We start from the raw sequence: 230686 nt of genomic DNA, 5'->3' as shown, positions 1-230686 counted from the left end.
GGCGGCTGCTTCAGCAGCATCTTCGTCAGTGATGGTAGTATCATCGCTGAGGGCAAGATCATCGGCATCAGGTGCGGTTTCCACCACCTTAATGCCCATGTCATTAATCATCTGAATAATATCTTCCACCTGCTCTGAATCAACGATTTCAGCAGGCAAGTGGTCATTTACTTCGGCGTAGGTCAGATAGCCCTGTTCCTTGCCGCGAAGGACAAGTTGTTTAAGCTGTGACTGCGGATTTTGATCCATAGACGGTATCCAACTTCGTATCTGGTGAAGGAATAAGTATGCGCAATGCAAACCACGTATACTAACAAATTTATTCTTTGCTGACTATCTCAACAGAGTTACGCTTTCAAGCCTTTTAAGATCAAGTCTTGTAGCTCTCTTTTCTCTTCGGTTGATAAACCGACACTTCGCTCTTTGGCCTGCAAATTTTCAATTTGTTTTTCTACGCACTGGGCAAGAATTTTGTCCAATGAGTCTAAAAATAGTTCTTCTTGATTGTCTTCGACAAGGGGGATTTCCCAACTTGCCAGACGAGACAGAAGTGTCTCATTTTTTGAGTCTCGCCAATGTTCGAGTAATTGACCCGTAGTGATATGGGGATATTGACGACATTTCTCAAGTACTTCACTGAAGGTATCGAGACCGGGCAGCATCAAATGACGCACACTCGTTAGGTCTGGTACCAATTCAGCATAGCTCGGATTTTGTATCAAGAGCGCGATAACATCACGCATGGGTGTCCGTTTTATTGCTTTATGCGGTGCGGGTCGATTTTCTGTCTTACGTGCTTTTTTACGGCGCAGTTGGTGATCAAAACCTGTCCGTTCATCGAGTAATTTCTCTAGGACCTCTTGTAAAAAAGGATCCGGAATTTTGTCGATAAGTGGTGTTGCAACGGCGCGCAGTGCTGATTTACCTTCATGGCTACCCAAGCTAATTTGGTGCAGTTCAATCAAGTTCTCAAATAAGTACTGCGACAGCGGTGTGGCATTGGCAACCTGTTGTTCAAAATCGGCTTTGCCGTATTTACGCACGTAGCTATCGGGGTCTTCACCGTCTGGCAGAAACAGAAACTTTAAGATATTGCCGCTTTTTAGGTAGCTGAGTGCATTTTCTAATGCGCGCCATGCGGCATCTCGTCCTGCTCGGTCACCGTCATAACAACAGATGACATGGTTAGTTTGGCGAAACAGCAGTTGTAAGTGATCGCCTGTGGTTGAGGTGCCCAGAGAGGCTACAGAGTAATCGACACCATATTGAGCGAGCGCCACAACATCCATATAGCCTTCCACGACTAAAATTTGTGGAGGCTCTCGATAGGTCTGCAGGACTTCATATAATCCGTACAGCTCTTTGCCTTTATGGAAAATCGGAGTTTCAGGCGAGTTTAGGTATTTCGGTGTGCCTTGCTCAGTAATGCGGCCACCAAAACCAATGACTCGACCACGACGATCGCGAATTGGAAACATGACTCGCCCGCGAAAGCGGTCATAACGGCGGCCGTTATCGTTTTCAATCAGCATACCTGCGGTGACAAGCATATCTTCACTGCTGCGCTGCTGACCAAAATTGCGCCGTACAAGATCCCATTCATCCGCTATGTATCCAATACCAAATTTCTGGACGATTTCTCCAGATAAACCACGATTTTTTAAGTATTCAATCGCATGCTTGTTGGCAGGAACTTTAAGCTGCTGACGATAAAACTGGGCGATGCTGCCCATCAAGTCATACAGGCTGCGCTTATCTTCACTTTTGACGGCTGGCGTATTTTTCGCAAAGGGGCTGGAAGGCGTTCTTTCTTCACGCTGAACTTCAAGACCTATGGTCGAAGCCAGCTCTTCAATGGCCTCAGGAAACTCCATGCGCTCATATTCCATGACAAAGTCGATGGCATTGCCATGAGCACCACAGCCGAAGCAGTGATAGAACTGTTTTTCCTGACTGACACTGAATGAAGGGGTTTTTTCGTTATGGAAAGGGCAGCAGGCGCTGTAGTTTTTGCCTTTCTTCTTCAGTTTTACGCGTGCGTCAATAACGTCGACAATATCGAGTCGAGCAAGGAGGTCATCAATAAAACTGCGGGGGATGTGTCCTGCCATAGATCTTTGCATGCACCGAAAGATAGGGTCAAATACAAACAAGCCGTGCGTTCCAAAGGATTGCACGGCTTGCTGTAATTGGGTTGGGATTAAGCCAGTTTAGCGCGGACCAAACCGCTCACTTTACCCATGTCTGCACGCCCTTGAATATGCGGTTTAAGTACAGCCATCACCTTACCCATGTCTTGCATGCCTTCGGCGGCTGATTCAGTGATTGCGCTGTCAATCAGGGCCTTCACTTCATCATCGCTCAGAGGTTGAGGCATAAACTCCTCAAGTACGGTGATCTCTGCTTTTTCCGCATCAGCCAAGTCTTGACGACCTGCTGCTTCGTATTGGCTTACAGAGTCGCGACGCTGTTTCACCATTTTGGTCAGCACTGCAACAATGTCGTCATCGCTCAGAGTGATCTGCTCATCGACTTCACGTTGTTTAATAGCGGCCAACACTAAACGGATAGCGCCAAGGCGTGGTTTATCCTTGGCTTTCATCGCTAGTTTTTGCTCTTCTTTGAGATTCTCAATCAGAGCCATAACAAATTCCTTAGTTTAGGAAGCTGTTATTAGTACAGACGAACGCGACGTGCGTTTTCGCGAGCTAGCTTCTTAGCGTGACGCTTTTGAGCAGCTGCTTTAGCGCGTTTGCGAACGGTAGTTGGCTTTTCGTAGTGCTCACGACGACGCACTTCAGAAAGGATACCTGCTTTTTCGCAAGAGCGTTTGAAACGACGCAGAGCTACGTCGAACGGTTCGTTTTCACGTACTTTAACTACTGGCATATGCCTTTCACCTCGGGGGTTAATTCGTTAATGCTGATATTTTGATGACCAGAGCAGCAAGAACCCTTGTGCGCCAAGTCGATAACCAGCCAGATCAAAATGGTGCGGAATTTTAATCCGATCGTCCTTCCTTTGTAAAGCACTTTGTCGCTTACATTCTGGGCAAGGTTTGTTTGTCGCGCCAAGGCGAGGTAACATGACGCCATATTTGATTTTAGATGGCAGCGTGCTGAGAAAACTATGCGCATTATTGGTATTGAAACCTCTTGTGACGAAACGGGTATCGCGATTTACGATGACGAAAAAGGACTGCTGTCTCATAAGCTTTACAGTCAGGTAAAACTGCATGCCGATTATGGTGGTGTGGTGCCTGAACTGGCTTCGCGTGATCATGTAAAAAAAACCATCCCACTCATCAAAGCGGCGATGGCAGAGGCAAATGTGACGCCGCAAGATTTAGACGGTGTGGCTTTTACTGCAGGCCCCGGTTTGGTGGGGGCGCTCTTGGTTGGCGCTACGATTGGGCGCAGTTTAGCGTACGCTTGGAATGTGCCAGCGGTGCCGGTTCATCACATGGAAGGTCATCTTCTCGCTCCGATGCTGGAAGAGAACCCGCCGCCGTTTCCGTTTGTCGCTTTGCTGGTATCGGGTGGTCACACCATGTTGGTGGAAGTGAAAAACATTGGAGAATACCGCATTTTAGGTGAGTCTATCGATGATGCGGCTGGTGAAGCCTTTGATAAAACGGCCAAATTGATGGGATTGGATTATCCAGGCGGCCCGTTATTGGCCAAACTGGCGGAAAAAGGGACTCCGGGACGCTTTAAATTTCCCCGTCCTATGACGGACAGACCGGGGCTCGATATGAGTTTTTCTGGTTTAAAAACCTTTACTGCCAATACCATTGCTGCAAATGGCGACGATGAACAGACCCGTGCGGATATTGCTTACGCCTTCCAAGAAGCCGTGTGCGACACTTTAGTCATTAAGTGTAAACGCGCATTGGAAGAGACGGGACTTAAGCGTGTGGTGATTGCGGGTGGTGTGAGTGCCAACAAGCAGTTGCGTGCTGATTTGGAAAAACTAGCGAAAAAAATCGGTGGCGAAGTGTATTACCCACGTACTGAATTTTGTACCGATAACGGAGCGATGATCGCTTATGCTGGCATGCAACGTTTGAAAAATGGTGATGTGTGTGAACTTGGCTTGCAAGCTCGCCCGCGTTGGCCGATTGATCAGTTAACGCCTATAAAAAAATAAGTACAACGCAATAGTATTGAAACGGTCGCGCTAGTGGCCGTTTTTTCTAAACAAAAGAATGAATTAGATAATGCTGAATTTCTGCTCAGAGTTCTCTGCTTTGCATCTCATGTTACAGTCAGCGTCTACTTTATTGATGGATAAATAACTAAAATGAATTCGATGCTGATTGATGGCCAAAAAATGGCTTATCTTGATGTCGGGGAAGGCGAAGTGTTGCTCTTTGGGCACAGCTATTTGTGGGATCACCAAATGTGGGCTCCGCAAGTGGCGGCGTTAAGTCAACGCTATCGTTGTATTGTTCCAGATTTTTGGGCGCATGGCGCTTCAGAGGCTGCCCCCGCTGCGATGAGCAATCTCAAAGATTACGCTCAACATATGTTGGCGCTGATGGATCATCTGCAGATTGAGCATTTCTCTGTGATTGGCTTGTCGGTGGGGGGAATGTGGGGCGCAGAGCTAGCCTTACTCGCGCCAAAGCGAGTTCAATCTCTGGTTATGATGGATACTTTCGTGGGTCTTGAACCGGAAGTGACCCACAAAAAATACTTCGCCATGTTAGATACCATTGCTCAGCTGCAAGCGGTGCCCGCTCCGATTGTGGAGGCGGTTGTTCCTATGTTTTTTGCATCTAACACGTTGAAAAACGAGTTGCCTGTTGTGGCGCAATTTCGCTCGGCTCTGCAAGGTTTGAGCGGCGAGCGTGCTGTTGAAGTGGCGCGTTTAGGGCGCATGATTTTCGGGCGTCGTGATTTGATGGATGAGATCGAACACTTAACTCTGCCTGTACTCATCATGGTCGGCAGTGAAGATACTCCTCGCCCAGCATTAGAGTCTTATCTGATGCAAGATACGATTCGAGGCAGTCAACTTGAAGTGATTGAAGGGGCGGGACATATCAGTAGTTTGGAGCAGGCAGAATCCGTGACACACCACCTGCAAACGTTCTTAGCAACCGTATATTGATTTTTCTGCCATTGATGAAATGGCGATCACTTATTGAGCCGCGCACGGTTACACTACGCGGCTCTCTTCATCATCGCTCGGCTTCTTATTATTCTTTTCACCGACCTTGGGCTCGGTACCCGCAAACAGGCGCTTCACGTTTTGATGATGGCGCAGCACAATCAAACAGCACAACATGGCAACTGGAAGCGTGTACTGTGGCTTAATCAGCCAAGTGTAGAGGGGCGCGAGCAACACAGTGACTAAGGCTGCAAGCGACGAGTAGCGAAACAGTACGACAACGACAAGCCATGTGGCCATCACCATAGCGGTTAAATCGAGCCCAATCGGTGCGATTGCACCTAACGCGGTTGCCACGCCTTTTCCACCTTTGAAATGGAAAAAAATCGGGTACATGTGACCAAGGCAGGCGGCGATTGCCACCAATCCCAACATAAAAGGTTCAATATTGAGGAAGTAGCCGCCCCAAACTGGGATGGTGCCTTTGAGCATGTCACACAATAAAACGGCCACTGCGGCTTTTTTGCCGCCGATGCGCAGTACATTGGTGGCTCCGGGGTTTTGTGAGCCCACGTCACGCGGATCGGGGAGACGCAGAACACGACAAATCAACACCGCACTGGAAATTGACCCCAGTAGATAGGCAAAAATGATCATGCTGAGCGCCAATGGAGTCATAACAGCCTCAAACTGCGTGTTTCGAAAAGTTATCTCGAATAAGTATTTGTATTCCCTGTTGAATAAGAAAAAATCTTTTAGGATTTAGCATCTTGAACAGGTTTGGGTATATCATATCGCGATTGAGCGGATAGTACGATTTTTTCATCGGTTTGGGTATCCGACCTGTGAACAGGAAGCGATTGAGCATGGATAAAGTGTTTATTGAACAGTTGGAAGTGATCACTACGATTGGGGTCTACGACTGGGAACAGCAGATTAAGCAGAAATTGGTGCTCGATCTGGAAATGGCGCACGACAACCGTGCAGCGGGAAAAAGTGATGATGTAGCGGATGCTCTGGACTATGCCCAAGTCAGCCAAGCTGTGCTGGAGCATATCGAACAAGGGCGTTTTTTTACTGGTAGAGCGTGTGGCTGAAGAAGTGGCTGAACTGATCATGACTCGCTTTGCTGTGCCTTGGATCCGCATCCGTTTGACCAAGCCGGGCGCAGTGCCGCAAGCCAAAGGAGTCGGCGTGATCATCGAGCGAGCGCGTGGATGATCACCGCTTATATTGGTATGGGCTCAAATCAGGATCGCCATCAGTCGATTGAAGCTGGCCTTCGTGCATTAGCCGAGCTGGCGAGCCAGTGGCGTCTGTCCACGATTTATGAGTGTCCATCCGTTGGGTTTGCCAGCCATCCTTTCTTCAATCTGATGGTTGAGATGGAGACAGAGCTCGCGCTGCCTGAATTGATGAAGCAGTTAAAAGCGATCGAGCTGCGTTGTGGCCGTTTGCCGAATGCACAAAAGTATCAGGATCGAACACTGGATCTTGATATTGTGCTGTATGGCGATTGCGTATCGGAGAATGATCCAGTGCTGCCTCGACCGGATATCTATCGCTATCCGTTTGTGATTCAACCTTTATATGAGCTCTGTCCGCAGCGAGTGATTGCTGGTGATGGTCGAACTGTTGAGCAGATTTGGCAACAAGCGCAGGATTTAGCATCACTCACCCCAGTACCGATCTGGTTTTCTATTAACGAGAAGAAACAATCATGAGTTATTTTGAGTCGTTCATTCTGGCTTTAATTCAAGGCTTTACCGAGTTTTTACCGATTTCTAGCTCCGCACACCTGATCTTGCCTTCGGCTATTTTAGGTTGGGAAGATCAAGGCTTGGCCTTTGATGTGGCGGTACACGTGGGAACGCTCGCCGCAGTCGTGCTCTATTTTCGAAAAGAAGTGGTTTCGTTATTAAGTGCTTTTTTTGCTTCGATTTTTAAAGGTGATCGCAGCAAAGAAGCCAAATTAGCGTGGTTGATCGTGCTGGCTACGATTCCGGCTTGTCTGTTCGGTTTTGTGATGAAAGATATTGTTGAGCTCTATTTGCGCAGCGCTTGGGTCATCGCGACAACGACCATAGTGTTTGGCCTTTTACTCTGGTATGTCGATAAACATGCAGAGCTCAAAGCCGACGAATATCAAGCGGATTGGAAAAAAGCGCTGTTTATTGGTTTGGCGCAGGCCGTGGCTATTATTCCTGGCACTTCACGCTCTGGCGCAACCATCACCGCTGCGCTCTATCTTGGCTTTACCCGTGAAGCGGCGGCGCGTTTTTCATTCTTAATGTCGATTCCAATTATCGTATTGGCGGGCAGTTATCTCGGATTGAAACTGGTGACCAGTGGTGAACCCGTACACAGCGGTTTCTTACTGACAGGCATCATCACTTCATTTATCAGTGCTTACATCTGTATTCACTTCTTCCTGAAGCTCATCTCTCGTATGGGCATGACCCCGTTTGTGATTTATCGCTTAGTGCTTGGTGTAGGCTTATTTGCGTTTTTATTAACTCAATAATCACCTGCCAGCGAGCGCCTTTTCTAGGCTTTATGGTATAAATAGGCAGCATTCGAGCAAGTGACCAACGCCACGATTTTGTGGCGTTGGTTTTGAAAGAAAGATGGATTGGTTATGCGAGTATTTGCTTTGACCCTAAGCCTGCTATTGGTCTGGCTGCTTTATACCCTGATGTGGGGCAAAAACGGTGTGATGGATTTTCGCGCTGTACAAGCGGAAATTGAGGTGCAGCAGCAGGTGAATGCCAACCTTCACCTACGCAACCAAGAGATGTTTGCCGAAATTGATGACCTGCGCCAAGGGCTAGATGCGATTGAAGAGCGTGCCCGTAACGAATTGGGTATGGTCAAAGATGGAGAAACCTTCTATCGCATCATCGGTGAGGAGTCGCGCTAATGAACAATATGACAGCGATTGTCCCCGCCGCGGGTGTGGGTAGCCGTATGCAAGCGGATCGCCCTAAGCAGTATTTAACCTTGCTCGGTAAAACGGTGCTCGAACACACCATTGAACATCTTTTAGAACATCCTAACATCGAACACGTGGTGGTGGCGGTGAGTGCTGATGACCCCTATTTTGCGAATTTGTCTCTGGCGCATCATCCGCGTGTGATTCGTGTCGATGGCGGCAAAGAGCGGGCGGATTCGGTATTGTCGGCACTGGAGTATGTCTGCCAGCATCGCCTCAGTGAATGGGTATTGGTGCATGATGCGGCGCGTCCGTGTGTGACTCACGCCGATATCACTCAGCTCATCACCACGGCTTTAGCTCATCCGATTGGTGCGATTTTGGCCTCGCCCGTGCGGGACACCATGAAACGTGGCGATCACTTACAGCAGATTGAGCATACCGTTGATCGCACTGCGCTCTGGCATGCGCTGACACCGCAAATGTTTCGTGCCCAATCACTGCGAGAGAGGTTATTCGTCGCTTTACAGCAGCAAGTCACGATTACCGATGAAGCCTCAGCCTTTGAATGGCGTGGTGAAAAGCCTGCTTTAGTGGCAGGACGTGCCGATAATCTCAAAATTACTCAACCTGAAGATCTCGCGTTGGCCGAGTTCTATTTAAGTCGTAATAAGGAAAAATCATGATCAGAATTGGCCACGGCTTTGATGTACACCGTTTTGGCGGCGAAGGTCCCATCATTATTGGTGGAGTGAAGATCCCTTATGAGCAAGGATTGATCGCCCATTCTGACGGTGATGTGGCACTGCACGCATTAAGTGATGCCTTGCTCGGCGCGATTGCTGCCGGAGACATTGGCCGCCACTTCCCGGACACCGATGATAAATGGAAAGGGGCAGACAGCCGCGAGCTCCTCAAAGACGTGTATCGCCGTGTCAAAGCGCAAGGTTATGTGCTTGGTAATGCGGACGTCACTATCATTGCCCAAGCGCCGAAAATGGCCCCTTATATTCAGGCGATGTGCGCGGCGATTGCCGAAGATCTGGAAACCGATCTGGGCAATATTAACGTCAAAGCCACCACGACAGAAAAACTCGGCTTTACCGGACGTAAAGAAGGTATTGCCTGCGAAGCGGTTGTACTTTTGCACAAAGCTTAACTCAGCTTATAAAAAATTTTGGAATTAAGATGACTGATATTCTCTCTCCTCTGGCTTATTTGTGCGGTAAACCGACTGCAAAAGCCAAACTCAAAGCCCTACCAGAGCACTTTCAAGTCAACGAAGTGTTGGGGTACTCCTTAACTGGCAGTGGTGAACACTTAATGGTACGTATTCGTAAGACAGGGGAGAATACCAGCTTTGTAGCCAATGAATTAGCCAAGGCTTGTGGCGTGCCTTCACGCGCGGTGAGTTGGGCTGGGTTGAAAGATAGACACGCCGTTACCGAGCAGTGGCTGAGCGTGCATCTGCCGAATGGCGAAACGCCGGACTTCTCTGCGTTTCTGGCACAATACCCTAGCATTGAAATTCTAGAGGTGACTCGCCACGACAAAAAGTTGCGTCCGGGCGATTTGCAAGGCAATGAATTTGTCGTCACTTTATCGAAAGTCAGCGATGTTCCAGCCGTATTAAGCCGTTTAGAAACGGTCGCTGAACTGGGCGTACCCAATTACTTTGGTAGCCAGCGTTTTGGACGTCATGGCAATAACCTCAGTGAAGCGCGCCGTTGGGGGCGTGATAATGTCCGTTCGCGCAATCAGAATCAGCGCAGCTTATATCTGTCTGCAGCTCGTTCGTGGATTTTCAACCAGATTGTCTCAAAGCGAATTGAACAGGGCTGTTTTGCTCGCTTTATCGAAGGTGACATTGCTTTAGCAGAACAGCAAATGTTCAACGTGGCAGGTGATCTATCCGCTTGGGATCAGCGTTTGCAAGCTGGAGAAGTTGCGATTTCAGCGGCTTTGGCGGGTGATAATGCCTTGCCGACTTCGGGTCAAGCCTTGCAACTGGAACAAGCTGAATTGGATGCAGAGCCCGATTTAATGGCGCTGATCCGGGGTAATCGTATGCGCCATGATCGCCGTGCGATCGCCTTAAAAGCGCAAAACTTAAGCTGGCAAGTGCAAGAGGATCAAATCACTCTGCGTTTCTCATTGGATGCGGGTAGCTTTGTGACTTCCTTAGTGCGTGAATTGATCGAAGAGATCCCAGTGGTGCGTCATTACGATCAAGGCCATGAACAAGAGAGCCGCGATTCAGAGAGCGAAGATTAAGATGAAGATTCTACTCAGTAACGATGATGGCGTTTACGCACAAGGCATTCATGCTTTGGCGGATGCATTGCGTGATTTAGCGGAGATTGTGATTGTCGCGCCGGATCGTAACCGCAGTGGTGCCTCGAATTCACTGACCTTAGAGCATCCATTACGAGTGTCGCAAATTGCCGAGAATACCTATTCCGTGCAAGGCACCCCGACTGATTGCGTGCACTTTGCGCTTAATGAACTGATGAAAGACGCGCTACCGGATCTGGTACTGAGCGGAATCAATCACGGAGCTAACTTGGGTGATGATGTGCTCTATTCCGGTACGGTGGCGGCGGCAATGGAAGGGCATTTTCTTGGCGTGCAGTCGATCGCCTTTTCTCTGGCGGGAACCACGCATTTTGCTAGTGCTGCTCACTTTGTGCGTCAATTGGTCGAGCAACATCTGGCTAACCCGATTCCGACCAATCGCTTACTTAACGTAAATATTCCGGATCGACCCTTAGAACTCATTCAAGGTATTGAAGTCACACGCTTAGGTGCGCGGCATCACGCCGAAAGCATGATAAAGCAGAAAGATCCGCGTGGGCATGATATTTATTGGCTTGGTCCTCCGGGTAAAGAGCAAGATGCCGGTCCGGGAACGGATTTTCATGCGATTGAACGTGGCTGGGTATCACTCACGCCGCTACAAGTTGACCTAACGGCACATGAGTCACTGCGTAGCATGGATCATTGGTTAAAGGAAAAGGTGAATGGCTAACCCAAAAGCCGACAGACTGATTCAATTTTTAACTGAGCAGGGGATTACCTCACCACAAGTGTTGGCGGCAATCCATGCACTGCCACGCGAGTTTTTCGTCGCACCGGCCATGATGCATCAAGCTTATGACAATAATGCCCTGCCCATAGGTCAAGGCCAGACCATCTCGCAACCCTATATCGTGGCGAAGATGACAGAGCTACTGGCGTTAACCCCAGAAACCAAAGTGCTAGAAATTGGTACGGGCTCTGGTTATCAAACCGCAGTTCTCGCCAAACTGGTTAATCATGTGTTTACTGTTGAGCGGATCAAAACCCTGCAATGGGATGCGAAACGACGCTTGAAGCAGTTGGATATCTATAACGTGTCGACGAAACATGGCGATGGCTGGCAAGGTTGGCCCGCTCGTGGACCTTTTGATGCGATCCTTGTGACGGCAGCAGCGGCAAAGGTGCCGCAAAGTCTATTGGATCAGCTTGCTGAGGGCGGTCGTATGGTGATCCCTGTGGGCGAAGACGAGCAATATCTGTACAGAATTGTGCGCCAAGGTGGGCAGTTTATCTCTGAGCGGGTTGAAGCTGTGCGTTTTGTGCCACTGGTCGCGGGAGATCTTGCCTGATGACGCTTTACTCTTTCCGACTGGGCTTGTTATTGTTTTGCAGCTTATTATTCGGCTGTACTGCGCCTACGCCAGCACCAGTCTCTGGATTGGGTAAAAATTACAACAGTGTTGAGCGTGGTAGCTATCGCGGAAGTTACTATGAAGTTAAAAAAGGCGACACGCTCTATTTTATTGCCTACCTCACAGATAAAGATGTAAATGATCTGATCAGTTACAACGATCTCGCTCCACCTTACACTATTCATCCTGGGCAAAAAATTAAGCTCTGGTTGCCCAACTACACGCCTCCTGCTTACGGTGGAACCGGTGGTGCAACAACAGTGGCTGTGGCTTCAAGCGCTAGTGCGACTGCGGTAAAAACGGCGACGACGGCAACGATTGCTCAATCTGCGAGCAAAAGCTCTAATGCCAAAATTGCACAAAAAGGATCAGCAAATAGTCAAAATTTGACTAAAAAAGATCCAGTTAAGGCGGTTGAACAAACAAAAACAAAGGAGTATGTTGAACCTGTCGGTAAACAAAATGTTAATGTGAATGTAGCAAAAGCTAAACCTTCAGATGAGAAGATAGCGAAGTGGCTATGGCCGACCAAAGGGCGAGTCATAAAGAATTTTTCTGCGGGCGATCAAGGCAACAAAGGGATAGACATCGCAGGCCAACGTGGTCAGGCTGTCGTTGCCACTGCAGAGGGAACCGTAGTGTATTCGGGCAATGCATTACGTGGTTATGGCAACCTGATAATCATAAAACATAATGAGCACTATCTAAGTGCCTATGCCCACAACGATCAGCTGCTAGCAAAGGAAGGACAAACAGTGCAAGCAGGCCAGAAGATCGCCACCATGGGAAGTTCTGGTACTAACAGCGTACGCTTGCATTTTGAGATCCGTTATCAAGGGAAGTCAGTGAATCCTAAACGCTACTTACCTTAACTCATATTGCTAAGGTCATACTGCAAAGGTTGTAAATCGCAATGACTCGCAAAGTTGCCAGGGGGAGGCCGCTATGAGTGTCAGCAATACCGTAACCAAAGTAGAAGAGTTCGATTTTGAAGATGAAGCACTGGAAGTGCTAGAAACTGATGCCGAGCTCGCCAATGATGAAGAATTAGTTGCTGTTGAAGGGGCAAGTGAAGACGTTCGTGAAGAGTTTGATGCTTCTGCGAAAAGTCTTGATGCGACCCAGATGTATCTCAGCGAAATTGGTTTTTCACCGCTCCTTACCGCCGAAGAAGAAGTGCTTTATGCTCGTCGTGCCTTACGTGGCGATGAAGCCGCACGTAAACGCATGATTGAAAGTAACTTGCGTTTGGTGGTAAAAATTTCACGCCGTTACAGTAACCGAGGATTAGCACTGCTCGATCTGATTGAAGAAGGTAATCTTGGTCTGATCCGTGCGGTTGAGAAATTCGATCCAGAACGCGGTTTCCGCTTCTCTACCTACGCAACATGGTGGATCCGTCAAACCATTGAACGTGCGCTGATGAACCAAACACGCACCATTCGTCTACCGATTCATGTCGTCAAAGAGCTGAACATTTATTTGCGTACTGCTCGCGAATTATCACAGCGCCTTGACCACGAACCTACGCCAGAAGAAATAGCTCTTGAGTTAGACCGACCTGTCGATGATGTCACTAAGATGCTGCGTCTTAACGAACGGATCAGCTCAGTGGATACACCAATTGGTGGTGATGGGGATAAGGCGCTGCTGGATATTTTGCCAGACTCTCACAATGCCGATCCTGAGTTTTCGACTCAAGATGATGACATTCGTGAATCGCTGCTCAACTGGTTGGATGAACTCAATCCAAAGCAAAAAGAAGTGCTTGCTCGTCGCTTTGGGCTGCTGGGTTATGAGCCGTCTACTTTGGAAGAAGTGGGTCGTGAGATCAATCTCACTCGTGAGCGAGTACGCCAAATCCAAGTGGAAGGCTTACGTCGTCTGCGTGAGATTCTGGTGAAACAAGGTTTGAATATGGAAGCTCTGTTTAACGTTGAATACGATGTCAACTAACCCATTTTCCTTCTGTATTTAAATATAAAGGCACTCTTTAAGAGTGCCTTTGGTTTTTCTGGGCTGAGAAATAGAGAGTCAAAGCATCTTTTTCAAGCGATACAGCGCATCAAGTGCCTGACGTGGTGTTAGCTCATCGGGATCCAACGCTGTTAATGCTTGTTCAACCGCGCTCGGTTCAGGAATTAAGCTCAGTTGGTTGGCAATATCGACGCGGCTTGGCTTACGAGTCTCGGCAGGTTGCGAGCTTAATAGCTCAAGCTGTTGCAACTTGGCGCGCGCATTTTTAATCACGGGCTTCGGTACGCCAGCCAGTCCTGCTACGGCTAAACCATACGATTTACTCGCGGCACCCTCTTGCACTGCGTGCATAAAGGCGATGCCATCACCATGTTCAACCGCGTCTAAATGGACATTCGCCAGATGAGGTAACACATTCGGCAGTTCGGTTAACTCAAAATAGTGAGTGGCAAACAGGGTCATGGCACCAATCTCTTTGGCGAGCCACTCGGCACTCGCCCAAGCGAGCGAGAGTCCGTCATAAGTACTGGTCCCGCGGCCAATCTCATCCATCAACACCAAACTGTTACGGGTCGCATTGTGCAAAATATTGGCGGTTTCCGTCATCTCCACCATAAAGGTTGAGCGGCCAGACGCAAGATCATCGGACGCGCCGATACGGGTAAAAATACGATCCAGTGGGCCGATTGACGCACTTTCAGCAGGCACATAACTGCCGATATGCGCCATCAGTGCAATCAAGGCGGTTTGACGCATGTAAGTCGATTTACCGCCCATATTCGGGCCAGTAATGATCAGCATGCGTCGCTGTGGATTAAGTTCGATCGGGTTGGCGATAAACGGCTCATTCATTACTCGCTCTACCACAGGGTGGCGACCACCTTGGATGTGAATGCCCGCCTCTTGAACCAGCGTTGGGCGACAATATTCCAAGTTTTCTGCACGCTCTGCGAGGTTTTGCAGCACATCCAATTGAGCAACGGAAGCCGCCAGTTGTTGCAGCTGCTCAAGATGCGGCAACAGCAAATCGAACAACTCTTCCCATAGCTGTTTTTCTAACGCTAAAGCACGAGACTTAGAATTGAGCACTTTGTCTTCATGCTGTTTAAGTTCTTCGATGATGTAACGCTCAGCGTTTTTTAAGGTTTGACGGCGTATATAGTGGGGAGGCACTAAATGGCTCTGACCCCGACTCACTTGAATGTAGAAACCGTGCACATTGTTATAACCCACTTTTAGGGTATCAATGCCGTGACGATCGCGCTCTTCGGCTTCCAAGCGTTCCAGAAATTCGGTTGCGCCATTGGCTAAATCGCGCCATTCATCCAGTTCGGCACTGTAACCATCGGCAATGACACCGCCATCACGAATCACCACGGGTGGGTTTTCTTTGATCGCACGTTCGAGTAAATCGCACAATTCATCCATCGGCTCGGCATGGGTGCGTAACTCGGCAAGGTGAGGCTGCGTAAGATCGCTCATGACCGAGTGCAATTCTGGTAATTGCTGCATGGCGTGGCGCAGGCGAGCTAAATCGCGCGGCCGCGCCGAGCGCAGCGCTAGACGGGCGAGGATCCGTTCAATGTCGCCAATCTGCTTGAGTACGGGATGCAGTTCCCCATACAAAGCGGTTTCTTTGAGCTCAGTGATCGCATCTAAACGCTGATTGAGGGTGGCGTTATCGCGCATCGGTTGGTGGATCCAACGTTTGAGCATACGACTGCCCATCGGGGTCGCACAATGGTCGAGTACTTCTGCAAGCGTGTTATCTGTTCCACCCGCCAAGTTATGAGTGAGCTCAAGGTTGCGCCGCGTCGCGGCATCCAAAATCACCGATTGATCTTGGCGATCCCAAGTCAGTGAACGGATGTGTGGCAAAGCAGTACGCTGAGTATCTTTCACGTATTGGATCAAGCAGCCGGCAGCGCACAAGCCAAGTTTTGCTTGCTCAACCCCAAAGCCAACCAGATCGCGCGTGCCAAATTGCTGGTTGAGCTGCTGTTTCGCAGTATCGAGCTCAAATTCCCAAATCGGGCGACGGCGATTGCCTTGGCGATTGGCCATTAGATGCACTGGCGAAAAATCTTCAGGAAACAAGAGTTCACGAGGCGAAGTGCGTTGCAGTTCTGCCGCCATCTCTTCTTCGGTTTGCGGTTCACTGAGCTGAAAACGGCCGGAGGTGATATCCATGGTCGCGTAGCCAAAGCGGCCGTTATGGTGATAAATCGCCGCGATCAGGTTATCGACTCGCTCTGAGAGCAGGGCCTCATCGGTCACCGTTCCCGGTGTCACAATCCGCACCACTTTGCGCTCAACGGGGCCTTTGCTGGTGGCTGGATCGCCAATCTGTTCGCAGATCGCGACCGATTCCCCCATCTGGACGAGTTTCGCCAAATAACCTTCCACGGCATGGAAAGGCACACCCGCCATAGGAATGGGTTCACCCGCCGATGCGCCGCGTTTGGTTAAGGAAATATCTAGCAGTTCAGAGGCGCGTTTCGCATCGTCATAAAACAGTTCGTAAAAATCACCCATGCGATAGAACAGCAGAATGTCTGGGTTTTCCGCCTTGAGCCTTAAATACTGTTGCATCATCGGGGTGTGGTGCGAAAGAGACTCGCTTGGTGAGGCGTTCGATTTCATCATAATCTTATGTCGCTGCTTATCATCATCTGCGTAGGCCTTGCGGCATTTCATCACAAGGCGGCATGGGTCACTTAAAAACGGTTACAGAGAATAGCAAACCTGACTAGGGCGGGGCAATTGAGCTCTTGCTTTGCATGGTGATGACCTTAAGGCTCATCAGGCCATCGCCGCAAGAGGTTTGCCGAAAAGCGCGTAGGGAGCGTGATATGGATACCAAGTCAAACCGGTTTCGACACTCAGCCTAAGCCGAGTGTCGGAAAGCTCAGTTAAGAAAATAATCCTGAAGATAGATAACGGTCGCCACGATCGCACACAATCGCTACCACTACGGATCCCGGATTTTGCTGGGCAATCTGCAAAGCGGCAAACACGGCTCCGCCAGAGCTGACGCCGGCGCAAATTCCTTCTTCACGCGCAAGGGCGCGTGCGGTCTGTTCGGCGTCAGTTTGAGTTACATCCAGCACCTGATCGACTCTTGCAGCATCAAAAATGCCGGGCAGGTAGGCTTGTGGCCAACGGCGAATACCGGGAATCGCACTGCCTTCCGAGGGTTGTAAGCCGATGATCTGGATCTGCGGATTTTGCTGTTTCAGGTAGCGAGAGACGCCCATGATGGTGCCTGTGGTGCCCATGCTCGAAACAAAATGGGTGATTTTACCTTGGCTCTGCTGCCAGATTTCCGGCCCGGTTGAGCGATAATGCGCGTCAGGGTTATCCAAGTTATTGAATTGATCCAATACCTTACCTTTACCTTCTTGCTGCATCTGTAAGGCTAAATCGCGTGCGCCTTCCATCCCTTGTTCTTTGCTAACCAAAATCAGCTCAGCGCCATACGCGCGCATCGAATCCTTGCGCTCTTGAGTGGCGTTATCGGGCATGATCAGAATCATCTTGTAGCCTTTGATGGCGGCGGCCATAGCCAACGCTATGCCAGTATTACCACTGGTGGCTTCGATGATGGTATCGCCGGGCTGCAAACTGCCGCGCGCCTCGGCTTGCACAATCATATTAAGCGCTGGTCTATCTTTCACGGAACCCGCTGGATTATTGCCTTCGAGCTTCACCAATACTGTAGAGCGGCCTGCATTGAGGCGCTGTAAACGCACCAAGGGCGTTTGACCTACATAATCTTCAAGAGTGGGGAAATCAGACACAGAGCGATCCTTCTATTCTAATAGTGACAACCGATAAAGCTTCTGTTGATTGACGGCACAAGCGTAAGACGACTCTTTGCCAGCGGCGTTATTTTCATGTCAGCAGTATAAGAACGACTTTATCTTCGGCATACAATTTATTGCTAGAAATTATTCCAAAACGTTCTATTAATGTTCTTTTTTATAAACGATTTTCCTCATAATCTAGCAGCATAAAGGAAGCCATCTTGGCACTTGTGATTCTGGAGTAGAACAACATGAACCGAATTAAATCGACATTAACAGCGTTACTGCTAGCAGGCTCGTTCCAAGCCTCTGCGGCTGATCAAACCATTCTCAACTCATCTTATGATATTGCTCGTGAGCTGTTTGTGGCTTACAACCCCGTGTTTGCTGAGCATTGGCAACAAAAAACAGGGAAGACGGTCGAAATTAAACAGTCGCACGCTGGATCATCGGCTCAAGCGCGTTCTATTCTGCAAGGCCTAGCGGCAGATGTGGTGACGTTTAACCAAGTGACCGATGTGCAAATTCTGCACGACAAAGGCAAGCTGATCCCAGCAAACTGGCAAACCCTGCTACCAAACGCGAGCTCGCCTTATTACTCCACCACCGCATTTTTGGTGCGCAAAGGCAACCCCAAGAACATTCAAGATTGGAGTGATTTGGTACGTGATGATGTGAAAAGTGTGTTCCCGAACCCGAAAACCTCAGGTAATGCGCGTTACACCTACTTGGCAGCGCTAGGCTTTGCACAAAAACAATTTGGTCAGGATAACCAAGCGCAGCAAGATGAGTTTTTGAAGAAGTTTCTGGCAAACGTCGCGGTATTTGATACTGGCGGTCGTGGTGCAACCACATCATTCGTTGAGCGTGGGATTGGCGATGTGCTGATCACCTTTGAATCGGAAGTGAATAACATTCGTCAGCAATACGGTGCGGATGATTACCAAGTGGTGGTGCCGAAAACCTCGATTTTGGCTGAATTCCCAGTCGCGGTAGTGGAGAAAGTGGCAAAACGTAATGGGACTTATGATGTGGCGACCGAATACGTTTCATACCTGTACAGTGAACCAGCACAACGCCTGTTAGCTCAGTTCAACTACCGAGTGCACGATGCCAAGGTACAAGCTGAATTTGCTGAACGTTTCCCTACTGTTGAGTTACTGACCGTAGACGAGATTGCTGGTGGTTGGGAACAAGCGATGAAAACCCAGTTCGCCAATGGGGCAAAGTTGGATCAACTGCTGCGCCGCTAATCTTGTCTGACATTTCTCTAGGTTGCCCAATGGATGGGCAACCATAATTCCACCCTGATGTATCGAAAGAGGTTTTATGGGTCAAACGCTTGCACACTCTCGCCCGCACCAGCAACGGGTTTTACCCGGTTTTGCGTTGAGCCTCGGTGTCTCTTTGCTGTTTGTCAGCTTGATCCTGCTGCTACCTGCCACTGGACTTATTATGCAGACCAGCAACATGACCTTTAGCGAGTATTGGCAAGTGATTGCCGACCCTCGTGTGGTGGCAAGTTATAAAGTGACGGTTGGCTCGGCCTTGATTGCTTCACTGTTTAATGGCTTGTTTGGTTTGCTGCTTGCCTGGGTGTTGGTGCGTTACACTTTTCCCGGCAAACGTATTCTTGATGCGCTGGTCGATCTTCCTTTTGCGCTGCCCACCGCGGTCGCTGGGATTACCTTGGCAACGCTGTATTCGGCCAATGGCTGGATTGGTAGTGTACTTGCCGAGTTAGGCATCAAGGTCGCTTATACGCCACTTGGTATTATTGTGGCGATGGCTTTTACCAGTATTCCCTTTGTGGTGCGCACTGTTCAGCCAGTGTTAGAAGAAATTTCCCGCGAGGAAGAAGAAGCGGGCATGACGTTGGGCGCATCCGACGGCGCTGTGTTTTGGAAAGTGATTCTCCCTTCACTCAAACCCGCTTTATTGGTCGGAACGGCGTTGTCTTTTACGCGCAGTTTAGGGGAGTTCGGAGCGGTGATCTTTATTGCAGGCAATATGCCTTACATCAGCGAAATTACCTCGTTAATGATCTTCGTACGTCTGCAAGAGTTTGATTTCCCAGCGGCGAGTGCAATTGCCTCAGTTGTACTGCTGACCTCACTTTTGTTACTGCTGATGATTAACCTCTGGCAAGGCGCTTATCTGCGTCGCATTCACGGACGATAGGAATCAGTTTATGGCACATTCTCAACCTTTACGTGTCGGTGAAAAGCCGTGGGTGAAATGGAGTTTGATCGCATTGGCTCTGCTATTGGTGGCCGTGCTGCTGCTGATCCCACTGCTGAGCATTTTCCAACAAGCGTTCGCCAACGGCATTGGCGCTTATTTTAGTTACTTTAATGACCCCGATACGCGCCACGCGATTGGGTTAACGCTGGTGGTGGCGCTACTGACAGTGCCAATCAATCTGGTGTTTGGTGTGCTGCTCTCTTGGCTAGTGACCCGCTTTGAATTTGTTGGTCGCAAGTTTTTGATCACCTTGATTGATATTCCGTTCGCTGTTTCTCCGGTGGTGGCGGGGCTACTTTACCTGCTGCTCTATGGCACCAGTGGTTGGTTGGGCGAATGGTTGTATGAGCGCGATCTACAAATCATGTTTGCTTGGCCGGGCATTGTGCTAGTGACCGTGTTTGTGACCTGTCCGTTTGTGGCGCGTGAGCTAATTCCTCTTATGCAGCAGCAAGGACGTTCGGATGAAGAAGCAGCGGTGATTTTAGGCGCATCATGGTGGCAACTGTTTCGCCGAGTCACTCTGCCTAACATTAAGTGGGCGCTGATTTATGGTGTGATCCTCACCAATGCTCGCGCGGTGGGAGAGTTTGGCGCGGTAGCGGTGGTTTCAGGCAACATTCGTGGTGAAACCAATACCTTGCCTTTGCATGTACAGCTTCTGTACGAGGATTATCAATCGCAAGCGGCTTTTGCTAGCGCTTCGCTACTGGCGTTTATCGCCCTATTAACACTATTACTGAAAGCTTTGGTCGAGTGGCGTCAAGAGCGCCTTCAGGCGGTCGAGCATAATGAGCAGGGAACCTTATGAGCATTCGTCTAGATAATATCTCTAAACATTTTGGCCAGTTTCAGGCGCTTGCCCCGCTTTCTCTCAAGATTGAAGATGGTGAAATGATTGGTTTGTTAGGGCCATCTGGCTCCGGCAAAACCACGTTACTGCGCATTATTGCCGGTTTGGAAGGGGCGGATTCCGGCACGATTCATTTTCGAGATCGTGACGTCACCAACGTGCATGTGCGCGATCGCCGAGTCGGCTTTGTGTTCCAAAACTATGCGCTGTTTCGTCATATGACGGTGGCCGATAACGTAGCGTTTGGCTTGCAGGTGATGGAGCGTGCTCGGCGTCCAAATCCGGCGGAAATTCAAAAGCGTGTGAAGCAACTGCTTAAAATCGTACAGCTTGGCCATTTGGCGCATCGTTATCCAGAGCAGCTTTCTGGTGGTCAAAAACAGCGTATTGCACTGGCTCGCGCACTGGCAACCCAACCTGAAGTGCTACTGTTGGATGAGCCGTTTGGCGCTTTGGATGCCAAAGTGCGTAAAGAGCTGCGCCGTTGGCTGCGTAGTCTGCATGACGAGTTAGGTTTTACCAGCGTGTTTGTGACCCACGATCAGGATGAAGCCTTAGAGCTTTCCGATCGCGTAGTGGTGATGAGCAATGGCCGCATTGAGCAGATTGATTCACCCGTTGAGCTTTACGCTCAGCCCAATAGCCGCTTTGTGTTTGATTTCTTTGGGAACGTTAATCAGTTTGCGGGTGAGTGGCAAAATGGCCAGTGGGTCAATGGCTCTGCCTTTATTCAGCCACCAGAGAGTGACGCGACGCGTCAAAGTGGTTTGCTCTATGTGCGCAGCCATGAGTTGGCGTTGTCGGATAAAGAGAACAGCCAAGCCTCATTGCCGTTTGAAGTGGTCTCGATTAATCCTGTTGGGGCAGAAGTGCGCGTTGAGTTAGCGCCTGTCGGTTGGCAAAGCCAAGAGCTGTGGGAAGCCAAACTTTCACATCGCTCTTTAAGCGAAAAACGCTTGAGTCGCGGCGATCAAGTCTTCGCCACACCGCAAGTGGGCTATTTCTTTGCCAGTGAAGGGCAAAGTAGCCCAAGCGTCCTACGCTGGCCATTCTTGGCTCCGGATAGCTTGATGTTTGAAATCTGATGCTTGAAATACGAGGGTTGAAATTAGACCGAGAAAGAGTGCCCTTCGGCACTCTTTCTATTTGGGACGATTGCAATTAGCGCCTAATTCGGTAGTTTAGCTTGCAGTTTTACCGAGCAAAATGAAACACAAGCGACACAATGAAACAGAAGCGAGAGGCAAGCGTATGAAAACACTGCATTCCTTGAGTGAGCAGTTAGGGGGGCTACTGGCTAACCAGCAGCAGATCCTCGCTAGCGCAGAATCTTGCACCGGCGGTGGCGTGGCTTATTGGGTGACTGAAGTGGCTGGAAGTTCGGCATGGTTTGATCGCAGCTTCGTGACTTACAGTAATGAAGCTAAACAAGAAATGCTCGGTGTTCGGCAAACAACATTACAACAATTTGGTGCGGTTTCTGAACAGACCGTTGAAGAGATGGCGCTTGGCGCGCTCTTGCATTCAAGGGCTACGCTAGCAGCTTCGATTAGCGGCATTGCTGGCCCCGGTGGCGGTAGCGTAGAAAAGCCAGTTGGCACCGTTTGCTTCGGCTTTGCCAGTGTTCAAGGTTGGCTCAAAGTGGAAACCTGTCATTTTGCAGGTGATCGCGAACAAGTGCGTCAGCAAGCCATAGCGCATGTGTTGCAAAGCTTGATTGAACATCTCGCAGCAGATCAGGTTCAAAACGTTAACTGAGCCAAACTTTTTTCTATACAGGGGTGGACACTGTACAAATCAACAGTATAATGAGCCCCAACATGACAAATCAGCGTCGACCCGATTTCGACACAATTACCTATCACCTGAGAGTGACTATCCGGAGAGAGTAATGGACGAGAATAAACAGAAGGCACTTGCTGCCGCCCTCGGTCAAATTGAAAAGCAATTTGGTAAAGGCTCCATCATGCGCTTAGGCGACAACCGCGCGATGGATGTAGAAACCATTTCGACCGGTTCTCTGTCTCTGGATATCGCGTTGGGTGCTGGTGGCCTACCAATGGGACGTATCGTTGAGATCTTCGGCCCTGAATCTTCGGGTAAAACAACGCTGACTCTGGAACTGATTGCTGCCGCGCAACGTGAAGGCAAAACCTGTGCGTTTATCGATGCCGAGCACGCGCTGGATCCGGTTTATGCCAAGAAACTAGGCGTGAATATCGATGAGCTACTGGTTTCTCAGCCCGATACCGGCGAGCAAGCACTGGAAATTTGTGATGCGCTGGCTCGCTCAGGTGCGGTGGATGTGATTGTCGTCGATTCGGTCGCGGCTTTGACACCAAAAGCAGAAATTGAAGGCGAAATGGGCGACAGCCACATGGGTCTGCAAGCGCGTATGCTGTCGCAAGCGATGCGTAAACTGACGGGTAACCTCAAGCAATCCAACTGTATGTGTATCTTCATCAACCAAATCCGTATGAAGATTGGTGTGATGTTTGGTAACCCAGAAACCACCACTGGTGGTAACGCACTGAAATTCTACGCTTCTGTTCGTTTGGATATTCGCCGTACTGGCGCAATCAAAGATGGCGAAGAAGTGGTAGGCAATGAAACGCGCATCAAGGTTGTGAAGAACAAGATTGCGGCACCGTTTAAAGAAGCCAACACGCAAATTATGTATGGCCAAGGTTTCAACCGCGAAGGCGAGCTTATCGATCTTGGTGTTAAACACAAAATGGTTGAAAAATCAGGTGCTTGGTACAGCTATAACGGCGATAAAATCGGCCAAGGTAAAGCGAATGCCTGCAAGTATCTGAAAGAAAACCCAGAAATTGCGAAAACTCTAGATAAAAAACTGCGTGAAATGCTGTTAAACCCAGAAAACATGCAGTTGATCAGTGAAACATCTTCTGCGGCGGATGACGTCGAATTTGGCGCGGTGCCAGAAGAGTTTTAATCGGCAGACTGAATACAAAGAGGTTCAGCCTCTCAATCTCGATGTGAATGAAGCCCTGCAATGCAGGGCTTCTTTTTGGCTGCCAATTGAGTGAGTGACTCAAAACTCACCGTTAGCCTAATAGGGAGTTCCATGAGTTTCGACTTAGCCACTTGCCGACAAAGTGCCTTACAACTTCTGAGTCGTCGCGATCATAGCGAATATGAACTACACCAAAAATTAGCCCTCAAAGGCCATCCTACTGAAGTGATTGATGAGGTTGTGAAGTACGTTTTAGAGCTAGGGTATTTGAGCGATGCCCGTTACGCAGCGAGTCAGGCGCGGCAAATGGTTCACAAAGGTTACGGTGAGCAGCGTTTGCGCCAGCAACTCAAAGAAAAGCGGGTCGCGGAAGAGGTGATTGAGCAAGCCCTCGCCGAGCAAACGATAGATTGGTTTGAACTAGCGAAAGAGGTCGCACACAAGAAATTCAAAAGCGGCATCAGCCACGAGCGCTCGCAATACGCCAAACAAGTTCGGTACTTACAGTACCGTGGTTTCAACTTTGAGCAAATCCGTTATGCGCTTCAAGCCAGTGAGAGTGATGAGTAATCGCTTTCACCCTCTACATTCCTCTTATTAATCCCGCTCTGGATTTTATGCATCTTGGCTGAGCTGCCGCTAGCCACACATTCTGTTTGCTGAAGAGAAGAAACTAGGCGAACTGTTATCCTTGCTTTACAATAACGCAAAATTCTAACTTGAGTATTTCAGGAAGAGCTGCATGTTTATGAGCACGGATGAGGTGCGCCGCGCGTTCCTCTCATTCTTTGAAAGCAAAGGTCACCAAATTGTAGAAAGTTCTTCTCTGGTGCCTGCTAACGATCCGACCCTGTTGTTTACCAACGCAGGGATGAACCAATTTAAAGACTGTTTCTTGGGCTTGGAAAAGCGCGCCTACACTCGCGCCACGACCGCTCAACGTTGTGTCCGCGCAGGCGGTAAGCACAACGACCTAGAAAACGTCGGTTTCACCGCACGTCACCACACTTTCTTCGAAATGCTGGGTAACTTCAGTTTCGGTGACTATTTCAAAGAAGATGCTATCCAGTATGCATGGGAGTTTCTGACTGACGTTCTGCAACTGCCGAAAGAGCGCTTGTTAGTCACGGTTTATGAAACCGATGACGAAGCCTTTGATATTTGGAATAAGAAAGTGGGTATTCCTGCTGATCGCATTATTCGCATCGGCGATAAAAAAGGCGGCAAGAAGTTCGATTCGGATAACTTCTGGCAGATGGGTGACACCGGTCCTTGCGGTCCATGTACTGAAATCTTCTACGACCACGGTGACCACATTTGGGGTGGACCTCCAGGCTCGCCTGAAGAAGATGGCGATCGTTTCATCGAGATTTGGAACAACGTTTTCATGCAGTTCAACCGTCATGCGGATGGCACGATGGAGCCATTACCTAAGCCGTCTGTAGATACGGGCATGGGTATTGAGCGTATCTCTGCGATCATGCAAGGCGTGCACTCAAACTACGAAATCGATGTATTCCAGACTCTGATCAAAGCGGCAGCGGAAGCGATTGGTTACCAAGACTTGACCAATCAATCACTGCGTGTTGTGGCTGACCACATTCGTTCTTGCGCATTTTTGATCGTTGATGGCGTGATGCCGTCGAATGAAGGTCGCGGTTATGTACTGCGTCGTATCATTCGTCGTGCAGTTCGTCATGGCAACAAGCTTGGTGCGCAAGGTGCGTTCTTCCACAAGCTGGTAGGACCGCTAGCGGAAGTGATGGGTACAGCGGGTGCTGAGCTGAAAAAGCAGCAGGCTCTGGTTGAAAAAGTCCTTCGTATCGAAGAAGAGAATTTTGGTCGTACTCTTGATCGCGGCATGAGCATTTTGAATGACGCGCTGGATCAACTATCAGGCCAAGTGCTGGATGGTGAAACCGTCTTCAAACTCTACGACACCTACGGATTCCCTGCGGATTTAACCAATGACGTGGCGCGTGAGCGTGGCTTTAGCATTGATGAAGCGGGCTTTGAACAAGCGATGGAAGAGCAGCGTCAACGCGCTCGTGAAGCCGGCCAATTTGGTACGGATTATAATTCGCTGATCAAATCCGCCACCAATACCGAATTCTGCGGTTACACGGCGAGTCGTGGCCAAAGTGTGGTACGCGAAATGTTCGTGGAGGGCGCGGAAGTTTCTGCGCTGTCAGCTGGTGATAAAGCCATCATCGTACTAGACAACACGCCATTCTACGCAGAATCAGGTGGTCAATGCGGCGATACTGGCGTTTTGAAAACCGACGCAGGTATTTTCCATGTTGAAGATACCCAAAAATTAGGTAACGCGATTGCTCATCACGGTGTGCTCGCCCAAGGCGTATTGGCGACAGGCGATCAGGTGGATGCCATCGTCGATGAAAAGCGCCGTGCGGCAATTTCTCTGAACCACTCGGCGACTCACTTGTTGCATGCTGCACTACGTAAAGTGCTGGGTGAACACGTGGCGCAGAAAGGCTCTCTAGTGCGTGCGGAAACCCTGCGTTTTGACTTCTCTCATCTTGAAGCGATGACGCCCGCTGAGATCAAAGAAGTGGAGCGTTTGGTGAACCAAGAGATCCGCCACAATCACAACATCGAAACCAACATCATGAATATTGATGAAGCGAAAGCGAAAGGTGCGATGGCGTTGTTTGGTGAGAAATATGATGACCAAGTGCGCGTATTGTCGATGGGCGACTTCTCTACTGAGCTGTGTGGTGGTATCCACGCAAGCAACACAGGCGATATTGGCCTGTTCAAAATCATCTCTGAAGGTGGTATTGCTGCGGGTATTCGCCGTATTGAAGCGGTGACTGGTGAAGGCGCATTAGATTACCTCGACGTACAGCAAGCACAGCATGATGCCAAAGTGTCTGAAATGGCGGCAAAAGCCAAACTGCTGGAGAAAGAGATCCAACAGTTGAAAGATAAGCTGGCGGCGAAAGAGAGCGCGGGTCTTATCAACCAAGTTAAGCAGATCGCTGGCGTTAACGTACTGGTTGCGCAGCTCAACGGTGCAGACAACAAAGCGCTACGTGGCATGGTAGATGATCTCAAAAACCAATTAAGCAGCGGCATCATCATGCTGGGTAATGTGGCTGAAGGCAAAGTTGGCCTAATTGCGGGCGTAACCAACGATTTGACCAATAAAGTCAAAGCGGGTGAGCTGGTCAATATGGTCGCACTACAAGTCGGTGGTAAGGGTGGTGGCCGCCCAGATATGGCTCAAGCTGGAGGGACAGATGCTCACGCTCTGCCATCGGCCTTAGAGTCTGTCGACGCTTGGATTGCCGAGCGTCTATAACAGTGATAAATAGATTACGCTCAATCAATATTTGTTGATTGAGCGTAATTTTATCTGGTTAACCAAGTGGTTTAATTGGCGCAAATATATCCCCTTCCTACTTGAAGCTGAAGCGGTGTTGGCTACGTTCGTTCACCCCAATCACATAGTTTATCTATGCTCATGGGGATGAACTCACTTGCCGCCTACCTGCAACTCCAAGTAGTTTGGGTATAGGCTAAGCCAATTAGCCGCTTGGTTTTATTTTGGTAACGATCAAACCTTGTTCGACATGTAAGTTAAACAAGTTTGATCCCGATGAGACTTTGGTCTTGGGAAGGTGAATACTGGTGAAAAAGCCCCTTATCGTGCAAAAGTTCGGCGGAACTTCGGTGGGTTCAATAGAAAGAATGCAAACCGTAGCCGAACACATCATTAAGGCGAAGAATGATGGCAATCAAGTTGTCGTAGTAGTCTCTGCCATGGCAGGGGAAACCAATCGACTGGTGGGTTTAGCTCAAGAAGTAGATAGCGTACCAAACGCTAGAGAACTTGATGTTTTGCTCTCTGCTGGTGAGCAGGTGTCAATGGCCTTAGTGGCAATGACACTGCACAAAATGGGCTATGCCGCCCGCTCACTAACCGGAGCTCAAGCGAATATTGTGACGGACAATCAACACAATGACGCGACGATTAAACATATTGATACTCGAACGATTACCGAGCTGCTAGAACAAGATTTTATTGTGATAGTCGCGGGTTTTCAGGGCATTAATGAAAATGGGGATATCACTACGTTAGGCCGTGGTGGCTCAGACACCAGTGCTGTAGCATTGGCTGGGGCACTGAATGCCGACGAATGCCAAATATTCACTGATGTCGATGGGATATACACTTGTGATCCACGTATTGTACCAAGTGCTCGTAAGCTGGATGTGATTGATTTTCCTTCCATGGAAGAGATGGCGCGCAAAGGCGCAAAAGTGTTGCACCTACCGTGCGTGCAGTATGCTTGGAAGCATGCCGTGCCACTCAGAGTGCTCTCTACCTTTGAAGTGAACCAAGGCAGTTTAATTAAAGGCAGTGCCGCAACTCACGCAGTATGTGGTATTGCTATTCAGCGCGATATGGCGCTGATAAGTGTGGAGAGTGAATTTTTTCCAAGCATCATCAAGCAGTGCCAAATGCTCGGAATTGAAGTCTGCACAACCATTGATGAGCCTACCAATAGTGCATTTGTGATTAAACGCGATGCTTATGCCAAGCTACAATTAGTCGGTGCAGATAAAATTCGTGGTTCAGAGCCCGTGAGTATCATTACTAAGGTCGGTTTACAGGCGGGTACATTAGTTGCCCATGCGCGTCAGACCTTAGCGCAACATTATATCGATGTGCGTTATGTCTCGGCCTCGGAACAATCATCTATGCTAATGTTAGACCCTGCGAATGTGGATCGTGCGGCAAATATTTTGCACGAGACCTATGTGACGTCGGAAATCCCTCAAGAGTTTGGTCTAAAACACACCTTTTTAGGTTAAACGGGCACCATTGAGAGTTTACGATGTCATAACTTTTGATGGATAATAGTGTGGTTGCAAGAAAATACAGAGATTACTCAAGGAGCTAAGAATGCTTATTTTGACTCGCCGCGTTGGCGAAACCCTGATGATCGGTGACGAAGTGACCGTGACAGTATTAGGTGTAAAAGGTAACCAAGTCCGTATCGGTGTGAACGCACCGAAAGAAGTGTCTGTGCACCGTGAAGAAATCTACATGCGCATTCAAGCTGAAAAAGGTAATGGTGGCGTTGCGTCTGGCAACTACTAATTATCGAAGAAAGGTCGGCCGTCAACGCCGACCTTTTTGTTTATCCCCGTGTTTTTATTTAGAAAGTGCAAATTCTCAGCGCTTTGGTTAATTTGCCAACGGTTGAGTTGTTTTGCCGAGTTTTCACCAAGAAAGTGTTTGACATATTTTTGGTAAATCGTAATATGTGCCTCCGCAAGACGGTGAGGTGGCCGAGAGGCTGAAGGCGCTCCCCTGCTAAGGGAGTATACGGTTTATAGCCGTATCGAGGGTTCGAATCCCTCCTTCACCGCCATTTCTTGCAATGCTTATTTCGATAAGCCACAGCGCGTCCGTAGCTCAGCTGGATAGAGTACCTGGCTACGAACCAGGCGGTCAGAGGTTCGAATCCTCTCGGACGCGCCATATTCTTCTGGAATATGAAAGTGGTGAGGTGGCCGAGAGGCTGAAGGCGCTCCCCTGCTAAGGGAGTATACGGTTTATAGCCGTATCGAGGGTTCGAATCCCTCCCTCACCGCCATTTATTGGCCTATGGTCAATTTTTTTGTTCTAGAAGAAAATATTTGTGATATAGTTCACAACCTGCGCGCTCGTAGCTCAGCTGGATAGAGTACCTGGCTACGAACCAGGCGGTCAGAGGTTCGAATCCTCTCGAGCGCGCCACCATTTAAAGCTCCTGAATTTTCGGGAGTCGATTGTGAAAACAATCAAAGCCTGCGCGTCCGTAGCTCAGCTGGATAGAGTACCTGGCTACGAACCAGGCGGTCAGAGGTTCGAATCCTCTCGGACGCGCCACTCTTATCTCGTAAGAGAGAAGGGTAATACCCTGATACTGAAATATCAGTATCGAATCATTAAATATTGCGCGCTCGTAGCTCAGCTGGATAGAGTACCTGGCTACGAACCAGGCGGTCAGAGGTTCGAATCCTCTCGAGCGCGCCACTATTTAAAGCTCCTGAATTTTCGGGAGTCGATTGTGAAAACAATCAAAGCCTGCGCGTCCGTAGCTCAGCTGGATAGAGTACCTGGCTACGAACCAGGCGGTCAGAGGTTCGAATCCTCTCGGACGCGCCACTTTTATCTCGTTAAGAGAGAAGGGTAATGCCCTGATACTGAGATATCGGTATCGAATCATTAAACATTGCGCGCTCGTAGCTCAGCTGGATAGAGTACCTGGCTACGAACCAGGCGGTCAGAGGTTCGAATCCTCTCGAGCGCGCCATATTAGAAGCCCTGCATGAAAATGCAGGGCTTTTTTTACATGTCGCAAACACCTCATTTACCCTTGCGCTACAACTTATTGTTTTGTGAAGGATATTCCCCGCTATATTAACTTCATCGCAGTATTTGCCCCTCTTTCGCGCTAAGTTAGCTTCAGTCGGTCAAAAAGCAGCCTCTTGGCCTTGCACTTGTGCTGGTTTTCAATCTCAGGTGATGATTTATTGTTCCAGTTTGTGCCAGAGCTAAAAGAGTGCTTGTAACCAAATTGACAATTATTGTTCAGTCGAGATAATCCCACTTCTTCTGCGTTAAGCGCAAAAAATGTGCACAAGCCGAAGAATGTCAGGATGACACGCAAAGGAAGCAACATGACACATATTGGAAGTCTCTTATTGGATGCCGCCACTCTGATGGTCACCGGAATGGCTGTGGTATTCCTATTTCTTACTCTTCTCGTTTATCTCGTTCAGTTTATGTCCCGTGTGATACCGCAAGAGGTACCCGAGGCTGCTGCAACGCCCAAGAAAAGTCAAAAAGTTCAACCAGTCACTGATTCCGTTAGCCCACAAGTCGTGGCGGCAATCGCTGCGGCTGTGCATCAGCACCGCAGTGCGACAGCGAAACAGTAGTCTGGATTACAAGGATTAAAAGGAGTTAATGAGCATGTCTAAACCATTAGCCATCACCGATGTCGTCCTACGTGACGCCCACCAATCACTCTTTGCTACGCGTATGCGTATTGAAGATATGCTGCCGATCGCGGCTGAGCTGGATAAAATCGGTTACTGGTCGTTGGAAACTTGGGGTGGAGCGACGTTTGATGCTTGCATCCGTTTCCTTGGCGAAGATCCATGGGAACGTCTACGCGCTTTGAAAAAAGCGATGCCGAATACCCCAATGCAGATGTTACTGCGCGGCCAAAACTTACTCGGTTATCGCCATTACGCGGATGATGTCGTCGAGAAATTTGTCGAGCGCGCCCATGCCAATGGCATGGATGTATTCCGTATTTTTGATGCGATGAACGATGTGCGCAATTTTGAAAAAGCGGTAAAAGCGACGATTGATGTGGGCGCTCACGCGCAAGGCACGCTCTCTTATACCACGAGCCCTGTGCACAATACGCAAACTTGGGTGGATTTAGCAAAGCGCCTTGAAGATCTCGGCTGCCACTCTTTATGTATCAAAGACATGTCGGGTCTGCTCAAACCTTATGAAGCCGAAGAGTTAATCTCACGTATTAAGTACTCTTGCGCGGTGCCTTTGGCGCTCCATTGTCACGCGACAACGGGTTTATCTACGGCTACGGCAGTCAAAGCGGTGGAAGCGGGGATTGATATTCTTGATACGGCGATTTCCTCAATGAGCCAGACTTATGGCCATACGCCGACGGAAACCGTGGTCGCTATGCTGCAGGATACGCCACGTGATACACAACTTAAATTGGAGCAACTTGAACCGATCGCCGCGTATTTCCGTGAGGTTCGTAAAAAATACGCCAAGTTTGAAGGTCAGTTAAAAGGTGTGGATTCGCGCATTCTGATTGCGCAGGTGCCCGGTGGCATGCTGACCAATATGGAAAGCCAGTTGAAAGAGCAAGGTGCGGCGCACCGTATCGATGAGGTATTGGAAGAGATCCCACGCGTTCGTCAGGATCTTGGGTATATACCATTGGTGACACCCACCTCGCAGATTGTTGGTTCTCAAGCGGTGATCAACGTATTAACGGGTGAGCGCTATAAGAGCATTACCAAAGAAACCGCAGGCGTCCTTAAAGGTGAATACGGTGCAACGCCTGCTAGCGTGAATGCTGAGCTGCAAGCGCGCGTATTAGAAGGTGGACAAGCGATTACTTGTCGTCCTGCTGATCTGCTGCAAGATGAGCTGGACCATCTCACTAAAGAGCTGCTTGAAAAAGCGCAAGTAGAAAAAATCACCTTAGCGGATGCGAAGGTAGACGATGTTCTGACTTATGCGCTGTTTCCACAAGTTGGCCTGAAATTCCTGAAAAATCGCCATAATCCAGAGGCGTTTGAACCTGCGCCCGGCAAAGAGCCCGCTCCGGTGGCTACCGCCCCTGCGAGCACCAAACCTGCAGCAGGTATCGAGAGCTACAGTGTGAAAGTGGACGGCGTGGTGTATGACGTTGAAGTGGGTCCACAAGGTCAATTGACCTCAGTGGTACCTGCTGGCCAAAAAGCAGCACCAAAACCGGTGGTTGCAACAGCCACTCAAGGCGCAGAAGCGGTTGCTGCACCGTTGGCGGGAACCATTTTCAAAATTCAAGTTGAACAAGGCGATGAAGTTGCAGAAGGTGATGTGCTTATCGTGTTAGAAGCGATGAAGATGGAAACCGAAATTCGTGCAGCGCGCAGTGGTGTGATTCAGGAACTGCATGTCAAAGAAGGCGATAGCGTTCGCGTTGGCGCATCACTGTTAAGCTTGGCATAAGGGAAAGTCATGGACGGATTAATCACCTTATGGCAAGAGACGGGGATTGCCAATTTTGAGCTAGGGCAGATCATCATGATCTTGGTCGGCTGTATGTTACTGTTTCTGGCCATTCGTAAAGGCTTTGAGCCGTTATTGCTGCTGCCGATTGGTTTTGGTGCGGTGTTAGCCAATATTCCTAATGCAGGATTTACCGAGCCCGGAGGCTTGCTGTACTACGTTTACCATATCGGTATTGAGTCAGGCGTTTTCCCATTGCTGATCTTTATGGGTGTGGGGGCGATGACGGACTTCGGTGCACTGATTGCCAACCCGAAAACCTTGTGGTTAGGCGCTGCGGCTCAGTTAGGCATTTTTGCTACCTTGTTCGGCGCCATTTTGCTCAACTTTGTACCGGGCATGGAATTCACCATGGCTGATGCCTCGTCGATTGCGATCATTGGCGGAGCGGATGGTCCAACGGCCATTTTCCTCGCCAGCCAGTTGTCGCCGGATCTGCTTGGGGCAATTGCGGTCGCTGCGTATAGCTATATGGCATTGGTTCCGATTATTCAGCCACCGATCATGAAGGCCTTGACGACGCCGGAAGAGCGCAAAATCAAGATGGCTCAGCTACGCCACGTGGGTAAAACCGAGAAGATCGTGTTCCCACTTGTGGTGCTGCTAATGACCATTCTGTTTTTGCCTGCGGCAACACCCTTGGTCGGCATGTTCTGTTTGGGGAATTTGATGCGTGAAGCGGGTGTGGTGGATCGTTTGTCCAAAACTGCGCAAAACGAGCTGATCAATATCGTCACAATCTTCTTAGGATTGGGAGTTGGCTCAAAACTGAAAGCTGATACTTTCCTCAATTTGGAAACCTTAGGCATTTTGGCACTCGGGGCGGCCGCTTTCAGTATTGGCACGGCGGGTGGAGTGATCATGGCGAAGATCCTCAATAAATTTTCCAAAGAGGATATCAACCCATTGATTGGTGCTGCAGGCGTTTCTGCGGTACCTATGGCGGCTCGAGTAGTGAATAAGGTGGGCTTAGAAGCTAACCCGCAAAACTTCTTGTTGATGCATGCCATGGGGCCAAATGTGGCTGGTGTTTTAGGCTCGGCGGTTGCGGCGGGTGTACTGCTGGCTCTAGTAGGTTAACCATAAGTTGGTTACACCTTGCTCAAAATAGCGATGCAAAGTTAACGGCTTAAAAGAAATTGGTATATATTCAAAGGGATGCTTCGGCATCCCTTTTTATTCGCGCGATAGGGATAGTGGAAATGGAAAACAAACGAATCGTCATTACCCAATTTGGTACACCGGATGTGTTGGCCATGCAAAGTACGCCAATTCCAACCCCCAAAGCGGGTGAAGTATTAGTGAAAGTTGCTTTCGCGAGTGTTAACCCTATCGATGTGAAAACCCGAGCGGGGTTAGGATGGGCGGCGGCACAAAATAAAGACAAACTGCCGTGGACACCCGGTTACGATATCTCAGGACGAGTCATGGCTGTGGGAGAGGGGGTAACTCGTCTTAAAGAGCGGGATAATGTGGCGGGATTTATTGGATTTCCACTGCGAGGTGGGGGTTATAGCCAATATCTCTGCGTGCCAGAACAAGAACTGAGTGTAGTGCCTGATGCGGTAACGCTCGAAGCGGCTGCCGCACTGCCTCTTGCTGGGCAAACCGCTGCGCAAGCCTTGAGCAAAGCGCAGGTCCAAGAAGGTGAACGTGTGTTAATTCTTGCGGGGGCGGGGGGCGTTGGGCATATCGCGGTGCAAATTGCACTCGCCGCTAAGGCAGAAGTATTTACCACTTGCAGTGAAGCGAATTTAGATTATCTGGCGACGCTTGGCGCTCATGCGATCAATTACCAATTTTCGCCCGTCTCTCAGCGTTTAGAAGAGGTGGATGTGTTGATCGATCTGGTGGGGGGAGAGGCAGCGTTGGATGCGCTTAAATGCCTAAAAGATAACGCTCGCGTCATTACTGTACCGACGTTAACCGCCGAGCTTATCTGCGAAAAAGCCAAGCTACTCGGTTTTGAAGCTACGGGCATGTTGGTAGATCCGAATCCAGAGCAGCTCGATACCATGCTGTATATGGTCAGTGTCGGGCTACTGAAAATCGAAATTCAGCACATCTATTCACTGTTAGACGCGGCGCAAGCGCATGAGCAGATTGAATCCGGACACACGCGAGGCAAGTTGCTTCTTGATATGAAATGCTAGAGTGGTGGAATGACTCTTCTGCGCTACTCACTTCTCTCTTTGCTGAATCGCCGCTGAGCTTACTGTTCTGGAGTGGTTTTCTCAGTGCAACATTATTACCGGGCGGCTCAGAAGCGGCGTTGTTGGCGAGTTTATCGCTCGCTCAACATCCGGTTTGGCTCATCGTTGCGGTGTCAACGGCCGGGAACACTTTAGGTGGCATGACCAACTATTGGTTAGGTTTATGGCTGCCGCATCGAACTGATTCGCAAAAACAAGGTCATAAAGCCAAGCTCTGGTTGCAGCGTTACGGTTATTGGGCGTTGCTTGGGAGTTGGTTGCCGATTATTGGTGACCCACTCTGTTTAGCGGCAGGTTGGCTACGTTTAAACGTACTCCCTGCATTTTTGATGATTTTGATTGGTAAGGCGCTGCGTTATTCATTGCTTGCTGCGTTGTATTACGGTTTGTTTTAAGGAGATGTGATGAGAAAAGTCGGGTTGTTTGGATTTTCTCTTTTGTTATTAGTGGGATGCAGTAGTTCTGACTCATCGCTGACGCTGTTTTCTTCTTTGCCGAAAGGCGTCACCTTGGTCGAAGAGGTGAAAGCCGAACCGGGTAAAGTCATGATCCCGTACTCGAAGTATCGTTTGGATAATGGACTGACCGTGATCCTTTCACCGGATGACTCCGATCCCTTGGTGCATGTTGATGTAACCTATCACGTGGGTTCCGCTCGTGAGGAGATTGGTAAATCTGGCTTTGCTCATTTCTTTGAGCACATGATGTTCCAAGGCTCTAAACATGTCGGTGATCAGCAGCATTTTCGTTTGATCACTGAAGCGGGCGGTTCGCTCAATGGCACCACCAACCGCGACCGTACCAACTATTTTGAAACGGTTCCTGCCAATCAATTAGAAAAAATGTTGTGGCTTGAGGCGGATCGAATGGGCTTTTTGCTCGATGCGGTTTCGCAGCGCAAGTTTGAGATCCAGCGTGATACCGTGAAAAATGAGCGCGCTCAGAATTATGACAACCGCCCTTATGGCTTGATGTGGGAAAAAATGGGTGAAGCGCTTTATCCCGAAGGGCATCCTTACTCTTGGCAAACGATTGGTTATGTCAGCGATTTAGACCGAGTTGATGTCAATGATTTAAAAGCCTTTTTCCTACGTTGGTATGGCCCAAATAATGCGGTGTTAACCATAGGTGGTGATCTGGATGTGAAACAGACCTTAGCTTGGGTACAACAATACTTTGGCTCGATTCCGAAAGGCCCAGAAGTAGTGGATGCACCGAAGCAGCCAGCACGTTTGAGTGAAGATCGTTTTATTACGTTGGAAGATCGTGTGCAGCAGCCGATGCTGCTGATTGGGTGGCCAACGCAATATTTGGGCGCAGAGGATCAAGTCGCACTGGATGCTCTAGCCACTGCCCTAGGCAGTGGCAACAACAGCCTGCTCTATCAAGAGCTGGTGAAAACTCAAAAGGCAGTTGATGCGGGCGCATTCCAAGACTGTGCTGAGCTCGCTTGTACCTTTTATGTGTATGCCATGGCTCCCTCGGGAGCCAAAGGTAAGCTTGCCCCACTGTATCAAGAAACTCTGCAAGTGCTGGAAAAGTTTAAGCAGCAGGGCGTCTCTGCTTCGCGTCTAGAACAGATCATCGGCTCAGAAGAGGCCAGTGCTGTATTTGCGCTAGAGAGTGTCGAAGGCAAAGTTAGCCAACTGGCCGCCAACCAAACTTTCTTTGACCAGCCAGATCGCATCGAAAGCCAGCTAGAGAAAATCCGCGCAGTGACACCAGAGTCGGTGCAGCAGGTGTTCACTCTCTATCTGGATGGCCAGCCGAAAGTGACACTCAGTGTAGTGGCAAAAGGCAAAACGGACTTTGCGGTACGTTCGGCAACCTTTATCACTCCGGAACGTCAACTGCCGGAATATCAAAGAATTGGTGATGAGCAGCTTTCCTATCGCGAAGCCAAAGACAGCTTTGATCGCTCGCAGATGCCGCAAGTGGCACAAGCGGTTCAGCCACGTTTACCTAAACTGTACGATGTCTATTTTGACAACGGCGTACAACTGCTCGGCACGCAAACTCGTGAAACACCGACAGTGCTGATTGAAATTGAATTGCCTGCAGGTGAGCGCCAAGTCGCGATGGGGAAAGAAGGTTTGGCGAACTTAACGGCCAGCTTGCTACAAGAAGGCAGCCAAAACCGCAGCGCCGAAGCCATTCAAGCGCAACTGGATAAACTCGGCTCAAGCATTCAAGTCGTGGCGGGAGCCTACTCAACCAGCATTGTGATATCGAGTTTGAAGAAGAACCTGCCGGAGACGTTGCAAATCACCCAAGAGATGCTGCTCAAACCTGCTTTCAAACAGAGTGATTTTGCACGTTTACAGCAGCAGATGTTGCAAGGCGTGGTTTACCAACACCAGCAACCGAGCTGGTTAGCATCGCAAGCCACCCGCCAAGTATTATGGGGAGAAAGTTTGTTTGCCCGCTCCGGTGATGGTACGCAAGCTTCTATCTCTGCCTTGACCTTGAAGGATGTGAAGCAATTCTACCGTCAACATTACACCCCGCATGGCGCACAAATTGCGGTAGTGGGGGATATCAGTGCGCGAGAAATTCGTCAGCAGTTGCAGTTTATTGCCGATTGGAAAGGCGAAGCGGCCCCGCTGATTAACCCACAAGTAGTGCCAACGTTAACTAAGCAGAAAATCTATTTAGTGGATAAGCCGGGAGCGCCGCAAAGTATCATCCGTATGGTGCGTAAAGGGCTTCCTTTTGATGCCACGGGTGAGCTGTACTTAACTCAATTGGCGAATTTTAACTTAGCGGGTAACTTCAATAGCCGGATAAACCAAAATCTGCGTGAAGACAAAGGATATACCTACGGTGCGGGAAGCTATTTTGCCAGTAACCGTGAAATTGGGGCCATCGTATTTAACGCTCCAGTCCGTGCGGATGTGACCATTGAAGCGATTCAAGAAATGATCAAAGAGATGCGTCATTTCAGCCAAACGGGTATGACTGATGAAGAGATGAAATTTTTACGCCTCGCCGTCGGTCAACAAGATGCGCTGATGTATGAAACACCCGCGCAGAAATCCCAACTTGTTTCAAGTATTCTGACTTACAGTTTAGATCGCGACTATTTGCAGCAACGCAATGAGATAGTGAAAAGCGTTGATCGCTCAACACTCAATGAGCTGGCAGCTAAATGGTTCAATCCTGATGATTACCAAATCATTGTGGTGGGCGATGCAGAGCGACTCAAACCGCAGTTGGAAAAGTTAGGCATTCCGCTAGAAGGGCTTGAAATCATCCGTTAGAGTACACATTTAATAGTGGGGCGGATTGCGCCCCAAACTCGCTATGCTGCTTAAGCGCTACGCTTAACAGGCGGCGTGCGACTGGAACCACTTACATAAGCGAAGCGTATTTTGAGTAAATTTGCCGAGCGACTACAAACAGTTGCAAACAGACCAGAAGTATTTCAAAAGTTTAGCCGTGGATTAGAGCGCGAATCGCTGCGTTACACGCCGGAAGGTGCTCTCACGCAAACGCCACACCCGAAAGCACTGGGAGCGGCATTAACTCACCGTTGGATCACCACAGATTTTGCGGAGTCCTTGCTGGAGTTCATCACCCCTGTCTCGCATGAAGTCGATACTTTGCTGGCGCAGATGTCGGATATTCACCATTTCGCGCAGACCAAGCTGGGAGAAGAAAAACTCTGGCCTCTCTCCATGCCTTGTTATGTCGGCAGTGAAGAGGGGATAGTGCTGGCACAATACGGTTCGTCGAACACTGGAAAAATGAAAACCTTGTACCGTGAAGGGCTCAAGCGCCGTTATGGCAGCTTGATGCAGATTATCTCCGGAGTACATTTCAATTTTTCATTCCCAGAAAGCTTCTGGGATGCCTTGTTTGGTGAGCAAGAGGAGTCTGCTCGTCAAGCGAGTAAATCCGCGGCCTATTTTGGCGTCATCCGTAATTACTACCGTTTTGGTTGGTTGATTCCGTATCTGTTTGGGGCTTCCCCCGCACTCTGCTCGTCTTTTTTACAAGGTCGCAAAACCAATCTGCCGTTCGAGTCGATAGGTAAAACCCTGTATCTGCCTTATGCCACCTCACTGCGTTTAAGCGATTTGGGATACACCAACAGCGCGCAAAGTGTGCTGCAAATTGGTTTCAATAGCATAGAGCAGTATCTGCAAGGATTGAATGAAGCGATCCGCACCCCTTCAGCCGAGTTTGCCAAACTGGGTGTGAAAGTGGAGGGGGAATATCGTCAGCTCAATAGCAACGTTCTGCAAATTGAAAATGAGCTGTATGCGCCGATTCGTCCGAAACGTGTGACACAAAGCGGCGAGCGGCCTTCGCAAGCCCTAGCCCGTGCAGGGGTGGAATATATTGAAGTGCGCTCGCTCGATGTAAACCCATTTAGCCCGATTGGGATTAATGAAGATCAGGTTCGTTTCCTCGACCTATTCTTAGCATGGACAGCGCTGTCAGATTCTGATCCTATGGATGGCTGTGAACTGGCTTGTTGGCGCGACAACTGGCGTAAAGTGGTACTGGAAGGTCGCAAACCGGGCTTAGAACTGCAAATTGGCTGCCATGGTGAAGTGTTGACCTTGCAAGCGTGGGCTAAACGTGTGTTTGCCGATCTGCGTGTGATTGCTGAAACTATGGATGCCGCTCTCGGTGGCGATGCCTACCAAGCGGTGTGTGCCAAACTAGAGACTTGGATCGAAAATCCTGAGCTGACGCTCTCGGCACAAATCCTAACAAAAATTAAACAGCACGGCGGCTTAGGTAAAACAGGCTGCGCGTTAGGTAATGAGTACCGAGCGGTTAATTTACAGCACCAATACCAGTTCTACTCACAAGATGAGATGGAGCAGGAAGTGCGCCGCTCAACTCAAGCCCAAGCCGACATTGAAGCGAAAGAGACGCTCAATTTTGATGCTTACCTAACGCAATATTTTGCCTACCTACAGGCGGCGAGTTAATTTAGTTTTAGTGGCGCGTAGTAAGCGAGCCAGAAAGGGAGAAAGGAAATGCCATTATTAGACAGTTTTACCGTCGATCATACCCGTATGAATGCACCGGCGGTGCGTGTTGCCAAAACCATGCAAACCCCAAAAGGGGATACGATTACCGTATTTGATTTGCGTTTTACTATGCCAAACAAAGATATCTTGTCTGAGCGCGGTATCCATACTCTAGAGCATCTCTACGCGGGCTTTATGCGCAATCACCTTAACGGCAGCCAAGTGGAGATCATCGATATTTCACCAATGGGTTGCCGTACAGGTTTCTACATGAGCTTGATTGGTGCGCCGACAGAACAGCAAGTGGCACAAGCATGGCTAGCCGCGATGCAAGATGTGTTGAAAGTCGAAAGCCAAGAGCACATTCCTGAGCTGAATGAATACCAATGTGGCACCGCGGCGATGCACTCGCTCGAAGAAGCCAAAGCGATTGCGAAAAACGTGATTGCGGCAGGTATTTCGGTTAACCGTAACGATGAGTTGGCGCTGCCCGAATCTATGCTCAATGAGCTGAAGGTTCACTAAGTCGGTTCTGTGCACGTTAAAAATACAAAAGCCCGAATTTGAGTTCGGGCTTTTGTTTGACTGCTTCACTTAAACCAAACTGACTTTGGTTTTTCTTGGGTAAACTTTGACCAACTTAATCCGATTCTCTTCCAACTCGAGGATTTCCATTTTGTGCTGTGCCACTTTCACACTCAGATGGCTCGCTGGGATCTCTTCAAGGTGCTCCAAAATCAAACCGTTTAAGGTTCGTGGTCCATCGGTAGGAAGCTTCCACTTAAGGCTTTTGTTAATGTCACGAATATTGGCGCTGCCTTCAATTAAGAAGCTACCATCACCTTGTGGAGTAATTTCATCCGCTAAGCTTGGAGACATGGATGTGGTAAATTCACCGACAATCTCTTCCAAAATATCTTCGAGTGTGATTAAACCAATGATTTCGCCATATTCATCGACGATAAGGCCAATTCGCTCTTTATTGCGTTGAAACTTGAGAAGCTGAACGTTAAGCGGTGTGCCTTCAGGGATAAAGTAAATCTCATCCGCTGCGCGCAGCAGCATCTCTTTATTAAAGTCGTTCTTCTCAAGCATAAAGCGTGAAGCTTCACGCAAACGCAAAATACCGACCACTTCGTCAATCTTGTCACGGTACAGCACGACTCGCCCATGTGGTGAGTGGACCAACTGCCGCACAATCGACTTCCAATCATCATTGATATTGATGCCCGTTATCTCATTACGCGGGATCATGATGTCATTGACGGTGACGTGTTCTAAATCGAGGATCGACAGCAGCATATCTTGGTGACGGCGAGGGATGAGTCCTCCCGCTTCATTCACCACAGTACGTAACTCTTCTGAGCTTAAATGATCGCCTTTGCCATGTTTTGGCGAGATGCCGAGAATGCGGATCAAACCATTGGTCATCAAGTTAACGAACAGCACCAAAGGTGAAAGCAGCTTCATCAAAATCGTCAGTAACACGCTGCTGGCGTAAGAGACTCGCTCTGGGTAAAGTGCGGCTAGAGTTTTAGGCGTGACTTCGGCAAACACCAGAATCACTAAAGTTAATGCCCCCGTGGCAATCGCGACACCTAAATCGCCATACAGGCGCATACCGATAATGGTGGCAATCGCAGAGGCGAGGATATTGACGAGGTTGTTACCAATCAGGATTAAGCCAATCAAACGATCTGGACGATCCAGTAGCTTTTCAACACGTTTAGCGCCTTTATGGCCGCTGTTGGCCAAATGCTTTAAACGGTAACGGTTGAGAGCCATCATGCCGGTTTCAGAACCGGAGAAATAGGCGGAAATAATGATGAGACACGCGAGTAGCGCAAATAAGATACCCGTTGATATGTCGTCCAAAACGCGAATTTTCCTTATGACAGAGTTTTAATTAAAGGCTGAATCTATTGCGAGTGTCAAATGACAGCTCGATGAATCTTGTTCAGCGCAGAATGATTTCACGTACAAAACGGCTACCGAAGTAAGCCAAGGTGAGTAACGTGGCGCCTGCGACCGCAAACCAAGTCACTTTTTTACCGCGCCAGCCTTTACGGTAATGACCCCAAAGCAAAATAGAATACACAATCCATGCGACAAACGAGAGGATGCCCTTATGGGCTTTGCCTTGGGCAAACATATCTTGCACAAAGATAAAACCAGTCAACAAGGTACCCGTGAGCAGCAAGTTACCAATCAAAATGATCTTAAATAACTGACGCTCAACAAGTAGCAGAGGCGGTAAATTAGGATTGATCGAGAAGACTTTTTTACTTTTCAGCTTATGGTCGAGCCAAGCAAGCTGCAGCGCATACAAGGCACCGATGCTCAACGTTGAGTAAGAAAATAGCGCTAAAGAGATGTGCAGCAGCAGTTTGGGATCACTTTCTAAATGGGTAATAAAAGTTCCCGGTAGGAAACTGGCTGCAGAAAGGTTAATGGCAGAAAAACTGTAGGCAACAGGCAGCAAAAACCAGAGGCGAGTTTTGAACATGGCTAAGCTCATCGCTAAAGAGATGATGAAGCTAATCAAGGAAGCCACATTAAGGATACTCAGGTTTTGCCCACTGCTGTGCAGGATCAAATCACTCAGTAACCAGCCATGAAACAGCAGTGCAATCGCTGCACTGATAAACACCGTTTTTGCTCGGATCCCGGTTTGATTGACCAGCCCGGGGATGATGGTCGCAATCGACAAGAGATATAACATCGCCGCGGCAATCGCGATTAAGTTGTCCATACCTGCCACATAGATAAGGGTTAAGTGGGCGAATTATACCTTGCTCTGTGCTAATGGGCTACTTGGTATCACCTTCGTTTTTGAGAGGTTAGAGCACAAAATATGGCTCAAAATGATATTCGTGAATGTGAGCATTGGGTAACGGGTATGCCTGTCCGTTTGTCTAAGGTATACTCACGCCAATTTATCGCCGCTTAGCGAAGAGAAAAAAGATGTTTGAGAATTTAACCGATCGATTGTCCAAAACGCTGAAAAATATCAGCGGCAAAGGTCGTCTTACTGAAGACAACATTAAAGATACCCTGCGCGAAGTGCGCATGGCGCTGTTAGAGGCGGACGTTGCGCTGCCTGTCGTTCGTGATTTCGTCAATCGCGTTAAAGAAGGCGCGGTGGGGGTCGAAGTTTCCAAATCTCTGACTCCGGGTCAAGAGTTCATCAAAATCGTCCGCCAGCAACTTGAAGCGGTGATGGGCGAATCCAACGAAGCCTTGAATCTTGCCGCTCAGCCTCCAGCGGTTATTTTGATGGCCGGTTTGCAAGGTGCGGGTAAAACCACATCCGTTGGTAAACTCTCTAAGCTCCTAAAAGAGCGTGATAAGAAGAAAGTGTTGGTGGTTTCCGCTGACGTGTATCGCCCTGCGGCGATCAAACAGCTCGAAACCCTAGCCAACGATTTAGGCGTTGATTTCTTCCCATCATCACCGGATCAAAAACCGATCGATATCGCGAATGCCGCAATTGATCACGCCAAGAAGAAATTTTACGACGTACTGATTGTCGATACCGCAGGTCGTTTGGCGATTGATGAGCAGATGATGGCGGAGATCCAAGCGCTGCATAAAGCGATCAATCCGGTTGAAACGCTGTTCGTGGTCGATGCCATGACGGGTCAAGATGCCGCCAATACCGCGAAAGCGTTTGGTGATGCATTACCTCTTACGGGTGTGATTCTGACCAAGGTCGATGGTGATGCCCGTGGTGGTGCGGCGTTGTCGGTACGCCATATTACCGGTAAACCGATTAAATTTATCGGTGTCGGCGAGAAAACCGATGCCTTAGAGCCTTTCCATCCGGATCGTATTGCTTCACGCATTCTTGGTATGGGCGATGTACTGTCGCTGATCGAAGATCTGCAGCGCAACGTTGACCAAGAGAAAGCCGAAAAACTCGCGAAAAAATTCAAAGAGAAGAAAGGCTTTGATTTAGAAGACTTTCGCGAGCAGTTAGGTCAGATGAAAAACATGGGCGGCATGATGGGGATGCTCGATAAACTGCCCGGAATGTCTCAACTGCCTGCGGATATGAAAGACAAAGTGGATGATCGCGTTTTCAAACAGATGGAAGCCATCATCAACTCAATGACCATGAAAGAGCGTCAAAACCCCGACCTCATCAAAGGCTCACGCAAAAAGCGGATTGCTGCGGGTTCCGGTACCCAAGTGCAAGACGTAAACCGCCTGCTCAAGCAATTTACCCAGATGCAGAAGATGATGAAGAAAATGCAACAAGGTGGCATGAAAGGCATGATGCGTAACATGCAAGGCCTGATGGGCGGCGGTGGCCGTGGTGGCTTCGGCGGCGGTTTCTTCGGTCGTTAATTCACTCGCACGCAACCGCTTGAGTGTTCAGTGAACTTTCCAATTTGTTAACTGAATCACGGTAATTTGTAGCGCTTTAAGCTGGCGAAAAAGTAGCTAAACCCCTTGCAAAGCCTCGGAATAAGAGTAAAATCCCGAGGCTTTATTTTGGCACGAGACCCTAAACTGATTTTGTGAATTTTTTGCAAAGTGGTTTTCGGGGTTAATTTTATTTTTGAAAAGCAAAGAGGACGACATGGTAACCATTCGTTTGGCACGTCACGGCGCGAAAAAGCGTCCATTCTATCAAATCGTTGTAGCTGACAGCCGCAACTCAGCAACTGGCCGTTTCATCGAGAAAGTAGGTTTCTTTAACCCTACTGCTACTGGTCAAGAAGAAGGCCTGCGTCTAGACCTAGATCGCGTGAACCACTGGGTTTCACAAGGCGCATCTCTGTCTGATCGCGTAGCACAGCTAGTTAAAACCGCTCAAAAAGCGGCTTAATTATTACTGTTAAGTAGTAACTAGTTTATGTCGATGAAAGGTAAAGAGACGATGAGCAAGCAAAACGAAAAATTGGTTGTGGGAAAATTAGGTTCTTCTTACGGCATTCGTGGCTGGCTTAAAGTTTTTTCCTACACAGACAATCCAGAAAGTATTTTTGATTACAGCCCTTGGTATATTGACCAAAAGGGCGAGTGGGTGGAATACAAAGTAGAAGGCTGGAAACGCCACAACAAAGGTTGGGTGGTAAAACTTCAAGGGCTTGATGTCCGCGAAGATGCACACCTGCTGACTAACTTTGAAATTGCCATTGACCCCGCATCACTACCAGAATTGTCAGAAGATGAGTTCTACTGGCGTGAATTGTTTGGAATGCAAGTAGTGACCACTAACGGCTACGACCTTGGCGTGGTAACCGATATGATGGAAACAGGCTCCAACGATGTTCTCGTGGTGAAAGCGAATCTGAAAGATGCTTTCGGCCAAAAGGAACGGTTAATTCCGTTTCTTGAAGAGCAAGTGATCAAAGTTGTTGATCGCCAAGCTCAACGGATCGAAGTTGACTGGGATCCTGCGTTTTAACTCTTAAAATCGAATAAGCGAGGAAACATGTGGGTTGGCATCGTTAGCCTATTTCCTGAAATGTTCCGCAGCGTTACCGATTTTGGAGTAACAGGTCAGGCGGTTAAAAAAGGGTTGTTGTCAGTTGAAGCTTGGAATCCTCGTGATTTCGCTCATGACAAACGTCGCACCGTCGATGATAAACCCTACGGTGGCGGTCCCGGCATGTTGATGATGGTGCAACCTTTGCGCGATGCCATCCATGCTGCGAAACAAGCGTCACCGGGTAAGACGAAAGTGATTTACCTCTCTCCGCAAGGTCGAAAACTCGACCAACAAGGTGTGGAAGAGCTGGCGCAAAACCAGAATCTGATTCTGATTTGCGGTCGCTATGAAGGGGTAGATGAACGCATTATTGAATCTGAAGTTGACGAAGAATGGTCAATTGGTGATTTTGTAATGACGGGTGGGGAACTCCCAGCCATGACGTTGATTGATTCTGTCTCGCGGTTCATTCCGGGAGTATTAGGGGATTTTGCGTCAGCAGAAGAAGACTCTTTTGCCAATGGTTTGCTGGATTGTCCTCACTACACGCGTCCCGAGGTATTGGACGGAAAAGAGGTGCCAGCGGTACTGAAATCCGGCAATCATGAGGACATTCGTCGTTGGCGACTCAAGCAGTCGCTTGGCCGTACCTGGCTTAGAAGACCGGAGCTCCTGGAAAACCTAGCTCTGACTGACGAACAGGAACAATTACTGACCGAGTACATTAAAGAGACTCGTCATCAGTAACCTATTAAATTTAGTATCAGTTTATTCTAGGAATTTAGACAATGAGTAACATCATCAAGGCTCTAGAACAAGAGCAAATGAAACAAGACCTGCCTCAATTTGCACCAGGCGACACTGTTGTGGTTCAAGTTAAGGTAAAAGAAGGTGACCGTGAGCGTCTACAGGCTTTTGAAGGCATCGTAATCGCAATCCGTAACCGTGGTCTGCACTCAGCATTCACCGTTCGTAAAATCTCTAACGGCGAAGGTGTTGAGCGTACGTTCCAAACTCACTCTCCAGTAGTTGATAGCATTGAAGTTAAACGTCGCGGTGCAGTACGTCGTGCCAAACTGTACTACCTGCGTGACCTATCTGGTAAAGCTGCTCGTATCAAAGAGAAGCTGGCTAAGAAGTAATGCTAGAACTCTCGTTCTCGTAGTAAAAAGCGGAGCCCAAGGGCTCCGCTTTTTTGTGCTCCATTTTAACGTCGAAGGTTTCATCGTCGATGAGTGGAACCTTTCAGAATCACTCACGTTTAATCTCGAGTGTCTTCACCAATCGTAACTGGGAGTACAATCTCTTCACCTTTACGCAGCAAGGTGAAATCCACCACAGTGCCGGGGCGAAGATCGGTGACGGTATCCGTGACATTCTGGCGACCATTAATTTTTTTTTCCGTCGATTTTCAGCAAAATATCTTGCTCTATAAAGCCTGCTCGGGCTGCGGGTCCATTGAGATCGACGCCTAAAATAATGATCCCGCCGACATGCTCATTACCGAGAAGACGTGACGTCATCGAGTTAATATCTTGACCGTCGACGCCGATATAACCACGGATCACGCGGCCATCAGCAATGATTTTGGTCATGATTTTACTGGCCAAAGAGTAGGGAATCGCAAACGAGATCCCGTAAGTTTCGAGATCGGTGGCTTGTTGAAAAGAGGCGGTATTGATGCCGACCAGTTCACCTTGGGTATTGACCAATGCGCCACCCGAGTTGCCGTCATTGATTGCGGCATCAGTTTGAATAAAGGCTTGGCGACCATCAGCGCTGATGGATGAACGTCCGGTGGCCGAGATAATTCCGAAAGTCGTGGTTTGCCCTAAGTTGTAAGGGTTACCAATCGCCAATACCACGTCCCCGACTTTGGGATGGTAATCTGGATTGAGTGGAATCACCGGTAAGCCCGTGCCTTCTACTCGTAATATGGCAATATCGGTACGGCGATCTTTCCCCACCAATTGTGCTGCTGCGGCTCGCCCATCTTGTAGAGCAACGACGATTTGATCGGCCTGCGCGACGACGTGGTAGTTGGTGATGATGTAGCCTTTTTCGCTGACAATGACACCGGATCCTAAACCTTGAATCGAGAGTTTACGGCGATCATTTTCGCTGTATTTACGGTTATAAATATTGACGACGGCAGGGGCGGCTTTGCGTACCGCTTCATTAAATGAGATTTGTAGAGCGCCGATGTTGCGTGGTTGTTCGACAACGGGCATTAATTTGGCGCGTAGTGAGGGTGTCACCATAATAATGGCAATCGCAGCCAACAACCCAAGGCTGATTGAGCGAACCCAAAATTTCAGCATAGTTTCCCCAACTCAATATTGACTAAATTCCTCACTGCGAGTGGGCAAGAATAACACTGGAAAGGCATTTCGCCAAAGTTGCATCTGTAGCTTATGAATAAGTTTTTGTGCAAGTTTGGGGGTTTTTGAAGGAAAGAAAGCGTTACCGCTCAATAAGCGGTAACGCTGAGTGATAATTAGCGAACAACTAAGTAAAGCGTTCTCTCTCCACGTTGGATGTTCAATGCCAAAATATTCGGTGATTTTTCCATAATCGCACGCAACTCGGCGATATTTTTCACCCGCTTACGGTTAACGCCAATGATAATGTCGTCTTTTTGTAGCTGGTAAGATTCAGCGGCAGAGCCTTTTTGAACCTCAGTAACCTTAACGCCCTGAATAGGATCGCTGTCAGTGGTGTTGCTTAACTCTGCGCCGCTCAAACCTTGATGCAGTGATTCTGCTTTGGTCTTGGCATTTTGCTGCTCCCCAAGCGTTACATCAATATTTTGATTCTTACCATCACGCAGCACTCCAAGAGTAATGGTTTTTCCTGCGCCTAAGGTCGCAACTTTCGCGCGTAGCTCAGAGAAGGTATCGATTTTTTTACCATTCAGCGACGTAATGATATCACCCGCTTTGATGCCAGCTTTATCCGCAGCACTGTCAGGAACCACTTGGCTGACAAAAGCACCTTTTGAGGATTCATAGCCGAGCGCGTCAGCCAGTTCGGAAGTGATTTCACCGCCTTGTACACCAAGCATGCCGCGTTTCACTTCACCAAACTCAAGAATTTGATCGGTCAGATTTTTCATCATATTCGATGGGATGGCAAAACCTATACCTACGTTGCCACCGTTTGGACCAAGGATCGCGGTGTTGATGCCGATGAGTTCACCATTAAGGTTAACCAGAGCACCCCCTGAGTTGCCGCTGTTGATGGCGGCATCGGTCTGGATGAAGTTTTCAAAGTTTTCGATATTCAAACCACTACGCCCTAACGCTGAGACAATGCCAGAGGTCACAGTTTGCCCTAAGCCAAATGGGTTACCGATGGCCACTGCAAAATCACCGACTCGCAGTTTATCGGAGTCCGCGATACGGATCTCGGTGAGGTTTTTCGCTTTGTTTAGCTTGAGCAAGGCGACATCAGACATCTCATCACCACCGACAAGTTCTGCATCAAACTCGCGACCGTCATACAGTTTGACGCGAATTTTTTCAGCCCCATTAATGACATGGTAGTTAGTAACGACATAACCTTTATCAGCGTTAATGATGACCCCAGAACCTAAGCCACGGAAAGGCCGCTCTTGGAGTTGCTCGGTCGGAAAATCCGGTCCGAAGAAAAAACGAAACTGATCCGGCAGACGCTGCCTTGATACTTGAGTGCCTTCCACATCGATGCTCACCACGGCGGGAGTGACCTTTTCAAGCATCGGGGCTAGGCTAGGAATCTGCTCTCCATTGACTGAGAGAGGAAGCGCTGCAGTTGCAGGCAAAGGCGAGAGAATCGCGCTCAAACTAAGAGACAGAGCAGTTAAAACAAGTAAAGGTTTTTTCATCATAAGCTCCTCAACAAATTAACGTCCGGTTGAAGTAGAAAATATGTCCATTTCAAGAAACTTCAACTGACAGTCTGCGAGTTATGTCTCAAAAACCTTTACAAAGTTCACCGTAAAGTAGCGGGAATCGATTAGCTGGCTTTGGCGTTAAGCAAATCGGCTGAGCGAATGATCGCTTTTTCTTCACCGCGCAAAAGGCCTGTGGCACCCAATGCGTAATCCTTAGGTGGTTGTTCGAGCTCTTCTGGCTGTTTGTTCTCTTCTTTTTGCTGAGCCAATTTACTGAATGGGTTATCTTGTTCAGGTAAATTGGGGATCAAATCGGTGGCGGTTTTCGCCATGTGTTGATACAGCTTAGTGTAATCTTTGCCTAGGGTGTCGAGCATTTCTGCTGCCTGCGCAAAGTGATCAGACAGTTCTTGGCGCTGCTGCTCTATGGTAAATTTTGCGCTCTCGAGTTCTTTTTGCAGGTTCTTCTGCGTCTTGTATTGAGGGGTAGTTAAACGAGCGATCAGCATCCCGACAACAATCCCCACTAGCAATCCAGCAATGGCATAGATCCAAGGCATAACAGCTCCTTATTGTTGTTATTTAACATGTTTTTTACCCATCGGTTACACATGTACGAGGGACATGTTACTATGAGACCCAAGTTGGATAAAGCAAAATGCACGTCAGCCATTTTGTGTTTGTGACTCTCCTTGTAACTGTAGTAGACCAATATGACTCCGAAGCAGCGATACGAAAAAGATTTACAACGCACTGATTTTTATAGTGATGAAGCACAGGCGCGTGCCGTGGATGCCTTAGATGATTTGTATCACCAATGGCTAAACTACCTCAATCAGCCAGTGGTACGACCTTCTATGTGGCAAAAGCTTATCGGTAAGAAGCCACCAGTGGCGCAACCGCCACAAGGTCTCTATATGTGGGGAGGTGTCGGACGCGGTAAAACCTATCTTATGGATACTTTTTTTGAAGCCTTGCCGACAGAAAAGAAGCTTAGGGTTCATTTTCATCGCTTTATGTATCGGGTGCACGATGAATTACGCACTTTATCAGACGTCAGTGATCCACTTGAAATTGTGGCTGATCGCTTTTGTGCTGAGGCAAACATTATCTGTTTTGATGAGTTTTTCGTCTCGGATATTACTGATGCGATGATCCTTGGAACTCTGTTCGAGGCCTTATTTAGACGCGGTATCGTATTGGTAGCCACTTCGAATATTGCCCCCAAGGATTTGTACCGCAATGGGTTACAGCGAGCCCGATTCCTACCTGCAATTGCGTTGGTGGAAACGCATTGTCAGATCCTAAATGTAGATAGTGGTGTCGATTATCGTTTGAGAACCTTACAACAAGCGGAAATTTATCATTACCCTTTAGACAGTAAAGCGACTGATAACCTACAGCGTTACTTCCAGCAGTTGATCAGCTCAGAGCAGGCTCCAGAGACGCAGATCGACGTGAATCACCGAATGATTACGGTTGAAGCGGCTGGCGATGGAGTATTGTATGCGACCTTTGCTCAGTTATGCCAAACGGCACGTAGCCAAAATGACTATATTGAGCTGTCGAAAATTTATCACACTGTGCTGCTGGCGGATGTCAAACAGATGAACAAAAGTAGCGATGATGCCGCGAGGCGCTTTATTGCGCTGGTAGATGAGTTTTATGAGCGACATGTAAAGTTAATTATTTCTGCTGAAGTGCCCCTTACCGATCTGTATACCGATGGTTTGTTAGAATTTGAATTTAAACGCTGCCAATCACGCTTAATTGAAATGCAAAGTCATGATTACTTAGCGAAGGAGCACTTGGGCTGAGCACAAAATGGCTTCCCCAGTAAGGCGTGGATTTTTTTTCTCTTTTCATGCAAAAAAAGGTGATTTTTTCTGCGCCCTTCTCTATAATCCTGCGACCCACCGTTACTGCAGGTCCTTTGTGGCCGAGAGTGCCACCCACTCGAAGGGGTGATGACTGGGCTCTTAGACAGTGGGAGCGAAAGCTCCTTGAAGTGTAAATTTAAATTAACGGGTTATTATTAGCATGAAAACTTTCGTTGCTAAACCAGAAACTGTAAAACGCGACTGGTACGTTGTAGACGCTGAAGGTAAAACTCTTGGCCGTCTAGCAAGTGAAATTGCATCTCGCCTACGTGGCAAACACAAAGCTGAATACACTCCACACGTTGACACTGGTGATTACATCATCGTTGTGAATGCGGAGAAAGTTACTGTTACAGGTAACAAGGCTAAGAACAAGATGTACCACCGTCACTCTGAGTTCCCAGGTGGCCTGAAGTCATTCAGCTTCGAGAAGCTGATTGAGCGTAAGCCAGAAATGGTACTTGAGTTAGCGGTTAAAGGTATGTTGCCAAAAGGTCCTCTAGGCCGTGCTATGTACCGTAAGCTGAAAGTTTACGCTGGCGCTGAGCACAACCATGCTGCTCAACAACCAAAAGTACTGGACATCTAATCGGGGATTTCGGAAATGGCAGAGAATCAATACTACGGCACTGGCCGTCGCAAAAGCTCAGCTGCTCGTGTTTTTATTAAACCAGGCAGCGGCAACATCGTAATCAACAAGCGTAGCCTTGAAGAGTACTTCGGTCGTCCAACTTCTTGCATGGTTGTTAAGCAACCTCTTGAACTGGTTGACATGGTAGAGAAACTGGATCTGTACATCACTGTTAAAGGTGGTGGTATTTCTGGTCAAGCAGGTGCTATCCGTCACGGTATCACTCGCGCTCTGATGGAATACGATGAGTCTCTACGTCCTGTTCTACGTGCTGCTGGCTACGTTACTCGTGACGCTCGTCGCGTTGAACGTAAGAAAGTGGGTCTACGTAAAGCACGTCGTCGTCCACAGTTCTCTAAGCGTTAATTTTTCCTTTTGGAAAAATACGCTCCAGTGTTACTGGATGTGGTTCAAAAACCCGGCTTTATGGCCGGGTTTTTTACATCTCAAGGTCTGCTTGGCAGATTCCTAATTCCCCTCTTCTCAATACTCGATAAATAAGTTGTTCCTTTTGTGATGCCGCGAGCGATTTGAATTGACAAATGTTACAGAAAGGTAGCTTTATCTTGTCAAAAAGTAGGGTTTTATTTATCATTTGCTATCAAATAAATACAAAATAAACTCGTGTTTGTTAGCCTTGCTCTTTAAACGGAATAAGCAGGATCCATAAGGAGCAAATGGGAGAATGTCTGGATGAGTAATGCGCCTCTAAATCAAGGCCGCAGACGATTTCTGACCGCTACAACGGCCGTTGTGGGTGGTTTAGGAGCCGTTGCGGTTGCCGTACCTTTTATAAAATCGTGGAACCCGAGCGCGAAAGCAAAAGCGGCCGGTGCCCCTGTCGAGGTTGAAATCAGTAAACTCGAAGAAGGGCAGATGGTTCGTGTTGAATGGCGTGGTAAGCCTGTTTGGGTGGTTCGTCGTTCACAAGCTGTCGTTGAAGGTTTGAAAAGTCACGAAAACCAACTTCGTGATCCGAATTCTGACGAGCTACAACAGCCTAATTATGCTCAGAATCCTTACCGTTCGATTAAGCCTGAGTACTTTATCGCAGTCGGTATTTGTACTCATTTGGGTTGCTCACCAACTTATCTTCCAGATTCTTTTTCTGAGCAAGTCCAAGGGGTTAAGTCTGGATTCTTCTGTCCATGTCATGGTTCAAAATTTGATATGGCAGGGCGAGTATTCCAAGCTGTTCCGGCACCACTAAATCTTGTTATCCCGCCGCACATGTATCTTAGTGATACGCGGATCGTGATTGGTCTTGATGAGACAGGGGAGGCATAATGCAAGCTCTACTTGATTGGGTAGAAAAACGCCTACCTGCCATGAATGCGTACAAGAAACACCTTTCAGAATACCCAATGCCAAAGAACTTTAACTTTTGGTATCTGTTTGGTTCACTTGCGATGTTGGTTTTGGTCAACCAACTTCTGACTGGTATTTGGTTAACCATGAACTATGTGCCATCGGGAGAGGGCGCTTTTGCTTCGATTGAATACATCATGCGTGATGTGGAGTACGGTTGGTTATTGCGTTACATGCATTCAACCGGGGCTTCTGCATTTTTCGTGGTGGTTTATCTGCACATGTTCCGTGGCTTGATTTATGGATCATACCAAAAGCCTCGTGAGCTATTGTGGATCTTCGGTATGCTGATTTTCCTTGTGTTGATGGCAGAAGCCTTTATGGGCTACTTGTTACCTTGGGGGCAGATGTCTTACTGGGGCGCACAGGTAATCATTTCGCTGTTTGGTGCAATTCCGGTTATTGGTGATGATCTCACTCTATGGATCCGTGGTGACTACGTCATTTCCGGTGCCACACTAAACCGTTTCTTCGCCTTGCATGTGATTGCGTTGCCAATCGTATTACTACTTTTGATCGTGCTGCATATTCTGGCTCTGCACGAAGTTGGCTCAAATAACCCTGATGGTATTGAGACCAAATTGCCAAAAGGTTCAATGGGTGAAGGCTACGAATCACAGTTTAAATTCCATGAGTACTACACTAAGAAGTACGACATTATCGATTCGATCCCATTCCATCCTTATGGCACGGTGAAAGATTTAATTGGTGTTGCGGGATTCTTATTCTTGTTCTGCTATGTGTTGTTTTTCAATCCTGAGATGGGGGGATACTTCCTTGAGCCGCCCAACTTTGAAGCAGCTAACCCACTGAAAACACCAGAACATATTGCGCCTGTTTGGTACTTTACGCCGTTTTACGCCATCTTGCGTGCGGTTCCAGATAAGCTGCTAGGGGTTATCGCGATGGGGGCATCGATTGTTGTATTGTTCCTGTTACCTTGGCTGGATCGTTGTAAGGTTCGTTCTTACCGTTACCGTAGCAAATTCCATTTATTCAATATTGCTCAGTTCACTGTTAGCTTTATTGCCTTAGGGATTTTAGGCGCGCTACCTGCAACTCCAACCTACACACTGTTGGCTCAGATATTTAGCTTGTGTTACTTCATGTTCTTTGTGTTGCTGTTCTTCTACAGCAAAAACGAAGCCACTAAGCCATTACCAACAAGGGTGACATACAAATGAAAAAATGGATTGTAGTTTTGTTTGCTATGCTGCCTTCACTGGCGATGGCGGCTGGAGCAAATGTGCATTTAGATAAAGCCAATAACGATTTGACGGATCAGGCTTCGCTACAAAATGGTGCCAAGCTGTTTATGAATTACTGCTTTGGTTGCCATTCTACTCAGTATCAACGTTATGAACGGGTTGCCAATGATCTTGGCATCCCAGCTGATTTAATGAAGGAAAACCTGATTTTTGATCCTGAGACCAAAATTGGTCAATTGATGGAAAATGCGATTCCCGATAAATCGGCAGCGAAATGGTTTGGTGCGCCACCACCAGATTTGACACTGGTTGCTCGTGTGCGTGGAACTGATTGGTTGTATACCTATTTGCGCTCATTTTACGCGGATCCTTCACGTCCTTTTGGCGTGAATAACATTGTGTTTCCAAGCGTAGGTATGCCCCATGTTCTTGAAGAGCTTCAAGGTACTCCTGAGCCTATTTTTGAAACCAAAGTTGTCGATGGCAATGAGGTTCAACATGTGGTTGGCGTGAAGTCGCGTGGAAACGGTGAATTAAGTGAAGGGGAATATAACCAAGCAGTACGTGACTTGGTGAATTTCTTGGAATATTCAGGTGAGCCGATGAAGCTTGAGCGCCAAAACTTAGGCTGGTGGACAATGGGTTTCTTAGTGATCTTGACCATTGTCGTTGTCGCACTCAAGAAAGAGTATTGGCGTGATGTGCACTAATTGTGCTATTATGCTGCGCTAATTCCCGATTGTTAACTCATCAGTGGAGGCTCTAGCCTCCATTGATTTTTTGTACCCGCATCTGTACTGGAGGGCTCCATGGCTGTAGCTGCCAACAAACGTTCTGTGATGACTCTATTTTCAAGTGCATCTGACATGTATAGCCATCAGGTTCGCATTGTGCTAGCTGAAAAAGGCGTCAGTTTTGAAGTTGAGTTGGTTGATGAGAATAACCTTCCAGCGGAACTGATTGAGCTAAATCCTTATAAAACAGTTCCAACACTGGTTGATCGCGAGCTTGCTCTGTATGACTCAAAGATCATCATGGAATACTTAGATGAGCGTTTCCCTCATCCGCCACTTATGCCTGTTTACCCAGTTGCACGTGGTAACAGCCGTCTGATGATTTATCGTATCGAAAGAAACTGGTATTCATTGGCAGAAAAAGTAGTGAATGGTTCTCCTGAAGTTGCTGAAAATGCGCGTAATAAGCTACGCAATGATCTGTTAACTTTAGGGCCTGTGTTTGCTGAGTTTGAATACTTCATGAGTGAAGAGTTCAGCCTGATCGATTGCTATCTTGCTCCACTGTTATGGCGTTTGCCTGTGCTGGGCATTGATTTAATTGGCCCTGGCTCAAAAGAGCTGAAAGTGTATATGAACCGTGTATTTGAACGTGATTCATTCTTGGCTTCACTGACTGAAGCTGAACGCGAGATGCGTCTGGCTCGCTAATGGATGCCGGAATGGATATTGGTCAAATGACACCACGCCGACCATATTTGCTACGTGCATTTTATGATTGGTTACTGGAAAATGAATTAACGCCACACCTCGTCGTTGATGCCACTTTACCGGGCGTTAAGGTGCCACTTGAATACGTTCAAGATGGTCAAATTATTCTGAATGTTGCTCCACGAGCAGTGGGAAACCTAGAGTTGGGCAATGATGAAGTCACCTTTAATGCCCGTTTCGGTGGTCGTCCTCATTTGGTTATCGTGCCTATTTATGCTGTGCAGGCCATTTATGCCCGTGAAAATGGCGCAGGCACTATGTTTGAGCCGGAGCCTGCCTATCTAGATATGATGGATTTTCCTGAAGAGATTGATTCAGATGACTCCTTCATTGAACTGGAAAGCGATGTTACGGTTGAGCACACTGAAGAGACTCCACGCCCTAAAGGCAAACCGAGTTTACGTGTCGTGAAGTAAATAAATCTCATGAAATCAAAAAGGCAGCGGTCATCGCTGCCTTTTTCATATCCCACTCTCAAAATCGTTACTGAGCGTAATCAAACGCCTTCACAACCTGTTTCACACCTATGATATTTCTTGCGACATCAATGGCCATCTCTGCGTGTTCAGGAGAAACGTATCCAAACAGATAAACGACGCGATCCTCTGTCACCACTTTAATTTTAATGCCGTTGAGCTCAGATTTCGTTAAAAGCGCCGATTTTACCTTGGTAGTTATCCAGCTATCGTTGCTGATTTCACCAACGGAGAGTGGCGCTTTAATTTGCACTTGGTTATGCAGCTCTTTGACGCCTTTGAGTTGACGAGCCTGAGCAATAAATTGCTCTAAGATCGCTTCATTGCGTGACTGTCCCAATAAAACGACGGTTCCACGGTAAGCGACGGCAGAAATGCGCGCATCTTTGCGATAAGGTTCTTTATTGGCAAGGCCTGCAACTTCAAGTTCAACATTGTTATCTTGCCAGATCTCTTGCGTGCTGCGCGGATCGGTCACGATATTGGCTGTGGTTGCGGCACCCGCGATAAACAGTCCGGCACACCCTGTTAGAGTGGCGAGCAAACCGGAAACGATAAGAAGTCTAATGCTTTTCATATTTACTCTTCATGGGCTGGGAATAACACTTGATCAATCAAATCACATAGGCAGTGTAGCGTTACCATATGAACTTCATGAATGCGAGCGGTACGGTGTGATGGGATCCGAATTTCTACGTCATTTTCACCAAGCAGTCCGGCCATTTCACCGCCATCTTTGCCAGTGAGTGCAATGATCGTCATGTCGCGAGTTACGGCCGCTTCCATTGCTTTGATGATATTTTTACTGTTACCGCTGGTTGATATTGCAAGCAAGATATCACCGGGTTGGCCAAAAGCTCGAACCTGTTTTGAGAAGATTTCTTGATAGTGGTAGTCGTTAGCGACGGCGGTGAGCGTCGTGTTATCTGCAGTCAGAGCCATTCCCGGTAAGCTTGGGCGTTCGGTTTCAAAGCGATTTAAAAGGCAAGAAACAAATTGTTGTGCATTGACCGACGAGCCACCGTTACCGCAGCAGAGAATTTTATGACCGTTAAGTAAACTCGCCACCATGGCTTGTGCGGCATGCATAATGGCATCGGGTAACGCCTCTGCTGCGGCGATTTGAATTTGAATGCTTTCGGTAAAACTGTCTTTAATGCTATCGAGCATTGTTTATCCTTCAGTAATAGCGTTTTTTAACCAATCAATATGTTGCCCTTGTTGATGAATGGCAATCACATCAAAACGAAAATCCGCACTGTGACTATTCATCTTGTTGGCGAGCATCCAACAATTTGCGGCTTTGATCAAGCGAGCACGCTTGGTTCTTGTGACGGTTTCCGCGGCGTGACCATGTTGAGTGTTGTTTCGATAGCGTACTTCGACAAACACTAATGTGTTTCCATCACGCATGATTAAATCTAATTCGCCAAAACGGTAGTTCACATTTTGTGTGACTAGAGTAAGGCCTTGGCGGCGAAGATAGTCCGCCGCCATTTGTTCATAATGATTTCCTTGATGCCTAGAATTAACGAACACCATGCTCTGCCCAACTGATTTCACGCTGAACCACACATTGTTCATCAATACTCAACACACCCGTTTGTCCATCAATCGTATAGCCTTCGACGATTTTCATCTGTGGAAGTTCCACCATCAAACGGTAGGCATCCATCCCAAGAGCTTGCAAACGGCGCTCTGCATTTGAGCTTTCGGGCCAGATTTGGGTTAGCTGCTCTTTGATACTTGGCGCTGGCTGTATCAGCAGTGGAATATCACTGTAAGTCACGCCTGACAAATCTTCGTATTGGCGACCACCTGTGTTGCTGTTCGAGTTCGAGAACAGTTTGGGTGGGCGGGTATCTGGGTTGATAGCCACTTCAATAAATGGCTTGATCAAGGTGAGTTCTGAGCTGTTTGCGACAATATACACAGCATCGATATCACGGCGGCTACGAGGTTGGCTTTCTAAGCCCATACCAAGCAGAGATTCCATCTGCGCGATATTTTGCTGGCTATCCTGTAAGCCAAAAATGGAGTTGATATTGCGTTGTAATTGACGCTTGTCACCAAAAAGATTGACTGCCACTTTGTTTTTGCTGTAACGACGCCACTCTTCATTAAAGGCTTCAACCACACGTTCACCATAAGCGTTTTGTGGCGCGAGGATCAATGGGTAACGGTAGCCTTGAGTGAACAGATGTTTCGCCGCTTGTGCGACTTCTTGTTCGGGTGATAGTGCAAGATAGCAAGCGCCCGCAGCCGTATCAATTTGATCAGGGATGTTCAGTGCCAGAGTTGGGATCATTTGGCCACGGCTTTGTTGGAATTGCTGCAGTTTTTCGATATTACCTTTGATCAGTGGACCCACAACAAAATCAATTTGTTTGCTGGTCAGAATCGCATCAACAGATTCGAGCGTTTCTGCATTGGTATCGATGATCGTCAACGTCGCGTTTGTTTGGCGATCGGCATCGTTCATCATGGCAAACACAAATCCATCACGAATGAACTGGGCTTGTTTAGCAAACTTACCCGTCAAGGGTAACAGTAAAGCCGTGTTAGTCGGTTTGACGATCTCTAAAGCCAAAATATCGGTAATGGCTCTAGGGGTATAGATCGCCGCTGGGTGTTGTGGATTTTCAGCCAGCCACTTTTCTAAGGTGTTTTTCAATTGTGGCAGATCGCTACCCAGCGTTTTCATATAGATCGCAAGCTGTAGCCAGCCATCCAGTTGGACTTCATCAGGTTCAGCAGAAAGCTTGATAATCTTGCTGGCGGAGTAGTGATTGAGGTTTGCCCAGATTTGATCCGCTAATGCTTCTTTGTCCTTGTTGGATGAAAGGCCGTACAGCGCCACTAGCTCGCGAGTGGAGTCAAAAGAGCGATCCAGAGCAGTGAATATGTCTGCACGAAGCTGATGATATTGTTGCCATTGAGCTTGGGGTAACGACCAATTGGCCTGGAAACTCAGTTGCTCTAGAGCTTCTTGATATTGTTCGCCATTGGCTAGCAACTGTGCACGTAGCAGTTGCCACTGCGCCTGCTGAGTTGGGGTCAAAGGTTGTTTAGCCAAACGCATGATCAGAAGCTGTGCTTGATCGGGATTGTTTTCTTCTATGGCGGCTTTGAGAGCCATGATCAGCCAATCATTTTGCTGATTACCTTGGCTGGCATCGGCTCGCATCAAATACGTCTGCGCCGTTAAGAGTGGTTGAGCGGTAATATCGACCACATCCGGTGACGAAGGTTGAGTCGAACAGGCCGATAAAACGATTGATAATGCAATCGGAGTGAGTAAGCGTGGTACACTGCGTCGCTGATGGTGGTTCATAGCCATGAGTTCTTTCGTTAGTCCGTGTAAAATTGTCTCTATATTAATCGTTGATGTGATGGTAAACAAATGACAGATAATAAAACCGTGCCAAATGGTGCTCCAACTCTTTATATTGTCCCAACCCCGATTGGCAATCTGGGTGACATCACACAACGCGCTCTGGATGTATTAGCCAGTGTCGATATGATTGCCGCTGAAGATACGCGTCATACCGGAAAATTATTAGCTCACTTCAACATCTCGACCAAAACTTTTGCTTTGCACGATCATAATGAGCAGCAGAAAGCCCAAGTCTTAGTGGATAAACTGCTCTCTGGCCTATCGATTGCCTTAGTGTCCGATGCTGGCACGCCTCTGATCAGTGATCCAGGTTATCATTTAGTCACTCAATGTCGTCAAGCAGGCGTTAAAGTTGTGCCACTTCCAGGGCCATGTGCGGTGATCACAGCGCTGAGTGCATCAGGCCTGCCGTCTGATAGTTTTAGCTTTGAAGGTTTTTTGCCGGCAAAAAGCAAAGCACGTAAGGATAAACTGTTAGAGATCGCGAAAGTGATCCGTACCTGTATTTTTTATGAATCGCCACACCGGATCTGCGAGTCACTGCAAGATATGTTAGATGTACTTGGTGGCGAGCGTGAAGTGGTACTTGCCCGTGAACTCACCAAAACCTTCGAAACAATTCAAGGTATGCCTTTGGCTGAGTTGATTGAGTGGATCGCTGAAGATGATAACCGTAAGAAAGGTGAGATGGTGCTGCTGGTTCATGGATATCGGGATGCGGGCGACCAGCAACTGCCGGATGAGGCTCTACGTACGTTAACGATTCTGACTAAAGAGCTGCCATTGAAAAAAGCCGCCGCCTTAGTGGCTGAAATTCACCAACTGAAAAAGAATGCATTGTATAAATGGGGCTTGGAGAATTTAGGCGAATAATTTTCTCTTCTATCCATTTCCTACTTGAAGCTGTAGCGGTGTTGGCAGAATTTGCTCACCCCAATCACAGAGTGTATCTATGCTCGTGGGGATTCACTCATTTGCCGCCTACCTGCAACACCAAGTCGTTTAGGTATATTACCGCTGGAAGTGACACCCATCTGAAAACAAAAAAGGGCGCGGATGCGCCCTTAGTACTTTTGCGTCTTGCAACTGCCAGCCAAACTAGTTCTTATAGATACACAGCATGTTGAGGTAGCTATCGACCAGCTTGTACACCGCTTCTTGCTCACCTAAACGGTTCACTTGTAAGAAGATGGAATAAAAGATGCCGTGGAATAGGCTTGCCATGTTGTCGACATCGTGTTTCTCACACAATTCGCCACGCTCCATCGCTTTCATAAACATGTTTCTGACCAGCAGTTGGTTCGTGCGGTTGGTGGAAACAAACAGTGGCCAAACTTCGTCACGGGTTGAAGCGCTCCACTCAAACCAGACTTTGAGCCAGTGACAATCGGTCATCGCTAATTTCACCATCTCCTTGCTCAGGGTTTGCAGGTTGCTTTTCACATCCAAATCAAGATCGATGTGATCGGTCAAGAAATTGGAGTACTGACGAACCACAAAATTCAGCACATCGTCGACCAAGTCTTCACGAGTAGGGAAGTAGTTGAACACGGTTGCGACAGAAACTTGCGCAATCTCTGCAATATCAGCATGACCACCTCGACCAATGCCACGTTTAGCAAACACTTCCAACGCGATTTCCATCAGTTGTAGTTTGCGTTTTTGAGGCGATAGCCGAGTTCGAGGGCGTTTTTCGATTGATGCGTCCATAGGGGTATATCCTTGCCAATTGAGTTGTTGATTGAGCATTTTGCTCTAATGATTATTTTGTTATTTGCTACTTAAAGCCCTATGAGTGTAATGGTGCATATATGCAAGGTCAATCTTTGTTGGGTGAAAAATGTGCAGCCATGTTAATTATTTGTCGTTTCAGTTTGTTTTATTGAGTAAGCGGATAACAAAGCGAGGATGAGTAGGGAAACGATTAACAGGATTTGAGCGAAGTGGTACTATACGTGCCACCAAAGTCAGCGATGCTGACATCGCCCAACACAACGAGAATGGTATGAAACACACAGTTGAAGTCATGATTTCTGAGCAAGAAGTCGCCCAGCGCATTCGCGAATTAGGTCAACAGATCACTGAGCATTATCAGGGGAGTAGTGATTTAGTTTTGGTTGGATTGCTGCGTGGTTCCTTTGTTTTTATGGCGGATCTTGCTCGTCAAATTCATCTGACTCATCAAGTCGATTTTATGACCGCTTCTAGCTATGGCAATAGTATGCAAAGCTCACGTGATGTGCGCATTCTGAAAGATCTTGATGACGACATTAAAGGTAAAGATGTATTGCTGGTAGAAGATATTATCGATACTGGTAATACCTTAAACAAAGTGAAAGAGATTTTGGCGCTGCGTGAGCCTAAGTCGATCCGTATTTGTACTTTGCTCGATAAACCGACTCGTCGTGAAGTGGACGTTGAAGTGAACTGGGTCGGGTTTGAGATCCCTGATGAATTCGTCGTGGGCGTGGGTATTGACTACGCACAGAAATACCGTCATTTACCTTATATTGGCAAAGTGGTTCCTCTGGCTGAGTAAGTGCAAAGCAATGATTTGCCAAAATAGCTCACTAAAACGCCCACAAATTTGTGGGCGTTTTGATTTTTAGTGCAGGTGCAAGGAAAAACTAGCGACACAACAAACGATGATCTGGATTGAGGATCATCTCTAACGCTTTGTGATAGTTATCTTCAACGGCACTGCGTGAAGCACAGCGCACTCCGAGATATTCCAATCTGCCATCTTCAATACCGTACACAAAACCGTGCACTTCTACGGCTTGTCCACGTTCCCAAGCGTTTTGTAACACGGTTGAGTTCGCTAAGTTGTAGACTTGCTCGGCGACATTGATTTCAGCCAGCTTATCGGAGCGGTCTTCGGTCGGCATTTTATCGAGATATTCACGATGTTTAAGGTAGTAATCGCGAATATGCAGTAACCAGTTATTGATTAAGCCAAGTTGCGGGTTGTCGATGGCTGCGGTCACGCCGCCACACCCATAGTGCCCACAAACAATGATGTGTTTGACTTGCAGCACATCGACCGCGTATTGAACGACAGAAAGACAGTTGAGATCGGTATGAATAACTTGATTGGCGACGTTACGGTGGACAAATAATTCACCGGAGTAGAGGCCGGTGAGCCGCTCGGCTGGCACTCGGCTATCTGCACATCCTATCCACAAAAAATCTGGGTTTTGCCCTTTAGCGAGTTTGGCAAAATATTCCGGAGTTTCTGCTTTGATCGATTCAGACCATTTTGCGTTGTTCTCAAAAAGTTGTTTAATTTCTGGCATCTTACTTCCCTTAAATAATCACCAACAATATACACAATGTTACAAATTCAAGCTCATCTAATTTACTTTCTGCTCAACTCATCTGACGTGTTTTTACAACATTGGTCTTAAACTAGGATCATTCGATGACACCTTAAGGAATAGTGCGTGTTTCAGGCTAGATTTGCGGATCTTAATTTACGTGGTGACCTGTTTGGCGGGGTAACCACCGCCATCATTTCACTGCCATTAGCGTTAGCGTTTGGGGTCGCTTCCGGGGCTGGAGCGGAAGCGGGTTTGTGGGGCGCGATTTTAGTCGGCCTTTTTGCCGCGTTATTTGGAGGCTCCTCCACTCTGATTTCAGAGCCGACAGGGCCGATGACGGTGATCATGACGGCGATTTTAACCGCTATGGTGGCGCGCTACCCTGAATCGGGCGCGGCGATTGCCTTTACCGTTGTCATGATGGCCGGTGCATTTCAGATTCTGCTCGGTACCCTCAAGCTCGGTAAATACATTACGCTGATGCCATACAGCGTGGTTTCGGGCTTTATGTCCGGTATTGGGGTGATCCTGATTATCCTGCAACTCTCACCACTGCTTGGGCACCCTTCTCCTGGTGGCGGTGTGCTTGGTACCTTATCGGCGCTGCCCGATTTGCTCGCCAATTTAAAATTTAGCGAGCTGTTTTTGGGCTTACTCACCCTAGGAATTTTGTTTTTTTTACCACAAAAATACCGCAAACAAGTTCCTGCGCAGTTGGTCGCCTTGGTCGTCGTGACCCTGTTTTCGGTGATTTTCTTTGATACTGATGATATTCGCCGGATTGGTGAAATCCCTGCAGGTTTACCAAGTATCGTCGTCCCTACTTTCACCAGCGAAATGGTAGTGACTATGGTGATTGATGCCCTCGTACTCGGTACTCTGGGCTGTATCGATACGCTGTTAACGGCAGTCATTGGCGATTCTCTCACGCGTAAAGAGCACGATTCGGACCGCGAGCTGCAAGGGCAGGGGATTGCCAATATGGTCGCGGGATTATTTGGTGCTTTACCCGGTGCGGGAGCCACCATGGGCACAGTGACCAACATTCAAGTGGGCGCTCGTTCGCCATTGTCTGGAGTGACTCGCGCTTTAATGTTGGCGCTGGTGGTGTTAGTCGCTGGTGGGTTGACTGAGCCAATCCCCATGGCGGTATTGGCCGGTATCGCGGTGTATGTTGGGGTGAATATCCTCGACTGGGCATTTATTCAACGTGCGCACAAAATCAGTCTGCAAGGTATGGCCATCATGTATGGCGTTATGTTGCTGACCGTTTTTGTCGATCTGATTGTGGCGGTTGGTCTTGGCGTGTTCATCTCCAACATTCTGGTTATTGAACGTTTAAGCCGTGAGCAGGCACGCCAAGTCAAGGCGATCAGTGACGCGGATGACGATGATGTGCCACTGACGGAGAGTGAACGTAAGCTGCTGGATAAAGCCAATGGTAAGGTGCTGTTTTTCTACCTATCAGGGCCGATGATTTTCAGTGTCTCGAAAGCCATTACGCGCCAGCACAGCAGTGTCGATCAATATCAAGCGATGATCCTCGATTTGACCGATGTCCCTATGATTGATGTCACCGTTGGCTTGGCGTTAGAAAACGCGATTCGTGATGCGCAGGAAGCGCATTGTGAAGTCTATTTACTCTGTCCAAATGAAAAAACGCGTGCCGAGTTAGAAAAGTTTAAGGTCATTGATCTGGTTCCAGATCAGAACATGTTTAGCTTCCGTTATGAAGCGCTTAATGCGGCAGTCAAACAGGTCAATGAGTAAGCCTTCACGGATAGCGCTAGCCGAAATGCCGCAGTAATGCGGCATTTTTGTCTCTGACCTTTGAATGCAGAGCAAGCCTATATTAGCGATTTCTGTATTAATCATTGCCCTTAGCCAATATCCCCTTCCTACTTGAAGTTGCAGCGGTGTTGGCTACTTTCGCTCACCCCAATCACATAGTTTATCTATGCTCATGGGGATTATGAGATCCATCCTTGGCTCTCACCAAAGGCCAGCCGATGGCTGTGCAAATTTGTTCCAGACAAATTTGTCATTTACTTGCCGCCTAGCTGCAATTCCAAGTAGTTTTGGTACAAAGGGTTGAAAAAGCGCCATAAAAGCGCAACATCCTTGTTGTTATTGATAACAAGGTTCCGACCATGTACGCACTGGAAATAGAACAACTTAGAAAAACGTATGCCGGTGGCTTTGAAGCCCTCAAAGGCATTAGTCTACAAGTCAAAAAAGGCGATTTTTACGCTCTGCTGGGACCCAATGGTGCGGGGAAGTCGACCACCATTGGCATCATCTCATCGCTGGTCAATAAAACCTCCGGCAAAGTCACAGTATTTGGTTACGATCTCGATTCACAGCTTGAGCTTGCCAAACAGCAGCTTGGTTTAGTGCCGCAAGAGTTTAACTTCAACCCCTTTGAAACGGTCGAGCAGATTGTTTTGCAGCAAGCCGGTTACTATGGCGTACCGAAAGCGTTAGCCAAAGAGCGCGCGAAAAAGTACCTGACTCAGCTCGATTTGTGGGAAAAGCGCAGCGAACGAGCAAGAAACCTCTCTGGCGGCATGAAGCGCCGTTTGATGATTGCGCGTGCATTAATGCATGAGCCGCAACTGCTGATTCTTGATGAGCCAACCGCTGGCGTTGACATCGAACTGCGCCGTTCCATGTGGGAGTTTCTCAAGCAAATCAACGCGCAAGGGGTGACGATCATTCTCACCACTCACTATCTCGAAGAAGCGGAAATGCTCTGTCGCCACATTGGCATCATTCAACGCGGCGAGCTGATTGAAAACACCACCATGAAATCTCTGCTTAGTAAGTTGCACGTTGAGACGTTTGTTCTCGATGTGGATGGCAACGCACCCATTGCACCGCTGCAAGGAGTGGTTAAACAGCAGATGGTGGAAGGCTCGCTGGAGATTGAATTAGAAAAAAGCCAAGGGATCAACCATGTGTTTACCCAACTTACCGAACAAGGGGTGAAAGTGCTGTCGATGCGCAACAAAGTGAACCGTTTGGAAGAGCTGTTTGTCAGCATAGTCAACAGTGGTAAGCGAGGTTAATCAGCATGTATCAAATTTATTGGACGGCATTTTGTAGTCTGCTCGGCAAAGAAATTAACCGTTTTACCCGTATTTGGGTACAAACTTTGGTTCCACCCGCCATCACGATGACGCTGTACTTCATCATCTTTGGTAATTTGATTGGCTCTCGAATCGGCCAGATGAATGGTTTCAGCTACATGGAGTACATCGTGCCCGGCCTCATTATGATGTCGGTGATCACCAACTCTTATTCCAATGTGGCGTCCTCTTTCTTTAGCTCTAAGTTTCAAAAGAACATTGAAGAGCTGTTAGTCGCTCCTGTGCCAAACTATGTGATTATCGCGGGTTACGTGATGGGCGGTGTCGCGCGTGGTTTGTTGGTGGGGGCTATGGTGACGGCGGTTTCACTATTGTTTGTCGATTTGCAGGTCGATCATTGGGGCATCATTATTGCGACGGTATTTTTAACCTCGGTGGTGTTTTCACTCGGTGGATTGATTAACGCGGTGTTTGCCAAAACGTTTGATGATATCTCAATTGTCCCGACCTTCGTGCTGACGCCACTGACTTACCTTGGTGGGGTATTTTATTCGATTAGCTTGCTGCCGGAGTTTTGGCAAGGTGTCTCGAAGATCAATCCGATTGTCTACATGGTCAATGCGTTCCGCTACGGTTTCCTTGGCGTGTCGGATGTGGATATCACGACTTCGTTTGCAGTGTTAATGGCATTTGTGGTGGCGCTGTACTGTGTGGCGCATTATTTAGTGACCAAAGGCAAAGGGCTGCGCAGCTAATCAGGCAATCGATATAGAAAAGGTCAACCGAGGTTGACCTTTTTTGATCCAGAGACAAGAGGATTATTCTTCTTCGCTGCTGGCTTTGGTGTCGGTTTGCAGATCGAGAACTTGGTTATCAATCAAACGCACTTTACCGAGGAAAGCGGACATCAGGATCACGGCTTGCTTACTCTCACTGCTGATAGGTAGCAGAGTACGTGCATCACGGATGAAGATTTCATCTGGCTCTAAATCGGCCGCACGCAACTGATCCACCGCATCTTCAATGATTGATGGATAATCATCACGACCACCACGAATGGCGCTACTGATCCAGCGCATAGTGCGCGCCAAAACGGGCGCACGTTGGCGCTCATCCAGCGTCAGCAAATTATTACGTGAACTCATGGCAAGGCCATCTAACTCACGTACGGTCGCTACGCCGACAATCTCGATATCCATGCACAAGTCTTCCACCATTTGACGGATCACCGCCAATTGTTGGAAATCTTTTTCGCCAAAGCAAGCGACATCTGGCTGCACAATGTTAAACAGTTTAGTGACAATGGTCGCGACGCCACGGAAATGTCCCGGACGCGATGCGCCTTCGAGCATGTAAGAGAGCCCCGGCACTTCAACAAAGGTCTGCTTATCCAACCCTTGTGGGTACATGGTTTCGGGTGTCGGCGTTAAAACCAGATCAACCCCTTCGCCGTTGAGTTTGCTCAGGTCTTCTTCAAGCGTACGTGGGTAATTTTTCAAATCTTCTGCGCGATCAAACTGCATCGGATTGACGAAAATACTCACCACGACGACGTCAGCGAGCTCACGAGCTTTACGAACCAGGGTTAAATGGCCTTCATGTAAATTACCCATGGTCGGTACAAAAGCGACGCGGCGACCTTCGCGCTTGATCTGTTTGATCTGCTCGCGAAGAACGGCGATGTCAGCAAAAACTTGCATGTATGACTCCTTAGGCAATGGTGTGGGCGAGATCGGGAAACGCGCCACTGGCAACATCTTCGATATATTTGGCAACGGCTTGGCGAATATCGCCAGTCTCAGCCAAGAAATTTTTCGAGAATTTTGGCATGTAGTTCGCCGAAATTCCAAACATATCGTGCATCACCAAAATTTGGCCGTCAGTACCATTACCCGCGCCAATACCGATCACAGGAACATCCAAAATTTGAGTAATTCGGTTGGCGAGTTCGGCTGGAACGCACTCTAGCAGGACAATTTGTGCGCCCGCTTCTTGCAGAGCCAACGCATCACGTACCATGCGATCTGCTTTATCTTGTTCGCGGCCTTGAACTTTGTAGCCGCCGAAAATGTTGACCGACTGAGGCGTTAAGCCTAAGTGAGCACACACAGGCACTGCACGTTCAGTCAACATTTTTACGGTGTCGACTAACCAATCGCCACCTTCAATTTTCACCATATTCGCACCGGCGCGAACCAGTTTGGCCGCGTTTTCACACGCTTGTTCTGGTGTGGCGTAGCTCATAAAAGGCATATCAGCCATCAGCAGACAATTGGGGCTGCCTTTACGCACACAGCGGGTGTGATACGCAATGTCATCCACCGTCACGGGTAAGGTGTCGGCTTCTCCTTGTAACACCATGCCAAGTGAATCACCGACCAATAAGACGGGCATTTCTTGGCTCTCAAATAACTGAGCAAAACTCGCATCATAAGCGGTTGATGTAGCAAATTTGCGACCTTCCTGCTTCCATTTCATCAGGTCGTTTATGGTAATTTTTTTCATGTTTAGTCCTTACTCGACGTTGGCGAGTGCCAAATGCTGAGCCCATTGAGCGGTACTTGTTGCAATAACGCTTGGATTTCAGTCCCGTCTGGGAGGGTTAAATTTGGTGCGATTTCCGCGAGCGGGTAAAGCACGAATTCACGTACTTTCATTCCATAGTGAGGAATGGTGAGGCGCTCGGTCTCTATCACCTCATTGCCGTAAAGCACAATATCGAGATCGAGGGTTCTCGGTCCCCATCGTTCGCTTTTACGGACACGCCCCTGTTCTAGCTCAATGCGTTGTGTGCAATCGAGCAATTCCAGTGGCGTTAATTCGGTTTCGATGGCGGCAACAGCGTTGATGTAATCAGGCTGATTTTGCGGCCCCATCGGAGTGCTGCTATAGAGCGATGAAGCCGCGATAAGGCGCGACTTCGGTATGAGAGTAAGCTGTTGTATGGCCAGTTGTGCTTGGGCGACGGGATCGCCCAAATTACTGCCAATCGCAATGTAGGCAAGCATCATTCGCTGGATTTACTCTTGGATTTGTTGCGGGATGGTTTACGGCGGCGAGCACCAGATTTGCTGCTGCCCGTTGCATTACCGATATCACCCACCATGGCTTGGCGCATATTGCGTCCCGCGCTTTGGAAGGTTGCCCACCATTCCGCCAATTGTTTGGTTTCACCGCCTTCAATTTCGCCACGCATTTCGAGGAAATCAAAGCCTGCACGGAACTTGTTCAGTTCAAGTAGACGGAAGGCTCGTTTACCACTGCGACGGGGTAAGCGCTGCTGCAACTGCCAGATATCACGAATGGTGGTGGTATGGCGACGCGGGATCGCGATGCGTTTGACCACTTCATCCAAAATGCGGTTGCTGGCTTCGGTCATTGCATCAAATTCATTTAGGTTGAGCGATTCCATTAAGCGATCCGCGAGATCAATCATCGGATACCACAGCATGGCGGCAAACATAAAGGCTGGATTGATGCGCAGATCTTCTTCAACTCGAATGTCGGTCGCATCCAGCACCAAATCCAACATCTGCTCGGTTTTTGAACTGTGATCGGCGGTAAAATGCTCGGCGATGGTTGGAAAAAGCTGCTGGAACAGATTGTATTGACGCATTAAGTGGTAGGTTTCTAAACCATGACCTGCTTGCAGCATTTTGAGCGACTCTTCGTAGAGACGAGCCGCAGGAATGTCACGCAGCAATGGCGCAAGTTGCTCAATCGGCGCCGCGGTATCTTCTTCGATATCAAAATCGAGTTTGACCGCAAAACGCACTGCACGCAGCATGCGTACCGGATCTTCACGATAACGCGTTTCCGGATCGCCAATCAGGCGCACCAAACGATCTTCCAGATCTTCCATGCCGCCGGCATAGTCGTGGATGCTGTAGTCTGCAATGTTGTAATACATGGCATTGATGGTGAAATCGCGGCGCTCGGCATCTTCATCAATCGTGCCGTACACGTTATCACGCAGCAGCATACCCGCTTCGGATTGTGCAGCGATATTTTGGCTCTGGCTCGACTCTTGATGATGGCCACGGAAAGTGGCGACTTCGACGATGTCGCGTCCAAACATAATGTGCGCGAGACGGAAACGGCGGCCAATCAGACGGCAGTTGCGAAACAGTTGGCGCAATTGCTCTGGGGTTGCGTTGGTGGCCACATCAAAGTCTTTCGGCTTGCCACCCAGAAGTAAATCACGCACACCGCCGCCGACCAGAAAGGCCTCAAACCCCGCACCATGCAGACGATAGAGCACTTTCAGCGCATTTTCGCTGATCTGCTGACGCGAGATAGGGTGTTCCTGACGCGGAATGATGGTCAAAGCTAAGTCTGGATATGTGCGAGTGTTGCTCGGTTCAAAATCGTTATTATTCATGTGCTTCTGACAATGATTGCTGTTGCCGCTGTAAGCGCTACGCTGCTTAATTTGACGCTCAAACGGACGGAATTTGGCGCTAATAATAGCTTAAGCAGGACCATTTGAGAATCTTGGTGTGATCTCGATCGCTTCCGGTAGCTGGCTCACCTGCCAATGTTGACAGCCCCAAGACAGCATTTGCTCTGCGCTGGCATCGGAAAAATCCGCGGGCAGCGTAAAGCCTAAAAACTGCATCGCATGGGAAATGGTCTGCCGAGGCGCGGTTGAGTCAATGGCCGGAGCGTGATTCTGTTTCGAGAGTTTATTCCCGTTCCCATCCATCGCCAAAGGCAAATGTAAGTAGCTGACCGGCTTTTGTTTTAAAGTGTGATACAAGCTGATTTGCCGCCCTGTTGGTTCTATCAAATCTGCGCCGCGTACCACCTGAGTCACGCCTTGATCAATATCATCCAGTACCACAGCAAGATTGTAAGCAAACAGGCCATCTCGGCGTTTAATAATGAAATCTTCTTCTGCTAATGCTTTGGGTATGGTGATGGTGCCGTGTTTCAAATCAATGAATTGTTGCACCGGATTATCCATTCGTAGCCGAATCGAGCAGTCTTGCTGCCGCGCTGGCGGATGGATTTTGCAGTGGCCGTTATAAAAGCCGCCCATGGCTTTGATGGCTTTTCGGGTGCACTGGCAGTAGTAAGCTTGACCTGTGCTTAGCCAAGCATCGATTTGATCTTGGTATAAGGCGTGACGCTGGCTTTGGTAAACCACAGTGCCATCCCAGTGCAGGCGGTAGGCTTCTAATGTACGCAAAATGTGCGCGGCTGCTCCCGGCATTTCCCGGGGCGGATCGAGATCTTCAATACGGACCAGCCAAGTTCCTTGTTGTGCTTTGGCTTGGAAATAGCTTCCCAACGCCGCAATCAAAGAACCAAAATGTAATGGACCAGAAGGAGAGGGGGCGAAGCGACCAATATAGTTCATAGGGCGATTTACCTTTCAAATGCAAAGAAACAAGAAAAGGGAGCTTGTGCTCCCTTTTCCTTACTGTTCCATCTTAGCCAAGCATTTGCTTTTCTTTGATTTCAGCCAGTGTTTTGCAATCGATACAAAGATCGGCCGTTGGGCGCGCTTCTAAACGGCGAATACCGATTTCCACACCGCACGATTCACAGTAACCGAAATCCTCTTCTTTGATCTTGTCGAGGGTCTTTTCGATTTTCTTGATCAAACGGCGCTCGCGGTCACGGTTACGCAGTTCTAAGCTGAACTCTTCTTCTTGAGAAGCTCGGTCAACAGGGTCTGGGAAGTTGGCTGCTTCATCCTGCATGTGGTGAACGGTACGGTCCACTTCTTCTCTCAGTTGGTTGCGCCACGCTTCCAAAATCTTTGTAAAATGTGTGATTTGCCCAGGTGACATATACTCTTCACCCGGCTTCTCCTGATATGGCTCAACACCAGCAATGGCTAGGATGCCTAGCGTTTTCTTTTTAGACTCTGTCATACAGATCTCCTACTAACCCTAGTCAACTGCGAGAGCAGTTAAATTTAAGGCGGGTATCTATAGCAAAAAGAAGTGGGGGAGGCAAACAATCGAAGGTAAAGTTATCGTCAATGTGAAGACACCATCAATTTTTTGTCACTTGATGGGCAAATTTGACCTCAGATACCATTCGGATCTCGTGTTTTGAAAGTGACGCTTTGTAGCACAACACTTCCACTCCGGCTTCTTGTGCCGCTTTTAGTAACTGTGAATAGTTCGCGTCTATATGGAGAGCGGGAGCGACTTTTTCAATCCCTGAATGCAAAACGGCAAATAAAAGTATCGACCTGCTTCCATCTTTAGCGACTTCCGCCAGCTCACGCAGATGCTTCTGACCACGGGTTGTCACCGCATCAGGAAAGTAACCTTGCCCTTTATCACCTTGAATCTCATCCAAAAGAGTGACGCTTTTTACTTCTATAAAGCAGTGTGGTTGAGAATCTGACTTTAGCAAGATATCGATACGGCTATTTTCATGGCCGTACTTCACCTCGGTGCTGAGTGCGTCATAACCCCGCAGTTGTGGGATCTCTCCTGCCAAAATCGCTTCGACCACCAATGCGTTGGCTCGCGCAGTATTCACGCAAATCCAGTGACCTGCTTGGGTCTGCGTCAGTTCCCAACTGTGGGCGTATTTGCGTTTGGGATTATCCGATGTAGAAAACCACACCGTACTACCCGGCTCGGCGCAGCCAGTCATGGCGCCCGTGTTGGCACAGTGCATGGTGATCACCGAACCATCTTCCAGCGCGACATCGGCCAAAAAGCGTTTGTAACGTTTGAGTAAGGTTCCTTTTTGCAGAGGTGGGGAAAAGTGCATGTTTCTCTTCTTATTCATAGCCAATGGCGAAGGCATTTAAACATACCCTAGTGGCTTTGTCACAATCGCAATCCCCTTCCTATTGGAAGCGGTAGCCATGGTGTTTCAAGCTGTTAAAGGCCGATGCCATCGAGAGGTTAGCGGCAGGTGAGAAAGTCCCTCATTCCGCCTCTGGTGAAGCATTGAAGTTGAACATATAATGGCCGCCCGCCCGAGTCTGGGTATCTGTTTTTGGTAAGATTTCTTGCGTAAGTTTTTGAAAAATATAGCCCTATTTAAGGTTGTATTGCTGGCTGTTCTCGCGTTGTCAATTTGGTCTACCCGTATTCCCGATATGCCCTATCATCAAGTCACGCCTGAGTTGAGTCGGTCTGATTTCCATGTCATTGAATTTAATGATGAGGGTGAAATGCACCTGCCTGGGCAATACGAGATGTTGAAGGCGAGGTTAGCCAAAAACCCTGGAGCAGAACTGCTGATTTTTATTCACGGTTGGCACCATAATGCGGCTCCCACTGACGATAATTTTGTCGCTTTTCAACGTTTTCATCGCCAGATGGCGAAGACCAATCCTGACCTCATCGGGCTGTATATCGGTTGGCGGGGGATCAATATGATCCCTTGTGGTTGGATGGTTCAGACGATCCTGAAAGTCGAGTGGAAGCATTGGATTTTCCGACCATATTAACCAGCAAGCAGGTGGCGCGAAGAGTTGGCGAGCATGGGGTGAGAAAGCTGCTGAGTTCGCTGGATGAACTGCATCGTCAAGGAACGCTAGGGCGCTATATTTTAGTTGGGCACAGCTTGGGTGGTGTGGTTGCGCTGCACGCCCGCAAACAGGCGATGTTGGATAATCTGGCGGCAGGTCGCGGTGAAACCCATTTAACGGTGCTTTTAAACCCCGCAGCCTCTGCCAAAGAGTATCAGCCGCTGGATAAGTGGTTGAGTCCAGAAGGTTTTGGTCCATCCATGCTGGTGTTGCAGTCCAAAACCGATTTTGCGGTACGTGAGGCCTTTAACTGGATCAAAGATGGCGAGCGCGCCGTGGGTAACTCTTGGGCAATCACTCATGATGTGGACCCGTGCTCGGGGCGTGATTGTAATAAAGTGGTCAAAATCCCTCAGTGGCTGCTTGAGCACGATGCGAAACCGGGCTGCATGCACGTATTGCAAGGGGCGGGTTGGAAAATTCGCGCCAGATTGCACGCCCGCAAAACCGTACAAAGTTGCGAAGATGCCAACCGTCAGGCGGTGTGGGTACTTGCTGTGGCCGATGGTGTGATTGCTGGTCATAACGGCATTTTAACGGATGATCAGGCATTAGCTTTGAATGCTTGGATGAAGTCTAAGCTCACGGCAGCAACCGAAGTTGCTCCTGCTGAAGCCGTGGCGGAGCCCAGTGTTATCTCTCCCCATCTTAGTGATGAGCCTGTGCTGCCGAGCATGGAAAACATACCCACAGAGGTTGCAACTGAGCCGCTTTCAAGTGCGGTAGAGCTTGAGCCACAAGAGAGTGAGAGTGCTGTGCCTGCGATTTCTGAACCCACGCTTGAGGCGCCTTTGATTGCCCAACCGGAAGAGAGAGCACCACAGTAAGTTTTTTGTCTGCTGCGCCTCTTGATAGGAATGCACTTTGGGCACGGACTCCGTTTTATGTACAATGGCGCGGCCATTTAACCTTGTAGGAAGCGCCCTTGTCACCACTGCCCATTATTGAGGTGATGCCGAAGCTGTTGTCCGGTATCACCAACTCTCCACAACTCATCCTCAAAGCCGCGCCCGGTGCCGGTAAGTCCACCTACTTTCCGTTGCAGTTACTGCAAGCGGGAGGGTTCCACGGCAAAATCATTATGCTAGAGCCACGGCGTTTGGCTGCGCGTAACATTGCCCGCTATTTGGCGCAGCAACTGGGGGAAGAGGTTGGGCAGCGTGTAGGGTATCGGGTGCGCGGTGAAAACCGAGTCAGCCGTGCTACTCAGTTGGAGATTGTGACGGAAGGCATCATGACGCGCATGCTACAAAACGATCCGGAACTGGATGGCGTAGATGTGCTGATTTTCGATGAGTTTCATGAGCGCAGCATTCACGCTGATACTGCCTTGGCGTTGGCGCTCGAAGTGCAGTCTGCGCTGCGGGAAGATTTAAAAATCGTGGTGATGTCGGCCACACTCGATCAGCAGGCTTTGCAAAACTTACTGCCGCAAGCGAGTTATGTCGAATCACAAGGACGTGGTTTCCCGATAGAGATTCGCTATCAACCTCTGCGCTCTGATGAGCCGTTGGTGGCGGCGATGCAGCGACAAATTCGTCATCTTCTGCAGCACGAAACGGGCTCATTGCTGGCCTTTTTGCCCGGTGCCGCCAGCATCAACCAGTTAACCGAACAGTTAAGCGATTTGGCTAGCGAGGTTGAAATCTGCCCTTTGTATGGACAGATGGAGTTCGCCGCGCAGCAGCGCGCAATTGCTCCCACGGCGGCGGGGCGGCGCAAAGTGGTCTTGGCGACCAATATTGCTGAAACTTCGCTGACCATCGAAGGCATTCGCATAGTGCTTGATAGTGGGCTTGAGCGCAGTGCGCGTTTTGATCTCAAAACCGGCATTACTCGCCTTGAACAAGTGCGGATTGCTCAATCCTCTGCCGAGCAGCGGGCAGGGCGTGCCGGACGTTTAGAGCCGGGGATTTGCGTGCGCTTATACAGCGAAGCGCAGCTTAAGCAGCAACCTTGGGTGCCGGAGCCCGAAATGCTACATACTGACTTAGCGCCACTGGCATTAGAACTCGCGCAATGGGGCGCGCAGCCGAGCGATTTGGCTTGGTTGAATTTGCCACCGAGCAGTGCGTTTGCACAGGCGCAGCAACTGTTGCAGCGTCTTGGGCTTTTGGATGCACGCACGCAACTCACAGCGGCCGGTAAAGAGGCACATTTGCTGGGTGTTGAGCCGCGGATTGCTGCGATGCTGCTGAGCGCCGATCGCTTAGGTGAGTCGGCCTTGCAAAGCGCTTTAGCGTTGGCGGTGTTACTTGAAGAGCCTGAACGGCAAGTGATTGATGTACAACATAGCTTGCACCGCTGGCAGCAAGGTCGTCATCCCAAACAAAAACTGCTGATCCAACGCGCCCAATCTTTGGCGCACAAACTCGATACGGCATTTTCACTCTCCTCGGTTGATTCAACATGGCTGCCTTTAGTGGCGTGTTTGGCCTTTCCAGATCGAATTGCCCAGCAGCGCGGCCAACAAACAGGGCAATTTTTACTCGCCAATGGCCATGGCGCTTGGCTGGCGGTGGAAGAGCGTTTGTCCGCCGCCGATTATCTGGTCGCCTTGGATTTGATGCGCGGCCAAACTCAAGCGAGTCAAATATTCAGTGCCCTTGAGCTGGATATCCACGCGCTTGAACGCGTATTACCAGCGCTGATTTCTCGGGTTGAACAAGTGGATTGGGATGAAAAAGCCGGACGCTTGAGCGCGGAAGCGCAGTGGCGAATCGATCAATTGGTGCTTCGTCGTGAAAAGCTGCCAGAACCCGATAAACAAAAAATGACACAAGCTTTGCTGAGCTATGTACGGCGCAAAGGCTTAACAGTGTTACAGTGGAGTGAAGACGCGAGCGAGTGGCTTGCCCGTGCACGCTGCGCCGCCGAATGGCTGCCAGAAGAAGCGTGGCCAGCCTTGGACGATGAAACGCTACTGGCGCACCTCGAACTGTGGTTAGAGCCGTATTTAGCCGGCGTAACCGCAGTGAAAGGTTTGCAGAGTGTCTCCGTGTTGCAAGCGCTGAAGCACTATCTTGGCTGGGAGCTCAGTCAGCAGCTTGACGATTGGTTGCCAACCCATCATTTGCTACCAACGGGGAATCATAAAAAAATCCGTTATCAGTTAGGGATGGAGCCTACGCTCTCGGTGCGTATGCAGGAAGTGTTTGGCGAGCAAAGTTCGCCACGCGTTGCCAAAGGGACGCGCGCCGTGGTGATGGAACTGCTTTCCCCCGCGCAGCGACCGTTGCAAGTTACCCGCGATCTCGCCAGTTTTTGGGCGGGCGCGTACAAAGAAGTGCAAAAAGAGATGAAAGGCCGCTACCCGAAACACGTGTGGCCGGATGATCCTGCCAATCATGTGGCAACCAGTAAAACCAAACGACAATTGAACGCATGACGAGAAAAAGTAGTAACAGATCGCGTGGCCGTAAAGCGCGCAGTGGTAAAAGTGCCTCTTCCTCCAAGCTGCAAATCTGGCTGGGAAGGATTTGGAGTATCGGCTGGAAATTAGCACTGACGCTGGCCGCAGTGCTGGTTTTTATTGGTATCTATCTCGATTCGATGATCAAACAGCGCTTTGAAGGTCAGCTGTTTGATCTGCCGACCGTGGTCTATGCCCGTATTTTAACGCTTGAGCCCGGCAACGGCCTCAGTTTGCAAGAACTGCGCAATGAGCTCGATGTCCTCAATTACCGCAAAGTAGCACAGCCCCGTTTCCCCGGTGAATACGCCTCTTCTTCAAGTCGAATTGAGCTGATCCGCCGTCCGTTTGAATTCGCGGATGGCCCAGAGCCGGATCGCCGAGTGATGCTCACCTTTGATGGCAGTGGTTTGAACAAAATCGAATCATTAGAGCAAAAACGCGAGCTAGGCTACCTGCGTTTAGAGCCAAAACTGATGGGCATGCTGGAAAAAGATTCGCCGGAGCAGCGACTCTTTTTACGTCGCGATCAATTCCCCGAAGTGTTGGTTGATGCACTCTTAGTCACCGAAGATCGTGATTTTTATCAGCACGATGGCGTATCACCACTTGCGATTGGTCGCGCTATGGTGGTCAACCTTAAAGCGGGGCGCACGGTGCAAGGGGGCAGTACCTTGACCCAGCAGCTGGCTAAAAACATCTTCCTTTCTAGCGATCGCACCTTGTGGCGTAAGCTGCGCGAAGCCTATATGGCGCTGATCATCGATTATCGTTACAGCAAAGATCGCATTCTTGAAGCCTATCTTAACGAAGTTTATTTAGGGCAAAGTGGCGCAGATGCGATCCACGGTTTTGGTCTGGCTTCACGGCTCTATTTTGGTCAGCCGCTGCAAGAGCTACGGATTGATCAATTGGCATTGTTGGTTGGCATGGTTAAAGGGCCTTCTTATTACAACCCGATGCGTTATCCTGAGCGCGCTCGCGAGCGGCGCGATCTGGTACTGAAGCTGATGATGGAACACGATATTCTGACCGCGCAAGAGTATCAGCAAGCGGTAACGCGTCCGTTGGATGTGCAGAAATCGGCGCAAATATCGGGGCGTCAGCCGGCCTACTTCCAGCAAGTATCGATAGAGCTAAAAGAAAAACTGGGCGACCAATTTAAAGCGGATTCGGGATTACGGGTGTTCACCTCGCTCGACCCAGTGTCGCAGTCCAAACTCGAGCAAGCGATCCACGATCAGATCCCGCAATTGGCGAAAACCGCTGGCAAAGATTTGGAAGCGGCGGCGATTGCTGTGGATCGTCACAGTGGTGAAATTCGTGCCATGGTCGGTGGTAAGCGTACCGGTTACGACGGTTTTAACCGCGTGCTCAATGCCAGTCGACAAATCGGCTCTCTGGTTAAGCCTGCGGTTTATCTCACGGCGCTAACTCATCCTGATCAATACAATTTGGCAACGACACTGGAAGATAAACCGATCACTTTAAAAGGCAGTGAAGGCAGTGCGTGGACACCGAGAAACTACGACCGAAAATATCGTGGCGAAGTACCACTCTACCTAGCGCTTGCTCAATCACTGAATGTTCCGACCGTGGCTTTGGGGATGAAGCTTGGGATTGATCAAGTCTCAGCCACCTTGGGTAAACTCGGTGTGAATCGTGACGAAATTCGCCCAGTACCTTCCATGTTGCTCGGTTCGTTCTCGCTTACGCCGTATCAAGTCGCGCAGATGTACCAAACGCTGACCAATTCCGGCAAAAAAGCCCCACTTTCGGCGCTGCGTTCCGTACTCGATTTGGATGGCAACGTGTTGTATGAGTCGCTACCTAAAGTGTCGCAAGCGGTCGATCAGCAAGCGGCATGGCTCACCACTTACGCGATGAAACAAGGGGTGCAAGAAGGCACTGGACGTTACTTGAATGCGCAATTCAGCAGTGCTGCCTTGGCGGGTAAAACCGGTACTACTAACGATAACCGTGACAGTTGGTTTGTTGGGGTCGATGGCCGTGAAGTGACCACCATTTGGCTTGGCCGCGATGATAACCAGCCAACTAAACTCACTGGGGCGAGTGGGGCATTGCGTGTTTATGCGCAATATTTGAAATATCGTATTCCAGAGAAATTACAGTTACCTTGGCCGGAAGGTATTACCACTTTCGGCTTTGCGAAACAGGCACAAGGCGGTTTAACGCTCGATTGTGATAACGCGTTTAAACTGCCTATTTGGGACAATAAACAGCAATTAAAACAGCAGTGTGAAAACCGCCCGACCGAATGGATCAAAAAGCTGTTCGATTGGTAAGACGTTGGCTGGCGTGAAGTTGTCGTTATCTTGGAGACAACTTCACCGTGCTTACGTGACAATAGGCGTCTCTCTCCTTCCTACTTGAGGCTGCAGCAGTGTTGGCTAGGCTCGTTCATCCCAAGCATAGAGTCTGTGTATGTTCATAAGGATGAACTCATTTGTCGCCCACCTGTAACTCCAAATAGTTTGGGTATATATTGGTTTGATTCTTAAGGATTTCGAGGATAACTCACGTGATGAAATGGGCGGTATCATTCAGCGTAGTCGTAGGGATATTGTTTGCCCCATTGGCGTTGGCACAAGAAGCCAAGGCTCAAGTCGCCAAACGACCTAAAATCGCGTTAGTTCTGGCGGGCGGTGGCGCCAAAGGTGCCGCGCATATGGGCGTGTTAAGAGCGCTGGAGGAGCTGCACGTTCCCGTCGATATCATCACAGGAACCAGTATGGGCGCTTATGTCGGTGGTTTATATGCCACTGGCATGAGCGCAGAAGAGATCGAAGCACTGATATACAGCGTGGATTGGAACCGTGGGTATCGCGATCGTGTTGATCGTAGCCAGCGCCGAGTCCGTGACAAAGAGTATGAAGATCGCTACCAAATCACCACAGATCTTGGCCTACATTGGGGTGAAGTGCGCGCACCGAAAGGTGTGGTGCAAGGACAAAACATGCTGCGCATGTTGCGTGAAACCACAGGTAATCTTCCCACTTTCGATTCTTTTGACCAATTGGTGATCCCGTATCGCGCGGTAGCGACCGACATCATTCATCTACAAGAAGTGGTGCTTGATAAAGGTTTTTTGGTGGATGCCATGATGGCCAGTATGTCGGTACCTGGGGTGTTACCGCCTTATGAAATTGACGGTTTATGGCTGGTGGATGGTGGAGTCACTAACAACATGCCGGTTGATGCCGCGCGTGCGATGGGAGCGGATATTATTATCGCAGTCGACATCAGTACCGACTATAAAAGCCAAGATGATTTCACCAATCTTTTTACGGTCGCTGACCAACTTTCCAATTATTTGGTTCGCCGCAGTACCGAAAAACAGATCGATCATTTGACCTCGCGCGATCTGCTGCTGCGCCCCCCTGTGGGCAAAATGGAAACCACTGAATTTGACAAAATGCCGGCGGCTTTTGCGATGGGTTATCAAGAAGTGATGGATAATCAGGCTTTTTTCAAGAAAATTGCTCTGAGTTCAGCACAATATCAAGCGTATGTGGATGAGAAAGAAGAGCGGCGTAAAACCTTGCGCTATGGTGACGATATTAAAGTCGACGAGATTGCTCTGCAAAACAACACTCACTACAGCGATCTGCTATTACTGAACCGGCTCGATTTGGAACCGGCGCAAAAGCTCAGCACAGAAGAGATTGAAGCGAGCATAGAAGATCTTTATGCGTTAGATCGGTTCGAGCTGGTGCGCTATCAATACGAGCAGCAACAAGATACAGAACAGCTAGTGATCGACGTTCGTGAAAAATCGTGGGGACCGAATTACGTCAACTTCCGCTTCTTCTTGGAAGATGATTTTGAAACTGAAAGCCAGTATGCCTTGGGGGTTTCTACCAATTTCACCGACATTAACTCGCATGGTGCTGAGTTAGTGCTCAATATGGAAATGGGTACGGATAAACTGATAGAGGCAGAACTCTATTCGCCTTTCCTCTCCGGAGAGAAAATATTTACTACTGCCTCGATGCTCTACAGCAACGAAACACGCAATGCCCCTTTGACGGGGTTTGATGATACTTCGCTGAGTGCAACCGATAATTACTTACCTGTCACCTATTCAGAATGGGTTGCGGAAGTGGCGTTGGGATATCAAATTGAATTGTGGCGAGAAATAAAGCTTGGAACTCGTTACAGCCAAGGTACTGGTGAAGCATCTTCATTACCTTCGATTGGGGATTTTTCCTTCCAGCGTAGCGGTGTGTTTTTCGATTATCGACATGACACCTTGGATGACTTCAGCTTGCCCCAGCAAGGGATTTATTTTGACTTGGAATATCTGCTATCTAAGGACAGTTTTGATGGCAGCAATCCACTCTCTGGGGATGCGCTCTCCTCTGATACGGTATCGGAGCTTTCTGGGCGATTGATCGCTGCACACACCTTTTCACGCCATACTTTAGTCGCAAATGTGGATATGGGGGTGGTGAAAAGTAAACATTCATCCACCCCGATTGATCCGAAAAGCATCGGTGGTTTTCTCAATTTGTCGGGCATACCACGCAATAGCTTGATTGGTCAAAACAAGCTGTACGGGAATCTCGTTTACCGTTACCGCTGGTTTGATAATGATTTTGGCATGTTCACTTCCCCCGTCTACTTAGGGGCATCGATTGAATACGGTGGTGTCTGGTCTGATCCTGATTTGCGTTTGCAAGATGCTCCTTTGTATGGCGCAGGTTCGATCTTCGCTGGGGTCAATTCGCCGATTGGACCGATTATGTTTGGCTATGGTCGCACTGAACAGAATTATGACTCGATCTATTTCATTATTGGTACCACATTTAAATAGCGAGAACGTGAGACGAGTTTGTGTTGAGTGCTTTTCACTCAGTGAGAAAGCTAAAACTTTAGTCTCAAGTTGCTATGTTGGTCAAAATGATGAGATTTTAATTTATCGTTAAACTTGCTATTCTGACGCCCACAGTTTGGCCTCTATGGCGCTGTTTCTCAGTCAATTTGAGTGAAAACAAGGGCTAGGGAGAGCCAAGTTTCCAAGGATGTTCGCTCGTATTTTTATAATCAACTGGGTGAACCGCAATGAGAGGAAAAAGTCGTGCTTGAAGCCTACCGTAAACACGTCGCAGAGCGTGCCGCTGAAGGAGTTGTACCTAAACCCCTAGACGCAGAGCAAGTCGCTGGACTTGTCGAACTTCTGAAAAATCCCCCACAAGGTGAAGAAGCTTTTATTCTTGACCTACTTGAAAATCGTATTCCTCCGGGCGTCGATGAAGCGGCTTACGTGAAAGCGGGTTTCTTGACTGCTGTTACGAGAGGCGAGGTCGCATCTCCGTTGGTGAGTCGTGAAAAAGCGGCCGAGCTACTCGGTACCATGCAAGGCGGCTACAACATCGAACCGCTGATTGAATTACTGGACGATAGCGCGCTGGCTCCGATTGCCGCGAAAGCGCTGTCTCATACACTATTGATGTTTGATAACTTCTACGATGTGGAAGAAAAAGCCAAAGCGGGCAACCCATTTGCCAAACAAGTACTGCAATCTTGGGCAGATGCGGAGTGGTTCCTATCTAAGCCTGCATTGCCTGAAAAAGTGACCTTAACCGTATTTAAAGTGACTGGTGAGACCAACACGGACGATCTCTCTCCAGCGCCTGATGCATGGTCACGTCCTGATATTCCTGTACACGCATTAGCCATGCTGAAAAACGCGCGTGATGGCATTGAGCCTGATGTAGCGGGCAAAGTTGGCCCAATCAAACAGATTGAAGTACTTAAAGCCAAAGGTCACCAACTGGTTTATGTGGGTGATGTTGTCGGTACCGGTTCATCACGTAAATCGGCAACCAACTCAGTGCTGTGGTTTATGGGGGACGATATTCCTAATGTGCCTAACAAGCGTACAGGTGGTTATGTCCTTGGTGGTAAAATCGCCCCGATCTTCTTTAATACCATGGAAGATGCTGGTGCGCTGCCGATTGAAGTGGATGTCTCTAAGCTCAATATGGGCGATGTGATCGACGTTTACCCATTTGAAGGCAAAGTGTGTAACCACGCGACGGGCGAAGTGCTTGCGACTTTCAAACTGAAGACCGATGTCCTGTACGATGAAGTGCGTGCGGGTGGCCGTATTCCGCTGATCGTTGGACGTGGCCTGACGGATAAAGCGCGTCACGCATTAGGTTTGGAAGCGTCAAAAGAGTTTCGTCGTCCTGTGGCGGTTGCGGATAGCGGTAAAGGCTACACGCTGGCTCAGAAAATGGTGGGTAAAGCGTGTGGTGTACAAGGTGTACGTCCTGACACTTACTGTGAACCTAAGATGACGACCGTCGGTTCGCAAGATACTACAGGCCCAATGACGCGTGATGAACTGAAAGATTTGGCGTGTTTGGGTTTCTCTGCTGATTTAGTCATGCAGTCTTTCTGTCACACCTCGGCTTATCCAAAGCCAGTCGATGTGCAGACCCACCACACGTTACCTGATTTCATCATGAACCGTGGGGGGGTTTCACTACGTCCGGGTGATGGTGTTATCCACTCATGGTTAAACCGCATGCTACTGCCAGATACAGTCGGTACTGGCGGTGATTCGCATACTCGCTTCCCTCTTGGGATCTCATTCCCAGCAGGCTCTGGTCTGGTCGCGTTTGCTGCGGCAACTGGCGTGATGCCTTTGGATATGCCTGAATCTATTCTGGTGCGCTTTAAGGGTAAGATGCAGCCGGGGATCACGTTGCGTGATCTGGTGCATGCCATCCCTTATTACGGCATCAAGCAAGGTCTGCTCACGGTAGAAAAAGCGGGTAAGATCAACGAATTCTCAGGTCGTATCCTAGAGATCGAAGGAGTTGAACACCTAACGGTTGAGCAGGCGTTCGAGTTGTCTGATGCATCGGCAGAACGTTCAGCAGCAGGCTGTACGGTTAAGCTTTCACAAGCATCGATTGAAGAGTACCTCAACTCGAACATCGTGATGCTGAAGTGGATGATTGCCGAAGGTTATGGCGATCGCCGTACCATTGAGCGTCGCATTCAAGCGATGGAAGCGTGGTTAGCCAACCCAACGCTGATGGAAGCGGACAAAGATGCCGAATACGCGCATGTGATTGAAATTGATCTTGCTGAGATCAAAGAACCTATCTTGTGTGCGCCGAACGATCCGGACGATGCACGCCTGCTCTCTGAGTGTGCAGGTGAGGCCATCAATGAAGTGTTCATCGGCTCTTGTATGACCAACATCGGACACTTCCGTGCGGCGGGTAAATTGCTTGAAAAATTCAATGGTCAATTGAATACTCGTTTGTGGGTCGCTCCGCCAACCAAGATGGATCGTGACCAACTGATTGAAGAGGGTTACTACGGTATTTTTGGTCGTGCTGGTGTGCGTATCGAAACGCCGGGATGTTCGTTGTGTATGGGTAACCAAGCACGCGTAGCGGACAAAGCAACCGTAATGTCGACTTCAACGCGTAACTTCCCGAACCGTTTGGGCACAGGGGCTAACGTTTATCTCTCTTCCGCTGAATTAGCGGCTGTAGGGGCAATTTTGGGTCGAATCCCAAGCGTGGCTGAGTACATGGAGTATGCGAAGCAGATTGATGCGGCAGCAGCGGATACCTACCGTTACCTCAATTTCCACCGCATGGGGCAATACACCAGTAAAGCTGATTCGGTCATTTTCCAAGAACCTGCATAAGATGAGTGATTGAATCCTCTTTTAAAGCCGCGCTTGTCGCGGCTTTATTGTGGGTATTTTTCCATTCGGTTTAATTCAGCGGCCATCACTTGTCTAAGTATCGCGAAGGGGTTTGCGATATACTCGCGCCATTGTGGAGCGGTGGAGTGTTCACCATGGAATTTGAATTTATTAAAAATACCCTGCTCGGTGAGTATGCGGTGCGATGCAATATGGAGCACCAAATCGTCGGGCGATGGCTACAAGAAGAGATTGGCCAAGACCTAGCCAAACTCAATCACGTATTAGTGCTGATCGATAAGGCAGAACAATCACCAGCCCAAGAGTTTTTATGGACGGGACGTGAAATCTCATTACTGGTGCAAGGCGATGAAATCACAGTGCAAGAGAATGCGCTGGCTTATGAGAGTGAGCATGAATTAGAAACCGATTTTGCTCTCTATGACAGCGAAAGCATTGCCGCCTGTGGGCGAGAAGACTTTTTGGCCTTACTGACGCAGTGGCAAAGCTTTATTCAAAACCAGGGTAGGTTCTAATCCATCCTGCTCATACGTTGTGCGTTATTGTTGGGAAAAGGCTGCACCGAATCGGTGCGGCCTTTTGTTTTTTTACTCAACAAATGTTTATATGTCCATAAAAATCATTAAGTTAAAAAGTTGGCACGCCCCTTGGATAATGAAGAGTAAATGGACGACTGCTTCAGAGAGGAAGAGATGAAACTGATTAACGCAATCATTAAACCATTCAAGTTGGATGATGTTCGCGAAGCGCTGGCGGATGTTGGGATTGAGGGGATGACGGTGTCTGAAGTGAAAGGCTTTGGACGTCAGAAAGGACACACTGAACTGTACCGCGGTGCTGAGTATCAGGTCGATTTTCTCCCTAAAGTCAAAATTGAAATTGCGACTCAAAGCGACAATGTCGATCGCGTAGTTGAAGCGATCATTAAGGCGGCACACACCGGAAAAATCGGTGATGGCAAAATTTTTGTGTATGACCTAAGCCAAGCGGTGCGTATCCGTACTGGTGAAATGGATTCAGAAGCCCTTTAAATTCAAGGATGAGATTTGATTATGGAACTATCAATCACGGTTACTGAGCTGCGTTACGCACTCGATACATTTTTCTTCCTGATCTCAGGAGCGCTCGTCATGTGGATGGCGGCAGGTTTCGCTATGTTGGAAGCGGGTTTGGTTCGCTCCAAGAACACCACCGAAATTTTGACGAAAAACTTTGTTCTGTATGCGATTGCTTGTACCACCTATTTGATCGTTGGCTACAACATCATGTATGTCGATAACACAGAAGGTGGCTGGTTACCTTCGTTTGGTGCGCTGATTGGCTCACAGGCCGATGGCGCTGACCACTCGCTCGAATCGGACTTCTTCTTCCAAGTGGTGTTTGTGGCGACCGCGATGTCTGTCGTCTCTGGTGCCGTCGCAGAACGGATGAAACTCTGGGCATTTTTGATTTTCTCCGCAGTATTGACCGCGTTCATCTACCCCGTTGAAGGTTACTGGACTTGGGGCGGTGGCTTCCTTTCAGCGGCAGGATTTAGTGATTTCGCAGGTTCCGGTATTGTGCATTTAGCGGGAGCTTCAGCGGCATTAGCAGGCGTTCTTCTGCTTGGGGCTCGTAAAGGCAAATACGGCAAAAACGGCGAAATTTATCCAATTCCCGGTTCCAACATGCCATTGGCCACACTCGGTACGTTTATTCTGTGGTTCGGCTGGTTTGGCTTTAACGGCGGCTCACAGTTGATGGTGTCGGATTTTGAAAATGCGACGTCCGTGGGCAAAATTTTCCTCAATACCAATGCGGCCGCGGCGGCAGGGGCTATCGCGGCACTCTTCGTGTGTAAAACCACATGGGGAAAAGCGGATCTGACCATGGTACTCAACGGCGCATTAGCGGGCTTAGTGGCGATTACGGCTGATCCTCTCTCTCCTTCACCGCTGTATTCGGTAGCGATTGGCGCAGTGTCTGGCTCTCTGGTGGTGTTTAGTATCATCGGCCTCGATAAGCTGAAAATTGATGATCCGGTTGGTGCGATTTCAGTTCATGGCGTGTGTGGTTTCTTCGGTCTGATGGTGGTGCCACTGAGCAATGCTGAAGCTACCTTTGGTGCACAATTGCTCGGTGCGGCGGTGATCTTCGCATGGGTGTTTGGTGTAAGTCTGGTGGTTTGGGGCGTGCTTAAAGCGACGATGGGGATCCGCGTCTCTGAAGAAGAAGAGATGGAAGGGATGGACATGCACGATTGTGGTGTCGGAGCTTATCCTGAATTCGTGACTGTTAAGTAATATTTAGTTACCAAGTTCACTTTAGAGAACCTGCCCTTTGGGCAGGTTTTTTTATCTCTTCTGATTGTTTTCTTAATAATCATTCTTATAATGTAGTGAAACTGATAAACGTTATCATTAGTAGTTATAAGGGATTTTAGGATGAAAAAGCTGCTCACGCTGTCTGCGATTGCTTGTGGTGTACTCGCTCCTTCTGCAATGGCCGCTGAAGAAGTGAATGTCTACTCTTACCGCCAGCCATTTTTGATTGAACCAATGTTCCAAGAGTTCACCAAAGAAACTGGCATCAAAGTTAACGTGAAATTTGCTAAGGAAGGCATTGCTGAAAAACTTGCCCAAGAAGGCGAATACAGCCCAGCCGATGTGATCTTAACCGCGGAATTCAGCCGTCTGTTTGAGTTGACCGAAAAAGGTTTGACTCAGCCGCTGGATAGCAAACTGATTGAAGAGAACATTCCTGCTCAATACCGCGACAGTGGTGATGAGTGGTTTGCTCTCACGCAGCGTACTCGCAGTGTGTATTCTTCACGTGACCGCCTAGGTAAGCTCGGTGATGGTTTTGACTATATGGATCTGGCAAAACCTGAATTCAAAGGCAAAATCTGTACTCGTAGTGGTAAGCACCCTTACAACGTTGCGTTAGTCGCTTCTATCATCGCAAACCACGGTGAGGCGGAAGCCAAAGCTTGGCTAGAAGGCGTTAAAGCGAACCTAGCACGCAAACCACAAGGTAACGATCGTGACCAAGTTCGTGCGATCAAAGAAGGCTTGTGTGATGTGTCGCTAGGTAACAGTTACTACCTAGGCGCAATGGTTAATGACGAGAAGCAAAAATCTTGGGCTGAAGCGGTATACATCAACTTCCCTGGTCAAAATGCACAAGGTACGCACGTTAACGTGAGCGGTATGGCGATGGCTAAATACTCACCAAACCGTGAAAACGCTCAGAAACTGATGGAGTTTTTGACTGGCGCGACTGCGCAACAGATGTATGCCGAAGTGAACTACGAATACCCAGTTAAACCGGGTGTACAACGTTCTGCATTGGTGGAGTCTTGGGGCGAGTTTAAAGCCGACAGTCTGCCACTGGAAAAAGTAGCAGATAACAATGCTGCGGCGATCAAATTGATCGATGAAGTCAAATTTGACCTGTAAGTAAAATCAGGGGTATAACGTACCCCTATTTTATTTGAGGGAAACAGTATCTGCTTGCTGTTCAAGCCTTATACTGATAGGCGATGAAAGAAAAATATTTTGCCTGGAAAGCCAGCAGCCTAGTGTTAACCACTCTGCTGGTTTTACCGATCTTAGCGATCTTCTATACCGCATTCGGCAACAGTGATGAGGTCTTTGCTCATCTTCTGGCGACTGTGATGCCCACCTATATTTTCAATACTGTGGTATTAACCTGTTCGGTATTGCTCTTGGCTTTGCTGTTTGGAGTACCTTCAGCTTGGCTGATTGCCATGTGCAAACTGCCCGGTGAGCGTTGGCTGCAATGGGCGCTGGTCCTGCCCTTGGCGATGCCTGCTTATATTATTGGTTATCTGTTTACCCATTGGTTTGATTTCGCAGGTCCCATCCAAATCGCTTTGCGCGATTGGACCGGTTGGCAAGCGGGCAGCTACTGGTTTCCCGATATTCGCAGCCTAGGCGGTGCGAGTGTGGTGCTGGCGCTGGTACTTTATCCTTATGTCTATCTTTTGTGTCGCGCAGCGTTTATGGAGCAAAACGTCACTTTGCTTCAGTCTGCGCGCTTACTGAAATGTTCACCATGGCAAAGTTTTCGACGCATTTCTCTGCCATTAGCACGACCTGCGATTGCGGTAGGTTTGTCTTTGGTGGCCATGGAAACCATTGGTGATTTCGGCACGGTAAGCCTGTTTGCGGTGAATACCTTAACCACAGCGGTTTACGATACTTGGCTCGGTTATTCCAATCTCAATGCAGCTGCAAAAATCTCGGCTATTATGCTGGTGATGGTGCTGCTGCTGCTCAGTAGCGAGCGCTACAGCCGTCGCCGACAAAAACTGTATCAAACCCAATTTAATAGCCATGAAGAGTATCGTTATACCTTAAAAGGGTGGCGCTTATGGGGGGCTTTAATCTGGTGCTGGGGTTTGGTGGCGGTGGCGTTTATTCTGCCACTACTGCAATTGGTGAGTTACGCGTGGACCTATTTTGCCCAGAGCTGGACCACCCAATTTAAAGAGTACGCGATCAACAGTTTCACCGTCTCGATCAGTGCTGCTGTCGTAGCGGTATTGGTGGCTTTAGTGGCTAACTTTTATGCTCGTTTACAAAATAATCGCGCCAGTGTTGCGCTGATGCGCCTCTCTTCGATGGGCTATGCGGTGCCGGGAACCGTTCTGGCGATTGGTATTTTAGTGCCTGTGCTCGCACTGGATCATCTGATCAACGATATCGCTAAAATGATGGAGTGGGGACGTCCTGGGCTTGTTTTCTCCGGCAGTTTATTTGCGATTGTGTTCGCGCTGGTGGTGCGTTTCTCGGCGGTAGCCATTGGCAGTATCGAAAGCAGCCTCAGTAAAGTGTCACCTTCGTTGGATATGGCGGCGCGCACGATGGGCTGTCATGCTAATCAAATGCTCAAGCGTGTACACTTGCCGCTGATCCGCCGCGGCGCATTAATCGCAGGCTTGTTGGTGTTTATCGAATCGATGAAGGAATTGAACGCGGCGATTTTGCTGCGTCCGTTTAACTTTGAAACTCTCGCTACTTACGTCTATAACTACGCTTCAGATGAGCGCTTAGAGTTGGCGGCGCTACCCGCCATTTTACTGGTGTTGGTCGGGCTTATTCCTCTTGTTATGGTTAACCGTTCTTTGGAGCAAAAGCACTAATGAGCTGCGCACTGCTGATTGAAAATCTCACTTGCCAATACGATGCACAAACCGTATTGAAATCTCTCTCTTTGCAAGTCAATCCGGGCGAAATTGTCTGTCTGCTTGGCGCAAGTGGTTGTGGTAAAACCACCTTGCTGAAAGCGATTGCCGGCTTGCTGCCTTTGGCTTCCGGTCAGCTTAGCCTTAACTGTGTCACCTTGGATGACGGTAAACGCTGGTTGCCCCCTGAGCAGCGCAATATCGGAATGATTTTCCAAGATTACGCATTGTTTCCCCATCTTACCGTAGCGCAAAACGTTGGTTTTGGGTTAGATGCGATGCCCGCGAAGCAAAAGCAGGCCAAAATTGCCGAGATGCTGGCTCTGGTTCATCTTGATGCTTTCGCAGAGCGTTATCCGCACCAACTTTCGGGTGGTCAGCAGCAGCGTGTCGCCATTGCTCGTGCCTTAGCGTATAAGCCAGATCTGTTACTGCTTGATGAGCCGTTTTCCAATATCGATACTCAAGTGCGCCATGAGCTGATCATTGAGATTCGCAAGATCTTTAAACAGCAGGGGGTGACGGCGATTTTCGTTACTCACTCGCGAGAAGAAGCGTTTGCCTTCGCCGATAAAATGGCGGTGATGAATCGAGGTGTGATTGAGCAGTACGGCACCGCCGCAGAGCTTTACTATCAACCCTCGAGTCAGTTCGTGGCTGATTTTCTCGGCGGGGGCAGCTACTTAAACGCCAAGCGGATCAGTGAAACTCAGTACCAAACTGCTCTTGGGGTTGTGGAAGCCATTGCGCGCCAACCCATCGCGGTAGATACGGAATGCAAGTTGCTGCTACGTCCACAACAGGTGCAAATTCGCGCGGAAGAGGAAAGCAGTGTGACGGTGACGGAGCAGCAGTTTATGGGCGATCATTGCCGTTATCTGATTGATGCGCACGGCACTCAGCTTATCGCGACCTCTTCGCAACCGCTGGAGTTAGGGCAGGCAGTCTCGGTCAATATTGATACCCAAGGCGTGCTCGCTTTCGCCTAATGCTCCCGCCAAGCGTCTTGGATTGCCAAACTATGTTACCTGCATAAAAAAGCCCGACGTCGAGCGTCGGGCAAGTGTTCTTCTCCGCTGAGGGGACTTAACCTCAGGGGATGATTTGACAAGGCGATGATTACAACGCCAAGAAATCTTTCATCTGTTGAAGAACACGCTCCGCAGTATCTTTGTCGGCCATTTCGGCGAAAATACGTAATAAAGGCTCAGTGCCGGAGAAGCGGGCAATCACCCAGCCACCGTTCTTGAAGTAGACTTTAGCGCCATCTTCATAGCTGACTTTGTCGATCTCAAACTCAAACGCAGGCAGTTTTTTCTCAATGTAGACTTTGTTGTAGATCTCATCACGCTGGGCAGGTTTAAATTTGCAATCGCCTTCCGCAGTGTAGGCATAGCCGTAACGATCGTAGATCTCGGTTAACAGCTCAGAGAGTTTCTTGCCCGTCACGCTGATCATTTCCACCAAGAGGCTTGAGGCGAACACGCCATCTTTGCCCTTGATGTGACCACGAATCGTGAGGCCGCCAGAGCTCTCCCCGCCAATCAGAGAGTCGTCCGCTTCCATTTGTGAAGAGATGTGTTTAAAGCCCACAGGCACTTCAAAGCACCGCTCACCATGATCGGCGGCAATCTTATCCAACAGATGTGTGGTTGCGATGTTACGTACCACAGAACCTTTCCAGCCTTTGTACTCCAGCAGGTAGTAGTAAAGCAGGATCAGCACTTCGTTCGGGTGAATAAAGTTGCCTTTTTCATCGATGATGCCAAGGCGGTCCGCATCGCCATCGGTGCCGATACCGATGTCATAACCTTCGTGTTTCACCAGATGCTTCAAGCGATACAAGGTGGCAGCGCTAGGCGAAGGCATCAAGCCACCGAAATCAGGGTTTTTGCCGTCGTTGATCACGTCCACGTCGCAGCGGCCATTGATCAGTACCGTTTGCAGCGCGTTTTTCGCCACCCCGAACATCGGGTCGATCAACACTCGCAGATTGGCTTTCTTGATCGCTTCAATATCGATGAAGTTGATGATGCTGTCGACGAACTCGTTCATCGGGTTGATGATGTCGATCAGTTTGTCGTTGACGGCTTGATCAAAGTCGATCGATTTCACGTCTTGTAAAGTCAGTGTGGCAATTTGCTGCTCGATCTTTTGAGTGATCACTTCATCTGCGTCACGGCCACCACGAATAAACACTTTGATGCCGTTGTAGTCGGCTGGGTTGTGCGATGCGGTAATACAGGCTGAGTAAGCACAATCCATCTCTTTGGCTTTAAACATCACCACAGGTGTCGGCACAAACTTGTCGATAAAGCTCACCACAACGCCATTCGCGGCTAACACTTCGGCAAACCAGCGTCCCGCTTTGTCTGACAGAAAACGGCGGTCGTAACCAATTACGAAGCCTTCGTTTGCGGCTTGCTCATGATGGATGATGTTGGCTAACGCTTGAGCCACCAAGCGCACATTATCTTTAGTGAATTCTTCACCAATAAACGCACGCCAGCCGCCAGTACCAAATTTAATCATTTTCTCCCCCTATCCCTTTTCTACTGACGCTGCAAGAGTCTTGGCTGCAACGACAAGTGGTCTGGGCATATAAAACGCTTAGGTATTAGCAAACGGGCACTCAGCGAGTGCCCGAAAATGGATTAACCTAGAACAACCACGACTTGGTTAACGCTGCCTGCGGCTTGCACAGGAACGGCACCTTCAATCGCTTGACCATTCAGGGTGATGGATTTCACGCCTTTTGAAACGCCTTGCGGGTTTTCCACTTTGATCTGATAAGTCGCATCACGCCATTCGCGAGTCACTTCAAAACCCGGCCATGACGTTGGGATACAAGGATCGATCTCCAGTGCATCGAAGCCCGCTTTGATACCCAAGATATAGTTGGTGGTCGCATGGTATGCCCAGCCAGAAGTACCGGTTAACCATGGGTGGTTAGCGCGGCCGTGATCTTGGTGGTCACGCCCCATGATGAACTGTACGTAAGAATAAGGTTCAGCAATACGGGTTTCGATGATGTCGTTTTGGTTGTATGGGTTGAGTGCGTCATACAGCTCCATCGCACGATCACCACGGCCCAGTTTCGCTTCGGCTACCCATGCCCATGGGTTTGGATGCGAGAAGATCGCGCCGTTCTCTTTCACGCCTTGGTAAACGCGAGTCACGAAACCGATGTCATCATTTGGCGTGGCAAATGATGGAGCGTTCAGGTGTAGACCGTATTTGGAGAACAGGTATTTGTAGACCGCATCCATCGCTTTGATACCGCGTTCATGGCTAACCGTGCCAGACAACACTGCAAGCGAGTTAGACTCTAAATGCACTTTGCCTTCCACTTGTTCGAAGGTTCCGATCTTGTCGCCATTTTTGGTCAGGCCACGGATGTACCATTCGCCTTGTTCATCCCACAAGTGAGTTTCACACGCTTCGCGTACACCATCGGCCATCGCTTGGTACTTGTCGGTTGCCGCTTCATCATTGCGATAGCGTGACAGTTCAAGGAAAGATTCCAACGCCCAGAAGTGTAGGAAAGAGACCATAGAGGACTCACCACCACCGAGGTTCAAACAGTCGTTCCAGTCGGCACGCAGGCCCTTACAGATACCGGTTTGACCCACATATTCTGCAGAGAAATCTAGCGCTGCCATCATGTGCTCATATACGGTTGCGTTGCCGCCATCCGCGTAAGGGATCACCTCGTCGATAAAGGCGAAGTCACCGGTCTCTTTCACATAGTTGAGGATGGTTGGCACAATCCACAGGTGATCGTCAGAACAGGTATCTTTAATGCCGTGGATCTTGTCTTCATCCGACGGTGTGGGGACAACTGTGGGTGATTTAGACGGTTTAACATCCGCTTTTTCTGGATCGAACCAGTCAGGATCAAACAGGTGCAGACCGTAACCGGCTTTCACTTGACCACGCAGTAGGTCAACGAGGCGCTTACGAGTCATCGCTGGGTTAGTGTGCGGTACGGAGATCGCATCTTGCGCAGTATCACGGTAGCCAAGACCTGTACGGCCGCCGACTTCAATGAAAGAGGCGAAACGGGACCACACCACACACGTTTCCGCTTGGTACAGAGTCCAAGCGTTGATCATGGTATCGAGACCTTGGTTGGGTGATTTCACTTGGAATTTCGCACAACGCTCATCCCAGTGTGCTTTGATACCTGCAAAGGCCGAATCCACTTTGCTCAGGTCTTGGTATTTTTCACGCAGTTTTGCGCCGTTGCCTTTGCCTACACCTAAGATCACCGCAAAGCGCACCTTCTCGCCCGGTTGCAGCACGAATTGCTTATGCAGTGCACCACAATGGTTGTAACAGGTTTGCGCACTGTTCGAGCACTTACCTTGCGCCACGGCGATTGGGTTGGCTTCATCACGATACATGCCAAGGAATTGGTCACGTTGGCCATCGTAGCTGTCGGCATCGAAAGTTGCAGTCAGGTAGTAGAAACCGAGGAAATCATCGGTGTTGTAGTACAGGTCATACTCAATCACGCCATCTTTGAACGCTGTTCCCGCTGAGTAGAGCGACATCTGATGGTTTTGGTTGTCTGACTTGATGTGGCTGAAAGAGAACTCAACATAGTTGAACGCACTGATGGTGCGCACTTCGTTGGAGGTATTTTCGATCACAACATCCCAAACTTCGGCATCTTCGCCTTTAGGAACAAACAGAGTTTTGGTGGCGTGAATGCCGTTGTACTCACACTTGAATTTTGAGTAGGACAAGCCGTGGCGAACTTCGTATTTCGCTTGTTCAAGGCTTTTCGCAACTGGTTGCCAAGAGATTGACCAGAAATCGCCTGTCGCATCATCGCGTAGGTAAACATAGTGCCCGGGACGATCTTGGGTAAAGTTTGGACGAAACTTGGTCACGCGGTTGTACTCAGGTGAGTGATAGAAGGAGTAACCCCCTGCGTTGTGTGAAATCACCGTACAGAATTTTTCAGTACCGAGATAGTTAGTCCAAGGTGCGGGTACGTCAGGGCGAGTGATGACGTATTCGCGATTATCATTATCGAAATAGCCGTATTTCATTGTGCTTTCCTTTTAAACCAGCTGCCCTATGGCAGCTAAAAATTTTGCTAGTGAAAACCAGCGTGAGTTCCGTCACGCCGTCGTTACGATTTCCGGAAGAATTACTTTCAAGGCAGAATTACTTCCAAGGCGCGCGATAAGGTATTTTCTGCTTATCCAGCAGTGGTAAATGGCCTTTCAAACGCGCTAGATAATCCAACCAGTCACGCTGGGATTTCTCTGTCCAACCGCCTTCTGCTAATGCCGTGAGACGTGGATAGAGCATGTATTCCATGCGTTCTGAGTTATTGATCAATTCACACCACAAGGCGCATTGAATACCTAAAATGCGTTTACGCAGTGGGTCATTGGCCGGAACGTCGGCTAACGGTTCATAACCGTAAGCGCGTTCTAGCGGAGTAACACCCGCCCAATCCACGCCCGGTTCTTCAGGAGCGTAGTCTTGAACGATATCGAGATAGGTAAATTGTCCCGGCTGCAAAATCACGTCAAAGCCTTGTTTGGCGCAATCCAAGGCGGCTTTTTCCGATAGCCAAGAGTAAATCACCGTATCTTTACTCACTTTGTCGCCGTGATGAGCTTCTTCCCAGCCGACCATACGCTTACCTAAGCTCTTGAGTTTTTTCTCGGCGTAACGCAGTAAGTGGCCTTGCAGCTCTTTCGGGTCGGTATAGCCTTGCTCTTGCATTAAGGCTTGGCATTTCGGGCTATCTACCCACACACCGTGTGGAACTTCATCTGCACCGATATGAATAAATTGGCTTGGAAACAGCGCAGCCACTTCTTCCAATACGATGTCGAGGAATTGATAAGTGCCCGGCAGTGCAGGGGAGAGCACGTTGTCGTTGTAGTACTGAATACTGCGATATTGCGAGCAATCTTCCTCATCGACCAGCCATTCCGGCAGCGCTTTAATCGCGGCGCGGCTGTGCCCTGGTACGTCAATTTCAGGGATGACAGTAATGCCACGATCGCTGGCGTACTCAATCACTGCACGGATCTCCTCTTGGGTATAGAAACCGCCATGACGCTCGGTGAGTAAGCTGTACTGAGGTTCCAGCACTTCATCCATGCCACGCCATGCACCAATGTCTGTCAGTTGCGGCAGGCGTTTAATCTCAATACGCCAACCTTCATCATCAGTCAGATGCCAGTGGAACACGTTAAATTTGTAGTGTGCCAGTTGATTGATCACTCGTTTGACCTGCTCAAGCGAGTGAAAATGGCGGGCGCAATCGAGCATCATGCCGCGATACTTAAAGCGCGGTGCATCGACAATTTTGATCAGAGGAAAACGCAATGAGCCTTGATGCGCTTGCGCCAGTTGCAGCAACGTCGCGCTGGCATGCATAAAGCCACTATGGCTGCCTGCTTCAATCTTGATCCCTTGCGCTTCGATATTGAGTTGATAATGGCCCTCATCGAGCGTGGGATTACTGCGGTAGACGATATCGCTATGGCCAACCGTATTCAGTTTGAACCCATGCAGTGCATGTAATTCTTGCTCTAACCAGCGTGCAGCACGCGCGGCCGAGTCCGATTGCAGCGAGATCTGGCTGGAGTGGTTGACCACAAACTCACCTTGGAAACGTTGCAGTGAGTTAGGTTTGGGGATGAGGCAGAGCTCAGCCGCGGTCACTTCAGGGATCTGGCTACGCTCGCGAAATGGTGACGCGAGAACGATAGGGTTAACCGCAACGTTAATTCGTTCGACAGGCTGTTTATCATTGAGTTGGACAAACGCGTGTTTTACCCCATCGGTGTAGAAATGGTAAGGCGCGGTTTTGATGATGAACTCACAATAAAAGTGGCCATTGGCTGGCAACACTTTTTCCGTTGGAACAATCGAACATAAGCTACCGACTTGGGTCAGTTGACCGTTGGTCACACTCATGGGTTGGATGTAACGATCAATCACAAAATACAGCGACCAATCATGCAGATCTTGATCGCTCAAATTGTGCAGGGTTAAACCAAAACGGCAATCCGGTTTTTGTTCCGAGAGCACCGCAAATTCAATTCGATAACTCATAAACCATCCTTATACAGGTTGTGCTCAGGCTTACCGGCAAACATTAATGCGCCTTCGATAGCATCCGATTGCGGTTTGACAATCCACTGCTGTACCGGTGGGGAGAGCCAATCTTGGATACGCTCAGCAATGCTGCCCATTAAACAGATGCGTTCTGCGCCTTTGTGGTGTAAGGCGATCAGGAACATTTCAATGTCTGCGGCGGTCTGTTTGAGTAATTCAATCGCGAGAGGATCGCCGCAATAGGCATGGCTGAAAATCTGAGGTGAAAATTGCCCATAATCGCGAGGCAGGGCGGTTTTAGACCAAGCAACAATGGCATCAATATCATGGTTAAAGTGGTTCATCACCACATCACACAGCGGGGTATGGGGACGGATGCCATCTTGTGCGAGCAGCACTTGTTGAATCAGGCGTAAGCCCATGACGGCGCCGCTGCCTTGATCGGATATTGGGAACTCACGACCGCCAACCACGTACTGTTTGCCACCTTTTAGCAAAATGCCGCACGATCCGGTTCCAGCGATCATGATCGCGCCCTCTTCACCAAGATGCGCGCCAAGACAAGCGCCATAAGCATCGGTGTTAAGCGTGATGGAAGCGAAAGGGTGCGCTTGCTGCATAAAAGCGTGCCACGCCTCTTTTTGCTCCGCACCAGCCAAAGCAAGACCTACATGCATACGAGGGAAGTCGTCTGGTGATAATCCGCCTTGCTCTGCCGCTTGGGTGATTGCATCGACTACAGAACGCAACGCCACCTCAACACCGAGCATGATGTTGGCGCTGCCACTTTTGGCTTCGCCAACCCATTCACCTTGCTGATTACGAATGCGAGCACGGCAGGATGTACCGCCGCCATCAATGCCTACGTAGTAGTTCATTGGTTCTCCTCCCCGTGAGCGGTAAAGTGAGCAAATTGGCTGATGATGGCAAGCAGATACCAAGCGCCATGCGGGATCCATTGTTCTCCCCAACGCCAGTTTTGCAGCATGTCATCTTTTTGCCCTGCAGGGTTAAACGCGATATCTCTTGGGTCATCAAAGCCCGCGGTTATGCCGTTACACACACCGCCTTTGGCATTGAAAAAGCCTAAATGAGGTAAGTAATCGGGATTATTGTGCCCATGTCCATCGAGCATGCACATGTTGTAAGGATTGAGCCCAATAATCCAGTTCAGGGCATTTTGTGACCACTGTTCAAGTGGCTTAGCGATGGCGGTACTCAAATGAGGCTGAGCAAGATAAGCCATGCTCGCCAGCGAGGCGAGACGGGCATTTTCACCTTGCCACCAGTAACCACTTTCGTTGTCTTGGGCGATAAAGAAACTGGTGCGTTTGGCGCTTTCCACCCCTTTGACATACTGACGCGGGTACCCAAACGGGTTGGAGACTTGTTGAGTTATCGCTAACTCGAATTGACAGGCTTGCTCGACCACTCTTTGGAGTTGAGCGTAGTTAGCCGTATCCGTTTCAATATTCAGATACTCGCAAAGTGCAATGACAGGCAGACCAGCATCACTGGCGTGGAAGTATGGGCGCTCACCGTTGCTGGTGGCAGACCAGTAGTGCGCAATTTGTTCATCGCTGCATTGACGCTTGGCTAAACGCTGTGCCCACTCACGAGCTTGAGCCAGATATTGGTCATTCTCTGTCGTGCGGTAAAGTTCGCAACACGCCAAGAGTGCGCAGTACTCATCAATGATGTTTTCAACCCCATCATTGAGGTAGGCGAGGTTATGCTCTTTGAGGTGCCAGTAGCCTTTTTCTGCCGCCTGTAAATAGTCAGTTTGTGTGAACTCGCCGTGCGTATCCAAACGCGCGGCTGCGGCAAGTGCAGCAATCGCCATGCCACCACCTTGGCGAAAACCCGCTTGATAATCATCGGATTTATGGCCTTGTTGGGTCGCGTAGGCACAAATCTCCCGTTGTTGGGTGTCTTTGCTCCATTTGTCAAAGACGGTCATATAAAAAAATCCCTCGGAGTTTTGCATACGGCGTAGAAAATCAGCACCAAACAACGCTTCATCCTTGAGGCGAGTGCGAGAAAACGATGCAAAACCCGAGTGATGTTGTAAAACCGCTAACCCTTTGAGCATGTTCCAGACCACCAAAGGTGTTTGTTGTGGGTTCAAATAGTTAGCGTAAGAAAGGTGACTGAGATACTTGCTAACGTCACCTGAAGCGTCGTACCAGCCACCGTGCACATCGGCAGTGGTTGATGTGCCCAGCAGCGGTACTTGCTTGTCTTGTTGATCAAACTGCCCAGAGCAGCGTTGCGATTTAAAGTAGTGCAGCACATCAGAAAATGTGCGTTGCATTAATACGCCTCGCGCAATAGTAAAAGTGGCAGAATGCGTGTGTTCCAGGCGCAGATAATAGTCGCCTGGCGTCGTGAAATCGGAAAAATCGATACGATGAAATTGTCCCTGATGCCAGTTGTCGATCTTGCCGTGCCACTCAATAGCGAGCTTGGCAACGGTTTGGTGACTACGAGCGCAAACCAAAAGCACACAATCGTCCATGAGTTGTGTTTGTCCACACAGTAACACCGCCTGTTTAGGGCCTTGGGTTTCATAGCCAATGTGGTTGGTCAGTAACAGCATTCATTTTCTCCGCAGTATGGATTGAGCAAGCTCCCTACGAGAGGGAGCTGCTGGTTTTATTTTTCAAACAGATAACAACGAACAAAGTGGTTGTCAGACAACTGAGTGACTTCTGGCAAGGCTTCGCGACATTTCGCGGAAGCGTGCAAACAGCGTCCTGCAAATGGGCAGCCGACAGAGTTAGGTGTCCACAGTGGGATCTCGCCTTTGTTGCCTTCCAATTTTTCGTGGATCGACTTTTTCGGATCGGGTACCGCAGAGACTAACAGCTTGGTGTAAGGGTGCTGAGGATCGTGAATGATCTCATCGGTATCACCCCATTCCACCATGTGTCCTACGTACATAACGGCTAAATCTTCAGCGATGTAGCGAGCGGTCGCGATGTCGTGCGTGATGTACAGCAGTGACATTTGACGCTCAAACTTCATCTCTTCCATCAGGTTGAGTACGCCTGCACGGATTGACACATCGAGCATTGAAGTGGGTTCATCAGCCAGAACAACCTCAGCACCAACAGCAATGTTACGTGCTAAGTTAACGCGCTGACGCTGACCACCAGAAAGTTGGTGCGGATATTTCGCGGCCGTAGCTTTCGGTGGGATGAGACCTACTTGCTCAAGCAGTTCGTAAACACGCTCTTCCAATTCTTTTTTGTTGCCCGGCGTAACCTTTTTGTGGATCAGCAGCGGGCGAGCAATGTGGTGGAAAATGGTATGGGTTGGGTTGAGTGAGCCAAATGGATCTTGCCATACCATCTGTACGCCTTCGCGGTAATGCATCAGGTCGTCACGAGAAACGATCTCCTGAATATCACGGCCTTTGTACTCGATAACCCCAGAGGTCGGCGCGTACATTTTGGCGATCATCTTGGCGGTGGTGGATTTGCCTGAGCCAGACTCACCCACCACAGATAAACCGCGGCTTTTGTACATTTTGAATGATACGTCGTTGATGGCACGCATCATGGGTTGTTTGAGTGCGTTACTGTTGATGGCAAAATCTTTAACCAGATTTTTTCCCTCAACCAGTAATTCGCCATGTGGTTTGCTCATAATTGTCTCCAGAAATTCTTTGCTACTGCTTTGCCGTGCGCCTTAGCGTTTTATAGTGGCGTTCGATTGCGTATAGAGATGGCAGTTAGAAAAGCGGCCATGCTCGATTTGGCGCAGTACGGTCGGTACCTTAGTGCAAGCTTCATGAACTCGGTCGCAGCGAGCTTGGAAACGGCAACCTTGAGGAATGTCCAACAGGTTGAGCGGGTTTCCAGGGATACCTGTGAGTTTTGTTTTTGGTCCAGTTAATGGTGGAAAAGAGCTTCCCAACCCTTTGGTATAAGGGTGGTAAGGGGTTTCCAGAATCTGTTTTGAAGGTGCCACTTCAATCAATTCACCGGAGTACATGATGCCGATACGGTCTGAGAACTCGACCATCAGTGACAAGTCATGAGTAATGAACAGAATAGAGAAACCAAACTCTTCTTTGAGTGCGTAGATCTTCTGCAGAATTTCACGCTGAACGACAACATCTAGTGCGGTCGTGGGTTCATCCATAATGATCATTTTTGGATTGAGCGCGAGCGCAATCGCAATCACCAAGCGTTGACGCATACCACCCGAGAACTGGTGCGGATAATCGTTAAGACGGCTTGGGTGAATATCCACAATTTCTAACAGCCCTTCCGCACGACGTTTAGCTTGTTCACGCGTCATATTGGTATGGCGCATGATCACATCGCAAAACTGCTCTTCCATAGTTAGAACTGGGTTCAGCGCGTTCATTGCACTTTGAAACACCATCGACATTTCTTTCCAACGGAACGCTTGCATGCGCTCATCACTGTATTGCAGGATGTCTTCACCGTTGAAAATCACCTCGCCACCGGTGATGAATGCGGGCGGCTTATGAAGACGCATCAGCGAGAAGGCAACGGTTGATTTACCACAACCGGATTCACCCGCAAGGCCAAACACCTCGCCGGGGGCTAAATCAAAGCTCACATTGTTACAGGCACGGACGTCACCAGCATCGGTAATGTAGTCCACGCATAAGTTGCGGATTGAGATTAATGGCGTAGTCATGATTATTTATCTCCGCTCCAAAGTGCATTTTGTGGTGGTACGTTCGGTTGGCGCGCTTTTTGGTCTTGCTTGGCCAGATTCTTCCAGCGTTTCATACCTTTGTGTGAACGCAGTTGTGGGTTAGCAATTTCGTCAACCGCAAAGTTCAGCAGAGCAAGGCCTGTAACCAGCAGAGTTAAAGATAAACAAGGTGCCAGCAGTTCCCACCAAGCGCCGATCAGCATCGAAGATGAGGTTTGTACGTTGTAGAGCATGATGCCCCAACTGATGGTGTTAGGATCGCCCAAGCCTAGGAAGGAGATCGTCGCTTCCATCATGATCGCGTACATCACCGAACCGATAAAACTTGCGCCGACAATTGAAATCAGGTTTGGCAGAATCTCAACAAAGATGATGCGCCATGAGGATTCACCCAGCACTTCTGCAGCTTTCACAAACTCTTTCTCACGCAGTGCCATGGTTTGCGAGCGAACCACCCGCGCACCCCAGGCCCAGGAGGTACAACCAATAATCAGTGCTATGGTGAGAGGTCCCGCTTCCCCAATAAAGGCGGCTAATACGAACAGCAGTGGGTATTGCGGAATGACCAGCATGATGTTCATTGCGGCGGTGAGGAAATCGTCGATTTTCCCGCCAAAATAACCCGCAGAGACACCGATGACGGTGGCTAAGAAACAGACCGTGATACCAGCGCCGAAGCCCACAGCTAAGGATACGCGAGCACCATAAGCCACTTGTGACCACACATCACGACCCATACGTGTGGTGCCTAGTATGTGGTCAGCTTTTTTCGACATCGCTAGAGTGCGGCGATCTGTCGCTAGGTTTTCGGCAATCCAGCCATCAGGATTCGCTTTAGCCGCTTTTACGACAAAAGCGGGGTATTCGTGCGGATTACCCGTACGTTTATCTGGCTCATGCGAGGTAAGAAGTGGTGCTGCGACCGCGAGCAGAAAGAATAGACTTAAGATGGTGACACCAATCATCGCCATACGGTTGCCGCGTAAGAGTTTCCAAAGTGCTTTCATGATTATTTACCTCCCTTGCGTAAGCGAGGGTCTAGAACAACGTATAACATGTCCGCCAGCAGGTTAAAGAACAGCATGAACAGCGTCATGATCAGAAGCTGGCCTTGCAGAACTTGGTAGTCACGTGCGGTAATCGCGTTGAACAATACAGTGCCTAAACCTGGGTAGTTGAAGATGATTTCGATAATCAGCTGACCACCAATCGCCATACCGAGCGACATAGAAAGTGCGGTCACACTTGGCAGTAGGGCGTTACGTGCTGCGTAGTTAAATACCACGCGGTTTTCGCTCAGGCCTTTGCCTTTTGCCATGGTGATGTAATCTTCAGCTAGCAGGTTAATCATGTTGTTACGCATGTTGACCAAGAAACCACCGATTTGCACGATAGAAGCACAAACCAGAGGAAGGAAGGCGTGATAGGCTACATCTTTGATGAATGCCCAACTCGTCCAATCTGGAGTGGTACCTGCTGTGTATGCGTAGCCAGTCGGGAACCAACTTAAACCGATGGCGAAGGTGAACATGGCGAGCATGGCAATAACCACTTGTGGTACAGCCTGAATCACCAGCATTCCCGGTGTAATAAAAGTGTCGTAACGGCTGCCCCGTTTCCATGCGGCAAAAATACCGAGCACAGAGCCTATGGAGAAAGAGATGATAACCGCCGTACCCGCCAGGAACAGTGACCAACCAAATGCACCACCAAGCAGCTCGTTCACACTTAAAGGGTAGAATTTGATTGAAGTACCCAACTCCCAAGTAAGAATGCTTTTGATGTACGTCAGATACTGCACATACCAAGGACCTTCTACAAAGCCAAGAAGCTGCTTCATGGCTTCGATACGCTCTGGAGTAACTTGTGCGGTTGCGTTGGCAAACATCATGGTGACGGGATCACCAGGCATGGCACGCGGAATAATAAAGTTTAATGTTGCTGCGACCAGCAACGCGGCAAAATAGAACGACAATCGTCTTAAAAAGTAACCCATAACTTACACCTTACTCACCCAGTTTTGTCCTGTCTCTGGTTTCAGGTCTCGCCCCTAGCGAATTTGAGAGCGAGAAATCCCCTGACAACGAGCGCCATATGTTTGCTTAACAACATGAGGGGATTTAGATAGGCGGCGCACAGCGTGCGCCGCAAGAAATGAACGTGTATTACTTAACTGGTTTCAGATCCAGTACGTGTAGTAGACGCTCTGGGATACCAGCCCAAACGCTTGGACGGCCCTTCGGATTTTCTTCGCTCCACCAGCCAGTGAAACGAGTGGTGTTGTACTGATACATCCATGCACCAGACATTACAGGGATAGTGACTTGGTTTTCAGCAATGATCTTCTGAATACCGTGAGCGATCGCTAACTGCTCGTTCTTGTCCGCTGTTTTGTAGAAGCTGTCTAGCAAACCATCTAACTTCTTGTCTGTGAAGTAGTGCATCGCGAAGCGTGGCATACCATCACCAGATTGTAGTGCTGAGTTGTAGCCGCTGTTCCAGTAAGTGAATGGGTCAGCGCCGTGGAAGTAGTTGGTGTACGCAACGTCGTAAGTACCTTCTAGCATCGCTTGGTTATAAACCGCGAATTCAGGAGTACGTGCTTTCGCTTTGATACCCACTTCTTGTAGCTGCTCAACCGCCAGTTGAACTGTGTTGTTGAAGTCAGTCCAGCCGTTTGGAGATTGGATCAGCAGTTCAAAAGATTTGCCTGATGGAGTTTCAACGAAACCGTCACCGTTCACATCTTTGAAGCCCGCTTTTGCCAGTAGCTTCTTAGAGCCTTCAACGTCATAGGTGTTGAAGCCTTTGTACTTTTTGTGGGTCGCTTCATCAGACCATGCTTCGAATGCGTAGCCTAGACCTGATGCGAAGTCGTTCACTGTACCGCTGCCGTAGAAGGCGATGTCAATGATGGTTTGACGATCCAGAGCCATAGAGAATGCACGACGGAACTCTACGTTATCCAATGCTTCTTTTTTCGCTGCATCTGGGTTTTTGAAGTTCACCATGAACGCCTGAGTACCTGCTGCTGGATACCAGTAGTGGTGGTTAGGATTCGCTGCGGCGTAAGTGCGGTCGATATCTGGAACAAATGAAGAAGTCCAGTCGAGCTCAGAGTTAACGATTTTGCCCAGTAGTTGGTCGTTGTTTGCGATTTGTGGAACACGCAGACAGTCAACTTCTAGGTTTGACGCATCCCAGTAATTCGGGTTACGACACTGGATGTACAGTTGTGGTGTGAAAGTGTCGATCACAGTGAAAGGACCAGTACCTACTGGGTTTTCGTTAGTGAAGGTCGTTGGATCTTTCACTTCTTTCCATACGTGCTCAGCAACGATAGGAATCAGAGAGATTTCATAAGGTACGTTTGAGTTTGCTTCAGACAAACGGAAACGCACTTTATATTCGTCAACTTTCTCAACGCTGGTAACCCACTTGTTGATACCACGTTGATCAAGTTCTGGTTTCGCTTTCAGCAGGCCGAAAGAGTAAACCACGTCGTCAGCTGTGAATGCTTCACCATCAGACCACTTAACACCTTTGCGGATATCGAAAGTCACGCTCATTAGGTCGTCAGCCATTTTGTAGCTTTCAGCTAGACGGAAAACAGGCGTATTACCTTTCATTTCATTGAATACAACCAGAGGTTCATAGATAAAATCGGTGGTTGTACGTAGGTTAGTCGCTAGGTACGGGTTGAAGTTACGTACCATTGTAGGGTAGAAATCTGGCACGATGGTGAGCTCACTACGTGCAAACGCTGGAGCTGAGACACTGGTTGCTGCTGCGATTACTGCGGCGGCTAGTGCTGTCTTTTTAATATTGGCAAGCATAGCTGTTCCTTACTAGTTGCTTTCATTTCACTAATGGATGGAATGTCATCAATTGATAAACACTCTCCAAGACCTACCTCATCACTTTACCCCGTCGGAGGAAAGGGAGTTATGAGTGGCCTGTAGGCCTTTGGCAGGAGTAAGAAGACACCTTGCCAAGAAATTTATCAATTCCAATTCCCGTTAAAAACGTCAAAACTTGGGTGGCCTACGTTATTAACGTCAAAATACCTTCTGGTGTGTGATTTTTATACAAAAAACGCTCAGTGATTCACCTCGCAAAACGTGTGATGTTAAGTTCACTTTGTTAGTGCTTACTTACTTTGTTTTCCTTTTTATATAATGATTTTTTTGCCTGTTTTCTATTAGCGAGATCTTGCTCACTAGCCTGATTTTACGTTAATTTAATCAATTAAATTAAATCTGGCGAATTGTTGTGACCCCCTTCGCAATCTCAAACAAAGGCTGACTGAATCAGGAATTTGCTGTCCTTTCTTACCGTTTTATCCCTACTTTTTGAATACAAGAAGAGGGGAGTAATATGCTTTTTTTATCTCTTGAATCAAGTCTGAGTGTGTCACTCTGGTGCTCAATATGAAGGGACGTATTCTTCTGCGATTGGAAGCTGCAGCGGTGTTGGCTTCGTTTTTTCACCCCAATCACATAGTTTGTCTATGCTCATGGGGATAAACTCACTTGTCACCTACCTGCAATTCCAAGTCGCTTGGGTATGCAACTTCAATACGTTGAATAACCGCGCTGGGAAAGCGTTTTGTTATGGTAATAAAAAACCACCATGCGGTGGTTTTTATGACTAGCTGGTGGATTGCTTTACTCACTGGTCAGGAGTTTTTGTAATTTATCGCGCTGCATTTCGATGTGAGTGCGTTCAGGACCTGCTTCTTTGCAATGCTCAAGAATGTAGTCGAGCGAGTTCAGTACGGTTCGCCAACGCGGTGTTTTAGGCAGTGTCTCAATTCGTAAGTATTTGTCTAGGGTACGAGTTTGTAGCGTGCTGCGGTCAAGATAAACGCGCCATAAGCCACTTTGCTCTGCAAAAGTAAACTTGCTCTGTCCTGAGACTCGCTCCCAATAGTTCAAGGCACTGGTCATGGCTTCGACTAACACGGCACGCATCAAATCTTGTTTCGATTGATACTCGCCAGAAGCTTTATCAGCAAGACGAGTAAACTCACCACCCAGTTCCTTGAGTTTTTGCAGTTTGTCTTTATCGCCTTCGAAAGCATAGCTAGACAGGGCTTCTACCGCGGTTTCTAGGTTATGAATCCGTGCGGCATTGACGCTGCCGCCGACATTAAAAATGTACATCGCTTGTAAGCCAGAACCTTGCGGCAAGCGCAGGACATCTGCAGAGAGATGCTGGCGAACATCATCGACGTAAACATCGATATTGCCGCAGTAATGCTCTTGTTCAATATTCAGGAATTTAGGTGCAATCAACTCTTCGGCGTTGGAGCGTTTGAGCTGCTCAGGGGTACGTCTAAATAAACGTGCTGCCGCTTCATTAGCAAAACGTACTTTATTGCCTTCTTTGACGCACAAAATCGCTTCTGGCGCAGATTCTAACTGTTCCAATAAGCGGCCTTGGGTTTCCAGTAGGCTCGCTTCTACCATAGCTCGATGCTTCAACTCTTTTTGTAGCTGGGCATTCTCAATTCGGCGCAGTTCCGCTTTGCTAGCCGTGAGGTGAGCGACAATGCGCGCGGCCAGCTCTTGCTTGTTGAATGGTTTGGATAAGTAGTCATTGGCTCCGGCTTCAAACCCTCGCACTCGGTCATCAGACTGGTTGAGTGCCGTCAGCATAATAATAGGGAGTTCAGCGTGGTCGTATGTTTGTCGAAGTTTTTCACACACTTGATAACCGCTCATTCCTGGCATCATGATGTCGAGTAACACCAATTCAGGTTTTTCACGTTTAATCGCTTCAAGCACTTGATGCCCATCTTGCGCGGTATGCACACGGTAACCTTCAAGACGTAAGAAGCTGTCCAACACACGCAGGTTGACAGGTTCATCATCGGCCACCAGCAGAAGTGGGCCATGTTCATTTTCGGGTAAGGTGCTTTGTTCTGGCAGCTCGGTATCTAACACCTCAGGTGCTTGAAAGTGAGGGAGTTCGGTCAAGCGAGCTTGAGCAATCTCTTCTTCACTAGCGAGAGGCAGCGTAAAGCTGAAGGTTGTACCAACCATCGGCTGGCTACTCACGTAGAGTGTTCCGTGCATCAACTCAATTAATTGACGGCTGATTGAAAGCCCGAGCCCTGCGCCTTGGCGATAACGACTGGTGTCATGACCTGCTTGAATCAATGGCTCAAAAATATGCTCTAGTTGCTCTGCCGGAATGCCTTGTCCTGTATCCACCACTTGCACCCGCACTTTATCGTCAATATAAGTCGCGGAAATAACAATTTTGCCTTCGGAAGTGTACTTAATGGCATTACCGATCAAGTTATATAGGACTTGCTCTAAGCGTTGAGGATCCGCTGAAACCCAGACAGGTTGCTCTGAGACCTGATTAATAATGCGCAGCGTTTTCTTGCCGAGTAAATGGTGAGAAAGCTCTAAGACCAAGCGCGTGGCGCTCGATAAATCGACGGCACACCTTTGAATATCCAGCGCGCCATAGCGCATTTTGTGGTAATCGAGTAAGTCATCAACCAGAGTTGCTAATCGCTGCCCACTGCTGATGATGATGTCGAGTTGATACTTGTGTGCCGCTGAAATATGACCATTCGCTCCAGAGATCAGCGCTTCGGCAATGCCAATCATGCCATGCAATGGAGTGCGTAATTCATGTGATGTAGTGGCGAGGAACTCATCTTTCAGCTTATTCGCTAGCTGCAACTCATCGTTTTGTTTACGAATGATCAGTAAGTTGTTCTCTAACTCTTTGTTTTGCGATTTGATCAGCGATATTTTTTCGCGAATGGAACGCTGCATGCGCTCAAAACTAACCGCCAATCGGCCAATTTCATCTTTGCGTTCGGTATTGATCATGGCTTCATCAAGATCGCCTGCCGAAACACGTTCGGCTGCCCATGTCAGCTTCAAAAGCGGTGAGGTAATGAAATTGGAAAGGTAATGTGAGGCAATGACTACTAAGACGATGGCCGTCAACATCGCAAAAACAAACAGTTTTTCTAACTGACGAACGCGAGCAAACGCTTCTTTCTCAGGCAGTTCAACCACCAGTGCCCAATGGATATTTTTCAAATTGATCGGTGCATAGGCCGCGATGATCTGTTCACCATCAGTATTGGTATAAGTGCCTACGGCGCGTTTGCCCGATAAGGCTAAATCGACCACTTCTTTACTCTTTTCAACCGCAATTTCGGCGGAAGTTAAAGTTCTTGAGCGGTGATCTTGTCCCACCAAAATGGTTTGCATGGAGGGGTTGCTACTGCCTTCTGCGATGAGTTTTGTGATCGCATTACTTGGCAAGCGGAACATAGCGTAGCTATGTAAATAGCCTTGTTGAATAATCGGTGCGCCAAGCCAAGCGTATTGTTTGCCATCTTCTTGCACAAAATCAGAAATCACGACAGGAGTAAAATCTTCGTTGGTTTTGCGCTGTTCATTGACCGTTTGTTCTAAACGCTTGAAGGTATGGCCTAGATTGGAGTCTTGGTATTTGCCCGTTAATAAGTTAGTGCCAAAATTGTCATATTTATAAATCGAATAAACGACGTTGCCATCAATATCGACCAATAAGATGTCATCAAAGTCCGAACGTTTAAGCAGTTCTAAATAAGCCCAGTGATAGCGTTTATGCAGCAGTCGGTAGCGTTCACTGCCCACGTAGCTGCTTGATTGGGGGAGTACCGAGGTTTTTATTTGATCACCAGAGCCGGTGATATAGCGCTGCTGAGCATGCTCACGAGCCGCTTCAATACTGACGTCTAAACGCTGGAAAGCATTCACCAGACCATAAAAACGCCCGCCACTGGCATAAGCCAGCTCGGAACGGACAAAGCCCATCACTTCCGACTCTTTGGCCATCATGTAGTCAATAACTTGTTGCTGTTTATTATCCCGAACAGAAACAAGATAAGAAGTACTCTGCTGTTCCAGATCTTTACTGTGTGAATGCAGGAAAAACAGTGCAGTAATGGTCAATGGAATAATGCTGAGAGCCAAAAATGCTGCCATCAGCGTATTTTGCAGGCGTTTGAATTTTTGTTTTCGATAGAACCTAAACATAATTAAGGTGTTACTTTCGGTGAAACTCTGCGGCGAGCGCCAAGCACGAGTGTGTGATAGACAAGGAAAACCTAAAGTAACGAAATTAACGAGTTTTTTTACTTTGACAAGTAAGTCCAAGCTAAAGCGTGTGCATAGACGCAAAAATGTGAGGAGTATGCCGCTTTTGGGATTGATTTACGTTAAAAGCGGCAAAATGTAACGAGTTATTTTTTTGCGTGATAGATGGCAAATTTATTGGTTTTGGCGGCGATATCACAATGACCAAACGCTTGCTCAAGAATTGGTGGATACTTCAAAAAGCTGTTCGCTACCACCCAGATCGATCCTCCAGAAGCAAGATGATCGATGGATTCGGCGAGAAGACGCTCTGTGGCGCTATAGCTGGTATCCAGCCCCGAATGGAATGGCGGGTTGGTCACAATATAATCGTAGTGATGCTCGGTATCGGAAAACATATCGGATGGATAAACTTTGCCGTGCAATTGGTTAGCCACTAGGGTTTCTTGGCTAGAACGAATCGCCAGAGCACTGATGTCTGTCATCTCTAATGCAATGTTCGGGTTGAGTTTTGCCATCACACAGCCCAAAACTCCGGCACCACAGCCAATATCGATTACCTTGCCATTCAGGGGCGGTAAGGTATCGAGCAGTAAGCGACTTCCCAAATCAAACTCGCCATGGCTAAAAACCCCCGGCAAGCTTCGGATAGTCAGCTCATGATCTTGATAGCTTACTGCGTAGGATTTAAACCATTGCTCAATATCAAAAACGGCTGGAGCATGGACACATTGTCCCCAATAAAATGAGCAGCGGCGTGCAGAGTCGTATTTGTGGATTGAGCCATAAGCGGCGAACATTTTTTCAATGCTCTTCACTCCAGAGCGGTTTTCTCCGACCACCACAATTTCAGTGCCTGTACCGAGTTTTGCCAGCAGCATCGCGAGTAAATATTCTGCCTCTTGTTTAGCTTTAGGCCAGTAAAGCAAAATTAGGTCGGCATTGAGATCCGCAGTTAACTGCTCGCCAAAGTAGCAAGTAATCTCAGGATAAGCTTTGAGCTGTGAGTAGTAGCCGTAGTGCGTGGTAAACACCGAAACGGAAGCGCAATGTTGACGAAGTTCGATAGGAAAACGATCTTCAACTTCGCCCGCGACCAGTACATGCTTATCAGCAAAATAGTCGAGTTGGCGAAGGGCGATTTCACTCGGGGCAGTATAAGGTTGCATGACACGCTCTACTCAAGAAAAGGGGGCAGATTTTCGCATACTCTGCCCCTTGAATGAAACCCTAACTTGGTGTTAGCTCCTATCTTGCTGATCTAAAAAGCTGTGAAATTCTTCTTCGTAGATATTAAACAGCACTATTGTGATAGCAAAAATCAGCGGGCCATAAATTAAGCCAATTAAACCAAACAACTGAATACCGCCGAGCAGGGAGAAGAAAATCATCAAGGTATTCATCCCTGCGCTGCCTTGCATTAAGAAGGGGCGGAGTAAGTTATCAATAGATCCCACAACCGCAATACTCCAAATAGTAAGGAAAATTGCCCAAGTGGTATCACCCGTTAAAAATAGGTAGAGCGTCGCTGGGATCCAAATTAACGCGGTCCCTACTACGGGGATAAAGGAAGCAAAGCCCATCATGGTTCCCCAAAAGAGTCCCGGGAAACCAGCTAGCCACATGCCTAAACCACCAGCCACACCTTGTGCAATAGCGGTTAAAAAAGAACCCATCACCGCAGATTTAGAAACATTTTCAATCTCTCTCAAAAGTCGATCTTCTTGGCTGCGAGAGAGTGGCAGAATATGACGAATCGCACTGATGATCTTGTCGTGATCGCGCAGTAGGAAGAACAGTACAAACAGCATCAGGAAAAAATGCATCACGAAGCTGGTGGCATCCCCGAGAATTTTGGCACTGATGCTGACTAAATTAGTGCCAAAGGTTGTAGCAAATTGAGCAACACGCTGGGCGATTTGCTGTGGGCTAATCTCTTCAAAAGGAAGATATTGATTCGCGAGGCTAAGCGCTTTTACAACCCAAGGATGACTCAATAGCTCCTGAATTCCCCCATGGGTCACCCAAGAATAAAGGTTTTGAGAGAACTTGGATCCTTGTTGTACGATGGCTCCGAAGATAAGCAACAACGGAATTACCACGATGAAGGTCAGCACCACACAGGATAAAAAGGCAGAGATGTTATGGTGTGAAGGAAGCTTTTTATCAAGCCAATCATGGATAGGGAACATCAATAACGAGATGATGAAGGCCATGACAATCGAGTTGATATAAGGCTCGACTAACCAGTAACACGCGAGTGCAGAAGCCAGCAGCGCCACAACTAATACGCGATGACTGGATGCTAATTTGATTTTTTCTGACACAGGAGTTGTCCACCTAAAGGAATTGGAAGCGTTATAATGACGCCAATTCAGCTGCTTAGCAATCCGGAGGTCGAGATGGGCTGTTGTGATAAAAATGAATGTTGTGACAAGAAAGCGAAACGTAGACCGATTCCGTGGTTTGGCGTAGTGATTTGCGCTCTCGTGCTACTGAGTGTCTATTATTGGCAATAAATCTTCATTGAATGAAAAAGGCAGCCTCGGCTGCCTTTGAAAAGTGAGATCACGCAGTTTGTTAAGCTTTCGCTTCCAATGCCAAAATCGCAAAGCTGCGATCCGCGGCTTCCAAGGTTGCTTCAATTTCTTTTGAACCGTGCGCCAGCGAGGTAAAACTTGCTTCAAAGGCAGAGGGGGCGAGATAAACTCCGTGTTGCAGCATCAAGTGGAAGAAACGTTTGAAACGCTCTACATCGCAACGGGCGACATCTTCATAGCAAGTCACTTTCTCTTGTTCGGTAAAGAAGAAACCGAACATACCGCCAACTTGGTGTACCAAAAGTGGAATACCATGTTGATCGGCCAGAGATTTAAAGCCGTCAGCCAGTTGCTTGGTTTTGGCGGCTAAGCGCTTTTCATTGCCTTCTTCACGAAGTAGAGTCAGACATGCATAACCCGCCGCCATTGCAATCGGGTTGCCTGATAAGGTGCCTGCTTGGTAAACCGGACCTGTTGGCGCAATGTATTGCATTATTTCACGGCGACCACCAAAAGCGCCGACTGGCATGCCGCCTCCGATCACTTTACCAAGTGTCGTCAAATCAGGTTTGATGTTGTAGTGCGCTTGAGCTCCGCCCAATGCGACACGAAAACCGGTCATCACTTCATCGAAAATCAGCAGTGCGCCTTCTTGGTCACAAATTTCACGCAGTCCCTCATGGAAACCTTCCACTGGTGGGATGCAGTTCATATTGCCAGCCACGGGTTCAACGATAATGCAGGCGATTTCACCTTGATTGGCCGCAAACAGCTCACGCACTGAGTCTAGATCGTTAAAACGAGCAGTTAAGGTGTGCTTGGCAAAATCAGTAGGAACGCCGGGTGAACTTGGTTGGCCTAGAGTCAAAGCCCCAGATCCCGCTTTAACTAGTAAGCTGTCAGCATGACCATGGTAACAGCCTTCAAACTTGATGATTTTGTCACGGCCTGTATAACCACGCGCAAGACGAATCGCACTCATCGTCGCTTCAGTGCCCGAGTTCACCATCCGCAATTGTTCCATTGAAGGAACGAGCTCAGAGACCAACTCTGCCATGGTAATTTCCATCTCGGTAGGTGCACCGAAACTTAAACCGCGTTGTGCTGCTTGAATCACCGCTTCACGAATTACCGCATGGTTGTGGCCGAGAATCATTGGTCCCCATGATCCCACGTAGTCAATGTATGCTTTACCATCGGCATCAAAAATCAGCGCGCCATCGGCACGATCAATGAAAATCGGTGAACCACCCACTCCGTTAAAGGCTCGAACAGGAGAGTTAACTCCACCCGGAATCGTGGTTTGCGCCTTTTGATACAACTCGGCTGATTTGGTCATGCTAGTTTCCTCTTATGATGAATCGGACCAATTTTGGGGCGCATTGTACGCCTATGCTCCAGTGGGTGAAATGTTTTCGCTACATTTTGATCGATTTTCCCTGTCTGCATCCGCAAAATAGCGAGCAAGAAAGCGAATTTATCCGCCAAGTTGCTTCGGATTAAGGCTAATACTTGAACGGCCAACTCAGGTATTAGATAATCGCCGCCATTATCATTATTAGATCGGCAGCACATCGGATTTTGCAGTGTTGTTGTATTTTCCACGACTGAGAGAGGTCATCGTGAGCGAAGTTAATGTTCCATTATCCTTTTCTGATGCGGCAGCAAAACGTGTTAAAGCGTTGATCGCAGAAGAAGAAAACCCATCGTTAATGTTGCGTGTTTACATCACTGGTGGTGGTTGTAGCGGCTTCCAATATGGCTTTACTTTCGATGAAACCGTCAACGAAGGTGACACCAAAATTGAGAATAGCGGCGTCATTTTGGTGGTTGATCCTATGAGTCTGCAATATTTGATCGGCGGTGTGGTCGACTATACCGAAGGTCTTGAAGGCTCAAGATTCTTCGTGAATAACCCGAATGCAACGACAACGTGCGGTTGTGGCGCGTCATTTAGCGTCTAATCCTGAGATTTTTCAGGAAAATAAGGCCAGTCGATAAACGATTGGCCGACGCTGCGTGTTAGGATGTCACGTAGCGATTACAATAAGGAATAGTTATGTTTCCGCTCAAAACATCTTCACGTCAAGCGCGCGACTTCTTTCTTCATCAACCTTGGTTGATTTCTCTTGCGTTCATTATTTTGCTAGCACTCTGGTTAGGCTTAGGCGATTCCAATGCCGAAGAGCCGCAAACGGCGACTGAAATAGAAGTCCCTCTAGCTAAAGTCGGTTATCAAACCTTTAGCGCAACTCAAACGGATAAAGTTATCGAGCTGTACGGACGAACTGCGCCGGATCGGCAGGCTAAAATTGGTGCTGAAATCGCTGGGCGGATCGCCGAGGTGAAGATTGCGAAAGGGCAAGTGGTTACAAAAAATCAGATAATCGCCTTGATTGATAAGGGCGACCTTAATGCCCAATTAGAACGAGTGAAAGCGCAACTCAGAGTACGGCAACAAGAGTTTAATGCGGCTAGTGCACTGAAAAATAAAGGTTTACAAGGTGAAGTGGCTTTTACCAATGCAGCTGCAGCACTCACAGACGCACAATCCTCGCTCAGTACTGTGCAACGTTTACTGGATAATACCCAAGTTCGCGCCCCCTTTGATGGTGTCGTGGAGACTTTACCTATCGAAAAAGGCGATTTTGTTGGGATTGGTGATCCGGTTGCCTCCATTATCGATCTGCACAAATTGGTGATAGAAGCGGATGTCAGTGAGCGACACATTCAACATGTGCAGCTTGAACAAGCGGCGCGGATCCGCTTTATCGATGGCACGCAAACACAAGGTAAAGTCCGCTATATTTCAAGGCTCTCATCGCCTGCAACCAATACCTTTGCCATTGAAGTTGAGGTCGATAACCCACAACAAGCCATTCCTGCAGGGGTAAGCGCAGAAGTTGAGTTGAGCCTAATTTCTCAAGCCGCGATCAAAATCACCCCCGCCATGCTCGCGCTCGATGAAGAGGGCAACCTTGGCGTGAAAACGTTGCAAGGTGAACACGTCAAGTTTGTGCCAATCCAACTGGTGAAAGCAGAACAAGATGGCGTCTGGTTAACCGGACTTGGCGAGCAAGTGGATATTATTACCCGTGGACAAGGATTTGTTCGCGATGGAGATAAGGTTCTCGCCACTCAACTCAGCGCAACCCACTAGGAGCCGTACCATGTTCACTCTGATTGATGCGGCGTTGTCTCGTACGCGCACCATGTTGACCTTACTGGTGTTCATTTTGGTTGCGGGTGTGGCGACTTACCTGACCATTCCCAAAGAGTCGAGCCCCGATGTCACCATTCCTATCATCTACGTTTCGGTGAGCCACCAAGGTATTTCTCCCAGTGATGCGGAAAGATTGATTGTTCGTCCTCTTGAGCAGGAAATGCGCTCAATTGAAGGGGTGAAAGAGATGACGGCCACCGCATCAGAAGGGCATGCTTCTGTTGTGCTGGAATTCAATGTAGGCGTCGATTTAGCCAAAGCGATGGCCGATGTGCGTGATGCGGTCGATTTGGCCAAACCCAAATTACCGGCGGACAGTGATGAGCCGACGGTGAATGAAGTGACGCTGGCGGCGGAACAGCCTGTTTTATCTGTTGTGCTCTACGGTACAGTACCGGAGCGAACGGCAGTTCTGATAGCCCGTCAATTACGCGATAAATTGGAAAGCTTTCGCCAGATCTTATCTGTTGATATCGCAGGGGATCGTGAAGAAATTGTGGAAATCATCGTCGATCCACTGCTTATGGAGAGCTATGGACTGGATCAAAGCGACATCTACAATCTGATTGCACTCAATAACCGAGTGGTCGCCGCCGGATTTGTCGATACCGGTTATGGCCGCTTTTCGGTCAAAGTGCCTTCCGTGTTTGAATCACTGAAGGATGTACTAGAGCTGCCGATTAAAGTCGAAGGTAAGCAAGTGATTACGTTCGGTGATGTGGCTACAGTACGCAAATCTTTCCGTGATCCTGAGAGCTTCGCTCGCTTAGATGGTAAACCCGCCATTGTTTTGGATATCAAAAAACGTTCTGGTGAGAACATTATTGAAACGGTTGAGCTAGTCAAAGCGGTGTTAGGCGAAGCTCAAGCTCGTGATGATTGGCCTAATAATTTATTGGTGAAAACGATTTGGGATGAGTCGGAAGATGTCAAACTCATGCTCAATGATCTACAAAACAATATTCTGTCCGCCATCATTCTCGTAGTGGTGGTGATCATTGCGATTTTGGGTGTACGCACTTCGCTATTGGTTGGGGTTTCGATTCCTGGATCTTTTTTGACTGGGTTATTGGTACTGGCCGTTTTCGGTCTGACGGTCAATATCGTTGTGCTGTTTGCTCTCATCATGGCTGTTGGCATGCTGGTGGATGGCGCAATCGTGGTGACTGAATTTGCGGATCGACGTATGCAAGAGGGAATGCATCGAAGTGAAGCCTATCGCGATGCGGCGAAACGTATGGCTTGGCCAATCACCGCCTCTACCGCGACCACGTTGGCCGCTTTTGCCCCACTGCTGTTTTGGCCAGATGTCACTGGCGAATTCATGAAATACCTTCCGCTGACTTTAATGGCGACGCTCACTGCCTCTTTAGTGATGGCGCTGCTCTTTGTTCCGGTATTGGGAAGTTTGTTTGGTCGTCCGCAGAAAGTGACCCAAGCCAATCAAGCGCAGATGGTGGCGCTGCACAATGGTGATTTTTCACAAGCGACGGGGATCACCAAAGCCTATTACCACACGCTTGCCATAGCGATTCGCCACCCGATCAAAATTTTGTGCGGTGCGCTGCTGATGTCTGCGGCGATTGCGTTTGCTTATGGCAAAGCAGGGTTAGGTGCAGAGTTTTTTCCTGAAGTGGATCCGCCTTTTTTCTCGGTTAAAGTACGCTCTTATGGCGATCTGTCGCTGAATGAAAAAGATCGCATCATGAGTGATATTGAGCAGGTGATGTTAGGCCACGATGAGTTTGAAAGTGTCTATACCCGTACGGGGGGCGATGATGAAATCGGCGTCGTACAGATAACCCCCGTTGATTGGCAATATCGTCGCAGTGTTAAAGCGATTATTGAGGAACTGGAGCAAGTCACCGATACCTTCCCTGGGGTTGAAATCGAATACAAATTTCCAGACGCAGGTCCTCCGGTTGAGCATGATCTGGAGATTGAAATTTCAGCTCGCGTTGCTGACGACCTCGGTAAAGCGGTTCAGCAAGTCAGGTTGTGGGCCGAATCTAATCAGGCATTAACCAATTTAAGTGATAACGGTAGTAAGCCGGGTATTGATTGGAAAATTGATATTCGACGTGATGATGCATCACGTTTTGCGGCAGATGCCACTTTGGTAGGCAATACCGTACAGTTTGTGACAAATGGCCTCAAAATTGGCGATTATCTTCCCGATGACAGCGACGAAGAAGTCGATATTTTGGTGCGTTATCCGAGTGAATATCGTGATATTGGACGTTTTGACCAACTACGCGTAAAAACCACGCAAGGTTTAGTGCCACTCACTAATTTTGCGCAAATTATTCCAGAGCAGAAGCAGGATACGATTCATAGGGTGGATGGGCGACGGGTGATCAGCGTGATGGCTGATCTCAAGGAAGGGTACAACCTAGCGCTAGAACTCCCTGCCATTGAACAGGCACTACGTGAGCTCAATTTACCGAGTAGTGTGGAGTTTCGTATCCGTGGTCAAAACGAGGAGCAAGAGCATTCAGCAGCATTCCTCGAAAAGGCATTTATGGTCGCACTCGCGGCGATGGCGATCATTTTGATCACCCAGTTCAATAGTTTCTACCAAGCTTTCCTGATTTTGACCGCGGTGATTTTCTCTACCGTAGGGGTTTTTGCTGGATTACTGATTTTCCAAAAACCGTTTGGCATCATCATGTCTGGCATCGGGGTGATTGCCCTAGCGGGGATTGTGGTGAACAACAATATCGTGTTGATTGATACCTATAATCAATTACTTAATCGAGGCTTGAGCCGAGAAGAAGCGATACTACGCACGGGGGTGCAGCGTTTGCGTCCTGTGCTGCTGACTACGGTGACGACCATTTTAGGTTTGCTACCTATGGTGCTTGAGATGAATATCGACATCATCAATCAAAAAATAGAGTTTGGCGCGCCGAGTACCCAGTGGTGGTCACAACTGGCAACTGCGGTGGCCGGAGGATTGGCTTTTGCCACGGTGCTGACCTTAGTGCTTACCCCTTGTTTGCTCATGTTAGGGCGGCGTAAAGCAGTGCTGAGTGAAGACGCAGCGCCTCAAGATGAGCAAAGTTAAACATACCATAGTGAAATAGTGAATGTTGATAAAAGTTAGGCCAGCAATTGCTGGCCTAACTTTTTATTCCACCACGAGGCGGTTATTGATTGGCATACAATAACTGGCTGTAGCGTTCGAGTTTTTCCATTCGTTGCTTCGCATTCGCAATAAAGGTTTCTTTCGCCTTGCCAGTCAGTGATTGTGCTTGTGGCAATTCAACCGTACGTGGGTTTTTGTGAATGCCATTAACCAAGAATTCATAGTGCAAGTGAGGGCCGGTAACTCGCCCTGTCCCTCCCAAAGTACCAATACTCTGGCCTTGTTTGACTCGTTGCCCCGTTTTGACTAGACGGCGCTGTAAATGTAGGTATTTGGTAATGTAGGTATTGCTATGGCGAATGTAGACATAATTACCATTAAACTGGTTATAGCTGGATTTCTCTACCACACCATCACCCGCAGCCCAGATAGGTGTTCCTACCGGTGCCACGTAATCAGTACCGCGGTGAGCTTTTATTTGGCCGGTCACTGGATGGAGTCGGCGAGGATTAAAGTTAGAAGAGACACGACGAAAATCGAGCGGCGAACGCAAGAAGGCCTTTTTCATCGCTCGGCCATTTTGATCGTAATAGTTGCCTGTATTGTCATCCAAAATCGCAGTAAAGGTTGAACCTTGGTTGATAAAAGTGGCTGCAATAATATTACCGCGACCAATCACTGAGCCCTCGACGATTTTTTCTTGGTAGAGCAATTTGAATTGATCCCCTTCGCGAATATCGAGCGCGAAGTCGATATCCCAGCCAAACATATTGGCTAATTCGATAATCTGGTTTGCAGTCAATCCTGCGGCGACCCCCGCATTCCAGAAATTAGAGGTAATTTTGGCTTCGGCGTAATTGAGCTGGAAGGTGACCTCTTTCTTATCAAACTCAGAGGTAAAACCAGAATCTGAACGGGTTACCACAAAGGTTTCATAAGGGCTAATGGTGCGTTTTAGTTGAACTAATTGATTATCTTGGTCAAAGCCAAATTTCAGCTCGTCTTTAGGCATTAACTTCGAAAGCTGACTGTTGATGTCACTATTACTTGAGGTCAATTCGTAGAGCACTCGTGATGAGAGTCCCGCTCGTTGGAAGAGCAGGGCGGCACTTTCACCGTTGGCCACTTGGTAGGTCTCCCAGCGCAACATGACAGAGGGAGGAGCGATCACATCTTCCTCTGGTGTGGTAATCAGTTGGTTATCGAGAGTGACGGGATAGTGACGTCCTACTTCTAACTGAGCATCAGGGTTACGTAAATCTTCAGAATCGGGCAGAAAAAAAATGGCGAAGACAATGATGGCGCTAAACGCGGTGATTAACACTCGATGCAGCCAAGGAAGACGATTGAAAAGAGAAAGCATGTTCAGTTCAAATTCATTTAATTATTAACAAAATCGCTGTCGGGTAGTCTAACTGGTTTCAAAATGCATCGCTATTCAAGTAATATGTCCCACTATCATATTTTTGCCAAATCTGTGGGAGTGAACAAGAATGGCGAGTATTGAAGCCGCTTTAGCCGAGATTAAACGTGGTGTTGAAGAGCTGATCCCCGAAGAAGAGCTCATTGCCAAGCTTAAAGAAAATCGTCCGCTGCGAATTAAGTTGGGGGCTGATCCAACGGCTCCGGATATCCATCTAGGCCACACGGTAATCCTCAATAAGCTTCGTACTTTCCAGGATTTAGGTCATGACGTGACATTTTTGATTGGTGACTTTACCGGAATGGTGGGTGACCCAACAGGAAAAAACACGACACGCCCACCTTTGACGCGTGAAGATGTGTTGCGCAACGCAGAAACTTACAAGCAGCAAGTGTTTAAGATCCTCGATCCTGCCAAAACCAAGATCCAATTTAACTCAGAGTGGTTGTCACAACTGGGAGCGGAAGGGATGATCCGTCTGGCTTCAAACCAGACCGTCGCTCGTATGTTAGAACGTGATGACTTTAAAAAGCGTTACAACAATGGTCAGCCGATTGCGATTCACGAGTTTATGTACCCATTGCTGCAAGGCTACGATTCCGTTGCGATGGAGACGGATGTTGAGCTAGGTGGTACTGACCAGAAGTTCAACTTGCTGATGGGGCGTGAGCTACAAAAAGCCAACGGCCAAAAACCACAAGTGGTATTGATGATGCCTCTGCTGGTGGGATTGGATGGCGAGAAGAAAATGTCCAAATCAGCGCATAACTATATTGGTGTGAGCGAAGCGCCGAGCGAAATGTTCGGTAAAATCATGTCAATTTCTGACGATTTGATGTGGAGCTACTATGAACTGCTCTCTTTCCGTCCGTTAGACGAAGTGGCCCAATTCAAAGCAGAGGTTGCTCATGGTGCTAACCCGCGTGATATCAAGATTTTGCTAGCAAAAGAGATCATCACTCGTTTCCATTCTCAAGCCGATGCTGATGCAGCAGAACAAGAGTTCATCAACCGTTTCCAAAAAGGGGCAATGCCTGAGGAAATGCCAGAGTTTGAATTCGAGGCTGGAATCGCTATCTCGAACCTACTCAAAGAGGCGGGACTTGTGGCTTCTACTTCTGATGCACTGCGCATGATTAAACAAGGTGCGGTGAAGCTTGATGGAGAGAAATTAGAGGATGCGAAGCTGGTTCCTGCTTGCGGTACATCGGTTTACCAAGTGGGTAAACGTAAGTTCGCTCGAGTGACCATCAAGTAATGGCTTTCAAACCCGAGCTAAAAATAAATAAAAAGCGCCAAACGGCGCTTTTTATTTTTCAGGTAGAATCCTAGTTTGGCTTGGATGCCAAACGATTAAACTGAATAAGCTCTTGATAGAGCTGAGTTTCAAACTGGATGATCGGTGGTTCAACCGCTACCTCAGGATTGGGTTTCGGAGGGAAATAGTCGGTGACGAATTGAACAAACAGAGTCTTAGGGCGCTGATTTTCGTCCATCACAAAGCCCGCCATATTGTAAGTGCCATAAAGTGAACCACTTTTCGCTTTAATTTGGCCACTGATTTGCGGCGCAAGCATACTGCGTCGATATTGCAACGTGCCCGATTCTCCCGCCGAAGGCAGCATCGCAATTAAACCAAGCTCAGTTTCATGCTGATAAAGGTAGCGAAGAGTTTCCAGCATCACTTGTGGACGCATCCGGTTATTACGTGAAAGGCCAGAGCCATCGGCGAGCTGAGTATCTTCTAATGAAATGCCCGTGCGAGAGTAAAAAATCTGTTTAATGGCTTGTGTTCCGTTGGTAAAGCTACCGGGTTGAGAGTAAAAACGGTGGCCCAAGGCTTTGGTCAAGGTATCGGCGATCAGGTTGTCGGACTCTTGCAACATGGTTTTCAGTAACACAGGCAGCGGCTGGGACTGATGAGAAGCGATTTTCTGCGCTTGTTTGGTATTGGCTTTACCGACTTTAATCTCCCCTTTGAGCTCGATGTTTAGCTGGCTGAGGAGACGATAGACCACTCGCTGGGTATATATCCCGGTATCTTGCACCGCAAATTTTAGTGGTAAGGGTTTGTCTCGTAGGACTAAACAGCCATCCAGCTTATAGTGATTCTCAGGCGTTGCCGTCAGTTCTAAATCACACAGTAAACTCTCTTGTTCGCTCTGTGTCACGCTGATGGCTTGCGACTGAACATGCACAGGGTAGTGCTCTGGTACATAAACGCGTGTTTTACCTTGTGGTTCGGTATAAATAGACGCCTGAATACAGTTACCATCAAGGTTGATGGCACTGGCTGGGGCGCTATAGCAGACGCCCAAAATATCCCATGGCCAACCCACCGCACGTTCATATCCACTAAATACACTATTATCCAGCCACAAATCACCCTCAATTCTGCCGCCACTCTGAGATTTAATCGCTTTGAGCAGAATCGTTAAATCCTTGGTAGTCAGGGTGGGGTCACCTGAAAAGCGAATGATCCAATCTGATCCTGAACGCATTAAATCGGTATGAAAGCGAAATTCATCACCCAGTTCTAATTTCGCGGCAAGCGCCGTCAAAATCTTCTGCGTACTGGCTGGGGGATAGTAAAGATGAGTATTGAGTTCGAGAGAGGTCTGCTGTGATGCGGCATCTTCAATCAATAGACTATAGCGTGCCCCTTGAGGGAGCTTAGTCGCCGCGGCACTTAACTGTGTTTGTGCGTAAATAGGAAACGCTATCAGAAAAAGGCTGATGGATAGTAACCAAATTGGCATGGTGCGAGAAGGCATAACAATACATCCACAAGAAACGTTGTTGCAGTATATACCCAAACACTTTGGAGTTGCAGGTAGCCTACACCGCAGTAGTTATAGCTTGATAGAAAAACGCCTGCTATTTAGCAGGCGTTTGGCGTGTGACCTTTTAGTCAACAATTAGAAGTCGTAACGTAGGCCGATAGCCAGTTCGTCTTCTGCATCGATCTTAGTTGCTACACCGTTAGTGCCAACTTTACCCATTACATCACCTGCATCAATCATGTTGAAGTTGTAAGAGATATAAGTGCGGAAGTTAGGCTTGAAGTAGTAAGTTGCGTCGATTGCAACGTTGTTTGCTGAAGTTTCGTCGTTAGTTTCTGCGTTGTTGTACGTAGTAGTGAACGCCGCTTGACCCAATTTGTACGCTGCTGCTAGCTCGTAACCAGTGTAATCACCGTTAGTTGCTGCTTTTTCGCCATCAGTGAACAGACCTGCGAAGTACAGGTTTTCCATGCGGTAAGATGCTGCCAGCATGTATTCATTTTGCTCGTCTTGATCTGCGTAACCAGCACCTACGTTAAAACCAGTGTCACCGAATGCGTAGATTGCAGATAGAGAGTAACCGTCTTTGCCGTTGTCAACGTATTGACCTGAATTAGTACCAGTTCCTTCTACACGGTCAGCAAAACGGTAGCTTGCTTTTACGCCTAGGTCACCAAATTGGCCTTTGTAAGCCAACATATTGTCTGTACGGTCAGCTACAGCGATTTTGTCTGCTGCTGAGTTACCGTGGTAAGACATGATATCTGTGAAGTCAGTGATTACGCCCAGTGCACCATCGTTTTTACCGTAAGTGACTTCACCGTAAGTACCGCCGATACCTGCATATGTGTAACGGTTATCTAATTCTGAACCGTCAGTGTTATCAGCAGTGGTAAATTCACCTTCGTAGAAGCCAACGCCGTACAGACTGTCATTGATTTCTGCTTTGCCTAGGAAGTTTAAACGTACACGAGATTTATCTTCAGCCTTGCCATCTTTCAGAGATAGGCGTGCTTCAGCACGGCCACCGATTTCTAGAGAAGTACCTTTTGCGCTGTAAACGGTTGAACCTGCTTTGTCACCGCTTTGGTTGATTCCGTCAGCGTAAGCGCCAGTAGCCACTGCAGCAGCTGATACAGCAAGAGCAATCAGAGTCTTGTTCATCTTATTAAGTCCTAATTTATTGTCCATAAATTTGATTTTGGTGCGACGTAAGCCACGTCAGTCGAAATAACTGACGCATCAAGCTTCATTGGTTATGGTGTATCGAAACCACAAAGCATAAGAAATTCGATGGTTCAGTCATTTTCGTGGCTACTTTTTTACTCCCAAAGTTCCGCTATCAGTTAGTAAAATGATATAAATCCAGCTTATGAACACTGTTTTATTGTTAGTAAAAAAATATCAACGAATTGTTTTTTAATGTTTTTTTGATTTTTTGTAAGTGTTTTTTTTTAATTTAATTTGGTGTGTTTTTTATTTTTTTTTATCGAGTTTGAGTAAAGCATGAACAATCTAATTGTGCTAAAGATCACATATAAACGGCGAAAATAGAGGTTCAACTAAATTCGCCTCGCAAATCTTGAATTTGGATGATTTAGCCCTTAACTTTGTTTACACTTTTGAGTAATCCAAATGGTTCAACCCTAACCCGACCCGATTTAGGATGTTGGGAAACTTTATTATTGTCCAAAGAAAAACTTTGGCGCAGAGGTAGATGATGGAAAAAGTTCCAATGACAGCACGCGGTGAAAAACTCCTGCGTGAAGAACTCGATAGACTGTTAAAACTCAGACCCAAAATTACAGAAGCGATTGCCGAAGCTCGTGAGCTTGGCGATTTGAAAGAGAATGCGGAATACCATGCTGCACGTGAAGAGCAGGGGATCTGTGAAGCGCAAATTCGTGATATCGAATACAAGCTGTCTGTGGCGCAAGTGATTGATGTCACCAAGATGGAAAACAGTGGCAAAGTCATTTTTGGTGCTACGGTGACGGTGATTGATGTCAACAGCGACGAAGAGAAGACTTACCAAATCGTTGGTGATGATGAAGCGGATATCAAATCAGGTCGTATTTCAGTCAATTCGCCGATTGCTCGTGGTTTGATTGGTAAATTTGAAGGCGATGAAGTCTCGATTGCGACTCCAGGGGGCAATAAGGTCTTTGAAATTGATCGCGTGGAATATCTATAGCTTCGCCAATTAGCCAATCATTTTAGGAAAAAGTAAAAAAGGTCGCAGTCGCGACCTTTTTTCATCCATTGGCTGATTATTTGCGTGGCAATTCGATTTTGCGTTGCTGAGACTGGCGATAAAGTACTAGGACTTTACCAATTACCTGTACTTTCTCGGCACCAGTTTCGCGAACAATTGCGTCAACGATCAATTGCTTAGTTTCACGATCTTCAGAAACGACTTTCACTTTAATCAGTTCATGGTGATCGAGCGCAATTTCGATTTCCGCCAGCACAGCTTCTGTGAGTCCGTTAGCGCCCATCAACACAACAGGTTTTAAGTTGTGTGCCAAGCCTTTCAGATGCTGCTTTTGTTTGTTGCTTAGGTTCATTACGCGGCCAAATTTATTTAATATTAGGGTTGAAAACCGTCATTTTAACGCCATCTATGCTAGAAGACTATATTTTCTACCAGACTTTCTTGGATAGTGGTGACTTAGTTAGGAACAAAATGAGTAAACAGAAACACTCGGCCAGCTCAACTCGCTGGTTAAAAGAGCATTTTGACGACAAATATGTTAACGAAGCAAAGAAGAAAGGCTATCGTTCACGTGCTATCTTCAAAATAGAAGAGATCCAAAACAAAGATAAACTACTAAAAGCTGGTATGACAGTTGTCGATCTTGGCGCTGCACCTGGTGGATGGTCACAATTTGCGGCCAAAGTAGTTGGCGAGGGTGGGCGTGTTATTGCGTGTGACCTTTTACCTATGGAGTCGATTGCGGGGGTGTCTTTCTTGCAAGGTGACTTCCGTGAGGAAGCGGTGCTCAATGCATTGCTAGATAGAATCCAGCCAGATATGGTTGATGTGGTGATGTCTGATATGGCACCTAATATGGCGGGTAACTTGTCCGTCGATCAGCCACGCGCCATGTATCTTGTCGAATTGGCACTGGATATGTGTCGACAAGTTCTGGCTCCCAATGGTAGTTTTGTGGTGAAAGTGTTTCAAGGAGAAGGCTTTGACGATTATGTCAAAGCAGTAAGAGACCTATTTAAAGTGGTTAAAATCCGTAAACCGGACTCCTCTCGATCACGTTCACGAGAAGTTTTTATCGTAGCGACTGGTTACAAAGGTTAACTATTTCACTATTTGGTGCCTAAGTAGACCCTATAGCCGCTAGCTACAAACTGTAGTACCCTACCTTTTAATTACAATTAGTTATCGCGAGGCTTACACCTTGAGTGACATGGCAAAAAATTTAATCCTGTGGCTTGTGATTGCTGTCGTTTTGATGTCTGTATTCCAGAGCTTCGGCCCCGGTGAGAATAACGGCAGAGCAGTCGACTACACCACATTTGTAAAGGAAGTTGGTCAAGGCCAGATTCAGGAAGCTCAATTCAACAACGGTGAAATTACTTTCATGCGTCGTGGAGGCGGCAGCCGTTATGTAACTTACATGCCGGTTTATGATCAAAAGCTCCTCGATGACTTGATCAATCAAGACGTGAAAGTACAAGGTACGCCTCCTGAAGAGCAAAGCTTGCTGGGTACCATTTTCATCTCTTGGTTCCCAATGATTCTATTGATTGGGGTTTGGATCTTCTTCATGCGTCAAATGCAAGGTGGCGGTGGCAAAGGTGCCATGTCATTTGGTAAGAGCAAAGCGCGTATGATGAGTGAAGACCAGATAAAAACCACTTTCAGCGACGTTGCGGGTTGTGATGAAGCAAAAGAAGATGTGAAAGAACTGGTGGATTACCTGCGCGATCCGAGCCGCTTCCAAAAGCTGGGTGGTAAGATCCCAACGGGTGTACTCATGGTTGGTCCTCCTGGTACAGGTAAAACCTTGCTTGCCAAAGCGATTGCTGGTGAAGCTAAAGTGCCATTCTTTACTATCTCTGGTTCGGATTTCGTCGAAATGTTTGTCGGTGTCGGTGCATCTCGTGTGCGTGACATGTTTGAACAAGCGAAGAAAGCCTCTCCATGTATTATTTTCATTGATGAAATTGATGCAGTGGGCCGTCAGCGTGGCGCGGGTGTTGGTGGTGGTCATGATGAACGTGAGCAGACACTAAACCAAATGCTGGTTGAGATGGATGGTTTTGAAGGCAATGAAGGCATTATTGTCATCGCGGCAACCAACCGTCCTGACGTGTTGGACCCTGCATTGCTGCGTCCGGGACGTTTTGACCGTCAAGTCGTGGTAGGCCTGCCAGATGTGCGTGGCCGTGAGCAAATTCTTAAAGTGCATATGCGCAAAGTGCCTCTGGCGAATGATGTAGAACCATCATTGATTGCGCGTGGTACTCCTGGATTCTCTGGTGCGGATTTAGCGAACTTAGTTAACGAAGCGGCGTTGTTTGCTGCTCGTGGCAACAAGCGCAACGTCTCTATGGTTGAGTTTGAACTGGCAAAAGACAAAATCATGATGGGTGCAGAGCGCCGTTCAATGGTGATGTCTGAAGAGATCAAAGAGTCTACCGCTTACCATGAGGCTGGCCATGCGGTAGTGGGTCGCCTTGTACCTGAGCATGATCCGGTTTACAAAGTGTCGATCATTCCTCGCGGTCGTGCATTGGGTGTCACCATGTACTTGCCTGAGCAAGATCGCGTGAGTATGTCTAAGCAGCATCTGGAATCGATGATCTCTAGCTTGTACGGCGGTCGTCTTGCTGAAGAGTTGATTTACGGCAAAGAGAAAGTTTCAACAGGCGCATCAAACGATATCGAACGCGCTACGGAAATTGCTCGTAAGATGGTGACCCAATGGGGCTTCTCTGAAAAGCTAGGTCCGATGTTGTATGCGGAAGATGAAGGCGAAGTGTTCCTTGGGCGCAGTGTGACACAGACGAAGCACATGTCTGATGACACCGCGAAGCTGATTGATGACGAAGTGCGTCAAATCATTGATCGTAACTACGAACGAGCTCGCCAAATCATTATGGATAATATGGATATCATGCATGCGATGAAAGATGCATTGATGAAGTATGAAACTATCGATGCAGGTCAAATTGATGACTTGATGGCGCGTAAGCCTGTGATTCGTGAACCAGCAGGTTGGGGTGATCAATCGAAAACGCCGTCTGAACCTGAAGTAAAAGCTGAGTCTGAAGCTAAAGCGGAAGAATCTACAGCAGAGACTGCTTCATCCGATGTCGCGACAGCAAGCGAGAAAAAAGACGCTGAATAACATCACTTTTAACTTTAAACCCCGACTTGTTCGGGGTTTTGTGTTTGCAGGGAATATATTTTTAGAATGCTGAAAATCAGTCATGCCGATAAGCAGCTTGAGCTGCATTCACCCGTTGTGATGGGGATTTTAAATACCACACCAGATTCCTTTTCTGATGGTGGTCGTTACGTTGACCTTGATATCGCGTTGGCAAGAGCACAGCAAATGATCGACCTTGGCGTCGCGATTATTGATATTGGTGGTGAGTCAACTCGACCAGGCGCTCCTGATGTGGCTTTAGAAGAGGAATTACAGCGCGTCATCCCACTTATCAAAGCGATTCGAAAACAGAATGCTGAGGTATGGATTTCGATTGATACCAGCAAATCGGAAGTGATGCGCCAAGCATTAGCCGCGGGAGCCGATCTGATTAATGATGTGCGTGCTTTGCAAGAGCCGGGAGCTCTTGAAGTAGCAGCGCAGGCTCAAGTCCCGGTTTGTATTATGCATATGCAAGGTCAGCCGCGGACGATGCAAGCTAACCCACACTACGACAATATTATTGAAGAGGTTTGTCAGTTTTTAGCTGAGCGAATTACACAATGCGAAGCTGCGGGTATTAAGCGTGAGAATATCATCTTAGACCCCGGTTTTGGTTTTGGAAAATCGGTGCAACACAATTATCATTTGCTCGCCCATTTAGAACAGTTTCATCGTTTTGGATTGCCTGTTTTAGCTGGAATGTCACGTAAATCAATGATTTTTAAAACACTGAATAAGCAGCCTGCTGAATGTGTGGCTGCAAGTGTGGCGTGCGCCACTCTAGCTGCGCAAAAAGGCGTGCAAATTATCCGTGTTCACGATGTAGAGCAGACCATAGATGCACTCAAAATGGTGCAGATGACGCATAACAATTTGTAAAAACAAATAATGTAAAGGAAACACAAATGTCTGATAAAAGACGTTATTTTGGCACTGATGGCGTTCGTGGTAAAGTTGGCCAGTACCCAATTACGCCTGATTTTGTACTTAAGCTTGGCTGGGCGGCTGGACGTGTACTGGCAAAACAAGGCACGAAAAAAGTCATTATTGGTAAAGATACCCGTATTTCTGGCTATATGTTGGAGTCTGCACTGGAAGCTGGGCTTGCCGCGGCAGGATTAAAAGCGACCTTCACCGGACCTATGCCAACGCCAGCGGTGGCCTATCTTACCCAAACTTTCCGAGCAGAAGCGGGGATTGTTATTTCTGCATCGCACAACCCTTACTACGATAACGGCATCAAATTTTTCTCATATGAAGGAACCAAACTGCCGGATGACATTGAGTTAGCGATTGAAGCTGAGCTCGATAAAGACATTGAATGTGTTGAATCCGCTGAGTTAGGTAAAGCTTCACGCATGGTGGATGCGGCGGGTCGCTATATTGAGTTTTGTAAAAGCACTTTCCCTTCCAAACTCAGTCTGTCTGGGGTGAAGCTTGTTGTGGATTGCGCCAATGGTGCCACCTACCATATTGCTCCGAATGTTTTCCGTGAGTTGGGAGCGGAAGTCATTGCTATGGGCGTTGAGCCTAATGGTTTAAATATCAATGACCAAGTCGGTGCAACCGACGTTCGCGCACTGCAAAAACGCGTTGTTGAAGAGCAGGCTCATCTTGGTCTTGCTTTCGATGGTGACGGTGACCGCATCATCATGGTTGACCACCTAGGTAATAAAGTAGATGGTGACCAAATCGCTTACATTATTGCCCGCGATGCACTGCGCCGTGGCGAGCTCAAAGGCGGGGTTGTTGGGACATTGATGACGAACCTTGGCATGGAAAATGGCCTAAAACAGTTAGGTATTCCATTTGTACGCGCTGCGGTCGGTGATCGCTATGTTATGGAAAAACTGCTCGAAAAAGGCTGGAAGATTGGTGCAGAAAACTCAGGTCACGTCATCTTACTCGATAAAGTGACTACGGGTGATGCGATTGTCGCTGGCTTGCAAGTGCTTGCTTCAGTGGTGAATAGTGAAATGACTTTACATGAGTTAGCTCGAGGTATGACCCTCTACCCGCAAGTGTTGGAGAATGTCCGCTTTACGGGAGATAACAATCCACTTGAGGCTGAAACAGTGAAAATGGCAGTTGCTGAGGTTGAAGCCGAGTTAGGTTCGAAAGGCCGTGTATTGCTGCGCAAATCGGGAACGGAACCTCTGATCCGCGTCATGGTGGAAGGAGAGGACGATGCGCTAGTTAAACAGTCTGCACTGAAAATTGCTCAAGCAGTAAAAGATAACTGCTGATTTGAGCGGTGATTTCTACGATTCCTAGCTGATTGATTTCGCGCTAGGAATTGTGGAAATGCTCGTAAAATCGCTGTTGTGCGAGTTTTTTGAGCGATCAAATCGGAAAGTGATTTTTTTTAGAAAATACTTCTTGTCAGCTTTGGAACCATTCGTTAGTATTGCGTCCGCTTTCGGAGAGAAAGGTCGCTGGCCTTGTTCGGGTCACATGATACGAACGGCGCTAGCTCAGCAAATAGAAACATAGGTGGAAGTAATGTTTACAGTTCTACTTGTGATTTACCTGTTGGCAGCGGTCGCTATCATTGGCCTAGTGTTGATTCAACAAGGTAAAGGCGCAGACATGGGAGCCTCATTCGGTGCTGGCGCTTCAAACACAGTGTTTGGTGCTGGTGGCTCAGGTAATTTCCTAACCCGAATGACTGCAATTTTTGCAACAGTATTTTTTGTTATCAGTCTTGTGCTTGGCAATATGTCAACACACAAAACCGAATCACAATGGGTTGATCCTTCACAAGGTCAAGTGATTCAGCAAACTGGTGATACAGTGAGTGAAGCGCCTGCTAAAAGCAGTGACGAAATTCCTCAATAAATAGATATGCCGAGATGGTGAAATTGGTAGACACACTAGCATGAGGTGCTAGCGCCTTAGGTGTGAGGGTTCGAGTCCCTCTCTCGGCACCATATTTACAAACTTGTAAATGATCTTGTTGAGCGTATAATGCTCGCAAGTCGGACGCGGGGTGGAGCAGCTTGGTAGCTCGTCGGGCTCATAACCCGAAGGTCGTTGGTTCAAATCCAGCCCCCGCAACCAATCTCTTTATTTGATTAGAGAGACAAGTTTGGCAGTGTTAACCTCACTGCAGTTGAGAAGCGATTCTCAATTTTCAGGGTCCAGCATTAAAAAACCCCGACTTAATCGGGGTTTTTTATTATCTAAATTTCCTTTTTTAGGGTTTTTAGGTAGTTGCTAGGTATTTAAATTGGGCTCTAAGCCCTTTTTTTGTTTCTGGAGTGGTTTAGATGACTGGTTTAGAAAGACAACTTACTGAAATGCTTGAAGCTCCGGTGGTTGCTGCAGGTTACGAGTTGGTTGGATTAGAGTTCGTCCGTGCAGGGCAACATTCCACACTACGTATCTTTATTGATCACGAAAACGGTATCACAGTGGAAGACTGCGCAGAAGTGAGTCGCCAAGTGAGTGCGGTTTTGGATGTTGAAGACCCTATTTCGGTCGTTTACAACCTGGAAGTGTCTTCGCCTGGTCTAGAAAGACCGCTCTTTAAAGCAGCACATTACGAGCAGTTTATTGGTCACGAGGTCAGCATCGTTTTGAAGATGGCTGTCGCTAACCGTCGCAAGTGGAAAGGGTTCATCCAATCCATTGATGGTGAGACTGTCGCCGTGATGGTTGACGGGCAACAAGAACACTTTGCCCTAAGCAACATTTCAAAAGCTAACCTGATCCCTAAATTTTAAGTCTTTGAGGCTAGAACAATGAGTAAAGAAATTTTAGCGGTAGTTGAGGCGGTTTCTAACGAGAAAGCGGTACCTCGTGAGCGTATTTTTGAAGCGCTGGAAACTGCGTTAGCGACTTCAACCAAAAAGAAGTATGAAATTGAGATCGATGTGCGCGTAGCCATCGATCGCAAAACAGGTGCGTTTGAAACCTATCGTCGCTGGTTAGTGGTTGACCATGTAGAGCATCCAACCAAAGAGATCTCATTTGAAGCCGCAAGCTATGATGATGAATCTGTACAGATGGGTGACTACATTGAAGATCAGATCGAATCGGTGACGTTCGACCGTATTACCACGCAAACGGCTAAGCAAGTGATCGTACAAAAAGTACGTGAAGCTGAGCGTGCGCAGATCGTGGAACAATTCATCGATAACGAAGGTGAGTTGGTGACAGGTGTGGTGAAGAAAGTGAACCGTGAAACCGTGATCCTCGATCTGGGTAACAACGCAGAAGCGGTTATCCTACGCGAAGATCAACTGCCACGTGAAAACTTCCGTCCTGGTGATCGTGTTCGTGGTCTGTTGTACAAAGTGGCACCAGAAGCGCGTGGCTTCCAACTCTTCATTACCCGTTCAAAACCTGAAATGCTCACCGAGCTATTTCGTGTAGAAGTTCCAGAAATTGGTGAAGAGCTGATTGAACTGAAAGCGGCTGCGCGTGACCCTGGTTCACGTGCCAAGATCGCGGTAAAAACCAATGACAAGCGTATCGATCCTGTCGGTGCGTGTGTAGGTATGCGTGGTGCACGTGTACAAGCGGTTTCCGGTGAACTGGGTGGTGAGCGTATTGATATCGTGCTGTGGGACGATAACCCAGCGCAATTCGTCATTAATGCCATGGCACCCGCCGATGTGGCATCCATCATTATGGATGAAGATGCACACTCAATGGATATTGCGGTTGAAGCCGATAACCTTGCGCAAGCGATCGGCCGTAACGGTCAAAACGTACGTTTGGCTTCTCAACTGACCGGTTGGGAACTGAATGTGATGACGGTTGCGGATCTGCAGAAGAAACACCAAGAAGAGTCAATGGCATCCATCGAGAACTTCATGAAGTACCTCGATATTGAGCAAGATTTTGCTGAATTGTTGGTGGAAGAAGGCTTCTCTACGCTAGAAGAGATCGCTTACGTACCAATGAATGAGCTGCTTGATGTTGATGGTATGGATGAAGATCTGGCAGATGAGCTGCGTAGTCGTGCGAAAGAAGCGCTGACCACGATTGCTCTGGCAAAAGAAGAGTCGTTCGAAGGGCTTGAGCCAGCAGAAGATCTGCTTGCACTTGCAGGACTGGGACGCGAAATGGCATTCAAACTGGCAGCGAAAGGTATTGCGACACTGGAAGATCTGGCTGACCAAGGTGTGGATGATTTAGAAGGTATTGAAGGTCTGACCGAACAGCGTGCGGGTGAGCTCATTATGGCTGCCCGTAACATTTGTTGGTTTGGTGAAGACGCATAATTTTCAGCAAGGGGAGGAAGCGGCATGACACAAATTACCGTTAAAGCACTGAGTGAAGAAATTGGAACACCAGTAGACCGCTTATTAGAGCAACTTGCTGATGCAGGAATGAACAAGGCTGTTGCGGATCACGTATCTGAGGACGAGAAGCAGAAACTGCTGGCTCATTTGCGTAAAGAGCACGGCGATGCGACAGGCTCTGAGCCAATGCGTTTGACACTCCAGCGTAAAACCCGTAGCACACTGAGCGTGAATGCCGGTGGCGGTAAAAGTAAGAATGTTCAGGTTGAAGTGCGCAAAAAACGTACGTATGTTAAGCGCAGTTCTGTTGAAGATGATGCGACTCGTGAAGCGGAAGAAGCCGCAATGCGCGCCGCAGAAGAGCAAGCACAGCGTGAAGCTGAAGAAGCAGCGAAACGTGCGGCTGAAGAAAAAGCCAAACGTGAAGCAGAAGAGTCAGTAAAACGTGAAGCAGAAGCCAAACGTGTGGCTGAAGAGAAGGCGAAGCGCGAAGCGCAAGCTGCCGCTCAACCACGTTCTGACGAAGAAAAATTGAAGCAAGAAGCAGCGCGCAAAGAAGCCGAGGCGCTAAAACGTCGCCAGGAAGAAGAAGCAAGACGTAAGGCCGAAGAGGAAAGTCGCCGTCAACTTGAAAAAGTACGCGAATTGGCTGAAAAAAAATGGTGAGCGTTGGTCTGCTGAAAAAGAGACTGTAGGTGATATGCAAGAAAACACTGATTACCATGTAACGACTTCGCAATATGCACGCGAAGCGGAAGATGAGGCAGACCTCCACGAGGAAGGTGCTCGTCGTCGCTCCACAAAAGCGAATAAGAGAAAAATGTCTTCTCGCGATGACAACCAAGAACGTGACGCTCGCCCTCGTGGTGGCAAAGCGGGTCGTAAAGGCCGCATCAACAAGCCAATGTCTATGCAGCACGGTTTTGATAAAACCGCTGTGGTAGCAAAAGCGGATGTTGTGGTTGGTGAAACTATCGTTGTTTCTGAACTGGCACAAAAAATGTCAGTGAAAGCGACTGAAGTCATCAAAGTGATGATGAAAATGGGCGCAATGGCGACCATTAACCAAGTGAACGATCAAGAAACTGCTCAACTGGTAGCAGAAGAAATGGGTCACAAAGTGGTTCTGCGTAAGGAAAATGAGCTGGAAGAAGCGATTCTGTCGGATCGTGATGACAAGTTCGAAGAAGTTTCCCGTGCGCCAGTCGTGACCATTATGGGTCACGTTGACCACGGTAAAACCTCAACGCTGGACTATATCCGTCGTACCCACGTTGCTTCTGGTGAAGCGGGTGGTATTACTCAGCACATCGGTGCTTACCACGTTGAAACACCAAACGGCATGATCACCTTCCTCGATACTCCTGGACACGCGGCGTTTACCGCTATGCGTGCTCGTGGTGCACAAGCAACGGATATCGTGGTACTGGTTGTTGCAGCGGACGATGGCGTAATGCCACAAACCGTTGAGGCTATCCAACACGCGAAAGCGGCGGGTGTACCTCTGATTGTTGCTGTGAACAAGATCGATAAAGACACTGCTAACCCAGATAACGTTAAAACTGAACTATCGCAGTACAATGTTATGCCTGAAGAGTGGGGCGGTGACAACATGTTCGTTCACATCTCTGCGAAACAAGGTACTAACATCGACGGTCTATTGGAAGCCATTCTGCTTCAAGCCGAAGTTCTCGAACTGAAAGCAGTAAAAGAAGGTATGGCGTCTGGTGTGGTGATTGAATCACGTCTGGATAAAGGTCGTGGTCCTGTAGCTACTGTACTTGTTCAATCTGGTACTCTGCGTAAGGGCGATATTGTTCTGTGTGGTCAAGAATATGGCCGCGTTCGTGCGATGCGTGATGAAGTTGGTAACGAAGTTGAAGAAGCGGGCCCATCAATCCCTGTTGAAATCCTCGGCCTGTCAGGTGTTCCTGCGGCGGGTGATGAAGCGACAGTGGTTCGTGATGAGCGTAAAGCGCGTGAAGTGGCTAACTACCGTGCAGGTAAGTTCCGCGAAGTGAAACTGGCGCGTCAGCAGAAGTCTAAGCTGGAGAACATGTTCTCTAACATGACTGCAGGTGATGTGGCTGAGCTGAACATTGTACTGAAAGCAGACGTACAAGGTTCAGTTGAAGCGATTGCGGACTCGTTGACCAGACTTTCGACAGAAGAAGTGAAAGTCAATATCGTCGGCTCTGGTGTCGGTGGTATTACTGAAACGGATGCGGTTCTGGCGGCTGCTTCTAACGCTATCGTGGTTGGCTTTAACGTACGTGCTGATGCGTCAGCTCGCCGTATGATTGAAGCTGAAAACATCGATCTGCGTTACTACTCCATCATTTACCAATTGATCGATGAAGTGAAACAGGCGATGAGCGGTATGCTGTCTCCTGAGTTCAAACAAGAGATCATCGGTCTGGCGGAAGTTCGTGACGTATTTAAGTCACCGAAACTGGGTGCGATTGCAGGCTGTATGGTCACTGAAGGTGTGATCAAACGTAATGCTCCAATCCGCGTTCTGCGTGATAACGTAGTTATCTATGAAGGCGAACTGGAATCGCTACGTCGCTTCAAAGATGACGTTGCAGAAGTGAAGAATGGTTACGAGTGTGGTATCGGCGTTAAGAACTATAATGATGTTCGCGTCGGTGACCAGATCGAAGTATTCGAAACGATCGAAATCCAACGTACCATCGACTAATCAACTACTGTTGCATTAATCAAGGCAATATAGGTTGTTGAATACACCATGGGGGGCTGGCCAAGACCATCCCCCCATTCTTTCTATCAGTGAGAAACGATATGCCGAAAGAATTTAGCCGTACACAACGTGTGGCACAGCAATTACAAAAAGAACTGGCGATGATCCTGCAACGTGAAGTGCGTGATTCTCGCTTAGGTATGGTGACTATCTCTGATGTAGAAGTATCACGTGATTTGGCTTACGCCAAAGTCTTCGTGACCTTCTTGTGCATCGGTGAGCAAACCCCAGAGTCTTGCTTAGAAGCATTGCGTGAGCACGAAGTGCAGATCCGCATGATGCTAGGCAAACAAATTCGTTTACGTTTGACGCCAGAAGTTCGCTTCTACTACGACAACACCTTGGTTGAAGGTATGCGCATGTCAAACCTTGTTACCGAAGTGGTCAATAGCGATAAGCGCCGCAAGCATGAAGCGGGTCGTGATGAGGACGAAGCGTAATGGCTCGTCGACGTAAAGGTCGGGTTATCCACGGTGTGATTCTGTTGGATAAGCCGACAGGTATCTCTTCCAACGACGCTTTGCAAAAGGTTAAACGCCTCTATGGCGCTGAAAAAGCGGGACATACTGGCGCGCTTGATCCTCTGGCGACGGGCATGTTGCCAATCTGCCTTGGTGAAGCCACTAAGTTTTCCCAATTTTTGCTCGATTCTGATAAACGTTATCGAGTTATCGCCAAATTGGGTGAACGTACCGACACCTCAGATTCTGATGGTCAAGTGGTACAAACGCGTCCTGTTCACGTGGATCTCGATACGCTGCAGGCCTGTATCGCCAAGTTTCGCGGTGAAACTGATCAAGTTCCATCCATGTTTTCAGCGTTGAAATACCAAGGTCGTCCACTCTACGAATACGCCCGTCAGGGCATTGAAGTGCCGCGTGAAGCGCGCAAAATCACTGTGTATGAAATTGAGCTGCATCGCTTTGAAGGTGATGAAGTGGAGATGGAAGTACACTGCTCGAAAGGCACTTATATTCGAACCATAGTTGATGATCTGGGTGAAATGCTGGGTTGTGGAGCACATGTGACCATGCTGCGCCGTGTCGGTGTCGCTAACTATCCGTATGAGCGAATGGTGACGCTAGAGCAACTCAACGCTCTGGTTGAACAAGCCCATCGTGACGAAAAAGCGGTGGCGGACGTTCTCGATCCGCTATTACTGCCGATGGATACTGCCGTGGAAGCTTTACCCGAAGTCAATGTGATCCCAGAACTGATGACACTTATTCAGCATGGGCAAGCAGTACAGGTTTCGGGTGCACCATCCGACGGTATGGTGCGCATTACTGGCGGTGAGCAGAAGCTATTCCTTGGCGTTGGCGAGATTGACGATAACGGTAAGGTCGCGCCGAAACGCTTAGTCGTTTACTGCGAATAAACCCGCTGGATGGCTCGTTTGATGGCGAGACATTCCGCTTGTGCGAGTCAGGATTATTCCCTATAATTCGCGCTTCTCGTGTCGGCTGAATCAGAGATTGGCTGACACAAACTTAAACCTCAAACTCTTTAGGAGAGAATTATGTCTCTGAATGCAGAAACTAAAGCAGCAATCGTTGCTGAATACGCACGTTGTGAAAATGACACTGGTTCACCAGAAGTACAAGTAGCACTGCTGACTGCTTCTATCAACCACCTGCAAGGTCACTTCCAAGCACATAAAGGCGATCACCATAGCCGTCGTGGTCTGCTACGTATGGTTTCAAGCCGTCGTAAACTGCTGGACTACCTGAAAGGTAAAGATCTGTCTCGTTACCAAGATCTGATCAAACGTCTAGGCCTGCGTCGTTAATTCGTCGCTGCAAAGCACAGTTTGTACAAAAAGGGGCGTAAGCCCCTTTTTTGCAGGCTAAATTTGCACTCTAAATTAGCTATCCTTCCTCTAAGTAGTTTATACTATCCGCCGTTCAGTCTACGTGGCTGAACAAGTTTGTGCTCATGGCATTACAGTCACCGTAGTCGACCAAAAGGTCGCGGCTATTAAAAACAGATTGCTCTTACAAATAGATCGCTCTTAAAAACAGATCGCCATTAAAACCGATTGTTTCTCGAACGTATTCCCAAGTTGTCAGTCTATTTTTACTAGTCGCGATTAGTAGTGCTCTGAGTATTGATGATTTGATTTCAGGCTTGTCCTGAGAATAAGGAATATTCATGTTCGAAAAACCAGTAGTAAAAACGTTTCAGTACGGTAACCACACCGTTACTCTCGAAACGGGCGTAATGGCTCGCCAAGCAACGGCAGCAGTAATGGCTACCATGGATGACACTGCGGTGTTTGTCTCTGTAGTCGGTAAGAAAGAAGCGGTAGTGGGCCAAGATTTCTTCCCATTGACCGTAAACTACCAAGAGCGTACTTACGCGGCAGGTAAAATCCCTGGTGGTTTCTTTAAGCGCGAAGGTCGTCCTTCTGAAGGCGAAACGCTGACTGCTCGTCTGATTGACCGCCCAATTCGTCCGCTGTTCCCTGATGGTTTCACTAACGAAGTGCAAGTGATCGCGACTGTGGTTTCAGTAAACCCAGACGTGCAACCTGACATCATCTCTATGATCGGTACTTCTGCAGCACTGGCGATTTCTGGACTCCCATTCAATGGTCCAATCGGTGCGGCTCGCGTAGGTCACATTGATGGTCAGTTGGTTCTGAACCCAAGTGAAAAAGAGCTGAAACAGTCTCGTTTGGATCTGGTGGTTGCGGGTACTGACAACGCAGTACTGATGGTGGAATCAGAAGCACAAATTCTGACTGAAGAAGAGATGCTGGCTGCCGTTGTGTTTGGTCACGATCAACAACAAGCCGTGATCAAAGCAATCAATGAATTCGCAGCGGAAGTGGCAACACCTGCATGGGAATGGGTTGCACCAGCCGAGAACACTGAGCTGAAAGCGAAAGTCGCTGCTCTGGCAGAAACACGTTTGGTGGAAGCGTACCAAATCACTGAGAAAATGGCGCGCTATGATCGTATCCATGAAATCAGTGCAGAAGTGACGGCGGCTCTGCTGGCTGAAAACGAAGCTTTAGATACCAAAGAAATTCACACCATTTTCCACGATCTGGAAAAAACCGTTGTTCGTCGCAGCATCATCGCGGGTAACCCGCGTATTGATGGCCGTGAAAAAGACATGGTTCGTGCTTTGGACGTTCGTACTGGCGTTCTGCCACGTACTCACGGCTCTGCTCTGTTCACGCGTGGCGAAACTCAGGCTCTGGTTACGGCAACGCTGGGTACTCAACGTGATGCACAAATCATCGATGAGCTGACTGGCGAGAAGAAAGATCACTTCCTACTGCACTACAACTTCCCTCCATACTGTGTGGGTGAAACGGGTTTTGTGGGTTCTCCTAAGCGTCGCGAAATCGGTCACGGCCGTTTAGCGAAGCGTGGTATTGCCGCGGTTATGCCATCTGCAGAAGAGTTCCCATACACAGTACGTGTCGTTTCTGAAATCACTGAATCTAACGGTTCATCTTCAATGGCTTCTGTGTGTGGTTCATCTCTTGCTCTGATGGATGCCGGTGTTCCAATCAAGGCTTCTGTTGCGGGTATCGCAATGGGTCTGGTGAAAGAAGAAAATGATTTCGTGGTTCTATCTGACATCTTAGGTGATGAAGACCACCTTGGCGATATGGACTTTAAAGTTGCGGGTACCGCGACAGGTGTCACTGCACTGCAGATGGACATCAAGATCGAAGGCATCACCAAAGAGATCATGCAAATCGCTCTGAACCAAGCGAAAGGCGCTCGTCTACACATTCTGTCTGTGATGGATCAAGCGATCTCTGCAGCGCGTAGCGATATCTCTGAATTTGCGCCACGTATCCACACGATGAAGATCAGCGTTGAGAAGATCAAAGATGTGATCGGTAAAGGTGGTGCGGTGATTCGTCAGTTGACGGAAGAAACGGGTACCACCATCGAGATCGAAGATGATGGCACGATCAAGATTGCTGCGACTGACGGCGATCAAGCGAAAGAAGCGATCCGCCGTATTCAAGAGATCACCGCTGAAGTTGAAGTGGGCGTGATCTACACTGGTAAAGTAGCTCGTTTGGCAGACTTTGGTGCGTTTGTCACGATTCTTCCTGGTAAAGATGGTCTAGTACACATCTCTCAAATCGCTGACAAGCGCGTAGAGAAAGTGTCAGACTACCTGACTGAAGGCCAAGAAGTTCAAGTTAAAGTGCTGGAAATCGACCGCCAAGGCCGTGTACGTCTAAGCATGAAAGAAGCGGTTGAAACTTCTGATGCAGCAGCAGAAGTGGCACCACAAGCGGAATAATTTTCCGTTGCTGGAGCAAAAACAACACGGCTTTTACTTTTCATAATAAAAGCGTGCTATAAAGGGAGCGTTATTCGCTCCCTTTTTTATGCGAAATCCCACAGGAGTATGATGAGTGAAATGGTTTCGATTCCCGATAGCGGTGATAGGATTGGTTCTGCTGTCAGGGTGTGCCACGCAGAATGAATCTGCAACCCAATGGCTTTACCCGCCAATGGCGGTACCGCTGCAAGCGTCGATTCAACAAGAAGTGCAAATCGCCCGCTTGAGCCAATTATTACAGCGTACGGATCTTGAGCCTGAGATACGCGCTAAAATGCTGTTCGAACGTGGCAATTATTACGACAGTGTCGGTTTACGTGATTTGGCTCGGCTCGATTTTACTCAATCGCTCTCGATTAACCCTGCGCAGCCCGATGTATTTAACTTGCTAGGGGTGTATTACACCGAAGCGGGCGAGTTTGATGCCGCGTATGAATCCTTCGATTCGACGTTAGAATTGGATCCTAGTAACGAGTATGCCGTGCGCAATCGCGCCATCGCGCTTTACTATGGCGAGCGTCCACAACTGGCACTCGAAGAGATCAGTAAGCACTATCAGCAAGACCCACAAGATCCATTCCGGGCGCTGTGGCTGTACATCATAGAAAGCGATATTGATCCGACAAAAGCGCGTACAGAATTGCTTGAACGCTATCAGCAGCACGATGAACAGTGGGGCTGGGTGCTGGTAGGACTGATGCTGGATCAACTCTCAGAAGAGGTCGCATTCAAAGCCATTATTGCAGGCTCTCGAGAAAATGAGCTGTTAGCACAGCGTCTCACTGAGGCTTATTTCTACCTTGGTAAGCGTTATCAAATGCAAGGAGAACTGGCGCATGCTCTCTCTTTGTATAAGCTCGCGATTTCCTTCAATGTGTATGAATATGTGGAGCATCGCTATGCTTTTCTTGAGCTAGGGCGTATCTATCAACAAGCCCGTGAAGAGCAGTTAGCGCGCGCGAAAGCCGAAGCAATGACACAATAGTTTCACCTCTCTCTGATAAAAAAGTCGCATCTTGCGGCTTTTTTTTGTCGCTAGGACTCTGGCAGAATAGTTAGCCTTGCTAACTATGTGTTATCGAATATGCTCGATGTTAATTTAGAAAAAATGGAACGCTTTGCCGCCAAAGTTTGGCGTAAATATGGCAAAGAAGATCCTCTTGCTCAGCTCAGTTTTAACGAATATGACTACCTGAAAGTGATTCAAAGCGCCCCTCAAGCGATCCGTTTAACCGATTTAGCACAGGCGTTAGAAGTGAGTAAGCCTTCTGCCTCTAACATGCTGAAGAAGCTTGAACGGCGAGGTTTAGTGAAACGCGTTCAGTGCCAATCGGATGCGCGTTCTCAATTGTTTGAGCTGACGGAACAAGCGGAGTTGCATCTGGCGAGTGAAGCTAAGGTTTATCAGATTTTGGCAGAACAAGTGGCGCAGAATTTATCTTCTGAAGAAGCGATGATACTGGACTTGTTATTGGGTAAAGCCCTGCGCTAGTCGGAGTTTTAGTAGATAGGCTAACTAAATAGATATGTTTGTATGATGAATCGATCGATTTACCGACAGTTTGTTCGCTACACCATTCCTACGGTGGCTGCGATGCTGGTTAATGGTCTGTATCAAGTTGTGGATGGCATCTTCATTGGCCATTATGTGGGCGCTGAGGGATTAGCTGGCATTAACGTGGCTTGGCCTGTGATCGGCACCATCCTTGGGATTGGTATGCTGGTTGGGGTGGGAACTGGAGCTCTAGCTTCAATCAAACAAGGGGAAGGCCATCCTGACAGTGCTAAGCGTATTCTGGCCACTGGATTGATGAGTTTGTTGCTACTTGCCCCTATCGTGGCAGTGATTTTGTGGTTTATGGCGGATGACTTCTTGCGTTGGCAAGGCGCTGAAGGAAGGGTGTTTGAATTAGGCCTCCAGTATTTGCAAGTGTTACTGGTTGGCTGTTTGTTCACCTTAGGCTCGATTGCGATGCCGTTTTTGCTACGTAACGATCACAGCCCCAATTTGGCTACATTATTAATGGTGATTGGTGCACTGGCCAATATCGCACTTGATTACCTTTTTATCGCTTGGCTGCAATGGGAGCTTACCGGTGCGGCGATCGCCACCACTCTTGCGCAGGTGGTGGTCATGTTATTAGGCTTGGCGTATTTCTTTTCTGCCCGAGCCAATATGCGTTTAACCCGTCGTTGCTTAAGGTTGGAGTGGCACTCGTTACCCAAGATCTTCGCGATTGGCGTCTCAAGCTTTTTTATGTATGCCTACGGTTCCACCATGGTTGCGCTGCACAACACCTTGATGATCGAGTACGGCAATGCCGTCATGGTCGGCGCTTATGCGGTGATGGGTTACATAGTGACGATCTACTACCTGACTGTTGAAGGTATTGCGAATGGTATGCAGCCGCTGGCCAGCTACCATTTTGGGGCGCGTAATTACGATCACATCCGTAAGTTATTGCGCTTGGCGATGGGGATTGCCGTACTGGGAGGGATGGCGTTTGTACTGGTGCTCAACCTCTTCCCTGAGCAGGCGATTGCGATATTTAACTCCAGCGACAGCGAATTGATCGCCGGAGCGCAAATGGGCATTAAGCTGCATCTGTTTGCGATGTATCTTGATGGTTTCTTAGTGGTGAGCGCGGCGTATTACCAATCCACAAATCGCGGTGGCAAAGCCATGTTTATTACCGTGGGGAATATGTCGATCATGTTGCCCTTCCTGTTTATTTTGCCGCAGTTTTTTGGGCTGACAGGGGTATGGATCGCTTTACCCATCTCCAATATTGTGCTGAGTACAGTGGTCGGCATTATGCTCTGGCGCGATGTGAACAAAATGGGGAAACCTACCCAAGTTTCCTATGCATGAAAAGGCAAAGGAAAAGGCAAATAAAAAGGGTTGCCGATGAGCAACCCTTTGGTAAACCTTAGCTATTTTTAACGGCCAAACCGGCTAATTGATGCCAGTAACCGTTGCACTGATGGCTGGTAATCGGCTGCGGCTTCAGCCCTTGTTCATTGGCTTTGAATTGCTCAAGATGTTGGAACGTCTCAACGCCGAGTGGGCTTAAACGCACCACATCGACCAATCCGGCCATACTCGGTAAATCATTGACCAAGTTGTAGCAGTAGCCCGATTGGGTTTGAATACCATTGAGGTTAAATACCGATTGCCCCTCTTGGCTCGCGACTTGAATGCCCGTCGGGTAGCGAATACAGCAGGTCTCACATTCGTCTTTAGCGCGGTTTTCGGCGCGAGCGGTAAAGCAGCGCGCCGAATAAGCCAGTGGTAAATAGCCGTGGCTAAACACTTCTACTTCAAATTGTCCGCGAATATTGAGCTCATCACACTGTTGCAAGGTGTTGATTAGCCAGTCTCGTGAGAGCTCAACTGGCATACACCAACGGATCATGCCTTGTTTTAAAAACAGCTTGAGAGTGTGTGCGTTATAGGTATTGACGGCCGGCCCGACGATAAAAGGAAGGCCTTTTTCGTGCGCCATCTGAATAGCGGAAACATCATTGGCTTCAATCGCGAAGTCACCGTTATCGATGTACTTCTTCATTACATTGATTTCACTTGGCGCTTCAAGCAGTGCCATGGTGGAAAGCACCACTTGTTTGCCAGCAGCTGAGAGGGATTTGGCAATCTCAAACCAGTGTTGTGGTTTCATTTCACGGCGCTTCGAGCAGACAGTTTCACCAAGATAAATCACATCCGCCATGCTGGCGGCGGCTTGAGTATAGAAACTTTCAACGTCCTGTTTTGGCCAGAAATAGAGTAGTGGACCTAAAGCATATTTCATGATCGTTGCCCTTATTGCCATTGACGGTGATAGGCACCGAGTGTGGTTTGGGTACCTTCTGAGACATTGGCCAGTGCCGCATTCCATTTGGGTTCGACATGGTATTGCGCAGGATTGGCTAAGTAGCGATCAATCGCGGCACGCCAAGTGCAGGTGACTTGTTCGACATACGCAGGGCTTCGTTGACGCCCCTCAATTTTTACCGAAGCCACATTGGCGGCAAACAGCTCTGGCAGCAGTGACAAGGTATTTAAACTGGTTGGCTCTTCAAGGGCGTGATAGCACTTTCGTTCACCTTCAATATCCGTGATGAAGCGCCCTTTACACAGGGTTGGATAACCTGCATTTTCCCCCGCCGCATACTTATCAATCAAAATTTCGTTCAAGCGAGATTCAAGCCCTGATTCTGTCTCTTGCCAGCGTACATATTTAGCGGGAGAGCAAGCTCCAACCGTATTAGGCGACTCACCCGTCATGTAAGAGGAGAGATAACAGCGGCCTTCCGACATGATGCATAAGCTGCCAAAGGCGAACACTTCCAGCTCGACACCTTGTGGAATATTACGCGAAAGCTGCTTCACCTGATGAATGGAAAGCACGCGCGGCAGAACGACACGTTTGATGTTGAAGTTCTGATGATAAAATTCAACGGCTTTCACGTTAGTCGCAGAGGCTTGTACCGACAAATGCAATTCAATGTGTGGATAATGACGCGCTGCATACTCCAGCACGGCAATATCGGCAATAATCAAGGCATCAACCCCGAGATCGGCCGCTTGATCTACCGCATTAGTCCAGCGCTCGAAGCCATTAGGGTGGGCGAAGGTATTGAGTGCAATATGAATTTTTTTATGGTGGTCGTGTACGTAATCCACCGCTTTTTCGAGCTTTTTGCCGCTAAAATTAAGGCCGGCAAAGTGGCGAGCGTTGGTATCATCTTTGAAACCGATATAAACCGCATCGGCACCACAATCAATCGCTGTTTTCAGGGCCGGCAAATTTCCGGCCGGACAGAGAAGTTCCATAGCGTAAGGCTCTGAATTCAGGGAATAGTGAACGCATTTTAGGAAGGATTGAGTCTCCCCGATTTGATGTAAGGCAGGTTTCCACCAATCAGAGTTAAATTAACCCCTTAGAGGGATTTGCGATGGCGGCGATTTTGCGCAAACAACTCTTCCACTTCGTGCTTAGGTTGTGGGCGATAAAAATGGAAGCCTTGGATGGAGTGGCAATTTAGGTTGGAGAGTAAAGTGGCTTGTTGCTGAGTTTCTACCCCTTCTGCAACCACGGTCAGGTTCAGTGAGCGCCCCAGATTAATGATGTTTTCAATCACCGTGAGCTGTTTGGGTAGAGTGTCGATATTACTGATAAACGCGCGGTCGATTTTGAGCTCATCGATCGGGAAGCGAGCTAAGTAAGCCAGCGACGAGTAACCTGTACCGAAGTCATCAATCGACAAGGTGAAGCCGAGTTTTTTGATGGCATTGAGCATTTGCTGGGTATGTTCACTATCGCTCATCACCGCACTTTCGGTCAGTTCAAATGTGATGTTGTTGGGATCTAGCCCAGTTGTTCGCAGTAGTTTTTCTAAATAATCAATCAGTTGAGGATTACCAAACTGCTCGGGGGAGATGTTGATCGCCACACGCCCGGGCAAAATGCCTTGCAGCTTCCAGCGTTTGACGGTCGCGAAGACTTCACGCATAACCACGCGACCCAAATGTTCGATTAAGCCAGCTTTTTCCGCAACGGGAATGAAAGCACCTGGGCTGATATAGCCTTCAACGGGATGTTTCCAGCGTACCAAGGCTTCTGCGCCATTGATGCTAAAATCACGCGCATTGACTTTCGGTTGGTACCACACTTCTAGACCGTTTTGTTGTAGCGCTTTTTGCAGTTCAATTTCCAACCAAAGGCGCATCCGCGCTTCTTTGTTCATCTGATCATTGAATTTGATCAGGCGATTACGGCCGCGCTCTTTAGCCTCATACATCGCGGTATCGGCATTTTGCAGCAATACGCGAGCATCATTGCCGTCTCCGGGATAACGCACGCTGCCAATCGAACAAGCTAAACGCTTACTGAAATGGTGCAGGTCAAAAGGTTGATTAATCAAAGAGATAATGCGATCTGCCAACATTTCTGCAGAGCGGTTGTGTTCTGGTTCCGGCAAGATCAAACCAAACTCATCACCGCCCAAATGGCCAAGTACGGCTTGCTGTGGCAGTAAGCGTTTTAAACGCGCAGCCACCTCTTTAATCACTTTGTCACCGATGTGATGGCCGAGAGAGTCATTGATGTTTTTGAAGTTATCAATGTCCAGATAGAGCATAACCAAAGGCGTCTCATTTTGGATGCACTGCTCTAAGCGCTTGGTAAACCCGTGTCGGTTATACAGCCCAGTGAGGTTATCGATATGCGCATCGGCTTGAGTGGTCGCAGAGAACTGTTTTGGCGCTTCATCGGCATCTTGCAATAAGATCAACTGCGACTGATTACCGAGTAAAGAGGTGCAACCTGCGTGTAGCTGGATTTTCCGTTCAAACCCACACCTTGGCCCAGTCAAGCAAACCAAGGGTTTTTCTGTCAGCAGCGAAGCCAACTGTGATGAAAAAACGGTTTTGGTTTTTTCATCAATAAACAGTCTGGAGAGGTTTTCTCCGAGCAGTTTTTGTGCGTCGTCAAAACCAAGTAAACGTGCAGCGGAAGGGTTGGCAGAAATAATGCAGTCATTTTCTACCATCATTAAACCATCAGGTAGCAGTGTCGTGAGGAGTGCGTATTTGCTTTCCGATTCTTCCAGAGAGCGCACTAAAATCTGCTTTTCTGAGGTATCAATCGCGTGGAATACAAGGTATTGCACCCGATCGTTAATCATGATGGGGGAGAGAGAAAAGTGTAAGCTGGTTTCGAGGTCGATTTCGCTAAGGGTCAGCTCGGACTCAATATGCTCGTTGTTAAACGCACGTTCGTAAAACGGTTTGAGATGGCGATAAAAATGTTCGCCTAGAACCTGACTATCGCTCATCCCGACCATCTCTTCGCTAGAGAGACCGGCGATATCACAATAGCGCTCGTTGACCATCACGTATTGGTGTTGATCATTGAGGATTGCAAAAAAGAACGGACTGTGTGACGTAATTTTTGCAAACCAATGCTTGAGCTGAGATGAGGTTTGAGCAGGCATTTAAAATACTACCAACTGTCCGTGCGCGACGACGTTTATATTATCCCCTTTAACAGCGTATGCTGTTGGGGTATAGCGTTACCAATTCGGTAACATGATTAACTATAACTGTGATTTCCACAGTAGAAAAGGATCTTGGCCTGAAGTTATTTTTTGATACATAACAGGAATCCAGGTGCTGACATCCAGTATGATGGGCGCAGATTGACTAACAAGGTAACGGATAACGCTCGTGTTAAACAAGATTCGCACTCAACTGGTTCAGAACGCTGCTTCAATTTTGCGATCTCCAATCCACTTATTGCCCCAAAACGTTCAAAAAAAAAGCCTTGCTTGATGCAATGGGTTTAGTATTCCGCGAAGCCTTACAGGACGGGGACTTTGAATTCCTCGAAGATAAATGGCTGAAAGTCGAAGTAAAAGATATGGAATTGCGCTGGTTTATCAGTTACCAAAACGACAAATTAGTCGTTGCAGATAAACCCGTCGGCGAAGATGTCAGCTTTAGCGGAAATCTGAATGATTTGGTCTTAATTGCCGGACGTAAAGAAGATCCTGATACACTGTTCTTCCAGCGTCGACTCTCCATTGAAGGGGATACCGAACTCGGTTTGGAGGTGAAAAACCTGATGGATAGCGTGGATCTACAACAATTGCCGAAAGCATTACAGATTTTACTTCACCAACTGGCCGATTTTGTGCATAAAGGGATGCAAACACCGAATTCATCCCACGAGGTTATTAATGCTTATTCGAACTGAAGCGCCTGCTGATATTTTGGTGGTCGATCAACTGTTGAAAAACGTCTTTGCTACTGAGGCTGAGGCGGATTTAGTGATGGCGTTGCGCGAAAATGGGCAGCGCACTTTGTCACTGGTGGCTTGTGATGATGAAGGTGAGATTATTGGGCATGTGATGTTCAGTCCTGTCACGTTAGAAGGCGAGGATCTCAACTGGCAAGGCCTTGCACCACTCGCAGTAAAAGAAGAATACCGCCGCCGAGGTATTGGTGCAGAGTTAGTCAAAGAAGGGTTAAGCTCGCTTGGGGAGCTTGGCTATCCCGCTTGTGTGGTGCTTGGCGATCCGGCTTACTACTCACGCTTTGGTTTTGAAGATGCCGCGCGTTATTCGCTGCGTTGTGCTTGGGATGTTCCGCAGGGAGCATTTCAAGTTGTGGCAATGTGGGAGCGAGAGTTAGATGGTCGGCGCGGACTGATTGAGTACAGCCCTGAGTTTGCGGCTTTATAAATCCTGCTCATGATGAAAAGGAGCCTTTCTGCTCCTTTTTCTCTCTAGCCCTTGAGTCGTCAATCACCTGTTTGTTAGCATTGCCGCTCAGATAGGCTGCGAGTAACACCATGCTTTCTTCTTCACACTATTTGTCCGCGATGGACATTCAACAATGGGAATTGATCCATCCAGAGCGTTTGGTCGGATTTCAGCCGCGCACACAAACGCTGGATCACGATTGCCGACTCTTGTTGGTGGTCAATCAACCGCCACAAGGCGCGGAAATCCTGTTGCTGGAGAGAATTCTCAAAAGCTTTAAGCTTGAACTGTCGATGGTTCGCTACATCGCACCCATTCAGCTCAGTCAACTTGCCTATACCGGGCTCGAGTGGATCTGGTTTGCGGGCTGCGATCCTTTATCTCATCAGGCTCAAAAACAGCTGCATTCGCCGCGGTTGAGTGACATTGATGGCAATACTCAATACCGCCGCGCGTTGTGGCAGCAAATTTGCGCTCATCAAGGAACCGCATCATGACGACTGTTTTTACTGCAATGCAACCGACCCATCTGGATGCTGTCTGGCGCATTGAATGTGCGGCGCATTCCCATCCTTGGGCGGAGTCCTTAGTGCGTGATTTAAATAGCCGTGGAGCATGTCATCAAGTCATGTTGGTGGATCAACAGGTTGTGGGGTATTTCTATGCCCAGAATATTGTTGGCGAAGTGACCTTATTGAATATTGCGATTGATCCGGCGCAGCAAGGCAAAGGCTATGGCAAGCAGCTTTTACAGCACTTTATTTCGCAGTGTGAACAGCAAAAAGCAGAAAGCGCATGGCTAGAAGTGCGTGAAAGTAATCAGCGAGCTTTTCATCTGTATCAGCAAGCGGGCTTTAATGAAATCGATCGCCGTATCAACTATTACCCTGCCGCAAAGGGTAAGAGTGAAGATGCGATCATCATGAGCTACCTATTTTTGTAAACTGTTTGTTGCAACGGGTAAGGTTTGAACTTTGCGATAACTGCTGCTGACAAAGCGCTGCGCAATCTCTTCAGCTCGCAGCGGTTTATCAAACAGGTAGCCTTGGAATTGGTTACACCCCAGTTTTTTGAGTGCGGCCAGCTCTGAGGTGTCTTCCACTCCTTCGGCAATCACTTCTAAGTTCAGTTTTCTGGCAATCGCCAAGATGGTGTCGACGATCGCTTGATCGTTATCATCTAGGTGCAGTTGATTGACAAAAGAGCGGTCAATTTTCAGCACATCGACCGCGAGATGCTTGAGGTAACGCAGCGAAGAGTAGCCGGTTCCAAAATCATCAATCGAAATACTAATTTGGCTCTCCTTCAGCTTGGCCATTTTTTCTATGGCGCTCTCAACGTTTTCCAGCAATAAGCTCTCGGTTATCTCTAATTCTATCGGTTCACCAGTGATCCCTGCTTGGCGTAAAGCGTGGTTCACCTGCTCAATAAAGGATTCTTGAGCAAACTGTAATGGGCTGATATTGATCGCCAAACGGCGAAAATGGGGCGGTAAAATGCCTTGTTTCTTCCATTGGGCATACTGATAACAAGCTTGCTCAATGATCCAATTACCGATCGGTAGAATCTGCCCAGTCTCTTCTGCTATCGGCATGAAAACACCAGGAGGCAGCAGCCCGCGTTTCGGATGGTTCCAGCGGATCAGCGCTTCGACACCAATAATGTTGTGCTGCTCGTCGACTTGAGGTTGGTAGTAAAGCTCAAGTTGGTGTTGGTTGAGCGCTTCATGCAAGCCTTTCTCGATTTCAAGGAAAGATTCCACTTGAGCCTGCATTTCCGGCTCATAGAACATGAACTTGTTACGCCCACTGGCTTTGGCTCGATACAGTGCGGTATCCGCTTGGCGTAACACATCGATATTGCTGCTCCCCACCGAAGGGAAAACCGAAATCCCAATACTCACGGTGCAGTAAAACTGGTGATCATCTACGGTATAAGGATTGGAAATCAGTGTGAGTAATTGTTTGGCGACCTCCTCGGCTCTTGCGGGCGAGAGATAAGGGATCAGCACTGCGAATTCGTCGCCCCCTACGCGTGCTGAAAGGTAGTCGTTTTTAGTCCATGCCTCCATGCGCAGCGCCACGGCTTTGATCAACTGGTCACCGATGGTATGGCCGAGTGAGTCATTAATGGTTTTAAAGCGATCCAAGTCGAGATAGAACAACACGCCTGTGCTATGCGAGTTTTGCGCAGTTGCAATCGCATCACTCAATTTTTGCAGCAACAGGCTGCGATTGGCGAGCCCAGTTAGGCTGTCGTAATAAGCCAATTGATTGAGTTTGGATTCCGCCAACTCTTTGCCTTTCCACATAGATTGAAACGTCGACGCGAGTTCGCTGAGCTCGTCATCTTGAGTAAGGCGAAGAGGCAGCGGCGAGCGCTTTGTATCATTGAGTGAATTGACCCACGCAATCAACATAGTGATCGGGCGAGAGAGTTTCTGGTAGAAAAACAGCAGTAAAATCGTGGTCAATAGCGTATTACGCAATAGGTCGAAGAGCAGAATGCGAGTGGTTTTGGCAATAAATACTTTGGCTATCGATGAGCCGTCGATATAAAAACTCAGTTTGCCGACCACCACATTAGAGTTAGGCTGATGCAGTTCGGCATTAAAAACGGAAACCTCTGGGGTCAAGTAACTCGCCAATGCACTTACTAACTGACTCTGCTCACTGACCGCTTTTTCTTTACGGGTCATCACATCGCCAAAGTCATCTACAATCTCTACTTTGAAGATGCCGGGGTCGAGCATCAAAGTGGTGGCGACCTGCTCAGCGAGTAGATTATTGAGATGATAAGCGGCCTGACTGGCATTTTCATAACTCTGCACCAATTTAAAATTATAGTGCTCCTGCACCTTGCTCTGCTCTTGGTGCAGATCGGACAAGGTGTGGTAAAAACTAAAACAGAGCCCCAACAGTACAGAGACTAAAAACACGCTTTTGGCTTGCTTAAAGGCCAAAGAATGAATCTTGCGAAATTTGGTCATAGGCCCGACTTCATTTTTTCTACTCTCTACAGTTATAGTTCAATTCTATTGATAAATTAATTAAAACTGCCACAAGAAAATATGAATGCCATCATTAAAGACAGTGAAGTTGCTCCCTGCGCCAAGATAGGGGAGAATACCGCGCAAATTTGAACCGAAACGCTCGCTAGCTTATGTTGGGCTGATTGAGCACAAAGAGAACTTGTTGATGTCAACTACACCCTATTTCGGCGAAGTATCAAAACGCCGCACTTTCGCGATCATCTCGCACCCTGACGCGGGTAAAACCACGATTACTGAAAAAGTCCTGCTGTTCGGACGTGCGATCCAAGTGGCCGGTACGGTAAAAGGCCGTGGCTCAAACCAGCACGCGAAATCCGACTGGATGGAAATGGAAAAAGAGCGTGGTATTTCGGTGACCACCTCTGTCATGCAGTTCCCGTACGGCGATTGTCTGGTTAACCTTTTGGATACTCCGGGACACGAAGATTTCTCGGAAGATACTTACCGCACTCTGACCGCGGTTGACTCTTGCTTGATGGTGATTGATGCCGCGAAAGGGGTTGAGGATCGTACCCGTAAATTGATGGAAGTCACCCGTCTGCGTGATACGCCGATCGTTACCTTCATGAACAAGCTGGATCGCGAAATCCGTGATCCTATGGAATTGCTGGATGAAGTGGAGAATGAGCTGAAAATTGCTTGTTCGCCGATCACATGGCCTATCGGTTGTGGTAAAGAGTTTAAAGGCGTGTACCACATCCATCGTGATGAAACGATTCTGTACTCAACGGGTCAAGGCCACACTATTCAAGACGAGCGCATTATCAAAGGCTTGGATAACCCTGAACTGGATCAAGCGGTCGGTGCTGATTTAGCGGCGCAGCTGCGTGAAGAGTTAGAATTGGTACTCGGCGCGTCACATGAATTTGATCGTGAACTCTTCCTGCAAGGCGAACTGACACCGGTTTTCTTTGGTACGGCACTGGGTAACTTTGGGGTTGACCATATGCTTGATGGCCTGACCCAATGGGCTCCATCACCTATGCCTCGCCAAGCGGCAGAGCGGGTAGTGGACGCGAGCGAAGAGAAGTTCACTGGCTTCGTGTTTAAAATTCAAGCCAACATGGATCCAAAGCACCGTGACCGGATTGCTTTCGTACGTATTGTTTCTGGTACTTACAAGCAAGGCATGAAGATGAATCACGTGCGTCTTGGTAAGCAAATCAACATTTCGGATGCGGTAACCTTCATGGCGGGCGACCGTGCGCGTGCAGAAGAAGCCTTTGCGGGTGATATTATCGGCCTACATAACCATGGCACGATCCAGATTGGCGATACCTTTACCCAAGGCGAAACGCTGAAATTTACCGGTATTCCGAACTTCGCACCTGAACTGTTCCGCCGTATTCGTCTGCGTGACCCACTCAAGCAAAAGCAACTGCTAAAAGGCTTAGTGCAGCTTTCGGAAGAGGGTGCAGTACAGGTTTTCCGTCCACTCCAAAACAACGACCTCATCGTTGGTGCGGTGGGGGTACTGCAGTTTGATGTGGTGGTATCGCGTCTGAAATCTGAATACAACGTTGAAGCCATCTATGAAGGCGTTAACGTTGCGACTGCGCGTTGGGTTGAGTGTGACGATGTGAAGAAGTTTGAAGAGTTTAAGCGCAAAAACCAGAGTAATCTTGCGCTGGACGGGGGCGATAATCTTGCGTATATCGCACCCACCATGGTGAATTTGAACTTGGCGCAGGAGCGTTCACCTGAGGTGATATTCCGCGCGACTCGTGAGCACTAAGGATTAAGATCAACGCGCGCTCGATTTGGCGCGCGCTTTATCGAGACCTATAAAAAAGCCGATGAGCAATCATCGGCTTTTTCGTAACAGGATTGCCTATTTTAGGCTTTGGTTGCAGCTTTCTTCTTAGTCGCTTTTGGCTTGTTGGTGGCTTTCTTTTTCACCGCGCCTTTCTCTGTCGTTTTCTTGCTGTCTTTTTTCTTTTTCTTAAACACAGGCTTTTTGTGTTTAGGGCGTAGGCCATCAATAAAACGCTCTTTGACTTCTTCTTTGATGTAACGCTCAACACGCGCCATCATCGGTTGGTCGTGCGCTTCAACCAGTGAAATGGCGATGCCTTTTTTTCCTGCTCGTCCAGTACGGCCGATACGGTGTAGGTAAACGTCAGCACTGCGTGGCAAGTCAAAGTTGATCACATGGCTGATGTCTGGCACATCGATACCTCGTGCAGCCACGTCGGTGGCGAGCAGGATATTCACATCACCTTCACGAAAACGGGTGATCGCATTGTTACGGCGATCTTGCGGCATTTCACCTTGAATCCAAGCACACGGGATCTGGGCTTTTTCCAGTTCAGCACGCAGGTCTGCGAGACGCTCACGAGTTTTTAAGAACACGATTGAACGTTCGGCTTGCTCGGTCAGGATCTTTTTCAGCAGCTCCACTTTATGCGGCATGTCATCAGCGCGGTGGTACCACTGCGAAATTTTCTTACGTTCACGACGGGGGGGCTCGGCATCAACATGGGCGGGATCTTTTAACAGATCGGCAGTAAAGCCTTCCACACCGCGGCCTTCTAAAGTCGCAGAGAAGAGCAGTGTCTGTTTACGCCAACGACACTCGGTCGAAAGGCGGTCAACGGTTGGGCCAAAACCCATGTCCAACATGCGGTCCGCTTCATCGAGGATCAGCCACTCAATCGCACGACAATCAAAGCGCTCGGCGTCAATGTATTCCAGCAGACGTCCTGGTGTGGCGACCACGATATCTTGGGTGGTGGCCAGAATATCGGCGTGCTCTTGGTACTGAACACCACCAGTAATGGTAAAAATGTTCAGACGAGTATTTTTGGCCAGTGCCTGTGCTTGTTCAGCCACTTGCATCGCCAGTTCACGAGTCGGAGTGAGGATCAAAATCCGCGCAGGCCCCGCTTTACGGCGTGGGAAATCGAGCAAATATTGCAGCGCTGGGATCACGAAAGCTGCCGTTTTACCCGTGCCTGTTGGGGCTGAGGCTAAGACATCGCGACCATCCAGTGCTTGCGGGATTGCTTCAGCCTGAACTTGGGTTGGGCGGCTAAAGCCCATTTCTTCGATCGCTTCAAGCAAAATTGGATCGAGTTCGAGGTCGGCAAAGGTTTTAATCACAAATAATTACTCCACAAGCGTTGAAAGGCTCTGTCTTAAAACAGGGCGCACATTATAGATGGATCACGCTTTAGATCACATCTTTAATTACGACATCTTCAGATAAAAATCGCGAGTTAACTGACAAAACGCCTCACTGTAACCCTGCTGCTCACGGATCACCAGTCTTGTCTCTACTGGTAAACAAGGGGATAGGTGCAGCTCAAATAATAGACGATGCACAGGTTTGTCCGTGGTTGGTTGAACCTGACAATAGCGCCCCACAAAGAGCCCAGCTTGTTTGGCTAGGGCGATGAAATCTTCACCTTCCGCTTTAGGCAGAATAAAACTCGCTACGCCATCGGGTTCAAGGAGCTTAGGTAAGCGCTCAATCAAGGCTTGGTGCTGCAAGCTGATGGTGTGGCGTGCCGTCGCTCTGACTTGGTGTTGAGCGGTTTCTCCGCTATTGAAATAAGGTGGATTACAAATGATCGCGGCAAAGCGTCTGCAGGGCTGCCAGTGCAGAATATCGGAATGTTGGCATTCGATGCGTTCAGCCCAAGGGCTCTGCTGCCGATTATGCTCTGCCGCTTGATACGCACTTTGCTCAATATCCAAAGCGGTGATGTGGGCATGAGGGAAGCGCTGCGCGCACATTAAACTCAAAAGCCCTGTGCCACAGCCAATATCTAAAATCGTCGTTGGAGAGAGGGTAAATGCCCAGCTACCGAGTAAAACACCATCGGTACTGATTGGCATGCCGCATGTGCCTTCTTCTATAGAGAATTGTTTAAAGTGAAAGCTTTTATTGATTAATTTATTGGTTTTCATCGTAATTCTGTGCCAAATGAGAGTTAAGCGAAAAGCTCTAGCCTGCAGATGATTGCTAATATTTTATTCTGTTGATTGGTGAAAAAATGTGCTGCTTATGCAGTCTGTAATTCTAGTTTTTTACATTCATCTAGCATATGACACTGCGTTATTGTTGTTAATATAAATTATTGTGGCGTTTTTTGCTTTGCAGTTGCGAAATACAAGCGTATTCGTCATTATTCGGCTTCCACCGCTTAGCTTGATATCGATTTAAGCAGTGAGATGCATACACAACATTCATTACATTTATAAATAAGGGTTATCTGTGAAGCAGACGTTAAAACTAGCAGATATTTTAGCTTTGGGCTTTATGCTGTTCGCCTTCTTTTTAGGCGCAGGCAATATCATTTTTCCACCTCTCGCTGGCCAATTGGCGGGTGAGAACATTACTCCTGCCATGTTCGGCTTTTTGCTGACCGCTGTGGGTCTACCTCTTATCACTATCATCGCGATTGCTGTTGCTGGTGGTAGTTGGGAACACCTCACCAAAGATCTGCCTGTAAAAGCTTCTGTGCTGATGGCTGCACTGATCCTGATCGTCATTGGTCCTGCGTTTGCGGCTCCTCGTACCGGTCTGGTGGCTTACGAAATGGCAGTAAAACCATTTTTTGTAGAGAGTGCTCAATCTTATCTCACGCTTTTCTCTGTTCTGTTTTTTGCTGTTGCGATGTTCTTCTCATGGTCGCAAGGCAAACTGGTTGATTTGATTGGTAAGTTGCTGACACCAGCGCTCTTTATTGGTCTGATTATCCTTGCGCTGGGCGTATTTATGAACCCACAAGGTGAGATGATTGCTGCGCAAGGTGAATACCTAAGCCAACCTCTGACTAAAGGTTTCTTGGAAGGCTATAACACTATGGATACTTTTGCGTCACTGATGTTTGGTATCTTGATTGTGGATGCACTGCGTAGCAAAGGGATTACCGATCGTGCGGCGACTACCCGTTATCTGATCACTTCTGCTGTGATTGCGGCAGTTGGTTTGGCGCTGGTTTACGGCTCGCTATTCTATCTTGGTGCAACCAGTTCAAGTGTGGCGGCCGGTGCTAACAATGGTGGCGCGATTTTAAGCCAGTACGTACAAGCTCTTTTTGGTAGCTATGGTCAGTTGGTTCTTTCAGTTATCGTTATGTTGGCTTGTTTGACCACTGCGGTTGGCTTGATTTCAGCGTGTTCTGATTTCTTCAGCAAGCACACCTCTCTATCTTACAAACAGTGGGTAGTGGTTAATGGTGTGGCTTGTGGCGTTGTGGCGAACGTTGGTTTGGCGCAGCTCATCACACTTTCTATTCCAGTATTGTTTGCTCTCTACCCAGTGGCAATTGCACTGGTAGCATTGACTTTCGTGCGCCACAAGCTTCCAAACCCACGTGTTGCATACCGTGTAGTACTGTCTGTTTCACTGCTGGTGGCTTTACTGGATGCTGCGAAAGTAGCGGGCTTTGATGTCTCTGCATTCGATTTCCTGCCCTTCTTTGAATACGGCATGGGCTGGTTATTGCCAACCTTTGCTACGCTGATCTGCATGTTCTTCATCTCTTCAGCATCATCACAAGTTCTAGGAGAAGAGTTAGCATAAGCCTCTTCTATATCGGATTAAGCGGGAGCCTTGGCTTCCGCTTTTTTATACGGATCTTTTACAATTTATTCCGCTCCCAGCTGCGGATAAAGTATTTTTTCCTGTATCTTCATCACATTTTTAAGTAGAATTCCGCGGTTAATTTCTATTCATAACCCGTAAGCCAACATGTTTGAAATCAATCCTATTAAAAACCGCCTGCAGGATGTGTCTGAACGCACAAATATCCTGAGGGGGTATCTTTGACTATGACGCCAAGAAAGAGCGTCTTGAAGAAGTCAATGCTGAATTAGAGCAACCTGATGTCTGGACTCAGCCTGAGCGTGCTCAAGCCCTGGGTAAAGAGCGTTCTGCATTAGAAGCGGTTGTGAATACTATCGATCAACTGGATCGTGGTGTCGACGATGTCGAAGGTTTGCTTGAACTGGCCATCGAAGCGGAAGATCAAGAAACGTTTGATGAAATTGGTCCTGAATTGGATGAATTAGAAGTTAAACTTGAACAGCTCGAATTCCGCCGCATGTTCTCTGGTGATCACGATTCTTCCGATTGCTACCTAGACCTACAAGCTGGTTCTGGCGGTACAGAAGCGCAAGATTGGACTTCGATGCTGTTGCGCATGTACTTGCGCTGGGCAGACGCCAAAGGCTTTAAAACCGAAGTGATTGAAGTGTCTGAAGGCGACGTAGCAGGATTGAAATCTGCGACGGTGCGCATCATTGGTGATTACGCTTATGGTTGGCTACGTACCGAAACCGGTGTACACCGTTTAGTGCGTAAATCACCATTCGATTCAGGCGGCCGCCGTCATACATCGTTTGCTTCGGCATTCATCTACCCTGAAGTAGATGAAAACATAGATGTCGAAATTAACCCTGCCGATCTGCGTATAGACGTGTATCGTGCTTCTGGTGCCGGTGGTCAGCACGTTAACACCACCGAATCGGCGGTGCGTATCACCCACGTACCGACCAATACGGTCGTGCAGTGTCAAAACGATCGCTCACAGCACAAAAACAAAGATCAAGCGATGAAGCAACTTCGCGCCAAACTGTTTGAATTGGAACTGCAAAAGCAGAACGCCGAGAAACAGGCTAACGAAGATGCTAAATCCGACATTGGTTGGGGTAGCCAAATTCGTTCTTACGTGTTGGATGACTCACGAATCAAGGATTTACGTACAGGTATTGAAAACCGCAACACGCAAGCGGTACTCGATGGTGACTTAGACAAATTTATCGAAGCTAGCCTGAAATCAGGCCTGTAAGCTTTTTACCGACAAACAAGGTACATGCAAATGACTGATGCTGTTCAAAACGAGATTAATCAAGAGCAAATCGCGCAAGAAGAAAACAAACTGATTGCAGAGCGTCGCAGCAAGTTGGATCACATCCGCAAGAACTGTAAAGCAAACGGACACCCAAACTCGTTCCGTCGCGATAGCCTAGCGGGTGATCTGCAGAAGAAGTTCGGTGAAAAGAGTAAGGAAGAACTGGAAGCGCTCAATCATGTGGTGTCTATCGCTGGTCGTGTGATGGCAAAACGTGGTCCATTCTTGGTGATTCAAGAAACCTCTGGCCGCATTCAGGCTTATGCATCGAAAGAAGTACAACAAGAGCTGAAAGACAAATACCAAGGTTTGGATATCGGTGACATCATCGGTGTACAAGGTGCCCTGCATAAATCCGGTAAAGGCGATTTGTACGTCAACATGGATCAATTCCAACTGCTGACCAAGGCACTGCGCCCGCTGCCAGAGAAATTCCACGGTCTGACTGACCAAGAAATGCGTTACCGCCAGCGTTACGTTGACCTGATCGTCAACGAAAATTCTCGCAATGCTTTCATTGTACGTTCTAAAGTGATGTCAGCAATTCGTAACTTCATGATCTCAAAAAAGTTCATGGAAGTTGAAACGCCGATGATGCACGTGATCCCTGGTGGTGCGAGTGCGCGCCCATTCATCACGCACCACAACGCGCTCGACATGCCGATGTACCTGCGTATCGCGCCTGAGCTGTACCTGAAGCGTCTGGTTGTCGGTGGTTTTGATCGTGTATTCGAAATCAACCGTAACTTCCGTAACGAAGGTCTTTCTCCACGTCACAACCCAGAATTCACCATGATGGAATTCTATATGGCGTACGCGGACTACAAAGATCTGATGGATCTGACGGAAGAGCTGCTCAGCTCTGTGGCGTTAGAAGTTCTCGGTTCAACCTCCATGCCTTACGGTGAGCATACCGTTGAATTTGGTGGTAAATACGCGCGTATGAGCATGTTTGATGCGATCAAGCACTACAACCCAAATCACGCGCAGATCCAAGCTCTGACCGAAGAAGACATTCAAAACCGTGACCTCATGGTTTCTATCGCGAAATCCGTTCACGTTGATGTGGAGCCTTTCTGGACCTGTGGTCAGCTTCTCGAAGAGATCTTTGGTGAAACGGCTGAGCCGAAACTGATGCAGCCAACTTTCATCACGGGATACCCAGCAGATATCTCTCCACTGGCACGTCGTAGCGATGACAACCCGTTCTTCACTGACCGCTTTGAGTTCTTCATCGGTGGCCGTGAAGTGGCAAACGGCTTCTCAGAGCTGAACGATGCTGAAGACCAAGATGCGCGTTTCAAAGCCCAAGTGGAAGCGAAAGAGTCTGGTGATGATGAAGCCATGTTCTATGATGCCGACTACATTACCGCTTTAGAGCACGGCTTACCGCCAACAGCGGGTCAAGGTATTGGTATTGATCGTCTGGTTATGCTCCTGACCAATACACACACTATCCGTGATGTGATTTTGTTCCCAGCGATGCGCCCTCAGCAATAATCACTGTAGATTGATAAAAAAGCCGCTCAATAGAGCGGCTTTTTTATTTCATCAAGAAATAAATATGCCAAACCAGCGGAATGTAAGCCATTATTTTTTCTGAATTATGACCTTCTCCCATAAGTTGATTAGAAAATTTGGCATTTGTTGTCTAGTCTTATCTATGAGACAGATTCTCGTGCAAAGTCTCGCTAATGTAACGTCCGTAACCATGTAGTAGGTGCGAATAGAATAATCCGCATCGTAACAATAAAAATAAGGAATATAGGTTCATGAGCACTCAATTCCGTATGGATTCAGTACCTGGCTCTCTTGTTGTGGTGGGAGGTACCTATGAACCCTGGCTGGCTGTGTTGGAAAAAGTGGGTTGGCGCTGTACTCAAGTAGCAGATTTGCGCAAAGCGGACGCGTTATTTGTCGAGACTGGGCCATGTATTGGTATTGTGGATTTAAGCCATGATGAATTTAGCCTTAACGGGATTGCGAATTTGGTGAGTAGCCATAAGCAAGTCCGTTGGCTGGCATTCATTCGCGAAGCGCAGCTCAGTTCAGATACCATTTGCCAATTTATCGTAAACTTCTGTATCGATTTTTTTACCGCGCCGATCCCTGATGCTCAGTTGTTGAGCACCATTGGTCACCAACTTGGTATGCTGAAGTTGGAAAAGAAAGTTTGGCCACATTTTGGTTCGGCCGGCAACATGGGCTTGATAGGGGAATCCATGCCTATGAAGCGCTTGCGCGACCAGATCAAACGCATTGGTCCTACCGATGTCAGTATTTTGATCTATGGCGAAAGCGGAACCGGGAAAGAAACGGTAGCGAAGGCGATTCACAAAACATCATCGCGCGCGCAAAAGCCGTTCATCTCGGTCAATTGTCGGGCTATGTCAGAAAAACGCCTTGAAAGCGAACTGTTTGGCCTTGGTGAAACCGAGGAAGACCAACAACCCTTTTTGCTGCAAGCGGATGGCGGCACACTACTGCTAAACGATATTTTGACCTTGCCCAAAAGCCAACAACTGAACCTACTGCGTTTCTTACAAGAAGGGACTGTTGAGACACGCCAAGGGGTTCGTACGGTGGATGTGCGTATTTTGGCCGCCAACTCGTCAGACATAGAAAAAGCACTGATCGATGGTGATTTTAACGAAGAGTTGTACCACTACATCAACGTATTGCGGATTAATGTACCTAGCCTGAAAGAGCGCGCATCGGATATCGTGCTACTGGCTAAACACTTTCTGCAAGAATACTCCAAAGAGTACAACGCCCAGGCGCGCAGCTTCTCCGAAGATGCCGTACGTGGGTTAACTCGCTACCATTGGCCGGGTAATGTGCGTGAGCTGATGAACCAGATCAAGCGTGTGGTATTAATGTCAGATACTGTGGTGCTGGATGAATCTCAGCTCGATCTTCCCAAGCGCAGCGATGGCCGCCGCAGCCTGAAAAGCATTCGGGAACGCTCCGAGCGTGATGCACTGCTGCTGGTGTTGGAGTCGCACTCTGGGCAAGTTTCAACGGCAGCCAAAGAGCTGGGAGTATCGCGTGCAACCATGTATCGCTTACTGAATAAACACAACTTGATCACCGATGAAAACTTCTAAGTTTTGCTGATTTACCTTGTACTCATGTTCAGCCACTTGGTTAAGTGGCTGAATTTTTTGTAGTAAAGACTGATTTTTGATCGTCTTTCTGCGGCTGATTTCAGTACTATGGCTTATTTCGAGGATCAATGTTTGGATGCATATAGCGCCTTGTGTTTATTCCTTGGCTGAATATGTTATTCATAAACGCGATAAAAACTCTGACTTAGCGAAAAACGCTGTTTTTTCGAGCATGTGTAATAAAATGTTGAATATTGTTACCTGAGTTGTTTAGAATTTAACCGTAAGTTTCACTTACTCATATCACCTTTCTTTTGGATTAATTGACTTTGCTTGGAGGCGCATCATGGCACATTTCGTATCTGCATCATTGCTTTGCGCTTCTGATCTTGATTCAACCCAAACCGCACACCGAGATTTTCCCGTGCGCGCAATGGGCAATGATTTGAGCAAAGATCACTGAATTAATCCGTAACCTCTTATTAGGCTGCGGAAAATGGCAGCTGAGTAGGAGTGTCTTCTGACTTTTCCCTTTCGATCGTCATTTTCCCCAGCAAAACCACTGGAGAAAATATCATGCGTCAATCTATTTACTTACAATTAGCTGTGTTACTGGTTCGTGCTGAGTTGCGCCGTGAGGAGCGAGTGTGGAAGCGTAAAGTGCGCAGAAGTAGTTATCATCTACCTTGGAATAATCCGCATTTGTTGTGTGATATTGGCTTGGAAACGGATGGTCGTCCAATCGGCTTGAGTTTGCCGGATGCTGTTGTCGCGGAACGCCGTGTGAGACATATTCGCCGAGTGTTAGCTGCGCGAATACCGACGTAATGCTAAGGGGCTGGTCTGTGCACCAGCCCCCACATCACTAAGGACAGGGATTGGAATAAGTAGTTCCAATCTCCTGAATTTTTTGCAGAAGTTCTGCATTTAATGAAATATCCAAACTATCCAAATTCGATTTTAACTGCTCCATCGTTGTGGCTCCGATAATATTCGAGGCCACAAATGGGCGCTGATTAACAAACGCCAGTGCCATTTGCGCAGGATCGAGCCCAAATTGCTGGGCTAATGCGATATAAGCTTCTGTTGCAAGGATGCCTTGTTCTGTAAAGTAGCGTGAGAAGCGTTGATGCAGCGTGCAACGCGCACCCGCAGGACGAGCGCCATTGAGATATTTACCACTTAAAGCACCAAAGGCGAGTGGCGAGTAAGCGAGTAGCTTAACGCCCTCCAGATGACTTATTTCGGCAAGTCCTACCTCAAAACTGCGGTTGAGCAGATTATAAGGGTTCTGGATCGAGACAATTCTTGGCAGTTCATGTTTTTCTGCAAGACGCAGGTAGCTCATCACTCCCCACGGCGTTTCGTTGGAGACACCGATATAACGCACTTTACCCAAGCGCACCAAATCATTGAGCGCTTCCAGTGTTTCAATCAGCGTTACTTCTTCTTGTTTGTCTGGATAAGGGTAGTTGAGCTGACCGAAAGTATTGGTTTGGCGCTGCGGCCAGTGAAGTTGATACAGGTCGATATAATCCGTTTGCAGACGACGTAGGCTATCATCGACCGCTTGATGGATATTGCGATGATCGAGCGCCATTTTGTCGCGAATGTAAGGCAGATTGCGTGGACCTGCGACTTTGGTGGCGAGCACGATTTTTTCTCGCTTACCGGATTTAGTCAGCCAATTGCCAATAAACTCTTCGGTTTTACCTTGTGTTTGTGCCGTTGGCGGAACCGGATACATCTCCGCCGTATCGATAAAATTCACTCCACGCTCGAGAGCATAATCGAGCTGTTGAAAGGCATCAGCTTGCGAATTCTGTTCACCAAAAGTCATGGTACCTAAACAGATCTTGCTGATTTCGAGGCTGGAATGAGGCAGCTTGGTATATTGCATAACACTTCCTTGTCTTAGAGCCAAAGAACGAATGATATTCCCTTTTCTTGGAAGTTGAAGCCTAGTGGCGGTGACTTCGTTACATTCGGGATAAGAAAAATCACAGAGGTTTACACTGTCTCCACAAAAGGAACCGAGTCATGAGAGAGACTGTTTTTTCACTATAAGCGAGTCACGACACTGCGAAAACAAAAAGATCGTCGCGACAACAACTAGGCGTAATAGCGCTGCAGAATTTGCGCAGTAAATTGGGTACGCAGATAAAAGCCACGTGGCAGAGTTTTGATTGGGCGTCCGTTGGCCCCATAGGCTTCAGTGAGCGCTCGACCGTTGGCGGCTTTAGGGCGCAGTTGCAGCACTTCACCGTGTTTAGCAGTAATTTGTGCCACCTTACCCAGCACAATCCATTCCATTAGCTCTTCCCAGTCCGCTTTGAGCTGCGCTTCTTCTTCGGGAGAAGGGCTCCACAGCAAAGGAGAGCCCACACAGCGCTCTGCGAGCGGGATCTCGCGCTCACCTTGTACCGGGATCCAGAGCACCTTAGAGAGCTTATTGCGCACATGGCTTTGCTCCCAAGTTAAGCCATGAACCCCAGTGAGTGGGGCGACGCAAACGAAAGTGGTCTCCAACGGTTTGCCGGTGTAACTGATGGGAATGCTCTTTAATTCAATCCCGAGATGTTCAAAATCTTGTTGTGGACGACTGCCTGCTGTCGCCCCTAAGTGCCATTCCAGTAACTGGCCTACCCAGCCTTTGTCTTTACGCAGATCTGGCGGTACGGTCATGCCTGCTTCATCGGCGAGTTCAGCAAAACTCAGCCCTGCAATTTGTTGGGCTCGCGTGAGTAATTCTTGTTGAGTCGTCGGTGCTGGTTTCATAAAGGCTTTCGGTTTGGATAATCACAGTGGTGATTGTACTGATTTTGCTTGCGCTTGCCATGGATGAACGATTTTTGATGCTTGAAATGAGATTAAGAGGTCTATTGATGGGGTTATCCACAGCTTTATTTTGTTGGCTTGAGAGTCGGCTAAGGTATGGATCAATAAACAGTACCCAGAGAGGGCCTACTGAGATTGGATTGATGCTTCTCTCGACGATTGAGCACCCGCAAAGGTGTAAGGATGACGAATTGATGGATCTTTAACCTTCTGGTGAGGATCTTCATGTGGTCTGATAGGTTAAGTTTTTGATTATGGAATGATTTGATTTAACCTTTTGTTTTTCAGTTATTTTTTGTTGTTTTTCTTTCTGGTTGTTAGATTGGTCATTGTTGATAAATGCCTTTTTTTACACAGCCCCCAAGTTTCTTCACACGGTTATTCACAGAAAACGTGAATAAATGCGCGGTATGTCTCATAAAATTGTTGATAACTTAGATCTGGCACAGAACTTATCCTTTTTTATCCCATTTACTAATAAATATCGGGCTAATCACAATAGTAAGTTTGCTCCGCTTGGGGATATGTGGAAAAATCAACGCAATTAAAGAATTTACTAGAGGTTTGCCAGTGATCGATGGCGATGGTTACCGGCTAAATGTCGGGATTGTGATTTGTAACAACCATGGTCAGGTTTTCTGGGCGAAACGATACGGGCAACATTCATGGCAGTTCCCTCAGGGGGGAATCGATGATGGAGAATCTCCAGAGCAAGCCATGTTCCGTGAGCTATACGAAGAGGTTGGGTTAACCAAAAAAGACGTCAAAGTGATTGCAACCAGTCGTCATTGGCTGCGTTATAAGTTACCAAAGCGTTTGGTACGTTGGGATTCTCAACCTGTCTGTATCGGACAAAAACAGAAATGGTTCTTGCTGCGTTTGGAATGTGATGAGTCGAAAATCAACATGCAACGCGGCAGTTCTCCTGAGTTTGATGGTTGGCGCTGGGTAAGCTACTGGTATCCGGTTAGGCAAGTGGTGTCGTTTAAGCGTGATGTTTATCGCCGCGCAATGAAAGAGTTCGCCTCATTAGCGATGCCATTTAAAGAACGGAAAGTGAAGGGCAAACGCAACACTCACAGAGGTTAAGCATGCTTTCTCAGCTAAGGGATATAGTAGAACAAGTTTCAAAAGTCGAAGACGTCTATCAGGCGTTGGATATTTTTGTAAAGCAGACCTGTGAGGCGATGAGCACAGAGTGTTGTACTGTCTATTTAGCGAATGAAGAGATGCACCGTCTGGAATTGATGGCCACACAAGGTCTGAAGTTCAAGGGCGATAAGATCCATATTGATTTTGATGAAGGCTTGGTCGGGTTGGTTAAACGTTCTGCCGAACCGATTAACTTAGCCGAAGCCTCAAAACATCCGAGCTTTAAATATTTTAAGCAGTTGGGTGAAGAGGTTTATCACTCCTTCCTCGGTACACCGATCATCTATCGCAAACAGGTGCTTGGTGTGCTGGTGGTGCAGCAAAAATCTCCCCGTTTATTTAGCGAGATGGAAGTCTCCTTTTTAGTTACCCTTGCAGCGCAGCTCGCGGTGCTGGTGGCGCATGCTCAAACGCAAGGTCACTGGCGTTTATCCAAAAAGCAGCAGGCCATTACGGGTGTTGCCGCCTCTTCTGGGGTCGCGATTGGTGAGTTTTGGTGGGATGATACCCAGCCAGATCTGTCCGAAGTGCTACCCGCCTCAGCTCTGGATCCTGATTTTGAGCAAGAGCGCATTGCCTTGGCGGTAGAGAGTGCGCTGGCCGATTTTCGTCGGATGCGTAAAAAGCTCGATGGGGATATCAACAAAGAAGCGTTAGCCATTTTTGATCTGTTCACTCACTTATTGAACGATCCTATGTTGCGGAAAGATCTCAAAGCGCAGATCCAAAAAGGGGATCGTGCCGATTGGGCGCTGCGCCAAGTGGTCGAAAGTTATTCGAACCGTTTTGCGCGCATGTCGGATGTTTATCTGCGAGAGCGAGCGCAAGACATTCGTGAGTTAGGACAACGTTTACTGTTTTTCTTGCTCAATACCGAAACCAATCAGCCAAAAATCGATAAGCCGGTTATCTTGGTAGTGCGAGAGCTGACCGCGAGCGTGTTAGCCGCACTGCCCAAAGATAAGCTGCTGGCTGTCGTCTCTCTTGAAGGCGCGGCCAACTCCCATGCGGCTATTTTGTCGCGCGCGTTAGGCATTCCTGCGGTGATGGGGGTATCGATTAACCTGCGCGATCTGAATGGCAAAAAAGGCATTGTCGATGGCTACAGCGGTAAGTTATTCATTTCGCCTTCGAAAACCATTCTGAATGAGTATCGTGCCTTAGCGAATGAAGAGCGTGAGCTGTCGCGCATGGTCAATGAGGCGATTCGTGAGCCCGCATGTACTCTTGATGGCGCACGAATCGAATTGTTACTGAATGCCGGTTTGAGTGCCGATACCAGTATTGCCGTCAATCAAGGGGTGGATGGCGTTGGGTTGTATCGCACAGAAATCTCTTTCTTACTGCAGCACCGATTTCCCTCAGAAGAGGAGCAGACTCAGCAATATCGGCATGTGCTGAACACTTACCCTCATCAACGTGTTGTTATGCGTACGCTCGATATCGGTGGTGATAAGCCTTTACCTTACTTGCCGATTGAAGAAGACAACCCATTTCTCGGTTGGCGTGGCATCCGTTTTACCTTAGATCATCCTGACATTTTTATTATCCAACTGCGCGCCATGCTCAGAGCAAGTGCGGAGTCGGGGAATTTATCCATCTTGCTGCCGATGATTTCCGGTGCCAAAGAGCTGGATGATGCGCTGAAATTTATCTATCAAGCCTATCAAGAAGTTTCGCAACAAGATCCACGCGTGGTGATGCCGCAAATCGGGATCATGCTCGAAGTACCTTCGATGCTGTATCTGCTGCCACTGATTGCCGATAAAATTGATTTCGTCTCTGTCGGTACAAACGATTTGACCCAATATCTGCTTGCCGTGGATCGTAACAATGCGCGTGTGGCGGATGTGTATGAATCTATGCATCCTGCGGTGGTGATGGCACTGAAGCAGATCCAACAGACTTGTGCGACCCATCAAATACCCGTGTGTGTCTGTGGTGAGTTAGCCGGAGATCCGATTGGTGCTTTGCTGTTGATAGGGTTAGGCTACACCACCTTAAGTATGAACACGTCTAACGTCGCTAAAGTGAAATATCTGGTGCGACACTCTGAACTGGCGGAATTAACCCAGCTCGCTGAGCAGGCATTAACCCAACCTTATGGACGAGAAATCTACAATATGATGCTCGCCTATATCGAAAAACACGGTTTTGCAGGTTTTGTCCGTGCAGGCAAAAAATAGGAACCAAATGTGAATATTGAACTCTTAGCTATACTGCTGCTGTTAGGGGCAGTGGTGGGTGTGCTTGCTGGCTTATTGGGCATTGGTGGCGGCTTACTAGTGGTCCCCGCTCTACTGTTTTTACTGCCTTATGCTGGCATCTCGACCGAGATTGTGATGCAGCTTGCGCTGGCCACATCGTTAGCGACGATCATACTCACATCAGGCTCATCGGCACTAAACCATCTAAAGCTGGGTAATGTCGATGTTTTTGTCGTGAAATGGTTAATGCCGGGTGTGGTGGTCGGTGGGTTTTTAGGCTCAGTGGTTGCAGAATGGATCCCAAGCCAATATTTACCCAAAGTGTTCGGGGTCATTGTGCTCTGTTTGAGTGTGCAGATGTACCGTTCGATACGTGCATTACAAAATCATCCAATGCCAAGTGCATGGATTACCACCTTGTGCGGTACCGGAATTGGGGTGATCTCAAGTTTGGCCGGTATTGGCGGCGGTTCTTTATCGGTGCCTTTTTTGAATCGACATGGCATTGAAATGAAAAAGGCGATAGGTTCTTCATCGGTCTGTGGTTTTGCGATTGCGATATCGGGCATGATTGGTTTTATTTTGCACGGTTATCAAGTGGAGAACTTGCCACAATACAGCCTTGGTTATGTTTATTTACCTGCATTGTTAGCGATTGCTACAACATCGATGCTTACCACGCGAATTGGCGCTAAACTTGCCACCCAAATGCCAACAGCAAGGCTTAAGCGATTCTTTGCCATTTTTTTAATGTGCGTCGCTGTGACCATGTTGTTCCAGTAATACTCATTGTTTATAGAGAAGGTTTGTTATGCCTCAGGGTTATCTGCAGTTTCCCAATATTGACCCCGTATTGTTTTCGATCGGCCCTCTAGCGGTGCGCTGGTATGGCTTGATGTATTTGGTGGGTTTCCTTTTTGCTATGTGGTTGGCCAATCGCCGAGCGGATCGCGCGGGCAGTGGTTGGACGCGTGAGCAAGTCTCTGACTTGTTATTCGCCGGCTTTTTAGGTGTAGTGATCGGTGGCCGAGTTGGTTATGTGATCTTCTACAATTTTGAACTGTTCCTCGCTGACCCTCTTTATTTATTCAAAGTTTGGACTGGCGGTATGTCCTTCCATGGCGGCTTATTGGGTGTGATCACCGCCATGTTCTGGTATGCGCGTAAAAACCAACGCACCTTCTTTGGTGTGGCCGATTTTGTTGCCCCCTTGGTGCCATTCGGTTTGGGGATGGGACGTATCGGTAACTTTATGAATAGTGAACTTTGGGGACGAGTAACGGATGTGCCTTGGGCTTTTGTATTCCCTAATGGTGGCCCACTGCCGCGTCATCCTTCACAGCTTTATGAATTCGCCTTAGAAGGCGTGGTTCTATTCTTTATTCTCAATTGGTTTATTGGTAAACCTCGTCCGCTAGGCAGCGTATCCGGACTGTTTTTAGCTGGATACGGTACATTCCGCTTCCTTGTGGAATACGTCCGTGAGCCAGATGCTCAGTTGGGTCTGTTTGGTGGCTTCATTTCAATGGGGCAAATCCTCTCGTTACCTATGGTGATCATCGGTATTTTGATGATGGTTTGGTCTTACAAGCGCGGTTTGTATCAAGACCGTGTAGCAGCAAAATAGGGTAGTTAGGTGAAACAGTATTTAGATCTTTGTCAGCGCATCGTCGATCAAGGTGTTTGGGTTGAAAATGAACGAACGGGCAAGCGTTGTTTGACCGTGATTAATGCCGATTTGACCTACGATGTGGGCAACAATCAGTTTCCTCTAGTGACTACACGCAAGAGTTTTTGGAAAGCTGCCGTGGCCGAGTTGCTCGGCTATATTCGTGGTTACGATAATGCGGCGGATTTTCGCCAATTAGGTACCAAAACCTGGGATGCTAATGCCAATTTAAACCAAGCATGGCTCAACAATCCTTACCGTAAAGGTGAGGATGACATGGGACGCGTGTATGGCGTTCAGGGTAGAGCTTGGGCTAAGCCTGATGGTGGTCATATTGACCAGTTGAAAAAGATTGTCGATGATTTGAGTCGTGGCGTTGATGACCGAGGTGAAATCCTTAACTTCTACAATCCGGGTGAATTTCATATGGGGTGTTTGCGCCCTTGCATGTACAGTCATCATTTTTCATTGCTGGGGGATACCTTGTATCTCAACAGTACTCAGCGTTCATGTGATGTGCCCTTGGGTTTGAATTTCAACATGGTGCAGGTTTATGTGTTCCTTGCGCTGATGGCACAGATCACAGGGAAAAAGCCGGGCTTGGCGTATCACAAGATCGTCAATGCGCACATTTACGAAGATCAACTCGAATTGATGCGCGATGTGCAGCTAAAACGTGAGCCATTCCCTGCGCCTCAGTTCCATATCAATCCAAAGATTAAAACACTGCATGATTTGGAAACTTGGGTCACTTTGGATGATTTTGACGTCACCGGATATCAGTTCCACGATCCTATTCAATATCCATTTTCAGTCTAACTCGGCTTTCTGGCGGTACGTTTGATTGGTTATATAAAAAAAGCTCCCGAATGTCGGGAGCTTTTTTATGTGCGGATGTTGCATTAACGCTTAAGCTGTCAGGGCAAGAATGCTGCCGGGGATCACGACAAATACACCCAGCAAGTAACTCACGACAACCATTTTGCTCTTACAAGCCCAAGTTGAGATGAGCTCTGCACCTTTAATCGGCAGTTCGCGTAAGAAAGGAATACCGTAAATCAAGACAGTGGCCATCAAGTTAAAGCTTAAGTGCACCAGCGCAATTTGCAGAGCAAACACGGCAAACTCACCGGAGACTGCCGTTGCGGCCAGCAGAGCGGTAATACAAGTACCAATGTTCGCACCTAAGGTAAATGGGTAGATTTCACGCACTTTCAGCACGCCAGAACCCACGAGTGGAACCATTAGACTGGTTGTGGTCGAAGATGACTGAACCAATACAGTCACAATAGTACCCGAAGCAATACCGTGTAGCGGGCCACGGCCAATCGCGTTTTGTAGCGTTTCACGCGCGCGACCAACCATCAGGCTTTTCATCAGTTTGCCCATCACCGTAATGGCGACGAAAATGGTCGCAATACCTAATACGATAAGCGCTACACCACCGAAAGTATTACCCAATACCGAGAGCTGGTTTTCAAGACCTGTGATGACAGGTTTGGTGATCGGTTTGATGAAGTCAAAACCTTTCATGCTCATATCGCCAGTCGCAAGCAGAGGCGAAACTAGCCAGTGTGAGACTTTCTCTAAAATACCAAACATCATCTCTAGAGGTAGGAAGATCAACACTGCGAGAAGGTTGAAAAAATCGTGGATGGTGGCGCTGGCGAAAGCGCGGCGGAACTCTTCTTTACAGCGCATATGGCCAAGGCTGACGAGAGTATTGGTTACTGTAGTACCAATATTGGCACCCATGACCATAGGGATCGCGGTTTCAACCGGTAAACCACCGGCAACGAGACCAACAATAATAGAGGTCACCGTGCTTGAGGATTGAATCAGTGCCGTTGCCACTAAACCAATCATTAATCCTGCAATAGGGTGTGAAGCAAATTCGAATAGAACTTTGGCTTGATCGCCGGTCGCCCATTTAAAACCGCTGCCGACCATTGCGACTGCAAGAAGTAGTAAATACAGCATGAAAGCCAAGTTTGCCCAACGTAGGCCTTTCGTGGTCAGCGAAATCGGCGCTGCAGGGGAAGTTGCTTGGTTTATCATTATTTTCTCCGTGGACCGTTGTTAAGGGTTCGGTCGATTGTTGAATTCGAGGCTGATGGTAGAGAGGAAATATTTCACTAATATGACATTTCGGTGTAACTGATGAGTTATTCATCAATATTGCAGCGGACTTAAAAAATGGGTAATAAGAGTTTTGCTATCTTACTGTTTTGTAAAGAGTGTCTAGCCGATGTCACTTGACGATTGGGTTGTAACAAAGTGTGTAATGAGCTTATCGATGTGTTTGAAGCTCTATCGGTTTATGACAGTTCGTGTTTTTGTTTATGAAAAATTCTAACTAAACGGTTTATTGTTTCGGTTTATCCGAACTTATTGTTGTAAAAGATCGCATCTGTTATAAGGAAAGCGGGATTTCTAGCGGGTAGTCGATTTCATGTCTCATCTTAACTATAACCACCTCTACTATTTTTGGATGGTGTGTAAACAAGGCTCGGTAACCAAAGCGGCCGATGCTTTGTTTTTAACGCCCCAAACCGTGACGGGGCAGATCAAAGCTTTGGAAGATCGACTTGATGGTAAGTTGACGAAACGTAATGGCCGCAGTATTGAGCCGACTGAATTGGGGCAGTTGGTCTTTAAATACGCTGATCGTATGTTTGGCTTGAGCTATGAAATGTTGGATATCGTTAACTATAGCCAGCGTTCAAACTTGCTGTTTGATGTGGGGGTGGCAGACGCCTTATCCAAAAGATTGGTGAGCAAAATATTACTGACGTCAGTGCCTGGCGATAATCGGATCCATCTGCGCTGCTTTGAATCAACCCATGAGATGTTATTAGAACAGTTAGCGCAGCATAAGTTGGATATGATCTTGTCCGATTGTCCAGTGGACTCGAGCCAAAGTCCCGGCTTATTTAGTAAAAAACTCGGTGAAAGCCGCATGAGTTTTTTCAGCTTTGGTGAGGTGGATTTTGCTCCATTCCCCGCTGTGTTGCAGAGTAAAAAACTGTTAGTGCCAGGAAGTCGAACCGCAATGGGACGTAAAGTGCGGCAGTGGTTTGATCGTCAAGGGTTACAACCGCATATTCTCGGTGAATTTGACGACTCTGCTTTAATGAAAGCGTTTGCCATCTATCACAGTGATGCCGTGTTTATGGCTCCCTCTTTTTATGTCTCAGAAGTGGATGCGGAATCATCATTGAAACTCATCGGACATGTGGATGAGATTAAAGAGGAGTATTATGTCATCTTCGCTGAACGCATGATCCAGCACCCAGCAGTAAAAAATGTCTGTGATGCTGATTTTACTAACTTATTTTTGTGAATAATTATCACTGTTAAGTCTTTGATCACTACCCAATGATAAGTGAAAACAATAAACTAGCGTTCTTGATTAGTTTTTTATCATTATCAGCGAGTTTTCTCCGCTTTCACCATTTCGACCCATCATGATCACTCAACCGAATTACGACATCGGTGATTAGAACGACAGAGAAAAGTGAATGAATGGGTTGGAATTAAAATGCCGTATTTAAAGGGGGCACCAATGAATCTCCAAGAGATGGAAAAAAATTCTGCCAAAGCGGTAGTTTTGCTCAAAGCGATGGCCAATGAGCGGCGACTGCAAATTTTATGTATGTTACTGGACAATGAACTGTCGGTAGGCGAATTGAGCAGCCGTTTGGAACTTAGCCAATCTGCTCTGTCTCAACATCTAGCGTGGCTACGTCGTGATGGTTTAGTGAATACACGTAAAGAAGCACAAACCGTGTTTTATACGCTGAGCAGTGCCGAAGTGAAGGCGATGATTGAACTGTTGCACCGTCTTTATTGTCAGGCGAATCAGTAGGGTGGTCGAAAAAAGGTATAAAAAAACCGGCGTAGGCCGGTTTTTTGTTGCTGAAGATCAAACTCTATTACAGAGCGTTGATCGCAGCAAAGAAGCGAGACTTGTGACGAGCTGCTTTATTCTTGTGAATAAGGCCTTTAGTCGCCATGCGGTCTAGGATTGGTGTAACTACAGCGAATGCAGCAGTTGCAGCTTCTTTGTCGCCAGCAGCGATTGCAGCAACAGTTTTCTTCATGTAAGTGCGCATCATAGAACGACGGCTAGCGTTGTGCTGGCGACGTTTCTCAGCTTGGATAGCGCGCTTCTTAGCAGATTTGTTATTTGCCAAGGGTCTAACTCCCAAAAACTTAGTTCGGTGACATTTTAAGGGCGGGAAATATCCCCGATTTGCTCTTTAATGTCAAATGATTTGTGCAAAAACCCAACTGGACCAAACAAACTTGGTATCGAAGAGCCTTCACGGTTAAGATGGCGGGGATTCTATCAGCATTTTTTTACCAATGCTAATACTTATCTGATCTCACTATGACATTCTTATCCTTTCGAATCAGATAATGTGGTTTTGACTCTTTGTTCGAGGTTACCGTGAGTAAACGCTTACTCAAGTCTGGCATTATTGTAAGTGCTATGACTTTGATTTCTCGTGTTTTAGGTTTAGTGCGCGATGTGGTTGTGGCCAATTTGATGGGCGCAGGCGCAAGTGCTGACGTATTCTTTTTTGCCAACCGAATTCCCAACTTTTTACGCCGATTATTTGCAGAAGGGGCCTTCTCTCAAGCATTTGTCCCAGTATTAACTGAATATCACGCCTCGGGTGATATCAATAAAACTCGAGATTTAATTGCGCGAGCGTCGGGAACTCTCGGTGTTTTAGTGACCATAGTGACGCTAATTGGCGTGCTCGGCTCTGGCGCAGTCACCGCATTATTTGGCGCAGGTTGGTTCCTAGACTGGTTGAATGGGGGCCCTGCTGCAGGAAAGTTTGAGTTAGCGAGCCTGCTGCTTAAGATTACTTTTCCCTATTTGTGGTTTATCACCTTTGTTGCCTTGTCTGGGGCAATTTTAAACACCTTAGGTAAGTTTGCCGTCTCCTCTTTCACGCCAGTTTTCTTGAACGTGATGATGATTTTGTGTGCTTGGTACCTCTCGCCAAATCTAGAACAGCCGGAAGTGGGCTTAGCAATAGGCGTATTTTTAGGTGGTTTAGTCCAGTTTTTATTTCAACTGCCATTTTTGATCAAGGCTGGAGTGCTGGTTAGGCCTAAATGGGGCTGGAAAGATCCTGGGGTGGTGAAAATTCGCACACTGATGATTCCTGCGCTGTTTGGAGTATCGGTCAGTCAAATCAACTTGTTATTTGACTCCTTCGTGGCCAGTTTTCTGCAAACTGGTTCGATCAGTTGGCTCTATTATTCGGATCGCCTGCTGGAGTTTCCCCTCGGCTTATTTGGAATTGCCATCGCGACGGTGATTTTGCCTGCCTTATCGCGTAAACATGTAGATGCGCACAGTGATGGCTTTGCCCACACCATGGATTGGGGCATTCGCATGGTCACGTTTCTCGGCATTCCTGCCATGCTGGGTTTGATTGTACTGGCAAAACCTATGCTGATGGTGCTGTTTATGCGCGGGGAATTTACTCCAAGCGATGTAGAGCAAGCGTCCTATTCGTTACTCGCTTACTCATCTGGCCTACTCAGCTTTATGTTGATCAAAGTGTTAGCGCCGGGATATTACTCACGTCAAGACACGAAAACCCCCGTACGTTACGGAATTATCGCTATGGTCAGCAATATTGTGCTTAACGCGATCTTTGCGTGGTTTTACGGCTATGTTGGCTTGGCGGTCGCGACTTCCATGTCCGCTTTCCTCAATATGGCACTGCTTTATCGTGGTTTGCACTTACAAGGTGTTTATCATCTCACTCGCAAAACCGTCTGGTTTGTTGCGCGACTTGTGATGGCGGGAGCGGTAATGACTGGTGCGCTTTTGTGGCAGTTAGACACTATGGCTACATGGCTGAGCTGGGGAATCAGTCAGCGCGCATTGACGCTGACAGGCTTGATTGGCCTTGGCGTGGCATCTTATCTGGCTATTTTGCTGTTACTGGGTGTTCGTCTCAAAGATCTAAAAGCGGCGACAGAGTAGCGAGCTTTAGGTATAATCCGCCAGTTTCGCACCATGAGAATCAAAATATAGGTTTTAAGCATCTTCCGATGGAATTAATACGCGGTATTCATAACATTCAATCTCGCCATCACGGCTGTGTATTGACGATTGGCAACTTTGACGGTGTTCATCTTGGTCATCAACAAGTGCTCAGTCAGGTGGTGCAGCGTGCCCAGCAGATGGGTTTGCCTTCGGTAGTGATGACGTTTGAACCTCAGCCCTTAGAGCTGTTTGCCAAACAACAAGCGCCCGCGCGTTTAACACGTCTGCGCGATAAGTTTGTGCAACTGAGCAAACTCGGGGTTGATCGCCTGTTGTGCGTTAATTTCAACCATCATTTTGCCCAATTGGATGCCCACACGTTTATTCGTGACTTGTTGGTGACCCGTTTGGGTGTTAAGTTTCTGGTGGTTGGTGATGATTTCTGCTTCGGTAAAGAGCGCCAAGGTAACTTTGCGCTGCTACAACAGGCAGGGCAAGCCCTAGGTTTTGAGGTGGTGAGCACCCAAAGCTTCTGTTTGCAACAACTGCGCGTGAGTAGTACCGCGATTCGTGAAGCGTTAGCGGCTGACCAATTGAGCAGTGCCTCGGCTATGTTGGGGCGCCATTACAGTATCAGCGGTCGTGTCTCGCATGGTCAAAAACTCGGGCGAACGATCGGCTTTCCCACCGCCAACATTCCACTGAAACGTTGTGTTTCTCCAGTTTCGGGAGTGTATGTGGTTGAAGCCTATGGTTTGGGCCCAACGCCAGTCGGTGGGGTTGCCAATATCGGTAATCGTCCGACGGTCGATGGTATTCGCCAGCAGCTAGAAGTGCACTTTTTTGACTTTCAAGGCAACCTGTACGGAAAGCAGTTGGAAGTCGCGCTGTTACATAAATTACGTGATGAGCGCAAATTCGCCTCTTTTGAGGCACTAAAGCAACAAATTGAATTGGATGCTGAAGCAGCAAGGGTGTGGCTGCGTCAGCTTAAGGGTTGCTCGGTTGATTCCACCCAGCAACAACATGTCTAACTTCGCCCAATATAACGGAATTAAGAATCGATGAGTGAGTATAAAGATACCCTGAACCTTCCTGAAACAGGGTTTCCAATGCGCGGCGATCTGGCCAAACGCGAGCCAGAAATGCTGCAACGTTGGTATCAAGAAGACCTGTACGGTGCGATCCGTCAGGCTAAAAAAGGCAAAAAATCTTTCGTATTACACGATGGCCCTCCTTACGCCAACGGTGATATTCATATTGGCCACGCTCTGAACAAGATTCTTAAAGACGTCATTATTAAATCGAAAACCCTGTCAGGTTTTGATGCGCCTTATATTCCGGGTTGGGATTGCCACGGTCTGCCGATCGAATTGATGGTAGAGAAGAAAGTGGGCAAGCCGGGGCAAAAAGTCACCGCGGCCGAATTTCGTGAAAAGTGTCGCGAATACGCGGCAGGCCAAGTGGAAGGCCAAAAAGAGAGCTTTAAGCGTCTTGGCATTCTGGGCGAGTGGGATAAGCCTTATCGCACTATGGATTTTGTCACTGAAGCGAACATTATCCGTGCGCTTGGCAAAATTGCCGACAATGGGCACTTGCTGAAAGGTTTTAAACCGGTTCACTGGTGTACCGACTGTGGTTCAGCACTGGCTGAAGCGGAAGTCGAGTACAAAAACAAAGTTTCTCCTTCGATTGATGTTCGTTTTAAAGCCGCTGATGAAGCCGCTGTGCTGGCTAAGTTTGGTCTGGCTGCTGGCCATGAAGGCAAAGGCGATGTGTCGATTGTGATTTGGACAACCACACCTTGGACACTGCCGGCTAACCGCGCGGTATGTCTGCGTGCAGATTTAGAATACGTACTGATCCAAGTTGAAGGTGAGCAACCAGAGCGCATTATCGTCGCCTCTGAGCTGGCGAAATCGGTGATGGATCGCGCGGGCATTGAGCACTTCCATAACCTTGGTTTCGCAAGTGGTGCCGATCTGGAGCTGACTCAGTTCCAACATCCATTCTACTCCTTCACTGTGCCAGCCATTTTAGGCGATCACGTAACGACCGATTCTGGTACCGGTGTGGTACATACTGCGCCGGGTCATGGTCAAGAAGACTTTGCCGTTGGTCAACAGTACGGTTTGGAAGTGGCAAACCCTGTAGGTTCAAACGGCGTATATCTGCCAGACACTGAGCTGTTTGCGGGTCAACACGTATTTAAAGCCAACGATTCTGTGTTGGAAGTGCTGAAAGAAAAAGGTGCGTTGTTGCATCATCACGCGTATGAGCACAGCTACCCACACTGCTGGCGTCATAAAACGCCGATCATCTTCCGTGCGACGCCGCAATGGTTTGTATCCATGGAACAAGCGGGTCTACGTGAACAAGCTCTGACGGCAATCAAAGGCGTACATTGGATGCCGGATTGGGGTCAAAGCCGTATTGAAGGTATGGTGGCAGGTCGCCCTGAGTGGTGTATCTCTCGTCAACGTACTTGGGGCGTGCCAATTGCACTGTTCGTGCACAAAGAAACCGCTGAACTGCATCCAAACAGCGCTGATCTGATTGAGAAAGTGGCGCAACTGGTTGAGCAAAAAGGCATTCAAGCATGGTGGGATCTCGATACTGCGGAACTGCTTGGCGCTGAAGATGCGGCCAACTATGAAAAAGTGCTGGATACGCTAGATGTATGGTTTGACTCAGGGGTGACTCACTCTGCGGTTGTGGATGCACGTCAAGAATTCAACGGCGCAGAAGCGGACATGTACTTAGAGGGTTCTGACCAACACCGCGGCTGGTTCCAATCATCCCTCATCTCTTCTGTGGCGATGAAAGGCAAAGCGCCTTACAAAGAAGTATTGACGCACGGTTTCGTGGTTGATGGCCAAGGCCGAAAGATGTCGAAGTCGATCGGTAACGTGGTTGCTCCACAAGATGTGACCAACAAGCTGGGTGCGGATATTCTGCGTCTATGGGTGGCGTCAACCGATTACACAGGCGAAGTCGCCGTATCGGATGAGATCCTTAAGCGTTCTGCGGATGCGTACCGTCGTATTCGTAACACCGCACGTTTCTTCTTGGCGAACCTGAACGGCTTCAACCCAACCACAGATATTATTCCTGTTGAAGACATGGTGGCGTTGGATCGTTGGGCTGTTGGTCGCGCACTGGCTGCTCAGCAAGAAATCATCCAAGCGTATCAGGATTACAACCTGCACGCGGTGGTACAGCGTTTGATGAACTTCTGTTCAATCGAGATGGGCTCTTTCTATCTGGATGTGATTAAAGACCGTCAATACACAGCCAAACGTGGTGGTCATGCACAGCGTAGCTGTCAAACCGCTCTGTTCTTCATTGTGGAAGCTCTGGTTCGTTGGATGGCGCCTATCATGTCATTCACCGCTGATGAAATTTGGAACGCAATGCCAGCGCAGCAAGCTGACGGCAGCGCACGTGACAAGTTCGTGTTTACCACGGAATGGTTTGATGGCCTGTTTGGTTTGGCAGAAGGCGAAGAGCTAAATAACGCATTCTGGAATGATATTCAGAAAGTGCGTGGCTCAGTCAACAAACTGCTGGAAAACGCTCGTAACGAAAAACTGATCGGCGGTTCACTGCAAGCAGAATTGGTGCTGTTTGCTGATGATGCACTGGCGAGTAAGCTAGCGAAACTGGGCGATGAGCTGCGTTTCGTGCTGCTGACTTCAAAAGCCGTGGTGAAACCACTGGCTGAGAAGAGCGAGGCTGCACAGGCGACCGATATCGATGGCTTGTTTGTTCAAGTGAACAAAACTGAAGCTGAGAAGTGCGATCGCTGTTGGCACCACACCCCTGATGTAGGCACGATTGCAGGTCACACCACCATTTGTGGTCGCTGCGTGTCTAACGTTGAAGGTGAAGGCGAAGTACGCAAATTTGCGTAATTCAGGCTAACCATCATGTCGAATTCGTCTCTGACTCTTAAACAATCTGGATTGCGCTGGCTGTGGCTGGCGCTTCTGGTGTTCATTGCTGACATCACGATCAAGTTAATTGTGATGGATAACATGGGCTATGGTTGGGCAAACCGTATTGAGGTGCTGCCTTTCTTTAACCTGCTGTATGTGCATAACTATGGCGCGGCTTTTAGCTTTCTGAGCGATCAGGAAGGGTGGCAGCGCTGGCTATTTACGGGGATTGCCTTTGTGGTCACTGGCATGCTTGCTTACTGGATGCGTCGTCTTCCGGCGAGTGATAAGTGGAACAATATTGCTTATGCGCTGATCATTGGCGGTGCAGTGGGCAATGTGTTTGATCGCATCGTGCATGGTTTTGTGGTCGATTATCTCGATTTTTACTGGGGAACCTACCACTGGCCAGCGTTCAATTTGGCCGACAGTACGATCTGTATCGGTGCAGTGATGATTATTCTCGATGGTTTTCGCGCTAAGAAAAGTGCACCAAGTCAGTCTTAGTGCTCTGCATTGCGCCGTAAAGCAAAGACACTGCGGCAAATAACCACAAGCGCCGTCCGTTGATTCGGAGGGCGCTTTTTACTATAAAGGCTGGCATCAGCGCCCGTCCGTCTCCGCTAAAGTGAAGCGGCGTTCGTTAAACAATAACAAGGTAGTGATAACGTGAACCCTATTGCCTCTAACTCTGCAGTTACCCTGCATTTTACGATCAAGCTCAAGGATGGCTCTGTTGCTGACAGTACCCATAATCAAGGAAAACCTGCCAAGCTAGTGATGGGCGACGGTAGCCTGAGCCCCAATTTCGAGCAGTGTTTACTTGGAATGTTGCCGGGCGAGAAAAAATCGGTCGCTTTAGCGGCGCAAGATGCGTTTGGGGCGCCCAATCCAGATCATGTCCATTACATGGATCGCAGTAAGTTTCTTGGTGGCGATCTGCAGTTAGAGGTCGGAACTATTATGGCTTTCAGTGGCCCTGACGGAATGGAAATTCCCGGAATCATCACGGAGATCGCCGGTGACTCAGTTACTGTCGATTTCAATCACCCATTGGCAGGGCAAGACATCACCTTTGATGTTGAGATCTTGTCTGTTGAGTGAGTTTCCTTACAATAGCCAACCATAACGACTAGCAATGAGCAAACCAATGAAAATACTGTTAGCCAACCCTCGCGGTTTCTGCGCGGGTGTGGATCGCGCGATCAGCATTGTTGAGCGTGCGCTGGAGCTTTATCAGCCGCCGATTTATGTGCGTCATGAAGTGGTGCACAACCGCTTTGTGGTCGAGGGGTTAAAGCAGCGTGGAGCCCGCTTTGTTGAGGAATTAAATGAAGTTCCCGACGATAACATTGTGATTTTTTCGGCTCATGGTGTGTCGCAAGCGGTTCGCCAAGAAGCGAAAGAGCGTTCACTGACGGTATTTGATGCGACTTGTCCACTGGTGACTAAAGTACATATGGAAGTCGCGCGTGCCAGTCGTAAACATATGGAAGTGGTGTTGATTGGTCATGCCGGCCATCCTGAAGTGGAAGGCACGATGGGTCAGTATGCCAGTGATACAGGCGGCATGTATCTGGTCGAAAAACCGGAAGATGTCGTATCACTGCAAGCTAAGGTGAAAGATCCAAGTAACCTACACTACGTGAGCCAAACAACGTTGTCAGTCGATGAAACGGCGGATGTGATTGATGAACTGCGCCGTGTATTTCCGAAGATCCAAGGCCCGCGTAAAGATGACATCTGTTATGCCACCCAAAACCGGCAAGATGCGGTGCGTATCTTGGCTGAGCAAGTCGATGTGATGGTGGTGGTGGGCTCGAAAAACTCATCGAATTCGACTCGATTAAAGGAGTTGGCTGAGAAGTTGGGCACTCCCGGTTACTTGATTGACTGCCCACAGGATATCGACCCTGAGTGGTTCGTTGATGCGCAGTTAATTGGGGTGACTGCGGGCGCTTCTGCACCTGAAGAGTTGGTAAACCAAATCTTGGATCGCATCAAAGAGCTAGGCGCAACGTCGGTAGAAGAGGTGCTTGGCCGCGAAGAGAACATGTTCTTTGAAGTGCCTAAAGAGCTGCAAATTAAGCAAGTTGACTAATCATTTCGCCATCCATCTTGTGAATCTAAGATGGATGGCTTCTTTGCCATTTCTTTGCAAAGGAATATCGCACAAAAAATGGCTCCCAGATTGGGAGCCATTTTCGTTTTCAATCAGGTGATTGAAGCGTCGAGATTAAGCGGTTTTCGTTACGCCTTGCGGTTTCTCTTCATCGGCAAGATCGGTTTCGCCTTTGCCTTTTGACACTTTCGCGACATAAGCCAGAGCGCCCAGAGCAGCCAGTACACCTGCAATGGTTGAAATCTGCATTGGTAAGCCAAAACCTAACGTGCTGCTGTTAAGGATGAAGCTGATACACACGGTAGTCATAAACAGCGCAGGTACAGTACAGATCCAGTGCAGTTTGTTGTGGCGCATCAGGTAAGCGGTGGCTGTCCACAGCATCATGACTGCGGTCGCTTGGTTTGCAAAACCGAAGTAACGCCAGATGATACCGAAATCGACTTGAGTCAGCACTGCACCGATAACGAACAGAGGTACAGCCATCAGTAGGCGGTTACGCAGTGTTTTTTGCTCCATGTTGAAGTATTCAGCCAAGATCAGACGGCTTGAACGGAACGCGGTATCACCCGAAGTGATAGGCAGGATCACCACGCCAAGGAAAGCAATCACACCACCAAACACACCCAGCAGGCCGAAAGAAGCACCGTAAACCACGTTACCTGGGCCACCGTTTTTCACCGCTTCAGACAGCGCTTCCAGCGAGCCGAAGAAAGAGAGAGCAATGGTACACCAGATAAGAGCAATGATGCCTTCACCAATCATCGCGCCGTAAAACACGAAGCGACCGTTCTTCTCATTTTCCATACAGCGTGCCATCAGCGGAGACTGAGTCGCGTGGAAGCCAGAGATAGCACCACAAGCGATGGTGATGAACAGAGCTGGCCACAGAGGCATGTCATTCGGGTTGAGGTTTTTCACCATATCGCTGATTTCAAATCCGCCCAGCACTTGGTGCTCAGAAGAGAACGCAATCGCCGTCATCAAACCAACCGACATGAAAATCAGTAGCGCACCAAACAGTGGGTAGAAACGGCCGATGATTTTATCAACAGGAACGATAGTCGCCAGAATGTAGTAAGCGAAGATGATCACGACCATGGTGGTCATGCTGACGGTTAAGTCAGTTTGTTGGTTAATCAGGTTAGTGATCATGCCAGCAGGGGCTGAAACGAACACCACACCAACCAGAAGCAGCAACACAATGGCAAAAATGTTCATAAAGTGTTTTGCGCCATTGCCTAAGTAACGACCCGTGATGGATGGAACTGAAGCACCACCGTTACGGATAGAAAGCATACCTGAGAAGTAGTCGTGTACTGCACCCGCGAAGATGCAGCCCACCACGATCCACAACATAGCTGCAGGGCCGTACAGCGCACCCATGATTGGACCAAAGATAGGACCAACACCGGCGATGTTCAGCAGTTGTACGAGATAAACTTTTGGGGTGGACATCGGTACATAGTCGACGCCGTCCGTTTTTGTATGGGCAGGGGTTTGACGCTTTTCGTTGATGCCAAATACTTTCTCTACGAAAGCTCCGTAAATAAAGTAACCGCCAACGAGGGCTGCGACACAGGTAAGAAACCACAACATAGCGTTTGTCCTTTTGTTAATGAATTAAGCTCACTGTGGATAGTAATTTATCAATAAGCGAGCTTCACTGGCTTTCCGAGTCAGTGGTCGTGTGGTGAGTTAAGCGGCGTTTAGTTTGATTGAGTGGTTTAGAGTGAGAGTAAACGGTTGAGTATAAATTTGAGTGGCAGCACACCCGATTCAATGGCATGCTCGTTTCACCAACAAGATGCGTTCGGCTAACTCAAGGTAAAACATGAAAAAATGGATAGTAATGAGCTTTATAGCGCTGCTTGTAGGTTGTGCTGCGAGTGAGTCACAGTTAGTACAAGAGGGTAATTGGTATCAAATCGGTTATCAAGATGCCGTGACTGGGCATACTCAGCGGAGCTATAAAAGCTTAATGGCGCTCGGCTCAGTCAAACTTGGCGATTATGAACAAGGCTACCAAAAGGGATTAGATCAATATTGTAACCCCGATGTTGCTTATCAAATTGGCTTGAGCGGCCAATATTATGAAGGAATTTGTGAAGGTACGGAGCAGGCGCAGCGATTTCGTATGGAGTGGCAACGCGGTTGGAATGAATACAATCAATAACTGATAAGAAGAGGTGCAATGATGCACGAAGAGTCTATTGCTCTGACTATCGCTGCGGTTGGCGTAGTCGGTTTAGGATGTCAGTGGTTAGCGTGGCGACTGCGCCTGCCTGCTATCTTATTTTTGCTGTTGGCGGGGATTTTGGCTGGCCCTGTGTTTGGGGTGTTAAATCCCGAACGGTTATTGGGAGATTTGCTGTTCCCTCTTGTTTCACTTGCCGTGGCGGTGATTTTGTTTGAAGGCAGTCTGACTCTAAACTTCAAAGAGATCCGCGGCGTCAGTAATACAGTGTGGAGCATTGTCACGGTTGGCGCACTCGTCTCATGGGGGATCACAAGTACGGCCGCACATTGGCTACTTGGCTTTGAATGGCCGTTAGCGCTGATGTTTGGCAGCTTAACTGTAGTGACCGGTCCAACCGTGATTGTGCCTTTGCTGCGCACAGTACGCCCAACCGCACGCTTAGCGAATATTCTGCGTTGGGAGGGGATTTTAATCGATCCACTTGGCGCACTGTTTGTGGTGATGGTGTATGAGTTCATCGTATCCAGCAGTCGTGCCCATAGCTTAGAAGTGTTTGGCCTGATTTTACTCGTCGGTTTTGCGATTGGCATTGCCTCCGGAGCAGCGGTAGCGGCGGTGTTGCGTCGAAGCTTGTTGCCGGAATATTTACAACCATTTGCGGTGCTAAGTGTCGTACTCGGTGTGTTTGCTGCGTCCAATGCCTTGGAGTCCGAATCTGGCTTACTGACAGTGACTGTCATGGGGATGTGGCTGGCGAATGCTAAAGGGGTCAATATCCAACACATTTTGCACTTTAAAGAGCATCTGACGATTTTGCTGATCACGGGGCTGTTTATTCTGCTTGCGGCGCGGATTGAGGTGGCGGATTTCCAAGCCTTAGGTTGGAGTGCCTTAGGACTGTTTGTGGTGATGCAACTTCTGGCTCGCCCTGCGTCTATCTTCATTTCAACTTTGCGCAGCACGCTCAATGTTCGTGAAAAAGCCTTTTTAGCTTGGGTGGCTCCGCGCGGGATTGTGGCCGCTTCGATCTCTTCTCTGTTTGCCATCAAATTGATGGAGTTTGGTATTGCCGATGCCAAGCTATTAGTGCCGCTGACCTTTATGGTGATCATTGGCACCGTCGTGCTGCAAAGTGCGACTGCTCGACCAATGGCGTTGGCATTGAAGGTGTCTGAACCTGCGCCGAAAGGCTTTTTGATCATTGGTGCGAATGATGTGGCGCGTCAGGTTGGCTTAGCGATCGCTAAGTATGATTGTCGAGTCGTGGTGACGGATTCCAACTGGGACTACATTCGCCAAGCTCGAATGGCAGGTCTGGAGCACTATTACGGTAACCCAATATCTAGCCATGCCGAGGATTACCTCAATTTGATTGGGATTGGGCATGTGTTGGCACTCAGCCCTGATAAACACTTCAACATCATGGCCTGTATGCAGTTTTTATCGGATTTTGGTGATAAGCGTGTATTTTGCCTTAATGACAACGCGTCCAATAACGTCAGTGAAAAGCATCTAGTGGCTCAGGAATACCATGGCTTGCCATTTTTAGGTGGTGAAGTGAGTTACAAAAAACTGGCGAGTTTAGTCGGCCAAGGTGCGGAAGTGAAGCACACCAAATTGAGCGAAAACTTCACTTATCAGGATTATCAGCAAACCCACAAAGAGAGTTTTGTTTTGCCGCTGTTTTTAGTCGACAGCCGTGGGCGGGTGCAGATGTGTCAGGATGTGGCGAGTTTTGCGCCGAAAGAGGGCGAAATTGTCGTGTCTCTGATCAAAAGTCACGAGAGCCTCTAGGGCTCTCGTTTTGCTCTGGCTAATTACTCTTCGTGCTCTTCCATGGCGCGGCGTAAGAAGCCGTCCGACTGCGAGAGTTTCGCGGTCGCTTGCTCATAGTTCATGCCGGTCAGATGCATCAAAATCGCCAGTTTCGCGTTGTTGTGGCTCTCTTTGAGTAGTGCTTCGGCTTCTTCGCGTTGGCAATCGGTCGCTTGCATGACAATTCGCACCGCTCGGGCAATCAGCTTGCGGTTGGTGGCTCGGACATCGACCATCAGATTTTGATAGCTTTTACCAAGACGGATCATGCTCGCAGTCGTGAGCATATTGAGCACCAACTTCTGCGCTGTACCGGATTTAAGTCGGGTTGACCCGGTTAGCGCTTCCGGCCCAACGACGGGAGAAATGGCAATCTGGGCGATTTCGGCAATCGGAGAATCAGGGTTGCACGAGAGTGCGATGGTGGTCGCGCCTAGATCATTAGCGTACTCTAACGCGCCAATCACATAAGGTGTGCGGCCACTCGCCGCAATCCCGACTAGCACATCTTTGCTGCTAAAGTCGATTTGCTGTAAATCATGTGCGCCGAGAGTGGCGTTATCTTCCGCCCCTTCTTGTGCGGTAAACATTGCCTCTTTGCCTCCGGCAATCAGGCCAATCACCATTTGATCGCTCACTCCGAAAGTGGGTGGGCATTCTGAGGCATCCAGCACACCCAGACGACCGCTGGTACCTGCCCCTAAGTAGATCAAGCGGCCACCTTGTTTGAAGGCGGCAGTGATTTTATCAACCGCTTGGGCAATCTGCGGCAATACCGCTTCCACCGCCAGTGGCACTTGTTTGTCTTGTTGATTAAGCCGCTCGACAATCTCTTGCGACGAGAGCAAATCAATATCCATCGTATCGGGGTTACGACCTTCGGAAACCAGATGAGAAAGCGCGGCGATAAGTGCATCGTTGGTCATAAAAATTCCTGTAGCGATTAATCGGGGTAGTAAATCACGCCAAGACTCGTAAGACGTGATGCGCCCGTCACGGCGGGCAAATTACTGGGTAAACCGTGTATACGCTGTTGTGCCAGCCAAGCGAAAGCCATGGCTTCCATATTATCGCCATCCACGCCCATTTGGGTGGTCGGGGCAACTTGCCAGCTTGGCAGCAAGGCTTGTAAGCGTTCCATGAGTAAAGGATTTTGCGCACCGCCGCCACACACTAAAAGCTGCGGTTGTGGCCCTTCGGCGAACGGTGTGACTTGCTCAACAATGGTTTGCGCGGTGAATTCACACAAGGTGCGTTGCACATCGGTGGCATCAACCGAAAACGTGGCGAGCTGCGTTTCTAACCAAGGCAGATTAAACAGCTCGCGGCCTGTGCTTTTGGGGGCTGGCAGAGCAAAGTAATGGTCTTGTTTTAAATGGCTAAGTAATGCGGCATTCACGCTGCCTTGTTTGGCCCACAGGGCATCTTTATCGTAAGGCTGGTTATGTTCTTTTTGGCACCAGCTATCCATCAGCATATTACCGGGGCCGGTGTCATAGCCCACCACTTCACCATTGGGCTTGAGCACCGAAATATTGGCAATCCCCCCGATATTGAGCACGACCACGGTCGATTGCTCAGCATGAAAAATCGTGCGATGAAACGCGGGAACTAACGGTGCGCCTTGCCCACCGAGCGCGACATCTTTGCGCCGAAAATCGGCGACAGTCGTAATGCCTGTGCGCGCCGCGATAATGTTGGCATCGCCAATTTGCATCGTAAAAGGTTTGGTGCCGGTAGGCTGATGGAACACGGTTTGTCCATGACAGCCGATCGCACGGATGTGCTCGGCGCGATAGCCACTGTGCTGCAAAAGTGCCAGCACAGCATCACTGAACAAATGACCCAGATCGTGCTCCAATTCACCCATCGCAATCAAGGTGGTTGGCTGGCCAATGCAGACATTGAGCAGCCGCTGCTTGAGGTCGGCAGGCATAGGGTAGTCGTGGTGAGCCAGCAGTTCGATGTTATCGTCTTGCAGCGCCACTAAAGCGGTATCCACACCATCCAAACTGGTTCCCGACATCACACCGATATAGAGTTCGCGTTCTGCCATTTGGTTATCCCTCTGTCATATTCAAACAAAGGCATTGTAATTGAAAAATAAACTGAATAACCTCGTGGCTTGTGACAATTTTGCCAATTTTTTCAAGGAGCAAGCATGGGACCGCTTTGGTTGGATGTGGCCGGTTACGAACTGAGTGCCGAAGATCGTGAAATTCTGCAGCACCCGACAGTGGGTGGTGTGATTCTGTTTGGTCGCAACTATCACGATAACCAGCAATTGCTGGCGCTTAATAAAGCGATCCGCCAAGCGGCGAAAAGACCGATTTTGATTGGTGTCGATCAAGAAGGTGGCCGTGTGCAGCGTTTCCGTGAAGGCTTTTCTCGCATTCCCCCTGCGCAGTATTACGCGCGTGCTCAGAATAGCGTTGATCTCGCTGAACAAGGCGGTTGGTTGATGGCGGCAGAGCTGATTGCACACGATGTCGATTTAAGTTTTGCGCCCGTGCTTGATATGGGCTTTGCCTGTAAAGCGATTGGCAACCGCGCTTTTGGTGAAGATGTTCAAACTGTACTTAAGCACAGCAGTGCTTTTCTGCGCGGCATGAAAGCCGTCGGCATGGCGACCACCGGTAAACATTTCCCTGGTCATGGCGCGGTGATTGCCGACTCGCATTTAGAAACCCCTTACGATGAACGGGAGACGATTGCGCAAGACATGGCGATTTTCCGTGCGCAAATTGAGGCGGGAGTGCTGGATGCTATGATGCCAGCCCATGTGGTGTATCCGCATTATGATGCCCAACCTGCGAGCGGTTCGAGCTACTGGTTAAAGCATGTGTTACGTGAAGAACTCGGCTTTAAAGGCATCGTGTTCTCTGATGATTTGAGTATGGAAGGCGCTGCCGTGATGGGCGGGCCAGTTGAGCGATCTCATCAAGCCTTGGTCGCGGGTTGTGACATGATTTTGATGTGTAACAAGCGTGAAGCGGCAGTCGAAGTGCTGGATAACCTTCCGATCATGGAAGTGCCGCAAGCTGAAGCACTGCTGAAAAAACAGCAACTTAGCTACAGTGAGCTGAAGCGCTCAGAGCGTTGGCAGCAAGCGTCAGCCAATATGCAGCGCTTAATCGAGCAGTTCTCCGAATAGTTTTGCTCATAGAAGTGGGGCTGGGATCAATAAAATCCCAGCATCTCTTTCAGCTCTTTAAGATAACGGCGGCTGACTGGAACCTTGTGACCCGTATGGGTAATCATTTCCGCTAGCCCGTTTTCTAACAGTTTAATTTCGCGGATCGCTTTCAAATTCACCAAGTACTGGCGATGACAGCGCACTAACGCGGTTTTCTCTTCCAACACCTTCAAGGTCAATTGACTGGTCGCTTTTTGCTGCGCAGTCTGCACATTGACGCCACTGATGTCACTGTAGGCAAATTCCACTTCATGAATCGGCAGTAGCACAATTCGGTTTAAACCCGTGCAAGGGAGCTGATCTAGGCTCGGTTGCGTCAGTGGTGAGTAGTCACTTTTCTTATGTTGGCGCAGCAAACGCTGCACGGTTTTGGCTAAACGTTCGGTATCCACGGGTTTGAGTAGGTAATCAAACGCGTTATCTTCAAACGCTTGCAGCGCATATTGATCGTAGGCGGTAACAAACACCACCTCAGGCATGGTCTCTGGGTCAAGCATACTCAGCAGCTCAATGCCCGAAATTTGCGGCATCTGAATATCCAAAAACACCACATCCGGCTTGAGTTGATTGACTTTTTTCAACCCTTCAATTGCATTGCTGGCTTGGCCTATGACTTCAATCTGGCCGCTTTCCGTCAAGAGTTCCGCGAGTTCTTCGCGGGCAAAGCGTTCATCGTCAATGACTAATGCAGTTAACATGTTAATCCCTTAGTAAGTGCCTTGCTGTGGAATGACAAAGCTCATTCGCGTGTACTCTTGCGGCGCTACTTCAATCTGTAGCCCTGATTGTGTACCAAATTTATTGGTGAGACGTTTCTGAACAATTTGCATCCCTAAACCATCGTAATCTTCACTCGGTGGTTGATAGAGCCCGGCGTTGTCTTCCACCACGACGCGCATTCCCCCTTCAACCATTTCACTGTAAATGCGCACTTTGCCAGCTTCGAGTAGGTTAGAGGTGCCGTGTTTGATGGCATTTTCCACCAAAGGCTGCAAAGTGAAGCTGGGGACATTACGTTCTAGCAGGGCATCATCAATCTCAATTTCCACATCGAGCCTGTCACTAAAGCGCGCTTTTTCAATAGTGAGGTAAGCGTTCACGTGGGCAAGCTCTTCACGCAAAGTGACGGTTTCGACGTTCTGTTTGAGGTTACTGCGGAAAAATTGCGACAGATGCAAAATCAGCTCGCGGGCTTTATCTGGCTCACGGCGGATCACCGCACTGATGGTGTTGAGTGCGTTAAACAGAAAATGCGGATTAACCTGCGCTTGCAGGAGTTTGATTTCCGCTCGCGAGAGCAGGATTTGTTTTTGCTGATATTCGCCATACAAAATTTGGCTGGATAGCAGTTGGGCGATGCCCTGTGCCATTGACATATTGATGGTGGAAAAGAGCTTACGTTTTGGCTCGTAGAGCTTGATGGTGCCGATCACTCGATCGCCAGCTCGCAACGGAATGATTAACGCAGACCCCAGTTTGCAGGTCGGAGACAAAGAACATTGATAAGGATGCTCTTTGCCATCGAGATAGATGATGGCGTTGCGATTAATCGCATCGAGCGTGCTTTGCGAGCTGATCGGTGTATTCGGTTTATGGTGATCATCGCCAATCCCGACAAAGGCGAGAATCTTTTCGCGATCGGTGATCGAGACCGCGCCGACATTGGTCTGTTCATACACGATTCGGGCAATTTTGTTGGCATTTTCTGGGTTAAAACCGGCAGCAAGGATACCAACAGAACGCTCGGCAATATTCAGAGCGCGGCGTGAAAACGTCGCGGAATACTCTTCAAAAATGGTTTTGCGATCGAGCAAGATGCTCATAAACAGTGCGGCACCGACTGAGTTAGCAATGATCATTGGCGCGGCGATGGTGGAAACCAGCGCGTAAGACTGCTCAAACGGTTTAGCCACGACCAAGATGATCAGCATCTGCACAATTTCGGCAAATAAGGTCACCGCAAAGACAATACTTGGGCTAAACAGTAATTTCCCTTTGCCTTTGCGCAGCAAATAGGTGTGTAGCAAGCCGCCAATTAAACCTTCAGCGGTGGTGGAAATTGCGCAGGCGAGATCGGTAAATCCTCCTAAGGTATAGCGGTGTAAGCCTCCGGTGAGGCCAACCGCAAAACCAATCACAGGTCCACCAAACAGACCCCCCATTACAGCGCCGATGGCACGTGTATTGGCAATCGCATCATTGATCTGTAGGCCAAAGTAGGTGCCCATAATGCAAAACAGCGAAAATAGAACATAAACACTGATTTTGTGGTCAAACCGACCAGAAATGTTAAGTAAAGGAATGAAGATCGGCGTTTTACTCAACATATAGGCGAGAACAAGGTAAACACACATCTGTTGCAGTAATGAGAGGATGAGATCCATAACCAGTCCATCGTCTGAGCGGAAAAACGGCTTATTTTAAGATACTCAAAGCGAACAAAACACGCTTTATTCCCCAGTTTGTGTGCCAAGTGTCATTAAATGAGATGTGTAATTTTTAATTTACATTAAATGTTGGTTTAAATTTACACTTGCATTGTTTTTAAAGCCTGCTAACGTGTTTTCTGTTTAAGTTTCCAGCTCACCTTGTTAGGTGTGTAAATAATAAATTACAGGTGATGAGATGAAAAAAAGTGAATTGAGCGATGTAAATATCAGTGACGAACAGATATTGATCACCCCTGATGCCTTAAAAGCCAAGATTCCGCTCAGTGACAAGGCGCGTAAATTTATTCGTGAGTCGCGTCAGACGGTGGCGGACATTATCCACAAACGCGATCCTCGTTTGCTGATCGTCTGTGGTCCTTGCTCAATTCATGATGTGGATGCGGCGAAAGAGTACGCCAAAAAACTCAAAGCACTCTCGGCGCAGCTGAGCGACCAGCTCTACATCGTAATGCGCGTGTACTTTGAAAAACCGCGTACTACGGTCGGTTGGAAAGGGCTGATTAACGATCCGCATCTTGATGGCAGTTTTGATATCGAACACGGTCTGCATGTTGGGCGTCAACTCTTGGTCGATTTGGCCGAAATGGAAATCCCACTGGCAACCGAAGCGTTGGACCCGATTAGCCCACAATACTTGGCAGATACTTTTAGTTGGGCGGCGATTGGTGCGCGCACCACGGAATCACAAACTCACCGCGAGATGGCAAGTGGCCTTTCCATGCCAATTGGCTTTAAAAATGGCACGGATGGTAACTTGGCAACGGCAATTAATGCGATGCAGGCCGCCTCCTCCAGCCACCGCTTTATGGGAATTAACCGCGAAGGACAAGTGGCACTGCTCACGACACAAGGCAACCCGAATGGGCATGTGATTTTGCGTGGTGGCAAACAGACCAACTACGATTCGGTTTCTGTCGCGGAATGTGAAGAAGAGATGCAAAAAGCGCGTTTGGAACCCTCTTTGATGGTGGATTGCAGCCATGCGAACTCACGTAAAGACTACCGCCGTCAGCCATTGGTGGCAGAAGATGTGATTCATCAAATCCGTGAAGGCAATCGCTCGATCATTGGCCTGATGATTGAAAGCCATCTCAATGAAGGAAATCAGTCTTCGGATCTGCCTCGTGAAAAGATGCAATACGGAGTCTCGATCACTGACGGCTGTATAAATTGGTCAACGACTGAGGCATTATTACGTCGTGCGCATCAGGAACTTATTCCCTTTTTGCACAATCGTTTGCAAGGATAACAAGGATAGAACATGGCCGTAGAGTTGAATCAGTTACGCGACCAAATCGATGAAGTCGATAAGCAGATGGTGGAGTTATTGGCTCGCCGTCTGGCATTGGTGGAGCAGGTCGGGCAAGTGAAAAGTCGATATGGGTTACCGATTTATGCCCCCGATCGTGAAGCGGCAATGCTCGCTTCACGTCGAGCGGAAGCGGAAAGCAAAGGTGTTCCGCCCCAACTGATTGAAGATATTTTGCGCCGAACTATGCGTGAATCCTACGCCAGTGAAAAGGACTCCGGCTTTAAATGCCTTAATCCTGAGTTACGTTCCGTGGTGATCATCGGTGGTAACGGTCAGCTTGGGCGACTATTTGGCCGTATGTTTAAACTCTCTGGCTATCAAGTCAAAGTGCTGGGTAGCCAAGATTGGGACAAAGCAGATGAACTGCTCAGTGATGCTGGCTTAGTGGTGGTCACGGTACCTATCCATTTGACGCTTGGTGTCATTGAAAAGCTGCGCCAGTTGCCGGACGATTGCATTTTGTGCGATCTCACCTCAATCAAAGCCAAGCCGCTTGCCGCCATGCTACAAGTGCACGAAGGTCCAGTGGTTGGGCTGCACCCTATGTTTGGCCCAGACGTTCCCAGCTTGGCGAAGCAGGTGATTGTTTACTGTGATGGTCGAGGCAATGAACACTACCAATGGCTCTTGCAACAGTTTGCTATTTGGGGCGCAAGTTTATGCCAGATTGATGCGGCTGAACATGATCGTGGTATGACACTGATCCAAGCACTGCGCCACTTCACTTCCTTTGCTTATGGCTTGCATCTGACCAAAGAGAACCCGAACTTGGCACAACTGCTGAAACTCAGTTCACCGATTTACCGTTTAGAGCTTGCCATGGTCGGACGGCTATTTGGGCAAGATCCCCATCTGTACGGCGATATTATTCTCTCATCACCAGAAAATATTGAGATGATACAGCGTTTTCATCGCTGCTTAAGCGAGGCAGTTGAGTTGGTGAGTGCGAGCGATAAGGCGAGTTTTGTGGCTCAATTTGAACGAGTTAGCCAGTGGTTTGGTGATTATTCACAGCAGTTTATGCATGAGAGCCAAAACTTACTCAAACAAGCGAATGATGCGATCCACAGAGGTTAACGCATCATTCGCCTCTCACCGTCACTCTCACTGTCAATAACATCCCAAGTCCATTTGGGCTTGGGATTACTCATGCAGTCCTAAATCAGAAAGATGCTCTAAGTCTCGATGCAGTAAGCTGTCATCGCCCACATTCAACTCCACTAAGCGGCGTAGATGCGCAATGCTTTCAATATCAATATGGCTGATCGCCATTCGAATGATCCGCTCTTGGATGCTGATGACTTTTGCGCTGAGTGATATGGTTACATCGCTTTCTGGTAGGCTAAAAACCACATCCACTAAAGCGTGAGTATCTAAATCCGGCTCATCTTCTGACCAGAGCAGCAAACCGTGCAGCGATAGATCCTGAATGCAAGTCGACAGTTGTTTATCGCCTTGGCTTAGGGTGGCTGGCGCTTGATACAGGATGCGTGAAAAGCGACGTTTTTCGATCATGGCGTTCTCTCTGACAAAGACGACGTATAGATAGGACAAGCATAGCAAAGGGTACATTAAATCACCGGATGTATGCTGAAATAAGCTTACTCAATCACAAACTCGGTTTATGTCGAGCAAAAGAAAAGGCCGCATGGCGACCTTTTCTGAATGTGATACCTGACGGTATTTTATTTGGTAATGCGCTTGTACTTAATACGGTGAGGCTCTGCTGCTTGCGCGCCCAGAGTCTGTTTCAGCCACTCCATGTACTCGGTGTAGTTACCTTCGTAGAAGTTCACTTTACCTTCATCACGATAATCTAGGATGTGGGTGGCAATACGGTCTAGGAACCAACGGTCATGCGAGATCACCATGGCACAGCCGGGGAATTCTAGCAGCGCTTCTTCCAGAGCACGCAGCGTTTCGACGTCCAGATCGTTGGTAGGTTCGTCGAGTAACAGCACGTTGCCGCCCGCTTTAAGCAGTTTGGCCAAGTGGACACGGTTACGCTCACCACCAGACAGCTCGCCAATCACTTTTTGCTGATCGACGCCTTTGAAGTTAAAGCGTGAACAGTAAGCACGAGCTGGGATTTCAAAGTTGTTGATGCGAATGATATCCGCACCTTCAGAAATCTCTTGGAATACGGTGTGCTTGTCGTTCATGCTGTCACGGAACTGATCCACCGATGCCAGTTTCACGGTATCACCCAGTTCGATCGTGCCTGAATCTGGCTGTTCAACACCGCTCAGCATTTTGAATAGGGTTGATTTACCCGCACCGTTCGGGCCGATGATGCCGACAATAGCACCTTTTGGCATGCTGAAAGAAAGATCATCAATCAGAACACGACCATCGAATGATTTGGTGAGGTTTTTCACTTCAATCACTTTGTCACCTAGGCGCTCACCAGGCGGGATGAACAGCTCGTTGGTTTCGTTACGTTTTTGGTGCTCAGTATTTTGCAGCTCTTCAAAACGTGCCATACGCGCTTTCGATTTAGCCTGACGACCTTTTGGATTCTGACGAACCCATTCCAGCTCTTTCTCAATGGTTTTTTGGCGCGCTTTCTCTTGAGACGCTTCTTGCTTCAGACGAGCATCTTTTTGCTCTAGCCATGAAGTGTAGTTACCTTGCCATGGAATACCTTCACCACGGTCAAGTTCCAGAATCCAGCCTGCCGCGTTATCGAGGAAGTAACGGTCATGGGTAATCGCGACCACAGTCCCTGCGTAATCGACTAAGAAACGCTCCAGCCAAGCGACTGATTCGGCATCCAAGTGGTTGGTGGGTTCGTCGAGCAGCAGCATGTCTGGATTTTCCAGCAGCAGACGACAGATCGCCACACGACGACGCTCACCACCAGAGAGGTATTTCACCTGCGCATCCCACTCCGGTAGGCGCAGTGCATCGGCGGCACGCTCTAGAGCATTATCTAGGTTGTGGCCATTTTTCGCTTGGATCAGCGCTTCCAGTTCACCCTGTTCTTTAGCCAGAGCATCAAAGTCTGCATCAGGCTCAGCGTACGCGGCATAAACTTCATCAAGACGCTTAAGCGCGTAAGCCACATCCGCAACGGCTTCTTCGACAACTTCACGTACGGTTTTACTCTCATCCAACTTAGGCTCTTGGGGCAGATAACCCACTTTCAAACCGGGTTGTGGACGAGCTTCACCGTCGATGTCTTTGTCAATGCCTGCCATGATACGCAGCAGGGTCGATTTACCCGCACCGTTAAGGCCCAGAACACCAATTTTGGCACCCGGGAAGAAACTCAAGGAGATATCTTTCAGAATTTGACGCTTGGGTGGCACAATCTTGCTCACCCGAGACATGGTATATACGTATTCAGCCATTGCCGATCGTTCCTAATCTTTCAAACGGAATAAAGTCGCCATTCTATACCAAAGCAAGACTTTTTGTTACTAGAGCACCCGCATTTCAGCCTGTGTAAAAAATTCTTAATCGCTTTCTTATCTAATGAGAGTGGAGCGCGAACTCTTTGCACTCAACCAATACAATTACCCTTGATTCACCAAGGTGTTAATGATGAATAAGTCGATTAATATTCAAAGATTTTATTTCATCGTTCGCGATAGTGGGAAATTCAATAAAATGTTGCATTATTTGCGTTAAGTTTACTTCACTTGCCTTTACATTTATGGCGAGATTACGCGTAATAATTTGTTATCACACTGATTTTAAGGATGAGATCTCATGACGCGCCTGAGGGTATTTAAGCCGCGTAGCCTTGTTTCGATCTTGATGTTCACCACGGTATGGGCAGTGGGCTCTGCTAGCGCGAGTGCTTTGGATTTAGAGGCGCAGAGAGCTCAATACGATAAAGCACAGCGTTGGCTGGATGAAAAGAATATTCAACAATATCAACGTATTCGTAAGCAGATCGATAGCTACCCCTTGACCCCTTATCTTGATTATCGCGCTTTTCTTATCGATCTCGGCAGTAAGCCGCCGATCGCAGTACGCCATTTTATCGATAGTCATAAAGAGTACCCTTTTTCAGCTCGGATCGCCGCACCCTATTTAGACGCTTTAGCGCGCAGCAAAAAATGGTCGGCATTGCTGCAATTTCAAACTCAACTGCCCAATGGCGAAACTTACCAATGCCATTACTACAACGCCAAACTGCAAACCGGAAAGCGTAATGAGGCGTTTGAAGGTGCGAAAAAGATGTGGCTTAACGGTGCCAGTATCGCCGATGCTTGTGATCCGTTATTTGCCGAGTGGGATCGCGTTGGGGGCTTGAGTGACGATTGGGTTTTAAAACGGGCTTTACTCGCTTTTGAAGGTCGTAACCGTAACCTCATCGTCTATCTACAGAAGAAGCTGGATGGCAAAAAATCACAAGCGAAAGCGCAAGGCATGCTTGAGCTATTTGATAAACCTGAGCGAGTGTTAGCTTACAGCCGTAAAGCATCGCAAGATCCGATTAATCAAAAGTTAGCAGAGTTGGCGTTACAAAAGTGGGCAAGATCAGAGCCTCAAGAAGCGCAAGCTGTCTTCAATGATGTCGCGAAAGCCCAAGGCTGGAATCAAGAGCAGAAAGGGCGAGTAGCTCGTTTTATTGCAATCCGTTTGATGGATACTGAAGAGGCTGCGATTGCTAAATGGCGTGATGAGGTGACTCGCACTAGCCAAGATGTGCGTTTGATTGAAGCGCGTATTCGACTAGCACTGCGTGAGAATGATTGGCGTGGTTTGAGTCAATGGATTGCGGTGTTACCAGAGCAAGAGCGTAAAACTCTGCGTTGGCAATATTGGCAAGGTCGCAGTGAAATCGCGCTGGGTAAGAAAAAAGAAGGTACCGAGCGCTTAAAAGCTTTGCTTGGACAACGCAGTTTTTACAGCGTAGCGGCAGCCAAAATTTTGCAGCAATCGGTCAATTATCCTACCAGTACAGTAACGCTGGATATGAAGCAGATTAAAGCTCATAAAAAAGCGCTGGCCAGAATTGATGAACTGATTGCCTTGGATAAAGTGCCGGCGGCAAAAAGTGAATGGCGTTGGTTGCTTGATCGAGTTTCTCAGAAAGAAAAAGAGATGTTGGCAGCGTATGCCGCAGATTCAGGTTGGTATCAGATGACCATTGCGGCGACCATTTCCGCCAGCCTTTGGGATAATAATCAACTGCGTTTCCCTGTCGTACATCAAAACTTGTTTACCTTGCATGGTCGAAAAAATGGTGTAGATCCGATCACATTAATGTCTTTAGCCAGACAAGAAAGTGCGCTTAACCCAGATGCGCAATCACCCGTTGGCGCACGGGGCTTAATGCAGATTATGCCGGATACTGCGCGCTACACGGCAAGGAAATACCAATTGATCTACTCCAATCCTGACGAACTCTATCAAGTGGGTAAGAATATTGAGATCGGTAGCCGTTATCTCAGCAGTTTGCTTGAGCGTTATGACCAGAACCGAATCTTGGCTTTTGCTGCCTACAATGCAGGACCAAGTCGGGTCGATAGCTGGTTGAAACGTAGCCAAGGTAAGCTGGATGCGTATGGCTTTATTGAGGCAATCCCCTTTGCTGAAACCCGCGGTTATGTGCAGAACATTTTGATGTTTGAAACCTACTATCGGGATTTGATGGGCGTGCAAGGCCGCTTCTTGAATGAGCATGAGTTAAATACAAAGTATTGATTCCTCAACTTGCTGCACTACAATAAGCCGGTGTATCACTTAACGAGTACAACTATGGTACAGCAACCTTCTTTTAGTGAGTGGCAGCAAGTGTTGGATCTGGTTAAGCAAGCCGTGCAGCAAGAGCAGCACGAAATGCTACTGACCATGTTGATGACGCCGGATGAGCGTGAAGCATTAGTGGCTCGAGTGAATATTGTGCATGAGCTGCTGCAAGGTGAGCTCTCTCAGCGCCAAATAAGCCAAATGCTTGGGGTTGGGATTGCAACCATCACGCGTGGTTCGAATGAGCTCAAGTCACGGAGTGAGGATGAGAAAGCGGCATTAGCTCAACTGCTTATGCCGCCTCCATCCTCAGAAGCCTAATGACATCACTGGCTAAGCCGAGTGTTTATTGAGGAACTCGATGAGTTGAAGTGAATGAGAGCTTCAACTCATACTCACTAAGCTGACGGATAATGTTCTGGATTAATAAAGGGGATCAGAGCGAGAATTAAGGCCTGATGATAAACTGTGCTGCGGGTGAGATGGTGGCGGGTTAAAAGGCCAATGGCTCCGCCTTTTTGTTTAATATTCTCAGTTCCAAATACTTCATCCATCACATCGCCGAGCTCTTTAGCTTGGCGTAAACGCTCTAATACCAGCGGTGGCAACATCAAACAGGCACTGCGTGATTCTCCGCGTTGCTGGTCTGATTCCACAATCATCCACGCAAAGGTTTTGTTCTCTTCGATGCCCGCTTCCAATCCGACATAATACTCTGCACCAGGGTGGCGCTGTTTGGCATTTCGGACTCGGTTGAGGGCTCCTTGCTTGGTTTCCTCGTCACTCATGGGTTGATCGGCGACTTCGCTCGGTACTGATACGCCAATAAATTCCCATTCTTGATCTGGAAATACGGTGCTAAAGGCACTTCTAACGGCATTCACTTTGGCTGGGTTCTGTGAAGCAATAATGATCTTGCGCATAACTCTTCTTTTTATGATTGGAGGCATGAAGCCATGGGGAGATCTCGCTTAGGCTCATTGGATAACCAAAGTAGAAGCCTTGCATGTAATCGCACTCATAATCGGCCAACCATTGATGCATAGTTTCACTCTCAATGCCTTCAGCGGTCACTTTCATGGATTGAGAGTGGCAGAGATCAATCAGTGGACGAATAACATTTTGTTTGTTGGTGGCGATGAGTGTATCCAAAAAATGGCGATCAAACTTAATCTTTTGTACTGGATACTGCACCAACTGAGTAATAGAGGTATAGCCTGAGCCAAAATCATCAATCGTTAACCCATAGCCAAGACGCGAGAGTTCGTGCAGCAATGGGAAGCTTTGCGAATCTGCGGCAAACGTTTCGGTGATTTCAAAATCGATCCATGCAGGGGAGACGCCAAACTGCTCAGCCTGTCGATGGATAAATTGAGCCAATTTCAGCGAATTGAGTTCAGCCGAAGAGAGGTTGATCGACACTTGGATCGGCTCTTTCACTATGGCTTGTAGAGTCGATATCTCTTGAAAAGCTTTTGAAATGACCCAGCGGTCGATCGTGCCAAACAATCCAGTTTGCTCTGCGATTGGAATGAACTCTTCCGGCGACACTTCACCGAGCAATTCAGATTGCCAGCGCAGCAATACTTCGAAGCCCACTAAGCGTTTCCCTGAGCAAGTAAAGTAAGGTTGATAAGCCAAATTGAACTCTTGATCAAATAACCCTAAGCGCAGTGCTCGTTCAATATTATTGCGCCGCTGTACTATTTGATCTAACGCTTGCGAATAGTAAGCGACTTGGTTTTTGCCCGCATTTTTCGCTTGATACATGGCGGTATCGGCATTGAGCAGCAATTTCTCAATGTGTTCGCCATCTTTAGGGAAGGTTGCAATACCAATGCTGGCAGTAATGGGAAAATGGCTAAGTGGTGAGTTGTCTTTATTTTGGATCGGTGCCAACAAGCGTTGAGCAAAGATCTTCGCACAATCATTAAACCGTTTGGGGGAGACGAGCAAAATAGCAAACTCATCACCAGATAAACGGGCCGCAATACTGTAGGTGTTATGGCTGGCCTCAAAATTTTTACATAACTGGCGAACGTGGGTCGCGAAGCTGACCAGTAGGGAATCACCGATTTGGTGACCATACTTATCATTAACGTACTTGAAGTTATCTAAGTCGATATACATGACCCAGATATGCTGAGTATCGTAACAACGTGATAGCAGCAGATCGGCTTGAACTTGAAATTGATAGCGGTTAGCCAGCTTGGTGAGGTGATCGTTTTCCGCAAGTGCTTTCGTGCGTTGATAGGTTGAATGAAGTTCGCTGTACATGGCGTAAAAACGCGAGGAAAGCCGCCCAATTTCATCGTCAGTATTGAGTTTTTCAATGTTCTTACGTTGGTTGTTTTCCACCTCTTCAAGCTGTTTATCCAAATGCAGGATCGGATTGATCACATGGCGATAGAGAAGGAGCAGTAGCATGAGTACCGTCACCAGTGCCGAAACGCCAAAAGAGAGTAAAAGTTCGCGCTGAATGGAGTGAAGCTGGGCGTTAATCAGTTTCGGTGCAGGGTCGAGTATGGCGTAAAAGCCCGGTTGTAATTCAACCGATTGCAATAAGCCCGTGCGGTAACTTGGAGGTGAGTGCGTAAAAAATATCGGGCTCTGGTTATCAAATTCAATTTTTTTACGCAGTTGGCTGAACTGCTCAAGCACCACATACACCACCACAAAAAACACGTCTTGGCGGTTATAACTGAGCGGCGTTGAGAGTGTCTGAGTATCCAGCATATCGTAGCGAACCAAAATATCTTCACCCGCTGAGTTGACGGTGTAGCTGATATCAGAGTTTTTGTGTGTGGATGCAAAACGCTGTTTGATGTACGCCATCACCTTAGGGTCAAGCTCGGCAAATGGATCGGAGCTATTTTCTGCATAATAAAGCAGCTCTTCATGGCCATTGAGGATCGATAACGATACGAGCTGTTTTTCATTCGGCTGCAAAATTTGCAGGGTTTCACGTAAGTTATCCACCAGTTCTAGTTCGCGGTAAGGATTTTTTTCTAAAGAGAAGTAGTGGCGGATGATGTCACTTTTGGCCAGCGTGAAGGCATAACTGCTGACGAGCGACTGAGCTTGTCGATAGTGGCTGGCTAACTTTTCAATATTCAACTGCAGGTAACTGTCGGTTCTTTTTAGCAGCGCATTTTTCTGACTGGTATAAATGATGTAGCTTGATGCGGCTGCACTGAGCAGGATCACAGGTGCAATCAGTAACAGAATTCTATGGTTTAGCTTCATATTGGTAAGTCACACTGCTGATGATTTTGGCACGCAGACTGAGGTTTTTCGCCGAGAGTTCGCTGTCGATTATCCCTTCCGCCAATCGCTGCTCTGGGAGATAAATCGAGAGATCTTCTCGGTGCTCTACAGGGAGCAAAGCGCGTGCTTTGTAGTTTGGGCTTGCAGCTCGAATATATTCGGCATTGATTGCGGCAATGTCAGGTTTCATCAAGAAATCCAAAAATGCTTTGGCCTGCACTGTGTTGGGAGAAACGCTATTTACGGCCATACAATCAACCCACAAATAAGGGCGGCCTTCTGGAACGCTAAAGTCCCAGTCTTGAGTATTGAAGAAGCGGTTCAGTGAATAGTGATCGCCACTGTAAGAGACCGCCATATGTAGATTGTCGGTTTGAGGGTGGCTGCGTACATAGCTCAATACATACTCATAGGTCAGGATATGGGGATTGGCGGCGTCTAAAAGACGATACGCTTGTCTTAGTGTGTCGATAGAATCGGTAATGGGAGAGGCGTTGAGCATGTACAGTGCAGGCAGTAGTGTTTCGACACTGTCTTTAAGCATACCCACTCGTCCACGATGCGCCGGAGCGATATCGACGACCTCACTCCACTGCGTTGGAGGTTTATCAAACAAGCTTTTGCGATAGGCAATGCCGACTGAGCCCCAGAAATAAGGTACCGCATGGGTGCCACAAGCTTGTAGCCACATAGGGTCATTATTCGCACGATTGGGAAGGGCGGTCAGATCCTCAAAAACATTTTGCCTTGAGAAAATGAACGCGGAGACGTTATCCAACACCATGATATCAAAGGGCAGTTGTACGCTTTTGAGCATTAATAAACTGCGTTCATCATCATTATCGAAATGGTAGAGATTAACGGAGACGCCGGTTTTTTTATGCCATGCCTCAACTACGCTTGGTGCAATCGTATCTTCCCAAAGGTAGACATTCAGTTCCAAAGCGCTGGCTTGATAACAGACAGTATTCAATACCATCAGCGACAGAAAGCGTTTGATCATTTGTGAATACGATACCCATTCGTTACAAAAATTGGTCACGATCCGACAAATAACCTAATAGCGTAAAAGCCAATATTTTGGCTACGCTGACAGCCTGGATCACCTAACTCTATGTATAATTTGGTCGCATTATAATCAGGGCGGGTGAAGCTGTCAGCTTAAAAGGTTCAATTTATTGACGCTAAATGAATTTCACCTGAGTGGGTTTGACGTTTTCACTAGGGTAGCAGCCAAGCACTTTAAGGTGTCGAGTCAGTTGAGTGAGTTCTGTCAACGCTTGCTGCATCTCATCGGAGTCAATGTGCGCTTCTAAATCTACGTAGAACATTTCTTCCCACGGATTACCCATAATCGGACGCGATTCCAGCTTAGTCATATTAATGCCGTAACGTTGCAGCACGAGTAAGGTCGAAACCAGCGAGCCCGCCTCTTGTGAAGTTGACATAATCAAGGTGGTTTTGGCTGGAATTTGTGGTGAAACGTCGACGGGTTTACGAGCCACCACGATAAAGCGAGTGTGATTTTCGGTTTGGTTGGCAATATTACCTTGAATCGGTTGCAGTCCGTACAGTTTTCCGCTGGCTGAGTTGCCAATCGCTGCTACATCCGCACGATTGAGCTCTTGCACTTTTTTCATGGCATCTGCAGTACTGGCGCAACTTTCTAACTTGACCCCTTTTAAGCGACTAAGAAATTCGCTGCACTGCTGGTGAGGTTGTGGATGGGAATAGAGGACTTTCAGCGCCTCCAAACGAATCTCTTGCGTGGCCACCAAGCAATGCTCTATTGGCTGCGTTAACTCACCCACTATGTACAGTGTGGTGTGCTGCAGCAAATCGTAAACTTCGTTGATGGAGCCTGAGCTGGTGTTTTCAATCGGTAGCACACCATAATCCGCGTGGCCGGATTCCACGGTTCTTGCCACCTCTTTAAAATGGTCGCAGTTGAGCTCAATCAGCTCTGTATTTTTGCGGCTGAAATACTCGCGAGTCGCCAGATGTGAATAAGAGCCTTTAGCGCCTAAAAAGGCGACTCTAGCCAATGGTTTACGACTTTGTGGATTCGCAAGGTTTTGCAGATAGGATTGCTGAAGCAAAACCGAATCTTCAATGATGGTGTGGAAAATTTTGGTGATGTATTGAGGATCGAGCTGATATTTCTCTTTGCCAGCATTGATGAGTTTTACCAGTAGCTGCTGTTCACGAGCCGGATCACGTACAGGTTTCGCGGTTTCGACTTTGCTTTTGGCGACCTCAATACTCATTTTGCGTCGTTCTGACAACAGGTTTAGCAGTTGATCGTCGAGTTCGTTTAGCCGTAAGCGAATATCGTCGAGTGAGTATTGTTTGTCTGTCATAAAGTTATCCTTATAAAAAAAGCCCCCTTAAGAGGAGGCTTTCTGTTCGTTTTTGACTTGTCTTTGAACAACGAGCGAGCCTCCAAACATTATTGGAGAAAAAAGAAGTCAAAAAAGTACAGGAAATGAGGTGTCATCAATGCATATTTATCCAAGTAAGTCACCACACAATAAGCAAGCCCCTAGAGAGCGTCAAGCAAAAAAATAGCGCCCTAAGGCGCTATCTCCCATCATTCTATTTATTCCACTTCTTCGCTCAGTTCCGTTTTATCCGCTCGGCGAGCTTCTGGTTTGTGGCGTAGTTTATTCAATTGTCGTTCGAGTTTTTGCTCTACCTCGTTAATGGCGGCATACAAATCTTCGTGAATTGCAGATGCGACTAACTGACCGCGTGGAATGCTAACGACTGCTTCAAATTTTTTCTGTTTGTTGGGCTCTTCGCTGAAGCTGGCTTGGCAGCCAATAATGTCGACTTGCCATTTTTCTAATTTTTTGAGTTTACCCTCGATATGATTGCGGATTGCAGAGGTGACTTCGATGTTTTTACCAGTGATGTTGATTTTCATAATGCTTTTTCCTCTGTGTCATCCCTTATGGGTTGAGTTCAGATTAGCGCGCTATCGCGGAAATAATGTGATTTATATCACCTTATCTTGAGGGTTTTTCTTGATGTGAAATAAACGTGATCTATCGCAAAGCTTGTGCTGAAGAGGTAAAGAAAAAGCTTGTTATCTCTTATAAAACCGCTAGATTCAGGTAAGTAGAGACTAAAAATTTCCGATTTTTTAGCGCTTTGTTTCGACCTAAAAAAGCTTAATGGATAAAAAGTCACCATGTTGCTTTTGTGATAAAAGTCACTTTTGTGATGTGGCGTCTAAGAGAAACATCGCTACGCCAAATCAATAACAAATCAAAACAAAAAGAGCCACAATTGCTGTGGCTCTTTTTGTTGGTGAGTTCTAGCGCCTTATAAAGGGTTAAGCTGCATTAACTGCTTAGTTCGCTCTACCGCGTCGGTTAAACCAAGCTGCTGATAAGCCTCGAGTTGGATTTCTAAGGATTTACGTGCCGCTTCGGTATCTGGATAGGTTTTTTGTAACTCTTGAGTGCGATTAATCGCCGCAATCCATGCTTCACGGCGCAGGTAGAAATCTGCGGTCGCTAAATCGTATTCCGCTAAACGGTTCTTGAGCGCAAACATTCGACGCTGCGCATCTTCTGCGTATGGGCTGTTTGGGTAACGCTGGAGTAGCTTCTTAAAATCCGCAAAGGCTGCTTTCACGGGTTCAGGATCGCGGTCACGGCGATCGATATTAAACAAGTCATGCATGAAGTTGCGATCTTGCGCCATGTGCGTTAAACCGCGCATGTAGAGTACCCAATCCATTTTTTCATGGGTTGGATTAAGGCGTGTAAAACGTTCGATGGTCGCGAGGCCAAGGGCCAGATCATCATTTTTGTAGTAGGCATAAATCAGATCGAGCTGTACTTGCTCTGAATAAGCACCAAATGGATAGCGTGAATCGAGTGCCTCTAGTTTTTCGATAGCGGTTAACCACGTTCCGCTTTGTAGAGCGGTTTGCGCTTCAGAGTACAGCTGTGATGGCGGTACATCTGGCACCACATCTGGGCTGCTAGAGCAACCAAATAACAGGGATAACGCGAGTAGGCCTGATAAAGTCTGGTATTTCATGTCAGGGTGGAGTTCCTTGCAAATCTTGCTTTTCAATAGGTGCGTAAACCGCGCGCAAATCGTTTCGTTACTTTCTTGGCAGTAACAGATACAATGTCGGCGTATTTTTCCATACTAGTGACTATTAGTCTCACGGTTTTTTTAAAAAGTTCGATATGGCTCATCAGATTGAATTAACTCAAACAGTAAAAGATAGCCAGCTTGGTCAACGTCTTGATCAAGCTGTGGCTGAATTATTTACCGACTTTTCCCGCTCACGTTTAAAAGAGTGGTTGTTGGAAGGCAAGATTGCCGTGAATGGTGATGTCATCACCAAACCGCGTACCAAAGTGATGGGTGGCGAGGTGATTACCGTTCAGGCAGAACTGGAAGACGAACAGCGCTGGGAAGCGCAGGATTTGCCACTGAACATTGTGTATGAAGATGACGACATTATCGTTATTAACAAACCGCGTGACTTTGTGGTTCACCCCGGTGCCGGTCAGGCGGATAAAACCGTGCTTAACGCATTGCTGTTCCATTATCCGCCGATTGCTGAAGTGCCACGTGCAGGCATCGTCCATCGTCTCGATAAAGATACGACGGGTTTGATGGTGGTCGCGAAAACGGTTCCCGCGCAAACACGCTTGGTACGTGCACTACAAAAGCGCGACGTGACTCGTGAGTACGAAGCGATTGTGATTGGCACAATGACCGCGGGTGGCATGATTGATAAGCCGATTGGCCGTCACTCGACCAAACGTACTTTAATGTCGGTCTCCCCGATGGGCAAACATGCCGTGACCCATTACCGTGTGGCAGAGCATTTCCGTGAACATACGCGTTTGCGTCTACGTTTGGAAACTGGTCGTACCCACCAAATTCGTGTGCACATGGCTTATTTGCAACACCCACTCTTGGGTGATACGGCTTATGGTGGTCGTGCACGCATTCCGAAAGGTGCGACGGAAGAGCTGACAGAAATGATTCGTGACTTCGATCGCCAAGCACTGCACGCGGTGATGTTGAAATTTGAACACCCGGTTACCGGTGAAGAGCTCGAATTCCATGCACCAGTGCCTGATGATATGGTTGAGATGACGCTTGCACTGCGTGAAGATGCGAAGCTAAACCGCACTGAAGAGTATTAATCATGATTCTCCCCAACTGGAATGCCCCCAAACAAGTCAAAGCGTTTAGTTCGACTCGCCACGGTGGTTTTTCACAAGGCACTTATCAAGGGTTAAACCTTGGTATGCATGTTGGGGACGATCCTGTACTTGTACTGCGTAATCGGCAATCGCTGGTGGAAACATCAGCGATGCCAAGCTCACCCATTTGGCTAAACCAGACCCATTCCACAGTGGTACTCGATGTTGATGCTCCGACTGAGCAAGTGTTGGATGCCGATGGCCTTATCACTTCAACGCCGAATGTGGTGTGCTCGGCAATGACGGCGGATTGCCTGCCAGTATTAATGACCAATCGTACTGGTACCCAAGTCGCGGCTGTACATGCCGGTTGGCGTGGTTTGGTGAATGGCATCGTTGAACAAACAGCAGCAAGAATGTCTGGCGATGTCATGGTGTGGCTTGGCCCTGCGATTGGTGCGCAGGCATTTGAAGTGGGGGAAGATGTTTTCGCCGCTTTTGTTGCTCACCATCCTCAAGCCGAATACGCTTTCACTCCTCGTGCACAACAAGGGAAATGGCTGGCGGATATGAGCCAATTAGTCAAACTGCGTTTGCAAGAACTTGGGATTGAACAAGTCTTTGATAGTGGCTTGTGCACTTATCAGGATGCTGAGCGTTTTTATTCCTACCGCCGCGATGGAGTAACAGGACGCCAAGCCGCTTTTATTTGGCTTGAAGAGTAAGCTTTCATCCATACCCATATCAAACAACAAGAAAGTTTCCTCAACTTCCCTTGAAAATCTGGTTTGTGATAACCATCTTTCCTAACGTATTCAATTTATCTCAGATGAGGTTAGGAAGGTTGGTATGCGTCTTGACAGATTTACGAGCAAATTTCAGATCGCGATTTCCGATGCCCAGTCATTAGCGCTCGGCCGTGATCATCAATATATCGAACCTGTGCACCTGATGGTGGCTCTGCTGGATCAAAACGGCAGCCCGATCCGCCCATTACTCACCATGCTTAATGTGGATGTGATGCAACTGCGCTCCAAACTTGGCGAAATGCTCGATCGTTTACCCAAAGTCAGTGGTATTGGTGGTGATGTACAGCTCTCTTCGGCGCTTGGCTCGCTGTTTAATCTGTGTGATAAGGTTGCGCAAAAGCGTCAAGATGCCTACATCTCCTCTGAAATTTATCTCCTCGCCGCTTTGGAAGATAAAGGCCCACTTGGAACCTTGCTCAAAGAGTTCGGGCTGACCGAGAAAAAAGTCTCTGATGCAATTGAAAAAATTCGTGGAGGCCAGAAGGTCAATGACCCGAATGCGGAAGAGCTGCGTCAAGCGTTGGAAAAATTCACCATCGATCTCACTGAACGCGCTGAGCAGGGCAAACTCGATCCTGTGATCGGTCGTGATGATGAAATTCGCCGCACCATTCAAGTGCTGCAGCGTCGTACCAAAAATAACCCAGTGATCATCGGTGAACCCGGTGTGGGTAAAACTGCGATTGTGGAAGGCTTGGCGCAGCGCATCATTAATAATGAAGTACCAGAAGGCCTGCGTGGACGCCGCGTATTGTCTTTAGATATGGGCGCGCTGGTGGCTGGGGCGAAATACCGCGGCGAATTTGAAGAGCGCTTGAAATCAGTACTCAATGAGCTAGCGAAAGAAGAAGGCAATATCATCCTCTTTATTGATGAGCTGCACACCATGGTTGGTGCGGGGAAAGGTGAAGGCTCGATGGATGCCGGCAACATGCTCAAACCCGCTTTGGCGCGTGGAGAATTGCACTGTGTCGGCGCAACGACCTTAGATGAGTACCGCCAATACATCGAAAAAGATCCAGCGCTAGAGCGCCGCTTCCAAAAAGTGTTGGTGGATGAGCCCACGGTGGAAGATACCATCGCCATCTTGCGAGGATTGAAAGAGCGTTATGAGCTGCATCACCATGTCGAAATCACTGATCCGGCGATTGTGGCGGCAGCGAGCTTATCGCATCGCTATATTTCCGATCGTCAATTACCCGATAAAGCGATCGATTTGATCGATGAAGCGGCTTCAAGCATTCGGATGCAGATTGACTCCAAACCAGAAGCTCTGGATAAGCTTGAGCGCAAAATCATCCAACTGAAAATTGAGCAGCAAGCTCTCTCTAATGAGCACGATGAAGCCAGTGAAAAACGCTTGGCGATCCTAAATGAAGAGCTGCAAGAGAAAGAGCGTGATTACGCGGAGTTGGAAGAAGTGTGGAAAGCTGAAAAGGCGGCACTCTCTGGTACGCAACATATTAAAGCGGCACTTGAACAAGCGCGGATGGATCTGGAAGTCGCTCGTCGTGCGGGGGATTTGAACCGTATGTCAGAGCTGCAATATGGTCGCATTCCAGAGCTAGAAAAGCAGCTCGATCTAGCCGCACAAGCCGAAATGCAGGAAATGACTCTGCTGCGTAATAAAGTGACGGATGCAGAAATTGCCGAAGTGCTTTCTAAGCAAACTGGCATTCCAGTATCAAAAATGCTCGAAGCCGAGAAAGAAAAGCTACTGCGCATGGAAGAAGTGCTGCATAAACGCGTGATTGGCCAAAAAGAAGCGGTAGAAGTGGTCGCGAATGCGATTCGACGCAGTCGCGCTGGGCTTTCTGATCCAAATCGTCCGATTGGCTCTTTCTTATTCTTGGGGCCAACAGGGGTCGGTAAAACCGAGCTGTGTAAAACCTTGGCTAACTTCCTGTTTGACAGTGAAGATGCCATGGTACGTGTGGATATGTCGGAATTTATGGAGAAACACTCAGTGGCTCGTTTAGTCGGTGCGCCTCCAGGTTATGTCGGCTATGAAGAAGGTGGCTACTTAACGGAAGCTGTACGCCGTAAACCTTACTCGGTGATTTTGCTCGATGAAGTGGAAAAGGCGCACCCGGATGTCTTCAATATTCTGCTGCAAGTCTTGGATGATGGCCGCTTGACGGACGGGCAAGGGCGCACGGTTGATTTTCGAAATACCGTGGTGATCATGACCTCCAACTTGGGTTCAAGCCGTATCCAAGAAAATTTTGCAAGGTTGGATTATCAAGGTATCAAAGAACAAGTGATGGACGTAGTCAGCAAACACTTCCGTCCTGAGTTCTTGAACCGAGTGGATGAAAGTGTGGTATTCCATCCATTAGGACAAGAGCATATTAAGTCGATCGCCTCTATTCAGTTGGCCCGCCTACGTCAACGTTTGGCAGAGCGAGATTACCAACTAGAGGTTGATGATGAGGCGCTGGATCTGATTGCTCATGTCGGCTTCGATCCGGTTTACGGTGCTCGTCCACTGAAACGCGCGATTCAACAAAATGTGGAAAACCCACTGGCCAAATCGATTCTGGCTGGTAAGTTCCTGCCTGGTTCACCTATTTTACTATCGGTAAAAGACGGGAATATTTTCGCAAGCCAGTAGCAGATACCTTATCTATAACAAGCAAAAGAGCCACTTTGAGTGGCTCTTTTGCTTGTTAATTGAACGATGAAGTGCGTTTTTTAGTGGTTTTGTTGTTAATTTGTTCTCTTGAGCTAATAAAGCATAGAAAAAGCATTTTATTGCTTGCCAGAACGCAAAACCTCCCTATAATGCGCCCTCACTGACACGGCAGACGCCACAAGGCCTCAGAGCTAGTCAGTAAGGCAAAAAGCTTCGGTAAAGAAAATTAAAAAAGAGTTTGACTCTGACAATTATCTCGCTAGAATGCACAGCCTCTTCGGTAAGAAAGCCGAAGCAAAACGCTCTTTAACAATATAAACCAATCAATCTGTGTGGGCACTCGTTGATGATAATCAAAAAAGAATTATCAATGAACTGAGTGACCATTTGAATGAGCAATCATTCAGCACAGTCAATTCACTATCGAAAGATAGTATCAGTATTCATTGAGCCGAAGCGAAAGCTTCAAAAAACTTTTAATTGAAGAGTTTGATCATGGCTCAGATTGAACGCTGGCGGCAGGCCTAACACATGCAAGTCGAGCGGCAGCACAGAGGAACTTGTTCCTTGGGTGGCGAGCGGCGGACGGGTGAGTAATGCCTGGGAAATTGCCCGGTAGAGGGGGATAACCATTGGAAACGATGGCTAATACCGCATAACCTCGTAAGAGCAAAGCAGGGGACCTTCGGGCCTTGCGCTACCGGATATGCCCAGGTGGGATTAGCTAGTTGGTGAGGTAAGGGCTCACCAAGGCGACGATCCCTAGCTGGTCTGAGAGGATGATCAGCCACACTGGAACTGAGACACGGTCCAGACTCCTACGGGAGGCAGCAGTGGGGAATATTGCACAATGGGCGCAAGCCTGATGCAGCCATGCCGCGTGTATGAAGAAGGCCTTCGGGTTGTAAAGTACTTTCAGTAGGGAGGAAGGTGGTTAAGCTAATACCTTAATCATTTGACGTTACCTACAGAAGAAGCACCGGCTAACTCCGTGCCAGCAGCCGCGGTAATACGGAGGGTGCAAGCGTTAATCGGAATTACTGGGCGTAAAGCGCATGCAGGTGGTTTGTTAAGTCAGATGTGAAAGCCCTGGGCTCAACCTAGGAATCGCATTTGAAACTGACAAGCTAGAGTACTGTAGAGGGGGGTAGAATTTCAGGTGTAGCGGTGAAATGCGTAGAGATCTGAAGGAATACCGGTGGCGAAGGCGGCCCCCTGGACAGATACTGACACTCAGATGCGAAAGCGTGGGGAGCAAACAGGATTAGATACCCTGGTAGTCCACGCCGTAAACGATGTCTACTTGGAGGTTGTGACCTAGAGTCGTGGCTTTCGGAGCTAACGCGTTAAGTAGACCGCCTGGGGAGTACGGTCGCAAGATTAAAACTCAAATGAATTGACGGGGGCCCGCACAAGCGGTGGAGCATGTGGTTTAATTCGATGCAACGCGAAGAACCTTACCTACTCTTGACATCCAGAGAATCTAGCGGAGACGCTGGAGTGCCTTCGGGAGCTCTGAGACAGGTGCTGCATGGCTGTCGTCAGCTCGTGTTGTGAAATGTTGGGTTAAGTCCCGCAACGAGCGCAACCCTTATCCTTGTTTGCCAGCACGTAATGGTGGGAACTCCAGGGAGACTGCCGGTGATAAACCGGAGGAAGGTGGGGACGACGTCAAGTCATCATGGCCCTTACGAGTAGGGCTACACACGTGCTACAATGGCGTATACAGAGGGCAGCGATACCGCGAGGTGGAGCGAATCTCACAAAGTACGTCGTAGTCCGGATTGGAGTCTGCAACTCGACTCCATGAAGTCGGAATCGCTAGTAATCGCAAATCAGAATGTTGCGGTGAATACGTTCCCGGGCCTTGTACACACCGCCCGTCACACCATGGGAGTGGGCTGCAAAAGAAGCAGGTAGTTTAACCTTCGGGAGGACGCTTGCCACTTTGTGGTTCATGACTGGGGTGAAGTCGTAACAAGGTAGCGCTAGGGGAACCTGGCGCTGGATCACCTCCTTACACGATGGTTATCGTGATGAGTGTCCACACAGATTGATTCGGTTTAGATTTGAGCATTAAGTGGGTCTGTAGCTCAGGTGGTTAGAGCGTACGCCTGATAAGCGTAAGGTCGGTGGTTCGAGTCCACTCAGACCCACCACTAACGATGGGGTTATAGCTCAGCTGGGAGAGCGCCTGCCTTGCACGCAGGAGGTCTGCGGTTCGATCCCGCATAACTCCACCATCTTTAAGCGTTTTCGCTGAGAATGTTTAAAAATGGTTTTCATTAGAAAATCTTGCTCTTTAACAATTTGGAAAGCTGACAAAACAACAAATTATTGTTGTTTGTAAAGTTCTCAATGTTTATCGAAAGATAAACACCAACAACACATTCAAGTGTGCTTGGTATCGAATAAGACTTCGGTCTTGTTCAAAATTTGAGTCCGGCAAAATCTGTCTCGCACTCATGTAAATTAAACGCGAGACAACTTAGGTTGTTTAAACAACAACCCGAAACTCCTTCGGGTTGTATGGTTAAGTGACTAAGCGTACACGGTGGATGCCTGGGCAGTCAGAGGCGATGAAGGACGTACTAACTTGCGATAAGCGCAGATAAGGCAGTAAGAGCCGTTTGAGTCTGCGATTTCCGAATGGGGAAACCCAACTGCATAAGCAGTTACTGTTAACTGAATCCATAGGTTAACAGAGCAAACCGGGGGAACTGAAACATCTAAGTACCCCGAGGAGAAGAAATCAACCGAGATTCCGGTAGTAGCGGCGAGCGAACCTGGATTAGCCCTTAAGCGCTCGGTGAAGTAGGTGAACAAGCTGGAAAGCTTGGCGATACAGGGTGATAGCCCCGTAACCGACGCTTCATCGAGCGTGAAATCGAGTAGGGCGGGACACGTGATATCCTGTCTGAATATGGGGGGACCATCCTCCAAGGCTAAATACTCCTGACTGACCGATAGTGAACCAGTACCGTGAGGGAAAGGCGAAAAGAACCCCTGTGAGGGGAGTGAAATAGAACCTGAAACCGTGTACGTACAAGCAGTAGGAGCACCTTCGTGGTGTGACTGCGTACCTTTTGTATAATGGGTCAGCGACTTATATTCAGTGGCAAGGTTAACCGTATAGGGGAGCCGTAGCGAAAGCGAGTCTTAACTGGGCGCTCAGTCTCTGGATATAGACCCGAAACCGGGTGATCTAGCCATGGGCAGGTTGAAGGTTGAGTAACATCAACTGGAGGACCGAACCGACTAATGTTGAAAAATTAGCGGATGACTTGTGGCTAGGGGTGAAAGGCCAATCAAACTCGGAGATAGCTGGTTCTCCCCGAAAGCTATTTAGGTAGCGCCTCGGACGAATACTACTGGGGGTAGAGCACTGTTAAGGCTAGGGGGTCATCCCGACTTACCAACCCTTTGCAAACTCCGAATACCAGTAAGTACTATCCGGGAGACACACGGCGGGTGCTAACGTCCGTCGTGGAGAGGGAAACAACCCAGACCGCCAGCTAAGGTCCCAAAGTATTGCTAAGTGGGAAACGATGTGGGAAGGCTCAGACAGCTAGGATGTTGGCTTAGAAGCAGCCATCATTTAAAGAAAGCGTAATAGCTCACTAGTCGAGTCGGCCTGCGCGGAAGATGTAACGGGGCTAAGCAATACACCGAAGCTGCGGCAATATCTTTTAGATATTGGGTAGGGGAGCGTTCTGTAAGCCGTTGAAGGTGAATCGTAAGGTTTGCTGGAGGTATCAGAAGTGCGAATGCTGACATGAGTAACGACAAGGGGGGTGAAAAACCTCCCCGCCGGAAGACCAAGGGTTCCTGTCCAACGTTAATCGGGGCAGGGTGAGTCGACCCCTAAGGTGAGGCCGAAAGGCGTAATCGATGGGAAACGGGTTAATATTCCCGTACTTCTGACTATTGCGATGGGGGGACGGAGAAGGCTAGGTGGGCCAGGCGACGGTTGTCCTGGTTCAAGTGCGTAGGCTTGAGAGTTAGGTAAATCCGGCTCTCTTTAAGGCTGAGACACGACGTCGAGCTGCTACGGCAGTGAAGTCATTGATGCCATGCTTCCAGGAAAAGCCTCTAAGCTTCAGATAGTCAGGAATCGTACCCCAAACCGACACAGGTGGTCGGGTAGAGAATACCAAGGCGCTTGAGAGAACTCGGGTGAAGGAACTAGGCAAAATGGTACCGTAACTTCGGGAGAAGGTACGCTCTTGATGGTGAAGTCCCTCGCGGATGGAGCTGACGAGAGTCGCAGATACCAGGTGGCTGCAACTGTTTATTAAAAACACAGCACTGTGCAAAATCGCAAGATGACGTATACGGTGTGACGCCTGCCCGGTGCCGGAAGGTTAATTGATGGGGTTAGCGTAAGCGAAGCTCTTGATCGAAGCCCCGGTAAACGGCGGCCGTAACTATAACGGTCCTAAGGTAGCGAAATTCCTTGTCGGGTAAGTTCCGACCTGCACGAATGGCGTAATGATGGCCACGCTGTCTCCACCCGAGACTCAGTGAAATTGAAATCGCTGTGAAGATGCAGTGTACCCGCGGCTAGACGGAAAGACCCCGTGAACCTTTACTACAGCTTGGCACTGAACATTGAACCTACATGTGTAGGATAGGTGGGAGGCTATGAAGACGTGACGCCAGTTGCGTTGGAGCCGTCCTTGAAATACCACCCTTGTATGTTTGATGTTCTAACTTAGACCCATTATCTGGGTTGAGGACAGTGCCTGGTGGGTAGTTTGACTGGGGCGGTCTCCTCCCAAAGAGTAACGGAGGAGCACGAAGGTGGGCTAATCACGGTTGGACATCGTGAGGTTAGTGCAATGGCATAAGCCCGCTTAACTGCGAGAATGACGGTTCGAGCAGGTGCGAAAGCAGGTCATAGTGATCCGGTGGTTCTGTATGGAAGGGCCATCGCTCAACGGATAAAAGGTACTCCGGGGATAACAGGCTGATACCGCCCAAGAGTTCATATCGACGGCGGTGTTTGGCACCTCGATGTCGGCTCATCACATCCTGGGGCTGAAGTCGGTCCCAAGGGTATGGCTGTTCGCCATTTAAAGTGGTACGCGAGCTGGGTTTAGAACGTCGTGAGACAGTTCGGTCCCTATCTGCCGTGGGCGTTGGAAGATTGAAGGGGGCTGCTCCTAGTACGAGAGGACCGGAGTGGACGAACCTCTGGTGTTCGGGTTGTGTCGCCAGACGCATTGCCCGGTAGCTAAGTTCGGAATTGATAAGCGCTGAAAGCATCTAAGCGCGAAGCGAGCCCTGAGATGAGTCTTCCCTGACGGTTTAACCGTCCTAAAGGGTTGTTCGAGACTAGAACGTTGATAGGCAGGGTGTGTAAGCGTTGTGAGGCGTTGAGCTAACCTGTACTAATTGCCCGTGAGGCTTAACCATACAACACCCAAGGGGTTTTGTAGTGGACTCAAAGTTAAGCGCATAAGAATGTGTTGAGAGAACGAAGACAGCTTTCCAGATTATTCTCTAGAAATAGAGAGAAAGAATTTGCTTGGCGACCATAGCGTTTTGGACCCACCTGATTCCATCCCGAACTCAGAAGTGAAACGAAACAGCGTCGATGGTAGTGTAGGGTCTCCCCATGTGAGAGTAGAACATCGCCAGGCTTTAACTTGTTGTTTTTAGATGTTTAAGAAAAATCTAAAGGCAAAAAAAGTAGACGAAACGTCTAACCAGACAGCGGAGCGGTAGTTCAGTCGGTTAGAATACCGGCCTGTCACGCCGGGGGTCGCGGGTTCGAGTCCCGTCCGCTCCGCCACTTATTACGAAACCCAGTCTTAGGACTGGGTTTTTTGCTTTTGGGCTAATCATTTCCATTATCATTGTTCTTTGTTTTACTCGCGGTTTGTACGTTATTTTTGATCCTGCCTAAACTGAGCTAAGCTTAACGCCTATTTGTTTGCTTGGTTAAGGAAAGGAAATCCGCCATGAATAATGAATCCAATTCACCTTACTTACAAACGCCTCCCTCCATTCCTCAAGAAGCATTCGATTGGTATGACGAATACGCACACGGTGTTATTGATCGCCGTGAGTTTATCAAACGTCTTTCCGGTTTGGCTGTTTTTGGTTTTAGCGTATCGATGATCACGTCAGCCTTATTACCTGACTATGCACAGGCTGAGCAAGTCTCTTTTAATGATCCCGCGATCAAAGCGAGTTATGTTGAGTTCGATTCACCACAAGGTCATGGGAAAGGTCGCGGCTATTGGGTAACGCCTAAAGAGGCAACGGGTAAGTTGCCTGTGGTTTTGGTTATTCATGAAAATCGTGGGCTTAATCCTTATATCGAGGATGTTGCACGTCGTTTAGCGACCATAGGGTTTATTGCGTTTGCACCGGATGCTTTGTTCCCAGTTGGCGGTTATCCGGGTAATGATGACGATGGGCGAGCGCTACAAAGTAAGCTCGATCGGGCAAGAATTGAGGCAGATTTTCTTGCTGCGGCTGATTTTCTTAAAGCGCATCCACAAAGCTCGGGAAAACTTGGTGCCGTTGGGTTCTGCTTTGGTGGCTACATTGTCAATATGCTAGCGGCGACCATTCCTGAAAAACTCAATGCTGGCGTTGTTTTTTATGGTACTCCCCCTGCTGATGAGTTGCGCTCTCGGGTTGTGGGGCCTTTATTATTGAATTTTGCCGAATTAGATAAACGCGTAAATGATACTTGGGCGTCTTACGAGACTCAGTTACAACAGAATAAAGCGAAATATGAGGCTCATTTCTATCCTAAAGTTAATCACGGTTTCCATAACGATTCCACTGCACGCTATGCACCAGCGGAGGCTGAGCTAGCATGGCAAAGAACACTGCAATTTTTGGGGCTTCATCTTCAGGGTTAAACTTCTCACACTCATTTGGGGTACGACTCGCTCCTCGTCATTCAGGCTGTTATGATGGCGAAAAAGGAGAAAATGAATCATGCCCCACTTACGTTTTCGTGCTGTAGAAGCACATATCGTTGAAACACTGGTAACTCCGTTACTCAATGAACTTTCCTCTCTACTCTGTACCTCTCGAAGTGCTTTTACCTTTGAGTTAGTTAATACCCAGTATTTCGCCGAAGGAGAGGTTTATCCCATGGTGGAAGTATTGTGGTTTGGAAGAGAACAGCAAACTCAGGATCAGGTTGCACAGGTGATTACAGAGCAGATGCGTCAGTTGCTCGGTGCTGATGCTCATGTTGCTATAGTATTTATACCTTTGCAACGCACCGCTTATTATCTGGATGGTCAACATTTCTGAGGAGACAACATGAATCCAGTTATCGATACCATGCTCAACCATCGCTCTATCCGTGCTTTTAGTCCAGAGCCTATTTCTGCAACGCAGCTTGAAACGATCATTGCAGCCGGTATTGCGGCGTCTTCCTCTAGCTTACTGCAAGTGATCTCGGTGATCCGAGTGAGCGATGACAGTATGCGTGAGCAATTAGCAAAGCTGGCAGGTAATCAAGCCTACGTAGCGAGTGCGGCTGAGTTTTTAGTGTTTTGCATTGATTATCAGCGGCACTATGCGCTGAACCCGAACGTAAAACCTGAATTCATGGAGCTCACTTTAATCGGTGCCGTTGATGCAGGAATCATGGCGCAAAACTGTTTATTAGCAGCAGAGTCTATGGGGCTTGGTGGGGTGTACATTGGTGGTTTACGTAATTCACCGAATGAAGTCGATGCTTTGCTTAATCTACCGCCTTATACCGCCGTGTTGTTTGGAATGTGTTTAGGACATCCAGCGCAAGATCCAGAGTTAAAACCGCGCTTAGCTCCGAAGGTGATCTTGCATGAAAACCACTATCAACCTTTGAATAAAGAGGATGTAGCGGAGTATGATCGCACTATGGTTGAGTATTACCAAAAGCGTTCCGGCAATCCTAAACAGCAAGGATGGTCTGAACAAATCACCGCTAAGCTCTCAGAAGAGTCTCGGCCATTTATACTCAGCTATTTGCAGCGTAAAGGATTAGCCCTGAAGTAATGTAAAAAATCCCAGCACTTGGCTGGGATTTTTAGGTCTATGGAAGATCTACAGCAGGTATAGGTTGAGCTGGTTGCTCTTCCGCAATAAAGAGAATGCCATCCATAATTTTGCTTGGAATTTCTGTCGGTAAATATCCCCAAGCATATCTGATTGCATAGGGCTTGTTTAAGTAATCGATGTTGCTTTCACTTTGACTCTTAAAATCAATAAAAGCGTCGGTATATCCAGCATGATATAAAGCACTATTCAGTGTGCCTTCTTCTTCCTGAAGACGTTCTGTATCAATTAGCCAACGTGTGTAATCCGGGGTGTTTGCAGCAAGAGTGCCTTTGTAGCTTAACTGCATCACACTATAGACGGAACTGTCTGGATAGCGACTATTCATTGCGGAGATCAGAGAACTAGGAATAGGCGTGGCATGAATATTATGCGCCCAGATAAAGGTTTGCCCCTGTATTTTAAACCACTCATTTATTAACCAATTTAAGTTTTCAGCAGACTGATGATCGGTATAGGAATGGTCAATGTTGTTGATAATGAAATAGGACTGTGAATATAGGCTTCTTACTATCTGCAGCCAAAATGTGGCGTAATTCCGAAATTCTCGCGGATGACTAGGGTCGTAATCTGGAACGGTTTCGAGCCTTTTTTGTGTGGTCAGTACTGTTTCCAGTTTTTTCAATTCTTGGGTTAGATCTTGGTGGTTTTGTGATGTGAATTTTTCAGTGGTATGCCAAGGGCACATCATTCTCGGCCCTAGAGTCTGTATCGTATCGTAGTTGGAGATGTCAAGGTTTTTGATATGCAAGTAGCCTCTTAACTCGTCAAACATCACACTACATCCTGGATCACTATTGATACGGGCATCGTAGCCGATCAGTAGTAGTGGGTTGTCCTGCTGAGAAACCTCATTGACATAGTTGGCCAGAGCTCCCACTTCTTTACTAAAGCGATGCCCATACATGTAGTTCGCATTAGGTCCAATTATGGCCTGTTGTAGGCGCTGTTTTCCGGTGAGGAAATTTTGCCACGCCACTAACCCATCATATAAGCCAGCTTCAAAAGCAACTAAGGTTAGATCGCCTTCTTGATGAAGAGCTTTCACCATGCGGGCTTTGTAGCTATACGCTTTAGAACCTTGGTGAGTTCTTTCTCCCACACTAACGAAATCATAGCCTTTAACTGCAGAAATAAAGCCTTGAAGATCACTATTTTCATGAGTGAGTTCCGTACTGGCTAGGTTTTGGGAGGTAACGGTTGGCGGACTGACGCTTTCACTATTACAGCCCGATAATAGGCATAAAAATATAATTCCGAATCGCTTCATTTTTCTAATCTTCGATACAAATGATGTTCAAGATTAGATGCATAGGAATGAGCAAAGAAAAGGGATTGGAAGAGATAGTGCGAGTTACCACGAGTGCTGATTTGTTAAGTTGAGAAACGAGTCGAATGAAAGGGAAGGTATTAACGATGTTTCTATTAAATACGGGTGAAAAGGGAGGGGTACATGGGAATTTTCAGCAAAGCGCCCTAGAGGCGCTTTTTTTGATTCTTATGCTAGCCCTTGAATTACCACGAACTTCTCTAGCAGTTGCTCTTCGGTTTCGCGATGGGCAGGATCGGTGATGATGCAGTTGCTGATGGGACAAACCGACTGACACGTCGGTTTGTCATAGTGCCCTTTACATTCAGTGCATAGATCGGGATTGATCTCATAGATCTTGTCTCCCATTGAAATCGCACTGTTTGGGCACTCTGGCTCACACATATCACAGTTGGTGCATTTGGCGGTAATCAGTAGCGCCATAATTACTTGCCTGTTGGGTTACGGGTATCCTGCCCTTGCACTAGGTTACGCATCAGCAGTGCGTAGCTGAGATCCAACTCTTCCGGAACTGGAATGTAAACAAAGTGACCGTTGCCTTTGGCATCATCTGTTGCTTCGCCTTTACGATTTTCCATCGCTTCTAAAGTGAAGATGACATTGCCTTTTGGCGTCATCAGCTCAAGGCTATCGCCAAGTATAAATTTGTTTTTTACTTCCACTTCGGCCATTGCGCCGCGGCGTTTACCGGTAAATTCACCCACAAACTGTTGAGTGTCGGAAACCGAGTAGCCGTAGTCGTAGTTTTGGTAAGCATCGTGCGTGTGGCGACGTAAGAAACCTTCGGTATAGCCACGGTGCGCCAAGCTTTCTAGGGTTGTCATCAGGCTATCATCGAATGGCTTGCCCGCTACCGCATCATCAATCGCTTTACGGTACACTTGCGCGGTACGTGCGCAATAGTAGAAAGATTTGGTACGGCCTTCGATTTTCAGTGAGTGCACACCCATTTGAGTTAGGCGCTCAACATGCTGTACTGCACGCAGATCTTTGGAATTCATGATGTAGGTGCCGTGCTCATCTTCAAAGGCGGCCATTTTCTCATCAGGACGATGGCTCTCAGAAAGCAGTACGACATCATCAATCGGTTTGCCGGCCCCAATGGTGGTGTCTGGGCGTTCGCTTTGAACTTCGATGGCTTGTGCAGCATTAGGGTCAAACTGTTCAACGATCTGACCTGCTTCATCTTCTTTTGCTGCTTCAACTTTGTATTCCCAACGGCATGCGTTAGTGCAAGTACCTTGGTTTGGATCGCGCTTGTTGATGTAACCAGACAGCAAGCAACGGCCGGAATAAGCCATACATAGAGCGCCATGCACGAACACTTCAATTTCGGTATTCGGGCATTTTTCGCGGATCTCTTCGATCTCTTCTAAAGAGAGCTCACGAGAAACAATCACACGCTCAACGCCTTGTGAAGCCCAGAATTTCACGGTTGCCCAGTTCACCGCATTCGCTTGTACCGACAGGTGGATCGGCATGTGCGGGAATTCTTCACGAACCATCATGATAAGGCCAGGGTCAGACATGATGAGCGCATCCGGCCCCATATCAATCACCGGCTTAAGGTCACGGATGAAGGTTTTCAGCTTAGAGTTGTGCGGCTGAATGTTACACACCACATAGAATTTTTTACCCAGTGCGTGGGCTTCATTAATGCCTATTTGTAGGTTTTCGTGGTTGAACTCATTGTTACGTACGCGCAGGCTGTAACGAGGTTGGCCGGCATATACCGCATCTGCCCCGTAGGCAAAAGCGTAGCGCATATTCTTCAGGCTACCCGCAGGTGAAAGGAGTTCTGGAACAAAGGTTTTTGGCGTTGTCATTGCTTGCTTCTCTTACAATCTGATCTCAAGTCAGGCCAATACCACCTGATGGTATTGGAAAGGGCGCAAATTTTACGTCAAAAACCCTACTCTGCATAGTGAAACTCTCACCACCTCATTTACGCCGAGGTGGTAAAATTGAGTCCACGATTAGGCTTCAGGGTGAGGCAGGCCACCTAATGCATTGAATAGATCCGGCAGGAAAACCGACATTTCTCCGCACAGCAGGGAGAAATCGGCATCAAGACGCGCTGCGCGATCTTCGCGTGGGATGTCATCATTCTGCTCTTTAAGTTCATCGCTGTACGCTAGGCGCTTGATGCTGCAATCTTCCGCGAGGACAAAACGAATTCGGTCTTGCCAGTTGATCGCCAGTTTGGTGACCACTTTATTGGCTTGAATGTGGCTCAGGATTTCATCGCTGCTCAGCTCTTGTTTTTTGCAGCGAATGGTGGCGCCATCATCGAGTAACGATTTGAGCTCCGCTTCTTCCATCAGGCTAAAGCCTTGGGGCAGATTGCCATCTTTCACCCATTGCGTCAGCGTCGTTTCGACCGCTATTTCAGGAATAGCAGGCACCACTGGCAAGCTACCCATGGTTTTACGCAGTAGTGCGAGCACATCTTCGGCTTTTTTGTAGCTGCCAGCATCCACTAGAATTAAGCCTTCGGTTGGCATGATCAGCACAAACGTGAGTTGGCTTTTGCTGAAGGCACGTGGCAGTAAATCAATGACGATGTCTTCTTTCAGCGCGTCTTTTTCTTTTTTCTTCAGTGGGCGGCCTTCTTCGGCTTCCATCGCTTCGACTTTGGCATTGAGCGAATCTTTGATCACCGAAGCGGGGAGCATTTTTTCTTCACGTTTCGCGCAGACTAAAATGCGGTTTTCACTGACGTGGGTCATCATGTCGCCGTGTTTACCTAGCGCGGAAACCCAACCAAACTTCTGTTTATCCTGACTGCCGCAAGGCGTAAAACGAAATTCGGCCAACTGCTTTTCCAGCTGATCGGCATTGAAGTTAACCTCGCGATTAACGCGATACACCATACAGTTTTTAAACCACATTGTTGTTTTCCCTTGGTTAGAAAGCCAGACATGATAGGGGAAGATGCTGAGAAAGTCTTAACCCGAATGCAAAAAAGAGGCACATCTTCCAGTTGTTACTTTGCTTTGCTTAAGAGGTTTGGATATATGAATTTCGCCTGAACCTTATATGAAAATTTGTTTGCAAAGGTCACAAAAGTGTCATAAACATTTCCCATAATGCATGGCGTTGGTGAAAAACAAAGGTTAATCAATTATGTCTAGAAGGATTCTGGTTGTTGAAGACGAAGCACCGATTCGTGAAATGTTGTGTTTCGTGCTTGAACAAAAGGGCTATCAGGCGGTTGAGGCTGAAGATTATGATTCGGCGATGAGTAAGCTGGCTGAGCCTTTTCCTGATCTCGTCCTGCTTGACTGGATGTTGCCTGGTGGGAGTGGCATCAACCTCATCAAGCATATGAAGCGCGAAGAGATGACGCGCAACATTCCTGTGGTGATGCTCACTGCCCGTGGTGAAGAAGAAGATAAAGTTCGCGGCTTAGAAGTGGGCGCGGATGATTACATTACCAAACCGTTTTCGCCTAAAGAGTTGGTTGCTCGTTTAAAAGCGGTGATCCGCCGTGTCACTCCGACGGCGTTGGAGGATGTGATTGACGTTCAAGGTTTGAAGTTAGATCCGGTCTCACACCGTGTGACCGCTAACGATCAGCCGTTGGATATGGGACCGACTGAGTTCAAGATGTTACACTTCTTTATGACACACCAAGAGCGTGTGTATAGCCGTGAACAGTTACTGAATAATGTTTGGGGCACCAACGTGTATGTGGAAGATCGCACGGTAGACGTTCACATTCGTCGTCTACGTAAAGCCTTAGAAGACGCTGGACATGATAAGCTGATCCAGACGGTGCGTGGCGCGGGGTATCGTTTTTCAACCAAAGCCTAAGAGGGTGTAGAACAAATCAGTATGGTTGAACGTTTAACATGGAAAAAGCTGGCTTGGGAGCTGGCTTTTTTTTACTTGCCATGGATTGTGGTGGGATGGATTTTCGGAAGCATGCCGTGGCTGCTGTTGGCAGCCACGGCTTTGCAGCTTTTCTGGCATTTGAATCATCAAATTCGCCTTTCAGCTTGGTTGTGGGATGAAAAACGTCTCACCCCACCTTCTGGAACCGGGAATTGGGAGTCGCTGTTCAATGGCATTTATCGCTTGCAGCAGCGCCATCGTAAAAAACGCAAAGAGCTGACTAACCTTATTCGCCGTTTCCGTAATGGTGCGGAATCGCTTCCCGATGCGGTGGTGGTGTTTCGCAGCGAAGGCAACATCGTCTGGTGTAACCGCCTTGCGCAGCATTTGCTGGGTTTTCGTTGGCCTGACGATGCCGGGCAGCCGATATCGAACCTGCTGCGTACGCCGGACTTTATCAAATACCTCAAGAAAGATGATTTTACCGATCCGCTCGAAATGCGTTCGCCGCTCAATAGTGATCGCATGCTGGAACTGCGGATAGTGCCGTACACCGAAGGTGAACACCTGATGGTGGTGCGTGATGTCACTCAGCTTAAACAGCTCGAAGGCATGCGCCGTAATTTCTTTGCTAACGTTTCCCATGAACTGCGTACACCGATGACGGTGTTGCAAGGCTATCTGGAAATGACCGAAGATCCGGATGTGCTCGCGGGCCCGATGTGGAGTAAAGCCCATGGTGTGATGACCGAGCAGCTCAACCGGATGAATAGCTTGGTGAACCAACTGCTGACGCTTTCAAAAATTGAAGCATCGCCGATGGTCGAACTCGATCAAGTCGTCGATGTGCCAGCCATGTTAGAAGTGTTAGAAAAAGAAGCAGTGAGCCTCAGTGGTGAGGCGCAGCATAAGCTGCATTTTGAGGTGGATAAGAGCCTTAAGGTGCTGGCGGATGAAGATCAGCTGCGTAGCGCGATTTCGAATCTGGTGTATAACGCGGTTAAATATACCCCGCCAGGCGCGCAAATTGATGTGCGTTGGTATCGCACTGGCAAAGGCGCTTGCCTCGAAGTGGAAGATAAAGGCGAGGGGATCGAGCCGCAACACTTACACCGTTTAACAGAGCGTTTCTATCGCGTCGATAAAGCCCGCTCTCGTGATACGGGCGGTAGTGGTTTGGGGCTCGCGATCGTGAAACACGCGCTTGCACACCATGACACGCATTTGGATATCTACAGTAAAGTCGGTGTCGGCAGTAAGTTTTCGTTTGTTTTACCTAAGCGGTTGGTGGCGAAAGGATGAGCCGCATGCTAAGTCGCGTTGGTTGGTTGAGTTCATTGGTTTTGGTTTCATCCGCCGCTTGGGCGTTGGATGAAGCACTGCCACACTATGAAAAAGTCAGCGGTATTTCGGGCAGCTTGTTGTCCGTCGGCTCGGATACTCTGGCGGGCATGACCACGCTGTGGGTGGAGGAGTTTCAAGCCTATTACCCCGCAGTGAATGCCCAAGTGCAAGCCTCAGGTTCGGCCACGGCGCCGCCAGCGTTATCAGAAAGCACGGCGCAGTTTGGCCCGATGAGCCGCCCAATGCGCAGCAGTGAAGTTGCCGCGTTTGAAGCCATGCACGGCTACAAGCCAACGGCATTGCGTGTGGCGATTGATGCGGTTGGGATTTTTGTACATCGGGATAACCCGATCAAAGGGCTGAATTTTCAGCAGTTGGATGCGATTTTTTCCGCGACATTGCGCTGTGGTGCCACTCAGCCGATTGTCACTTGGTCTCAGCTTGGTCTGCCTTATGATTGGGCAAAGCGCAATATTCAACTGTTTGGTCGCAACTCGGTATCCGGTACCTACGGCTATTTTAAGCAAAACGCGCTGTGCCAAGGGGATTTCCAAAACCGAGTCAATGAACAGCCGGGCTCGGCTTCGGTGGTGCAGTCGGTTGCCTCTTCAATCAATACGCTCGGTTATTCAGGGGTGGGTTATCGTGTTTCTGGGGTGAAGCTGCTGCCGATTGCCCGTGAGGGAAATGACTATGTTGAGCCGACTCAAGCCAATATTTTGTCGGGGGCTTACCCGTTATCGCGCTATTTGTACGTGTATGTGAACAAAAATCCTAACCGAGATTTGTCGCCGATTGAGCGCGAATTTATTCGCTTTATGTTTTCACGGCAGGGACAGGCCTTAGTTGCGAAAGATGGTTATTTACCGATCACGGCGCTGGTGGCAGAGCAAGAGTTAGCCAAAGTTGGCATTGAGCCAATCATCGACTGAGTGATGAAATGAAAGCGCCCAACTTGATTTGGGCGCTTTCATGGAATTGCAGTGTACGAGGCTGACTTAAAACAGCAATTGCCAGCCGACTTCACTCCAATATTCTTGCTCTGTTTGTAAGTCAGCATGCAACAACTTATTGTTTTCCAGCCAATCTGGCTGCTCACACTCCAATCGCCACTCATCATCTTTGGCGGATAGGGTCAATGGTGGTAAAGGGTCGTCGTTGCGTTGCCCATTAACCACAATCGCCAGTCGTAGGACTCGTATTAAGCCAATAATGTGCTTTTTCTTAAACAGGCTAAAGTCATCCAGCTCATTCAATTTCAGCGATTTACGTTGGAAACGTGCCAAATTGGAGAGCACGAGTTGTTGTTCGCTGTTGAAACCTGCCATGTTGTTATGACGCAAAATATACGCGGAGTGACGATGAAAGCCTTGTAAATTAATGCTCAGCCCCACTTCATGTAGTAAAGCGCCCCATTCGAGCAGATCGCACAGCTCACTGCCTTCTGGTAATCCCAACTCATTGGCGACTTGCGCCAAGAATTCACGCGCGTGACCTTTGACTTTGGCTGCATGCTCTAAATCGACCAGATGTTTGGCGGCCAGATTTTCAGTCGTGCGTAAACGGATATCGGAATACTTGAAGCGATCTTCCATCTCATACAGCAGACCTTCGCGCAAAGCACCATCCGAAAAATGCATCTCTTTGATGTTTAAACCATGAAAGACCGCGGAAAGAATGGCAACGCCCGCAGCAAACACGGGTTTACGATCATCGGTTAAGCCGGGCAGTTGTAAATCATCAATGCTGTCCCATTCGCAGAGTTTTTCAATTAACTTGCTCAGGCGCTCAAAGGTGATGAGTCCATCTTCATGGCCTTGTCCAATTAACACTTCATGAATCGCTTTGATGGTACCGGAAGAACCAAACGCCATTTGCCAACCTTTCTTACGGTATTTGCTGGCGATGGATTCTAATTTTTGCTCACTGGCGACAATCGCTTGGGCAAAGTTTTTACGTGACAGCTTGCCATTGGCAAAGTAACGCTCGGTAAAGTTGACGCAGCCCATCTGCTTACTGTTGAGCAGCTCTGCTTCAAAGCCTTTGCCGATGATCATTTCCGTGCTGCCGCCGCCAATATCTACCACCAGCATAGAGTCTGCTTGGGGTTGGGTATGGGCAACTCCCAGATAAATCAAACGGGCTTCTTCAGAGCCGGGGATGATTTCAATCGGAAAAGGCAATACTTCGAGAGCGCGTTGAATAAACAGGTTGGCATTTTTGGCTTGGCGCAGAGTGTGGGTTGCGGCAATGCGTACATTACGTGGCTCAAAGCCTTGTAAGCGTTCAGCGAACATCGCCAAGCACTCTAAGCCACGTTGGATCGACTCTTCATCGAGATTTTTTTGTTCATCCAAGCCCGCAGCAAGACGAACACGCTGCTTATGGCGGCTAATCAATTGGAGATCTTGATCGACCACCTTGGCGACCACCATATGAAAACTGTTCGAGCCCAGATCGATGGCAGCGATTTCTCTTGCGTTACTGACTACTGTTGTCATTGGTTTCTTGTTGCCCTTTTGCTTTACGAGTCTGCTTCTCGACATTCTTAAGATAGTCGTAAATGGCAATCTGAGAGCGTACTTTTCTGCGATTACCACGTTCTACGTACTGATTGCTCATCTCTTTGTCGATGCGACGCGCTTTGACTGTATCAATGAACTGAATATTAAGGATGTCAATGATACGCTGTTTGAGTCGTTCGTCACGAATTGGAGCCATGACTTCAATTCGGTGATCAATATTGCGCTCCATCCAGTCTGCCGATGAGATAAAGACCTGCGGATTGCCATCATTATGCACCACTAACACGCGAGGGTGTTCGAGGAAGCGGTCAATAATACTGATGATCTCAATATTGTCACTCACGCCTTCCACTCCGGGGACTAAAGAGCACATACCGCGGATGATCATGCGGATTTTGACTCCAGCGGCACTTGCACCATACAGCTTATTGATCAATCCCTTATCAACGAGATTGTTCACTTTAAGAGTGATGGCGGCTTTTTTGCCCGCCTTGGCGTTGGCGATTTCACTATCCAGTAAACGATAAATTTGGGTACGTGAATTACGCGGCGATACGATCAGGTGGTTAAACTTGACGGGGCGGAATGGGTTTTCAATGTAACCAAATACGGCACGGACTTCAGCGGCGAGCTCTTGGTTGGCGGTGAGCAAGGCAAAGTCGGTGTAAATGCGCGCCGTACGTTCGTGGAAGTTGCCGGTACCAATGTGCGCGTAACGAACGAATTCATCCCCTTCTTTACGGGTAATAAGCAGGAGCTTGGCGTGAATCTTCATTCCCGGCACACCGAAAATAACGTGTACGCCCGCATCGGTCAGAATGCGTGACCACTCAATATTTGCCTCCTCATCAAAACGAGCTTGCAGCTCAACCACCACCACCACACGTTTGCCGTTGTGTACTGCATCGACCAGCGAGTTCATCAATTTGGAGTCTTTGGCTACACGGTAAATGTTGATTTTGATGCTGACGACTTTCGGGTCAAAAGAGGCTTGGCGCACAAGCTCAGTCATGTGCTCAAAGCTGTGATAAGGGTAGTGCAGTAAAATATCTTGTGCGCGAATCGCATCAAAAGCATTGGCATAGCCTTCAAAGTCAGCACAAGTCATCGGTGGTAAGGGTTTGTTTTCTAAATAATCTCGGCCGACATTAGGGAAAGAAATAAAGTCTTTAAAATTGTGGTAGCGACCGCCAGGGAGAAGGCTGTCGTAGTGGGAGATTTTCAGTTTGTAGCATAAGAATTTGAGCATGGCTTCAGGCATGTCGCGCTCATACACAAAGCGCACTGGAAGGGCAGTTAAGCGCTGGCTTAAGCCTTCTGACATCTGCTCGAGCAAACTGTACTCCACTTCGTGACGCAAATCGTACTCGGCATCGCGGGTCATTTTCATCGCGTAACCGTTTAGCGCATCGTACTCGTAAAAACCGCAGAAAAGCTCATCCAGACAGAGACGAATGATGTTATCGAGCAGAATAATGGTTTTGCGCCGTTTGCCTTTTTGCTCTGGCAGCATGACAAAGCGAGGTAGTTGGTCGGTTGGGATCTCGATCAGCGCGTATTTAAACTCATCACCACTGCGCATTTCGACCGCAATGTAAGCGTACTCGTCTTTTAAAAACTGCATCACGTCAATGTCATCACGCAGCATGATAGGGGTAACATGTGGCAGGACTTCTTTGTGAAAATACTTTTTCACCCACTTGAGTTGGATGTCATCGAGTTGCGTTTCGTTGACCAAGAAAATGCGCCGTCTGGCCATTTCTAAAATCAATTCGTTGTAGAGGTTGTCGAAGTCTTGGTTGAGTTTGAGGGCTTTGCTTTGCATGCGTGAGAGGAGGTGTTTAGAGGTATCACTGCCACCCCGTTCTCGATTGATTAAGATCTGCCGTTTTACATCGGCAAAACGCACTTTGTAAAACTCATCGAGGTTATTGGAGAAGATCCCCAGAAAACGAATCCGTTCAATCAATGGAACGGTTTTGTCCGCCGCTTCTTGTAGTACGCGTTCGTTAAATGAGAGCCAACTGAGTTCCTTGTCGATGTACAGCTTATCCGCACTCATACTTTTACCTTATGCCGTTTTGAGTTGACGTTATCATCACTAAAGAACTGCAAACTAAGTGATTTTTGTGACACTTTTATTGCAGTGCTTTTAGTGTCATAGAGTTGTTTTGATTTCAGTAATTTATTGTGAGCTGTAATATAATTGTCACCCAACGGAAATATTATGACACTCCCCAAAACTATAGGTAATCCTAAGCATGGTCAGACAGCCATTTTCATTGAAAGAACGTGATCGCGCGCGGTTAGTGAAAGACCGTGTGGTGCGTTTTGCAGTGACTTGCGGTGGCGTCAGTGTTTTGGGGGCTTTGGTATTGATTTTTATCTATTTAGCCATGGTTGTGGTGCCACTGTTTGGCGATGCAAAATGGCGTGGGGATGTTGCGGTTAAGACGGTTTCGACAGCAGATCCGTTACTGATGACTATCGGTGCCTACGGTGAAAACGCGTTTTTGATGTCGAATGATGGCGTTGGGCAGTTTTGGTCATTACGATCCGCCAGCGATCAACCTATCCAGACCCAATCCTTAGGCTTTACGCCTGTATTGTGGGCACAAACACCCGCTGCTCAAGGCTGGTTTGCATTGGTGGGGCAGGATAACCAAGTGGCCGTTGTGCATCCGCAGCTCTCCCATTCAATGACAGCGCAGGGGCGTGAATTCACCCGAGCTTGGAACGTTTAGCCTTGCCGGAAGCGTTCCGCTTAAGTGAGCAGCCTCTGCAACAATTCGCTTTTGCCTTAACTGCGGAAGAGCTTATTTTTGCCACGTATGATAACGCGCAGCAGATCCAGATTTTGCGTTTGGATCGCGTGACACAACAAGAGATTAGCCGTCTGAGTTTAAGTGTGCCGTTCAGCGATCTCAGCCAGTTACTGCTGACCCCAGATGGTAAGACCCTGTATTTGCGTACCCGATCTGAGCTTGTCGTCGCATTACTGGATAAGCAGGGTTATCAGATCCGCGAAATCGTCGATCTCAGTGAAGGAGATAGCCGCCATCAAGTCACGCAACTCTATTTGTTATCAGGGGCATTCTCTTTACTGGCGGTGCACGAAGATGGTCTGGTGTCACAATGGTTTGATGTGCTGCGCGATGGTCAGCGTCATTTAACCCATATCCGCAATTTTAAGCTCGCCTCAGAAGTGCAGTTTTTGTTGCCCGACACCAACACGAAAGGTTTCTACAGCTTCTATCGCAATGGCACTTTGCAAAGCCATTACACCACGAGTGAAAAGTTGGTGCTGTTTGAGCGTGCTTATCAACGAGCGCCACAGTTGGTGGCGATGTCAGAGAATCAAGCCTATTTGGCGAATTATGACCAAGGGAAAATTCGGT

General features: G+C 48.1%; 186 protein-coding genes, 13 tRNA genes, 3 rRNA genes, 6 pseudogenes and 1 other annotated feature (2 of these 209 only partly in view). Of the genes and pseudogenes, 136 read left to right on the top strand and 72 right to left on the bottom strand.

Features of this window, described 5'->3' with window-relative positions; genetic code table 11:
* From rpoD to rpsU, 4 genes are all read right to left on the bottom strand, one after another.
* Positions 1-249: the beginning of an RNA polymerase sigma factor RpoD gene (gene rpoD / locus CEQ48_RS16285; protein WP_000372618.1), read on the bottom strand. The gene continues 1629 nt to the left of window position 1, outside the view; the window shows 249 of its 1878 coding nt (coding positions 1-249); its start codon is at positions 247-249; its stop codon lies off the left edge, out of view.
* 98 nt (positions 250-347) lie between these two features.
* Entirely contained in the window at positions 348-2111 is a 1764-nt protein-coding gene (dnaG, locus tag CEQ48_RS16280; RefSeq protein WP_089071948.1) for a DNA primase, read from the bottom strand.
* An 89-nt stretch (positions 2112-2200) separates the two neighbouring features.
* Positions 2201-2644 (bottom strand): GatB/YqeY domain-containing protein, encoded by a 444-nt coding sequence (locus CEQ48_RS16275; protein WP_001173893.1) that lies wholly within the window; start codon positions 2642-2644, stop codon positions 2201-2203.
* Positions 2645-2673: 29 nt separating this feature from the next.
* Complete coding sequence (rpsU, locus tag CEQ48_RS16270) at positions 2674-2889, bottom strand: 30S ribosomal protein S21 (RefSeq protein WP_001145625.1); 216 nt, start codon at positions 2887-2889, stop codon at positions 2674-2676.
* A 240-nt stretch (positions 2890-3129) separates the two neighbouring features.
* Between rpsU and tsaD the strand changes: the two genes are divergently transcribed.
* A complete protein-coding gene (gene tsaD, locus CEQ48_RS16265; protein WP_001220125.1) occupies positions 3130-4149 on the top strand; it encodes a tRNA (adenosine(37)-N6)-threonylcarbamoyltransferase complex transferase subunit TsaD in 1020 nt (339 codons plus the stop codon).
* A 153-nt stretch (positions 4150-4302) separates the two neighbouring features.
* Positions 4303-5115, top strand: coding sequence for an alpha/beta fold hydrolase (locus CEQ48_RS16260; protein ID WP_001885690.1), 813 nt, complete (start codon positions 4303-4305; stop codon positions 5113-5115).
* A 48-nt stretch (positions 5116-5163) separates the two neighbouring features.
* Here CEQ48_RS16260 and plsY read toward each other — a convergent pair whose 3' ends face one another.
* Positions 5164-5793, bottom strand: a complete 630-nt coding sequence (gene plsY, locus CEQ48_RS16255; protein WP_085603393.1) for a glycerol-3-phosphate 1-O-acyltransferase PlsY — start codon at positions 5791-5793, stop codon at positions 5164-5166.
* 188 nt (positions 5794-5981) lie between these two features.
* Between plsY and folB the strand changes: the two are divergent.
* From folB to rpoS, 11 genes and pseudogenes are all read left to right on the top strand, one after another.
* A pseudogene (gene folB, locus CEQ48_RS16245) lies at positions 5982-6336 on the top strand (bifunctional dihydroneopterin aldolase/7,8-dihydroneopterin epimerase).
* Positions 6333-6839 carry a 2-amino-4-hydroxy-6-hydroxymethyldihydropteridine diphosphokinase gene (gene folK / locus CEQ48_RS16240; protein ID WP_089071947.1) on the top strand — a complete coding sequence of 169 codons (507 nt, stop codon included), beginning with the start codon at positions 6333-6335 and terminating at the stop codon, positions 6837-6839. The pseudogene folB and the gene folK (CEQ48_RS16240) overlap by 4 nt, the downstream one beginning before the upstream one ends.
* The gene (locus CEQ48_RS16235) at positions 6836-7639 is read left to right on the top strand and encodes an undecaprenyl-diphosphate phosphatase (RefSeq protein ID WP_000119813.1); all 804 of its coding nucleotides are present in this window, start codon (positions 6836-6838) and stop codon (positions 7637-7639) included. Before folK (CEQ48_RS16240) ends, CEQ48_RS16235 begins: the two co-directional genes overlap by 4 nt.
* A gap of 114 nt (positions 7640-7753) precedes the next feature.
* Positions 7754-8035: a cell division protein FtsB gene (ftsB, locus tag CEQ48_RS16230; RefSeq protein WP_176446029.1), complete on the top strand. Its 282-nt coding sequence runs from the start codon at positions 7754-7756 to the stop codon at positions 8033-8035.
* Positions 8035-8733: a 2-C-methyl-D-erythritol 4-phosphate cytidylyltransferase gene (gene ispD, locus CEQ48_RS16225; protein WP_089071945.1), complete on the top strand. Its 699-nt coding sequence runs from the start codon at positions 8035-8037 to the stop codon at positions 8731-8733. Before ftsB ends, ispD begins: the two co-directional genes overlap by 1 nt.
* Positions 8730-9206: a 2-C-methyl-D-erythritol 2,4-cyclodiphosphate synthase gene (ispF, locus tag CEQ48_RS16220; protein WP_000619207.1), complete on the top strand. Its 477-nt coding sequence runs from the start codon at positions 8730-8732 to the stop codon at positions 9204-9206. The genes ispD and ispF overlap by 4 nt, the downstream gene beginning before the upstream one ends.
* 29 nt (positions 9207-9235) lie before the next feature.
* Positions 9236-10321 carry a tRNA pseudouridine(13) synthase TruD gene (gene truD, locus CEQ48_RS16215; protein WP_089071944.1) on the top strand — a complete coding sequence of 362 codons (1086 nt, stop codon included), beginning with the start codon at positions 9236-9238 and terminating at the stop codon, positions 10319-10321.
* Between the two features lies 1 nt (position 10322).
* Positions 10323-11075 (top strand): 5'/3'-nucleotidase SurE, encoded by a 753-nt coding sequence (gene surE / locus CEQ48_RS16210; RefSeq protein ID WP_000698379.1) that lies wholly within the window; start codon positions 10323-10325, stop codon positions 11073-11075.
* Positions 11068-11694 (top strand): protein-L-isoaspartate(D-aspartate) O-methyltransferase, encoded by a 627-nt coding sequence (locus tag CEQ48_RS16205; protein WP_089071943.1) that lies wholly within the window; start codon positions 11068-11070, stop codon positions 11692-11694. The genes surE and CEQ48_RS16205 overlap by 8 nt, the downstream gene beginning before the upstream one ends.
* Positions 11694-12629 carry a murein hydrolase activator NlpD gene (gene nlpD / locus CEQ48_RS16200; RefSeq protein ID WP_089071942.1) on the top strand — a complete coding sequence of 312 codons (936 nt, stop codon included), beginning with the start codon at positions 11694-11696 and terminating at the stop codon, positions 12627-12629. Before CEQ48_RS16205 ends, nlpD begins: the two co-directional genes overlap by 1 nt.
* A 73-nt stretch (positions 12630-12702) precedes the next feature.
* A complete protein-coding gene (gene rpoS, locus CEQ48_RS16195) occupies positions 12703-13713 on the top strand; it encodes an RNA polymerase sigma factor RpoS (RefSeq protein ID WP_089071941.1) in 1011 nt (336 codons plus the stop codon).
* Positions 13714-13791: 78 nt separating this feature from the next.
* On the opposite strand, the gene mutS is transcribed toward rpoS, so the two are convergent.
* Together mutS and cysM are read right to left on the bottom strand one after the other, a co-directional pair.
* Positions 13792-16380, bottom strand: coding sequence for a DNA mismatch repair protein MutS (gene mutS, locus CEQ48_RS16190; RefSeq protein ID WP_089072387.1), 2589 nt, complete (start codon positions 16378-16380; stop codon positions 13792-13794).
* 266 nt (positions 16381-16646) lie between these two features.
* Complete coding sequence (gene cysM, locus CEQ48_RS16185) at positions 16647-17534, bottom strand: cysteine synthase CysM (RefSeq protein ID WP_001279365.1); 888 nt, start codon at positions 17532-17534, stop codon at positions 16647-16649.
* A 257-nt stretch (positions 17535-17791) separates the two neighbouring features.
* On the opposite strand from cysM, the gene cysP reads away from it, so the two are divergent.
* From cysP to luxS, 26 genes are all read left to right on the top strand, one after another.
* Positions 17792-18793 carry a thiosulfate ABC transporter substrate-binding protein CysP gene (gene cysP / locus CEQ48_RS16180; RefSeq protein WP_089071940.1) on the top strand — a complete coding sequence of 334 codons (1002 nt, stop codon included), beginning with the start codon at positions 17792-17794 and terminating at the stop codon, positions 18791-18793.
* A 76-nt stretch (positions 18794-18869) separates the two neighbouring features.
* Positions 18870-19721, top strand: a complete 852-nt coding sequence (gene cysT, locus CEQ48_RS16175; RefSeq protein ID WP_089071939.1) for a sulfate/thiosulfate ABC transporter permease CysT — start codon at positions 18870-18872, stop codon at positions 19719-19721.
* Between the two features lie 10 nt (positions 19722-19731).
* Positions 19732-20595 (top strand): sulfate ABC transporter permease subunit CysW, encoded by an 864-nt coding sequence (cysW, locus tag CEQ48_RS16170; protein ID WP_000951359.1) that lies wholly within the window; start codon positions 19732-19734, stop codon positions 20593-20595.
* Positions 20592-21722 carry a sulfate/molybdate ABC transporter ATP-binding protein gene (locus CEQ48_RS16165; protein WP_089071938.1) on the top strand — a complete coding sequence of 377 codons (1131 nt, stop codon included), beginning with the start codon at positions 20592-20594 and terminating at the stop codon, positions 21720-21722. Before cysW ends, CEQ48_RS16165 begins: the two co-directional genes overlap by 4 nt.
* A gap of 166 nt (positions 21723-21888) precedes the next feature.
* Complete coding sequence (gene pncC, locus CEQ48_RS16160; RefSeq protein WP_000853817.1) at positions 21889-22395, top strand: nicotinamide-nucleotide amidase; 507 nt, start codon at positions 21889-21891, stop codon at positions 22393-22395.
* A 133-nt stretch (positions 22396-22528) separates the two neighbouring features.
* Positions 22529-23593 (top strand): recombinase RecA, encoded by a 1065-nt coding sequence (recA, locus tag CEQ48_RS16155; RefSeq protein WP_089071937.1) that lies wholly within the window; start codon positions 22529-22531, stop codon positions 23591-23593.
* Positions 23594-23725: 132 nt separating this feature from the next.
* Positions 23726-24184 (top strand): recombination regulator RecX, encoded by a 459-nt coding sequence (gene recX, locus CEQ48_RS16150; RefSeq protein WP_089071936.1) that lies wholly within the window; start codon positions 23726-23728, stop codon positions 24182-24184.
* 172 nt (positions 24185-24356) lie between these two features.
* On the top strand, positions 24357-26939 hold the full coding sequence (gene alaS, locus CEQ48_RS16145; RefSeq protein WP_089071935.1) for an alanine--tRNA ligase: 2583 nt from the start codon (positions 24357-24359) through the stop codon (positions 26937-26939).
* Between the two features lie 329 nt (positions 26940-27268).
* Positions 27269-28456, top strand: coding sequence for an aspartate kinase (locus CEQ48_RS16135; protein WP_089071934.1), 1188 nt, complete (start codon positions 27269-27271; stop codon positions 28454-28456).
* Between the two features lie 91 nt (positions 28457-28547).
* Complete coding sequence (gene csrA, locus CEQ48_RS16130) at positions 28548-28745, top strand: carbon storage regulator CsrA (RefSeq protein WP_000906485.1); 198 nt, start codon at positions 28548-28550, stop codon at positions 28743-28745.
* A 181-nt stretch (positions 28746-28926) separates the two neighbouring features.
* Positions 28927-29019: transfer RNA gene (locus CEQ48_RS16125), tRNA-Ser, on the top strand.
* A 33-nt stretch (positions 29020-29052) separates the two neighbouring features.
* Positions 29053-29129 (top strand) — tRNA-Arg (locus CEQ48_RS16120).
* A 22-nt stretch (positions 29130-29151) separates the two neighbouring features.
* A tRNA-Ser gene (locus CEQ48_RS16115) sits at positions 29152-29244 on the top strand.
* A gap of 66 nt (positions 29245-29310) precedes the next feature.
* Positions 29311-29387 (top strand) — tRNA-Arg (locus CEQ48_RS16110).
* A gap of 55 nt (positions 29388-29442) precedes the next feature.
* Positions 29443-29519, top strand: a tRNA-Arg gene (locus tag CEQ48_RS16105).
* Between the two features lie 70 nt (positions 29520-29589).
* A tRNA-Arg gene (locus CEQ48_RS16100) sits at positions 29590-29666 on the top strand.
* Between the two features lie 55 nt (positions 29667-29721).
* Positions 29722-29798, top strand: a tRNA-Arg gene (locus CEQ48_RS16095).
* A 71-nt stretch (positions 29799-29869) separates the two neighbouring features.
* Positions 29870-29946 (top strand) — tRNA-Arg (locus tag CEQ48_RS16090).
* A gap of 367 nt (positions 29947-30313) precedes the next feature.
* Positions 30314-30574, top strand: a complete 261-nt coding sequence (locus tag CEQ48_RS16085; RefSeq protein ID WP_000148780.1) for an oxaloacetate decarboxylase subunit gamma — start codon at positions 30314-30316, stop codon at positions 30572-30574.
* A gap of 34 nt (positions 30575-30608) precedes the next feature.
* Positions 30609-32396: a sodium-extruding oxaloacetate decarboxylase subunit alpha gene (gene oadA / locus CEQ48_RS16080; RefSeq protein ID WP_198301178.1), complete on the top strand. Its 1788-nt coding sequence runs from the start codon at positions 30609-30611 to the stop codon at positions 32394-32396.
* 9 nt (positions 32397-32405) lie between these two features.
* On the top strand, positions 32406-33536 hold the full coding sequence (locus tag CEQ48_RS16075) for a sodium ion-translocating decarboxylase subunit beta (protein WP_089071932.1): 1131 nt from the start codon (positions 32406-32408) through the stop codon (positions 33534-33536).
* Positions 33537-33658: 122 nt separating this feature from the next.
* Positions 33659-34609, top strand: coding sequence for an NADP-dependent oxidoreductase (locus CEQ48_RS16070; RefSeq protein WP_089071931.1), 951 nt, complete (start codon positions 33659-33661; stop codon positions 34607-34609).
* On the top strand, positions 34603-35064 hold the full coding sequence (locus CEQ48_RS16065) for a YqaA family protein (protein ID WP_089071930.1): 462 nt from the start codon (positions 34603-34605) through the stop codon (positions 35062-35064). Before CEQ48_RS16070 ends, CEQ48_RS16065 begins: the two co-directional genes overlap by 7 nt.
* 9 nt (positions 35065-35073) lie before the next feature.
* Entirely contained in the window at positions 35074-37929 is a 2856-nt protein-coding gene (locus CEQ48_RS16060) for a M16 family metallopeptidase (protein WP_198301177.1), read from the top strand.
* A gap of 111 nt (positions 37930-38040) precedes the next feature.
* Entirely contained in the window at positions 38041-39615 is a 1575-nt protein-coding gene (gshA, locus tag CEQ48_RS16055) for a glutamate--cysteine ligase (protein WP_089071928.1), read from the top strand.
* Positions 39616-39663: 48 nt separating this feature from the next.
* Entirely contained in the window at positions 39664-40182 is a 519-nt protein-coding gene (luxS, locus tag CEQ48_RS16050; RefSeq protein ID WP_089071927.1) for an S-ribosylhomocysteine lyase, read from the top strand.
* 69 nt (positions 40183-40251) lie between these two features.
* Here luxS and CEQ48_RS16045 read toward each other — a convergent pair whose 3' ends face one another.
* Positions 40252-41532 (bottom strand): HlyC/CorC family transporter, encoded by a 1281-nt coding sequence (locus CEQ48_RS16045; protein ID WP_089071926.1) that lies wholly within the window; start codon positions 41530-41532, stop codon positions 40252-40254.
* 82 nt (positions 41533-41614) lie between these two features.
* The gene (locus tag CEQ48_RS16040) at positions 41615-42409 is read right to left on the bottom strand and encodes a cytochrome C assembly family protein (RefSeq protein WP_089071925.1); all 795 of its coding nucleotides are present in this window, start codon (positions 42407-42409) and stop codon (positions 41615-41617) included.
* 212 nt (positions 42410-42621) lie between these two features.
* On the opposite strand from CEQ48_RS16040, the gene ffh reads away from it, so the two are divergent.
* From ffh to rplS, 5 genes are all read left to right on the top strand, one after another.
* Positions 42622-44007 (top strand): signal recognition particle protein, encoded by a 1386-nt coding sequence (gene ffh, locus CEQ48_RS16035; RefSeq protein WP_000462715.1) that lies wholly within the window; start codon positions 42622-42624, stop codon positions 44005-44007.
* A gap of 235 nt (positions 44008-44242) precedes the next feature.
* On the top strand, positions 44243-44491 hold the full coding sequence (gene rpsP / locus CEQ48_RS16030; protein WP_000256449.1) for a 30S ribosomal protein S16: 249 nt from the start codon (positions 44243-44245) through the stop codon (positions 44489-44491).
* 27 nt (positions 44492-44518) lie between these two features.
* Entirely contained in the window at positions 44519-45073 is a 555-nt protein-coding gene (gene rimM / locus CEQ48_RS16025) for a ribosome maturation factor RimM (RefSeq protein ID WP_000061906.1), read from the top strand.
* Positions 45074-45100: 27 nt separating this feature from the next.
* Entirely contained in the window at positions 45101-45844 is a 744-nt protein-coding gene (gene trmD, locus CEQ48_RS16020) for a tRNA (guanosine(37)-N1)-methyltransferase TrmD (protein WP_000270017.1), read from the top strand.
* A 41-nt stretch (positions 45845-45885) separates the two neighbouring features.
* Positions 45886-46239 (top strand): 50S ribosomal protein L19, encoded by a 354-nt coding sequence (gene rplS, locus CEQ48_RS16015; protein ID WP_000065250.1) that lies wholly within the window; start codon positions 45886-45888, stop codon positions 46237-46239.
* A gap of 119 nt (positions 46240-46358) precedes the next feature.
* Here rplS and degS read toward each other — a convergent pair.
* From degS to zapG, 3 genes and pseudogenes are all read right to left on the bottom strand, one after another.
* Positions 46359-47418, bottom strand: a pseudogene (gene degS, locus CEQ48_RS16010) (outer membrane-stress sensor serine endopeptidase DegS).
* A 176-nt stretch (positions 47419-47594) separates the two neighbouring features.
* Positions 47595-48962 (bottom strand): DegQ family serine endoprotease, encoded by a 1368-nt coding sequence (locus CEQ48_RS16005; RefSeq protein ID WP_181712667.1) that lies wholly within the window; start codon positions 48960-48962, stop codon positions 47595-47597.
* 131 nt (positions 48963-49093) lie between these two features.
* A complete protein-coding gene (gene zapG, locus CEQ48_RS16000) occupies positions 49094-49531 on the bottom strand; it encodes a Z-ring associated protein ZapG (RefSeq protein ID WP_089071923.1) in 438 nt (145 codons plus the stop codon).
* Between the two features lie 153 nt (positions 49532-49684).
* Here zapG and zapE point away from each other — a divergent pair, with 153 nt between their 5' ends.
* From zapE to sspB, 8 genes are all read left to right on the top strand, one after another.
* Positions 49685-50788, top strand: coding sequence for a cell division protein ZapE (zapE, locus tag CEQ48_RS15995; protein WP_089071922.1), 1104 nt, complete (start codon positions 49685-49687; stop codon positions 50786-50788).
* 223 nt (positions 50789-51011) lie between these two features.
* Positions 51012-51440 carry a 50S ribosomal protein L13 gene (rplM, locus tag CEQ48_RS15990; protein WP_000847599.1) on the top strand — a complete coding sequence of 143 codons (429 nt, stop codon included), beginning with the start codon at positions 51012-51014 and terminating at the stop codon, positions 51438-51440.
* A 15-nt stretch (positions 51441-51455) separates the two neighbouring features.
* Positions 51456-51848 carry a 30S ribosomal protein S9 gene (gene rpsI, locus CEQ48_RS15985; RefSeq protein WP_000829823.1) on the top strand — a complete coding sequence of 131 codons (393 nt, stop codon included), beginning with the start codon at positions 51456-51458 and terminating at the stop codon, positions 51846-51848.
* A 327-nt stretch (positions 51849-52175) separates the two neighbouring features.
* A complete protein-coding gene (petA, locus tag CEQ48_RS15980; RefSeq protein WP_000063600.1) occupies positions 52176-52769 on the top strand; it encodes a ubiquinol-cytochrome c reductase iron-sulfur subunit in 594 nt (197 codons plus the stop codon).
* On the top strand, positions 52769-54034 hold the full coding sequence (locus CEQ48_RS15975; protein ID WP_001148353.1) for a cytochrome b: 1266 nt from the start codon (positions 52769-52771) through the stop codon (positions 54032-54034). Before petA ends, CEQ48_RS15975 begins: the two co-directional genes overlap by 1 nt.
* Positions 54031-54768: a cytochrome c1 gene (locus tag CEQ48_RS15970; RefSeq protein ID WP_089071921.1), complete on the top strand. Its 738-nt coding sequence runs from the start codon at positions 54031-54033 to the stop codon at positions 54766-54768. The genes CEQ48_RS15975 and CEQ48_RS15970 overlap by 4 nt, the downstream gene beginning before the upstream one ends.
* Before the next feature lie 99 nt (positions 54769-54867).
* Complete coding sequence (sspA, locus tag CEQ48_RS15965; RefSeq protein ID WP_000257304.1) at positions 54868-55503, top strand: stringent starvation protein SspA; 636 nt, start codon at positions 54868-54870, stop codon at positions 55501-55503.
* 11 nt (positions 55504-55514) lie between these two features.
* The gene (sspB, locus tag CEQ48_RS15960) at positions 55515-55979 is read left to right on the top strand and encodes a ClpXP protease specificity-enhancing factor (protein WP_181714664.1); all 465 of its coding nucleotides are present in this window, start codon (positions 55515-55517) and stop codon (positions 55977-55979) included.
* A gap of 67 nt (positions 55980-56046) precedes the next feature.
* Here sspB and CEQ48_RS15955 read toward each other — a convergent pair whose 3' ends face one another.
* Genes CEQ48_RS15955 through CEQ48_RS15940 form a run of 4 tightly spaced genes read right to left on the bottom strand, consistent with a single transcriptional unit; the run spans position 56047 to position 59373 of the window.
* Complete coding sequence (locus CEQ48_RS15955; protein ID WP_000836325.1) at positions 56047-56616, bottom strand: BON domain-containing protein; 570 nt, start codon at positions 56614-56616, stop codon at positions 56047-56049.
* A 2-nt stretch (positions 56617-56618) separates the two neighbouring features.
* Positions 56619-57209 (bottom strand): phosphoheptose isomerase, encoded by a 591-nt coding sequence (locus tag CEQ48_RS15950; protein WP_000887295.1) that lies wholly within the window; start codon positions 57207-57209, stop codon positions 56619-56621.
* Positions 57210-57212: 3 nt separating this feature from the next.
* Positions 57213-57581, bottom strand: a complete 369-nt coding sequence (locus CEQ48_RS15945; RefSeq protein WP_001893625.1) for a YraN family protein — start codon at positions 57579-57581, stop codon at positions 57213-57215.
* Positions 57568-59373, bottom strand: a complete 1806-nt coding sequence (locus tag CEQ48_RS15940) for a penicillin-binding protein activator (RefSeq protein ID WP_089071919.1) — start codon at positions 59371-59373, stop codon at positions 57568-57570. The genes CEQ48_RS15945 and CEQ48_RS15940 overlap by 14 nt, the downstream gene beginning before the upstream one ends.
* A 69-nt stretch (positions 59374-59442) precedes the next feature.
* On the opposite strand from CEQ48_RS15940, the gene rsmI reads away from it, so the two are divergent.
* A complete protein-coding gene (rsmI, locus tag CEQ48_RS15935) occupies positions 59443-60309 on the top strand; it encodes a 16S rRNA (cytidine(1402)-2'-O)-methyltransferase (protein ID WP_089071918.1) in 867 nt (288 codons plus the stop codon).
* A gap of 225 nt (positions 60310-60534) precedes the next feature.
* Here rsmI and hapR read toward each other — a convergent pair whose 3' ends face one another.
* Positions 60535-61146, bottom strand: coding sequence for a quorum-sensing master transcriptional regulator HapR (gene hapR, locus CEQ48_RS15925; RefSeq protein WP_089071916.1), 612 nt, complete (start codon positions 61144-61146; stop codon positions 60535-60537).
* 295 nt (positions 61147-61441) lie between these two features.
* Here hapR and hpt point away from each other — a divergent pair, with 295 nt between their 5' ends.
* Positions 61442-61975: a hypoxanthine phosphoribosyltransferase gene (hpt, locus tag CEQ48_RS15920; protein ID WP_000683351.1), complete on the top strand. Its 534-nt coding sequence runs from the start codon at positions 61442-61444 to the stop codon at positions 61973-61975.
* A gap of 88 nt (positions 61976-62063) precedes the next feature.
* On the opposite strand, the gene can is transcribed toward hpt, so the two are convergent.
* Positions 62064-62732, bottom strand: a complete 669-nt coding sequence (gene can, locus CEQ48_RS15915; RefSeq protein ID WP_089071915.1) for a carbonate dehydratase — start codon at positions 62730-62732, stop codon at positions 62064-62066.
* 147 nt (positions 62733-62879) lie between these two features.
* Between can and CEQ48_RS15910 the strand changes: the two genes are divergently transcribed.
* The 3 genes from CEQ48_RS15910 (at position 62880) to CEQ48_RS15900 (ending at position 66600) form a co-directional block, all read left to right on the top strand.
* The gene (locus tag CEQ48_RS15910; RefSeq protein WP_089071914.1) at positions 62880-64526 is read left to right on the top strand and encodes a SulP family inorganic anion transporter; all 1647 of its coding nucleotides are present in this window, start codon (positions 62880-62882) and stop codon (positions 64524-64526) included.
* A gap of 380 nt (positions 64527-64906) precedes the next feature.
* Positions 64907-65824 (top strand): ABC transporter ATP-binding protein, encoded by a 918-nt coding sequence (locus CEQ48_RS15905; protein ID WP_000271068.1) that lies wholly within the window; start codon positions 64907-64909, stop codon positions 65822-65824.
* A gap of 5 nt (positions 65825-65829) precedes the next feature.
* On the top strand, positions 65830-66600 hold the full coding sequence (locus CEQ48_RS15900; RefSeq protein ID WP_000284381.1) for an ABC transporter permease: 771 nt from the start codon (positions 65830-65832) through the stop codon (positions 66598-66600).
* A 63-nt stretch (positions 66601-66663) separates the two neighbouring features.
* Here CEQ48_RS15900 and panC read toward each other — a convergent pair whose 3' ends face one another.
* From panC to sfsA, 7 genes are all read right to left on the bottom strand, one after another.
* Complete coding sequence (gene panC / locus CEQ48_RS15895) at positions 66664-67545, bottom strand: pantoate--beta-alanine ligase (RefSeq protein WP_001195750.1); 882 nt, start codon at positions 67543-67545, stop codon at positions 66664-66666.
* 10 nt (positions 67546-67555) lie between these two features.
* Positions 67556-68350, bottom strand: a complete 795-nt coding sequence (gene panB / locus CEQ48_RS15890; RefSeq protein ID WP_000724408.1) for a 3-methyl-2-oxobutanoate hydroxymethyltransferase — start codon at positions 68348-68350, stop codon at positions 67556-67558.
* Between the two features lie 2 nt (positions 68351-68352).
* Positions 68353-68856 carry a 2-amino-4-hydroxy-6-hydroxymethyldihydropteridine diphosphokinase gene (gene folK / locus CEQ48_RS15885; RefSeq protein WP_000978980.1) on the bottom strand — a complete coding sequence of 168 codons (504 nt, stop codon included), beginning with the start codon at positions 68854-68856 and terminating at the stop codon, positions 68353-68355.
* Positions 68853-70226 carry a polynucleotide adenylyltransferase PcnB gene (pcnB, locus tag CEQ48_RS15880; RefSeq protein ID WP_001062038.1) on the bottom strand — a complete coding sequence of 458 codons (1374 nt, stop codon included), beginning with the start codon at positions 70224-70226 and terminating at the stop codon, positions 68853-68855. Before pcnB ends, folK (CEQ48_RS15885) begins: the two co-directional genes overlap by 4 nt.
* Positions 70227-70316: 90 nt before the next feature.
* Complete coding sequence (gene gluQRS / locus CEQ48_RS15875; protein WP_089071913.1) at positions 70317-71207, bottom strand: tRNA glutamyl-Q(34) synthetase GluQRS; 891 nt, start codon at positions 71205-71207, stop codon at positions 70317-70319.
* Between the two features lie 73 nt (positions 71208-71280).
* Positions 71281-71727, bottom strand: coding sequence for an RNA polymerase-binding protein DksA (gene dksA, locus CEQ48_RS15870; protein ID WP_000140367.1), 447 nt, complete (start codon positions 71725-71727; stop codon positions 71281-71283).
* A gap of 124 nt (positions 71728-71851) precedes the next feature.
* A complete protein-coding gene (gene sfsA / locus CEQ48_RS15865) occupies positions 71852-72586 on the bottom strand; it encodes a DNA/RNA nuclease SfsA (RefSeq protein ID WP_000545808.1) in 735 nt (244 codons plus the stop codon).
* A gap of 244 nt (positions 72587-72830) precedes the next feature.
* Between sfsA and CEQ48_RS15860 the strand changes: the two are divergent.
* From CEQ48_RS15860 to CEQ48_RS15810, 11 genes and pseudogenes are all read left to right on the top strand, one after another.
* Positions 72831-74182 (top strand): annotated as a pseudogene (locus CEQ48_RS15860) (alpha/beta fold hydrolase).
* A gap of 98 nt (positions 74183-74280) precedes the next feature.
* Entirely contained in the window at positions 74281-76743 is a 2463-nt protein-coding gene (hrpB, locus tag CEQ48_RS15855; protein ID WP_089071912.1) for an ATP-dependent helicase HrpB, read from the top strand.
* Positions 76740-79073, top strand: coding sequence for a penicillin-binding protein 1B (mrcB, locus tag CEQ48_RS15850; RefSeq protein ID WP_089071911.1), 2334 nt, complete (start codon positions 76740-76742; stop codon positions 79071-79073). Before hrpB ends, mrcB begins: the two co-directional genes overlap by 4 nt.
* Before the next feature lie 239 nt (positions 79074-79312).
* The gene (locus tag CEQ48_RS15845; protein WP_181712664.1) at positions 79313-81604 is read left to right on the top strand and encodes a patatin-like phospholipase family protein; all 2292 of its coding nucleotides are present in this window, start codon (positions 79313-79315) and stop codon (positions 81602-81604) included.
* A gap of 264 nt (positions 81605-81868) precedes the next feature.
* A complete protein-coding gene (acnB, locus tag CEQ48_RS15840) occupies positions 81869-84466 on the top strand; it encodes a bifunctional aconitate hydratase 2/2-methylisocitrate dehydratase (RefSeq protein ID WP_089071909.1) in 2598 nt (865 codons plus the stop codon).
* 155 nt (positions 84467-84621) lie between these two features.
* Positions 84622-85002: a YacL family protein gene (locus CEQ48_RS15835; RefSeq protein WP_089071908.1), complete on the top strand. Its 381-nt coding sequence runs from the start codon at positions 84622-84624 to the stop codon at positions 85000-85002.
* A gap of 177 nt (positions 85003-85179) precedes the next feature.
* Complete coding sequence (gene glnK, locus CEQ48_RS15830; RefSeq protein ID WP_000767166.1) at positions 85180-85518, top strand: P-II family nitrogen regulator; 339 nt, start codon at positions 85180-85182, stop codon at positions 85516-85518.
* Between the two features lie 21 nt (positions 85519-85539).
* Positions 85540-86769, top strand: coding sequence for an ammonium transporter AmtB (gene amtB / locus CEQ48_RS15825; protein WP_089071907.1), 1230 nt, complete (start codon positions 85540-85542; stop codon positions 86767-86769).
* A gap of 141 nt (positions 86770-86910) precedes the next feature.
* Positions 86911-87924: a Fe(3+) ABC transporter substrate-binding protein gene (locus CEQ48_RS15820; protein WP_089071906.1), complete on the top strand. Its 1014-nt coding sequence runs from the start codon at positions 86911-86913 to the stop codon at positions 87922-87924.
* 83 nt (positions 87925-88007) lie between these two features.
* Positions 88008-89633 carry an ABC transporter permease gene (locus tag CEQ48_RS15815; protein WP_089071905.1) on the top strand — a complete coding sequence of 542 codons (1626 nt, stop codon included), beginning with the start codon at positions 88008-88010 and terminating at the stop codon, positions 89631-89633.
* On the top strand, positions 89633-90664 hold the full coding sequence (locus CEQ48_RS15810; RefSeq protein WP_089071904.1) for an ABC transporter ATP-binding protein: 1032 nt from the start codon (positions 89633-89635) through the stop codon (positions 90662-90664). Before CEQ48_RS15815 ends, CEQ48_RS15810 begins: the two co-directional genes overlap by 1 nt.
* Positions 90665-90794: 130 nt before the next feature.
* On the opposite strand, the gene CEQ48_RS15805 is transcribed toward CEQ48_RS15810, so the two are convergent.
* The 14 genes from CEQ48_RS15805 to hemL all read right to left on the bottom strand — a co-directional run bounded on the left by CEQ48_RS15805 (position 90795) and on the right by hemL (position 113464).
* On the bottom strand, positions 90795-92207 hold the full coding sequence (locus tag CEQ48_RS15805; protein ID WP_089071903.1) for a phosphoglucomutase/phosphomannomutase family protein: 1413 nt from the start codon (positions 92205-92207) through the stop codon (positions 90795-90797).
* Positions 92208-92329: 122 nt separating this feature from the next.
* On the bottom strand, positions 92330-94735 hold the full coding sequence (locus tag CEQ48_RS15800) for a glycoside hydrolase family 94 protein (protein WP_000873677.1): 2406 nt from the start codon (positions 94733-94735) through the stop codon (positions 92330-92332).
* A gap of 118 nt (positions 94736-94853) precedes the next feature.
* Positions 94854-96767, bottom strand: a complete 1914-nt coding sequence (locus CEQ48_RS15795) for a beta-N-acetylhexosaminidase (RefSeq protein ID WP_000122101.1) — start codon at positions 96765-96767, stop codon at positions 94854-94856.
* On the bottom strand, positions 96764-97648 hold the full coding sequence (locus CEQ48_RS15790) for a glucosamine kinase nucleotide-binding domain-containing protein (RefSeq protein ID WP_001110415.1): 885 nt from the start codon (positions 97646-97648) through the stop codon (positions 96764-96766). Before CEQ48_RS15790 ends, CEQ48_RS15795 begins: the two co-directional genes overlap by 4 nt.
* Entirely contained in the window at positions 97645-99369 is a 1725-nt protein-coding gene (locus CEQ48_RS15785) for a glycoside hydrolase family 9 protein (protein WP_089071902.1), read from the bottom strand. Before CEQ48_RS15785 ends, CEQ48_RS15790 begins: the two co-directional genes overlap by 4 nt.
* A 56-nt stretch (positions 99370-99425) precedes the next feature.
* Positions 99426-100421: an ABC transporter ATP-binding protein gene (locus CEQ48_RS15780; protein WP_000042561.1), complete on the bottom strand. Its 996-nt coding sequence runs from the start codon at positions 100419-100421 to the stop codon at positions 99426-99428.
* 42 nt (positions 100422-100463) lie between these two features.
* On the bottom strand, positions 100464-101447 hold the full coding sequence (locus tag CEQ48_RS15775) for an ABC transporter ATP-binding protein (RefSeq protein WP_000211040.1): 984 nt from the start codon (positions 101445-101447) through the stop codon (positions 100464-100466).
* A 2-nt stretch (positions 101448-101449) separates the two neighbouring features.
* The gene (locus CEQ48_RS15770; RefSeq protein WP_089071901.1) at positions 101450-102475 is read right to left on the bottom strand and encodes an ABC transporter permease; all 1026 of its coding nucleotides are present in this window, start codon (positions 102473-102475) and stop codon (positions 101450-101452) included.
* A 2-nt stretch (positions 102476-102477) separates the two neighbouring features.
* The gene (locus CEQ48_RS15765; RefSeq protein WP_089071900.1) at positions 102478-103464 is read right to left on the bottom strand and encodes an ABC transporter permease; all 987 of its coding nucleotides are present in this window, start codon (positions 103462-103464) and stop codon (positions 102478-102480) included.
* 169 nt (positions 103465-103633) lie between these two features.
* Positions 103634-105304: an ABC transporter substrate-binding protein gene (locus CEQ48_RS15760; RefSeq protein ID WP_089071899.1), complete on the bottom strand. Its 1671-nt coding sequence runs from the start codon at positions 105302-105304 to the stop codon at positions 103634-103636.
* A gap of 831 nt (positions 105305-106135) precedes the next feature.
* Entirely contained in the window at positions 106136-109669 is a 3534-nt protein-coding gene (gene chiS / locus CEQ48_RS15755; protein WP_198301176.1) for a two-component system sensor histidine kinase ChiS, read from the bottom strand.
* 62 nt (positions 109670-109731) lie between these two features.
* On the bottom strand, positions 109732-110754 hold the full coding sequence (gene rsmC, locus CEQ48_RS15750; RefSeq protein WP_089071897.1) for a 16S rRNA (guanine(1207)-N(2))-methyltransferase RsmC: 1023 nt from the start codon (positions 110752-110754) through the stop codon (positions 109732-109734).
* A gap of 72 nt (positions 110755-110826) precedes the next feature.
* Positions 110827-111912: an AI-2E family transporter gene (locus tag CEQ48_RS15745; protein WP_089071896.1), complete on the bottom strand. Its 1086-nt coding sequence runs from the start codon at positions 111910-111912 to the stop codon at positions 110827-110829.
* A gap of 253 nt (positions 111913-112165) precedes the next feature.
* Positions 112166-113464: a glutamate-1-semialdehyde 2,1-aminomutase gene (hemL, locus tag CEQ48_RS15740; RefSeq protein ID WP_089071895.1), complete on the bottom strand. Its 1299-nt coding sequence runs from the start codon at positions 113462-113464 to the stop codon at positions 112166-112168.
* A gap of 283 nt (positions 113465-113747) precedes the next feature.
* On the opposite strand from hemL, the gene erpA reads away from it, so the two are divergent.
* From erpA to vexF, 3 genes are all read left to right on the top strand, one after another.
* Positions 113748-114089, top strand: coding sequence for an iron-sulfur cluster insertion protein ErpA (gene erpA / locus CEQ48_RS15735; protein ID WP_000005741.1), 342 nt, complete (start codon positions 113748-113750; stop codon positions 114087-114089).
* A gap of 95 nt (positions 114090-114184) precedes the next feature.
* Positions 114185-115285, top strand: coding sequence for a multidrug efflux RND transporter periplasmic adaptor subunit VexE (vexE, locus tag CEQ48_RS15730; RefSeq protein WP_089071894.1), 1101 nt, complete (start codon positions 114185-114187; stop codon positions 115283-115285).
* A 10-nt stretch (positions 115286-115295) separates the two neighbouring features.
* Entirely contained in the window at positions 115296-118415 is a 3120-nt protein-coding gene (gene vexF / locus CEQ48_RS15725; protein WP_089071893.1) for a multidrug efflux RND transporter permease subunit VexF, read from the top strand.
* Positions 118416-118497: 82 nt separating this feature from the next.
* On the opposite strand, the gene shyC is transcribed toward vexF, so the two are convergent.
* Entirely contained in the window at positions 118498-119799 is a 1302-nt protein-coding gene (gene shyC, locus CEQ48_RS15720) for a peptidoglycan DD-endopeptidase ShyC (protein WP_089071892.1), read from the bottom strand.
* Positions 119800-119929: 130 nt separating this feature from the next.
* On the opposite strand from shyC, the gene tyrS reads away from it, so the two are divergent.
* Positions 119930-121117 carry a tyrosine--tRNA ligase gene (gene tyrS / locus CEQ48_RS15715; RefSeq protein ID WP_089071891.1) on the top strand — a complete coding sequence of 396 codons (1188 nt, stop codon included), beginning with the start codon at positions 119930-119932 and terminating at the stop codon, positions 121115-121117.
* Positions 121118-121187: 70 nt separating this feature from the next.
* On the opposite strand, the gene dacB is transcribed toward tyrS, so the two are convergent.
* A complete protein-coding gene (gene dacB, locus CEQ48_RS15710; protein WP_089071890.1) occupies positions 121188-122633 on the bottom strand; it encodes a serine-type D-Ala-D-Ala carboxypeptidase in 1446 nt (481 codons plus the stop codon).
* Positions 122634-122777: 144 nt separating this feature from the next.
* Positions 122778-123806 (bottom strand): porin, encoded by a 1029-nt coding sequence (locus CEQ48_RS15705; RefSeq protein WP_181710906.1) that lies wholly within the window; start codon positions 123804-123806, stop codon positions 122778-122780.
* Positions 123807-124362: 556 nt separating this feature from the next.
* Here CEQ48_RS15705 and greA point away from each other — a divergent pair.
* The gene (gene greA, locus CEQ48_RS15700) at positions 124363-124836 is read left to right on the top strand and encodes a transcription elongation factor GreA (RefSeq protein ID WP_001883448.1); all 474 of its coding nucleotides are present in this window, start codon (positions 124363-124365) and stop codon (positions 124834-124836) included.
* A 76-nt stretch (positions 124837-124912) separates the two neighbouring features.
* Here greA and yhbY read toward each other — a convergent pair whose 3' ends face one another.
* The gene (yhbY, locus tag CEQ48_RS15695) at positions 124913-125209 is read right to left on the bottom strand and encodes a ribosome assembly RNA-binding protein YhbY (protein ID WP_001054291.1); all 297 of its coding nucleotides are present in this window, start codon (positions 125207-125209) and stop codon (positions 124913-124915) included.
* A gap of 119 nt (positions 125210-125328) precedes the next feature.
* On the opposite strand from yhbY, the gene rlmE reads away from it, so the two are divergent.
* The 17 genes and pseudogenes from rlmE (at position 125329) to vcrM (ending at position 143243) form a co-directional block, all read left to right on the top strand.
* Positions 125329-125958, top strand: coding sequence for a 23S rRNA (uridine(2552)-2'-O)-methyltransferase RlmE (rlmE, locus tag CEQ48_RS15690; RefSeq protein WP_000043220.1), 630 nt, complete (start codon positions 125329-125331; stop codon positions 125956-125958).
* A 109-nt stretch (positions 125959-126067) separates the two neighbouring features.
* Positions 126068-128014, top strand: coding sequence for an ATP-dependent zinc metalloprotease FtsH (ftsH, locus tag CEQ48_RS15685; RefSeq protein ID WP_181714657.1), 1947 nt, complete (start codon positions 126068-126070; stop codon positions 128012-128014).
* A gap of 66 nt (positions 128015-128080) precedes the next feature.
* Positions 128081-128917 (top strand): dihydropteroate synthase, encoded by an 837-nt coding sequence (folP, locus tag CEQ48_RS15680; protein ID WP_089071887.1) that lies wholly within the window; start codon positions 128081-128083, stop codon positions 128915-128917.
* A 26-nt stretch (positions 128918-128943) separates the two neighbouring features.
* Positions 128944-130284: a phosphoglucosamine mutase gene (gene glmM, locus CEQ48_RS15675; RefSeq protein WP_089071886.1), complete on the top strand. Its 1341-nt coding sequence runs from the start codon at positions 128944-128946 to the stop codon at positions 130282-130284.
* Between the two features lie 256 nt (positions 130285-130540).
* Complete coding sequence (gene secG, locus CEQ48_RS15665) at positions 130541-130876, top strand: preprotein translocase subunit SecG (protein ID WP_089071884.1); 336 nt, start codon at positions 130541-130543, stop codon at positions 130874-130876.
* 8 nt (positions 130877-130884) lie between these two features.
* Positions 130885-130968, top strand: a tRNA-Leu gene (locus CEQ48_RS15660).
* 53 nt (positions 130969-131021) lie between these two features.
* Positions 131022-131098: transfer RNA gene (locus CEQ48_RS15655), tRNA-Met, on the top strand.
* A 209-nt stretch (positions 131099-131307) separates the two neighbouring features.
* Positions 131308-131763, top strand: coding sequence for a ribosome maturation factor RimP (gene rimP / locus CEQ48_RS15650; protein WP_089071883.1), 456 nt, complete (start codon positions 131308-131310; stop codon positions 131761-131763).
* A gap of 18 nt (positions 131764-131781) precedes the next feature.
* Entirely contained in the window at positions 131782-133269 is a 1488-nt protein-coding gene (nusA, locus tag CEQ48_RS15645) for a transcription termination factor NusA (protein ID WP_089071882.1), read from the top strand.
* Between the two features lie 24 nt (positions 133270-133293).
* Positions 133294-135991, top strand: a pseudogene (infB, locus tag CEQ48_RS15640) (translation initiation factor IF-2).
* A gap of 101 nt (positions 135992-136092) precedes the next feature.
* Positions 136093-136491: a 30S ribosome-binding factor RbfA gene (gene rbfA / locus CEQ48_RS15635; protein ID WP_089071881.1), complete on the top strand. Its 399-nt coding sequence runs from the start codon at positions 136093-136095 to the stop codon at positions 136489-136491.
* The gene (gene truB, locus CEQ48_RS15630; RefSeq protein ID WP_089071880.1) at positions 136491-137429 is read left to right on the top strand and encodes a tRNA pseudouridine(55) synthase TruB; all 939 of its coding nucleotides are present in this window, start codon (positions 136491-136493) and stop codon (positions 137427-137429) included. Before rbfA ends, truB begins: the two co-directional genes overlap by 1 nt.
* 141 nt (positions 137430-137570) lie before the next feature.
* Positions 137571-137840, top strand: coding sequence for a 30S ribosomal protein S15 (rpsO, locus tag CEQ48_RS15625; protein ID WP_000055655.1), 270 nt, complete (start codon positions 137571-137573; stop codon positions 137838-137840).
* 362 nt (positions 137841-138202) lie between these two features.
* Positions 138203-140329, top strand: a complete 2127-nt coding sequence (pnp, locus tag CEQ48_RS15620; protein WP_089071879.1) for a polyribonucleotide nucleotidyltransferase — start codon at positions 138203-138205, stop codon at positions 140327-140329.
* A 115-nt stretch (positions 140330-140444) separates the two neighbouring features.
* On the top strand, positions 140445-141356 hold the full coding sequence (gene nlpI / locus CEQ48_RS15615; RefSeq protein WP_089071878.1) for a lipoprotein NlpI: 912 nt from the start codon (positions 140445-140447) through the stop codon (positions 141354-141356).
* A 99-nt stretch (positions 141357-141455) separates the two neighbouring features.
* The gene (locus CEQ48_RS15610) at positions 141456-141863 is read left to right on the top strand and encodes a MarR family winged helix-turn-helix transcriptional regulator (protein WP_198301175.1); all 408 of its coding nucleotides are present in this window, start codon (positions 141456-141458) and stop codon (positions 141861-141863) included.
* A 42-nt stretch (positions 141864-141905) separates the two neighbouring features.
* Entirely contained in the window at positions 141906-143243 is a 1338-nt protein-coding gene (vcrM, locus tag CEQ48_RS15605) for a sodium-coupled multidrug efflux MATE transporter VcrM (protein ID WP_089071876.1), read from the top strand.
* Between the two features lie 58 nt (positions 143244-143301).
* Here the strand turns inward: vcrM and CEQ48_RS15600 are convergent, their stop codons facing one another.
* The 3 genes from CEQ48_RS15600 to CEQ48_RS15590 form a co-directional block, all read right to left on the bottom strand.
* On the bottom strand, positions 143302-144180 hold the full coding sequence (locus tag CEQ48_RS15600; protein WP_000872504.1) for a U32 family peptidase: 879 nt from the start codon (positions 144178-144180) through the stop codon (positions 143302-143304).
* 11 nt (positions 144181-144191) lie between these two features.
* Entirely contained in the window at positions 144192-145205 is a 1014-nt protein-coding gene (gene ubiU / locus CEQ48_RS15595; RefSeq protein WP_089071875.1) for a ubiquinone anaerobic biosynthesis protein UbiU, read from the bottom strand.
* 107 nt (positions 145206-145312) lie between these two features.
* A complete protein-coding gene (locus tag CEQ48_RS15590; protein WP_089071874.1) occupies positions 145313-147367 on the bottom strand; it encodes a bifunctional diguanylate cyclase/phosphodiesterase in 2055 nt (684 codons plus the stop codon).
* Between the two features lie 232 nt (positions 147368-147599).
* Here CEQ48_RS15590 and ubiT point away from each other — a divergent pair.
* The 4 genes and pseudogenes from ubiT (at position 147600) to rimI (ending at position 149579) form a co-directional block, all read left to right on the top strand.
* A pseudogene (gene ubiT / locus CEQ48_RS15585) lies at positions 147600-148128 on the top strand (ubiquinone anaerobic biosynthesis accessory factor UbiT).
* Complete coding sequence (locus CEQ48_RS15580) at positions 148112-148615, top strand: GNAT family N-acetyltransferase (RefSeq protein ID WP_181714655.1); 504 nt, start codon at positions 148112-148114, stop codon at positions 148613-148615. The pseudogene ubiT and the gene CEQ48_RS15580 overlap by 17 nt, the downstream one beginning before the upstream one ends.
* Positions 148616-148725: 110 nt before the next feature.
* Complete coding sequence (locus tag CEQ48_RS15575) at positions 148726-149133, top strand: DNA polymerase III subunit psi (protein WP_089071871.1); 408 nt, start codon at positions 148726-148728, stop codon at positions 149131-149133.
* The gene (rimI, locus tag CEQ48_RS15570; RefSeq protein WP_198301174.1) at positions 149130-149579 is read left to right on the top strand and encodes a ribosomal protein S18-alanine N-acetyltransferase; all 450 of its coding nucleotides are present in this window, start codon (positions 149130-149132) and stop codon (positions 149577-149579) included. Before CEQ48_RS15575 ends, rimI begins: the two co-directional genes overlap by 4 nt.
* On the opposite strand, the gene CEQ48_RS15565 is transcribed toward rimI, so the two are convergent.
* On the bottom strand, positions 149568-151625 hold the full coding sequence (locus CEQ48_RS15565) for a putative bifunctional diguanylate cyclase/phosphodiesterase (RefSeq protein WP_089071869.1): 2058 nt from the start codon (positions 151623-151625) through the stop codon (positions 149568-149570). The two genes, rimI and CEQ48_RS15565, sit on opposite strands and share 12 nt — an antisense overlap.
* A gap of 208 nt (positions 151626-151833) precedes the next feature.
* Here CEQ48_RS15565 and prfC point away from each other — a divergent pair, with 208 nt between their 5' ends.
* Positions 151834-153423 carry a peptide chain release factor 3 gene (gene prfC, locus CEQ48_RS15560; RefSeq protein ID WP_089071868.1) on the top strand — a complete coding sequence of 530 codons (1590 nt, stop codon included), beginning with the start codon at positions 151834-151836 and terminating at the stop codon, positions 153421-153423.
* Between the two features lie 101 nt (positions 153424-153524).
* Here prfC and srmB read toward each other — a convergent pair whose 3' ends face one another.
* Complete coding sequence (gene srmB, locus CEQ48_RS15555) at positions 153525-154790, bottom strand: ATP-dependent RNA helicase SrmB (RefSeq protein WP_089071867.1); 1266 nt, start codon at positions 154788-154790, stop codon at positions 153525-153527.
* 87 nt (positions 154791-154877) lie between these two features.
* A complete protein-coding gene (locus CEQ48_RS15550; RefSeq protein ID WP_089071866.1) occupies positions 154878-155600 on the bottom strand; it encodes a tRNA1(Val) (adenine(37)-N6)-methyltransferase in 723 nt (240 codons plus the stop codon).
* A gap of 307 nt (positions 155601-155907) precedes the next feature.
* Here CEQ48_RS15550 and brnQ point away from each other — a divergent pair, with 307 nt between their 5' ends.
* The 5 genes from brnQ to CEQ48_RS15525 all read left to right on the top strand — a co-directional run bounded on the left by brnQ (position 155908) and on the right by CEQ48_RS15525 (position 162486).
* Positions 155908-157221, top strand: a complete 1314-nt coding sequence (brnQ, locus tag CEQ48_RS15545; protein ID WP_089071865.1) for a branched-chain amino acid transport system II carrier protein — start codon at positions 155908-155910, stop codon at positions 157219-157221.
* A gap of 168 nt (positions 157222-157389) precedes the next feature.
* Positions 157390-158488, top strand: a protein-coding gene (prfB, locus tag CEQ48_RS15540; protein WP_113597784.1) for a peptide chain release factor 2 whose coding sequence is annotated in 2 segments (ribosomal slippage) — positions 157390-157464 and positions 157466-158488 — 1098 coding nt in all. Because the reading frame shifts where the segments join, the coding sequence is not laid out codon by codon here.
* Between the two features lie 30 nt (positions 158489-158518).
* Positions 158519-160051 (top strand): lysine--tRNA ligase, encoded by a 1533-nt coding sequence (gene lysS, locus CEQ48_RS15535; RefSeq protein ID WP_089071864.1) that lies wholly within the window; start codon positions 158519-158521, stop codon positions 160049-160051.
* 272 nt (positions 160052-160323) lie between these two features.
* Positions 160324-161658, top strand: a complete 1335-nt coding sequence (vpsR, locus tag CEQ48_RS15530) for a cyclic-di-GMP-binding transcriptional regulator VpsR (protein ID WP_089071863.1) — start codon at positions 160324-160326, stop codon at positions 161656-161658.
* A gap of 576 nt (positions 161659-162234) precedes the next feature.
* Positions 162235-162486: a hypothetical protein gene (locus tag CEQ48_RS15525; RefSeq protein ID WP_089071862.1), complete on the top strand. Its 252-nt coding sequence runs from the start codon at positions 162235-162237 to the stop codon at positions 162484-162486.
* 37 nt (positions 162487-162523) lie between these two features.
* Here CEQ48_RS15525 and CEQ48_RS15520 read toward each other — a convergent pair whose 3' ends face one another.
* A complete protein-coding gene (locus CEQ48_RS15520; protein ID WP_198301173.1) occupies positions 162524-163558 on the bottom strand; it encodes an NADP(H)-dependent aldo-keto reductase in 1035 nt (344 codons plus the stop codon).
* A 212-nt stretch (positions 163559-163770) separates the two neighbouring features.
* Entirely contained in the window at positions 163771-164436 is a 666-nt protein-coding gene (gene mutH, locus CEQ48_RS15515) for a DNA mismatch repair endonuclease MutH (RefSeq protein WP_000801222.1), read from the bottom strand.
* A gap of 630 nt (positions 164437-165066) precedes the next feature.
* Here mutH and rppH point away from each other — a divergent pair.
* From rppH to CEQ48_RS15490, 5 genes are read left to right on the top strand one after another with little or no spacing between them, the layout of a single operon-like run.
* Entirely contained in the window at positions 165067-165585 is a 519-nt protein-coding gene (rppH, locus tag CEQ48_RS15510) for an RNA pyrophosphohydrolase (protein ID WP_001911254.1), read from the top strand.
* A 2-nt stretch (positions 165586-165587) separates the two neighbouring features.
* Complete coding sequence (gene ptsP, locus CEQ48_RS15505; RefSeq protein WP_000952227.1) at positions 165588-167834, top strand: phosphoenolpyruvate--protein phosphotransferase; 2247 nt, start codon at positions 165588-165590, stop codon at positions 167832-167834.
* A gap of 9 nt (positions 167835-167843) precedes the next feature.
* Positions 167844-168638 carry a sulfite exporter TauE/SafE family protein gene (locus CEQ48_RS15500; protein ID WP_001019422.1) on the top strand — a complete coding sequence of 265 codons (795 nt, stop codon included), beginning with the start codon at positions 167844-167846 and terminating at the stop codon, positions 168636-168638.
* A 28-nt stretch (positions 168639-168666) separates the two neighbouring features.
* Positions 168667-169482, top strand: a complete 816-nt coding sequence (lgt, locus tag CEQ48_RS15495; protein WP_089071860.1) for a prolipoprotein diacylglyceryl transferase — start codon at positions 168667-168669, stop codon at positions 169480-169482.
* A 9-nt stretch (positions 169483-169491) separates the two neighbouring features.
* Positions 169492-170343 (top strand): thymidylate synthase, encoded by an 852-nt coding sequence (locus tag CEQ48_RS15490; RefSeq protein ID WP_089071859.1) that lies wholly within the window; start codon positions 169492-169494, stop codon positions 170341-170343.
* Positions 170344-170433: 90 nt separating this feature from the next.
* Here the strand turns inward: CEQ48_RS15490 and CEQ48_RS15485 are convergent, their stop codons facing one another.
* Positions 170434-171582, bottom strand: coding sequence for a Na/Pi symporter (locus CEQ48_RS15485; protein WP_089071858.1), 1149 nt, complete (start codon positions 171580-171582; stop codon positions 170434-170436).
* Positions 171583-171976: 394 nt separating this feature from the next.
* On the opposite strand from CEQ48_RS15485, the gene nhaR reads away from it, so the two are divergent.
* Entirely contained in the window at positions 171977-172867 is an 891-nt protein-coding gene (gene nhaR, locus CEQ48_RS15480; protein WP_089071857.1) for a transcriptional activator NhaR, read from the top strand.
* A gap of 222 nt (positions 172868-173089) precedes the next feature.
* Entirely contained in the window at positions 173090-173392 is a 303-nt protein-coding gene (locus CEQ48_RS15475) for an ArsR/SmtB family transcription factor (RefSeq protein WP_198301172.1), read from the top strand.
* A gap of 67 nt (positions 173393-173459) precedes the next feature.
* Here the strand turns inward: CEQ48_RS15475 and rpsT are convergent, their stop codons facing one another.
* On the bottom strand, positions 173460-173720 hold the full coding sequence (rpsT, locus tag CEQ48_RS15470) for a 30S ribosomal protein S20 (RefSeq protein ID WP_000002742.1): 261 nt from the start codon (positions 173718-173720) through the stop codon (positions 173460-173462).
* Positions 173721-173977: 257 nt separating this feature from the next.
* On the opposite strand from rpsT, the gene murJ reads away from it, so the two are divergent.
* The 6 genes from murJ (at position 173978) to ispH (ending at position 181582) form a co-directional block, all read left to right on the top strand.
* A complete protein-coding gene (gene murJ / locus CEQ48_RS15465) occupies positions 173978-175540 on the top strand; it encodes a murein biosynthesis integral membrane protein MurJ (protein WP_181710900.1) in 1563 nt (520 codons plus the stop codon).
* A gap of 68 nt (positions 175541-175608) precedes the next feature.
* Positions 175609-176577 (top strand): bifunctional riboflavin kinase/FAD synthetase, encoded by a 969-nt coding sequence (ribF, locus tag CEQ48_RS15460; protein WP_000420408.1) that lies wholly within the window; start codon positions 175609-175611, stop codon positions 176575-176577.
* Positions 176578-176607: 30 nt separating this feature from the next.
* Entirely contained in the window at positions 176608-179457 is a 2850-nt protein-coding gene (gene ileS, locus CEQ48_RS15455; protein ID WP_089071854.1) for an isoleucine--tRNA ligase, read from the top strand.
* A 15-nt stretch (positions 179458-179472) separates the two neighbouring features.
* Positions 179473-179988, top strand: a complete 516-nt coding sequence (gene lspA / locus CEQ48_RS15450) for a signal peptidase II (protein WP_089071853.1) — start codon at positions 179473-179475, stop codon at positions 179986-179988.
* A gap of 162 nt (positions 179989-180150) precedes the next feature.
* Positions 180151-180585 (top strand): FKBP-type peptidyl-prolyl cis-trans isomerase, encoded by a 435-nt coding sequence (fkpB, locus tag CEQ48_RS15445; protein WP_001068088.1) that lies wholly within the window; start codon positions 180151-180153, stop codon positions 180583-180585.
* 34 nt (positions 180586-180619) lie between these two features.
* Positions 180620-181582 carry a 4-hydroxy-3-methylbut-2-enyl diphosphate reductase gene (gene ispH / locus CEQ48_RS15440; protein ID WP_001883831.1) on the top strand — a complete coding sequence of 321 codons (963 nt, stop codon included), beginning with the start codon at positions 180620-180622 and terminating at the stop codon, positions 181580-181582.
* A gap of 135 nt (positions 181583-181717) precedes the next feature.
* Here the strand turns inward: ispH and CEQ48_RS15435 are convergent, their stop codons facing one another.
* On the bottom strand, positions 181718-183202 hold the full coding sequence (locus tag CEQ48_RS15435; protein ID WP_089071852.1) for a carbon starvation CstA family protein: 1485 nt from the start codon (positions 183200-183202) through the stop codon (positions 181718-181720).
* A 235-nt stretch (positions 183203-183437) separates the two neighbouring features.
* Here CEQ48_RS15435 and CEQ48_RS15430 point away from each other — a divergent pair, with 235 nt between their 5' ends.
* Both CEQ48_RS15430 and CEQ48_RS15425 read left to right on the top strand, forming a co-directional pair.
* Positions 183438-183779: a DUF2799 domain-containing protein gene (locus CEQ48_RS15430; RefSeq protein ID WP_089071851.1), complete on the top strand. Its 342-nt coding sequence runs from the start codon at positions 183438-183440 to the stop codon at positions 183777-183779.
* Positions 183780-183800: 21 nt separating this feature from the next.
* Positions 183801-185597: a cation:proton antiporter gene (locus CEQ48_RS15425; RefSeq protein WP_181710914.1), complete on the top strand. Its 1797-nt coding sequence runs from the start codon at positions 183801-183803 to the stop codon at positions 185595-185597.
* A gap of 23 nt (positions 185598-185620) precedes the next feature.
* Here the strand turns inward: CEQ48_RS15425 and murQ are convergent, their stop codons facing one another.
* Both murQ and CEQ48_RS15415 read right to left on the bottom strand, forming a co-directional pair.
* Positions 185621-186544, bottom strand: a complete 924-nt coding sequence (gene murQ, locus CEQ48_RS15420; protein ID WP_000180252.1) for an N-acetylmuramic acid 6-phosphate etherase — start codon at positions 186542-186544, stop codon at positions 185621-185623.
* A gap of 17 nt (positions 186545-186561) precedes the next feature.
* On the bottom strand, positions 186562-187674 hold the full coding sequence (locus CEQ48_RS15415) for an anhydro-N-acetylmuramic acid kinase (protein WP_089071849.1): 1113 nt from the start codon (positions 187672-187674) through the stop codon (positions 186562-186564).
* Between the two features lie 105 nt (positions 187675-187779).
* Between CEQ48_RS15415 and nagZ the strand changes: the two genes are divergently transcribed.
* A complete protein-coding gene (gene nagZ / locus CEQ48_RS15410) occupies positions 187780-188772 on the top strand; it encodes a beta-N-acetylhexosaminidase (protein WP_089071848.1) in 993 nt (330 codons plus the stop codon).
* A 26-nt stretch (positions 188773-188798) separates the two neighbouring features.
* On the opposite strand, the gene btsR is transcribed toward nagZ, so the two are convergent.
* Both btsR and CEQ48_RS15400 read right to left on the bottom strand, forming a co-directional pair.
* Positions 188799-189512 carry a two-component system response regulator BtsR gene (gene btsR, locus CEQ48_RS15405; RefSeq protein ID WP_089071847.1) on the bottom strand — a complete coding sequence of 238 codons (714 nt, stop codon included), beginning with the start codon at positions 189510-189512 and terminating at the stop codon, positions 188799-188801.
* A 9-nt stretch (positions 189513-189521) separates the two neighbouring features.
* On the bottom strand, positions 189522-191198 hold the full coding sequence (locus tag CEQ48_RS15400; protein WP_089071846.1) for a sensor histidine kinase: 1677 nt from the start codon (positions 191196-191198) through the stop codon (positions 189522-189524).
* Positions 191199-191439: 241 nt separating this feature from the next.
* Between CEQ48_RS15400 and CEQ48_RS15395 the strand changes: the two genes are divergently transcribed.
* Together CEQ48_RS15395 and tyrA are read left to right on the top strand one after the other, a co-directional pair.
* On the top strand, positions 191440-192513 hold the full coding sequence (locus tag CEQ48_RS15395) for a 3-deoxy-7-phosphoheptulonate synthase (RefSeq protein WP_000747931.1): 1074 nt from the start codon (positions 191440-191442) through the stop codon (positions 192511-192513).
* Between the two features lie 12 nt (positions 192514-192525).
* A complete protein-coding gene (tyrA, locus tag CEQ48_RS15390) occupies positions 192526-193653 on the top strand; it encodes a bifunctional chorismate mutase/prephenate dehydrogenase (protein ID WP_089071845.1) in 1128 nt (375 codons plus the stop codon).
* A 66-nt stretch (positions 193654-193719) separates the two neighbouring features.
* Here tyrA and CEQ48_RS15385 read toward each other — a convergent pair whose 3' ends face one another.
* Both CEQ48_RS15385 and ettA read right to left on the bottom strand, forming a co-directional pair.
* Complete coding sequence (locus tag CEQ48_RS15385; protein WP_000570784.1) at positions 193720-194091, bottom strand: PilZ domain-containing protein; 372 nt, start codon at positions 194089-194091, stop codon at positions 193720-193722.
* 170 nt (positions 194092-194261) lie between these two features.
* Positions 194262-195929 carry an energy-dependent translational throttle protein EttA gene (gene ettA / locus CEQ48_RS15380; protein ID WP_089071844.1) on the bottom strand — a complete coding sequence of 556 codons (1668 nt, stop codon included), beginning with the start codon at positions 195927-195929 and terminating at the stop codon, positions 194262-194264.
* A 361-nt stretch (positions 195930-196290) separates the two neighbouring features.
* On the opposite strand from ettA, the gene sltY reads away from it, so the two are divergent.
* Both sltY and trpR read left to right on the top strand, forming a co-directional pair.
* On the top strand, positions 196291-198237 hold the full coding sequence (sltY, locus tag CEQ48_RS15375; RefSeq protein WP_089071843.1) for a murein transglycosylase: 1947 nt from the start codon (positions 196291-196293) through the stop codon (positions 198235-198237).
* Between the two features lie 54 nt (positions 198238-198291).
* The gene (gene trpR, locus CEQ48_RS15370; protein ID WP_000250616.1) at positions 198292-198603 is read left to right on the top strand and encodes a trp operon repressor; all 312 of its coding nucleotides are present in this window, start codon (positions 198292-198294) and stop codon (positions 198601-198603) included.
* A 77-nt stretch (positions 198604-198680) separates the two neighbouring features.
* Here the strand turns inward: trpR and yjjX are convergent, their stop codons facing one another.
* The 6 genes from yjjX to CEQ48_RS15340 form a co-directional block, all read right to left on the bottom strand.
* A complete protein-coding gene (gene yjjX / locus CEQ48_RS15365; protein ID WP_001911251.1) occupies positions 198681-199166 on the bottom strand; it encodes an inosine/xanthosine triphosphatase in 486 nt (161 codons plus the stop codon).
* Entirely contained in the window at positions 199153-201528 is a 2376-nt protein-coding gene (gene mbaA, locus CEQ48_RS15360; protein WP_069504401.1) for a biofilm architecture maintenance protein MbaA, read from the bottom strand. The genes yjjX and mbaA overlap by 14 nt, the downstream gene beginning before the upstream one ends.
* Complete coding sequence (locus CEQ48_RS15355; RefSeq protein ID WP_000595744.1) at positions 201512-202552, bottom strand: polyamine ABC transporter substrate-binding protein; 1041 nt, start codon at positions 202550-202552, stop codon at positions 201512-201514. The genes mbaA and CEQ48_RS15355 overlap by 17 nt, the downstream gene beginning before the upstream one ends.
* Before the next feature lie 181 nt (positions 202553-202733).
* Positions 202734-203909, bottom strand: a complete 1176-nt coding sequence (pheA, locus tag CEQ48_RS15350) for a prephenate dehydratase (protein WP_089071842.1) — start codon at positions 203907-203909, stop codon at positions 202734-202736.
* Positions 203910-203921: 12 nt separating this feature from the next.
* Positions 203922-204044, bottom strand: a sequence feature (Phe leader region).
* A 104-nt stretch (positions 204045-204148) separates the two neighbouring features.
* Positions 204149-204475, bottom strand: coding sequence for a ribosome hibernation-promoting factor, HPF/YfiA family (gene hpf / locus CEQ48_RS15345; protein WP_000700176.1), 327 nt, complete (start codon positions 204473-204475; stop codon positions 204149-204151).
* A gap of 401 nt (positions 204476-204876) precedes the next feature.
* A complete protein-coding gene (locus CEQ48_RS15340) occupies positions 204877-205602 on the bottom strand; it encodes an outer membrane protein assembly factor BamD (protein WP_089071841.1) in 726 nt (241 codons plus the stop codon).
* A 155-nt stretch (positions 205603-205757) separates the two neighbouring features.
* On the opposite strand from CEQ48_RS15340, the gene rluD reads away from it, so the two are divergent.
* The 12 genes from rluD to nfsA all read left to right on the top strand — a co-directional run bounded on the left by rluD (position 205758) and on the right by nfsA (position 218192).
* Entirely contained in the window at positions 205758-206732 is a 975-nt protein-coding gene (gene rluD / locus CEQ48_RS15335; protein WP_000941106.1) for a 23S rRNA pseudouridine(1911/1915/1917) synthase RluD, read from the top strand.
* A gap of 2 nt (positions 206733-206734) precedes the next feature.
* A complete protein-coding gene (gene pgeF / locus CEQ48_RS15330; protein WP_089071840.1) occupies positions 206735-207457 on the top strand; it encodes a peptidoglycan editing factor PgeF in 723 nt (240 codons plus the stop codon).
* 124 nt (positions 207458-207581) lie between these two features.
* Positions 207582-210155: an ATP-dependent chaperone ClpB gene (gene clpB / locus CEQ48_RS15325; RefSeq protein WP_001235058.1), complete on the top strand. Its 2574-nt coding sequence runs from the start codon at positions 207582-207584 to the stop codon at positions 210153-210155.
* A 498-nt stretch (positions 210156-210653) separates the two neighbouring features.
* Positions 210654-212196: ribosomal RNA gene (locus tag CEQ48_RS15320) — 16S ribosomal RNA — on the top strand.
* Between the two features lie 62 nt (positions 212197-212258).
* A tRNA-Ile gene (locus CEQ48_RS15315) sits at positions 212259-212335 on the top strand.
* A gap of 8 nt (positions 212336-212343) precedes the next feature.
* A tRNA-Ala gene (locus tag CEQ48_RS15310) sits at positions 212344-212419 on the top strand.
* 288 nt (positions 212420-212707) lie between these two features.
* Positions 212708-215594 (top strand): 23S ribosomal RNA (locus tag CEQ48_RS15305).
* A gap of 111 nt (positions 215595-215705) precedes the next feature.
* Positions 215706-215821, top strand: a 5S ribosomal RNA gene (gene rrf, locus CEQ48_RS15300).
* The 16S, 23S and 5S rRNA genes sit together here with 3 tRNA genes alongside, the layout of an rRNA operon.
* A gap of 75 nt (positions 215822-215896) precedes the next feature.
* Positions 215897-215973: transfer RNA gene (locus tag CEQ48_RS15295), tRNA-Asp, on the top strand.
* A gap of 169 nt (positions 215974-216142) precedes the next feature.
* The gene (locus tag CEQ48_RS15290; protein WP_089071839.1) at positions 216143-217057 is read left to right on the top strand and encodes a dienelactone hydrolase family protein; all 915 of its coding nucleotides are present in this window, start codon (positions 216143-216145) and stop codon (positions 217055-217057) included.
* 79 nt (positions 217058-217136) lie between these two features.
* The gene (locus CEQ48_RS15285; RefSeq protein ID WP_089071838.1) at positions 217137-217460 is read left to right on the top strand and encodes a DUF1904 domain-containing protein; all 324 of its coding nucleotides are present in this window, start codon (positions 217137-217139) and stop codon (positions 217458-217460) included.
* Between the two features lie 9 nt (positions 217461-217469).
* Positions 217470-218192: an oxygen-insensitive NADPH nitroreductase gene (gene nfsA / locus CEQ48_RS15280; RefSeq protein WP_089071837.1), complete on the top strand. Its 723-nt coding sequence runs from the start codon at positions 217470-217472 to the stop codon at positions 218190-218192.
* A gap of 37 nt (positions 218193-218229) precedes the next feature.
* Here nfsA and CEQ48_RS15275 read toward each other — a convergent pair whose 3' ends face one another.
* From CEQ48_RS15275 to rdgC, 4 genes are all read right to left on the bottom strand, one after another.
* On the bottom strand, positions 218230-219522 hold the full coding sequence (locus tag CEQ48_RS15275; RefSeq protein WP_089071836.1) for an erythromycin esterase family protein: 1293 nt from the start codon (positions 219520-219522) through the stop codon (positions 218230-218232).
* Positions 219523-219750: 228 nt separating this feature from the next.
* Positions 219751-220005 carry a YfhL family 4Fe-4S dicluster ferredoxin gene (locus CEQ48_RS15270; protein ID WP_001196281.1) on the bottom strand — a complete coding sequence of 85 codons (255 nt, stop codon included), beginning with the start codon at positions 220003-220005 and terminating at the stop codon, positions 219751-219753.
* 2 nt (positions 220006-220007) lie between these two features.
* Positions 220008-221408: a prephenate-dependent tRNA uridine(34) hydroxylase TrhP gene (gene trhP / locus CEQ48_RS15265; protein ID WP_000211025.1), complete on the bottom strand. Its 1401-nt coding sequence runs from the start codon at positions 221406-221408 to the stop codon at positions 220008-220010.
* Between the two features lie 150 nt (positions 221409-221558).
* Positions 221559-222473, bottom strand: coding sequence for a recombination-associated protein RdgC (rdgC, locus tag CEQ48_RS15260; protein WP_000264258.1), 915 nt, complete (start codon positions 222471-222473; stop codon positions 221559-221561).
* 235 nt (positions 222474-222708) lie between these two features.
* Between rdgC and phoB the strand changes: the two genes are divergently transcribed.
* From phoB to CEQ48_RS15245, 3 genes are read left to right on the top strand one after another with little or no spacing between them, the layout of a single operon-like run.
* A complete protein-coding gene (gene phoB, locus CEQ48_RS15255) occupies positions 222709-223398 on the top strand; it encodes a phosphate regulon transcriptional regulator PhoB (protein ID WP_000091117.1) in 690 nt (229 codons plus the stop codon).
* Between the two features lie 21 nt (positions 223399-223419).
* Entirely contained in the window at positions 223420-224721 is a 1302-nt protein-coding gene (gene phoR / locus CEQ48_RS15250; RefSeq protein WP_000230244.1) for a phosphate regulon sensor histidine kinase PhoR, read from the top strand.
* A gap of 5 nt (positions 224722-224726) precedes the next feature.
* A complete protein-coding gene (locus CEQ48_RS15245; protein ID WP_157724697.1) occupies positions 224727-225695 on the top strand; it encodes a PstS family phosphate ABC transporter substrate-binding protein in 969 nt (322 codons plus the stop codon).
* Between the two features lie 66 nt (positions 225696-225761).
* Here CEQ48_RS15245 and ppx read toward each other — a convergent pair whose 3' ends face one another.
* Together ppx and ppk1 are read right to left on the bottom strand one after the other, a co-directional pair.
* Positions 225762-227264: an exopolyphosphatase gene (gene ppx / locus CEQ48_RS15240; protein ID WP_181714751.1), complete on the bottom strand. Its 1503-nt coding sequence runs from the start codon at positions 227262-227264 to the stop codon at positions 225762-225764.
* A complete protein-coding gene (gene ppk1 / locus CEQ48_RS15235; RefSeq protein ID WP_089071833.1) occupies positions 227245-229350 on the bottom strand; it encodes a polyphosphate kinase 1 in 2106 nt (701 codons plus the stop codon). The genes ppx and ppk1 overlap by 20 nt, the downstream gene beginning before the upstream one ends.
* Before the next feature lie 199 nt (positions 229351-229549).
* Between ppk1 and CEQ48_RS15230 the strand changes: the two are divergent.
* Positions 229550-230686 (top strand): annotated as a pseudogene (locus CEQ48_RS15230) (ABC transporter permease subunit); it runs 1058 nt beyond the window's last position.

This window comes from Vibrio tarriae (assembly GCF_002216685.1).
GTDB classification, from domain to species: domain Bacteria; phylum Pseudomonadota; class Gammaproteobacteria; order Enterobacterales; family Vibrionaceae; genus Vibrio; species Vibrio tarriae.
The sequence above is the reverse complement of the archived record's forward strand: the minus strand, read 5'-3'. Positions and strand labels throughout refer to the sequence as shown.

What these genes read in the sequence shown, in the direction of transcription:
- dnaG (WP_089071948.1), bottom strand. Translation starts at nt 2,111, where the DNA reads ATGGCAGGACACATCCCCCGCAGTTTTATTGATGACCTCCTTGCTCGA.
- CEQ48_RS16275 (WP_001173893.1), bottom strand. Translation starts at nt 2,644, where the DNA reads ATGGCTCTGATTGAGAATCTCAAAGAAGAGCAAAAACTAGCGATGAAA.
- rpsU (WP_001145625.1), bottom strand. Translation starts at nt 2,889, where the DNA reads ATGCCAGTAGTTAAAGTACGTGAAAACGAACCGTTCGACGTAGCTCTG.
- tsaD (WP_001220125.1), top strand. Translation starts at nt 3,130, where the DNA reads ATGCGCATTATTGGTATTGAAACCTCTTGTGACGAAACGGGTATCGCG.
- CEQ48_RS16260 (WP_001885690.1), top strand. Translation starts at nt 4,303, where the DNA reads ATGAATTCGATGCTGATTGATGGCCAAAAAATGGCTTATCTTGATGTC.
- plsY (WP_085603393.1), bottom strand. Translation starts at nt 5,793, where the DNA reads ATGACTCCATTGGCGCTCAGCATGATCATTTTTGCCTATCTACTGGGG.
- folK (WP_089071947.1), top strand. Translation starts at nt 6,333, where the DNA reads ATGATCACCGCTTATATTGGTATGGGCTCAAATCAGGATCGCCATCAG.
- CEQ48_RS16235 (WP_000119813.1), top strand. Translation starts at nt 6,836, where the DNA reads ATGAGTTATTTTGAGTCGTTCATTCTGGCTTTAATTCAAGGCTTTACC.
- ftsB (WP_176446029.1), top strand. Translation starts at nt 7,754, where the DNA reads ATGCGAGTATTTGCTTTGACCCTAAGCCTGCTATTGGTCTGGCTGCTT.
- ispD (WP_089071945.1), top strand. Translation starts at nt 8,035, where the DNA reads ATGAACAATATGACAGCGATTGTCCCCGCCGCGGGTGTGGGTAGCCGT.
- ispF (WP_000619207.1), top strand. Translation starts at nt 8,730, where the DNA reads ATGATCAGAATTGGCCACGGCTTTGATGTACACCGTTTTGGCGGCGAA.
- truD (WP_089071944.1), top strand. Translation starts at nt 9,236, where the DNA reads ATGACTGATATTCTCTCTCCTCTGGCTTATTTGTGCGGTAAACCGACT.
- surE (WP_000698379.1), top strand. Translation starts at nt 10,323, where the DNA reads ATGAAGATTCTACTCAGTAACGATGATGGCGTTTACGCACAAGGCATT.
- CEQ48_RS16205 (WP_089071943.1), top strand. Translation starts at nt 11,068, where the DNA reads ATGGCTAACCCAAAAGCCGACAGACTGATTCAATTTTTAACTGAGCAG.
- nlpD (WP_089071942.1), top strand. Translation starts at nt 11,694, where the DNA reads ATGACGCTTTACTCTTTCCGACTGGGCTTGTTATTGTTTTGCAGCTTA.
- rpoS (WP_089071941.1), top strand. Translation starts at nt 12,703, where the DNA reads ATGAGTGTCAGCAATACCGTAACCAAAGTAGAAGAGTTCGATTTTGAA.
- mutS (WP_089072387.1), bottom strand. Translation starts at nt 16,380, where the DNA reads ATGATGAAATCGAACGCCTCACCAAGCGAGTCTCTTTCGCACCACACC.
- cysP (WP_089071940.1), top strand. Translation starts at nt 17,792, where the DNA reads ATGAACCGAATTAAATCGACATTAACAGCGTTACTGCTAGCAGGCTCG.
- cysT (WP_089071939.1), top strand. Translation starts at nt 18,870, where the DNA reads ATGGGTCAAACGCTTGCACACTCTCGCCCGCACCAGCAACGGGTTTTA.
- cysW (WP_000951359.1), top strand. Translation starts at nt 19,732, where the DNA reads ATGGCACATTCTCAACCTTTACGTGTCGGTGAAAAGCCGTGGGTGAAA.
- CEQ48_RS16165 (WP_089071938.1), top strand. Translation starts at nt 20,592, where the DNA reads ATGAGCATTCGTCTAGATAATATCTCTAAACATTTTGGCCAGTTTCAG.
- pncC (WP_000853817.1), top strand. Translation starts at nt 21,889, where the DNA reads ATGAAAACACTGCATTCCTTGAGTGAGCAGTTAGGGGGGCTACTGGCT.
- recA (WP_089071937.1), top strand. Translation starts at nt 22,529, where the DNA reads ATGGACGAGAATAAACAGAAGGCACTTGCTGCCGCCCTCGGTCAAATT.
- recX (WP_089071936.1), top strand. Translation starts at nt 23,726, where the DNA reads ATGAGTTTCGACTTAGCCACTTGCCGACAAAGTGCCTTACAACTTCTG.
- alaS (WP_089071935.1), top strand. Translation starts at nt 24,357, where the DNA reads ATGTTTATGAGCACGGATGAGGTGCGCCGCGCGTTCCTCTCATTCTTT.
- csrA (WP_000906485.1), top strand. Translation starts at nt 28,548, where the DNA reads ATGCTTATTTTGACTCGCCGCGTTGGCGAAACCCTGATGATCGGTGAC.
- CEQ48_RS16085 (WP_000148780.1), top strand. Translation starts at nt 30,314, where the DNA reads ATGACACATATTGGAAGTCTCTTATTGGATGCCGCCACTCTGATGGTC.
- oadA (WP_198301178.1), top strand. Translation starts at nt 30,609, where the DNA reads ATGTCTAAACCATTAGCCATCACCGATGTCGTCCTACGTGACGCCCAC.
- CEQ48_RS16075 (WP_089071932.1), top strand. Translation starts at nt 32,406, where the DNA reads ATGGACGGATTAATCACCTTATGGCAAGAGACGGGGATTGCCAATTTT.
- CEQ48_RS16070 (WP_089071931.1), top strand. Translation starts at nt 33,659, where the DNA reads ATGGAAAACAAACGAATCGTCATTACCCAATTTGGTACACCGGATGTG.
- CEQ48_RS16065 (WP_089071930.1), top strand. Translation starts at nt 34,603, where the DNA reads ATGCTAGAGTGGTGGAATGACTCTTCTGCGCTACTCACTTCTCTCTTT.
- CEQ48_RS16060 (WP_198301177.1), top strand. Translation starts at nt 35,074, where the DNA reads ATGAGAAAAGTCGGGTTGTTTGGATTTTCTCTTTTGTTATTAGTGGGA.
- luxS (WP_089071927.1), top strand. Translation starts at nt 39,664, where the DNA reads ATGCCATTATTAGACAGTTTTACCGTCGATCATACCCGTATGAATGCA.
- CEQ48_RS16040 (WP_089071925.1), bottom strand. Translation starts at nt 42,409, where the DNA reads ATGGACAACTTAATCGCGATTGCCGCGGCGATGTTATATCTCTTGTCG.
- ffh (WP_000462715.1), top strand. Translation starts at nt 42,622, where the DNA reads ATGTTTGAGAATTTAACCGATCGATTGTCCAAAACGCTGAAAAATATC.
- rpsP (WP_000256449.1), top strand. Translation starts at nt 44,243, where the DNA reads ATGGTAACCATTCGTTTGGCACGTCACGGCGCGAAAAAGCGTCCATTC.
- rimM (WP_000061906.1), top strand. Translation starts at nt 44,519, where the DNA reads ATGTCGATGAAAGGTAAAGAGACGATGAGCAAGCAAAACGAAAAATTG.
- trmD (WP_000270017.1), top strand. Translation starts at nt 45,101, where the DNA reads ATGTGGGTTGGCATCGTTAGCCTATTTCCTGAAATGTTCCGCAGCGTT.
- rplS (WP_000065250.1), top strand. Translation starts at nt 45,886, where the DNA reads ATGAGTAACATCATCAAGGCTCTAGAACAAGAGCAAATGAAACAAGAC.
- CEQ48_RS16005 (WP_181712667.1), bottom strand. Translation starts at nt 48,962, where the DNA reads ATGAAAAAACCTTTACTTGTTTTAACTGCTCTGTCTCTTAGTTTGAGC.
- zapG (WP_089071923.1), bottom strand. Translation starts at nt 49,531, where the DNA reads ATGCCTTGGATCTATGCCATTGCTGGATTGCTAGTGGGGATTGTTGTC.
- zapE (WP_089071922.1), top strand. Translation starts at nt 49,685, where the DNA reads ATGACTCCGAAGCAGCGATACGAAAAAGATTTACAACGCACTGATTTT.
- rplM (WP_000847599.1), top strand. Translation starts at nt 51,012, where the DNA reads ATGAAAACTTTCGTTGCTAAACCAGAAACTGTAAAACGCGACTGGTAC.
- rpsI (WP_000829823.1), top strand. Translation starts at nt 51,456, where the DNA reads ATGGCAGAGAATCAATACTACGGCACTGGCCGTCGCAAAAGCTCAGCT.
- petA (WP_000063600.1), top strand. Translation starts at nt 52,176, where the DNA reads ATGAGTAATGCGCCTCTAAATCAAGGCCGCAGACGATTTCTGACCGCT.
- CEQ48_RS15975 (WP_001148353.1), top strand. Translation starts at nt 52,769, where the DNA reads ATGCAAGCTCTACTTGATTGGGTAGAAAAACGCCTACCTGCCATGAAT.
- CEQ48_RS15970 (WP_089071921.1), top strand. Translation starts at nt 54,031, where the DNA reads ATGAAAAAATGGATTGTAGTTTTGTTTGCTATGCTGCCTTCACTGGCG.
- sspA (WP_000257304.1), top strand. Translation starts at nt 54,868, where the DNA reads ATGGCTGTAGCTGCCAACAAACGTTCTGTGATGACTCTATTTTCAAGT.
- sspB (WP_181714664.1), top strand. Translation starts at nt 55,515, where the DNA reads ATGGATATTGGTCAAATGACACCACGCCGACCATATTTGCTACGTGCA.
- CEQ48_RS15955 (WP_000836325.1), bottom strand. Translation starts at nt 56,616, where the DNA reads ATGAAAAGCATTAGACTTCTTATCGTTTCCGGTTTGCTCGCCACTCTA.
- CEQ48_RS15950 (WP_000887295.1), bottom strand. Translation starts at nt 57,209, where the DNA reads ATGCTCGATAGCATTAAAGACAGTTTTACCGAAAGCATTCAAATTCAA.
- CEQ48_RS15945 (WP_001893625.1), bottom strand. Translation starts at nt 57,581, where the DNA reads ATGGTGTTCGTTAATTCTAGGCATCAAGGAAATCATTATGAACAAATG.
- CEQ48_RS15940 (WP_089071919.1), bottom strand. Translation starts at nt 59,373, where the DNA reads ATGAACCACCATCAGCGACGCAGTGTACCACGCTTACTCACTCCGATT.
- rsmI (WP_089071918.1), top strand. Translation starts at nt 59,443, where the DNA reads ATGACAGATAATAAAACCGTGCCAAATGGTGCTCCAACTCTTTATATT.
- hapR (WP_089071916.1), bottom strand. Translation starts at nt 61,146, where the DNA reads ATGGACGCATCAATCGAAAAACGCCCTCGAACTCGGCTATCGCCTCAA.
- hpt (WP_000683351.1), top strand. Translation starts at nt 61,442, where the DNA reads ATGAAACACACAGTTGAAGTCATGATTTCTGAGCAAGAAGTCGCCCAG.
- can (WP_089071915.1), bottom strand. Translation starts at nt 62,732, where the DNA reads ATGCCAGAAATTAAACAACTTTTTGAGAACAACGCAAAATGGTCTGAA.
- CEQ48_RS15905 (WP_000271068.1), top strand. Translation starts at nt 64,907, where the DNA reads ATGTACGCACTGGAAATAGAACAACTTAGAAAAACGTATGCCGGTGGC.
- CEQ48_RS15900 (WP_000284381.1), top strand. Translation starts at nt 65,830, where the DNA reads ATGTATCAAATTTATTGGACGGCATTTTGTAGTCTGCTCGGCAAAGAA.
- panC (WP_001195750.1), bottom strand. Translation starts at nt 67,545, where the DNA reads ATGCAAGTTTTTGCTGACATCGCCGTTCTTCGCGAGCAGATCAAACAG.
- panB (WP_000724408.1), bottom strand. Translation starts at nt 68,350, where the DNA reads ATGAAAAAAATTACCATAAACGACCTGATGAAATGGAAGCAGGAAGGT.
- folK (WP_000978980.1), bottom strand. Translation starts at nt 68,856, where the DNA reads ATGATGCTTGCCTACATTGCGATTGGCAGTAATTTGGGCGATCCCGTC.
- pcnB (WP_001062038.1), bottom strand. Translation starts at nt 70,226, where the DNA reads ATGAATAATAACGATTTTGAACCGAGCAACACTCGCACATATCCAGAC.
- gluQRS (WP_089071913.1), bottom strand. Translation starts at nt 71,207, where the DNA reads ATGAACTATATTGGTCGCTTCGCCCCCTCTCCTTCTGGTCCATTACAT.
- dksA (WP_000140367.1), bottom strand. Translation starts at nt 71,727, where the DNA reads ATGACAGAGTCTAAAAAGAAAACGCTAGGCATCCTAGCCATTGCTGGT.
- sfsA (WP_000545808.1), bottom strand. Translation starts at nt 72,586, where the DNA reads ATGCACTTTTCCCCACCTCTGCAAAAAGGAACCTTACTCAAACGTTAC.
- mrcB (WP_089071911.1), top strand. Translation starts at nt 76,740, where the DNA reads ATGACGAGAAAAAGTAGTAACAGATCGCGTGGCCGTAAAGCGCGCAGT.
- CEQ48_RS15845 (WP_181712664.1), top strand. Translation starts at nt 79,313, where the DNA reads ATGAAATGGGCGGTATCATTCAGCGTAGTCGTAGGGATATTGTTTGCC.
- CEQ48_RS15835 (WP_089071908.1), top strand. Translation starts at nt 84,622, where the DNA reads ATGGAATTTGAATTTATTAAAAATACCCTGCTCGGTGAGTATGCGGTG.
- glnK (WP_000767166.1), top strand. Translation starts at nt 85,180, where the DNA reads ATGAAACTGATTAACGCAATCATTAAACCATTCAAGTTGGATGATGTT.
- amtB (WP_089071907.1), top strand. Translation starts at nt 85,540, where the DNA reads ATGGAACTATCAATCACGGTTACTGAGCTGCGTTACGCACTCGATACA.
- CEQ48_RS15820 (WP_089071906.1), top strand. Translation starts at nt 86,911, where the DNA reads ATGAAAAAGCTGCTCACGCTGTCTGCGATTGCTTGTGGTGTACTCGCT.
- CEQ48_RS15815 (WP_089071905.1), top strand. Translation starts at nt 88,008, where the DNA reads ATGAAAGAAAAATATTTTGCCTGGAAAGCCAGCAGCCTAGTGTTAACC.
- CEQ48_RS15810 (WP_089071904.1), top strand. Translation starts at nt 89,633, where the DNA reads ATGAGCTGCGCACTGCTGATTGAAAATCTCACTTGCCAATACGATGCA.
- CEQ48_RS15805 (WP_089071903.1), bottom strand. Translation starts at nt 92,207, where the DNA reads ATGATTAAATTTGGTACTGGCGGCTGGCGTGCGTTTATTGGTGAAGAA.
- CEQ48_RS15800 (WP_000873677.1), bottom strand. Translation starts at nt 94,735, where the DNA reads ATGAAATACGGCTATTTCGATAATGATAATCGCGAATACGTCATCACT.
- CEQ48_RS15795 (WP_000122101.1), bottom strand. Translation starts at nt 96,767, where the DNA reads ATGAGTTATCGAATTGAATTTGCGGTGCTCTCGGAACAAAAACCGGAT.
- CEQ48_RS15790 (WP_001110415.1), bottom strand. Translation starts at nt 97,648, where the DNA reads ATGAACTACTACGTAGGCATTGATGGCGGCGGTACATCCTGCCGTGCT.
- CEQ48_RS15785 (WP_089071902.1), bottom strand. Translation starts at nt 99,369, where the DNA reads ATGCTGTTACTGACCAACCACATTGGCTATGAAACCCAAGGCCCTAAA.
- CEQ48_RS15780 (WP_000042561.1), bottom strand. Translation starts at nt 100,421, where the DNA reads ATGAGCAAACCACATGGCGAATTACTGGTTGAGGGAAAAAATCTGGTT.
- CEQ48_RS15775 (WP_000211040.1), bottom strand. Translation starts at nt 101,447, where the DNA reads ATGACTACGCCATTAATCTCAATCCGCAACTTATGCGTGGACTACATT.
- CEQ48_RS15770 (WP_089071901.1), bottom strand. Translation starts at nt 102,475, where the DNA reads ATGAAAGCACTTTGGAAACTCTTACGCGGCAACCGTATGGCGATGATT.
- CEQ48_RS15765 (WP_089071900.1), bottom strand. Translation starts at nt 103,464, where the DNA reads ATGGGTTACTTTTTAAGACGATTGTCGTTCTATTTTGCCGCGTTGCTG.
- CEQ48_RS15760 (WP_089071899.1), bottom strand. Translation starts at nt 105,304, where the DNA reads ATGCTTGCCAATATTAAAAAGACAGCACTAGCCGCCGCAGTAATCGCA.
- rsmC (WP_089071897.1), bottom strand. Translation starts at nt 110,754, where the DNA reads ATGCAACCTTATACTGCCCCGAGTGAAATCGCCCTTCGCCAACTCGAC.
- hemL (WP_089071895.1), bottom strand. Translation starts at nt 113,464, where the DNA reads ATGACCAAATCAGCCGAGTTGTATCAAAAGGCGCAAACCACGATTCCG.
- vexE (WP_089071894.1), top strand. Translation starts at nt 114,185, where the DNA reads ATGTTTCCGCTCAAAACATCTTCACGTCAAGCGCGCGACTTCTTTCTT.
- vexF (WP_089071893.1), top strand. Translation starts at nt 115,296, where the DNA reads ATGTTCACTCTGATTGATGCGGCGTTGTCTCGTACGCGCACCATGTTG.
- shyC (WP_089071892.1), bottom strand. Translation starts at nt 119,799, where the DNA reads ATGCTTTCTCTTTTCAATCGTCTTCCTTGGCTGCATCGAGTGTTAATC.
- tyrS (WP_089071891.1), top strand. Translation starts at nt 119,930, where the DNA reads ATGGCGAGTATTGAAGCCGCTTTAGCCGAGATTAAACGTGGTGTTGAA.
- dacB (WP_089071890.1), bottom strand. Translation starts at nt 122,633, where the DNA reads ATGCCTTCTCGCACCATGCCAATTTGGTTACTATCCATCAGCCTTTTT.
- CEQ48_RS15705 (WP_181710906.1), bottom strand. Translation starts at nt 123,806, where the DNA reads ATGAACAAGACTCTGATTGCTCTTGCTGTATCAGCTGCTGCAGTGGCT.
- greA (WP_001883448.1), top strand. Translation starts at nt 124,363, where the DNA reads ATGGAAAAAGTTCCAATGACAGCACGCGGTGAAAAACTCCTGCGTGAA.
- yhbY (WP_001054291.1), bottom strand. Translation starts at nt 125,209, where the DNA reads ATGAACCTAAGCAACAAACAAAAGCAGCATCTGAAAGGCTTGGCACAC.
- rlmE (WP_000043220.1), top strand. Translation starts at nt 125,329, where the DNA reads ATGAGTAAACAGAAACACTCGGCCAGCTCAACTCGCTGGTTAAAAGAG.
- ftsH (WP_181714657.1), top strand. Translation starts at nt 126,068, where the DNA reads ATGGCAAAAAATTTAATCCTGTGGCTTGTGATTGCTGTCGTTTTGATG.
- folP (WP_089071887.1), top strand. Translation starts at nt 128,081, where the DNA reads ATGCTGAAAATCAGTCATGCCGATAAGCAGCTTGAGCTGCATTCACCC.
- glmM (WP_089071886.1), top strand. Translation starts at nt 128,944, where the DNA reads ATGTCTGATAAAAGACGTTATTTTGGCACTGATGGCGTTCGTGGTAAA.
- secG (WP_089071884.1), top strand. Translation starts at nt 130,541, where the DNA reads ATGTTTACAGTTCTACTTGTGATTTACCTGTTGGCAGCGGTCGCTATC.
- rimP (WP_089071883.1), top strand. Translation starts at nt 131,308, where the DNA reads ATGACTGGTTTAGAAAGACAACTTACTGAAATGCTTGAAGCTCCGGTG.
- nusA (WP_089071882.1), top strand. Translation starts at nt 131,782, where the DNA reads ATGAGTAAAGAAATTTTAGCGGTAGTTGAGGCGGTTTCTAACGAGAAA.
- rbfA (WP_089071881.1), top strand. Translation starts at nt 136,093, where the DNA reads ATGCCGAAAGAATTTAGCCGTACACAACGTGTGGCACAGCAATTACAA.
- truB (WP_089071880.1), top strand. Translation starts at nt 136,491, where the DNA reads ATGGCTCGTCGACGTAAAGGTCGGGTTATCCACGGTGTGATTCTGTTG.
- rpsO (WP_000055655.1), top strand. Translation starts at nt 137,571, where the DNA reads ATGTCTCTGAATGCAGAAACTAAAGCAGCAATCGTTGCTGAATACGCA.
- pnp (WP_089071879.1), top strand. Translation starts at nt 138,203, where the DNA reads ATGTTCGAAAAACCAGTAGTAAAAACGTTTCAGTACGGTAACCACACC.
- CEQ48_RS15610 (WP_198301175.1), top strand. Translation starts at nt 141,456, where the DNA reads ATGCTCGATGTTAATTTAGAAAAAATGGAACGCTTTGCCGCCAAAGTT.
- vcrM (WP_089071876.1), top strand. Translation starts at nt 141,906, where the DNA reads ATGATGAATCGATCGATTTACCGACAGTTTGTTCGCTACACCATTCCT.
- CEQ48_RS15600 (WP_000872504.1), bottom strand. Translation starts at nt 144,180, where the DNA reads ATGAAATATGCTTTAGGTCCACTACTCTATTTCTGGCCAAAACAGGAC.
- ubiU (WP_089071875.1), bottom strand. Translation starts at nt 145,205, where the DNA reads ATGGAACTTCTCTGTCCGGCCGGAAATTTGCCGGCCCTGAAAACAGCG.
- CEQ48_RS15590 (WP_089071874.1), bottom strand. Translation starts at nt 147,367, where the DNA reads ATGCCTGCTCAAACCTCATCTCAGCTCAAGCATTGGTTTGCAAAAATT.
- CEQ48_RS15580 (WP_181714655.1), top strand. Translation starts at nt 148,112, where the DNA reads ATGCTTATTCGAACTGAAGCGCCTGCTGATATTTTGGTGGTCGATCAA.
- CEQ48_RS15575 (WP_089071871.1), top strand. Translation starts at nt 148,726, where the DNA reads ATGCTTTCTTCTTCACACTATTTGTCCGCGATGGACATTCAACAATGG.
- rimI (WP_198301174.1), top strand. Translation starts at nt 149,130, where the DNA reads ATGACGACTGTTTTTACTGCAATGCAACCGACCCATCTGGATGCTGTC.
- CEQ48_RS15565 (WP_089071869.1), bottom strand. Translation starts at nt 151,625, where the DNA reads ATGACCAAATTTCGCAAGATTCATTCTTTGGCCTTTAAGCAAGCCAAA.
- prfC (WP_089071868.1), top strand. Translation starts at nt 151,834, where the DNA reads ATGTCAACTACACCCTATTTCGGCGAAGTATCAAAACGCCGCACTTTC.
- CEQ48_RS15550 (WP_089071866.1), bottom strand. Translation starts at nt 155,600, where the DNA reads ATGAAAACCAATAAATTAATCAATAAAAGCTTTCACTTTAAACAATTC.
- lysS (WP_089071864.1), top strand. Translation starts at nt 158,519, where the DNA reads ATGACTGATGCTGTTCAAAACGAGATTAATCAAGAGCAAATCGCGCAA.
- vpsR (WP_089071863.1), top strand. Translation starts at nt 160,324, where the DNA reads ATGAGCACTCAATTCCGTATGGATTCAGTACCTGGCTCTCTTGTTGTG.
- CEQ48_RS15525 (WP_089071862.1), top strand. Translation starts at nt 162,235, where the DNA reads ATGCGTCAATCTATTTACTTACAATTAGCTGTGTTACTGGTTCGTGCT.
- CEQ48_RS15520 (WP_198301173.1), bottom strand. Translation starts at nt 163,558, where the DNA reads ATGCAATATACCAAGCTGCCTCATTCCAGCCTCGAAATCAGCAAGATC.
- mutH (WP_000801222.1), bottom strand. Translation starts at nt 164,436, where the DNA reads ATGAAACCAGCACCGACGACTCAACAAGAATTACTCACGCGAGCCCAA.
- ptsP (WP_000952227.1), top strand. Translation starts at nt 165,588, where the DNA reads ATGCTTTCTCAGCTAAGGGATATAGTAGAACAAGTTTCAAAAGTCGAA.
- lgt (WP_089071860.1), top strand. Translation starts at nt 168,667, where the DNA reads ATGCCTCAGGGTTATCTGCAGTTTCCCAATATTGACCCCGTATTGTTT.
- CEQ48_RS15485 (WP_089071858.1), bottom strand. Translation starts at nt 171,582, where the DNA reads ATGATAAACCAAGCAACTTCCCCTGCAGCGCCGATTTCGCTGACCACG.
- nhaR (WP_089071857.1), top strand. Translation starts at nt 171,977, where the DNA reads ATGTCTCATCTTAACTATAACCACCTCTACTATTTTTGGATGGTGTGT.
- CEQ48_RS15475 (WP_198301172.1), top strand. Translation starts at nt 173,090, where the DNA reads ATGAATCTCCAAGAGATGGAAAAAAATTCTGCCAAAGCGGTAGTTTTG.
- ribF (WP_000420408.1), top strand. Translation starts at nt 175,609, where the DNA reads ATGGAATTAATACGCGGTATTCATAACATTCAATCTCGCCATCACGGC.
- ileS (WP_089071854.1), top strand. Translation starts at nt 176,608, where the DNA reads ATGAGTGAGTATAAAGATACCCTGAACCTTCCTGAAACAGGGTTTCCA.
- lspA (WP_089071853.1), top strand. Translation starts at nt 179,473, where the DNA reads ATGTCGAATTCGTCTCTGACTCTTAAACAATCTGGATTGCGCTGGCTG.
- ispH (WP_001883831.1), top strand. Translation starts at nt 180,620, where the DNA reads ATGAGCAAACCAATGAAAATACTGTTAGCCAACCCTCGCGGTTTCTGC.
- CEQ48_RS15435 (WP_089071852.1), bottom strand. Translation starts at nt 183,202, where the DNA reads ATGTTGTGGTTTCTTACCTGTGTCGCAGCCCTCGTTGGCGGTTACTTT.
- CEQ48_RS15430 (WP_089071851.1), top strand. Translation starts at nt 183,438, where the DNA reads ATGAAAAAATGGATAGTAATGAGCTTTATAGCGCTGCTTGTAGGTTGT.
- CEQ48_RS15425 (WP_181710914.1), top strand. Translation starts at nt 183,801, where the DNA reads ATGCACGAAGAGTCTATTGCTCTGACTATCGCTGCGGTTGGCGTAGTC.
- murQ (WP_000180252.1), bottom strand. Translation starts at nt 186,544, where the DNA reads ATGACCAACGATGCACTTATCGCCGCGCTTTCTCATCTGGTTTCCGAA.
- CEQ48_RS15415 (WP_089071849.1), bottom strand. Translation starts at nt 187,674, where the DNA reads ATGGCAGAACGCGAACTCTATATCGGTGTGATGTCGGGAACCAGTTTG.
- nagZ (WP_089071848.1), top strand. Translation starts at nt 187,780, where the DNA reads ATGGGACCGCTTTGGTTGGATGTGGCCGGTTACGAACTGAGTGCCGAA.
- btsR (WP_089071847.1), bottom strand. Translation starts at nt 189,512, where the DNA reads ATGTTAACTGCATTAGTCATTGACGATGAACGCTTTGCCCGCGAAGAA.
- CEQ48_RS15400 (WP_089071846.1), bottom strand. Translation starts at nt 191,198, where the DNA reads ATGGATCTCATCCTCTCATTACTGCAACAGATGTGTGTTTACCTTGTT.
- CEQ48_RS15395 (WP_000747931.1), top strand. Translation starts at nt 191,440, where the DNA reads ATGAAAAAAAGTGAATTGAGCGATGTAAATATCAGTGACGAACAGATA.
- tyrA (WP_089071845.1), top strand. Translation starts at nt 192,526, where the DNA reads ATGGCCGTAGAGTTGAATCAGTTACGCGACCAAATCGATGAAGTCGAT.
- CEQ48_RS15385 (WP_000570784.1), bottom strand. Translation starts at nt 194,091, where the DNA reads ATGATCGAAAAACGTCGCTTTTCACGCATCCTGTATCAAGCGCCAGCC.
- ettA (WP_089071844.1), bottom strand. Translation starts at nt 195,929, where the DNA reads ATGGCTGAATACGTATATACCATGTCTCGGGTGAGCAAGATTGTGCCA.
- sltY (WP_089071843.1), top strand. Translation starts at nt 196,291, where the DNA reads ATGACGCGCCTGAGGGTATTTAAGCCGCGTAGCCTTGTTTCGATCTTG.
- trpR (WP_000250616.1), top strand. Translation starts at nt 198,292, where the DNA reads ATGGTACAGCAACCTTCTTTTAGTGAGTGGCAGCAAGTGTTGGATCTG.
- mbaA (WP_069504401.1), bottom strand. Translation starts at nt 201,528, where the DNA reads ATGAAGCTAAACCATAGAATTCTGTTACTGATTGCACCTGTGATCCTG.
- CEQ48_RS15355 (WP_000595744.1), bottom strand. Translation starts at nt 202,552, where the DNA reads ATGATCAAACGCTTTCTGTCGCTGATGGTATTGAATACTGTCTGTTAT.
- pheA (WP_089071842.1), bottom strand. Translation starts at nt 203,909, where the DNA reads ATGACAGACAAACAATACTCACTCGACGATATTCGCTTACGGCTAAAC.
- hpf (WP_000700176.1), bottom strand. Translation starts at nt 204,475, where the DNA reads ATGAAAATCAACATCACTGGTAAAAACATCGAAGTCACCTCTGCAATC.
- CEQ48_RS15340 (WP_089071841.1), bottom strand. Translation starts at nt 205,602, where the DNA reads ATGAAATACCAGACTTTATCAGGCCTACTCGCGTTATCCCTGTTATTT.
- rluD (WP_000941106.1), top strand. Translation starts at nt 205,758, where the DNA reads ATGGCTCATCAGATTGAATTAACTCAAACAGTAAAAGATAGCCAGCTT.
- pgeF (WP_089071840.1), top strand. Translation starts at nt 206,735, where the DNA reads ATGATTCTCCCCAACTGGAATGCCCCCAAACAAGTCAAAGCGTTTAGT.
- clpB (WP_001235058.1), top strand. Translation starts at nt 207,582, where the DNA reads ATGCGTCTTGACAGATTTACGAGCAAATTTCAGATCGCGATTTCCGAT.
- CEQ48_RS15290 (WP_089071839.1), top strand. Translation starts at nt 216,143, where the DNA reads ATGAATAATGAATCCAATTCACCTTACTTACAAACGCCTCCCTCCATT.
- CEQ48_RS15285 (WP_089071838.1), top strand. Translation starts at nt 217,137, where the DNA reads ATGCCCCACTTACGTTTTCGTGCTGTAGAAGCACATATCGTTGAAACA.
- nfsA (WP_089071837.1), top strand. Translation starts at nt 217,470, where the DNA reads ATGAATCCAGTTATCGATACCATGCTCAACCATCGCTCTATCCGTGCT.
- CEQ48_RS15275 (WP_089071836.1), bottom strand. Translation starts at nt 219,522, where the DNA reads ATGAAGCGATTCGGAATTATATTTTTATGCCTATTATCGGGCTGTAAT.
- CEQ48_RS15270 (WP_001196281.1), bottom strand. Translation starts at nt 220,005, where the DNA reads ATGGCGCTACTGATTACCGCCAAATGCACCAACTGTGATATGTGTGAG.
- trhP (WP_000211025.1), bottom strand. Translation starts at nt 221,408, where the DNA reads ATGACAACGCCAAAAACCTTTGTTCCAGAACTCCTTTCACCTGCGGGT.
- rdgC (WP_000264258.1), bottom strand. Translation starts at nt 222,473, where the DNA reads ATGTGGTTTAAAAACTGTATGGTGTATCGCGTTAATCGCGAGGTTAAC.
- phoB (WP_000091117.1), top strand. Translation starts at nt 222,709, where the DNA reads ATGTCTAGAAGGATTCTGGTTGTTGAAGACGAAGCACCGATTCGTGAA.
- phoR (WP_000230244.1), top strand. Translation starts at nt 223,420, where the DNA reads ATGGTTGAACGTTTAACATGGAAAAAGCTGGCTTGGGAGCTGGCTTTT.
- CEQ48_RS15245 (WP_157724697.1), top strand. Translation starts at nt 224,727, where the DNA reads ATGCTAAGTCGCGTTGGTTGGTTGAGTTCATTGGTTTTGGTTTCATCC.
- ppx (WP_181714751.1), bottom strand. Translation starts at nt 227,264, where the DNA reads ATGACAACAGTAGTCAGTAACGCAAGAGAAATCGCTGCCATCGATCTG.
- ppk1 (WP_089071833.1), bottom strand. Translation starts at nt 229,350, where the DNA reads ATGAGTGCGGATAAGCTGTACATCGACAAGGAACTCAGTTGGCTCTCA.